202 protein-coding genes (2 of these 202 cut by a window edge) are annotated in these 230,686 nt (G+C 49.8%); 42 read left to right on the top strand and 160 right to left on the bottom strand.

Annotated features, from left to right (window positions below):
- From HFP08_RS07410 to HFP08_RS07380, 7 genes are all read right to left on the bottom strand, one after another.
- Positions 1–1,109, bottom strand: partial view of a DUF4097 family beta strand repeat-containing protein gene (locus HFP08_RS07410; RefSeq protein WP_168119906.1) — the 5' portion only. 766 nt of this gene lie to the left of the window's left edge; 1,109 of the gene's 1,875 nt are visible here — the first part of the coding sequence; its start codon is at positions 1,107–1,109; its stop codon lies off the left edge, out of view.
- Positions 1,091–1,813: an MgtC/SapB family protein gene (locus tag HFP08_RS07405; RefSeq protein ID WP_168119957.1), complete on the bottom strand. Its 723-nt coding sequence runs from the start codon at positions 1,811–1,813 to the stop codon at positions 1,091–1,093. The genes HFP08_RS07410 and HFP08_RS07405 overlap by 19 nt, the downstream gene beginning before the upstream one ends.
- Before the next feature lie 148 nt (positions 1,814–1,961).
- A complete protein-coding gene (gatB, locus tag HFP08_RS07400) occupies positions 1,962–3,401 on the bottom strand; it encodes an Asp-tRNA(Asn)/Glu-tRNA(Gln) amidotransferase subunit GatB (RefSeq protein WP_168119905.1) in 1,440 nt (479 codons plus the stop codon).
- A 46-nt stretch (positions 3,402–3,447) separates the two neighbouring features.
- Positions 3,448–4,905 (bottom strand): Asp-tRNA(Asn)/Glu-tRNA(Gln) amidotransferase subunit GatA, encoded by a 1,458-nt coding sequence (gene gatA, locus HFP08_RS07395; protein WP_168119904.1) that lies wholly within the window; start codon positions 4,903–4,905, stop codon positions 3,448–3,450.
- Between the two features lie 32 nt (positions 4,906–4,937).
- Positions 4,938–5,225 (bottom strand): Asp-tRNA(Asn)/Glu-tRNA(Gln) amidotransferase subunit GatC, encoded by a 288-nt coding sequence (gatC, locus tag HFP08_RS07390; RefSeq protein WP_168119903.1) that lies wholly within the window; start codon positions 5,223–5,225, stop codon positions 4,938–4,940.
- A gap of 138 nt (positions 5,226–5,363) precedes the next feature.
- Positions 5,364–5,744, bottom strand: coding sequence for an ATPase (locus tag HFP08_RS07385; RefSeq protein WP_168119902.1), 381 nt, complete (start codon positions 5,742–5,744; stop codon positions 5,364–5,366).
- 109 nt (positions 5,745–5,853) lie between these two features.
- Positions 5,854–6,594, bottom strand: coding sequence for a GTP pyrophosphokinase (locus HFP08_RS07380; protein ID WP_168119901.1), 741 nt, complete (start codon positions 6,592–6,594; stop codon positions 5,854–5,856).
- A 189-nt stretch (positions 6,595–6,783) separates the two neighbouring features.
- On the opposite strand from HFP08_RS07380, the gene HFP08_RS07375 reads away from it, so the two are divergent.
- Both HFP08_RS07375 and HFP08_RS07370 read left to right on the top strand, forming a co-directional pair.
- Entirely contained in the window at positions 6,784–7,554 is a 771-nt protein-coding gene (locus HFP08_RS07375; RefSeq protein ID WP_168119900.1) for a cupin domain-containing protein, read from the top strand.
- Between the two features lie 243 nt (positions 7,555–7,797).
- On the top strand, positions 7,798–8,613 hold the full coding sequence (locus tag HFP08_RS07370; protein ID WP_240941158.1) for an SDR family oxidoreductase: 816 nt from the start codon (positions 7,798–7,800) through the stop codon (positions 8,611–8,613).
- Between the two features lie 150 nt (positions 8,614–8,763).
- Here the strand turns inward: HFP08_RS07370 and HFP08_RS07365 are convergent, their stop codons facing one another.
- From HFP08_RS07365 to HFP08_RS07335, 7 genes are all read right to left on the bottom strand, one after another.
- Complete coding sequence (locus HFP08_RS07365) at positions 8,764–9,942, bottom strand: MalY/PatB family protein (protein WP_168119899.1); 1,179 nt, start codon at positions 9,940–9,942, stop codon at positions 8,764–8,766.
- A gap of 74 nt (positions 9,943–10,016) precedes the next feature.
- Complete coding sequence (gene prpB / locus HFP08_RS07360; RefSeq protein ID WP_168119898.1) at positions 10,017–10,925, bottom strand: methylisocitrate lyase; 909 nt, start codon at positions 10,923–10,925, stop codon at positions 10,017–10,019.
- A gap of 76 nt (positions 10,926–11,001) precedes the next feature.
- Positions 11,002–12,417 (bottom strand): bifunctional 2-methylcitrate dehydratase/aconitate hydratase, encoded by a 1,416-nt coding sequence (locus tag HFP08_RS07355; RefSeq protein ID WP_240941156.1) that lies wholly within the window; start codon positions 12,415–12,417, stop codon positions 11,002–11,004.
- Between the two features lie 20 nt (positions 12,418–12,437).
- A complete protein-coding gene (gene mmgD, locus HFP08_RS07350; protein ID WP_168119896.1) occupies positions 12,438–13,577 on the bottom strand; it encodes a citrate synthase in 1,140 nt (379 codons plus the stop codon).
- Positions 13,578–13,645: 68 nt separating this feature from the next.
- On the bottom strand, positions 13,646–14,785 hold the full coding sequence (locus HFP08_RS07345; protein ID WP_168119895.1) for an acyl-CoA dehydrogenase: 1,140 nt from the start codon (positions 14,783–14,785) through the stop codon (positions 13,646–13,648).
- Between the two features lie 23 nt (positions 14,786–14,808).
- On the bottom strand, positions 14,809–15,660 hold the full coding sequence (locus tag HFP08_RS07340; protein WP_168119955.1) for a 3-hydroxybutyryl-CoA dehydrogenase: 852 nt from the start codon (positions 15,658–15,660) through the stop codon (positions 14,809–14,811).
- A 76-nt stretch (positions 15,661–15,736) separates the two neighbouring features.
- Positions 15,737–16,924, bottom strand: a complete 1,188-nt coding sequence (locus HFP08_RS07335) for an acetyl-CoA C-acetyltransferase (RefSeq protein ID WP_168119894.1) — start codon at positions 16,922–16,924, stop codon at positions 15,737–15,739.
- Positions 16,925–17,144: 220 nt separating this feature from the next.
- Here HFP08_RS07335 and HFP08_RS07330 point away from each other — a divergent pair, with 220 nt between their 5' ends.
- A complete protein-coding gene (locus HFP08_RS07330; protein WP_168119893.1) occupies positions 17,145–18,776 on the top strand; it encodes a glycosyl hydrolase family 18 protein in 1,632 nt (543 codons plus the stop codon).
- A gap of 67 nt (positions 18,777–18,843) precedes the next feature.
- Here HFP08_RS07330 and HFP08_RS07325 read toward each other — a convergent pair whose 3' ends face one another.
- On the bottom strand, positions 18,844–20,310 hold the full coding sequence (locus HFP08_RS07325; RefSeq protein WP_168119892.1) for a sulfatase family protein: 1,467 nt from the start codon (positions 20,308–20,310) through the stop codon (positions 18,844–18,846).
- A gap of 153 nt (positions 20,311–20,463) precedes the next feature.
- Here HFP08_RS07325 and HFP08_RS07320 point away from each other — a divergent pair, with 153 nt between their 5' ends.
- Entirely contained in the window at positions 20,464–21,267 is an 804-nt protein-coding gene (locus tag HFP08_RS07320) for a helix-turn-helix domain-containing protein (protein WP_168119891.1), read from the top strand.
- Here HFP08_RS07320 and HFP08_RS07315 read toward each other — a convergent pair.
- A complete protein-coding gene (locus HFP08_RS07315) occupies positions 21,264–21,902 on the bottom strand; it encodes a DUF975 family protein (RefSeq protein WP_168119890.1) in 639 nt (212 codons plus the stop codon). The two genes, HFP08_RS07320 and HFP08_RS07315, sit on opposite strands and share 4 nt — an antisense overlap.
- Positions 21,903–22,057: 155 nt before the next feature.
- Complete coding sequence (locus HFP08_RS07310; protein ID WP_168119889.1) at positions 22,058–24,034, bottom strand: glycoside hydrolase family 127 protein; 1,977 nt, start codon at positions 24,032–24,034, stop codon at positions 22,058–22,060.
- Between the two features lie 135 nt (positions 24,035–24,169).
- Between HFP08_RS07310 and HFP08_RS07305 the strand changes: the two genes are divergently transcribed.
- From HFP08_RS07305 to HFP08_RS29195, 4 genes are all read left to right on the top strand, one after another.
- Positions 24,170–25,048, top strand: coding sequence for a helix-turn-helix domain-containing protein (locus HFP08_RS07305; RefSeq protein ID WP_206109194.1), 879 nt, complete (start codon positions 24,170–24,172; stop codon positions 25,046–25,048).
- A gap of 120 nt (positions 25,049–25,168) precedes the next feature.
- Positions 25,169–25,552: a DUF4183 domain-containing protein gene (locus HFP08_RS07300; RefSeq protein ID WP_168119888.1), complete on the top strand. Its 384-nt coding sequence runs from the start codon at positions 25,169–25,171 to the stop codon at positions 25,550–25,552.
- 86 nt (positions 25,553–25,638) lie between these two features.
- Positions 25,639–26,022 (top strand): DUF4183 domain-containing protein, encoded by a 384-nt coding sequence (locus tag HFP08_RS07295; RefSeq protein ID WP_168119887.1) that lies wholly within the window; start codon positions 25,639–25,641, stop codon positions 26,020–26,022.
- Positions 26,023–26,102: 80 nt separating this feature from the next.
- The gene (locus tag HFP08_RS29195; RefSeq protein ID WP_240941154.1) at positions 26,103–26,228 is read left to right on the top strand and encodes a DUF6254 family protein; all 126 of its coding nucleotides are present in this window, start codon (positions 26,103–26,105) and stop codon (positions 26,226–26,228) included.
- A 96-nt stretch (positions 26,229–26,324) separates the two neighbouring features.
- Here the strand turns inward: HFP08_RS29195 and HFP08_RS07290 are convergent, their stop codons facing one another.
- Positions 26,325–28,592, bottom strand: coding sequence for a polysaccharide lyase 8 family protein (locus tag HFP08_RS07290; RefSeq protein ID WP_168119886.1), 2,268 nt, complete (start codon positions 28,590–28,592; stop codon positions 26,325–26,327).
- Positions 28,593–28,843: 251 nt separating this feature from the next.
- Between HFP08_RS07290 and HFP08_RS07285 the strand changes: the two genes are divergently transcribed.
- Complete coding sequence (locus HFP08_RS07285) at positions 28,844–29,239, top strand: LSm family protein (RefSeq protein WP_168119491.1); 396 nt, start codon at positions 28,844–28,846, stop codon at positions 29,237–29,239.
- A gap of 101 nt (positions 29,240–29,340) precedes the next feature.
- Here the strand turns inward: HFP08_RS07285 and HFP08_RS07280 are convergent, their stop codons facing one another.
- A complete protein-coding gene (locus HFP08_RS07280; RefSeq protein WP_168119885.1) occupies positions 29,341–30,180 on the bottom strand; it encodes a helix-turn-helix transcriptional regulator in 840 nt (279 codons plus the stop codon).
- Positions 30,181–30,324: 144 nt separating this feature from the next.
- On the opposite strand from HFP08_RS07280, the gene HFP08_RS07275 reads away from it, so the two are divergent.
- Entirely contained in the window at positions 30,325–31,431 is a 1,107-nt protein-coding gene (locus HFP08_RS07275; protein ID WP_168119884.1) for a glycoside hydrolase family 88/105 protein, read from the top strand.
- A 68-nt stretch (positions 31,432–31,499) separates the two neighbouring features.
- Here HFP08_RS07275 and HFP08_RS07270 read toward each other — a convergent pair whose 3' ends face one another.
- Complete coding sequence (locus tag HFP08_RS07270; RefSeq protein ID WP_168119883.1) at positions 31,500–32,279, bottom strand: AraC family transcriptional regulator; 780 nt, start codon at positions 32,277–32,279, stop codon at positions 31,500–31,502.
- 163 nt (positions 32,280–32,442) lie between these two features.
- Here HFP08_RS07270 and HFP08_RS07265 point away from each other — a divergent pair, with 163 nt between their 5' ends.
- Positions 32,443–34,701, top strand: coding sequence for a hypothetical protein (locus tag HFP08_RS07265; RefSeq protein WP_168119882.1), 2,259 nt, complete (start codon positions 32,443–32,445; stop codon positions 34,699–34,701).
- Between the two features lie 32 nt (positions 34,702–34,733).
- On the opposite strand, the gene HFP08_RS07260 is transcribed toward HFP08_RS07265, so the two are convergent.
- The 16 genes from HFP08_RS07260 to HFP08_RS07185 all read right to left on the bottom strand — a co-directional run bounded on the left by HFP08_RS07260 (position 34,734) and on the right by HFP08_RS07185 (position 65,147).
- The gene (locus HFP08_RS07260) at positions 34,734–37,046 is read right to left on the bottom strand and encodes an AraC family transcriptional regulator (protein ID WP_168119881.1); all 2,313 of its coding nucleotides are present in this window, start codon (positions 37,044–37,046) and stop codon (positions 34,734–34,736) included.
- A 27-nt stretch (positions 37,047–37,073) separates the two neighbouring features.
- On the bottom strand, positions 37,074–39,662 hold the full coding sequence (locus tag HFP08_RS07255; RefSeq protein WP_168119880.1) for an exo-rhamnogalacturonan lyase family protein: 2,589 nt from the start codon (positions 39,660–39,662) through the stop codon (positions 37,074–37,076).
- A gap of 61 nt (positions 39,663–39,723) precedes the next feature.
- Complete coding sequence (locus tag HFP08_RS07250) at positions 39,724–41,328, bottom strand: extracellular solute-binding protein (RefSeq protein WP_168119953.1); 1,605 nt, start codon at positions 41,326–41,328, stop codon at positions 39,724–39,726.
- A gap of 56 nt (positions 41,329–41,384) precedes the next feature.
- Positions 41,385–42,269 carry a carbohydrate ABC transporter permease gene (locus HFP08_RS07245; RefSeq protein WP_168119879.1) on the bottom strand — a complete coding sequence of 295 codons (885 nt, stop codon included), beginning with the start codon at positions 42,267–42,269 and terminating at the stop codon, positions 41,385–41,387.
- 19 nt (positions 42,270–42,288) lie between these two features.
- Positions 42,289–43,230 carry an ABC transporter permease gene (locus tag HFP08_RS07240; RefSeq protein ID WP_168119878.1) on the bottom strand — a complete coding sequence of 314 codons (942 nt, stop codon included), beginning with the start codon at positions 43,228–43,230 and terminating at the stop codon, positions 42,289–42,291.
- 179 nt (positions 43,231–43,409) lie between these two features.
- Entirely contained in the window at positions 43,410–44,216 is an 807-nt protein-coding gene (locus tag HFP08_RS07235; RefSeq protein WP_168119877.1) for a formylglycine-generating enzyme family protein, read from the bottom strand.
- 87 nt (positions 44,217–44,303) lie between these two features.
- Entirely contained in the window at positions 44,304–47,774 is a 3,471-nt protein-coding gene (locus HFP08_RS07230) for a right-handed parallel beta-helix repeat-containing protein (RefSeq protein ID WP_240941153.1), read from the bottom strand.
- A 367-nt stretch (positions 47,775–48,141) separates the two neighbouring features.
- On the bottom strand, positions 48,142–50,415 hold the full coding sequence (locus HFP08_RS07225) for an AraC family transcriptional regulator (RefSeq protein WP_168119876.1): 2,274 nt from the start codon (positions 50,413–50,415) through the stop codon (positions 48,142–48,144).
- A 116-nt stretch (positions 50,416–50,531) separates the two neighbouring features.
- Positions 50,532–52,043, bottom strand: a complete 1,512-nt coding sequence (locus HFP08_RS07220; RefSeq protein WP_168119875.1) for an extracellular solute-binding protein — start codon at positions 52,041–52,043, stop codon at positions 50,532–50,534.
- A 37-nt stretch (positions 52,044–52,080) separates the two neighbouring features.
- Positions 52,081–52,962: a carbohydrate ABC transporter permease gene (locus HFP08_RS07215; RefSeq protein ID WP_168119874.1), complete on the bottom strand. Its 882-nt coding sequence runs from the start codon at positions 52,960–52,962 to the stop codon at positions 52,081–52,083.
- Positions 52,963–52,977: 15 nt separating this feature from the next.
- Positions 52,978–53,934, bottom strand: a complete 957-nt coding sequence (locus HFP08_RS07210; RefSeq protein WP_168119873.1) for an ABC transporter permease — start codon at positions 53,932–53,934, stop codon at positions 52,978–52,980.
- 232 nt (positions 53,935–54,166) lie between these two features.
- Positions 54,167–60,211: an S-layer homology domain-containing protein gene (locus HFP08_RS07205; protein WP_168119872.1), complete on the bottom strand. Its 6,045-nt coding sequence runs from the start codon at positions 60,209–60,211 to the stop codon at positions 54,167–54,169.
- A gap of 95 nt (positions 60,212–60,306) precedes the next feature.
- Positions 60,307–62,004 (bottom strand): alpha-L-rhamnosidase-related protein, encoded by a 1,698-nt coding sequence (locus HFP08_RS07200; protein ID WP_168119871.1) that lies wholly within the window; start codon positions 62,002–62,004, stop codon positions 60,307–60,309.
- A gap of 35 nt (positions 62,005–62,039) precedes the next feature.
- A complete protein-coding gene (locus HFP08_RS07195; RefSeq protein ID WP_168119870.1) occupies positions 62,040–62,870 on the bottom strand; it encodes a carbohydrate ABC transporter permease in 831 nt (276 codons plus the stop codon).
- The gene (locus tag HFP08_RS07190; RefSeq protein WP_168119869.1) at positions 62,870–63,754 is read right to left on the bottom strand and encodes a carbohydrate ABC transporter permease; all 885 of its coding nucleotides are present in this window, start codon (positions 63,752–63,754) and stop codon (positions 62,870–62,872) included. The genes HFP08_RS07195 and HFP08_RS07190 overlap by 1 nt, the downstream gene beginning before the upstream one ends.
- An 82-nt stretch (positions 63,755–63,836) precedes the next feature.
- On the bottom strand, positions 63,837–65,147 hold the full coding sequence (locus HFP08_RS07185) for an ABC transporter substrate-binding protein (RefSeq protein ID WP_168119868.1): 1,311 nt from the start codon (positions 65,145–65,147) through the stop codon (positions 63,837–63,839).
- A gap of 175 nt (positions 65,148–65,322) precedes the next feature.
- Between HFP08_RS07185 and HFP08_RS07180 the strand changes: the two genes are divergently transcribed.
- Together HFP08_RS07180 and HFP08_RS07175 are read left to right on the top strand one after the other, a co-directional pair.
- Positions 65,323–67,095, top strand: coding sequence for a cache domain-containing sensor histidine kinase (locus HFP08_RS07180; RefSeq protein WP_168119867.1), 1,773 nt, complete (start codon positions 65,323–65,325; stop codon positions 67,093–67,095).
- Complete coding sequence (locus tag HFP08_RS07175) at positions 67,064–68,593, top strand: response regulator (RefSeq protein ID WP_168119866.1); 1,530 nt, start codon at positions 67,064–67,066, stop codon at positions 68,591–68,593. The genes HFP08_RS07180 and HFP08_RS07175 overlap by 32 nt, the downstream gene beginning before the upstream one ends.
- A 65-nt stretch (positions 68,594–68,658) precedes the next feature.
- On the opposite strand, the gene HFP08_RS07170 is transcribed toward HFP08_RS07175, so the two are convergent.
- From HFP08_RS07170 to HFP08_RS07130, 9 genes are all read right to left on the bottom strand, one after another.
- A complete protein-coding gene (locus tag HFP08_RS07170; RefSeq protein ID WP_168119865.1) occupies positions 68,659–69,228 on the bottom strand; it encodes a maltose acetyltransferase domain-containing protein in 570 nt (189 codons plus the stop codon).
- 39 nt (positions 69,229–69,267) lie between these two features.
- Positions 69,268–70,632, bottom strand: a complete 1,365-nt coding sequence (locus HFP08_RS07165) for a sialate O-acetylesterase (RefSeq protein WP_168119864.1) — start codon at positions 70,630–70,632, stop codon at positions 69,268–69,270.
- Positions 70,633–70,758: 126 nt separating this feature from the next.
- Positions 70,759–77,445: a LamG-like jellyroll fold domain-containing protein gene (locus HFP08_RS07160; RefSeq protein WP_168119863.1), complete on the bottom strand. Its 6,687-nt coding sequence runs from the start codon at positions 77,443–77,445 to the stop codon at positions 70,759–70,761.
- A 252-nt stretch (positions 77,446–77,697) separates the two neighbouring features.
- Positions 77,698–79,350: a hypothetical protein gene (locus HFP08_RS07155; RefSeq protein WP_168119862.1), complete on the bottom strand. Its 1,653-nt coding sequence runs from the start codon at positions 79,348–79,350 to the stop codon at positions 77,698–77,700.
- A 19-nt stretch (positions 79,351–79,369) separates the two neighbouring features.
- Entirely contained in the window at positions 79,370–81,463 is a 2,094-nt protein-coding gene (locus HFP08_RS07150; protein WP_168119861.1) for a helix-turn-helix domain-containing protein, read from the bottom strand.
- A 319-nt stretch (positions 81,464–81,782) separates the two neighbouring features.
- Positions 81,783–82,649 (bottom strand): carbohydrate ABC transporter permease, encoded by an 867-nt coding sequence (locus HFP08_RS07145; RefSeq protein ID WP_168119860.1) that lies wholly within the window; start codon positions 82,647–82,649, stop codon positions 81,783–81,785.
- Positions 82,650–82,672: 23 nt separating this feature from the next.
- The gene (locus tag HFP08_RS07140; RefSeq protein ID WP_168119859.1) at positions 82,673–83,578 is read right to left on the bottom strand and encodes an ABC transporter permease; all 906 of its coding nucleotides are present in this window, start codon (positions 83,576–83,578) and stop codon (positions 82,673–82,675) included.
- A 91-nt stretch (positions 83,579–83,669) separates the two neighbouring features.
- Positions 83,670–85,217 carry an extracellular solute-binding protein gene (locus HFP08_RS07135; RefSeq protein WP_168119858.1) on the bottom strand — a complete coding sequence of 516 codons (1,548 nt, stop codon included), beginning with the start codon at positions 85,215–85,217 and terminating at the stop codon, positions 83,670–83,672.
- 256 nt (positions 85,218–85,473) lie between these two features.
- Positions 85,474–88,284 carry a sugar-binding domain-containing protein gene (locus HFP08_RS07130; protein WP_168119857.1) on the bottom strand — a complete coding sequence of 937 codons (2,811 nt, stop codon included), beginning with the start codon at positions 88,282–88,284 and terminating at the stop codon, positions 85,474–85,476.
- A gap of 157 nt (positions 88,285–88,441) precedes the next feature.
- Here HFP08_RS07130 and HFP08_RS07125 point away from each other — a divergent pair, with 157 nt between their 5' ends.
- Entirely contained in the window at positions 88,442–89,269 is an 828-nt protein-coding gene (locus HFP08_RS07125; protein WP_168119856.1) for a helix-turn-helix transcriptional regulator, read from the top strand.
- Positions 89,270–89,376: 107 nt separating this feature from the next.
- On the opposite strand, the gene ltrA is transcribed toward HFP08_RS07125, so the two are convergent.
- The 14 genes from ltrA to coxB all read right to left on the bottom strand — a co-directional run bounded on the left by ltrA (position 89,377) and on the right by coxB (position 102,110).
- Positions 89,377–90,702: a group II intron reverse transcriptase/maturase gene (ltrA, locus tag HFP08_RS07120; protein WP_168119855.1), complete on the bottom strand. Its 1,326-nt coding sequence runs from the start codon at positions 90,700–90,702 to the stop codon at positions 89,377–89,379.
- A gap of 1,113 nt (positions 90,703–91,815) precedes the next feature.
- Complete coding sequence (locus HFP08_RS29190) at positions 91,816–92,001, bottom strand: glycine zipper domain-containing protein (RefSeq protein ID WP_168119854.1); 186 nt, start codon at positions 91,999–92,001, stop codon at positions 91,816–91,818.
- A 5-nt stretch (positions 92,002–92,006) separates the two neighbouring features.
- Positions 92,007–92,186 carry a hypothetical protein gene (locus tag HFP08_RS07105; protein ID WP_168119853.1) on the bottom strand — a complete coding sequence of 60 codons (180 nt, stop codon included), beginning with the start codon at positions 92,184–92,186 and terminating at the stop codon, positions 92,007–92,009.
- Positions 92,187–92,209: 23 nt separating this feature from the next.
- On the bottom strand, positions 92,210–93,511 hold the full coding sequence (locus tag HFP08_RS07100; protein ID WP_168119852.1) for an ABC transporter permease: 1,302 nt from the start codon (positions 93,509–93,511) through the stop codon (positions 92,210–92,212).
- Positions 93,504–94,406 carry an ABC transporter ATP-binding protein gene (locus HFP08_RS07095; protein WP_168119851.1) on the bottom strand — a complete coding sequence of 301 codons (903 nt, stop codon included), beginning with the start codon at positions 94,404–94,406 and terminating at the stop codon, positions 93,504–93,506. The genes HFP08_RS07100 and HFP08_RS07095 overlap by 8 nt, the downstream gene beginning before the upstream one ends.
- Positions 94,403–95,317 (bottom strand): ABC transporter ATP-binding protein, encoded by a 915-nt coding sequence (locus tag HFP08_RS07090; protein WP_168119850.1) that lies wholly within the window; start codon positions 95,315–95,317, stop codon positions 94,403–94,405. The genes HFP08_RS07095 and HFP08_RS07090 overlap by 4 nt, the downstream gene beginning before the upstream one ends.
- On the bottom strand, positions 95,298–95,717 hold the full coding sequence (locus tag HFP08_RS07085) for a GntR family transcriptional regulator (protein ID WP_168119849.1): 420 nt from the start codon (positions 95,715–95,717) through the stop codon (positions 95,298–95,300). The genes HFP08_RS07090 and HFP08_RS07085 overlap by 20 nt, the downstream gene beginning before the upstream one ends.
- Before the next feature lie 21 nt (positions 95,718–95,738).
- The gene (locus HFP08_RS07080) at positions 95,739–96,470 is read right to left on the bottom strand and encodes a hypothetical protein (RefSeq protein ID WP_168119848.1); all 732 of its coding nucleotides are present in this window, start codon (positions 96,468–96,470) and stop codon (positions 95,739–95,741) included.
- A 182-nt stretch (positions 96,471–96,652) separates the two neighbouring features.
- Complete coding sequence (locus HFP08_RS07075) at positions 96,653–97,114, bottom strand: DUF420 domain-containing protein (protein ID WP_481856545.1); 462 nt, start codon at positions 97,112–97,114, stop codon at positions 96,653–96,655.
- Positions 97,115–97,175: 61 nt separating this feature from the next.
- A complete protein-coding gene (gene ctaG / locus HFP08_RS07070; RefSeq protein WP_168119847.1) occupies positions 97,176–98,096 on the bottom strand; it encodes a cytochrome c oxidase assembly factor CtaG in 921 nt (306 codons plus the stop codon).
- 100 nt (positions 98,097–98,196) lie between these two features.
- Entirely contained in the window at positions 98,197–98,514 is a 318-nt protein-coding gene (locus tag HFP08_RS07065) for a cytochrome C oxidase subunit IV family protein (RefSeq protein ID WP_168119846.1), read from the bottom strand.
- Between the two features lie 3 nt (positions 98,515–98,517).
- Positions 98,518–99,135 carry a cytochrome (ubi)quinol oxidase subunit III gene (locus HFP08_RS07060; protein ID WP_168119845.1) on the bottom strand — a complete coding sequence of 206 codons (618 nt, stop codon included), beginning with the start codon at positions 99,133–99,135 and terminating at the stop codon, positions 98,518–98,520.
- Positions 99,132–100,976 (bottom strand): cytochrome c oxidase subunit I, encoded by a 1,845-nt coding sequence (gene ctaD, locus HFP08_RS07055; protein ID WP_168119950.1) that lies wholly within the window; start codon positions 100,974–100,976, stop codon positions 99,132–99,134. Before ctaD ends, HFP08_RS07060 begins: the two co-directional genes overlap by 4 nt.
- A gap of 81 nt (positions 100,977–101,057) precedes the next feature.
- A complete protein-coding gene (gene coxB / locus HFP08_RS07050) occupies positions 101,058–102,110 on the bottom strand; it encodes a cytochrome c oxidase subunit II (RefSeq protein WP_168119844.1) in 1,053 nt (350 codons plus the stop codon).
- Between the two features lie 360 nt (positions 102,111–102,470).
- Between coxB and HFP08_RS07045 the strand changes: the two genes are divergently transcribed.
- The gene (locus HFP08_RS07045) at positions 102,471–103,199 is read left to right on the top strand and encodes a hypothetical protein (RefSeq protein ID WP_168119843.1); all 729 of its coding nucleotides are present in this window, start codon (positions 102,471–102,473) and stop codon (positions 103,197–103,199) included.
- Between the two features lie 90 nt (positions 103,200–103,289).
- On the opposite strand, the gene HFP08_RS07040 is transcribed toward HFP08_RS07045, so the two are convergent.
- The 5 genes from HFP08_RS07040 to HFP08_RS07020 form a co-directional block, all read right to left on the bottom strand.
- A complete protein-coding gene (locus HFP08_RS07040) occupies positions 103,290–104,150 on the bottom strand; it encodes a DUF421 domain-containing protein (protein WP_168119842.1) in 861 nt (286 codons plus the stop codon).
- 413 nt (positions 104,151–104,563) lie between these two features.
- Positions 104,564–105,478 carry a YitT family protein gene (locus HFP08_RS07035; RefSeq protein ID WP_168119841.1) on the bottom strand — a complete coding sequence of 305 codons (915 nt, stop codon included), beginning with the start codon at positions 105,476–105,478 and terminating at the stop codon, positions 104,564–104,566.
- Between the two features lie 140 nt (positions 105,479–105,618).
- Complete coding sequence (locus HFP08_RS07030; protein ID WP_168119840.1) at positions 105,619–106,113, bottom strand: glutathione peroxidase; 495 nt, start codon at positions 106,111–106,113, stop codon at positions 105,619–105,621.
- A gap of 150 nt (positions 106,114–106,263) precedes the next feature.
- The gene (locus HFP08_RS07025) at positions 106,264–106,725 is read right to left on the bottom strand and encodes a divergent PAP2 family protein (RefSeq protein ID WP_168119839.1); all 462 of its coding nucleotides are present in this window, start codon (positions 106,723–106,725) and stop codon (positions 106,264–106,266) included.
- Between the two features lie 74 nt (positions 106,726–106,799).
- Positions 106,800–108,293, bottom strand: a complete 1,494-nt coding sequence (locus HFP08_RS07020; protein WP_168119838.1) for a tagaturonate epimerase family protein — start codon at positions 108,291–108,293, stop codon at positions 106,800–106,802.
- A 155-nt stretch (positions 108,294–108,448) separates the two neighbouring features.
- Here HFP08_RS07020 and HFP08_RS07015 point away from each other — a divergent pair, with 155 nt between their 5' ends.
- Positions 108,449–109,294, top strand: coding sequence for an AraC family transcriptional regulator (locus HFP08_RS07015; protein WP_168119837.1), 846 nt, complete (start codon positions 108,449–108,451; stop codon positions 109,292–109,294).
- Between the two features lie 161 nt (positions 109,295–109,455).
- Here the strand turns inward: HFP08_RS07015 and HFP08_RS07010 are convergent, their stop codons facing one another.
- The 14 genes from HFP08_RS07010 to HFP08_RS06945 all read right to left on the bottom strand — a co-directional run bounded on the left by HFP08_RS07010 (position 109,456) and on the right by HFP08_RS06945 (position 119,548).
- Positions 109,456–109,755: a HesB/YadR/YfhF family protein gene (locus HFP08_RS07010; RefSeq protein WP_168119836.1), complete on the bottom strand. Its 300-nt coding sequence runs from the start codon at positions 109,753–109,755 to the stop codon at positions 109,456–109,458.
- Between the two features lie 63 nt (positions 109,756–109,818).
- Positions 109,819–110,307 (bottom strand): hypothetical protein, encoded by a 489-nt coding sequence (locus HFP08_RS07005; RefSeq protein ID WP_168119835.1) that lies wholly within the window; start codon positions 110,305–110,307, stop codon positions 109,819–109,821.
- A gap of 45 nt (positions 110,308–110,352) precedes the next feature.
- The gene (locus tag HFP08_RS07000) at positions 110,353–110,784 is read right to left on the bottom strand and encodes a hypothetical protein (RefSeq protein ID WP_168119834.1); all 432 of its coding nucleotides are present in this window, start codon (positions 110,782–110,784) and stop codon (positions 110,353–110,355) included.
- Positions 110,781–110,927, bottom strand: a complete 147-nt coding sequence (locus HFP08_RS06995; protein WP_168119833.1) for a hypothetical protein — start codon at positions 110,925–110,927, stop codon at positions 110,781–110,783. Before HFP08_RS06995 ends, HFP08_RS07000 begins: the two co-directional genes overlap by 4 nt.
- Before the next feature lie 48 nt (positions 110,928–110,975).
- The gene (locus tag HFP08_RS06990) at positions 110,976–111,125 is read right to left on the bottom strand and encodes a hypothetical protein (protein ID WP_168119832.1); all 150 of its coding nucleotides are present in this window, start codon (positions 111,123–111,125) and stop codon (positions 110,976–110,978) included.
- Positions 111,126–111,169: 44 nt separating this feature from the next.
- Positions 111,170–112,060, bottom strand: a complete 891-nt coding sequence (locus HFP08_RS06985) for a hypothetical protein (protein ID WP_240941151.1) — start codon at positions 112,058–112,060, stop codon at positions 111,170–111,172.
- A gap of 11 nt (positions 112,061–112,071) precedes the next feature.
- Positions 112,072–113,007 (bottom strand): hypothetical protein, encoded by a 936-nt coding sequence (locus HFP08_RS06980; protein ID WP_168119831.1) that lies wholly within the window; start codon positions 113,005–113,007, stop codon positions 112,072–112,074.
- Positions 113,004–114,377, bottom strand: a complete 1,374-nt coding sequence (locus HFP08_RS06975; RefSeq protein ID WP_168119830.1) for a CpaF/VirB11 family protein — start codon at positions 114,375–114,377, stop codon at positions 113,004–113,006. The genes HFP08_RS06980 and HFP08_RS06975 overlap by 4 nt, the downstream gene beginning before the upstream one ends.
- On the bottom strand, positions 114,374–115,219 hold the full coding sequence (locus tag HFP08_RS06970; RefSeq protein WP_481856551.1) for a hypothetical protein: 846 nt from the start codon (positions 115,217–115,219) through the stop codon (positions 114,374–114,376). The genes HFP08_RS06975 and HFP08_RS06970 overlap by 4 nt, the downstream gene beginning before the upstream one ends.
- Before the next feature lie 5 nt (positions 115,220–115,224).
- The gene (gene cpaB, locus HFP08_RS06965) at positions 115,225–115,977 is read right to left on the bottom strand and encodes a Flp pilus assembly protein CpaB (RefSeq protein ID WP_168119828.1); all 753 of its coding nucleotides are present in this window, start codon (positions 115,975–115,977) and stop codon (positions 115,225–115,227) included.
- 166 nt (positions 115,978–116,143) lie between these two features.
- Entirely contained in the window at positions 116,144–116,494 is a 351-nt protein-coding gene (locus tag HFP08_RS06960; RefSeq protein WP_087569551.1) for a type II toxin-antitoxin system PemK/MazF family toxin, read from the bottom strand.
- Positions 116,495–116,497: 3 nt separating this feature from the next.
- Complete coding sequence (locus HFP08_RS06955; protein ID WP_168119827.1) at positions 116,498–116,779, bottom strand: CopG family ribbon-helix-helix protein; 282 nt, start codon at positions 116,777–116,779, stop codon at positions 116,498–116,500.
- A gap of 201 nt (positions 116,780–116,980) precedes the next feature.
- The gene (gene alr, locus HFP08_RS06950; protein ID WP_168119826.1) at positions 116,981–118,186 is read right to left on the bottom strand and encodes an alanine racemase; all 1,206 of its coding nucleotides are present in this window, start codon (positions 118,184–118,186) and stop codon (positions 116,981–116,983) included.
- Positions 118,187–118,330: 144 nt separating this feature from the next.
- Positions 118,331–119,548, bottom strand: a complete 1,218-nt coding sequence (locus HFP08_RS06945) for an outer membrane lipoprotein-sorting protein (protein ID WP_168119825.1) — start codon at positions 119,546–119,548, stop codon at positions 118,331–118,333.
- Positions 119,549–119,877: 329 nt separating this feature from the next.
- On the opposite strand from HFP08_RS06945, the gene HFP08_RS06940 reads away from it, so the two are divergent.
- Together HFP08_RS06940 and HFP08_RS06935 are read left to right on the top strand one after the other, a co-directional pair.
- Entirely contained in the window at positions 119,878–120,099 is a 222-nt protein-coding gene (locus HFP08_RS06940; protein ID WP_168119824.1) for a PspC domain-containing protein, read from the top strand.
- Positions 120,100–120,123: 24 nt separating this feature from the next.
- On the top strand, positions 120,124–120,798 hold the full coding sequence (locus HFP08_RS06935; RefSeq protein ID WP_168119823.1) for a PspA/IM30 family protein: 675 nt from the start codon (positions 120,124–120,126) through the stop codon (positions 120,796–120,798).
- A 178-nt stretch (positions 120,799–120,976) separates the two neighbouring features.
- Here the strand turns inward: HFP08_RS06935 and HFP08_RS06930 are convergent, their stop codons facing one another.
- The 3 genes from HFP08_RS06930 to HFP08_RS06920 form a co-directional block, all read right to left on the bottom strand.
- Complete coding sequence (locus tag HFP08_RS06930; RefSeq protein WP_168119821.1) at positions 120,977–121,684, bottom strand: M50 family metallopeptidase; 708 nt, start codon at positions 121,682–121,684, stop codon at positions 120,977–120,979.
- Between the two features lie 134 nt (positions 121,685–121,818).
- Positions 121,819–124,029, bottom strand: coding sequence for an alpha-galactosidase (locus HFP08_RS06925; RefSeq protein ID WP_168119819.1), 2,211 nt, complete (start codon positions 124,027–124,029; stop codon positions 121,819–121,821).
- 19 nt (positions 124,030–124,048) lie between these two features.
- On the bottom strand, positions 124,049–125,098 hold the full coding sequence (locus HFP08_RS06920) for a LacI family DNA-binding transcriptional regulator (RefSeq protein WP_168119817.1): 1,050 nt from the start codon (positions 125,096–125,098) through the stop codon (positions 124,049–124,051).
- A 213-nt stretch (positions 125,099–125,311) separates the two neighbouring features.
- Here HFP08_RS06920 and HFP08_RS06915 point away from each other — a divergent pair, with 213 nt between their 5' ends.
- On the top strand, positions 125,312–126,004 hold the full coding sequence (locus HFP08_RS06915; protein WP_168119816.1) for a hypothetical protein: 693 nt from the start codon (positions 125,312–125,314) through the stop codon (positions 126,002–126,004).
- Between the two features lie 103 nt (positions 126,005–126,107).
- On the opposite strand, the gene HFP08_RS28990 is transcribed toward HFP08_RS06915, so the two are convergent.
- A complete protein-coding gene (locus HFP08_RS28990) occupies positions 126,108–126,800 on the bottom strand; it encodes a hypothetical protein (protein WP_206109193.1) in 693 nt (230 codons plus the stop codon).
- Between the two features lie 240 nt (positions 126,801–127,040).
- On the opposite strand from HFP08_RS28990, the gene HFP08_RS06905 reads away from it, so the two are divergent.
- Genes HFP08_RS06905 through HFP08_RS06895 form a run of 3 tightly spaced genes read left to right on the top strand, consistent with a single transcriptional unit; the run spans position 127,041 to position 129,317 of the window.
- A complete protein-coding gene (locus tag HFP08_RS06905; RefSeq protein WP_168119814.1) occupies positions 127,041–127,703 on the top strand; it encodes a helix-turn-helix transcriptional regulator in 663 nt (220 codons plus the stop codon).
- The gene (locus HFP08_RS06900; protein WP_168119812.1) at positions 127,700–128,821 is read left to right on the top strand and encodes an alanine racemase; all 1,122 of its coding nucleotides are present in this window, start codon (positions 127,700–127,702) and stop codon (positions 128,819–128,821) included. Before HFP08_RS06905 ends, HFP08_RS06900 begins: the two co-directional genes overlap by 4 nt.
- A 31-nt stretch (positions 128,822–128,852) precedes the next feature.
- Entirely contained in the window at positions 128,853–129,317 is a 465-nt protein-coding gene (locus HFP08_RS06895) for a RidA family protein (protein ID WP_168119810.1), read from the top strand.
- A gap of 150 nt (positions 129,318–129,467) precedes the next feature.
- On the opposite strand, the gene HFP08_RS29185 is transcribed toward HFP08_RS06895, so the two are convergent.
- Positions 129,468–129,575, bottom strand: coding sequence for a sporulation protein YjcZ (locus HFP08_RS29185; protein WP_168119948.1), 108 nt, complete (start codon positions 129,573–129,575; stop codon positions 129,468–129,470).
- A 342-nt stretch (positions 129,576–129,917) separates the two neighbouring features.
- Between HFP08_RS29185 and HFP08_RS29180 the strand changes: the two genes are divergently transcribed.
- From HFP08_RS29180 to HFP08_RS06875, 4 genes are all read left to right on the top strand, one after another.
- Entirely contained in the window at positions 129,918–130,031 is a 114-nt protein-coding gene (locus tag HFP08_RS29180; RefSeq protein ID WP_240941150.1) for a YjcZ family sporulation protein, read from the top strand.
- Positions 130,032–130,209: 178 nt separating this feature from the next.
- The gene (locus HFP08_RS06885; protein ID WP_168119809.1) at positions 130,210–131,133 is read left to right on the top strand and encodes a proline dehydrogenase family protein; all 924 of its coding nucleotides are present in this window, start codon (positions 130,210–130,212) and stop codon (positions 131,131–131,133) included.
- 190 nt (positions 131,134–131,323) lie between these two features.
- Positions 131,324–131,596 (top strand): translation initiation factor 2, encoded by a 273-nt coding sequence (locus HFP08_RS06880; RefSeq protein WP_240941148.1) that lies wholly within the window; start codon positions 131,324–131,326, stop codon positions 131,594–131,596.
- A gap of 193 nt (positions 131,597–131,789) precedes the next feature.
- On the top strand, positions 131,790–132,035 hold the full coding sequence (locus HFP08_RS06875; protein WP_168119808.1) for a Spo0E family sporulation regulatory protein-aspartic acid phosphatase: 246 nt from the start codon (positions 131,790–131,792) through the stop codon (positions 132,033–132,035).
- Positions 132,036–132,188: 153 nt separating this feature from the next.
- On the opposite strand, the gene HFP08_RS06870 is transcribed toward HFP08_RS06875, so the two are convergent.
- A complete protein-coding gene (locus HFP08_RS06870; protein ID WP_168119806.1) occupies positions 132,189–132,647 on the bottom strand; it encodes a CBM96 family carbohydrate-binding protein in 459 nt (152 codons plus the stop codon).
- 95 nt (positions 132,648–132,742) lie between these two features.
- Here HFP08_RS06870 and HFP08_RS06865 point away from each other — a divergent pair, with 95 nt between their 5' ends.
- The 3 genes from HFP08_RS06865 (at position 132,743) to HFP08_RS06855 (ending at position 136,604) form a co-directional block, all read left to right on the top strand.
- Positions 132,743–134,419 carry a helix-turn-helix domain-containing protein gene (locus HFP08_RS06865; protein ID WP_168119804.1) on the top strand — a complete coding sequence of 559 codons (1,677 nt, stop codon included), beginning with the start codon at positions 132,743–132,745 and terminating at the stop codon, positions 134,417–134,419.
- Between the two features lie 66 nt (positions 134,420–134,485).
- Entirely contained in the window at positions 134,486–135,529 is a 1,044-nt protein-coding gene (locus HFP08_RS06860) for an ABC transporter substrate-binding protein (RefSeq protein WP_168119802.1), read from the top strand.
- Positions 135,530–135,572: 43 nt separating this feature from the next.
- Complete coding sequence (locus HFP08_RS06855) at positions 135,573–136,604, top strand: NAD(P)/FAD-dependent oxidoreductase (protein WP_168119801.1); 1,032 nt, start codon at positions 135,573–135,575, stop codon at positions 136,602–136,604.
- A gap of 199 nt (positions 136,605–136,803) precedes the next feature.
- Here the strand turns inward: HFP08_RS06855 and groL are convergent, their stop codons facing one another.
- From groL to HFP08_RS06785, 14 genes are all read right to left on the bottom strand, one after another.
- The gene (gene groL, locus HFP08_RS06850) at positions 136,804–138,441 is read right to left on the bottom strand and encodes a chaperonin GroEL (protein ID WP_168119799.1); all 1,638 of its coding nucleotides are present in this window, start codon (positions 138,439–138,441) and stop codon (positions 136,804–136,806) included.
- A 62-nt stretch (positions 138,442–138,503) separates the two neighbouring features.
- Positions 138,504–138,785 carry a co-chaperone GroES gene (gene groES, locus HFP08_RS06845; protein ID WP_168119797.1) on the bottom strand — a complete coding sequence of 94 codons (282 nt, stop codon included), beginning with the start codon at positions 138,783–138,785 and terminating at the stop codon, positions 138,504–138,506.
- 160 nt (positions 138,786–138,945) lie between these two features.
- Positions 138,946–140,784 carry a heparinase II/III family protein gene (locus tag HFP08_RS06840; protein ID WP_168119795.1) on the bottom strand — a complete coding sequence of 613 codons (1,839 nt, stop codon included), beginning with the start codon at positions 140,782–140,784 and terminating at the stop codon, positions 138,946–138,948.
- Between the two features lie 20 nt (positions 140,785–140,804).
- On the bottom strand, positions 140,805–142,418 hold the full coding sequence (locus HFP08_RS06835; protein ID WP_168119793.1) for a response regulator transcription factor: 1,614 nt from the start codon (positions 142,416–142,418) through the stop codon (positions 140,805–140,807).
- Positions 142,411–144,246 carry a cache domain-containing sensor histidine kinase gene (locus tag HFP08_RS06830; protein ID WP_168119791.1) on the bottom strand — a complete coding sequence of 612 codons (1,836 nt, stop codon included), beginning with the start codon at positions 144,244–144,246 and terminating at the stop codon, positions 142,411–142,413. Before HFP08_RS06830 ends, HFP08_RS06835 begins: the two co-directional genes overlap by 8 nt.
- An 89-nt stretch (positions 144,247–144,335) precedes the next feature.
- On the bottom strand, positions 144,336–145,733 hold the full coding sequence (locus HFP08_RS06825; protein ID WP_168119790.1) for an ABC transporter substrate-binding protein: 1,398 nt from the start codon (positions 145,731–145,733) through the stop codon (positions 144,336–144,338).
- A gap of 194 nt (positions 145,734–145,927) precedes the next feature.
- Positions 145,928–146,767, bottom strand: coding sequence for a carbohydrate ABC transporter permease (locus tag HFP08_RS06820; protein WP_168119788.1), 840 nt, complete (start codon positions 146,765–146,767; stop codon positions 145,928–145,930).
- Between the two features lie 12 nt (positions 146,768–146,779).
- The gene (locus tag HFP08_RS06815; protein ID WP_240941178.1) at positions 146,780–147,655 is read right to left on the bottom strand and encodes a carbohydrate ABC transporter permease; all 876 of its coding nucleotides are present in this window, start codon (positions 147,653–147,655) and stop codon (positions 146,780–146,782) included.
- Positions 147,656–147,893: 238 nt separating this feature from the next.
- The gene (gene tatC, locus HFP08_RS06810; protein WP_168119785.1) at positions 147,894–148,700 is read right to left on the bottom strand and encodes a twin-arginine translocase subunit TatC; all 807 of its coding nucleotides are present in this window, start codon (positions 148,698–148,700) and stop codon (positions 147,894–147,896) included.
- A gap of 67 nt (positions 148,701–148,767) precedes the next feature.
- The gene (locus tag HFP08_RS06805; protein ID WP_168119783.1) at positions 148,768–149,001 is read right to left on the bottom strand and encodes a twin-arginine translocase TatA/TatE family subunit; all 234 of its coding nucleotides are present in this window, start codon (positions 148,999–149,001) and stop codon (positions 148,768–148,770) included.
- A 28-nt stretch (positions 149,002–149,029) separates the two neighbouring features.
- Positions 149,030–150,082, bottom strand: a complete 1,053-nt coding sequence (locus HFP08_RS06800) for a molybdopterin-binding protein (protein ID WP_481856550.1) — start codon at positions 150,080–150,082, stop codon at positions 149,030–149,032.
- Positions 150,082–150,576, bottom strand: coding sequence for a MogA/MoaB family molybdenum cofactor biosynthesis protein (locus tag HFP08_RS06795; RefSeq protein WP_168119782.1), 495 nt, complete (start codon positions 150,574–150,576; stop codon positions 150,082–150,084). Before HFP08_RS06795 ends, HFP08_RS06800 begins: the two co-directional genes overlap by 1 nt.
- A 50-nt stretch (positions 150,577–150,626) precedes the next feature.
- Complete coding sequence (gene moaC / locus HFP08_RS06790) at positions 150,627–151,091, bottom strand: cyclic pyranopterin monophosphate synthase MoaC (RefSeq protein WP_168119945.1); 465 nt, start codon at positions 151,089–151,091, stop codon at positions 150,627–150,629.
- A complete protein-coding gene (locus HFP08_RS06785) occupies positions 151,088–151,705 on the bottom strand; it encodes a 5-formyltetrahydrofolate cyclo-ligase (protein ID WP_168119780.1) in 618 nt (205 codons plus the stop codon). The genes moaC and HFP08_RS06785 overlap by 4 nt, the downstream gene beginning before the upstream one ends.
- Before the next feature lie 177 nt (positions 151,706–151,882).
- Here HFP08_RS06785 and HFP08_RS06780 point away from each other — a divergent pair, with 177 nt between their 5' ends.
- The gene (locus HFP08_RS06780; RefSeq protein ID WP_168119778.1) at positions 151,883–153,817 is read left to right on the top strand and encodes an ABC-F family ATP-binding cassette domain-containing protein; all 1,935 of its coding nucleotides are present in this window, start codon (positions 151,883–151,885) and stop codon (positions 153,815–153,817) included.
- A gap of 73 nt (positions 153,818–153,890) precedes the next feature.
- Here the strand turns inward: HFP08_RS06780 and HFP08_RS06775 are convergent, their stop codons facing one another.
- The 17 genes from HFP08_RS06775 to yyaC form a co-directional block, all read right to left on the bottom strand.
- Positions 153,891–154,541, bottom strand: a complete 651-nt coding sequence (locus tag HFP08_RS06775) for a response regulator transcription factor (RefSeq protein ID WP_168119777.1) — start codon at positions 154,539–154,541, stop codon at positions 153,891–153,893.
- Positions 154,519–156,915 (bottom strand): ATP-binding protein, encoded by a 2,397-nt coding sequence (locus HFP08_RS06770; protein ID WP_168119775.1) that lies wholly within the window; start codon positions 156,913–156,915, stop codon positions 154,519–154,521. Before HFP08_RS06770 ends, HFP08_RS06775 begins: the two co-directional genes overlap by 23 nt.
- Positions 156,916–156,937: 22 nt before the next feature.
- A complete protein-coding gene (locus tag HFP08_RS06765; protein WP_168119774.1) occupies positions 156,938–157,108 on the bottom strand; it encodes a competence pheromone ComX in 171 nt (56 codons plus the stop codon).
- A gap of 132 nt (positions 157,109–157,240) precedes the next feature.
- Positions 157,241–158,167, bottom strand: a complete 927-nt coding sequence (locus tag HFP08_RS06760) for a polyprenyl synthetase family protein (protein WP_168119772.1) — start codon at positions 158,165–158,167, stop codon at positions 157,241–157,243.
- 50 nt (positions 158,168–158,217) lie between these two features.
- Positions 158,218–158,367 carry a hypothetical protein gene (locus tag HFP08_RS06755; protein ID WP_168119770.1) on the bottom strand — a complete coding sequence of 50 codons (150 nt, stop codon included), beginning with the start codon at positions 158,365–158,367 and terminating at the stop codon, positions 158,218–158,220.
- A gap of 4 nt (positions 158,368–158,371) precedes the next feature.
- A complete protein-coding gene (locus HFP08_RS06750; RefSeq protein WP_168119769.1) occupies positions 158,372–159,115 on the bottom strand; it encodes an ABC transporter ATP-binding protein in 744 nt (247 codons plus the stop codon).
- Positions 159,116–159,685: 570 nt separating this feature from the next.
- Positions 159,686–160,756: a tRNA (adenosine(37)-N6)-threonylcarbamoyltransferase complex transferase subunit TsaD gene (gene tsaD / locus HFP08_RS06745; RefSeq protein ID WP_168119768.1), complete on the bottom strand. Its 1,071-nt coding sequence runs from the start codon at positions 160,754–160,756 to the stop codon at positions 159,686–159,688.
- Positions 160,749–161,246 carry a ribosomal protein S18-alanine N-acetyltransferase gene (rimI, locus tag HFP08_RS06740; RefSeq protein ID WP_168119766.1) on the bottom strand — a complete coding sequence of 166 codons (498 nt, stop codon included), beginning with the start codon at positions 161,244–161,246 and terminating at the stop codon, positions 160,749–160,751. The genes tsaD and rimI overlap by 8 nt, the downstream gene beginning before the upstream one ends.
- On the bottom strand, positions 161,243–162,064 hold the full coding sequence (gene tsaB / locus HFP08_RS06735; RefSeq protein WP_168119764.1) for a tRNA (adenosine(37)-N6)-threonylcarbamoyltransferase complex dimerization subunit type 1 TsaB: 822 nt from the start codon (positions 162,062–162,064) through the stop codon (positions 161,243–161,245). Before tsaB ends, rimI begins: the two co-directional genes overlap by 4 nt.
- Positions 162,061–162,552: a tRNA (adenosine(37)-N6)-threonylcarbamoyltransferase complex ATPase subunit type 1 TsaE gene (tsaE, locus tag HFP08_RS06730; RefSeq protein WP_168119763.1), complete on the bottom strand. Its 492-nt coding sequence runs from the start codon at positions 162,550–162,552 to the stop codon at positions 162,061–162,063. Before tsaE ends, tsaB begins: the two co-directional genes overlap by 4 nt.
- 19 nt (positions 162,553–162,571) lie before the next feature.
- Positions 162,572–163,675 carry a thiamine-phosphate kinase gene (gene thiL, locus HFP08_RS06725; RefSeq protein WP_168119761.1) on the bottom strand — a complete coding sequence of 368 codons (1,104 nt, stop codon included), beginning with the start codon at positions 163,673–163,675 and terminating at the stop codon, positions 162,572–162,574.
- Between the two features lie 140 nt (positions 163,676–163,815).
- Positions 163,816–164,898 carry an HD-GYP domain-containing protein gene (locus HFP08_RS06720; RefSeq protein ID WP_168119760.1) on the bottom strand — a complete coding sequence of 361 codons (1,083 nt, stop codon included), beginning with the start codon at positions 164,896–164,898 and terminating at the stop codon, positions 163,816–163,818.
- Positions 164,899–165,012: 114 nt separating this feature from the next.
- On the bottom strand, positions 165,013–166,701 hold the full coding sequence (locus HFP08_RS06715) for a histidine kinase N-terminal 7TM domain-containing diguanylate cyclase (protein ID WP_168119759.1): 1,689 nt from the start codon (positions 166,699–166,701) through the stop codon (positions 165,013–165,015).
- A 93-nt stretch (positions 166,702–166,794) separates the two neighbouring features.
- Positions 166,795–167,979, bottom strand: a complete 1,185-nt coding sequence (locus tag HFP08_RS06710) for a class I SAM-dependent methyltransferase (protein ID WP_168119758.1) — start codon at positions 167,977–167,979, stop codon at positions 166,795–166,797.
- Between the two features lie 14 nt (positions 167,980–167,993).
- Positions 167,994–168,707 carry a DUF6483 family protein gene (locus HFP08_RS06705; RefSeq protein WP_277345832.1) on the bottom strand — a complete coding sequence of 238 codons (714 nt, stop codon included), beginning with the start codon at positions 168,705–168,707 and terminating at the stop codon, positions 167,994–167,996.
- The gene (locus HFP08_RS06700; RefSeq protein ID WP_168119756.1) at positions 168,650–169,489 is read right to left on the bottom strand and encodes an alpha/beta fold hydrolase; all 840 of its coding nucleotides are present in this window, start codon (positions 169,487–169,489) and stop codon (positions 168,650–168,652) included. The genes HFP08_RS06705 and HFP08_RS06700 overlap by 58 nt, the downstream gene beginning before the upstream one ends.
- A gap of 4 nt (positions 169,490–169,493) precedes the next feature.
- A complete protein-coding gene (gene yyaC, locus HFP08_RS06695) occupies positions 169,494–170,048 on the bottom strand; it encodes a spore protease YyaC (RefSeq protein ID WP_168119755.1) in 555 nt (184 codons plus the stop codon).
- Between the two features lie 170 nt (positions 170,049–170,218).
- Here yyaC and HFP08_RS06690 point away from each other — a divergent pair, with 170 nt between their 5' ends.
- A complete protein-coding gene (locus tag HFP08_RS06690; RefSeq protein ID WP_168119754.1) occupies positions 170,219–170,449 on the top strand; it encodes a DUF1128 family protein in 231 nt (76 codons plus the stop codon).
- A gap of 107 nt (positions 170,450–170,556) precedes the next feature.
- Here the strand turns inward: HFP08_RS06690 and HFP08_RS06685 are convergent, their stop codons facing one another.
- From HFP08_RS06685 to HFP08_RS06670, 4 genes are all read right to left on the bottom strand, one after another.
- Positions 170,557–171,009, bottom strand: coding sequence for a hypothetical protein (locus tag HFP08_RS06685; RefSeq protein WP_168119753.1), 453 nt, complete (start codon positions 171,007–171,009; stop codon positions 170,557–170,559).
- Positions 171,010–171,160: 151 nt separating this feature from the next.
- A complete protein-coding gene (locus HFP08_RS06680; protein ID WP_168119752.1) occupies positions 171,161–172,753 on the bottom strand; it encodes a UDP-glucose--hexose-1-phosphate uridylyltransferase in 1,593 nt (530 codons plus the stop codon).
- 30 nt (positions 172,754–172,783) lie between these two features.
- Positions 172,784–173,782 carry a UDP-glucose 4-epimerase GalE gene (gene galE / locus HFP08_RS06675; RefSeq protein WP_168119750.1) on the bottom strand — a complete coding sequence of 333 codons (999 nt, stop codon included), beginning with the start codon at positions 173,780–173,782 and terminating at the stop codon, positions 172,784–172,786.
- Between the two features lie 33 nt (positions 173,783–173,815).
- Positions 173,816–174,988 (bottom strand): galactokinase, encoded by a 1,173-nt coding sequence (locus tag HFP08_RS06670; RefSeq protein ID WP_168119748.1) that lies wholly within the window; start codon positions 174,986–174,988, stop codon positions 173,816–173,818.
- Positions 174,989–175,190: 202 nt separating this feature from the next.
- On the opposite strand from HFP08_RS06670, the gene HFP08_RS06665 reads away from it, so the two are divergent.
- Both HFP08_RS06665 and HFP08_RS06660 read left to right on the top strand, forming a co-directional pair.
- Positions 175,191–176,060 (top strand): AraC family transcriptional regulator, encoded by an 870-nt coding sequence (locus HFP08_RS06665; protein ID WP_168119746.1) that lies wholly within the window; start codon positions 175,191–175,193, stop codon positions 176,058–176,060.
- A 55-nt stretch (positions 176,061–176,115) separates the two neighbouring features.
- Entirely contained in the window at positions 176,116–177,381 is a 1,266-nt protein-coding gene (locus HFP08_RS06660; protein ID WP_168119744.1) for an NAD(P)/FAD-dependent oxidoreductase, read from the top strand.
- 102 nt (positions 177,382–177,483) lie between these two features.
- On the opposite strand, the gene HFP08_RS06655 is transcribed toward HFP08_RS06660, so the two are convergent.
- Positions 177,484–178,047, bottom strand: a complete 564-nt coding sequence (locus HFP08_RS06655) for a general stress protein (RefSeq protein WP_168119742.1) — start codon at positions 178,045–178,047, stop codon at positions 177,484–177,486.
- 216 nt (positions 178,048–178,263) lie between these two features.
- Here HFP08_RS06655 and HFP08_RS06650 point away from each other — a divergent pair, with 216 nt between their 5' ends.
- Positions 178,264–179,463, top strand: coding sequence for a magnesium transporter CorA family protein (locus HFP08_RS06650; RefSeq protein ID WP_168119741.1), 1,200 nt, complete (start codon positions 178,264–178,266; stop codon positions 179,461–179,463).
- Between the two features lie 66 nt (positions 179,464–179,529).
- On the opposite strand, the gene HFP08_RS06645 is transcribed toward HFP08_RS06650, so the two are convergent.
- Positions 179,530–180,498 (bottom strand): Gfo/Idh/MocA family protein, encoded by a 969-nt coding sequence (locus tag HFP08_RS06645; protein WP_168119739.1) that lies wholly within the window; start codon positions 180,496–180,498, stop codon positions 179,530–179,532.
- Positions 180,499–180,637: 139 nt separating this feature from the next.
- On the opposite strand from HFP08_RS06645, the gene HFP08_RS06640 reads away from it, so the two are divergent.
- Positions 180,638–181,465, top strand: coding sequence for a lipase family protein (locus tag HFP08_RS06640; protein WP_240941146.1), 828 nt, complete (start codon positions 180,638–180,640; stop codon positions 181,463–181,465).
- Between the two features lie 111 nt (positions 181,466–181,576).
- On the opposite strand, the gene HFP08_RS06635 is transcribed toward HFP08_RS06640, so the two are convergent.
- The 6 genes from HFP08_RS06635 to HFP08_RS06610 all read right to left on the bottom strand — a co-directional run bounded on the left by HFP08_RS06635 (position 181,577) and on the right by HFP08_RS06610 (position 185,565).
- Positions 181,577–182,269, bottom strand: a complete 693-nt coding sequence (locus HFP08_RS06635) for an alpha/beta hydrolase (RefSeq protein WP_168119737.1) — start codon at positions 182,267–182,269, stop codon at positions 181,577–181,579.
- 162 nt (positions 182,270–182,431) lie between these two features.
- Entirely contained in the window at positions 182,432–182,632 is a 201-nt protein-coding gene (locus HFP08_RS06630; RefSeq protein ID WP_168119735.1) for a hypothetical protein, read from the bottom strand.
- Between the two features lie 33 nt (positions 182,633–182,665).
- On the bottom strand, positions 182,666–183,598 hold the full coding sequence (locus HFP08_RS06625) for a TRM11 family SAM-dependent methyltransferase (protein ID WP_168119734.1): 933 nt from the start codon (positions 183,596–183,598) through the stop codon (positions 182,666–182,668).
- A 2-nt stretch (positions 183,599–183,600) separates the two neighbouring features.
- Entirely contained in the window at positions 183,601–183,990 is a 390-nt protein-coding gene (locus tag HFP08_RS06620; RefSeq protein WP_168119733.1) for a LapA family protein, read from the bottom strand.
- A gap of 82 nt (positions 183,991–184,072) precedes the next feature.
- Positions 184,073–184,873 (bottom strand): hypothetical protein, encoded by an 801-nt coding sequence (locus HFP08_RS06615; protein ID WP_168119732.1) that lies wholly within the window; start codon positions 184,871–184,873, stop codon positions 184,073–184,075.
- 125 nt (positions 184,874–184,998) lie between these two features.
- Positions 184,999–185,565 carry a C40 family peptidase gene (locus HFP08_RS06610; protein ID WP_168119731.1) on the bottom strand — a complete coding sequence of 189 codons (567 nt, stop codon included), beginning with the start codon at positions 185,563–185,565 and terminating at the stop codon, positions 184,999–185,001.
- Positions 185,566–185,766: 201 nt separating this feature from the next.
- On the opposite strand from HFP08_RS06610, the gene HFP08_RS06605 reads away from it, so the two are divergent.
- Positions 185,767–186,699 carry a hypothetical protein gene (locus tag HFP08_RS06605; RefSeq protein ID WP_168119730.1) on the top strand — a complete coding sequence of 311 codons (933 nt, stop codon included), beginning with the start codon at positions 185,767–185,769 and terminating at the stop codon, positions 186,697–186,699.
- Between the two features lie 109 nt (positions 186,700–186,808).
- Positions 186,809–187,048 (top strand): NHLP leader peptide family RiPP precursor, encoded by a 240-nt coding sequence (locus tag HFP08_RS06600; protein ID WP_168119729.1) that lies wholly within the window; start codon positions 186,809–186,811, stop codon positions 187,046–187,048.
- Positions 187,049–187,104: 56 nt separating this feature from the next.
- Here HFP08_RS06600 and HFP08_RS06595 read toward each other — a convergent pair whose 3' ends face one another.
- The 4 genes from HFP08_RS06595 to HFP08_RS06580 form a co-directional block, all read right to left on the bottom strand.
- Positions 187,105–188,880 (bottom strand): ATP-binding protein, encoded by a 1,776-nt coding sequence (locus tag HFP08_RS06595; protein WP_168119728.1) that lies wholly within the window; start codon positions 188,878–188,880, stop codon positions 187,105–187,107.
- A 331-nt stretch (positions 188,881–189,211) separates the two neighbouring features.
- Entirely contained in the window at positions 189,212–189,898 is a 687-nt protein-coding gene (locus HFP08_RS06590; protein ID WP_168119727.1) for a hypothetical protein, read from the bottom strand.
- Positions 189,899–190,777 (bottom strand): ABC transporter ATP-binding protein, encoded by an 879-nt coding sequence (locus HFP08_RS06585; protein WP_168119726.1) that lies wholly within the window; start codon positions 190,775–190,777, stop codon positions 189,899–189,901. It lies immediately after the preceding gene.
- Positions 190,774–191,142: a GntR family transcriptional regulator gene (locus HFP08_RS06580; protein WP_168119725.1), complete on the bottom strand. Its 369-nt coding sequence runs from the start codon at positions 191,140–191,142 to the stop codon at positions 190,774–190,776. The genes HFP08_RS06585 and HFP08_RS06580 overlap by 4 nt, the downstream gene beginning before the upstream one ends.
- A 146-nt stretch (positions 191,143–191,288) precedes the next feature.
- On the opposite strand from HFP08_RS06580, the gene HFP08_RS06575 reads away from it, so the two are divergent.
- Entirely contained in the window at positions 191,289–192,254 is a 966-nt protein-coding gene (locus HFP08_RS06575; protein ID WP_168119724.1) for an ATP-binding protein, read from the top strand.
- Positions 192,255–192,256: 2 nt separating this feature from the next.
- Entirely contained in the window at positions 192,257–193,126 is an 870-nt protein-coding gene (locus HFP08_RS06570) for a tetratricopeptide repeat protein (RefSeq protein ID WP_168119723.1), read from the top strand.
- Between the two features lie 100 nt (positions 193,127–193,226).
- Here HFP08_RS06570 and HFP08_RS06565 read toward each other — a convergent pair whose 3' ends face one another.
- The 19 genes from HFP08_RS06565 to HFP08_RS06475 all read right to left on the bottom strand — a co-directional run bounded on the left by HFP08_RS06565 (position 193,227) and on the right by HFP08_RS06475 (position 219,757).
- Positions 193,227–194,795, bottom strand: a complete 1,569-nt coding sequence (locus tag HFP08_RS06565) for an ABC transporter substrate-binding protein (RefSeq protein ID WP_168119722.1) — start codon at positions 194,793–194,795, stop codon at positions 193,227–193,229.
- An 81-nt stretch (positions 194,796–194,876) separates the two neighbouring features.
- Positions 194,877–195,488, bottom strand: a complete 612-nt coding sequence (locus HFP08_RS06560; protein WP_168119721.1) for a response regulator transcription factor — start codon at positions 195,486–195,488, stop codon at positions 194,877–194,879.
- Positions 195,485–196,621: a sensor histidine kinase gene (locus HFP08_RS06555; protein ID WP_168119720.1), complete on the bottom strand. Its 1,137-nt coding sequence runs from the start codon at positions 196,619–196,621 to the stop codon at positions 195,485–195,487. Before HFP08_RS06555 ends, HFP08_RS06560 begins: the two co-directional genes overlap by 4 nt.
- Before the next feature lie 117 nt (positions 196,622–196,738).
- Positions 196,739–197,761, bottom strand: coding sequence for a Delta(5) desaturase DesA (gene desA / locus HFP08_RS06550; protein ID WP_168119943.1), 1,023 nt, complete (start codon positions 197,759–197,761; stop codon positions 196,739–196,741).
- A 234-nt stretch (positions 197,762–197,995) separates the two neighbouring features.
- Positions 197,996–199,231 carry an aminopeptidase gene (locus HFP08_RS06545; RefSeq protein ID WP_168119719.1) on the bottom strand — a complete coding sequence of 412 codons (1,236 nt, stop codon included), beginning with the start codon at positions 199,229–199,231 and terminating at the stop codon, positions 197,996–197,998.
- 96 nt (positions 199,232–199,327) lie between these two features.
- A complete protein-coding gene (locus tag HFP08_RS06540) occupies positions 199,328–200,197 on the bottom strand; it encodes an SDR family oxidoreductase (protein ID WP_168119718.1) in 870 nt (289 codons plus the stop codon).
- 22 nt (positions 200,198–200,219) lie between these two features.
- The gene (speD, locus tag HFP08_RS06535; protein ID WP_168119717.1) at positions 200,220–201,020 is read right to left on the bottom strand and encodes an adenosylmethionine decarboxylase; all 801 of its coding nucleotides are present in this window, start codon (positions 201,018–201,020) and stop codon (positions 200,220–200,222) included.
- Positions 201,021–201,168: 148 nt separating this feature from the next.
- Positions 201,169–202,764, bottom strand: coding sequence for an extracellular solute-binding protein (locus HFP08_RS06530; protein WP_168119716.1), 1,596 nt, complete (start codon positions 202,762–202,764; stop codon positions 201,169–201,171).
- A gap of 35 nt (positions 202,765–202,799) precedes the next feature.
- On the bottom strand, positions 202,800–205,061 hold the full coding sequence (locus HFP08_RS06525; protein ID WP_168119715.1) for a helix-turn-helix domain-containing protein: 2,262 nt from the start codon (positions 205,059–205,061) through the stop codon (positions 202,800–202,802).
- A gap of 166 nt (positions 205,062–205,227) precedes the next feature.
- Positions 205,228–206,196, bottom strand: a complete 969-nt coding sequence (locus HFP08_RS06520) for an acetylxylan esterase (protein ID WP_168119714.1) — start codon at positions 206,194–206,196, stop codon at positions 205,228–205,230.
- Positions 206,197–206,234: 38 nt separating this feature from the next.
- The gene (locus HFP08_RS06515; RefSeq protein WP_168119713.1) at positions 206,235–207,590 is read right to left on the bottom strand and encodes a sulfatase family protein; all 1,356 of its coding nucleotides are present in this window, start codon (positions 207,588–207,590) and stop codon (positions 206,235–206,237) included.
- 63 nt (positions 207,591–207,653) lie between these two features.
- Complete coding sequence (locus HFP08_RS06510; protein ID WP_168119712.1) at positions 207,654–209,675, bottom strand: glycosyl hydrolase family 28-related protein; 2,022 nt, start codon at positions 209,673–209,675, stop codon at positions 207,654–207,656.
- A gap of 284 nt (positions 209,676–209,959) precedes the next feature.
- The gene (locus HFP08_RS06505; RefSeq protein ID WP_168119711.1) at positions 209,960–211,018 is read right to left on the bottom strand and encodes a peptidyl-prolyl cis-trans isomerase; all 1,059 of its coding nucleotides are present in this window, start codon (positions 211,016–211,018) and stop codon (positions 209,960–209,962) included.
- 23 nt (positions 211,019–211,041) lie between these two features.
- Complete coding sequence (locus tag HFP08_RS06500) at positions 211,042–213,849, bottom strand: CBM96 family carbohydrate-binding protein (protein ID WP_168119710.1); 2,808 nt, start codon at positions 213,847–213,849, stop codon at positions 211,042–211,044.
- Between the two features lie 171 nt (positions 213,850–214,020).
- On the bottom strand, positions 214,021–215,085 hold the full coding sequence (locus tag HFP08_RS06495) for a serine hydrolase domain-containing protein (protein ID WP_168119709.1): 1,065 nt from the start codon (positions 215,083–215,085) through the stop codon (positions 214,021–214,023).
- Between the two features lie 8 nt (positions 215,086–215,093).
- Positions 215,094–215,963 (bottom strand): carbohydrate ABC transporter permease, encoded by an 870-nt coding sequence (locus HFP08_RS06490; RefSeq protein ID WP_168119708.1) that lies wholly within the window; start codon positions 215,961–215,963, stop codon positions 215,094–215,096.
- Between the two features lies 1 nt (position 215,964).
- Positions 215,965–216,876, bottom strand: coding sequence for an ABC transporter permease (locus tag HFP08_RS06485; RefSeq protein ID WP_168119707.1), 912 nt, complete (start codon positions 216,874–216,876; stop codon positions 215,965–215,967).
- 29 nt (positions 216,877–216,905) lie between these two features.
- On the bottom strand, positions 216,906–218,468 hold the full coding sequence (locus HFP08_RS06480; protein WP_168119706.1) for an extracellular solute-binding protein: 1,563 nt from the start codon (positions 218,466–218,468) through the stop codon (positions 216,906–216,908).
- A gap of 275 nt (positions 218,469–218,743) precedes the next feature.
- Entirely contained in the window at positions 218,744–219,757 is a 1,014-nt protein-coding gene (locus HFP08_RS06475) for a potassium channel family protein (RefSeq protein ID WP_168119942.1), read from the bottom strand.
- A 118-nt stretch (positions 219,758–219,875) separates the two neighbouring features.
- Here HFP08_RS06475 and HFP08_RS06470 point away from each other — a divergent pair, with 118 nt between their 5' ends.
- Together HFP08_RS06470 and HFP08_RS06465 are read left to right on the top strand one after the other, a co-directional pair.
- Positions 219,876–220,547 carry a PspA/IM30 family protein gene (locus tag HFP08_RS06470; RefSeq protein WP_168119705.1) on the top strand — a complete coding sequence of 224 codons (672 nt, stop codon included), beginning with the start codon at positions 219,876–219,878 and terminating at the stop codon, positions 220,545–220,547.
- A 9-nt stretch (positions 220,548–220,556) separates the two neighbouring features.
- Complete coding sequence (locus HFP08_RS06465; RefSeq protein ID WP_168119704.1) at positions 220,557–221,072, top strand: DUF4178 domain-containing protein; 516 nt, start codon at positions 220,557–220,559, stop codon at positions 221,070–221,072.
- A 70-nt stretch (positions 221,073–221,142) separates the two neighbouring features.
- On the opposite strand, the gene HFP08_RS06460 is transcribed toward HFP08_RS06465, so the two are convergent.
- The 8 genes from HFP08_RS06460 to HFP08_RS06425 all read right to left on the bottom strand — a co-directional run bounded on the left by HFP08_RS06460 (position 221,143) and on the right by HFP08_RS06425 (position 227,721).
- Complete coding sequence (locus HFP08_RS06460) at positions 221,143–221,535, bottom strand: DUF350 domain-containing protein (RefSeq protein WP_168119703.1); 393 nt, start codon at positions 221,533–221,535, stop codon at positions 221,143–221,145.
- Entirely contained in the window at positions 221,532–222,131 is a 600-nt protein-coding gene (locus tag HFP08_RS06455; protein ID WP_168119941.1) for a hypothetical protein, read from the bottom strand. Before HFP08_RS06455 ends, HFP08_RS06460 begins: the two co-directional genes overlap by 4 nt.
- Positions 222,132–222,221: 90 nt before the next feature.
- Positions 222,222–223,412: a glutathionylspermidine synthase family protein gene (locus HFP08_RS06450; RefSeq protein ID WP_168119702.1), complete on the bottom strand. Its 1,191-nt coding sequence runs from the start codon at positions 223,410–223,412 to the stop codon at positions 222,222–222,224.
- A 2-nt stretch (positions 223,413–223,414) separates the two neighbouring features.
- The gene (locus tag HFP08_RS06445) at positions 223,415–224,110 is read right to left on the bottom strand and encodes a hypothetical protein (protein ID WP_168119701.1); all 696 of its coding nucleotides are present in this window, start codon (positions 224,108–224,110) and stop codon (positions 223,415–223,417) included.
- Positions 224,111–224,134: 24 nt separating this feature from the next.
- A complete protein-coding gene (locus HFP08_RS06440; RefSeq protein WP_168119700.1) occupies positions 224,135–224,353 on the bottom strand; it encodes a hypothetical protein in 219 nt (72 codons plus the stop codon).
- 128 nt (positions 224,354–224,481) lie between these two features.
- Positions 224,482–225,429: a hypothetical protein gene (locus HFP08_RS06435; protein WP_168119699.1), complete on the bottom strand. Its 948-nt coding sequence runs from the start codon at positions 225,427–225,429 to the stop codon at positions 224,482–224,484.
- Positions 225,430–225,772: 343 nt separating this feature from the next.
- Positions 225,773–226,702 (bottom strand): aldo/keto reductase, encoded by a 930-nt coding sequence (locus tag HFP08_RS06430; protein ID WP_168119698.1) that lies wholly within the window; start codon positions 226,700–226,702, stop codon positions 225,773–225,775.
- A 17-nt stretch (positions 226,703–226,719) separates the two neighbouring features.
- Positions 226,720–227,721 (bottom strand): Gfo/Idh/MocA family protein, encoded by a 1,002-nt coding sequence (locus tag HFP08_RS06425; protein WP_168119940.1) that lies wholly within the window; start codon positions 227,719–227,721, stop codon positions 226,720–226,722.
- Between the two features lie 121 nt (positions 227,722–227,842).
- On the opposite strand from HFP08_RS06425, the gene HFP08_RS06420 reads away from it, so the two are divergent.
- Positions 227,843–228,691, top strand: coding sequence for a helix-turn-helix transcriptional regulator (locus HFP08_RS06420; RefSeq protein ID WP_168119697.1), 849 nt, complete (start codon positions 227,843–227,845; stop codon positions 228,689–228,691).
- Between the two features lie 116 nt (positions 228,692–228,807).
- On the opposite strand, the gene lplA is transcribed toward HFP08_RS06420, so the two are convergent.
- On the bottom strand, positions 228,808–229,797 hold the full coding sequence (lplA, locus tag HFP08_RS06415) for a lipoate--protein ligase (RefSeq protein WP_168119696.1): 990 nt from the start codon (positions 229,795–229,797) through the stop codon (positions 228,808–228,810).
- Positions 229,770–230,686: the 3' portion of a Gfo/Idh/MocA family protein gene (locus HFP08_RS06410; protein WP_168119695.1), read on the bottom strand. Its footprint extends 97 nt past the window's final position; 917 of the gene's 1,014 nt are visible here — the last part of the coding sequence; the start codon falls outside the window, past its right edge; the stop codon is at positions 229,770–229,772. The genes lplA and HFP08_RS06410 overlap by 28 nt, the downstream gene beginning before the upstream one ends.

Raw genomic sequence — 230,686 nt, 5'->3', positions numbered from 1 at the left:
CGAGTGGATAACGGGATGAAAGGCACGACAATCTCCATGCTGAGCTTCGGCATTTTCGTGCCGTTAGCGCCGAACGGCTGTGCGTCGCCTTCGAATTTCATGTCGGCGCCCGGCGTGACAGTGACGCTCGATTGGTCTGCAATGGCCTCCGCTTCCCGCTGATCCTCAAGCTCCACCCAAACGGTTGTGTAGACTTCAATCTCTTCCACATCGCCGGAATGAACGTAGACATCCCCGTTCTTATTCTGAATGACAATCGAGGAAAGATTCTCTTGAACAGGAACCTTGATCACATTCTTATCGAATCGAAAGCCCTTCTCTTCTCCATAATCGACCACACCGCTCAAATTCACATCGAACTGATCGAGCCATTTCACCGGAAAATCCGCGTACTGCGTTACGGCATATGCCGTAACGGCAACCGCAAGCGCTCCAAACGCTCCCCGGAGGTCAAGCCGCAGCCGCGGCAGCCATGCGCGCAGCCAAACTTGATACAAAATCATCTCCGCGCCGAGAAGAATAAATAATGCCGGCCACCACTCGCTTAAGGCTGTAATCGCGTTGCTCTCCGTCCATTGATCCCATAACAATATGGATCCTACGGCGACAATAAGCGCGGAAGCGGTCAGTCTCCCCAGCTTAAACCACTTTGCCAGGCGCGACGAATAGACCATAAGAACGGCGGCTATGATAAGAAGCGGACCCACGCTAAGCTCCGCAAGCCTGTTCATAAATGGAAGCAGGAATGTGGGCGGCTTGACCAATAAAGTCATGATTATGCCGGCCGTCGTCAGCCAGATGCCGTGAACCAACGTAAACGAAACGACTGCGGCTCCCTTATTGTTCATCCGTTCGATCGCATCAAAGACGCTTACGAAGTAGAAACAGGGAAGCAGAAAGCCCAAATATACGATCAATAATAAATGCTGGCCGCCGTTCGCATTGGCAAGGCGGAATATCGCTGTATAGTCAAGCAGCAGCCCTGCCGTAAGCAGCAGCCCTCTGCCGTATTGTCCGACATAGAGATGACCAAATCCGGGCATGAGAAAAGCCAATAGAATCGTCCATCCGATTTTTTTGTTGCCGCGATTTATTCGGAGCTTACCCAAAGCACGCCCTCCAATTTGTTCAACTCATCCAGCAGCTTAAGCGTGTAATCCCGTTTCGCAGCAGGAATGGACAGGTAGAAAACGAGTCGGGTATGATGAGCCGTCGCCGTTTCTCCCTCATTTCCGCCGGATTTTGCGTTATCATCCATAACGACTTTACGAATTACAACTTTGCGATGGTGAAAGATAGTGTTAATCTGATTGATTACCTGGGACAAGTTGTCCGTCTGTATGGATATGACATGCTCCTTCTTAGCTTTAATATACCTCTTCTCCAATTTGTTAAACGCCCACAGGGTCAGAAGCACCATGATTGTTACTGCGCTCGATGCGAAATAGAAGCCTGCGCCCACAGCGAGTCCGATCGCCGCGACAACCCATAGCGAAGCGGCGGTCGTCAGTCCCGTAATCGATTTCCCCGTGAAGAGGATCGTCCCTGCTCCAAGAAATCCGATTCCCGTTATAACCGCTGCCGCCAGCCTTGCCGGGTCGACCCGAACATTCGGTTCTTCGACGAAATCCGAGAAGCCGTAGATCGACAGCAGCATCAGCAAGCAGGCGCCGAGACAAACCAGAATATTCGTGCGGAAACCCGCTGCGTGATTGGATTGCTCGCGCTCATAGCCGATTAAGCCGCCTAATACAAGCGCAAGCAATAATCGAAGCATGATATGCCATTCATCAATTCTCCACGGGTCCTGCATAGCTTCAACTGCTTCCAGCATGCTTCATCCGCCCCTTTCTTCCAATCATTCGTATAGCTTATGCGAGTCGGGAAGGAGTCATTAATAGGGAGAAGGCGCGTTTCTTCCTCCCGTGGAGGTGAAACGCGCCTAATGGATGGACTTGCCCCTATTGAAGTCGTTCCAGCAGAAGCTTGTTCACTAACGCCGGATTGGCTTTACCGCGCGTTTCCTTCATAATTTGACCGACCAGGAAGCCGATCGCTTTCTCTTTGCCTGCTCGGAAATCTTCAACGGATTGAGGATTCTTCTCGATAATGCCGTCTACGATAGCAAGCAGCGCGCCTTCGTCGCTGATTTGCACCAAGCCCTGCTCCTCGACGATCTGCTTGGGAAGCTTGCCGCTCTCCAGCATCGCTTTGAATACCGTCTTGGCGATTTTGCCGCTAATCGTCCCCGCTTCAACGAGGCCGATCATTTCGCCAAGGCCCTGTCCTGTCAGCTTGAGCTCGGATGCCTCCAGCCCGTTTGCGTTCATGTAGCCTAACAAATCGCCCATGACCCAATTGGCTATCGCCTTGGCGTCCTTCGTGTAGGAGAGACTTTCCTCGAACAGATCAGCAAGCTGCTTGGATGCCGTAATGACTTCCGCGTCATAAGAGGACAGCCCAAAGCTATCCCTATATCGCTGCTTCCTCGCGTCAGGCAGCTCGGGAATGCTGGCGCGAACCTCCGCCTTCCATTCCTCGCTGATATGTAGACGAACAAGATCGGGATCGGGGAAATAACGATAATCATGCGCCTCTTCCTTGCCGCGCATGGAGAACGATTTGTTCGCCGTGTCATCGTAGCGGCGCGTCTCCTGAACGACTTCACCGCCACTGTCCAAAATTTCGGCTTGCCGCAGCTGCTCATATTCAAGACCGCGCTGAACGCTGCGGAAGGAATTCATGTTCTTCAGCTCCGCTCTTGTGCCGAACTCCTTCTGCCCCCATGGACGCAAGCTGATGTTGGCATCGCATCTCAGGCTGCCTTCCTCCATCTTCACGTCGGATACCTCGCAATACAGCATAATCGCGCGCAGCTTCTCGAGATAGGCCTTCGCTTCCTCGGGCGTGCGAATATCCGGCTCGGACACGATCTCGACAAGCGGCGTTCCGACGCGGTTGAAATCGACGAGCGACGCGTAGCCTCCGTCCACATGCGTCAGCTTGCCCGCATCCTCCTCCAGATGAAGACGGGTGATGCCAATCCGTTTCGTCTCTCCGTTCACTTCGATGTCCAGCCAACCATGCTCGCCGATCGGTTGATCGAACTGCGAGATCTGATACGCCTTCGGAGAGTCTGGATAGAAATAATTTTTGCGGTCGAACTTGCTGATATCCGCAATCCGGCAATTAAGCGCCATCGCGGCTTTCATCGCATAGTTCACGGCTTGGCGGTTCAGCACCGGCAGCACGCCGGGATGTCCAAGACAGACCGGACATGTATGTGTATTCGGCGGCGCGCCGAATTCGGTGGAGCAGCCGCAGAAGATTTTGCTGTTCGTATGAAGCTCGACATGAACCTCAAGCCCCACCACGGTCTCGTATTTATTTGCTTCAGACATGATTATCGATCCTTTCATTAAGCATGCGTGGATTCGCAGCCTTATCTTAAATTTGCGGACGCAGCTTATGATGCTCCGTGTGAGCTTCGTAAGCATGAGCCGCCCTCAAGACGGTCGACTCGTCGAATGCCTTCCCGATAATCTGCAAGCCGACAGGCAAACCGTCAGCCAGACCGCAAGGAACGCTGATTGCCGGAACGCCGGCCAAGCTTACCGGAATCGTACAAATGTCGTTCAAATACATCGTTAGAGGATCATTCACCTGCGCGCCTAGCTTGAATGCCGGCGTCGGCGCCGTCGGTCCGATGATCAGATCATACCGCCCCAATACTTCGTCGAAGTCGCCTTTGATCAGGGTACGCGCTTTCTGCGCCTTTAAATAATAAGCATCATAATAACCCGAGCTAAGTGCGTATGTGCCCAGCATAATTCGGCGCTTCACTTCCGCGCCGAAGCCTTGGCTCCGCGATTTCCGGTACAAGTCGATCAGATTATCGGGATCCTCCGCTCTGACGCCGTATCTGACGCCGTCGAATCGGGCCAGGTTCGAGGAGGCCTCCGAGGAGGCAAGCAAATAATAAGCCGCTATCGCATATTCGGTATGCGGCAAGGAAACCTCTTCCCATACAGCTCCAAGCGATTCATACACCTTGAGAGCCTCCATAACCGCTGCCTTCACCTGCGGATCGATGCCCGCGCCGAGGAATTCCTTCGGCACGCCGATGCGAAGGCCTTTGACGTCGCCAGTCAGCGCCGACACATAGTCAGGAATATCGACCTTCGCCGAGGTGGAATCCCGATCGTCATGTCCGGCGATCGCTTGAAGAACGTAAGCGGAATCCTCGACATTCTTCGTAAGCGGTCCGATTTGATCCAGGGATGAAGCAAAGGCAACGAGACCAAAACGCGAAACCAGTCCATAGGTTGGCTTCAAGCCTACAATACCGCAATAAGCGGCCGGCTGGCGAATGGATCCTCCCGTGTCGGAGCCAAGCGAGAAATAAACCTGTCCTGCGGCTACCGAAGCCGCCGATCCTCCGCTTGAACCTCCGGGTACGTATTCGGTATTCCACGGATTGCGCGTTGGATAATAGCTCGAGTTCTCGTTGGAGCCGCCCATTGCGAATTCATCCATATTCAGTTTGCCGATCGTAATCGATTCGGCGGCCGCGAGCTTATGCGCAACCGTCGCGCTGTAAATCGGGTTGTAATTGCTTAAAAATTGGCTGCCGCAGGTCGTCAGCAAGCCTTCTGTCACAATATTGTCCTTAATCCCCGCAGGGAGTCCGAATAACAAGCCGGCTTCCGCTCCCGAGGCAAGCTGATCATCCTGCTTTCGCGCTTGCTCGCGCGCGCCTTCCTCATTCAAGGTAATGAAGGCCTGCACGGCAGGCTCCGTTTCTTCTATTCTCCGGTACGATGCATCAACAAGCTCGCCAACGGAAAGCTCTTTTGCTTTTAATTTGTTATGTATATCCTGCAGGCGCAAATCGAATAAAGCCAACTGCAGTTCCTCCCTTCAAAATTAACCCCTTATTAGTCAAGCACGGCAGGCACTTTGATCTGATCGTCCTCTTCATCCGGCGCGTTCAGCAGCACTTTTTCAATAGGAAGCGACTCCTTGCGCACATCCTCGCGCATGACGTTCGTAATCGGCAATACATGCGTAGTCGGTTCAATCTGATCCGTATCAAGCTCGTTCAACTTCTCCGCATATTTCAATATAGCGTTCAATTGACCGGCAAATCTTTCCTTCTCCTCCGCCGTCAGATCCAGCCTTGCCAAATTCGCTACATGATCCACATCTTTAAGCGTAATGCTCATCAGCCCATCTTCCTTCCTCATCAAAGTCATTCCAATTATTATAGCCTACAAGCAAGTCCACAGCAATAATGGCTCACTCAAAACAAGCCGCCCTGGAGCAGCGTTGCTGCTTCGAGGACGGCTCCCGTTAAAAGATGTTCAAATCCACGCCTTCAAATTGACTTGACGGATAAAATCATCTCGGCTTAGCGGCTCTTGCGATTCCTTGTCGGCTTCCGTTTCTTCTTGCTCGCCGTTCATTATTCGATGAAATAATTCCTCATTATGCGTAGCAAGCGCGAAATCAATTAAGGATTCTCTCTCTATGCGATCAATCTCGAGCTGAAGGAGCACTTCTTCAAGCTCGATATCCTCCTCAGGAACTAGAAAATTGCGGTTAGCGCCTGGCACGCGCAGAACATAATCGAATACATTGTCCGCGTTGCGATCATAAGCGATGATATAACCGTATTCGCCGACAGGAAGCTTCTGCTCATATTGGTCAGCCACTATGACGACCTTGGATCCCAGCTGCAGCATAGTCTCAACCCCTACTTTTCTTCGCTGATTATCGTAACTATTCTATTATCCTACTAAAAAACGATAGTCATGTCCAATCGTCACGAACAATCTGCGAATTTCGGAAACGCTATTCTTTGGAGCTGCCGAGCTCCAGCACCGATGAGGGCAGTTTGAATGACTGATTATTGATAAGCAGCTTGGTAAGCTGTTCGCTGAAATCCTCGTTCTGAGTTTCCTTAATGACCGAAATTTCACGGTGCAGCCTCTCCATTTGCTTATCGAGCTTATTTGCCGAGTCGGATGCTTCCTTCAATTCCTGAATAAGGCGGCTTGGCACGGTTTGATTGTATTTATAAAAGATTTTATGCTCGAGGCTGGCCCAGAAATCCATGGCGATCGTGCGAATTTGTATTTCTACGCACACATTCTCCTTACCGTCCGACATCACGACCGGCACCTCGACAAGCAGATGCAGACTGCGGTAGCCATTCGGCTTCGGATGCTGAATATAATCCTTGATCTCATTTATTTTCAATTCGAATTGATTCTGCAGCATGTCGCTAATCTTGTAAATATCCGAAATGAACGAGCAGGTGATGCGCAAGCCGGCAATATCCTTAATATGATGCTTGATTTCCTCCAGGGACAGAACAATGCCTTTGCGGCCGATTTTGTTCATGATGCTCTCGAGGGATTTCACTCTCGATTTGGTATGCTCGATCGGATTGTAGTCGTGCAGAAATTGAAATTCTTCCTTCACAATCTCGATTTTCGTCTCGAGCTCATTCAAAGCAAATTGGTACATCATCATAAAGCGCGTGACATCGGTCTTCAGCTTCTTGAATTGTTCAATTTGATTGTTGTTCATTCTCATTCTCCTTCGTTCGAGCACATACATTCCTGAACAGCCTTAAGGTCCTTTCATCATAGTATGAATGGAGACCTCAATGCAAATGAACCACAGCCCGCTTAAGGAGAGTACACCAACCCATGGGCATCTACATACACTAATGGAGACAGCAAACCGCAATTCATTAGGAAGGGCAGGAATGAAAGAATGGACCATGAGTCGATAGACTACGCATCGCCGTCTGTGCAATTCACTTATAACCTCAACAATAATCTCCTCTTCAAAAAAAACAATCAAAACTACATCACATCGCTAAACAAGCAGCAGCTTAACACGTTAAGAGGCACTGCTTTGCTCGATATCTATCTCAGTCAGAGCAACACCGTCGAGCCGCATTATCATCAGAACGCCACCGAGTTGATCTATTGTATTACCGGCTCGGCGATTGTCTCCATTATTAACCCGTTCACGAACAAGCTGCTTCACTTCAAAGCCATGCCCAGCCAGGTGGTCAACATCCCGCAGGGCTGGTGGCACTACATTATTGCCTTGCAAGACGATACCCATCTTCTTGCCATCTTCGACAACGCCATGGCAGGCGTTATCTTCGGTTCGGACATTCTGCGACTCACGCCGCCGAAGGTGCTGGCGCACACCTACTGCCTGAACGAAGAGATGGTCAAGGAAACGCTCGCTCCGATTCAGGAAACAGTATTCATCGGTCCGCCTAATTCCTGCAAGACGGCTGCCGCGGGAATAAGCACGAATACACAAAGCAATGCCGGCCAAATGCCAAGCATGCAAGGAAACATGCCGACGAACGGTATGGGGCAGCAGGGATTCATTGGCGGCGAATACCGTCCGTCGCAGCTTCAGCATTTCGGCGCGTCTTATCAGGCGCATGCGGACCAGCCTGGACAGCAGCAAGCTCCAGAGCAAATGCCCTATGTGCCGTTCCTTTACCGCAGATGGGATTAGCTTGAACCTGAATTCGCATCACGTCTCATAGAAGGATAGGGAGAATCATCAAATTTACAAATTGCAAGGCATGAATGCCAAGAAATCGCTCCTTGCGGCGGTTTCTTTCGCATGTTCCGCTGCGAATTGAGAAATTGTCGGCTTCCCCTGATCGCAAATTCTACGTTTTCGCTTGTTTCAGAATGAAAGAAGAACCTTAATATCATCCTAAGAAGCGAATACGATCGAAATGAGGGATGCAGAATGCCTGCTACAATGACGGATTCAAAAACGAAGATCGAAAAACAGCTTGAAGGCAAGGTTGCAGTCATCACCGGCGCCGGTTCGGGAATCGGAAGGGCGGCGGCGCTGCTGCTTGCGCAGCATGGCGCAAAAATCGCGCTTGTCGATCTGATCGACGAGCGCAGTGAAGAGGTCGAAGCCGAAATTGAACGGATGGGCGGGGAAGCGATTTTTCTTGATACCGATGTGTCGGACGCCGCCCGTGTAGAGAAGGCCATGAATGGAGCGGCCGAGAAATTCGGCAGAATCGATATTCTGTTCGCCAATGCCGGTGTCAACGGAACGCTCTCTCCTATCGAGCATCTGACGCCGGAGGATTGGGATCGCACGTTGGAGATCAATTTGAAGGGCACCTTTCTCTCGGTGAAATTCGCCATTCCGCACATGAAGGGGGATGGCGGGAGCATCGTGATTACTTCCTCGATAAACGGCAGCCGCAAGTACACGGGCTTCGGGATGTCGGCCTATAGCTCATCCAAGGCAGGTCAAGTCGCGTTCATGAAGATGGCGGCTCTGGAGCTCGCCGGTTACGGCATTCGCGTCAATGCCATTTGTCCTGGAGCCATCCAGACGAATATCGGCGAGAACACTCATCGTACGCCTGAAGTGGAGGAAATCGAAATTCCGATTCAATACCCGGAAGGCAGTCATCCGCTCGAGCATCATGCCGGCGCGCCGGAGCAAGTAGCCGAGCTGGTGCTGTTCCTGGGGTCGGATCGATCCAATCATATATCGGGAACCCAGATTTACGTTGACGGAGCGGAATCGCTGCTCTAGTGATAAATACAGAAAAGGACTTCCTCACTGCCCGTCATTGGGCATAAAGGAAGTCCTTTATATGGAGCCCGAGCTTGCAAAAAGCAGCGCCGTTGCCGACAACCTCCGTTGCAGCTCAGCTTGGCGTCAGCTGCGGCAGCCTGGCGTTAATTATCCGTTGGACGAGCGAACCGCATCGCTGAATTGACGAAGCGCCCGCTCCAGAATCGAGCGCGGACAAGCCAGGTTGACGCGCAGCCAGCCTTCGCCTTCCGTGCCGAATACGGAGCCTTCGCTGAACGCGACCTTCGCGCGTTTGAACATAAGCTCCTTCAGCCCCTCCTTGTCCAGCCCGAGCTCGCGGCAGTCCAGCCACAGCAAGTAAGTGCCGTCCGGTTTGAGCGGCTTGATCTGCGGAAGCTCCCTCTGCAGAAAGTCCATCGCGTAGTTCAAATTGCCTTCCACGTACGCCATCATCGCGTCTAGCCATTCCTCGCCATCGTTATAAGCCGCTTCTACCGCATCCTGAGCGAAATGCTGCGCCATGTGCAGGCTTAACGTATGCATACGCTTGTCCATGCGCGACTTGATCGCTTTGTTCGTGATGACCATAAACGAAGTATGGAGGCCGGGCAAATTAAAGGTTTTGGTAGCGGCTAATGTTGTGATGGTAATATCCGCGATTTCGGGAGACAGGGAGGCAAGCGGAATATGCGTATGGCCAGAATAGGTCAAATCGCAATGAATTTCATCCGAAACGATTGTAACGCCATAACGCACGCACAGCTCGCCCAGCGCAAGCAATTCTTCCCGCTCCCAAACCCGTCCGCCCGGATTATGGGGACTGCAGAGCAGCAGCAGCTTGGCGCCCTCCTGGAACAGGGCTTCCAATTGCTCCAGATCCATCTCGAAGCGACCATTCCGAATAATCAGCGGATTCTTCGCTACCTTCCGTCCATTGCTGGTTATAACGTCATAGAACGGATAATAGACAGGCGATTGCAGCACGACCGAGGCGCCGGGCTCGCTGAATTGCTCGACAGCCACGCTGAGCGAAGTGACCACGCTTGGGGAATCCGTAATGAAATCCTTCTGAAGCTCCCAGTTATGACGCCGTTTGAACCAGTTCACAATCGCGTCCAGATAGCTTTCGGAGCGAACGGCGTAGCCGTAAGCCCCAATGGCTGCGCGCTTCAGCAATACTTCCTTGACGGCCGGAGGACTGGCGAAATCCATATCCGCAACCCAGAGCGGGAGAATGTCCGCGCTGCCGAACAGCACTTCGGACTGATCCCATTTGTACGATCGCGTATTTCTTCGGTCTATCATTTCATCAAATTGGTAAGTCAAATGCGAACACCTCGTCTCTATCTATGTAAGCTTTCCCTCTATCTTACCCATTCACCGCCTGCGAAGCAACCTGCTTACGGCTCATGAGGCAGCTTGGTCTTGGCTATACGATTATCCAGCGCCTCGTATTCGTCATATCGAATAAGGTCGTAGAGCTCCCGGCGCGTCTGCATATGCGGAATGGTCGTCTTCTGGGTGCCGCTGCCCTTGATCTCGCGAAATACCCGCTCATACGCCTTGGCGGCGACGCGGAGCGAAGTGACCGGGTAAATGACCATTCGGAAGCCCCAGCTCTCGAATTGATTGGCTGTGTAATATGGCGTCTTGCCGAATTCCGTCATATTGGCAAGCAGCGGAGAGCTTACCGCTTCGCGAAATCGCTCAAACTCGCTTTCATTCTCGAGCGCTTCGGGAAAGATCGCATCCGCTCCCGCCTCGGCGTACTGCCGGGCTCTCACAATCGCCGCCTCCAGACCCTCAACGCTTCTCGCATCGGTTCGAGCCACAACGAGCAAGCCGGGAGCCGCCGTTTTGATCATTGTTATCTTCTGCGTCATCTCCTCGGCGGAAATGAGCTTCTTCCCGTTCAGATGTCCGCATTTCTTCGGCATCTCCTGATCCTCGATCTGAACCGCCGCAGCCTTCGCTTCCAGCATTTCCTTCGCCGTGCGAGCGACATTCAATATGCCTCCAAAGCCGGTATCGATATCCGCCAGCACGGGAAGTCCCGATGCCCTGACGAGTTCGCGCACCCTCTCCGCCACTTCATTCGAATAGATGAGACCCAGATCGGGAAGTCCCCTGCTTGCCGAATAGGCCGCTCCCGACAAGTAAAGCGCTTGAAATCCGCATTCCTTGGCCATTCTTGCGGCCATTCCGTCATGAGCCCCCGGCATCTTCACAATCGGTCCCGCAGCGATCAAGTCGCGAAGCCTCTCGGCCAACTCCCCTTGCTCGGGCTCCTTCTCGATCAGCCATGACATTCGAATCCCCCCTATTTCAGTCTACCCGAATCATGAAATGACGCTGTCGAGTAAGCTTATGAAGCAGCAGCATCCATCAGATGACGAAGAGCGCCATGAACCGCGTAACCGGCATGCTCGCCAACTGCTCCCCCTCGAAGGTTCGTTTCAAGATCTCGGACGTTCTATTGCGTGGAAATCGGGTTAAAAGATTCGCCTCGCATTTCCGAATCACCTCAGGCAGTCCCTCCTCCCGTCTGCGCCTGTGGCCAAGCGGATAGTGGACGACGAGCTTATCCGTGCTCGTTCCATCCGCGAACCGGATTTGAATGCCGTTGGCGATAGAGCGTTTGTCGGGATCGAGATAATCCCTGCTGTAGCTCTCGTCGTGATGAACGCTCATCTTGCTTCTGAGCTCGTCGATTCTCGGATCGCGAGCGGCTTCGTCCTCATAATGGTCCGCTGTTAATTCCCCGAAGAGCAGGCCAATCGCAACCATGTATTGCAAACAATGATCCCGATCTGCGGGATTATGCAGCGGTCCCCGCTTATCGATGATCCGGATCGCCGATTCATGAGTGGCAAGCTCGATGCGGCTAATTTCATGCAGACGGTCCTTCACCTGCGGATGCAGCGCAATTGCGCATTCCACCGCGGTCTGCGCATGAAATTCGGCAGGGAATGCTATTTTGAACAAAATATTGTCCATCACATAGGTGCCGAGCCGACGCTCCAGCTTCAGCTCCTGTCCGCGGAACAGCACATCCTGGAAGCCCCAGCCCTTCGCCGTAAGCGGCGTTTCGCAGCTCATTTCTCCGCCAAGCGACATCAACGCCAGCCGAACGGCTCGGCTCGCGGCATCCCCTGCTGCCCAGGATTTGCGCGAAATCGTATTCGGCGCGTGGCGATAAGCGCGCAGACTGCCTCCGTCCAGCCAGGCATGGGACACGGCTCCCGCTACTTCCTCTCTCGTACCGCCGAGCATGGCTGCCGCAACCGCCGCAGACGCGACCTTCACGAAGAGAACATGATCGAGTCCGACTCGGTTCAGCGAATGATTAAGCGCCAGAACGCCTTGAATTTCATGCGCTTTCACCGCTGCCGTCAGCACATCCTTCATAAGAAGGGATTCTCCTCCCTCCCGCACGCGCAATCGGCTTACATAATCCGCAACGGCCAGAATGCTGCCGAGATTATCGGAGGGATGACCCCATTCGGCGGCCAACCACGTATCGTTGAAATCGAGCCACCGGATCATGCAGCCGATATTAAACGCCGCCTGCACCGGATCCAGCTCGAATCTCGTCCCCGGCACGCGCGCGCCTCCCGGCAGGTCTGCTCCAGGCACGATGGGGCCAAGATGCTTGGCGCATTCCGGAAATTTCAGCGCCAAAACACCCGTTCCGATTGAATCCATCAGCATATATTGCGCAATTCGCAGCGCCTCCGCGCTTTCAACGGAATAATTGCATGCGTAATCCGCGATGTCGACGATAAGCCGGTCAACAGCCATTCGTTCTCCTCCTTGCGTCATCAGGGATGAAGATCTTTCGGGCCGCGATAGAGCACTCGCGGTCTGAACAGGCGGTTATGCTCATGCTGCTCGATGACATGGGCGCATAATCCAGTTGCTCGCGCCGCCAGAAATACCGGCGTGAATAACGGAACGGGAATGCCAAGCAAATGATAGACGGGAGCGGCGTAATAATCGAGATTCGGATACAGCCCCTTCTCTCTCTTCATCACCGCTTCTCCCGCCTCGCAGCGATGATAGAGCTCATGATTGCAGGATGCCGCCGCAAGCTTCCGCAGCGCTTCTTTCATTAGAAGCGCCCGCGGGTCCGGCTTGCGCATATAGACCCGGTGGCCGAAGCCCATGATCCGCTCCTTCTTCGCAAGCTTCTCCAGCATGAGCGCTTCGAGCGATTGACTTGAGCTCGTCTCCTCGAGCATCTTCATCACCGCTTCGTTCGCGCCGCCGTGAAGACGGCCCTTGAGTGAAGCCGCTGCGCCCGTCACCGCTCCGTACATATCGGACATGGTCGATGCGATGACGCGAGCGGCAAAGGTTGAATTCGGCATTTCATGCTCGCTGTAGGCGACAAGAGACTGATCGAAGACATGCGCTTCCAGCTCCGTCGGCTTCTTGTTCGTCAGCAGGTAGAGAAAGCCTGCCGAATAGGCGAGATCCGAGCGCGGCGCAACGGGTTCAAGGCCGTTCAGTATCCGATAGCCGTTCGCGGTAATCTGAGGCAGCTTGGCAAGAAGCCTGTAAGCCTTCCTTCTGCCCGAAGCCGGAGAGAAATCCTCAAGCTCCTCGTCGAAGCAGCCGAGCGCGGAGATCGCGGTTCGAAGCATATCCATCGCATGCGCTCCTTGGGGCAGCAGCCTTATCGACTCGTAGACGCCTCCCGGCACTTCTTCCTCCGCTTTCAGTTTCAGCTCTACAGCCAATCTTCGCTCGGAGGTCGGCAGAGAGCCTTCGATGAGCAGATGGGCGACATCGACATAGCCGGTCTGCCGGGCAAGCTCAATCAGGCTGTAGCCCCGCAGCACAATTTCTTCCTTCTCCACATCCAGATAGGATAAAGCGGTTTCACTGGCTATAATATTTTCCAGCCCCGGAGAATAGCGGTCATCCCCGCAATCTCCCGAATCGCAACTGCTCGACATGCTGACCACTTCCTTTCTCGACTATAAGTGATGAGACAGCCTCTAAAGGCAAATTCACGACTCAGCCTCTACAAACCCAGATGCTTTGCGATGACAAGCCTCTGAATTTCATTCGTTCCTTCATAGATTTGCGTTGCCTTCGCGTCGCGAAGCAGCCTCTCGATGCCGTATTCGCGCATATAGCCATAGCCGCCGAAAATCTGTATGGCTTCCGTCGCGCAGAACATCGCCGCATCCGAGCAAAAGCGCTTCGCCATCGACGCTTCCCTGCCGCATTCAACACCTTCGCTTCGCAGGGCTGCCGCTTGATAGAGCAGCAGCTTCGCGGCCTCGACCTCGGTTGCCATGTCTGCGAGCTTGAAGGCGATCGCCTGATGCTTGCCGATCGGCTTGCCGAATTGATAGCGCTGCTTGGCATAACGCAATGCGCTGTCCAGAGCCGCCTCCGCAATGCCTAGCGCCTGCGCCGCGATGCCGATTCTGCCCCCGTCCAGATGCCGAAGCGCAATCTGAAAGCCGTCTCCCTCCTCTCCGAGCCTGTTCGCCGCGGGAACCTCAGCCTCTTCGAAGAGGAGAGGAGTCGTGCTGGAGCCGTGCAAGCCGAGCTTCTTCTCCGGCTTCCCGACGCGCAGCCCCTTCGTTCCCTTCTCCACCACAAATGCGGTAAGTCCCCGCTTCCCTTTGCCGGCATCGGTGACCGCGAACGTAATATAGGTATCCGCGTACCCTCCGTTCGTAATAAAAAGCTTCGACCCGTTCAATCTATAATGCTCGCCCTGCCTCACGGCCTTTGTTCGAATGCTTCCGGAGTCTGAGCCGGCATGAGGCTCTGTCAGAGCGAACGCGCCAAGCCATTCTCCCGATGCCAGCTTGGGCAGGAAGCAGCGCTTCTGCCGCTCATCCCCGCAATCGAGAATGGGGCTCGTGCCAACCGAGCTGTGAACGGACAGGATGACCCCAATCGCGGCGCTTACCCTGGAAAGCTCATGAATGGCGATTATGCTTGAGAGATAATCGGCCCCGGCCCCTCCGTACGCTTCCGGAACGGAGATGCCCATCAACCCGAGCGTGCCAAGCTTCTTGATTAATTCGGAAGGAAATTCATCCTTCTCCTCCATGGAAGGAATGAATTTCGCAGCTTCATTCCGCGCGAAATTGCGTACCATCGTACGAAGCGCTTCATGTTCCCCGGTGAATGGCAGCAGCATGACGCCTTCACTTCCTCTTCTCGTTAGTCGTAGCTGTAGAAGCCGCGTCCGCTCTTCCTGCCGAGCCAGCCCGCATGCACGTACTGACGCAGCAAGGGGCAGGGCCGGTATTTTGAATCGCCAAAGCCCTCATACAGAGTCTCCATAATAGACAGACAGGTATCGAGTCCGATAAAATCCGCCAACTGCAGCGGCCCCATTGGATGCTTCATCCCAAGCCTCATAATCGCATCGACGGCTTCGGGAACGGCAACGCCTTCATAGACGCAATAGATCGCTTCGTTGATCATCGGCATCAGCACCCGATTGGAGACAAAGCCGGGAAAATCCTTCGTTTCAAATGGCGATTTGCCGAGCATCCTCGTTAGCTCCAGGATCTCGGCGAACGTATGATCCGAGGTCGCCGCTCCTCGAATCACTTCCACAAGGGGCATGAGGGGCACGGGATTCATGAAATGCATGCCGATGACGCGTTCGGGCCGCTTCGTTGCCGCTGCCAATTCAGTAATGGACAAGGAGGATGTATTGCTTGCCAGAATGGTTGATTCGCCGCAGATTGCGTCCAGCCTGCGAAACAACTCTCGCTTCGTCTCCTTGTTCTCCGCGACGGCCTCAATGACGAGTTCGGCGCTCCGGGCCTCTTCCAATCGATCGGTCGGCGTCATTCGGCTTAGCTGCTCCCTCGCCTCGTCCGCGCCGCAGCGCCCCTTCTCCACTTCCCGGGCAAGCTGCTTCTCCAGTGCTTCAAGCGAATGATTCAATTGTTCCGTACTCCAATCGTACAGAACGATCGAAAATCCGGATCTGGCAGCGGTCAGCGCAATGCCGCTGCCCATCTGTCCCGCTCCCGCGACCATCAATCTGCGTATCCCCATTCTCACCGCTCCCTCGCACATCATCTCGTCCCAGCGGGCAACCGCATGGCTCATGCCTTGATCCTGAAGGCCCCCTCTATGGCCTAATCTCAATGAGAACGGAATCGCCTTGCGCCGTTCCGCTGCATATCGCGGCTATGCCCAAGCCGCCGCCGCGTCGGCGGAGCTCGTAAATGAGCGACATCAGAATTCTTGCCCCGCTGGCGCCGAGCGGGTGGCCAAGAGCGATGGCTCCTCCGTTCACATTGACCCGCTCCTCATCCCAACCGACGATACCTGCGCTTGTCAGCACAACGGCCGCGAACGCTTCGTTCACCTCGAACAACTCGATGTTACTTACTGCGAGACCTGTTTGGTTCAGCAGCTTCCGAATTGCTTCTCCCGGAGCCGCTGCGATGTATGGCGCCCGGAGAGCAACCTCGGCATGGCCCATGATCGTCGCAATCGGCTTCATGCCGAGCTGCCGCGCCCTGTCCTCGGATAACAGAACCAATGCCGCCGCGCCGTCATTGACTCCCGGCGCATTGCCCGCCGTAATGCCTCCCTCGCTTGCATATACGGGTTCAAGCTTCGCCAGCGCAGAGAGGCTCGCGGCTCTGCGCGGCGCTTCGTCGCAGTCAATCTTAATCATGGAGCCGTTTTCCCCCTGCAAGACAACCGGCTCGATCTCCTCAGCCAGCTTCCCTTCATCCATCGCCGCGGTTGCCCGGACATGACTGCGCAAAGCCCACTCATCCTGCTCCTTCCGCGAAATCCCGTATTCCGTCGCCGCGAAGCTGCCATGAGCGGCCATATGCACGTCTTCGAACGGGCAGAACAATCCGTCTCTCAACATCAAATCCTCCGCCGTCCCTCCTCCCATCCGCTGTCCCCAGCGCATGCCCGCTATCGCGTACGGAGCGTTGCTCATGCTCTCCATGCCTCCGGCGATAATCGCGTCCGCATCTCCTGCGCGTATCATTTGGTCCCCCATAATGACGGCACGCAAGCCTGAAGCGCATACCTTGTTAATCGTCTCCGCCGGGATATCCCATGGCAATCCCCCCAATCTGGCTGCTTGACGGGCAGAATTCTGACCGCAGCCGGCTTGCAGCGCATGCCCCATAATGACCTGGCCCGCTAGCTCCGGGCGCAAGCCTGACCGCTCGATTGCGGCTCCTATCGCTCTGCCGCCCAATTGAACGGCTGACAATTGTTTCAGCGCTCCTCCGAATTTCCCGAATGGCGTTCTTGCCGCGCTTGCGATAACCGTTCGCCTGGACATGCCGCCAACTCCCCGCTCTAGGCTTTTGTTCTATTGTATGCGGCCGAAGTCGCTTCATTAACCTTTCATGCCGCTCTGTCAATTTCGCATTCCCAATATTTTTCCTATATAATAGTAAATTGGAATACTCTTTCTTACGACATACGAGAGATTAATAGAGTACTAGAATGCCAGAATATTGTGCCTGCGGAAGATTTGAATAAGTAAGAAGGAATTATCCATGTTGAAAAAAATACTTTCCATCGCCATGCCCGCATCCATTGCGGTCACGCTGTCCCTGTCTGCACCCGTAGATGCCTATCAGGCTCAGCTTGCCGCCTTCAAGGATGTCGAGCTCAATGATTACGCGACCGAATCCATCTATTCCTTGTCCGCGCTCGGCATTATTGACGGATATCCCGGCGGCGTCTTTCATCCCGACGGCTCCCTGACCCGGGAAGCTGTCGTCAAGCTGCTCGTCTCCACCGCCAAGCTCGAAACGGCGTCCGCTTCCGGCGGAAGCATGGCCGACGTCAGCACCGATCGCTGGTCCGCCCCTTATATTGCCGCCGCTTATGAGCATCATTGGATCGATTTCCTTATCGACCGGAATGATAGATTCCTCCCAGAGCAGACGATTACGAGAGAAGAAATGGCCGCGCTGATCGGCAACTACTTGTTGGAGAAGGAGCCGGCAGCGGTTCGCGAGGAGTGGTTATCGACCGGTTGGAAGCTGGAAGCCGGGAAAACCGTTTTTCAGGACGGCGCCCAAATCGATCAGAAGCTGCTGCCTTATCTCTACTATTGCGTGAAGCTGGGCATTATGCAGGGCGAGCCGAGCGGCTTCTCCCCCGCAGAACCTCTGATTCGCAAGCAAGCCGCCGCCGTCTTCTATCGACTGATTAATCTGGAGACGACAGCGCAGAAGCTGGCATTCACGGGCTATTACGCGATCAGCTCCTATTCCGCCGTTTCGCATATGGAGGATCTGACGAATGTCGCGTTCGGCTGGTCGCATATGGACTATGACGAGAACGGGGCTGCCAGCCTTGATCTCGCGACAACCGAATATAAGCTGCCTCAGGGCTACGAAGAACCTTTGGCTGCAGCGGAGGATGCCGGCATTGGCAAAGAGCTGATGATCTATTACAGCGACGAGAACCTGAAGGCGTTCGTGAATGATCTTGACGCGCGTCAAGCGTTTATCGATTCGGTGCTCGTCACGGCGGAGGATCCCGAATTCGGCTTTACGGGCATTAACCTGGATTTCGAGGGGCTTCGCGGGGAGGAGAGCAAAGCGGGCTTTCTTGCCTTCGTCCAGGATTTGAAGGAGCAACTGGGAGATTTGACTTTGACTGTTACCGTCCCTCCTGCGGATTATTACAAGGGGTATGACCTGGCCGGCATTGGCAAGGCAGCCGATGAAGTCATTCTGATGGCCTATGATTATACACATGGCGACAGCAGGCTGCCTTCAGCGCCGCTTCCGCTTGTGAATGAAGCGGTTGTTCACGCGCTCGCTTTCGTGCCGAAGGAGAAGCTTGTTCTCGGCATTTCGAAGCAAGCGAATCAGTGGGTAACGATTGATGGAGAAACAACGCTATACAAGCCCAAAATTGCCGATGTGGAAAGTCGATTGAAGCAGCCAGGCGTGTCTCAGACGGTAGAGCTTCCTTCCTTCTTGAACAAAATCACGTATCAGAATGGCCAGGAAGCGCATGAAATTTTGTACGAGGATACGAAGAGCATTGCGAAGAAGCTGTGGCTCGCCAACTATTACGGCTTAAAGGGCGTATCTCTATGGCATATGGGCAACCTTACAGCGGAGGATTGGAGCTTGATTGAACAAGAGCAGGCATCCTCGCCAGCTTAGAAGGCTGCCTCAAACAAGAAACCTTCAGAATCGCTTTTGACGGCGAATCCGAAGGTTTCTTGGCTTATTATTGCTTGGCGAATTCGCGCGGATGTCGACTCATTAACTCGGGCACCGCCGCTTCTCTCCCCGTCTGCTTGAGACGCTCGACATAGGCCGGCAGATGCCCCTTCGCATGGAACGGTCCGCCTTCCTTGATTACCGTCCATAACGGATCCACGTCATGCGGCATGCTCGCCATCATCTCGTCATGCCATTCATTCAAGAGATAGACCGCTTCGCGCACCAGCTCCGGCCTCTCCTCCGCGAGATTGAACTGCTCAAGGTAATCCTCAGCGAGGTTGAACAGCATCTCTCGATCGAACAGATGATAACCGTCATGATAGGTGCGAATATACATATAATCTCCGAATCTTACGCTGCGCTGGCACACATGCGCGCATTGGGAGACGACCAGGTAATCGCGGCCCGCGTCCTCGCCGGTCTTCAGCACGCTCGCGTAGCTCTGGCCGTCCCAGCTTGCTTGCGGCTGCTTGCCCAGCATTTCGGCTATCGTAGGCAAAAGGTCCAGGTGATAATGCAAGCCTTTGTCCACGGCGCCGGATTGCATGCCCGGCCAGCGAATGATCATCGGAATGCGGCAGGTGCCGTTGTCGGCTGTGCCATGCTCGCCGTATATGCCAAGCTCTCCGACATTCTCGCCATGATCCGCCGTAATGATGATAATTAAATCATCCAACAAGCCCTTCTTCTCAAGCTGGGAGAAGATCATTCCGATATTGTCGTCCATAAAACGGATGCCGCAATCATAGCCGTCAATCATCGAGCGCATATCGTCCATGGAAGCAATCTCGCCGGGATGTCTCGGGAAGCGCTCGGAAGTGTCGCTGTTGTACATGTTAATCTCATGAACGCTGTGCGGTCCGACCTTCTTCTTATGCTTCTCCAGCGTCTCGTCGTCGCACCACGCCGGAAGAGGCTCGTCCTTGAACGGATTGCCGAACGCTTCAGGAGCGCGATAAGGCGTATGCGGATCCCAATAATTCACATAGAGGAACCAGTCGTCCTTGTCCGCGTTGCGGTCGATCCAATCCAGGACGGTCGGCGTAACCTCTTCGGCCGATTCCATGCCTCCGCCGCCGGTATTATGCATTTCATTGAAGCCGGCGTAGAACGTATAAGCGGAATGCCGCTCTCCGAAAGGGCTGACCAGCGTCGTTCGCAGCCCGGCCTGCCGGAACAGTGACGGGAAGCTCTCGGTGTCCAGCGTCGATCTGAAGCTCCGGCTCTCGCCGTCATGCCGAACGTCGGCAGCCGTTCCTCCATGTCCGACCACGCCGTTGTGAATCCCGAACCTTCCCGTCATAAGCGCCGTACGGGATGGAAAGCATGGCGCGTCAGATGTATAATAGTTATCAAAACGAACACCCTCGGATGCAATCCTGTCTATATTCGGGGAAGTGTTGCGATGATAGCCGTAGCAGCCCAGGTGGGCGGGCTTCGTTGAATCCAAATCCAGCAACAATACTCTCATAATGAAGATATCTCCTCTCAATTTCGATGCGCGCCAAGACGGCGGCTCATCGTAGATTCATTACTTCATTGTAGAAGATCGCGCTTTCAACTGTCTATGTACGATTCAAGTATCCCATGTATAATTCTATTCCACTTTCGAGGAGTGAGCATCATGTTCCACATTCACCATGTCAACGATGATCGCCATATTCCGAATTGGCGAACACCGCTCGAACGAATTGCTTATAATGTGTTCGTGCTGGTTATGGAAGGCGAGGTACGGTATGAGATGAACGGGCAGAGTATAGTGGCGGAAGAAGGCGATTTCCTCTATATTCCTGAAGGAACCGTGAGAAGCGGCAGGAATGCGGACGGAAGAACGCATCGCAAATATACCGTCCTGTTTCAAAGGGACGCAGCGAGCCCGTCCGGAATTCCTTTCATCGACAGCACGGAATGGTTGAAGAGCAAAGTGAGGAGCCTGCAATATACGGAAAGCCAATGCGTCAGATTGTTCGAGGAAATGCGGGGATCGAAGAGCTTTAGAGAAATTTTATGCGGAGCTGTCCTTCTGGAGCTGTTCAGCCAGCTTGCCCGCGAGCTCGAGAAGCCGGATTTAAAGCCTAATCGTATCCGGAATGCCGAGATAATTGAAGCCTATTTGCACGAGCATTATCGCGAAGCCATCGAGATCGAGCAGCTTGCAGGGCTTATTAATCGTTCACCCAATTACACCAGCGCGTTGTTCAAGGAGGTGTACGGCTATTCGCCCATTCCTTACATGCATCAGCTTAGAGTGATGGAAGCCTGCAATCTGCTCCTCTTCTCCGATATGTCCGTCACGAATATCGCCCAGCATCTGGGATACTACGACACCTCTTATTTCTTCCGGGTGTTCAAGAAGCATTGCAGGATGTCGCCCACCGACTTCATAGCGGGCGGCACCCTTATCGACATGGCGAATTTGCAGCTTTAAGACGGGTAGATGCCAAGTGAATCCGGCGGCGGCGCAATGCCGAACGAGCCGTTGCAATGTCTAAGATTTTCATAGAAATGCGCGTTCGTAGCCGCCATGTAAGGAGCAAGCCAAAGCGCGCCAATGCCCAGAGTCAGCATGCAAAGCAAATACCAGCCTATGAAAGACAGCTGCAGCACGAAGTAGCGCCATTTGTGGCCGGCCATCATCTCCTTGCTTCTGCGAATCGCTTCAAGAGCGCTTATATCCGGATTATCGATTAAAATGTAATAAGCTTGCGAATAGCGGTAGCCTGCAATAATGCCTGGAATAATGAATAAGAGCGACCAGAGCAACGTAAAAATTCCCATAAGCAAAGTAAGTAAGAACACCTTGACGAATCTCTCAAATCCTTCGAACAGAGAGCTTACGGAAGGATCTTCCCCCCTTGCCAGTCGGATGAAATAAAGAGCCATTCCAAGAGTGAAAACCCCTGTGATAAGAATGAGTACGAGCTGACCAAAAAAAGGAATAAAACCTAAAGAAATGGTTATTGCTACATAAATTAAAAACACTGCAATTGATTTGCCCCAATTGCCGAACAAGCTTTCCCGAGCCGCGGCTCGCAGTTCCGATCTGCTTAAAATCCCGTTCATTTGATTGCTCCCTTAAATGTAATATAGTTCCTAATACCCAATTGATGATAACATAGATGAATAAATGGGTAAACGACTAATTTAAAGGTATGCGCACATGAACGAAGCTTAGAACTGCTGCAGGAGTGAATGGCTTAGAGCCCCGTTCGCCGGGACTAAAGCCTCTCTTTGAGCCATACGGCCATCTCGCCTTTGCCGCGATTGGCCCAAGCGTAATACGGAATGAAGCGAATTCGTTCCGGCTGCAGAGACGGCTCCCTGTCCGCGCGGTAAAGCTCCGATTCCCACCGCGTCGCTTCCCGCATGCGAGAGGCCTCCGCTTCAATGACTTGCAGGCCCCCAAGCAAGCTGTCCTCGAAGAAGGTCTGAAGCTTCGCGCCAACGGGGAGCATCAATCCGCCCAGACCTGATCCGTTGTCCGCTTCTTCCGCGCAATACACAAGCGGTCCGCGCTGCAGCGCGACCTTCCCCCGGGTCTCCCGGACATTCGGGTGACTTCTCATTCGCAGCACCGGCATCTCGAGCTCCAGCTCCGCCACGTCTCCCGTCGTCCATAATCGTTCTACAATGATATAGCCATCCGCTCCAGGCTCGCTGCATTCAAGCTTCTCCCCGTTCACTCTGATCGCAACACGCGGACACCAATCGGGCTTGCGGAATGCCATCGCGAATGTTACAGGCTGCTCCACAGACAATTCGAAGCGCACATTCCCCTCCCAAGGCAGACCGCTGACCTGCCGAAGCTCTACCTGGGCTCCTTTAACCGACAAGCTTGCCTGACCGCCGATATAGAGATGTGCGTAGACGGCGGTTTCGTTCACCGAGTACACGTATTGCTCAAGCGATGCGAGCAATCTGGCAATATTCGGAGGACAGCAGGCGCAGCCGAACCATTCTTGACGCACGGGCTTGACATGGTTGAAGTTGTGGTTATGCCCCTCGCATACCCCGGGCGCGACTTCCAGCGGATTCACATAGAAGAATCTCTTCCCGTCGCGCGACATGCCCGATATGACCGTGTTATACAGCGCTCTTTCCATCGCTTCTGCATAACCGCTCTTAAGCTCTAGTTGCAGCATGCGATGGGCCGCGAAGATCAGGCCGATGGATGCACATGTCTCCGCGTAGGCCGTATCGCTCGGCAGATCGTAATCGACGGAGAAGGCTTCGCCGGAAGCCATCGAGCCTATCCCGCCCGTAACATACATCTGCTTCTCCACAATATTGCTCCAAAGCGCGCGGCAAGCAGCAAGCAGCGAGTCGTCTCCGGTCTCACGGGCCACATCCGCCATCCCGGCGAGCATATAAACAACCCGTACGGCATGCCCGGTCGCAACCGATTGCTCCCGCACCGGAAGATGCGCCTGAAAGTAAGCGGGATTAATGCGAATATCCTCTTTGCTCCAGATGGATGTTCTTCCTCTCCGATCCGCCTCTTCTTCAAAGAAGCTTGGCTGCGCACCGCGCTTATTGATAAAGTAGGAGCTTGAGGCGAGATACTTCTTATTCCCTGTCGCTTCGTACAGCTTCATCAAGGCAAGCTCGATTTCCTGATGTCCGTCATAACCGGCGATCTGCCCCTCCTCATCGCCGAAAATATTCGCAATATGATCGGCCAATCGAATGACAATATCCAGCAGCTCGCACTTGCCGGTCGCGTCATAATAGGCAACTCCCGCTTCGATCATATGTCCTGCGGTATACAGCTCGTGACATTCCGCCAGATTCGTATATCTGGCCTCGGGAGCTTTGACCGTAAAGTAGGTATTCAAATAGCCATCCGCATGCTGCGCCTTGCCAATGATGGCAATCATCTCATCCGCTTGCTTCTCCAGCTCGCTGTCGCGTTTGTCCTTAAGCAGGTAGGCGACCGCCTCCAGCCATTTCGCCACATCGGTATCCTGAAAAACAAAGCCGTAGAACTCTCCTTGCTCCATGCCCGCCGCTATCTTGAAATTACGGACGGCTCCGCTTCGCTCCGCGCCCTCCACCGCATCATTAAGCGCCTCCCATTGATAAGGAACGACTACATCGCGAACAAGCTCCTTGTAATAGGTCCAGAAGGAATCTTGAATATGCGTTTGATTCAGAGAAACGGGCTTGGCAGCGCCGCTCATTGCCATGTTGTTCATATCTTTCGCTCACTCCATTCTTGAATTGTGAAATTTCATACTGAATAGCTTTATTGTATACGCTATAATGTAGCTGATCGATTAAGGATATCAACCAATTTCTTATAAAATATCACACAAAAGGATGGGGATTCGATGACGACGCCGCAAACCCCTGAACGCGTCTATATGGCTGCTCCGCCCATGCCGTATTATCTCGAAAGCGGGGAAACGCGCTATGGAGCGGGAGACCTGCATCCAAGCCGAAAGCAGCTTGGCGTATTCGATTTGCTTATTGTGGAATCCGGCTGCTTGTATATCGGAGAAGAGGAGCATTCTTGGTCGCTTTCAAGTGGAGAAACGCTGCTGCTTATGCCTGACGGCACTCACTACTCCGTCAAGCCCTGCGAGATGGAAACCGTATTCTATTGGGTCCATTTCCACGTCTTGGGCGAATGGCTGCAATCTTGCGAGGAGCATTCATCCTTCCATCATGAGGCTCATGCTGCCAAATTCCTTACTGCGCCCTATGCGTTGACGATTCGAAAGCAATGGACTTTGCCCTATCCGGAGCAGGCCTATCAGCTCGCGAGAAGAATGAATCGCTCGGCCGGCGAGCCGCAGTCAAGCGCTTTCTGGACACAGCAGCAAGCCTTCGAGGAGCTTCTGCGAATGATGGACATGCGGCAGAACGAAGCGTTCGCAAGCCCGGTCGTCGCACTCGCAGAGAAAGCCGAAGCATATATCAAGAACAATTATCGGGAAGCGATATCGGGGAATGCGATGGCTGCCGAGCTGAACTTCCATTACAACTATATCTCAAGATGCATGAAGCAGGTGTACGGCATGACGCCCGGCCAATATTGGAACGCTTACCGTCTGGAGCAAGCCAAGCTGCTGCTCCTCAAAACCGAGTGGACGATAGGCGCAATCGCAGAGCAAGTAGGCTATGACAGCGCAGCCTACTTCACCTCTTGCATGACGAAGAAAATCGGTCTGTCTCCTACTGCTTTCCGAAAACAATTCTCGCGATAGACTCCTGGCTGATGCAGACAGACTTTCATATACGATGCACAGCCGGGTCTATGTCCCTTGCCGACAAGGAAGAAACTTCATATGATGAGGCAGAATGTTATTTGCTGGAGGATGACCCTCATGCGTTTGAAGAAGCGTCAAAAAAGAATCAAAGCCGGAAAGAAAAGATGCCGTCGCAGAACGGCAATCAAGCTCTGCGTTCGACCGATTGTGAACAGATATTTCTACATTTCCCCGAACATTTTGCATTTGGCGAACGGAGCTTGCCTTCCTTCCCATCATTTCAATGATGACGACGGCAATAAGATTTCTTCTTTCCCTCTTGTTGCAAGAAACGGTTACGTCAATTTATTTATTAACGGCGTTATGCAGGAGGGGGGTCTCTATGACATCAATCCCGAAGCGTTAGAGTTAGCTGCGACAGATCAGCAAATTGCTTCGGGCACAACAATTATTCTGGAGTTTGTGCGCTTTGCGGCAAAAGGGAACAGAAAAAGAATTTAGATAGATTAACCCTGCGAAACACCCTGCCTTCCTCTATGATTTCGAATATAGTAATTATGAAGTACAAACTAGAGGAGGGTTTATACATGGCCTTGGAATTAATGAAATTGCTGGTAACAGCCACTACCACGACGGAGACGACGCCGACGCCCGAAAGATTCTTTTTTGTTACGACAACAATTACCGCACCAGGCGCTACATTAACCATTGATGCCGCCGATTTCTTCGATGATTCCGGAACTGCAGTCACTGAGCTTCCCGCGTTATCCTCAGGCAACAGCTTATTCAATGTTTACATCAACGGCGTTATGCAAATGCAGGATATCTCCACCTATACAGCAGGCGCGACGGGAGTCGGTTCCCTCGCAATCGATGTTCCCGCAGGACTGTCATCCATTCTCATTGGCTCCCCCGTCGTGCTTGAAGTCATCAACTTCGCGCCGGACTCGACGACAACGATTGCAACTTAGCTCCTGATAGCTCTCCCGAGCCTGAATGAAAGGCAAAGCAAAATGCCATTCTAACAGGGGAAGGAGGTGCGAGAGCGCAGATGACGTCATCCAGGAATCGAAGAGAGAACGCTTGGCAGCAAAGAAAGCAGAATCAGAAGCCTTCGCATGGCAAGGTTCAATCCTTCGAGGAGCTGAGCGAAACGGCTCCTGACAAAAAACAATAGCAGCGAAAAAGCCATGGAAGGAGGAATTGAATCCTCTCTCCATGGCTTTTCGTCCGCATCCTTGCTCGCCCTTCTAGGAAATCCATCTCACTTCGGTCAACTTTCAAATGCAATTTCGAACGAGGCGCCCGCACCTTCCCGGGGGTCGAACGAAAGCTTCACCGCATGCTTGTCGCTGCTCAGCAATGTTATTCGCTCAGACTGCTTCCGTATGTTGCCTGCCGCTAGCTTGATTTCCAATTCAAGAGGCTGTTCTTCCCGCTGGGTAGGATCGGATACCGCGAGTGTCCAGCCTCTATTCTCCTGTCGCAGCACAATAGAGGCTCGACCCGAACAGGCAATGAGCCCTGTGGAAAAAGCTGCCGGCTTCCAGAAATGCGCGGCATATACTCCAAGCTCCGTATCCTCCACCGCATGGCAATATTCGCTTTGTTCTCTTATATACACCGGACAATTGCTTCCGAAGCGCTCCGTTTCGCTTGCCGTTCTTCCCGGCAACAGGATGTATGCATATTCCGCTTGTTGAGGTCTCGCGCCATGATCGAACCATACTGTGAAATAAGCGCGCTTTATTGCCTCGTCGGGACCGTTCGCATTGATCTTGCGCCAATTGCCTTCGCGCACTTCGCGAACCGCCTTCACCGCCCCGCCTTTCGGGAATAGATAGCCCGCTTCGCATCCTGATGCCTCGTCGAACAATTGAATCCAGCTTCCAGTCACCTCTTCAATGCGGCCAAGCGAGTCGCAGATGCATCCCTTCTCCGCGGAGATGATAAGTTGCTCCTGGTTCCGCCACATCCGATTTTCAATGATTGTCTCGACCGGGGCTCTGCCCTGCGATTGAATATCCGAGCCAAGCGCAACGATCCTGTCTCCGAGCAAGAACCAGCTCTTGCGCCCTGTAAGCTTGTCAGAATCGACATCTTCTGTCGTATCCTCCAGTTCCATCGCGATTCCGCCGAATTCCCCCTCCAGCACGGCGCCTCCTACGAAATCCCGAGAGCTGAACCGTCCGTTCCCGGTGCCATCCTGGCGAGGTGTCGCAGGAACTGTCGTGCCAGGCAGCCTGCAAGGATTGACCGTCGGCCAATAGGAATCGGCATATTGGCCGAGATCATCCTGATAGAAATCCGTCATGCCGTGAGCGGTATACCAGCTTTTCAAATTCTCCCCGTTCATAGATTCATAATTGCCGATTCGATTCGAATGCATGCTGATGCCGTAAGCGAAGCCCGGACCTTGAAGCACGGCACGGTCCATGCTGGCGAACAGCTTGCAGAACGCCGCTTCCTTAGCCGCGTCCATGCCGTCATCCACCAGCAGGCTTCTGGCTTGCTCTACTGTATCCGGCGGACAGCAGGCTGAGTACGATTTGTAAGAATCTCTTCCAATCCACAGCTTCGCATGCGACAGCAAATATTCGGCTTGACGCGGATTCACGATTCGGGACAACCTCAAGCAGGAAGCAATAAAGGAATGGCCGCTCTCATGATTCTGCGACTGCTTCCTCGAAATCTCTCTTCCGCTTGTCATATCGAGGAGCTGCCCTCGAAACATGAGCGGCGCATAGGCGTTCCGCGCCCAATGAAAGACGATATCCCGCTCTGGTTCGCCAAGCGCCCAAGGCGTTCCATGCAGCCACACCATCACTCTGACGATATCTTGCAGGAGCGATACCCCGTATCCGCCGGTGTAAGCATAGCGATCATGCTGGATAAAGGAGCCGTCAAGGTAGAAACCGTCGCCATGCGTCGTGTAGCCGAACACCGGAAGCACCGCTTTCCGCGCCGCCAGCAGCTTCTCCTCATCGCTTTGCATTACGGCGCTGAGCGCCTGGGCCATCGCTTTCCAGACCAAATTCGCGCCGGTCGAGCGAGGGGGATTCACCGTAAACTGCTGAGCATGATAGGAAGGGTCTCCCACGTATTTGTCTATAGGACGAAGCAATGACTTAATTAGCTCCGGCGGAATCATTTCATCTAGCAGCAACATGCTCTCCAGCAATGCAATGGGCACGCCGATTTCCCAATACCACCAGTTGCCGTAGGGCTTGCAGCGTTGGTTGTAACGACGTTGATAAAGCCATTCCAATCCTCGAATTGTCGCTTCCTTCAATTCGCCGTCCATGTAGCAAGGCGCTCCCCTGGAGCAAAGAGCGATCGCCATCTCTTTCAAGCGGCGAGCCGTCAGGAACATATCCGCGGCATTGTCCGCGAACCGAATATCCGGCCATAGTCCGTCTTTGCCCGGCTGCATGGTTAATCGATAACCGACTGCCTTCTCCGCCTCATCAGGCCGAGTGGCATCCCCCGACAGATAGGCCTTCCATCTTTGCTTCAGCTCATTCATAATCGATTTTCTCAATCGGGCAATTCCGCATCGAGATTCCTCCTGTCCAGTCATCATGCTCCATCTTGTAAATAGGTATATGTACGTTACATTAAGCAACAAAAACGAGAATAGCCATGACCTATTCTTAGATTCTTGTGATGTATTGCAAGATGATGCGCCTCCGCAATGGAGACATTTGACAGTCCCCCGCTATTCATACAATCTATGAAGACCTTGTCTGAATATACTATTAAGATATCGCAACATGAGGAGGTGTTATTCCTATGAAACCCATTGCACTTTCAGAAGTTGCTCTCAGACCGTATATTGGAAAAACCGTCTACGCCAAACTGAAGGACGGTTCCCGTATTTACGGCAAAATCAAGGCGTTCAGAGACGGACGGCTCTACTTCGCCTCCATCAGCAAAGGCTCCGGCCCGACCTATCATCGAGCGAGAAAGCAATACGCCAAACGCAATAAGAAAAAAGCAACGATTTCTTTCTTCGGCTTCGGTATAGGCATCGCGCTGGGCTTTATCGCCTCGTTATTCTTCATCCCATTCTTCGGATACGGAGGCGGTTACGGCGGATACGGCGGCGGTTTCGGCGGCGGGTATGGCGGTTGCGGCTGCAATGGCTGCGGCCCCGGCGGGTATGGCGGATATGACGGCTTTTATTAAAGGCTGACATTCCTGGAAATGGAAACAGGCTCTGCAAACATTCTCCAGCATGAGAAAGCGTTGCAGAGCCCCTCTTTTATCATTGCTGACAACTCTAACTCTTACGACCTGCCTTTCCGAAAAAATAACGGAGCATGTCCCGTAACGGATTTGAATACTCTTCCGAAATTGGTGACACTGCCGAAGCCTACCTTCTTCGCAATAAGACCGGCCTTCATGTTGGTGCCCTCCAGCAGCTTCTTCGCTTCCTTCACTCTGACACTGTTCATGTATTCCACAAAGGTGAAGCCGGTTGCTTCCTTGAAGAATCGGCTCAAATAATAGGGACTGACATAGAAGCGATCCGCAAGCATTCGCAGAGACAGCGGCTGCATGTAATGAGTGTTGATATAGCAGACAACCTCCGAGATGCGATCATGCATGGGACTTGGGGATTCGATCGACATCAGGCTGTCTTGCCCGCGATGCCTGCAGCACAGGATGAGAAGCTGAATGACCAGCGCCTGCGTGCAACGTTCGAAGCCAGGCTGTCTGTCTTGAAGCTCTTGCATAATTTGACGCAATAATGCATCTATCGCGAGTCTCTCGTAGGGGGATGTTCTTACCAGCATATACTCAAGCTCGAAGAGGGGCGACAGAATGTCTTCATGAGCGCCGTCAACTCTGTTCAAATATTTCTCGTGTATGTTGACGACGAGCCGTTCATGCTCTGGAATATTCGCATTCGTCGTTCGATGCAAGATATTCGGGGAAATGATGACAACATCGCCGTCTTGAAGACTAATGGTGCGATCCTTGACGAATAGCTCCCGCTTGCCCGATATTAAGCAATGAATCTCGAAGGTGCTGTGGAAATGACTAATCGGCATATGATGGCCCAGCGCCTTCCGATGCGAGATTGAGAAGGTTCCTCCCGCATTTTCAAACTGTAGGTCTCCCATTCTCCCGCTCCCTTGGCCGTTTGACTTCTATTATAAGGCATCTTGCGCTTTCTGCAAGATCTAAGAAGAAATCGTCTAATCACGCAATTAATGTACATATCATTGTGATAATCTAGGGCTAAACAAATGGGAAGGAATGAGAAGATGACAACAGCCAATTCCACGCTTACCCCGCTTGGGTGGGCAGAAGAAGCTTGTGAAGCCTTAATGTTCAAATACGCTCCGGAGGAGCTGCCGCCAAGCCGATTCCATTACCATCAAGGCGTCTTCCTGTCGGGCATGACCAAGTACTGGCAAGCGACCGGCAAAAAGCGCTATTACGATTACATGAAGGCATGGGTGGACAGCCAGGTTCTTGAGGAAGGCAGCATCAAGCACTTCAATGCGAATGAGCTCGACGATATTCAGCCTGGCGTGCTTCTCTTCCCTCTCTACGAGCAAACCGGAGACGAGCGCTACAAGAAAGCGTTGCACACGCTTGTTCCGCTATTGAAGGACTGGAAGACGAATTCTTCCGGCGGCTTCTGGCACAAGGAGCATTATCCGAATCAAATGTGGCTCGACGGGTTGTATATGGCTGGCCCGATCGCGGTTGAATTTGGAAAGACCTTCGGTGACAGCAGCTACTTCGACAAGATGACCTTCCAGGCTATACTGATGGAGAAGCATACGAAGGATCCTGTTACGGGGCTGCTCTATCATGGCTGGGACGAGACGAAGAAGGCCGCATGGGCGGATCCATCGACCGGGCTCGCTCCCGAATTCTGGGGACGGGCAATCGGCTGGTATCCCGTCGCTTTGCTTGAGATGTTCGAGCATATGCCAGAGAATCATAAGGACAAGGCGAAGCTGGTTCACATTCTGCAGGACCTGCTGGCCGCCTTGGTAAATTACCAGGATGAGGCTAGCGGCTTGTGGTACCAGGTTATTGACAAAGGCGACCGTGAGGACAATTGGCTGGAAAATTCCTGCACCTCGCTCTTTGTTCATGCCATTGCCAAAGCCGTGCGCTTCGGCTATCTCGATCCCGGCTATCTGAAGTATGCCTGGAAGGGGTATCAAGGCGTTATAGATACGTTGACCAAGGACGAGAACGGCAAGGTTGTTATCGGCCATATTTGCATCGGGACGGGAATCGGCGATTATGCGCATTATATTGCCCGTCCTACCAGCGAAAACGACTTGCATGGCGCAGGCGCCTTCATTCTGATGTGCGTGGAGATGAGCAAGGCGGAACCGCTGCATTCCTGATCGAACGTTCCGGCGAGGCAAGTCTCTGCTCGCCGGGACTTTTCTTCTCTGCATGAACGAATTGAATTCTACAGCATCCGTCGGAACGCGGACGGCGTCATCCCCGTCAATCGCTTGAACATGCGGGAGAAATATGCCGCGTCGCAATAACCGAGCTCGGAGGCAATATCCTCGATTCTGGCATCGGTCGAGAGCAACAGCTCCTCCGCCCTCGCAATGCGAAGTTGATGCATATAGGCAAGCGGAGCCTTTCCGAACTGCTTTCTGAAGCTTGTAATCAGATGCGTCGCATTCCTGCCCGCATGCAGCGCCAGTTCTTCGATCGACAACGGCTCTTGATAATACTGAGCAATATAATCGTGAACCAGCTTCATCGCCGTCGCCTGTTTGCCAGCGGGGCGCTTGCGTTCTGTCTGCTGGTGGATTCTGACTGTCATCTCTAACAGCATGCTATGACAAAGCGCCTCGCAATAGCGCTCCTTCCCCTCACATAGATGATGCATGCGGGCATACATTTGATTCAGATAGCCGTATATCGCCGCCGTCTCGAACTTCACAGCCGGCTTGTTCAGCTTGGGGAATGGCTCGAACATGCCCGCTCCCTTCCAATGGACCGAATATTTCGCATGAGAACGGCCGTCGGCCGCTATCCCTTGCCGTGGCGTATCGGCCGCCATGAACAATACCTCTCCTTTGCGCACCGTATACGTTTCTCCGTCTATCACATAGGAGCATGAGCCCTCGTCCATGAACAGAAGCAAATGATGTGGAACCTTCGTCACTTCGCCGTATCCTCCCCACCTGCCTTTATATTGCAGATGCAGCACCTTGTCGATTGTCACATTCATCGCATTCGAGCCTCCTTTCTCTGCTTTCGCCTCCAAAACAAAATATCATACAAGTCATGCAAGTATTGATCATTCATTTCTTTATATTTGACTGATATAATCCTCCTACGAAACAAAATATCATCATATTCAATGATAGTCCATTATACCAGGAGGCTCTCTTATGTCTATAGACGATTCTGTTTCTGTTTATCGAAAGCTGCTTGAGAAATGGGTTCGCAGCAGCCTGGCGGATCTCTACTCCTGTCTGGACCGGCCAGAGCTTGCCTGCTACGGCAGCGGCGACAACGGCTGGGGCGTGCAGACGAATCAGAAGGCTTTTGCCGCATATGCAGCGCTTGCCGCCGATCGTGAATTTGATCCAGACGCAGCGGGACTCTCCCGGGAAGAGCTAATTCATATCGCGCTTCGTACGCTGCGCTTCTCGCTTCAATCTCATATCGAAGGCAACTATTGCTGCACAGACGGCGGCTCATGGGGGCATACCTGGATCAGCGCACTTGGCATTGAACGCATGATGCACGGCGTGGACGCAATCGCGGAGGAGATGACTTCTGCGGATCATGAGCTGCTGCGCAAGGTATTGCTCTCGGAATGCGATTGGCTGCTGGATGAGCTTGAGATTGAAGCGGGACTGCTGGCGAGCGAGGGGCACAACAAGCCGGAGAGCAACCTTTGGAACGGCGCCTTGCTGCATCGAACGGCCCTGTTGTATCCGGATGCTGCGCGCGCGGAACAATTTCGGGAGAAGGGACTTGCTTTTCTCATTAATTCCGTGTCCGTTCCCTCCGATGCTGTCAATAGAACGATCAAAGACGGCAAGACGGTTGCGGATCGTCATGTCGGGGCGAACTTCTTCGAATCCATGGCGCTCAATCATCACGGTTATTTGAATGTCGGCTATATGGTCATCTGTCTCTCGAACATGGCCATGCTGCATTTCTATTATAAAAATCGAAGCATTCCCGTTCCCGAAGCGCTCTATCACAATATAGAGCCGTTATGGAAGCTGGTCAAGGCATGCACCTTCCCGGACGGGCGCTTGCTCAGAATCGGCGGCGACACCCGGGTAAGGTATACGTACTGTCAGGATTACGTCATCCCGGTATGGCATATGGTTCGAGATATACTGGCTGATTCGGAGTGCTCCGATTTCGAGGAACGATGGCTTCAGCTCGTTCAGCTGGAGATGGAAGAGAATGGAGACGGCAGCTTTTTCTCGTCCCGAAATCAAGTTTTGAGAGAGGAATCGCCGCTCTATTATGCGCGGCTGGAATCGGATCGGGCGGTTGCCTTATCCATGGGGCTTGCTTGGAAGCCTTTGATCGATGCCGCCGGTGTCAGCAAGCTTGAATCCGAAAGCCGGAGTCCTGCAGATCTCGAAGCGGAAGGGGAAGCCTGGCACGATGCCTGGCACGGCGCTTATCTGCACAAAAACGCGAACAGGATAGCATCGTGGGTATGGGAAGCGGCAGAGAAGCCGCAAGGACTTTGCTTGCCGGCGAATGAGAGCGGCATGGCCGAATGGAAGGAGAACCTTGCGCCGCAGATTACCGGGTTAGGCAGATTCACGGAGCAGCGATTGGAGCGACATGAGGGCGCTATGTTCGAGGGAGGGTTTCTGACATGGGGAAGCACACTTCATCATACATCGGGGCTGCTTGCAGAGGGACAGCCGGACCATAACATCGCCAGAAGCCGCATTGTCTGCGCCGCGCTCCCGCATGGTGCGATGATCGTCCTGCAGCTTACGACAGCTTTGGAGCGCAGAGCTTATATAAGGGGCATGAAAGGCCTTCATCTTATAATGCCGAATGATCTGTTCAATGGAAACCAGCGCAACTATGAATTTGAAGATGGAAGCCTTACACTGCTCGGAGCAGGGAATTGTGATCAGCAAACCGTCTCAACCGGATCGCATTGGCTGAATATGGATGATAAGCTCGGCGTCATTGCCGCTTACGGCGCGGAGGAGCTTGTCATACATCGTCCAGGCCGAAGACAGATTGGGCTTCGGGAAAATCTCAAGACAGCGGGAACAGGCGGCATGCTCTACGGAGATGAAATCTGCGCTCCTTACGAAGGGGAGCTGCGCTCCCTGGACGCAGGAGAAATCCTGGTGGATGCGGGGTTTGTCATACAAGCCAATCAAACAGCGAAAGCCACGCGCAGCGCCGGAAACGATATTCGTCCTGTTCATCATGAGAGCGGTAACGTAAGAGGCGTGATTGTCCGCGAAGCGGACGGCCATTCCTATGCGCTTGCGGTCAATTGGGAGGATGAGGAGCAAGTGTTGTCTCTTGACGCCAGGGCAGCAGTGAATCTGCTTACGAAAACTTTAATCCCGTCAAATTCAAATCGCAAGGTCACCATTCAACTCACACCTGGAGAAGCCCGGCTTCTACGAATTGAAGAGCCCTGAACTGTTGCGTTCAGGGCTCTTCAAATATTTAATTACTCTTCCCTTGCGTGAACCACCTCTCGAAATCGACCTGGCGTAATTCCCTCCAGCTTTTTAAACAATCGAATGAAATAACTGGGTTGATAGCCTACAAGCAAAGAAATTTCATTAATCATAATATCCGACTCTCGCAGTAAAGACTTGGCTTTTTCCATTCGCAATTCAGTCAAGTACTCGGTGAAATTGCTTCCCGTCTCTTTTTTGAAAACCTTGCTGAGAAAATGAGAGGCTACTTTGACATGATCCGCACAACTTTCAAGTGAAATATCTTTCATATAGTTCTGACGAATATAATTTTTCGCCTTCTCAATGACTCGTTTTACTTGATCATTGGTCCGCCTCTCCAGCTCACAAATAAAGGATTCGATAATATGGTGATGAAACCAATCAACGATGGAATTGGGGTCGCGAATTTGAGAAAGGGCCTCAAATAGATTGCTCCCCTTGGATAAGCTTGCCGGATTCACTCCGAGCTGCGAGATCGCATTTATTATGCCTGCCAATAGTCGCATTACCCCCTGCTTGACATCCATTTCTTTCACGCCATCGACTGATAAAGCTTCAATGAACAATGACAGCTGATGCATCGCTTCATCCTTCTCTCCAGCTCGCAGCGCCTGAATCAACTCGCGCTCTATCGTGAACGGATAATTCAATTCCCCAGCTTCCATTAGCAGTTCCGGCTGCTCCATGTCGATAATCTGATTTTCATTCTCGAAGCTTCTGTATCTTGTTGCTGATTTGGCACTCTCATACAGCGAAGCAATTTGCTTAATATCATTGGTGGATGGAGCGATTACAGCTGTTGCCTGCAGACGCAACAATTGATTAATTCCATGTGTAATCTCGCTGCAAAGAGCATGAATAGCCTCCCTTGTATCCTTGCCTGGTTCAACGATTAGAAGCGCGATTGATAAATCATGAAAGTTGATCACGTAGGTTTGTTCCAGTTCATTCCCAGCGATTTCCCCCATGATATTGCACGCCGCGAAGGTAACTAGCCCCTCGTCTCCTTGATTGAAACGTGTGGTTGAGCTGCCAAGTCCAATGAGTTGAACATAGACGACGGTAAATTTTTTATTTTCAAGATGCACGCCATATTGGCTGAATCGTTTGATGAGCTCGCTTGCGGAATATTGATGAAGATAGCCTTGAAATAATTGCTGGATAAAGCTCTCTTTCAGATGCGGGAGCTCATGTTTCAGCTTCGATTGCAAGGACTTGCTTTCTCGATTCAACTCCTGCCACTTCTGATTAATCAAGGTAAATTCATCTACATCCTGGTCCAAGTGCTCCGCCTTATCCCTGTTCAGCATATGGAACAACTTCCCGACAGGTGAATAAATACGCCGGGAAGCGGCCCACGCCATGGAGGCAGCGATTAGAAGAGCGATACAACTTATTGTGATGATTAGTTTAGAGATGGAACGGAGCGGATAGGTTATAGCCTGTATCGGCGCTGCCGAAATATACGACCAATGTGTGCTCACTTCGTTAAATGTATCATAGGAGATCGAATACTTACTCCCATTCCATCTGTAATAATGAAGCCCCTCTTCTTGATTTCCATTCTGAATCTCGGAGATCAGATCTTGAACCAAGAGGTCGTCATCAGATCCGATCCCTGTACTGATAATGCGTCCGCCGTCATCGTTTATGATAAGGGTCTTCCCACCGTTATATGGCGTTAAGGCGCCTACTAACTGCTCCAGCTTTTCCATGTTAATCCTTACAAGCAAAAGACCGATGGGATTTTTGTTGTTCCCCGGCAGCTTCTGAACTAAAGCGAGTTGTTCCTTGTTCGTGCTTCCCGGCACTTCAGTTGTCCAAAAGAAAGACTGATTGCGATTCATTAGATTCATATATTGAGTATTCAATTCCGACTCGTCCACCGTACTGTATTCAGGCATGAACCTAACGTCCCTTTGATTATCCGTTCCTTTCACATAAAGCTCCGCATTCTCAATAAGCTCGCTCGAACTTTGCACAATGAGCAATGTTTTTGTAATATCCCAGGCTCTTCCGTAATTCAGCCCGAAGTCCATTCCTCTAAGGGTATAGTCAAATTGCGGTTCGAACGCCCATTGACCGATTGATAGTTCCAAATAGGCTAAGTTGCCATCGATGGTTTGCGCACGTTCATGTATTTCCTCCTGATGAAGCTGATGGAGTTTTTTCTCGATTTCACCACCAGTCCCCCAATACATGAATCCACTCAGAAGAAGCCCGGGCAAGATAGCAATGGATAAAATCAACAGCAAGCTCTGTCGGTAATATTTCATTCCTTTGGAAAAAAACTTCCCCATTCTTCTCACCTGCCGGGTTTATTTGTCTTACAAAGCGATTCTGGTTCTTCTGTATACTGCTTCCAAGTATTCTGACAGCAATTCCAAACTAAGTATAGCATTTAAGGACCATTGAGAGGCTTCATTCGTGTTAATCCAATCAATTTCAAAGAGATCTTCCATATATGTCACTAGGTTTTCGTTCTCTGAGAGGTTTGTATGCCCGAAAGGATTTAGAAGTAGAATCTCCCAGCATTTCTCCGCTGTCGCCTTATCCCGTTTATGATAGGCCCCAAAAGCTGCAATTCCCGCACTGAGCACCGGATGGCCCCAGCTCTCTGTTTTAATTTCACCATTCGTAATCAAATCCTTCTCATTCTGAGGAAGATTATAGTAAACGCCGAACTCTGCCAGCATATCCATCCATTCCGGGTCTTCCAGCATATCTCCGAGCTCGAACCAAACCTGTGGACCTCCCATACAAATCACCATGTGACGGCCTGAGTTATCCTCTCCCATCGGGATTAGCGCGCTGGTCTCCGGATTATAACCATAGGAAGGCCCCGAAAGCATTCGGTATTTCGCATTCTTCAGGCATTGAATGCCGGTTAAAATCTTATCGCGATACAACGTATCCTCGAAGCGTTCCCAGCGAGTCATCCAGTTGGAGCAGAAAGCAGCCCAGTCGGGTCCAATCCTTAGGTGGACCGGATTCTCATCCTTGGGAAAATAAGCTCTCATTGGATCCATGACAAGCGTCGAATAATCCGCATCCTTCACAAGATCAAGTAAATCCCCAATTCGTTCGTCCGCTGTCAAATAATAATAGTAACGATGTAACCCGGCCATGAAGATGCGAGCCTCCTTGCAACCGCAGCCCCAGTGTACGACATTATGCCGCGAGCCCAATCCGATGTACTTGCCGAAATGATAGGTATCCACTTCGCTGGTATGCCTAGTCATCGCCTCCGCCATACGGAATATATCAGCTCTTCCAGATCGGAGGAACATTGTCCATAACCACATATTGGGCACAAGCTCCGCATTCTGCCATGCGCAGCCGCCAAGATCGTAATTCCAAACATGCCGAACAGGGTCATAGCTATGCATCACATCTCCATAATCCCAGAATCCATACCAGCCTCGCTGCTCAATTTCTCTTAAATAAAAGGAGAGAATGCCGTCCAATTGCTCTTCCATATAGATCTTGGCCGGAGTGCTCTGGTCCGGCAGACTCCACAGACCGAGTGCTCGAACGCTGTAATAATATTCAGGTTCGCAAACCAGCAGTGAGGGTTCTCTTAGTTCAGCCTGCATCTCCTCTAATCGTTCCGGCCCTGGCGTTTCGGGCAATGCCCATAGTGTCAGTTCATTCGTGTTGGCAATTCCGTAAGGAGTTGCGTTCATCTCGTTAAATCCTTCATAGGATGATTCTACATGAGTTTCTGAATCATAATGCCGAAGATCCATTGCAGGAACATCGGGAGACCATAACCATAATGTTAGCGACGCCTCAGCCCCAGTCGTATTCGAAACTTCTATTGCGCGGGGATGCTTCTCCCAAAAATAACGGTCTCCGATGCCGATGCCGCCATTCACTCCTCCTACGTATCCAAGCCCGCTACTGCGATGGCCGTCTGTTACCTTGAGCCAACTGCAGTCTTCCTTCGTTCTCTTCATGATCCGATAATGATGCGATGAATCTTGAACGAGCTTATAATCATCCCAGGTTGCCGAGTCCTCAAGCAACCCCATGAAATATCCATCATCATTCGCATTAAATTCGACGGGCTTCCCTTCGCTTTGCCGTTCAAACAGCTCACGGTATTTGCCTTTCGTGCGCCTTGTATGCAAGGTCTTTGGTGATTCTCCAAAAAATCCGGTGTCTCCCGCGATTCGAACATGACGATTATATAGAGGTCCATCTAAAGGAACCTGTAAGGTAATGCCAATTGCTTTAATGAAATCCTTATTCGGATCTCCATCGTAATGGAAGGTATGAACGAGTCGAATCGTCTCAAGACCTGCGTACAAATATATTCGCAATGTGAATGGCAGCCATTCTCTCTCTCCGTTCTTCGATCTATGAAAACCGTCCACTCGTATCACAGCGCGAATCGGTCCGTTTTGTTCCACAACAGACGAATGAATGTTGCTTTCGAATGGTTCATTCCAAACCCGATTGCCTGCTGTATCCGTTTTCCGCTCTTCACGTAGTCCCATAAGCATGACGTCAGAGCCTACCCTATGTCCATTTCTCGTAATGCTTCGAATGATAGAATTGCCTTGCCGTGCTATAACACATTCGGCAACCCCTGTGTGGATGAGGATGGAATCCTTACTTTCCGTAACGGAAAGGTTTAATTTCTTTACTGCAGGTTTTCCAATAGAAACGCTTAAGTCTCTCCTATCTTCATCGCTTAACACCGTAGAATGAGCTGTCCATTTCACACTCCCGTCCGGCCAATATGCGGTTGGCCAACTCTGCATGGCAAGCTCCCGAGCATGGCTGGTTAGGACGAGCGATTCCTTTCGGTCCAAAACGCCTTTGCCCCATGGAATCCCCCATGTAATCCCAACAGAATTACCCGTCGTTTTCTCTTGAAGCAGTTGCAGCCTCACACTTCTATCACTCATGCGTATTCGCTCCTTATTGGCAATAAAGCCGTGTCAGCCGACACGGCTTTATTGCTGCTAACTACTTCTGGGAAGCTGCGTACAATGTATTCATTTCTTTCACATAGTCGTCTCCGCCGCTTTTTCTCCAAAGCTCGAAAGCCGCTTTCACATCTTCTTTGTCATATTGTCCGACTATAAATTTGATTCTTGCATCATTAATAATGTTATTCAATTGCGGACCTCTTTCGGTATACACTTCGGAGGCAAACGGCTCGGCCGGATTCGGCACAATATACTTTTCCGCTTCTTTCTGAAGCTTATCGGTTTTTTGAGAAAGTGGAGTCATTTTGCTCTTACTTTTCAATGTGCGGTCCTCTGGAATATAAGTCAACAACTGGCCCAATCCAGTCAGTTCAGAATCTGCCATTGTTTTATCTGTTGTTGGTACGATATAATCATTCTCCTTGGTATAATGAATGCCTTCGATGCCTGAATAGAGCAGTGTCTGAATGTCGGCGTCATTCGTCTGATCCAGAAATTCAAGAACCCGTTTCAGTTCATCTTCCGTCTTCACCGTTGACTTTGGAATGACGAACATTCCGGAGAACCCAGAGGTTGGAAGCGCCTTTAAGCCATCTTCTCCTTCTACCCCAATCAGGTTGTCTACAAATTGTTTATCAGGTTCGTCTTTGTTTTCAGCTTGCAAAGCCGTGTGTATTTTTTGATCAATTCTTCGTGCAGTATCCGTAACATCTACGATGACACCCGCTTGGTTATTCACGATGGGGTCAATCCACTTCGAGCTGTCGTATACGGCAAAATCATGATTAATCAGACCTTCTTCATATAGCTTCCGCATGAATTTGAGCGCTTCCAAATATTCAGGGGTTTCATGCTCTGGAACCAGTTCGCCATTCACAATCCCCCATTGGTTAGGCACACCAAACCAGAGCTTGATGATATCAAAACCGCTAGCCCATACTCCTGTCCATTTGACCAGCACCATGCCATAGGTGTCATCCTTTCCATTTTGATCAGGATCCTTCTCTTTAAACGCCTTCAACATATTATAGAAGTCATCTATCGTTTGGGGCACTGGCAGACCTACATTTTCCAACCAATCCTTTCTATAATTAATGCCATTGCGTCCTAGCGGACGTGCGCGATAGATGCCATAGTTTTTACCGTCAATCGAGGAGTTGTTGAGAATGACTTCATTTGCTTGACTTAAATTGTCGTAATCCTTCAAGTATGGGCCCAAATCCCAAAAGGCTCCCGATTTGGCAGCATTGACGAAGCTCGAGTTTTTGGCATCGCTCACAAACATAATGCTCGGCAGCTTGCCTGAAGCTAGTATAATATTGAATTTATCTCCATAGGAGGAGTTTGGGATCCAGTCAATATGAATCTTGGTGTTCGTTCTCTTCTCGATTTCTGCCAGCACCCTCGTTCCATCCTTGGGATAGCTGGTGCTGAAAGCAGGGAGCATGATGCTAAGCTGCTGAGGCGGAAGCTGGCTTTGAGTGGCAGATGGCTGATTCCCTTCCGTATCTGTTGACGGCCGCACGGTTTGCTCCGGAGCATTCGAAGAATTAACATTATTGCTGCAGCCCGCCACACCTGTCACGGCAAGCGTTACTGCAGAAGCGAACGTGATCCACTTTAATTTTTGCTTTGTATTCATTAACATTTTCCAGAAAACCTCCCTTTTTATTTACCCGCCATCCATTTGCGGACGAGTCATCCCTTAACCGAGCCTATTAAGACTCCTTTTGCAAAGTGCTTTTGCAGGAACGGATAGATGATCAGAATTGGAATGGTGCATACCACGATAACAGCCATCTTAATAGATTGCTCCGGCGGCTTTACAAAATTTGGATCCATATTACTCATATCCCCTGCAGCCGATTGAGACAACATGACAATCTGTCTCAGCATGACCTGCAACGGCCACTTGGCTGGATCATTAATATAGAGCAGCGCCTGGAAGAAGCTATTCCAATGGGAAACGGCGTAAAACAATGTAAAAGTTGCGAGCACTGGCTTGGACAGAGGCAGAATGATTTTCCATAACATCCCCAATTCGGTGCAACCGTCAATCTTGGCAGCCTCTTCAAGCTCTGGAGGGAGTTCTTGAAAAAAATTCTTAATAATAATCAGGTTAAAGGCGTTTATAGCCCCCGGTATGATCAAAGCCCATAAGCTATCCAACAGATGCATTTCTCGGACAACGAGATAAGATGGAATCATTCCGCCGCTGAACAACATGGAGAAAATGACCAGATTCAGCAACGTATTGCGACCAACCAAAGTTCTGCGGGCCAAAGGATATGCCATTGTTACGGTAAATATCAGATTAACGACTGTCCCAACAGATGTTATAAATACCGACACCCATATACTTTGAAGAATCGTATCCGTGGAAAATACATATTCATATGCCGAGAGAGTGAAGGTTTCCGGAATGAGGAAAACCGCTCTCTTCGTGAGCTCTGCATCGCTGGCAAAGGAACCTGCGACGATGTAAATAAAAGGAAGAACCGCAACCAAGCCGTATATAGCAAGGAAGATGTAATTAACACTATCGAATAGAGTCCCGGAAACCGTCTTATAATGTCTGGCCATTGAAGCAATCTCCTCCCCCTTAATATAAACCGGACTGGCCGAATCTCTTCGCAAGCCAATTGGTTCCAAGCACAAGAATGATTCCGACAACGGATTTGAACAAACCCACCGCGGTGCTATAACTAAACGCGCCTTGCGTGATGCCAACCATATACACGTAAGTATCGAATACTTCCGCTACACTCCGATTAAGAGGGTTTAATAACAAATAAATTTGTTCAAAGCCATTATCAAGAACATTGCCCATCCGAAGAATCAACAAAATGACAATGGTGCTCCTTATGGATGGAAGCGTGATATGCCACATCTGCCGCCAGCGATTAGCTCCATCCATAATGGCTGCTTCATATTGCTCAACATCCACGCCAGCTAATGCTGCAAGGAATATGATCGTTCCCCAACCGCTCTCCTTCCAAATCGTCTGAACGATAATCATGGGACGGAACCACTCCGGCAAGGTCAGAAAATCGATTTTATGTCCGATTTGCTGATTCAGAAACTCATTGACAACTCCGCCTTCCGTCGTCAGGAATACATAAGTCAAGCTAGCAACGATTACCATAGAGATGAAATGCGGAACATAAACCAGCGTTTGAATCGTTCTCTTAAAGAAAGAAAGCCGGATTTCATTCAGGAGCAGAGCCAGTATAATGGGTGCAGGAAAGTAGAAAATTAGATTATAGAAAGATAAGATCAAGGTGTTCTCAAGCAGCATGCCGAATTCCGGGTTAGCAAATAAGATGCGGAAATGCTCCAGTCCTACCCACTCGCTTTTGCTAAAACCCAAATAAGGCTGATAGTTTTTGAAAGCGAGCAGGACTCCCCACATCGGCAAATATTTGAATACCAGAAAGTACAACAACCCAGGAGTCAGCAATACATACATCCATTTATCACGGAGCATTTGGCGCAGCTTACTGTTTCTTTGATAGTTGTGAATCTTTATCACTGCCGGTTTCATAGCTATTTTCACCACCTTTCAGCCTCCGACATTTTCTCGTCTCGAGCGATGTGGTTTTATTATGAAACGGCATTCAATTTCCAACAAGGGGATTTTCTTGAAACTGCTATACCCCAATGATTACGCTCTTGTTATCAAAATGTACTACTACATCCGGAAAGTGCAACGATGCCAAACCATTATTCGACCATCATGACGACCCTGAATCCAGTGCCCGAAGTTTTGGCGTCGATGCCATTGGCGTTGCGATAGGTTGAGCGAACCATCGTAAAGTCATCTCCCCAAGCTCCCCCGCGCAACACTTTTGAATCACCAGAGGCTTTGCCCTGCGGGTCGGATGCTTTCTCTTTCGCATAAGGAGCCCCATACCAATCCTTGCACCATTCTTGAACATTTCCATACATATCGTAAAGCCCCCATGCATTCGGTTCCTTCTGACCAACTGGATGAGTTTCATCATTGGAATTTCCCTCAAACCAGGCATAATCGCCCAACTTGGACTCCGTATCACCGAAATGCCATCGGGTGTTCGTTCCGGCTCTGGCGGCATATTCCCACTGCGCCTCCGTAGGCAAAGCAAACTCACGATCCGTTTTTTCTTGAAGCTTATTTATGAAAATTTGAGAATCCTCCCAGCTGACACGATCTACAGGCCGTTTTCCCCCTTTGAAAGTACTTGGGTCATTGCCCATCATTGCCACCCATTGCTCCTGGGTAACCTCATAAATTCCAAGATAATACGGTTGTGAAATCGCAACTGGATGTTCAGGCGCTTCATCCTCCTCAGCAACAGAAGAGCCCATTGGAAAGGTTCCTGGTTCTATCAGAACAAACTCCATATTTATGCCTTTTCCAATATCCAAACTAACGTGATGCGGCAAATCTGTTGCGCCTTCAGCAATCCCTTGATGATTGCAAGCTAAAAGAACGAACGTCCCTATGCCCAAGCATGCGAGTAGAATGAACAGCGTATATTTGATTTTCATTCCTATCCTCCTTCTAGCCCTAAGGCATTAAAAAAGAGATGACTCCTGTTCGGTACAGAAGTCATCGAGTATAATCCGTCGTTTCACTTAATTGATATAAAAGTCTGAAAGCTGTTCATCTGTAAGCGGATATCCCGGTTTATCTTCAAATCCCTTTACATAAGCTCTCAAGGTTTCTTTTTCTTGTGCAATATCTGTATTAAATCCGATCTCCCCATCCATGACATTCAGTTCCGCTACATCCACTTTCGTTGTCCAATTCGTGTATTCTTCTGGTTGCTTACTGCTTGTTGTTAAATATATAGCTTTGAGTCCTACTCCATCTTCTCTCGCCCAAACATTAAAGTCATGCAAACCCGCAGCGTCAATTTGTATTTGCCCTGCATTGTTCCAGACGTAATCCACAGACTGTTCAAGATAATTCTGTGTAAATTGATAGTGGTCGTCTATCCCCACATGGATAGAATTGCTGTATCCATCAATCGCCGTAGATTGCACCCACACATGATAGGTTCCCGCTTGATCAAAGTTGACGTTATACGATAGCTCTGGGCTATGTCCATTAAGATTTGCTGTATCTGTCCAATATTTCCCTTCATCAGGAAGAACCTGTAAGGCTACATTCTGCTCAGTCCAGCTAATATTATTATCACCTGAAATAATAGCGGCATCTTCGGAAGCCTCGACTGCCAAGTCGGTTGTGAATGTAACCGTTTGTTCACCTTCAAGCGTGTTATCAATTTGTTCATTCGCGTACGCAGTGCCTTTTAGCTCTCCATTTGCTTTATAGACCTCAACAATTCCTCTGCCATAAGTTGAAAAGTCGCCTTGTTTCGTTACCTTCATCGCTACAATCTTCCCATCAGTATCTTTATCAATAGCGTTTATAACTAACGGGAATGGAGCAGCTGTCGTTTCATACGGCTGAGGATAAGCGCTGTTCGGAGCAGGCCCTAAGTTTGTTATAGAAGCGGGAACCATATACGGCGTTTCATTTCTTGCGCCCTTTAGTAATTTAGCCAATACTTTGGCTTGTGGGGTATTATGATTCGTATGAATGATAGCCTCAGCGCTTTCGATGAACATGTTTGCAAAGTGGTCAACTCCAGCGTCATTCGGATGCGTGCCGTCTACAGTTCCGCCTTGAATGCCTCGGAAATAATAATCTGTACTCTCAGCTCCTTCACCCAGCGATTCACAAAGCTGAGAATACCATTCCAGCGATGGTTTATTAAGATCGACAAATGCAATATCCTTTGCGCCAGCAGCAACTCTTTCATCCACATACTGTTTTCCTATCGCAGAAAACCCTTCCAGTGTCGAAGTCCACTCATTGGTTGAAGCATCGTATTGATAAGCCCTATGTCGATCAATTGGACCGACAACGATGAAATTCGCTCCTTTTTGGTGAACATAATTATAATAATAGGAAATCCCGTTATAGTATCCTGTCGGGCCATCGGTTTTGTGATTGTGACCAAACTCAAAATAGACATAATCTCCAGGTTGAATGCGGTCTTTAAACTGATCGAAATGCTTCCTGCTTGTATAATCGTCCAAACCGCTTTCTGCATGATTCGATACGGCAATATCCGGACCCATATATTTGGACAGAGCCGCGCCGACGCCAGAATAATTTTGCAGCCTAAAGTAAGGGAGAGGCGCAGTCTGATCATTCACTGTGGAGTCTCCTAACACCCAAAGCGTTTTACCCTGCTTCAGCTGTGAAATCTCTGCAGAAGCAATGGCAGCGTTCTCACCGTTTACGGCAATATTCAGCATCTTATCGATGTAGGTTCCCGTTACTTTTGAATATACATTTTGAACATTAACATTAAATTCATAGGAAAAGCGAGCGCCCGCGGGAATTACCTTTTCGGTTAAAAGCATATGCCTTTTTTCTGAAAATAAATTGATAATGGCATCCTTGCTTGGATCAGCGCCGGTTAATGTTACTTTTACCTTATAATAGGTATTCGGGGCCACGCTTACTGCAAAACGAATAGGCATATCTGATTCTGTTACCGCTACCGCGTCATCGTTAGCCTTAACCTTCTTATGAGGTTGATTTGTTACATCCTGCAGCTTGATTTCTTGTCCAGCTTGCATGACAAAGCCGTCGCTTCTAGAATCCTCTAGGTAACCGTTAGGACCCAATCCTAGAAAACCATAGCCTTTATCTTCTGTATAAGCCGTATCCGCCGATACACCAATATACCCTTTTGCTTCGTTTTCTGCAGAACCAAAATCAAATTTAACATGTTCGGAATCGAAATCACTCTCACTATCGATGCTGGCTTTGTCAGCGAGGTATCCTAAACCGTTTTCATAGAGCCGGCTCGATTCCACCGGAAGCATAAATGTAACATCAGGCAAACTGCCATCTGCTTTTCTAGGCGCGGATAATTGAGACGTGTCCAGACTTACAAAGTCTTCATCATTAATTTCCAGCCCGCCGTCTATGGTCCAGGAATTATTCGTTATTTTTTCGGCAGAGCTTTCGCTATTCGCTACTAATGTACCGCCATAAGAAATGTTATTATGCAAGATCTCTCTATAGCCAGGAATGTTGTTAATATCGGTTTGACTGACTCTCTCTAGCATATTGAAGTTGGCATTTCCATTATTGTAGGCTGTGTTGTTCGTCCAGGTCGCTGATTGACCCGGCTGATGATTCGCGTAAAAACCGTTGGCTCCGTTATTAACGGATAAGCAATATTGTACGGTATGAACGGGCATCGGATCAGGAAATCCGGATGTCCGATAGGAATATCCGCCGACTTTGAACCCATTCTGATCGCCGATTCCGTCTTGATTCCCCCTGTTATTGAATGACCAGCTATGGTCATAGAGTACGGGGGCATGTGAACTGATGCTGTCAAACCCATCGTCGCTGTTGTTCCAAGCACGGTCGTTGATGAACGAAACTGAATTGGCGTGAGCGCCAAAGCCATCGGTATTAGAGGCCGATGTGTCCGTTGGTCCAATATTGTTATACGCATCGCTGTCTCGCACCGTGCCGGAGCCGTATCCCGTATAGTAGAAGCCAATTGCTTCATTATCATGGGCAACTACATGCTCAATCGTGGCCTGCCCCCTGACTCGGAAGACCTCGGATTGCTTTTGATCGCCTACTTTAACGCCAGTCACATCAAACCCTTTGAATTTCAGGCCCGTTACTCCATCCGCTACAAAAAAAGCAGCCACACGCAAATTTGTCGGAACATTCTCGAAATTGAATACAGGTCTTTCATCGCCAGGGTAAGCTTCGTAGGAAATACCGTCCTTATTGAAATGATTCACATAATTATAATTGCTGTCGGTTTTTGCAATTTGAAAATCATGATACTCTCCCCCGCGAATATACACGGTATCTCCGGAAGAGGCCGCTGACTGTGCCTGCATCAAGCTTTGGAATGGAGCACTTTCTGATCCCGAATTGCTATCGTCGCCATTTGGAGCGATGTAATAGTTTGCAGCATATACGGAATGCGAAATAACGAATGCTGCAGCTAAGCTAAATGCCGTTGCAACGAAGTATTTCATGATTTTTCCCAATTTCACTTCCTCCTTTTTTTTGTAACAGATTGTTTTTCTTTTTGTCATCCAGAAGTCAAATACGTTCCTCACCTCCATTTTTTGCATGCGCTTTCAATAATATTTGTTCATTGACACCTATCTAGCTGCTAGCGCTGCGAGCTTTATTATGTATGGCCATCTGATTTCCAGCAAGAGGACATTCTTATACCCGTTTCATCTTGTTAGATTAGGGCATAGATCAAAAAGTACTATTGCATCTCGAAAGTGCAATCTGGGCAAACAGCGAAGCAAATGAAAAAAACTAGAGAAACGCTTGGACGCAGTCCTTGCATTTTCCAGTCTTTCATTTTGTATAGGCCGAATCGGCAATTGCCATATCGTTTCATTACATCGAGGCTTTCCAGTGCTCTCGGTACTGCCCCGGCGTCATTCCTGCAATCTTGCGGAATGAGCGGATAAAATTGGCGGAATTATTGTATTGCAGCCTCTCTGCAATCTCCAATACTTTCATATCGGATTCCTTGAGCCACTTTTTTGCCATATCGATTCGATATTGCGTCAAATAATCGCCGAAGTTAATTCCGGTTTCTTGCCGAAACACACGGCTTACATAATGTGGATGATAGTTAATCCGAGCGGAGCATTCCTCGAGGGTGAGTTCCGAATCGAATTCTCTCTTTATGATATCCATAACGGCATCGGAAATTTGCTTGTATTGGGATTCGCGCCGCGAGCCAAGCTCCTGCAGATACGGATGTGCGAAATTCATCCAGAACCAAGTCTCCATCTCCATCTTATCTCTAATCTTAAATAAGGATTGAATCAAAGCTGCCTCGTCTTCCCCAAGGTGATCCATTGGTATTTGCAATTCCTGTCCGAATTTGAGCAAGTCAACCAGCAGTCGAACCACAGACAACTGATAATCCGCATGTTGATGCTCAGGTTGGAACAATTCTTCAATAAACGAATGCAAGTCCGTCGCCGATTGCTCTTCATTGCCCGAACGGATCGAGTCGAATAAAGCTTGTTCCCCAGCATGCGGGAATAAGTAATGATTGATTTTCTGAGGCTGCACATCCTCAATGAACAGAATCGATTCCTGACCTAATCCCACCCTGTATTTCAAAGCTGTCATCGCTTCGTGGAGAGCCTGTTGCGAATCTGAAATTTGCTGAAAAGCACGACTGATTCCTATGCTGACCTTGATATTCAAATATTGATAGACGGCCTTTTGAATCTCATCGCAAAGATTAAACACAATTGATTTGAAATTCGAATTGTCCGAGCCTAGCAAGGTCACTTGATAATCCGATAATACGATCGGACTGAGCCTCTGCTCAGGCACAACAAGCTCACCGACGATATTGCCGATTGCGAACATGAGCAAATCGCGATTCGCTTCTTCAAATCTGGTGTTCTTAAGAGAATCGATCTGAATCGCTACAACAATCATAGATGACCATAATTGCTCTAATCCGTAGAGACTAAGCTTTTCTTCGAACTCGGCGACGGGAATCGTGCCGCTTAACAGCTTATGCATGAAGAATTCCTTAAGCTGAATCTGTTGTCCCTTGAGCTCATTCATAATTAAGGATTGATTGCGTATCAAATAATCGACGCGTTCCCCAATGACCTGAAGCTCGCCGTTCGCCTCCGGTTGATCGCTTGTAACAGGAATGCTCTTAAGCGCGGAATAAAGCGATTGGATGGGACGGTACATCTTATTGGAGCCGAACCAGGCTACAAGCAACGTCACTAACAGAATACTTACACATACTAGCAGAGTGATCCAGCCGATAATTTTGTTCTGCGCATTGACTTCGTCGTTCGAAGCGATGGATACATAGCTCCATCCGTTGTACGTTGATTTGCGATAAGTAACGGTTACATCTTCTCCGTTCTGTTTCGCTGCGTACTGCCCCGATAGTTCTTTCGATTCCAAAGCAGGCGTCATATAAGATTGATCCAGCATGCTGCTTCCAAGAATCTTTCTATCCTTATGCACAATAACTGACGAATGGCTGTCCAGGATAAACGCGCTTCCGAGCTTACCGTTCAGGAAAGCGTCCATCTCCTTCATAACCTCAGAAGATAGCACAACACATATAATGCCGGTTGGATTGGTCGAATTAATCGGATACTTCTTCACGAAGTAGACGGATTGGTAGGACTCCGGCAAATCCTTCGCACCGCTTGTCCAGAACGAGCCTGCCTTATAAAGCGAGAACGCTTCAAGCTGCGGCCTGAACGCAGGATCACTATATTCATTAACGCCTTCGCTAGAAACGATCCAATTCTTGCTTAGACTATATAAGAAAACATCCTTAATTCCTAGTTCGTATGTCTGAATACGAGATATGCCTTCATAAAGCTCGTGCACCAATTGAAAATCATATTTGGTGATATCGGACTGAAAAGCTCCGGTCACGCTGGGAGACTGCAGAAGCTGTGTCGCTGAATTATCAATGGTTTTTAAGGTTTGCTCGGCGCGCATTTGCATTTGCTGCAGGAGCAATTTGTTGCCTGCATTCACTTTGTCCTGCACAGTCTGAGAGGAATTATAGTAGGCGAAAGAGCCGAGCAGAATGACGGGAACCGTGCCGATCACAATGGACAACAACATAAGCTTCATCAGATATGACGGGGATCGCAGCTTCATAAAACCTCCCTCTCCGCAGTAGTTTAAAGCAACTCCAAGTGTACACGAAAATTCCATCTCAAGCTATGACGGAATGAAGGGAAAGAGGCGTCACCTCTTCCCCTGTGATTCATCTATTACTTTGACAGCTTGGCATATTCCGCGTTCATTTCTTCAATGACCTTGCTGCCACCGCTCTGCAACCATTTGTCTATTGCTTGATTCCATCCGGCTTCATCCACAGAACCCATAATGAATTTGACGGTCGCATCGGCAATGATCTTCGAGATCTCTTTCCCCTTCTCAATTTCGGTGTTCGAAATGAAAGGAGCTGCGGGATTTGGCACCGCAAATGTGGCATTGTCTTGGAATAGCTTTGTGCTAAGCTGCTCAAGCTCCGTACCATAATTGACAACCTGATCTTGAAGGATCATGAATTGATTGCCATCCGTTAATTCAGCTCTAACCTTCGTATCGTCATTCTGAGTATATTCGCCATCCTTAATGGTATAATGCGTGCCTTCGATGCCGTATTTCATCAAATTCTGAATATCCTTCTCGGACACTCGATCGAAGAAACTAAGAATTCGTTTAAGTTCAGCTTCTGTCTTCACACTGGTCTTCGGAATCATGAACATACCAAGGTATCCTGCGCCCGCCCGCGTTCGATCGCCCATTGGCCCGGCGATTCGATTCAACAAATTAATTTCAGCATCTGGATCTACTTTCTTAATATTATTTTCAATGTTCTTGCCATCCAGCATATTATCAATCCACAGACCCGCTTTGCCTTTGTACATGACCGATCTTCCGTCCTGAACAATAGCAAAATCCTGATTGATTAGCTTCTCATCGTATAGCTTTTTGTAAAATTTCAATGTGTCCATATAAGCATCCGTCATGTGAGCTGGAATCAGCTTCCCGTCTTTAAGCTCCCATTCATTGGGGCCTCCCATATATACCAATATATCCTTAAAGCCGGCGATGTTGTTGCCTTGCATGCCGACTGACAGTCCGATCGTATCCTGTTTCCCATTCTTGTCGGGATCATCTGTCGCGAACGCCTTCAGCACATCATACAGCTCATCCAGGTTTGTTGGCGCTTTCAGATTCAAGTTGTCCAGCCAGTCCTGGCGAATCATCAATCCGAAGCGAGCGAGATCGCGTTCTCGGTACACGCCATAAATTTTCCCGTCAATCGAAATATTGTTAAGTACGATATCCGACATTTTGCTGAGGTTTGGATAATCCTTCAAATAGGGGCCAACCTCCCAGAACATGCCAGATCTTGCGGCATTAACGATGAAGGATGCCTTCGGTTCCAGGGCTACAAAGGTTTGAGGCAGTTCGCCTGATGCCACAGTAGCGCTAAGCTTATCTGTATAAGTAGTGGAGGGCACCCAGGAGAGGGAGAGTTTAGTGTTGGTTGTTTCCTCCAGCTTCTGCAGCACGGAGCTGTCCGCCGGCATTTGCTCGGCGCTCCACGTCGGCACCATCATACTTAATTGAAGTGTGTCTGAGCCTTGATCTGCATTTGTTGCGTTTTCATTCGTGTTCTTCCCCTTATCTGCGCAAGCTGTAATCGTAAGCGCAATGGCAAGAAGCAAGATTCCAGCTTTCGCAATTCTTTTCTGTCCTCTTTCGAACATGTTGAATTCCTCCCTTTTCGCTTTAATCATTATATCTTCATCCCTTGACCGAGCCTAGCAATACCCCTTTGGCAAAGTGCTTCTGCAAAAACGGATATACAAGAAGAATCGGAAGGGTTGAGACCACTATAACCGCCATCTTCACCGATTGCTCCGGCGGAGCGACATAATCTGCTTCCATAGCCGTGGAATCCCCGATTCCGCCGGAAGCCAAGATAACAATTTGACGTAAGAGCACTTGAATCGGCCATTTGGTATTGTCGTTAATATACAACACCGCATTGAAGAAGGTATTCCAATGCCCTACCGCATAAAATAACGAAAAAGTCGCAATAGCCGGCATGGATAAGGGCAGCACAATTCTTAAGAATATTCCGAGATCATTGCAGCCATCGATCTTGGCCGACTCCTCCAAACCATCGGGAAGCTGTTGGAAGAAGTTACGAATAATAATGAGATTGAATGCGCTGATTGCGCCCGGAATTAATAGAGACCAGTACGTATCGATCATTCCGAGTTGTCTTACAACCAGGAAGGTAGGAATCATTCCACCGCTGAACAACATTGTGAATACAACGAGCATTAGAATCGGTTTGCGGAAATCCATATCCTTGCGAGCAAGCGGATAAGCCATTAGACAGGTGAAGAATATATTAATCAACGTTCCTACAACCGTAATGTAAACCGTAACAAGTAAACTTCGAACCAGTGTCTGGGTTGAGAAAATATACTTGTAGGCATCGAACGAAAACTCCGTTGGAAATAAGATAAAACCTCGCTGCAGCAGCTCCTTCTGCGTTGCAAACGATCCGGCAACCACATAAATAAACGGAACAATTGTCATCAAAGCAAACAGGAGCAATATTGCGATATTGAGACCGCTAAACATCTTTCCTCCCCAGCTTTCCTTGATTGGCATGTTGCGATCTCCTCCCTAGTAAATTCCTTCTTCACCGAATTTCTTCGCCGAATAATTAGCGATAACAACCAGAATTAATCCGACAACCGATTTGAACAAACCAACCGCCGTACTGAAGCTGTACTGTCCTTGACTAATGCCCACGGAATAGACATACGTATCGAACACTTCTCCCACATCGCGATTCATCGCATTTAACATTAAGAAAATTTGTTCAAAACCATTGTCCAGAAAATGCCCTAGACGAAGGATAAGCAGAATAATGATAGTGCTGCGGATAGCCGGCAACGTAATATGCCACATTTGGCGAAAGCGATTTGCCCCATCCATTCTTGCAGCCTCATAAAGCTGAGGATCGACGCCAGACAGCGCAGCTAAAAAAATGATTGTACCCCAGCCCGTTTCCTTCCACACAACCTCGGCAGTAATCATCGTTCTGAACCAATCGTTGCTGATGAGGAAATTGATTTTCTCTCCACCCATCTGCACCAATAATTCATTGGCAATGCCGCCTTCCGTTGTGAAGAACATATAAGCGATTCCGACTACGACCACCCAAGACATGAAATGCGGAATATAAATTAACGTCTGGATAAATCGCTTTATTATCTCTCTTCTTAGTTCATTAAGCATGAGTGCGATAACGATAGGCAGCGGGAAGAAAAACAAAATATTGTACGCAGCAAGAATTAACGTATTTCGAAAAAGAATCAGAAAATTGGAATCGTTGAACAATCGATCAAAGTGCTTGAGCCCCACGAATGGACTGTCCCAGAATCCTAAAAATGGTTGATAATTCTTAAACGAAATGAAGATGCCGTACATCGGCCAATACTTGAAAATAAGAAAATACAACAAACCGGGAAATACCATAAAATAAAGCCAGCGATTGCGGAGCAATCTTCCAGGGAGTATCGATGATGATCGTAGGGCAGACCTTTCCGTTATTTGGACTTTCAGGCTTTTCTGCATGGGGACCCTTCCTTTCACATGTCATGACCAAATGGATAGCCTCATCATATCGAAGGTCCCGATTACGGTCGATAGTCCTGAATTAACTAGATCGAAAACCGGGGGCAGCGCTGCAGTTGTTATCATCTGTATAGTCATCACTTGCATTCATTGTCATTTGTTGTGATCGTTCATGCAAAATTGCAAAATCCCTTCCCGGTCTGTACCGGGAAGGGATTTTTTTCTTCTAGGGTTACATTGAAACTAAAAGATTGTAGATCACGACAGCAGCCTGGGAGCGAGTAACTATGCCATTCGGAATGAATTCCCCATTATCCATTCCGTGAATGACTTCTGAGGCCTTCATTGCCGCCACTGCCTCGCGGGCATATTCGTCGATTTGATCTCCATCCGCAAATGGCGCTCCATTGGAAGAGTCTTTCATTATATGTCCTGCCACCGCTGCAGCATGATACGCCATAACCGCCATATCCTGCCTCATTATGCTGTCTTCAGGGTCAAATGTGCCATCCGTTCGTCCATTCACGATGCCTAACTCTAGTGCAGCTGCGACTTCATCCGCATACCACGCATCGCTCTGCACGTCACTGAACGTGGCAGAAGCTGCGGTCTGCGGGGCAGTCAACTCGAACAAGTTCAGCAGCATCGTGAGAAACTCCGATCTTGTCACTTGGCTTTCAGGTCGGAATGTGCCATCACCATCTCCGCTAACAATACCTCTTGCAGCCAGCGCTTCAATCGGAGCCTTCGACCATGCTGTCGTTACATCATTGAAGCTTATATGATTATATACTGCTGCATACTTACTGAAGTGCGCAGGCTTGAATTCTACCTTGTCTGTTGCTTCATTGTAGCGGCCGTTCTTCACCACCTCTAATACTCCGTTATTGTTGAGATAATAAATCACAACCTGGTTCGGGTTCTCAGCCGGTTGAAGTTCATAAGGTATAGCCACCTGCACATCACTTCTACCATCGAACTCGCTAATCTTCTCCCCATCTACAGAGAGGTTGAAGTCATACACCGCAACATCCTTCAGCTTTGTTTGCGTTTCTGCCGACAAACTCGATATATCGGCTTTCGCTACTGAAATCACAACCTGATTCACTGTTTCTGATCCTTTCGAAATCAGTTCCGTGGATACAGACAATGTAGCTAAACCTGTGTCAACCTCGATCATGTTGACCGACGCAGTTCCATTGCTGAGAAGTTCATGAACTGGAATACTGACTTCCACTTCATTCATTCCCTCATCTGCTTCTACTGTAATCTGAAGCTTATCGCCAGTTGTTTGCTTTAGCGCACGCTTCACGATTTCTGCGTCGAGCTTGACCGTTGCCTTTCCATCGTTATTCACTGTCGGATTCACGGCCACTAGACCATTCATTATATCTGTCTCTGTATCATCTATTGTCTCTTCAGGGTTATCCGTCGTATTATTATCCGATGGATCTGGCGATGACGATTGATCGGTTTCATCATCATCGTCATCATCATTGTTGCTTGGTGTTCTTGGGGTGCCTTCAACCACGATACCAACTGATTCATTATCGTTTGTATCTATTGCGGCAATGACGAACTTGTACACCGTTCCATTTTCTAATCCTGCAACGGCATACGTTTCAACCCCTTTGTTCACATATACAGCGTCGGTCACCGTCTCACCGTACCCGCTAATCTTGATCGAAGACAAGTCTGAGTCTGTTGGGTCGGTCCAGCTCAAGACCAGCTGCCCGTCCCCTGTTTCGACTTGTTGCTCCGTCACCTCTCCCGGCGGCGTTGTATCTTCTGCCTCAAAATCTGTCGTGATTTTCACATTGTCAAATATCCACTTGCTTCCGTTCGCTCCTAGACTAGCATATCCAACCTTGAAGGTATCATCGTCTACGTCGATGATTGGGGCGTTCTCATGATCAACATAAACCTTAATATTGCTTCCTATATTGACAATCTTAAGATGATGCATCTGCGACCAATCTGTATTTCTTTGGGCAGTAGCTATACAATTAATGGTATGACCAGCTTTGCACAACTCAATTTCTCCGCTATACTGCCAATCGACAAAATAGCCGCTGTTATTGATGTGATCATCTTGGTTGGACTTTCTGAATAAGAAAGCTCCCCAATTTTCACCTTCGCCATACTCAATATCCACTTCATAGGTCGCATCATCCCACATTTTCCCTGAAATCGCCGACATATACCTCCATGAGTTATTGCCACCTATTTGGGTCTGAACATATTTACCGTCAGCAACCGTCCAATTTCCATCGCCTGGAGACCATTTTCCGTCCCCATCGCTAAAATCATCATTGAAGATCCCTGATAAATTGCTCCTCATGCTAAAGTTAACGATAGTTCCATTATCCTCATTCACATTGATCGCCGAAGCAATTTCTTCCTCGTAGCCAGATTTGCTTACAGTCAATGTATATTCGGTTCCCACAGGTACATCGGATATGCTATAGTTCCCTGCAGCATCCGTCACTACACTGTAATCACTTTCGCCATTAGAGAGGATTACATTTGCTCCTTGAATCGGTTTTCCAGAAATGTCTGACACATTCCCGGCAACAGTACTGGTGCTAATGCTGGTTGTAACTGTAACATTATCGTAGTGCCACTCAGCTCCGCCGTTTCCTAGACCGGCATATCCATATAGATAGGTCGTATCATTCACATCAATGACCGGTGCCGTATCGTTATCGATAAATACCTTGATATTGCTTCCTTCAGTGACAATCTTCAGATGATGGAATTGCGTCACATCCGATATAACATTTTCAACTTTCGCAAGCGATGTGACCGATTTCCCGGCTTTAATGAGTTCAACCTTCCCCGTGCTTGTTAATTCCACGAAATAACCGCTGTTGTTTGCTGAGTCGCTTTGCTTTTGCTTCCTGAACATGAAGGAAGCCCAACTTGTATTGCTTGGACCGACTTTCAGATCCACTTCATATGTTGCGTCATACCAGACCTTTCCTGTAATCGCTGTAGAGTACTGCCAGGAGTTCTTGTTAGAGCCGGCTGACTGAATATATTCCCCATCACTTACGGTCCAGGTTCCAGTTCCCGGCGTCCAATTCCCGCTGCCGCCCGAGAAATCGTCATTGAAATGACCAGCCGGAGCGACAAGCATCGTCAGATTGACCGAGGTGGTAGTGGCTCCTGTCACCTCTATCCCGAGAGCCATCGCCTCTTGATAGCCGTCACCAGTTGCCGTCACCGTATAACCAGTCCCAATCGGCACATTCGCTATATTGTAGACTCCTGTAACATCAGTTATCCCGGTGTAATCATTTCCATCTACAGTTACGCTTACCTGGACGCCTTGGAGCAAACGCCCGAAATTGTCTTGTATCGTTCCAGCAATTGCACCTGTATTTGATGTTTGTTCCACATGAAATTCAAATTCATTGCTGGTCACACCATCCAGCGTAGCCGTTATCGTACCTTGACCCGGACTAACCGGAACCAGTTTATTTCCCAATAGCGTTGCATGTGAATCGCCGGATGTTATAGACCAGGTTACCGGAATACCGGTCATTACATTGTGGGCATGACCGAATTGATCCTCGCCTGTTATTGTCAGTTGATCCAAGTTGAAATCGTCTCCACCCTCAACATAAATGACAGGATTTGACCCGGAAACCGTTACAGTCGAAAGTCTGCTCGACTCGGATTGGGATGGGCTGTTGGCGGTATAGTAGCGCAAGGAAATATCCTTCGCGGGACTGTCAAAATAAGATGGATCGATCGTAATCGATTCCGGCTCCTGACTTACCCCCATGTATCCCATCGGAGAGTAACCGCCATATTTGTAGTTCTGAATGGCAAAACGCAGGCTAGGCACATTCCCCGCCGGATCCAGAACAGCCAACTGAATCATATAGTCCTTGTTGGCTGTAATACTTGACGGCAGATGGAATGTGTTCGCTACAGTATACTCTTGTGGCGGCGAAAAGTAATCCAGCACTGATTGACTCCAATTCCCCTTATTGGATTTATCCCAACTTTCGTATCCTTCCCCCGGCAGCCAATCTCTAATATCAAGATTGTTGAAGGTATCGCTCCATACGATTTCACCGGTCTGAGGATCCTTCAAGCTCAATTGGACCGGCCAATTGTAGTACATAGGAGCTGCTCCCGTATTTTTTACCTTAAACTGCACGACAAAGTCCTGCCCTGGATCAACCTGCGTAGGGTAATTAAAGTCCGTAATGACATATCTATAGCCAAAAGCCTTCTGTATCTTTTCCGCTCCGGCTTCGAGCACTTCTTTATTTTCGTAATAGGCCGGCAACCCGGGATAACCTGGATCAATACGATAAGTGTATTCTCCAATCCATGTGAGATACGTAGCATGGACGTTTCTTATCATATTGGCTGCATTATTAGAATTTTCCAGCATCGTTAGATGAGGATTCGTTCCGAGCAGGTCCGCACCGTTGTAGTCATAGGCAGTTTCCCCGCCTATCTCCTGCTTCTTCCAATTGGATATGACCTTCATATTAGCTATGGAGTCGTTATATTGCCCGAAGGAATATTCATCATGTCCCTCATAACGTACCTCAACCTTTTTGTTAGGAAAATATTGGTGGAAGTAGGCATCAACATATTCGGGAACGCCCGTACCATGCTGTTCTCCCCATGTCCCGTAAATACCCATCTGTATATAAGCGACTCTGGGATCATTGTCCCACAAAGCTCCCAAACGCTGAAGTAACCGCTTTAACCTTTTGTCGAATTCGCTGCTCGTTAAATCATTTGCATTCATGTCCGCTGGCCAGTGGTCGCCTTCCAATCCATGAAATACGTCTGAAGGGAATTTTAAATAAACGCGGGGAATAACCTTCATATTATAATCTTCATAAGAAACCCAGTTGCCGTTTGTATCCTGCCCCCGCCATCTTTCATTGGAGTATTGTTCGATTTTTTCAATCGTGTCATCCACGTCATCTTCCAACAAATCCCATGGAATATAAGTCATTGCAAGCGACGACCATGGATTATAATCCAGAGGCCAACCTGTACTTAAATTTACGCTGAAGTCCTTCTCAGCCATACCCATTAATGGATTCTGGATAGCGCCTGTAAATTCTTCGGGTGTAATCATTGCCCTCCCGGTTGAAGGAACGGTTGGCGCTGACGAAGGCGCTTCATAAGAACCGTCATTATACACTTCTATTTCAGACAATGCCGCCCTAATGCCAGATACCGTGCTCATTTTCCTGTTCTTTGTTGTCTCTACCTTTACATAACGGGCTTGAATGGCATCAAACCAGTACGAATTGCGAGATTCCGTTGGTCTCAGCACGTTGGTTTGCGCAGACACCGTTGTCCAGCTCGCATTGTCTTCAGATACTTGTATTGTAAAATCTACCGGGAATCCCTCGCCCACTATGCCGTTCCTTCCGCGAGTATCGGATAACCAGTTGATCGCATAGAGATCAACCCGGTTAATCAACTGAGAAGATCCAATGTCAATTTTGATCCATTGATTATCTCCCTCGCCGCTGCTCCAGCCTATAAACGAACCATCCACGCTGCGTCTTTCGCCATCTACAACATTGTTCAACGCCCATCCTTCAATCCCGCCAGCTTCCGAAGTGGATAGAATGGAGGATGCCGTCACTGTTTTATTCAGTGCATAGTTTTCAGATGGAGGTGCAAGGACGGAAATTTCATCCCCCCAGATCAGGGAACCTCCATAGTAAGCAGTAGCCTTATTCCAATCCGCATAGTCTGACGCTGTTTCATTAAAGGAATAGTCGTTTGATTGCTTAAAGTTACCCTCTATGTTTTTATGAATGCTCACATGAAATGCAATATGTTCTCCTGCAGCTAAAGTGCCTGCAAACTCATCAAACCCCATTTCGAAATAATAATCGGCATTGGGCGACGTTTCTGGAAGTTTCACAAAGTTTCCCAGGAATGAATGTTCTATCGTAGAGCTTGATGAATCGCTTTCATAACTTAAAACATTTGATCCGTCACTTGTAAAATAGTAACGAACTTTGATGTCTTGCAGATTAGCGGATTCCGTTCCTGTATTCGTTAGCTTGAAGCTTGCCTTTATTTCATCTGTTTCATCCGTAAGATTCATATTATACATCTGAATATGAATTGAAGGATCGATACCCGCCGCAATGTCAGCAGACGACACTTCTTCAGCAGCCATAACAATGGAGGAATTTCCCTGCAACAACGAAGAAATAAGAATAGCCATTAATGCCAGTAGCGTTACCGTCTTTTTAAAGCTCATTTTATTTAACATAATATCCCCTTTCTTAATAGGACAAATAAAACGTTTTCATTTTCTCCTGCCTAAACTCGGGACCAGCGCCTCTCAATGGTCCCGATGAGGAAAAACTATTCTCGAATAATTCGGATGCCTTCCGGCGCTTCAACTTTCGTATGAATGGAACCATCCTCGCATTTCTCATGCCTGACGCTTACAATGCCAAGAGGCGTTGGGAACGTGCCTTCCACCCACTGCAAATCCCCTAAATGCGGAGTCACTCTCAGAGCCCGACAACCAGGCTCCTCCACTCGAACACCTAATACGTATTCGGTCAACCAAGCAGTCGGCCCCGAAGCCCAGCCATGGCATAAGCTATGACGGTAGCCCTGATAGCAATGTCCGCCGTATGTGCCGTGAACATCAACCCTCCCTTCGGGTGTGATCTCATCAATACGCGCAGCATTATTCAGCCAATCGATATCGAAATCTTCCCAGAAGGTTGTCGCGCCCAGCGATAACATTCCGCCCCAATAGGCGCGGATGCTGTCAAGACTGCCTTGTATATCCCCCGCCTCTCCACGAGCTTTCAAGATATAATAACCGTAGAAGGTGGAGTAACCTCTAGGCGAGTCAGGCGCAATCACTTCTTCATTGACCGCTTGCGGTTCAAGTAAGCCCGTTAAAGCAAGCAAGGAAGCTGCCTGTTTGCTTTGATTATGATTAGGAACGACTTGACGAAGCCTCTGAGCAGCTTGTCGGCAAAGCTCCTTTGTCTCCGGATCATTCAGGATGCCGCAGAGCTTGTCCCCTGCGTTCATGCACCAGACAAATAAAGCATGCGCGCCTGCCTTCACCCCTTCTGGATTGGCGAAGGATGGCCAGTCCAGGAATGGATTCGAAATGTCAACGGTGCCATCCGAACGGATACAACCTGCCAATTGACGCAATAATCCTGTCATATAATCTTTCTGCTCCAATAAGTAGGCGAGATCGCCATTGTGCATATACCAATCATGATGAACCAATATCCACCAGATGGAGTATGTGGGGAATGTGGTCATCCACTCCGGCAAAGGATATTCATCCCGCATAAAATCAAGGCTCTTCGGAACGACGTCATGATAGCCAAACACGGCTTGAATCGTCGAAGTCTCGGGGTGCATGTCTCCAGCCCAAACCAACCGATCCCGCTTAATGCCGTCCCACAAGTAATCCTGCATATTCAAATGAACCGTATAGGCCCCGGTATCCCATATTTGATTCAACAATTCATCATTTGAACGAAAGCTGCCTTTATATTCAACATCATGCATAACGGCTGCAGCTCGAATACTGATGATTTGTATGAATTGCGCCACATCGAGAAAATCAACTCGAACGAAGCGGAAGCCTGAATTCCCAATTGTTTCCGCTCCCATATAACTGACTTCAAATTCACCGTCGCGAGTCGCATGATTATTCGTTGCATTTGTTTCGCCGCCTAGCTCGCTCATCGCCTCCATTACAGACTCACCGAAACGAACACGAAATCTAGCAGACAATTTCTCTTTGTTGCCGCCCATAGCTACACAGATCTGAACGCCTCCGTGTAACTCAACCCCAAAATCCAAGAGAATGCCAGGAGCCGAGCCTGCATGCCGAGCTACGCATGTCTTGCGTTTCGATGAATCATGAATCGATTGGCCGTCCTGCCCCTGTAGAAGAAGCTCTGCTCCTGTAAGGATTGCGTCCTCATTATCTGAACGCCATACGATTCGAACAGGATCAATGTAATAGGTCTTGCGTTGGTCTTCCTTCACCATCAATGTTTTCCATAAAGGTATCATTAAGACGCTCCTTCCCTAGCAAATGTAGAATGAAATTATCCCTTTACCGCCCCCGACATAATTCCAGAAATGATAAAGCGTTGCAAGAAGATATAGAGCAGCATGACTGGCGCAACACAGATGACAATCATCGGGAACATATGCGACCAATCATTGCTGTATCGACCGGCGAAAGAATAGACAGCCACTTGCACCGTTCGCAGCTTATCGGTATTCAGAAATACGACAGGAAGAAAGAAATCATTCCAGATATGAAGGAACTGAAGGATAAACACACTTGAAGCAACCGGCTTCAGAAGCGGGAGCAAAATTCTAAAAAAGATTCCGGTAGGCGACGAACCGTCAATTTGTCCTGCCTCTTCCAGCTCACGAGGCAGCGAGCGCATAAATCCGGTAAACAAAAAGATCGTTAACGGCAATCCGAAAGTAATATACAGAAGAATGACTCCTAATTTGGAATGATTCAGGTTTAAACCGATCATCATTTGAAATAATGGAATCAGATTGAGCTGCATCGGCACAATTAACCCTGCTACAAAAAACAAACTAAGAAAGGATGATAATCGCCCAATACGCCTCGCCAATGGATAGGAAGCCATAGCGCCAAACATAATCATAACCAGTACAGATGTAATACTAATCACGCCGCTATTTAGAAGCGCCACCTCAAAATTCGATCTTGTCCAAGCTTCTACATAGTTACTTAAATGAAATCCTCCATCAAGGCCAAAGGCGCTAGAGAACATATTTTCATTTTTTTTGAAGGAAAAGACTAGCAGCATATAAAGCGGGTAGATATAAACCAATGACAAAAGCAGAACCAGACTCCATTGGACAAAGCTTTGAACACGGGATACTTTTTTCACTAAACATCAACCTCCCGCTTCTTCAAGAAAGTAAGCTGTAGAATCGTTATGATAAAAATAATAATAAACATCACAATCCCCATAGCCTGAGCTTCACCAAATAAACTTTTGTTAAAAGCAGTATCATACATAACCGTACTTATGCTTTCTGTAACATATCCAGGGCCGCCATGAGTCATAGACATGATCAAATCAAAGGCTTTGAGCCCAACTATGGTGCCAGTGACGAGGGTAATGGTAATTGCAGGCGCCAGAAGAGGGAATGTCACATGCCGAAACCGTTTCAAAGTTCCTGCACCGTCGATTGAAGCCGCCTCGTATAAATCTTGAGGAATGGATTGCAGGTTGGCCAAATAGATAACCATACACCAGCCCGCTCCTTGCCAGATGCTTACGAATACAATAGACCATATGGCCAAATCCATATCGCCCAGCCAGTTCAGTGCCAAAGAGGATAAGCCCAGTTCATTCAAGATCATGTTTAAACTGCCGATGCCCGGATCATAAATATAAGACCAGATATAGCCGATTGCCAGCAAACTCATGATTTGGGGACTGAAGAAGATCGACCGAAACAGACTTTGACCCTTCATCTTGATTTGGAGCAAAAGGGCAAATACCAGTCCAAGAATACTTTGTCCTAAGGTAAGGCCTATTGCATAAATAAATGTATTCTTAAAGGATGCCAAAAAGCGGGATTCACTCCATAAATGAATGAAATTATCCATGCCAACGATATGATAATCAGGGGATATGCCGTTCCAGTCCGTTAATGCGTAATAGAAGCTTTGTATGCTGGGATAGATGAAAAAAACAACGTACAACAATACAGCAGGCAAAACAAAGGTATAGGAAACCTGTTGTAACTTTCTCTTCGTAACCACTCGTATTCCCTTCTTTCTTCTATCGTCAATCAAGTAGAAAGGAGAAGAGACGCGGGTCTCTCCTCCTCCGCTAATTCACGCCTTATTTTTTCATATTGGCTGCGGCCTTGTCCCAGGTTTGATCCGCAGATTCCAGCACTTCTTCAAAAGATGTTGCTCCGCCAATCGCCGCTTGGGTTGGAGCATTGAACGCCTCATTTGCGCCACTCGGCCAACCAATATCCAAAAACTGATATGCAGGCGCATTTTGTACGACATCCATAATGTCAGCCGACATATCTGAGCTTTCCGGTTGCACCGTCTTCAAGGTCGAGAATTGGCCTGGTCCAATCAAAGTCAGATAATTATCATCAGCGTATAGGAATGCAAGGAACTTCTTCGCCTCCTCCTGATGCTCGCTGCCCGACCACAATGTCAGTCCGGTAGAAGGCCCTGAAGACAACCAGATATCTTCGCCGGCTTTATTGCCTGGCAGCGCAAACATGCCAATATTGACATTGTTAGCTTTTGCGATCTCCTCATATCCGCTCATCGACCAGTTTCCGTCTATAATCATCGCCGCTTTGCCTGCACCCAATGAAGTCCTGGCCGAATCACCAGAAACGCCGAGCGCGTCTTTACTGATATATCCATTATCTACTAACTGTTCATACTGCTCAGCTACAGCCTTCCAAGAATCCGAGGTCGCGAATTGAACCTCATTGTTATACCGCTTCTGATCCCAATCCATATCCTCCGCGTACACGGTAGAAGGAGCCAACGCGTACCATAAAAACATCACATTACTAGCTTCCTTGCCTCCCAGTCCAATTGGAGTCACTCCTGCTGCCTTCAGTTTCTCGCATGCAGCCAGAAACTCATCCCAATTGGTTGGAACTTCAATGCCATTCGCTTCGAAGAGATCCTTGTTGTAGTAAACGGCAAGATAATTTTTGCTCCAAGGAATTCCATAAACCTTATCGTCTTTGCTAAAGCCTTGCAGCAAACCCTTGTCAATATTGTCCACTGGAGCAACATCGCTTAAATCCGCCAAATAACCCGCGTTAATGCTAAGTCCGATTTTGCTAAGACCCGGCCATTGCACGAATAAATCCGGAGCCTCATTCGCCGCCAGCTGCGCGCCCAAGGTTTGCTTGAATTGATCGTCCGGCGCACGTTCGATGTTTATCTTAACTCCATCGTTCTCGCTTTCATATTGCTTTGCCAATTGTTCCAAGCCGCTCATATCCTGAGCGGTTAATGAAACCTTTAGAGTCACAGCCTCGGCTTTTGTGTTGGAATTGTTCTCCCCTGCAGTGTTGCCGGAAGTGCCGTTTTCTGAATTGTTTCCGCATGCCGACAACAATAATAGTAATGCCGTTGCTAGAAACCAAACTGTAAGTTGTTTTTTCATGCTTGCTTCCCCCTGAATATGATTTAATTGCAATCTTATTATGACATGCAGGCAAAACTGTTATAAACGGCATTCTTCTCGGAATGGGACGGATTATTCGGTTTTATTCGACAAATCAATTTCCATGAAGGCGTCTCTTCCTCTATACTTAAGCGTAAGAAGGAGCGATATCATTATGACGTTCAAACAGAAGCTGAATATTTCTTATACTCTGATTATCGTTATCTTAATTACCATCATTACATATAGCCATTATCTTATTCATGTCTCGAACACAAAGCAAAATATGTCCCTGACGATGAATGAGCTCTCCCACCAATTGTCAATCAATCTGGATGCGTATCTCTCGGAATTGACTGCAGCAACTATGCAACCGCTATATGATCGCGATCAAATTGAACGTCTTATCTCCGGAAAGCATCTTCAGGATCTAAGTCTCGCCGAGACGATACAACTGGAGAATTATATTCGCAATGTTTATTTATATCCAAACAGCGAAGATATAACAGCTGTTCACTTGTTTGATAATCAAATGGGAAGCATAAGTCTTTACCAGAAGGGCCAGCGGTATGAATATGCTCCCGAATCGACGGATGCGTTTGTTGAAGCCAAAAAAGCATGGGGCAAATCTGCGGTATCCGGTACCTTTCTGGCGCAATCTTCACACAGCTCTGAATCTATGCCGATATTTTCAGTTCTTAGGCAGCTGAATATTTTTGAAATAAACCAGCCTTACGGCATCATTGTTCTTGATGTGAACTTCTCCAAAATTGATGATTTGCTTCGCAATATTCAAATTGGAAGCGATTCATTTGTCTCCATCGTTAACGATCAGAACGAAGTCATATATTCTACAAATCATGAGAATATCACAACCCGTGCTCCTTCCCTTAATGCTGATGATTGGCTGCGAGCTGAAGCTGAACTAAATACGGCGCCTTGGAAGCTCGAACTCGGAGTTCCAATTAAATCCGTGTTGAATCAGAAAGAACTGTTGCTGAATTCATTACTCATCATGGCCGCATCCATATTGGTTGCTGTTATGTTCTCGGGATGGTTCTCCAGAAAAGTCACCTTATCTCTAGAACAGCTGCAGCGGCTGATGAGAAAAGCGGAATCCGGGGAATTCAATTTGCGATTCCATACCAAGTCGCGAGATGAGATTTACCATCTTGGAAATAGCTTCAATCATATGCTGACTCAAATCAAAGAGCTCATCGATCGCACATATGTTGCTGAAATCCGTCAACGAGAAGCGCAATTCTCCGCCTTGCAAAGCCAGATTAATCCGCATTTCCTATTCAATACGCTGGAAACGATTCGTATGATGGCCGAAACGGAAGGAAATTCCGAAACGGTCAAAATGATAGCATCACTTGGAAAGTTGCTGAAAGTCAATTTCCGTCAGCAAAGTTTAGTGACGATGCAACAGGAATTAGAGTATGTGGAACACTATTTATATCTGCAGTCCGCACGTTTGTCCTATCCGCCAAAATTTATTATTGCTTGTGATGATTCATTGAAAAAGATCCCGATTCATGCCCTCATGATTCAGCCGCTTGTTGAGAATAGTGTTCTTCACGGATTGCGTCCTCTCTCCCGCTCAGGATGCATCCATGTAGAGGTCATCAGGAAGGAAGCCGATTCATCCTTTGAAATTCGTGTGAAAGATGATGGCGTAGGGATGGCAGCAGAGCGTCTGGAAGAACTGAGGAAAAGAATGCAGACAGCTCTTAACGAGTCAGGCCAAGAGACCAGTATCGGTTTGTTAAATGTTGAACGACGCATTCAATTATCTTACGGCAAAAAATTTGGACTTGAAATCGACAGCATCGAGGGCGAAGGAACAACCGTAACCTGTAAACTTCCCCTCTACAAGATTCCCCAGCAGAACGAGACAGGAGGCGTTATAGGTTATGAATACATTTCGAATGGTGATCGTCGATGATGAGCCAATGATTCGCAAGGGGCTTAACGCCTTAATACGAAGGATCGCTCCTGCGTGGCTGATCTTGGGCGAAGCGGCGAACGGCCGAGAAGCTTTGGAATTGATTGGCCGAGTTAAACCGGATTTGGTTCTTACAGACATCTCCATGCCCCACATGAATGGAATTGAGATGTATGCCGAGTTGAAGCAAGGCCCGAATCCTCCATTGATTCTCGCTTTAAGCGGATTTACCGATTATTCTTATGTTCGCCAAATGCTAGTCATGGGTGCCGTCGATTACATTACTAAACCCGTCGAGGAGCCTGTATTAATTGAAAAGCTGAAGCAAATCGAAGATCGAATTATAAAGTCGTTTCATCAGAAATTAGAAGGGGATGAACAATCTCAACAATTAATCGAATACTGGCTGCATCAGCTTCTGAACGGACACAATTATTCTCCCGCAGCATGCGAGGACCAGCTTCGGCGGTTGGGCCTGCCTATGGAAGGTTTATATTTCGGAGCCGTGGCCGTGTATCTTAACGCTCACGCCCTTGTGCCCGGCGATCGGAGTTTATATCTCTATTTTCTAATGAAAACATGTCAAGAACTTATTCATTCGCAAGGTAAAGTCATTCGTGTGGAAGACGGAATGATCTTGGCTCTTCATTGGTCGCCGGATGAAAACATATTGAAAGAGACCTTAATTCAATTTGAAGAAAACTTCTTTAGCTTCACAAACGAACATACCCAAATTCCATTTATGATGGGAAGCAGTCCTATCTTTAAGGAGTTTCGTCAGCTTCAATCCTCTTGGAACATCGCCAAAATGGAGATCCGGTTCCAACTTGTTTCGGATTCAGACACCGATACCGTTGAATGGATGGTAGCTTTGCAGCAGGGGCAGCTTTCGCATATTAACAGTATGATAGCTGACAGCTTTTCTCCACATCAGCCTGATACTTGGCGGGACCAGTTTGTTTATGGTTTGGCTATTCTGGGACAATTTGCTATACAGTCCGGGCTGCCGAAGCATTTAGCTCTAACGCCATCCTCCATGGAAGTTCTGAACGAGGATCAAAGCACCTTTTCACGTGAAATGTGGATAAACAAGCTGAAGGAACTCGCAGAGGAAATTCTGCAACATATTCGGCAGACCCAAAAACATTCGGATTCTCCGCTTATCATCCGGGTAAAGCGCTATATCCAGATGAATGTAAGCGGAAATTTGACTTTGCAGTCAACAGCTGAAAATGTTCGAATGAATCCAAATTATTTAAGCGAGGTATTCAGGGAAGAGACCGGAATCAACTTCATTGATTATGTGATCCAACAGCGCATGGAACTAGCCAAACAGCTGATCATTGACGACGAGCACAAGCTGTATGAAATCGCATCCATGGTGGGGTACCAAAGCTCCAAACATTTCACCGCTTTGTTTAAAAGAGTTGTAGGCATTCTGCCATCGGAATTTAAGCGGTATGTCGACTCGATTACGGTAACCGAAGTAGACGGTTGACAAATAGATAAGAATAGAGGCAGATTGCTCGAATTTCAACCTGCCTCTGATGATATAAATTGATTTTAAGGTTCTATGGTTTTGATAACTCTAGCTGGATTTCCACCAACAACAACGTTATCAGGCACATCCTTCGTGACTACTGCGCCTGAGGCGATAACTGCGTTGTCTCCGATTGTAACGCCCGGATTAATGACGGCTTGTCCACCAATCCATACATTATTTCCTATTTTTACCGGTTTGCCGAATTCGGCTCCGGAGGATCGTTCAATTGGATCTAAGGGATGCGTTGCTGTATAAATATGTACGCCAGGAGCCAACAAACAATTTTCGCCGATTCTAACCTCGCATACATCCAAGATAACGCAATCGAAGTTAGCAAAAAAATGGTTTCCAACATGGATGTTATAGCCATAATCGCAACGGAACGTTGGCTCGACATAAACATGATTACCCGTTGTGCCGAAGAGCTCCTTGAGCAGCTCTACGCGTGTTTCGTATTCTGTCTCAATCGTCTGATTCAACAATCGGGTTAATCTCCTGGCGTTCTCTCGATCCTTTATCAATTGCGGATCACCGGCAGCATACAACTCTCCCGCCAGCATTTTTTCTTTCTCTGTGCGTTCGCTCAACATGATCATCCTTTCCCATCATTGAATTGACATATTTTTCAACTATACTGGAATTGGCCCAAAAACCGGCAAGGGTATCCCGAACTGATCACGAATATTGACGAAGGGATTCCTGCCATAGCCATGCTGAAGACTGGTTTCGCCAATAACAGGTTCTTCAAATGAGAGTATGACTTTCTGAGCGTCTTCGCTAACCCTTCCCGTAAAGGCCTGATTGCAGCCATCAACCTCTACACGAAAGCCGAATACCTGTCTAACAGCATTTAAACGAAAGTTAATCCCATTGAACGAAAGGATGAGTTCTGTTCGCTGTTCATTCCATTCCGTCGCACTTAATCTTGGTCCGGGAAGAACGCTTGGCCTGCCATAAACATGATGAATAGCTTGCCATGCCATGCGACGCCCAATGTTTTGCAGCGATTTTGCATCAGGATGAATACCGTCAGACATGGAAGCATCAATGGTTGGCACCATCCACATATCCTCCATTTGTTCCTCAAGTGATAACTGATTCTGTTGAACAAGATTCCACCACCGGGGATCTTCCGGACTATAGTGAACAGCTAATTGCGCATAGATGATCGGGAGTTTGTCGTCGCCTGCATCTTGTCGCAAACTATTCATAAACGCAATGGTTCGCTCAAGATAGAAGGGCGCGTCACTTTCATTGGCATCACTTTCTCCTTGGTACCAAAGGCAGCCCTTTATGCGGCCGCCTAACTTGCTCACTTTCCGAATCATCGCGCCATAGAATGAATTTCCACCTTCATTTCGTTTGGCAGGGTCCCATTTCAGCATATTTGTACCGCCGTGCGGAGCCATAATTAAGCCGATAGGCACGCCGGTTTCTCTCAATATCTCTTTGGCAAATGTTAAGGCAAGCCCGGCACCGTTCGTCCGCTCACGACGAAGCCGCTTTGCTTCTTCAGCAACCTTCTCCGCCGGTACTTTCCAATGAACAGGATCAATCGCTTCTTGCAGCCAACATAATGGCTCTTCCGCCAGTCCCCAGCGATCTCCCATATAGAAGCAACTGACCCCCTCCACTGGCGTTTCCACGTCAATCTCCTTGCCGCATCCCTCCATATTGGACTGACCGGCAAGGAGCCATAAATCACCTACAAAAACAGGCGATACAGAGATAGAAGCCACATGATCTTCACTGGTTACTCGGAATTCCATTCCAAAAGAGCCCACTGGGACATTAGGGAATATTCCTTGAAAGCATTGTCCCTCCGACTTCCCCATTACCTGCCAGGCTGTGGAATAAACCGAAGAAAATAACCGCGCCTCGACGGTTCCTTCTACAGGTTCTGAACCTTCAAGTCCAAATGGAATGTCGCATTGATTATCCTGATTACGTTGATATACACGATAAGCTTCTACTTCCAACACACGTAAGTCCACTTTAACTTCCTCCTACTTGTTATATACTCTTTATGGTAACTTATACCTTGCATTTTTCATAGCTGGCAAGAACGAAGAGAGACAGGCTGACTTCGAAATTACTCGAAATCTGCCCGTCTTTGCCGATCAGGAAATGGTGTTTCCCTCCTGGTACATAAGCTTTAACAAATTCGCGATTGCCTGCGCGCTTTCCGCACGGGTCGATTGCTCTTTCGGCGCAAAGATGTTGTCATTTCGTCCGTTAATCAAACCAATGCTTTTCGCAAACTCGCTTGCCTCTTGCGCCCAATTGCTTATATGAGCGGAATCGGCAAAGGATTGACCATCGTTTGATTTCACTGCTTCACCGGTTACATAAGCGTAAGCTCTTGCCAGCATCACGGCCATTTCCTCTCGAGATACGGTTGCATCCGGAGCGAAGTTGCCCGTTCCTTGTCCTTGAACAATGCCCGCTTCGCTTGCCGCCGCAACCGCTGCGGCATACCAGTCATCGACGCCAACATCGCTATAGCTCGCTCCGTCGGTTGCTTTCAAATCCAGCGCTCTTGCAATCATCGTCGCAAATTGAGCGCGTGTCACAATCCCCTGCGAATTAAACTGCGTGTCGGATACGCCTTCTATAATGTGCTTAGCCGCCATTTGCTTAATCACTGCGCTGGCCCACATGGTTGGCGGCACGTCCTCGAACAATTTGTTGTACTCCAGTATGGCATAGGAACCTGCTTCATTTGCTTCCACGATCATGGTTCCATTTGCCATCTTACCTCCAACATACTGCATACTTCCATCCGATGCAATTCTATACACGCCGAGCAAGCTCGCATCGACGGATGGATCGATGTCGAACACAAGGGTAATCGGCTGCGCCCAGTCATTCAAAGCCTGATCCTCTTCTTCGTTAGCAGCTCCCGAGAGTCCGATTCGGTACAACTTGCTTGCCGCCGTCAGTTGAACAGTCTCGCTTCTATTCGCTTTATTGACCAATGATCCTAATGCTTGCTTCGTTTGAGCAGCCGCGATATCTACCTGAACGGAGTTTGCATTGTGATCCTCAGCTTGCTGCTGCAGTTGATTCAGCATCGCATTCGGAACCACTATGGATAGTCCCTTCTTGTTCAAGCGCAAAGCGTTATCGCCGATCAGGTCGGCAACGTCGCCCGGAAGGAAGATGATGTCCTGATCCTCCGACACTTGCACTGTCTTCGCACCGTTCCCATCGTCAGTCAGATCATCCGCTCCAAGCACGGGATGCGTAGGGACTGGCGAGACGCTTGGACTTGCCGTTGTGCTTGGCGTTGGTGTTGGTGTCGGTGTCGGTGTCGGCTGAGTGTCAACTGGCGCAGCCGAAATGATTCCATTGCCTGCAACCGCGCTCGTTTCTTCCCCCTTACTTAATGTTGCCGTAAAAGCGAAGCTACCGTCCGTTCCGTCTGCTGCCGCAGTGAAATCCGAAACGGTTAGATCGCCCACCGTCACCCCGGTTGCTTCCAGTCCTGCAAGACCAGCGATCTGGCTGAATAACCATTCATCAACTGCTTCTTGCGTGTTTGCGGTTCCTTCATTAACAAAGTAAGTTGCCTCTTCAATAATGCTTTTGGCTTCGCTGATTGCCTCAGCATCGTCCGGCTCCTGCTGCTGTTCATTTACAATAACGGTTCTTGTGACCGGCTCCGCTGCATTGCCCGCTGCATCGCTGACATTGTAAACGAGCAGATATGTCCCTGGAACCTCTGTATCAATAGCCTCTACTACTTCGTCATTATACGTTATCAGGGACGTAATCGCCGTTGTAAGATCTCCGTCCCGATCATCGACAGCCGTTGCTCCCATATCGTTGTAGCTTGCGCCATAGGTAACTTCGACCACTGTCAGTCCACTCAGCGTGATGACCGGCAGAACAGTATCGGGAGTACTCTCTCCATCCTCTTGAATAATCAACATTCTGGTCACTTCCTGAGCGGTGTTGCCTGCCGCATCGCTAACATTGTAATGGTACGTATACTCGCCTGCTATGCCCGTATCGATCGCCTGTTCCAGAGGTTCGCCATTATAGGTGATCGAAGCTTCAATAAGATAGGAAATATCTCCTTCTCGATCATCGATGGCTGTCGCTCCCGCATCTGTATATTCACCATTCAGCGGAATCGTCACCTCAGCTTGACCATTCAGCGTTATCACTGGCGGCGTTGTATCGGCGGCGGCAACAATCGTTCCTACAGCGGATACTTTTCCTGTGTCCGCACCTTTGGCCAGCGTTGCGGTGAAGGTGAAGCTGCCGTCCTTCCCCAATGCAGCCGGCGTGAATGAAACAATCTTTATTTCGCTTGCCGTAACGCTTGCAGCGCTCATTTCCTCAAGTTCGTTTAACTGACCAAGAATCGCCGCTGTCACTGTTGATTCGTTAGTTGCATCTGCTTCATCGACAGAATAACTATTTCCGGCAATAGCTCTTGCCGCATCATGAATGTCCTGTGCGTCTTCACTGGCAACCTGAGCTTGAAACGCATCGAAATCCATCCATAATACCGTATTGGCATCGGGCTGACGACTCGAATTGCTCAATTCAGCTTCAGACAGTGCCTTATTGTAGAGTCGCACCTGATCAATCGCTCCCTTGAATAGATCCGCCGTTGGAGTCGAAGCTGAGCGACCGATATTAAGGGGGTAATCCACGCTATTAATGCTGCGATTGCTTGAGGATAGAACTCCAGCTCTTGCTTCGTCTATATAGAGCATAACGTTTGATTGGTCATAAACGCCCGCAATATGATGCCAGTTGCCAACCCAATCCTGCGGAAGCGGTACGGTAACGCTTCTCCATCCTCCACTGTAGATGAAAAACTGCAAATTAGAGCTATCCTTCACTTTGATCGTGTATTGCATATCTCCTTTGGCGATGATAGCTACCGATCCATCGTTCACCTCCGGCTTCACCCACAGCTCCAATGTAAGCGAGCTCTTACCGCTTATATCCAGCTTGTCCGCATCGGGAAGCTCCACGTAGCCTTCAATCGCATTTCCGGAAACGCCTTCAACAACATGTCCGGCTAGTGTGCCAGTGACAGGATTATCGCTTGCATCCTCCGTCGTTAGTATAGGCAAGTCCAATTGAACAGTGACACTGCTCTGCGCGCTAACAGCCCCGTCGGAGGAGAAGCTTGCCAGCAGATCCGCTTTTGAAATCACTGCATCCGGCGAAGGGATCACATCAAATTCGACAGTCTGTTCTTGACCTCCTGACAAGTTGTACGTACGGTCCGACGGCGCTACTTGCCATTCTGCAGGAGCTTCAACAGTCAGCAAGCCCTCTGCCGGCGCGTCGGCGTTATTCTGATAAGTGATGCTCAGCTTGGCAACCTCGCCTGGCTCCACAATTTCCGGTGTCACCTTCATCTCCGTAATGGTTAACTGCGGGGCCACGGCCACGAAGGTTTGCGCTTGCACTTCGGCCAGACCGCCGACAACCTGATAATGAGCGGTTACCGATATCGGAGCTGCATGGATCTGAGACTGTTGATCCGATACGGTAACTCGGAATGTCTGGCTTGCGCTGCTTCCTGGCAATATCGGCTCTCCAGACATCGCTTCTTGAGCAACCGCATCCCATCCTTCAGGTATTTGCAAGGAAACTTCGGCGCTCTCCAGATTTACCTCGCCGGCATTGTGTACGATCGCCTGAATATCGAAGCTTTCTCCGGGCAACACATTTTTTTTCGACGGAATCAGCTCTGCTTCAGCCTTAAACAGAGAACGGGATAACGATGATGTTACGGCCGTAAGTGTTTCATACGCGGACCCGTTTATAAGTTCTTGCTCCTTCTGCTCATTCAATAAAGTGATGAAGGCGCGCAAACTTGTCACCACATTGCCATTCTCGCCTTCCGCTTCGTAGCCAGCAGCTTGACTCAATTCATTCTTCAACTGATTTGCGGCTTCCGCAGTCGCAATGCCCCCATCTTCTTCAAATTGCTCCACATACGCCAGCAAGTTTCCGCTAATACCAGTAGGGATGATACGATCCTGATACACCTTGATTTGATCGACATGGACTGCAGCAGCTCCCTTTTCCGCCAAAAATTTGATTTTGGCAACATCCGCTGCAGGCATAGCCAGCGGCGCCCCAGTCACAGACGCTTTGTCGTTTACAGAAACATCAAATGTATTGGATTCCGTATGAATGACGATTCCAATTTCAAACCAGGTTCTGTCCGTATACTGCTGCACAGATGTCCAATTTCCGTTGCCGCTTCTGTATACAATCTGGTTGGACGCGTCAAAAGCAACCTCGACAAGCGAGTTGCCTTCGCTGTCATAAACATAAGGTCCGCCAAACCATTTGCCCGTTTGCCCCGGAAGAAGTCTCGCCTGAATCTTCACATCTCCGCTCAATGGGGCGAAAGCTTGCTCGGCAGAGGTTTGTCCTTGCGAGCCAGACGTAATCTGCAAGCTTTGATCCACCACGCCAGGAACAGCCGCAAGCGCTGCACTTCCGCCTGCATTGCTAATCGTCCATTGCTCGGACAATTCATTAAAATCTTCATGAATCACGTATGCAGTGTCCAGGGCAGGAAGCGGATTAGCCGCCGTTACCTTCACCACTTCATATTCATCCATCGCAACTGCCAGATCCGTGCCATCAATGCTATAGGCCTTATCCCCTGTCGATATCCAATTGGCATCTTTGTCATAATAGCCGCTCGTCATCGTTACCGGACCGTAAGACAGCATATCCTTGAGTGTAAAGGTGGAAGCGGTTTTGCTGGCGATAATGATTTCTTTCTCGCTCTTCTCAACCGCAACCCCTACACCTTTGTTCGTTGTAGCATAGTTGACGTCAATACCTCGCACTTTCTTCGTGACACTTGCTTCGGTATCCGCATAGTGGTTAAAAAATATAAGCTTGGCGTCACTGCCTGCACTGTCAGGCTTCTTGCTCGCCAGATCATACCATAGCTTGTTCAGCCAATGATTTGTTTTGACGATGCCGTCCAGGTTTTTATTTCTTGGTGTCAAGTCATAGTCACGCATACCAAAAGAAGAGCTGCCCGCATATTGATATAAATTGTAGGTTGATCCTCCCGCTAGAGCCGAAAGGTTCAGATAATCGGAATCCGTCGCCAATGCGGAGGTTTCCATAATCATTGGAAAATTCGTTCCATAATTATATCGTTCCCAATATCTGTCGTCGTTTAGTCCCTGCCCATACTGGTAGACCTCTCCCATATCTCCGGTGTAAGGATCATAACCGACAAAGTCCATATAGGTAGTGCCGCCCTCAGCCTTGACCCTCTCGTTCCGGTATACATAATCAAATTCCTCGGTATGAAAATTCATTCTTGTGTATACCGGGTAATTAGAATCCTTTACCGCCTTGGCAAGATTTTGCGAATAATCCCAGAAGGAATCATATCTGAATTGTATTCTACCTTTGGTATCGTCGGTATATCCGCCCGCTTCAAATGCCGCCTGGCTGTATGGAGAGTAAGAGCGATCACCGCCAATGCCGGAACCCGGCTCATTCAGCACCTGCACGCCGATTACCGTTTTTTTATCTCCATGCGCAGTATTATATTCAGCTACATGGTCCATCACATCTTTCAGTACATTGTACTCATGCGCTCTTAAATCTGGATCATCCAATGACATGCTGTACATATATACAGAGTTGTCCGTTAGGCTGACTGCGTTGGTGGATGTTCTGATTTTGGCCAACTGATTTCCATCCGCTTGCTCCATCTTTTCGTAATTATGAATGACATAATACGGTGTCGAATTATCCGCAGTTATTTTGACAATTTGCGATCCGAACCATAGAAGTTCCAGCTTCAACTCGGCGACTTCCGACCATCCGATGACCTTGTCGAGCCAATCATAATTAAACACGTTTGCTCGCGAAACAACAAGGCTCGGCGCAAGACCTATATTCTTATTGGTGCTTGGATCGTTGTCGGGCATTGATTCCCTATCTATGGAAACGCCTACCCCGTTCTCGCCAACCAGAATGAAGCTTGCTATTTTATCCACCTTGTCATAAACATACTGATTGATAAAATCCGTGACGTCGAAGTCATAAGCCTGAACCTGCTTTACTGGATCAAACCAAGGCGTGCCCCCCAGATCCACATAGTCGACACCTTCTACGCCCTCATTCCGAACATCGGGATGATTATTCCAGGTAATCTCATCCGCTGCCCAATCATTATTCATAATGGCGTACAAATGCAGATCAGCAACGCCATCCTCCATATTCTCCACAAAAATTCTGATTTTGGAAGCGTCCTCTTCCGAGTCAAGCGTATTGGAATCAAGACTTGAAAAATCGAACTTAAAGTAAGCGATTGACTTTTCGTCGTCATCTTCTCCACCTTTCACTTTGATAGAGGTGCTGTCTGCAAAATTGGTGTCTGCGTTGCTGCCTCCGGAAATATAAGTTGCTTCCGCAGCCTCGAAAATTTGATCGGGTTGAATATGCAGCCAATAAAGCTGCGAGTTGACAACGGTAAACCCATCTGCCGCAGCTTGACTATATATATTCTGAAACATCTCATCATCATAATGCATATTGTTTCGTATCCAATCCGACCTGAGTTGAACGCCATTATAAAAAAACGGCTTTCCATCTACTTCTATGACCGGTCTATCATAGTTCTCCATCGATACATCAATCGTAGAAATCGGATTATCTCCAGTCACAACAGGCGTTTTCACTGTCGCAGCCGACACAGTGTCTTTCTCCTTAATTCCCGGCAGTAATCCCGCTAAAAGCACTGCGATGCATGTAATTGCCATCAACTTCTTGAAACGCTTAGCCAAATGATATACCTCCCTTTATTTTTAAAATGCGATTCTTTTAAAGATCGCCATTTCACTATAAAGCGCTTACATACTTCAGGACAATCTTCATATTTTGCACCTGCGCCCTTGCAGTGTTTCCCTTGATCTAATGCGTTTTGCGGTGACTGCTTAACACTTTTTTAGTGCGATAATACTTTCCTGACAAGCATGCAAATGACAATGAAGAGAGGCTTTGAATCCGTGATAATCGAATTCAAAGCCTCTGTTTGTTCAGGATTTATTCCTATGAATCTCGAATCGCATTCTCGTACCGGCTTCATTGTCTTTGTAGAAGCGTACCTCATTATTCCCAAACCGCTGCATCCAGCAATCTGCGCTGCCTAAATGGATAGAAGCGCCTTCTCGCGCCTCCTCTCCCAAGAAATCATCGACAACAATCCAGCGTCCTTGCCCCAGCTTGCAGCTCTCCCTCAGCCGCTTCGGAACTAACCACTCAGCTACGATGACGGTAGCTCCGCGCTCAGCTTGGCTGCGAATCGCTGTGAGTGTCACCGACGATAAGCGAGTACCCGCCGCAACAATCAATCTTGGAGTACCGAGCATCTCCTCTTCAACATGCTCGTCAAATACGAGAACATTATGAATGGGATAGAACAATGGATGAACCGCAGTCTGAGAAAGCTCAGTGCTGCCATTCACCAGCGGAAATTGTTCGGGCGGCACAAGTCTGTATAAGTCCGTTCTAGGGAAACGATAACCTGGAATATGCATACAGCTGCCATGCGCGGGGATCGTTCCATGACTAAGCAAATGCCATGCCCGGAACACACTGGAGGATTGCTCTGATCCCGGTTCTCGATTACCGAATAAATTGGCGTTTTGCCCAAAGTTGGAGTCATCCGCATGAATAAGCACAATATCCGCTTCTGCATCGGCGTGGCTCCAGTTCAACGGATGCCGAGGTACGAACTCGTTGACGAACTGGCTCCAGACTTCTCCGAATACCGTTTTCTCAAACCTTGAATGGTTAAAATGCAATAATGCGTCTATATTTTCAGCAAACAAATGCGTTGGCGCCATAAGATATCCCATTCTGAGGGCAGACTCGAACTCCTCTGGAGAATGGCCCGGAAAGCCTGAAATCCTTGTGAACCATTGTCCAATGTCGGGCCCCCATAAATCCGCGCATATCCACATAGACCGGCCATACTGCTTGGCGGCGCCAAGCGCAGTGGCGAGCTGCAGGGATTGGAAGGATTCCTTCATAATCTTCGGGCATGGAATCATGCCAGACCGCGCCTTCACATGAAACATGACAGGGAAAACATGCTCGGAAATTAACGGAGCAGCCATTCCTTCGAACCCATTCTTCTGCAGCAATTCGCGAACATGCTTTACTCTCAAGGATATGGAAGCGCCAACCTTATCGCCTGCTTCCGCCAATGTAAGACCATCGGTCTCTCCCCAATGCGGATACCAGCCATCCTTGCGATACTGGCCTGCATTGATTTGAAGATGCTCGGGCTCATCGTACAATAGCCCGATTAGCTTGCCCGACCTTGCCGCTTCCAGAATGACGTCATCCGGCACATCATATCGATTCGTACCCTTGACCCAAGGTCCGTTAATATTGCCGTATTCGTTGCCCAGACAAACATCCATATCATGTTCTGCCATGTCTCGAATCATATCCGATTGTCCGTCCAGTCCCGGCATCATGTGATGCACATAAAACTCGGTTCCCAGCTCTTTCATTGCCCCGATAAAAGTACTGGCATCCGGAGACGCGTCCTGAGAGGGATAGATGAGACCGGTGCCTGTTCTCATTAGCCGATCAGAAGCATCTCCCGCCCATGGATCTTGCCAAGCCAAGACTGGTCCCTGGATGCCTAGCTTCGTTCTTCGATATTCTTTTTCGCTCATAAGCGTATCCCTTTCTGCGCTATTCATCTGACGATTTCATTTTGCGATAATGACTTGCGGTGACACCGACCTGCTTCTTGAATATGCGGTTAAAGTAACTTTCCCTATAGCCGACCTTTTCGGATATTTCACTGATTTTCATATCGGTATTCCATAATAGTTCTTTGGCTTTCGTGATGCGCACATTCGTCAAATACTCAATGTAATTAATGTTCAGCACCTTTTTAAACGCTTTGCTGAGCATATAAGGATTGGCATTTACAAGCTCTGCGCATTGTTCAAGAGAAGTATCCTTCATATAGTGGAGATCAATGTAATCCATAACCTTCTCTACCAATTGCTTCGATTCAATATCCATTCTGCTCTCCAGAATCCGCACATACGGGGTGACCACTTCATCCCTTATCCAAGTTACGATCCACTCGACTTCCCTGATCTCCGAAAGCTCTTCCACCATGTTCCGGCTCTTAAACAATTCACTAGGATGAATGCCCGATTGAAAAATTTCATGTTGAATCATGCTGAATAACTGGACAACACCAGTCTGAATATGAATCTCCTGAACGTCTTTTTCCTTCAATTCATCAATGAAATGCCTGATCCCTTGTTCTGCCTCTTCAATCTGTCCTCTTCGTACCGCTTGAACAACCGCCTTCTCTGTTTCGAAAGGGTAGAACACGTTAACGTCCCTCTCCTTGTACAGCCAATCCGACAAATCAATGACTTGGTTCCTGTTCTCGAAGATGCGGAGACGCTTGCCCCGGTTAACCTCCTCGAACAACTGCGGAATTTGCTTTGCTTGTCGAACGGATTCACTAATGGTCAGCGTTACTTTCAGATCCAGAATTCGATTGATAATAGCCGCTACGCCATCGAAAAAGTAATGAAGGCTCCTTCTCGTATGGGCTTCTTCCGGGGTAATAATAAAAATCCCAACCGACATATCATGATAGTTGATGACTGTAAACTGTTCGAAGAAATCCGAAATATATTCCTCAACAATATTAAAAACGGAAAACGTGATTAAACTCTCATCGTTCCCATTCATTTTATCCGATTCATAGACTCCGGTGATCTGCAAATCAACAAGCTGGAATTGTTTATCGGTCAACTGCCAGCCATAGCTTTCCATTCGATTGCGAAGCTCTTGCTCGGTATAATTGTCCACAAAGCCTTTACCAAGCTGCGATAAGAAGCTTCTCCTGAGCTCAGGTTGGTGAATGAATAATTGCTTCTGCAAAGTTTCGCTTTTGCGGCTAAGCGTCGATAAGTTATCCTTGATAAACTCAAACTCGTCCTGATCCTTTCCTCTTTCCGCCCCATTATCCGGTATCGTATGCAGAAGTTTCTTAACCGGGCTATAGATGTTGGAAGAAACGAACCAAGAAATCAGAATACCAACCAGTAGAATGGTTATGCTTATCACTAAGATCATTTTGGATATGAAGATGATCGGCGCCGTAATTGCGGTGATTGGCGCAATGGAAATAAATTTCCACTCATCGCCAATCCGGTCCATCACGCCAAATGAGATGGAATACTTTTCTTTCTCCCAATCCAATAAGAAGGAACCCTCGCTCTTCCCGGTTTGAGCAACATACTGTTTGACATAAGTAATGAAAGCTTCCGATGCCAGACTGTTGGAGGATAACAAGATCTCGTCATTGTCTCTGACCAAAATCGCACCGCCTCCATCGAATCCAGCCATAGCATCAAGCAGTTTAATCAATTTGGACTCGTCGATCGTGACAATGATGGCTCCGAATGCCTCACCAACGCCAGGGATCCGCTGGGTAATAGCCAATTTATCCGGAGATTCGGATTCATATTCAACGGAGCGGCTTCCGGAATAATTCCAGCTTATGGATTTCGCTTGTCCGACAACGGATCGATAGTATTGATTTAAATTTTCATCTTTCACTTCTTCATAATTAGAACCTAATAATATGGGAACATCCAGGTCCAAATATAACTCTGCCTTGCTTATAAAAGGATGACTTTCCTTGATCGTCCTCAGCGTCTTTTTAATATCTCTCGTTTCTTGAAACTCTTTCTTGAAATCCAATTGCGCAAGCGAGCTGTTAAATCTGGGATCGAATGCCCAGTATGTCAATGATTCCTCCAGGTTACTCAACTGATCGTCTATATTTTGAGCGCTCTCCCTGATTTGAGTTTGATGAGTATCTCTGAGCTGATGCTCCAATTTCTCCACGCCAAAAAGATAGATGGCCAGTCCCGTTATCATTCCTGGGATAGACGCAATCAATAAAATCAGAATGAAATTTCTTCTAAAAAAACGGCTTCTCCAATGCAATAAGGAATTCAAAAAATCGTTCATATCCCTACACCAACTTTGCTACACATGATCATAATCGGAATTCCATATTATCTTATCAGAATGATTACTGTAAACAAAATTTGTGTTTGAGATATTAGCCTTTCACCGAGCCCAGCATCACGCCTTTGGCGAAATGCTTTTGCAAGAATGGATAGAAAATCATAATCGGCAGTGATGCTACAACTACGACAGCCATTTTAAGCGATTCTTCGGGCGGATTTATAAAATCCGAACTCATTTCGCCAAAGCTTACGTTGGCAACCATCAATAACTGCTGCAATAATAATTGAATGGGCCATTTCGCGCTATCTCTAATATACAGCAGAGCATTGAAATAATCGTTCCAATACGCTACCGCGTAAAACAAAGTAAACGTTGCAATGACAGGCATGGACAAAGGCAAAATGATTCTTAAGAATACACTTATATCCGAGCAGCCATCGATTTTGGCTTGTTCTTCCAAGGCAGTAGGCAAATTTTGAAAAAAGCTCTTGATGACAATAAGATTGAATGGATTGATTGCAATTGGCAATATTAACGCCCAGATCGAATTCAATAAATTCAGGTCTTTCACGACAAGAAACGTCGGAATCATGCCTCCGCCAAAAACCATCGTAAACACAACTATGCTGAGGAAGGCATTTTTCCCAAAAAATCTTGTTTTCGATAGCGGATAGGCCATTGTCAGTGTTAGAGCCAGGCTCACTAATGTGCCAAGACAGGTCACTAAAACCGAAACCCCTATTCCCCTCACGAATGTATTCGTTGAGAAGATGTAGCGATACGCTTCGAACGATACCGATTCCGGAATAACAAAAAAGGGTCTTCTTGCAATCTCAGCATCCGTTGCGAATGAAGACGCTATAACATATACAAACGGGATTACAGTAGTCAATCCGACGATCAACAGGATGAGATAATTGGAGTAGTCAAAAATTTTTCCAGTCACTTTATTATGCATTTCATCAATTCCTCCTGTTGGTTCTAGTACAAGCCGCCTTGCCCCATTCTCTTGGCCCAATAATTGGCCCCAAATATGAGAATTAACCCCACGATACCCTTGAATAAACCAACCGCAGTGCTATAACTGAATGCGCCTTGCGTTATCCCAACATAATAGACATACGTATCAAATACATCCGCAACGGAGCGATTGAGCGAATTAGTCATAAGATAAATTTGCTGGAAGCCTTGATCAAGGAAATTGCCTAGTCGAAGGATAAGCAGAATGACGACTACATTTCTAAGTGCAGGCAAGGTAACATGCCATATGGATCGGAATCTTCCGGCGCCATCCATAATAGCCGCTTCATACAATTCAGGATTCACACCGGCTAATGCCGCCAAAAAAATAATCGTACTCCATCCAATTTCCTTCCAGATTACCTGACCCACGATTAATGGCCGAAACCAGTCTGGACTAGACAGAAAGTTGATTTTATCACCTGTGAAATGCTCCACAATGGCATTGACCGCTCCGCCGTTGGTCGTGAAGAAAACATAAGTGATACTTGCAACGATTACCCAAGACATAAAATGCGGAACATAAATCAAGGTTTGAATCGTTTTTTTATAGAAGTTGACGCGAACCTCATTTAACAAAAGCGCCAATAGGATTGGTGCAGGGAAAAAGAACACAATATCCAGAAAAGCAAGGATCAAGGAATTTTTTAACAATCTTCCGAAATCGGGGTTTTCGAAAAAGATGCGAAAATTTTCAAATCCGATCCACTCGCTGTCCCAAAATCCCAAGAATGGAGAAAAATCTTTGAACGCAATTAATACCCCCCACATCGGCCAATATTTAAATAGTATAAAGTAAACGAGACCCGGCAGCAGCAGCAGATATAACCAACGATCTCTTGCCAATAAACGAAGCATATTAGACATGGATGCCTTTCTCCTCTCAGTCAAAACCAAAGACTTGATTCAGATATCCCCCACTCAACGAGAGCGAGGGATATTGTAAAATAATATAAGATTATTTATTATACTTTTGGTATTCTTGGTTAATCTCCTCGATATATTTATCTCCGCCGGTCTTAAGCCACAGGGCTTCAGCATCCTTCAGACCCTTTTCATCGATTTGTCCGACAATGTACTGGATTCTGGCATCAAGCATAATATTGTCAAGCTGCTGTCCTATTCTTGTGTAGGTACCAGAGATCAGAGGCTCTGCCGGATTAGGAACGACAATTTTGTTATTCGCTTCCACGACTTCTTTTTCTCTTTTTTTGTTGTCAGACAAAACCTGGTAAAAATTCTTCCCTGCGATAAAGGTCAGCAGTTGATTGGTGTCGGTATGCTCATACACAAGCTTTTGATCATCTTCAAATGGTACATACTCGCCGTCTTTTATTTCGTAGTGAACGCCCTCAATTCCGTTAAATGCGAGCTTCTGCCCTTCCTCCGTTGCCAGCTTATCAACGAATGCAAGCACTTTGTCCAAATCCTCTTCTGTCTTTACCGTTGATTTCGGAATGGCGAACATTCTGTCGTAACCAATGGACGGACGATTAAACAACCCTTCCGGACCCTCTACAGCTCCGAAGAGTCCGACGGATCCCTCTAGCTCAGGATTCGCTTGAACCATTGTTTTCTCGCTTCTAGTCGAGCGTCCCGGTGTGTCGATCATGCTGCCTGCTTGACCATTAACGAACGCATCACCCCATTTGCCAGAATCCATAACGGCAAAGTCCTCATTCACCAATCCTTCATCGTACATTTTCTTAAAGAAGTTCAAAGCCTCTAAGTAACGATCATCCTGGAAGTAAGGATACAGCTTGCCGCTGTCGTCAATTCCCCATTCGTTTGGCACGCCATACCAAATTTGCATAACATCCCATGGCAGCGGGTATTCGGAAACAACCATCCCATAAGTGTCCTTCTTGCCGTTTTGATCCGGATCATCGTTCGTGAATGCATCCATCACGTTATAGAACTCATCGATGGTCTTCGGAATGGACAAGCCCAGGTTATCCAGCCAATCCTGACGAATGGTGACCGCACTGTTGCCAAGATCCGCCGATAGTCTCGGAATACCGTATATTTTCCCGTCAATCGAGATGTTGTTCTTCACGATCTCATTCAATTGACTTAAATTTTCATAATCCTTTAATTTATCCGTTAAATCCCAGAAAGCGCCTTTTTTGGCTGCATCGATAAAACTCGAGCTCTTCTCAGCCAACAATAAGGTCGGCAATTCGTTTGAAGCCAGTGTAATATTGAATCTCTCAGCAAAGTTGCTGGCCGGTACGAATTCAACATCCAGATCCGTATTCGTGAATTCTTCCAACGCTTTAATGACAGGACTGCCATCGGCCGGCGGTTCTGGCGAATACGCCATTGTCATAATGGAAATGTGGAACGGCTTCTCTGCCGTTTCTGTCGGCGCGGAAGTATTTCCGTTCGTGTTGGTGTTTGCGGAATTTGTCGAATTATTATTATTATTATTATTGCTGCTGCATCCCGCAAGTACCGCTGTAATCAGAAATGCTGTAATTAATGTTTTTTTCCAATTTTTCTTCAATGAAAAAGCCTCCCTTTTTTTGAAAATCAGCTGTCATGTTTCAACAATCTTCTCCAATCAAGTCCAACAAGCATTCGCCTTAGCAACACTCCTTGTCATCGTTTTTTGGAACATTCTCAATGTAAACCGTTTTCACTGGTATAACAATCTTCAATTCTTGAATGAGGAGCCGCTAAGGCAAACCCTTGTTATTCATAAGATATTGTCATTAAATTTCACACTTTTTTTATCGAATAATACTTTCTTGAATAGCCAATTAATTGCGATTTGATGCTGACACATGGCCTCCAACATCGAAGCCTTCATCCGTTGAGAAATCAACTTCAAGCGAGCGGGACTCCGCAATCAAAGTCCGTAATGCTTCCGGGACAGCAGATTTAGCCGGTACATGCTTCCCGGAATCGATATATTGCAGCATGTGATGATACAAGAATCGAGCTCCGCAATCATCTTCGTCAATCTGCAGCGTGCATACCAGCAGTCTTCCTTCGCCGACTGTTAATTCGAACAGGCTGGATTGTTTCCTGATCATTTTGTAGCCGCTAACGAATTCCACGATAGGATCAAATGGAATGGAGATGTCATCGAAGACAATCGTTTCCGCTCCCTCTACCATTCGATAGAACTGCCAATCGCAGAAGCCTTCATGCGGAAACTGATCGAATATCGGATGTTCACGTATAACCGTCGCGTTATTTCCTTGCACGCGCCCGCCTGTCATAATCTGAAATGTCGTTGGCAACGATACGAACGGGCCGCTTCCAACTAACAGAACATTGCCGCCGCCAGCCATAAACGCAATACTTTCTTCGTCCAGCTTGTCCAAAACGCGTGTATTTGAAGATATCTCTTGATCGCACATATCTAAACTCGGGAATGCCCAATACTCCCAAGCATTGTTCACTTGATAGTCTCCTCCTGTTAAGCTTGCCTCAAAAATCAGCTTTCTCGGCACAGTCAGCTCCGGTGCGAGAACGGTAACCTTCGCCACTTCAGTCACTTGACCATTGTCGACGAATCCGATTTGCCTGTTTCCCCTTGCGTATATGGTATGATCTTCGCCACGAAGCACCCAAGACAAATGTCCACCCCGCAATGCTTCTTGACCATATAACGAAGCGGATAGGGTTAGGTTAAGCGACTCTCCGCCGACAATATTGCGATAATGTCCGCAATTAGCGAGAAGCACGCTTTCACCGTTGAACTGAAGCAGTTTCTCTGCAGTAAGACCTGGCTTCAACTCGTAAAATTCATTAAGCAAGCCGACAGGATAACCTGTCCGATGCCAATGGCAATCAATCGCGCCGAGCAAATCATAGCCAGTTATATAGCTGTTCTTTCGCGCGTTTTCTATTGTATTCTTGACAACCTGCAGCATCCATCGGCATGAATGCTGGTAATAGATCGAGGCCATATGCAACAGCCCCATCTCTTCGATATATTCGCGAGCTTCCGAATAGAGGGATGTCCCGATTCTGGTTCCTTCATACCGATGTTCAAGGTCCAGATTCAAATAGGTATCGTTAATGCCCAGCTCATGGATGAGGAAGGGCCGTTCATACACTTGGAAGTCCCGTTTCATCTCCAACTCATCGGCAGACATCGAGTGATAACTGAATCTAAACTTGGCTCCATGAGGCGAGAGTACGTCAGCCATCGTCTTCAATCGTTCCAGTCGCTTGCTGTTATGCGGGAAAGGCTCGGTCACATAGCCTTCCGCCGTTTCGTCGATTTCATATTCGATGGACCTCAAACCTTCTATGGGGTTGAATAACGCATCGGGAACAAGGCTTATCAAGTGATTCTTCATTCGTTCGAGGTAGGCAAGCATCTTGTCGTCAAGCGCCACCTCATTACCGCAGCAATAGACGACAACGGACGGATGCTTACGGCAAATGCGGAGAATATCCAGCCACTCCGACTCCGTAAACCCGTTCGCCGCCTCCACTTGAAGCATCATGCCCAATTCATCCGCTGCTTGAAGACATTCTTCAGGCGGAGCCCATGTATGAAAACGAATCCAGTTAAATCCTAATTGCAGGAGCTTCTTCAAAGTCATTCGATAGAAATGGATATCCGTCTGTGGTGTGCATGTTTCCGGGAAATAAGCATGATCGGTCAGTCCTCTTAACATAACAGGCTTGCCGTTTAATCGAAGATGGATTCCGCTTCTTTCGATCGTTCGCAAGCCGAACGACTGCTCATGCTTGTCCAGAATATCTTGTCCGTGACGAAGAATCAGTTTGATCCGATATAACAAGGGCTGGCGATCGGACCATTCTTTCATATCAAACGAATCGGTCGTCCATTTCTCATTGCCTGGTTTTGCAGCTTGCCTTCCCGAAGCAACAACCTTGCCGGACCATTGTTCGCTCACTTCCCAATCCAAATCCAACTCTTCGACCGTCGTATCTCCTTCCAATCCAACCTCCCACGATAAGGATTTCCTGCCCTTTCCCGCGTGGATATAGCAATCGCTAATTCGGACTTGTCCTGCTACCTTCAAACTGACAGAACGATAAATTCCCGCGCTTTTCCCCGCGAATCCCCGGATACTGCAGCCAATAATGTCTTCTCTGGTATTGGCAACGACAATCAGAAGCTCATTGACCCCACCGGGCTTTATATGCTCCCCGAGCCTCATCTCGAACGGGGTCTGATGACCAACATGATGCCCGATCCATTGTTGGTTCAGCCATACCCAGGCTTCCAGTGATACGCCTCCGACATGGAGCGTCACGGTTCCATTCGGCCAGTCCGCTCCAGCGACGAATTGTTTCTTATACCAGCCTGCTCCCAGCAAGAACGGGAGCGAAGTATCGGGAGGACTTCCAGTCCCGGAAGGAATTGTAATGCTCCGATATACCGGATTGAAACGACTGTCTCTTGACCAAAACTCTGCGAATTTCAAGCGATCGGTGTAGTCGTCCCAGTAGCCTGGGACAGGCATCATAACGTCGTATTTATCCGGTGAAGGCGGAGTCATACCTTCGTAGCCGGGCTCATAAGGCGTGTAGGCGAATTGCCATTGACCATCCAAAGAAATCACTTTCGGAAATTGAGACATATAGATAACCTCCTGATAATTTGATATAGCCTCATTATTAGGAAATTGGCTCAAAATCGGAATAGGTTACAGTTTTAGATTCATGTCAAATAGTGTGATAAATGATGATATGATATACTGCATATAAATCCAACCATACATAAAGTAGGAGACTTCCATGCCGAATGAACAACTTGATATCCTGGGCGCGCTGTCGGAATCGATTACGCTTCGCATGAAAACCGTGCTGGACCCGACTCACTATGGCTATTGGGTGGAGAATAAGGTTCACAGCGATTACGATATTTGGTTTTTACAGTCCGGCGCTTTACGCATTACGATTAATGGCAAAGAACATTTGGCCAAGCCGGGAGATGCCATTCTCTTCTATCCGGACATTCCCTATATGGCAACTTCGAACAGCAAAGGCTGCCATTTTATTTATGTTCATTTTGATTTCGGGATCGGCACGCAGCCCCGGCTTCTTAACGATCTAATGTTGTCTGGCATTATCCCGTCGGAGTTGCTCGCGGAAGAGACGCTTTTATTCAGCAACGCCTACCATCATACGCCCGAGAACCGGCTTTATTTGAAAGCCTGCTTATCGGCCATAATTGCCAAAATCATCGACCTGAACAGACAAGAAAGATATGCGGGCGGCTTTCTGTCGGGTCCAAAAACAAAAAAATCCGAACAGAGTCTGGATCTTCTACAGCCCGTATTCGCCTACATTCATGAGCATCTTCACAAATCGTTAACCATGTCCGAGCTTGCCAGTCTTGTCAGTTTCTCCGAAAAATATTTCATCACTTTTTTCAAGAAGGCGCTTGGCATAACGCCAGGACAATATATGTATCAAATCAGAATGAACCGCGCCAGAGAGTATCTCTACATGAAGAAATATTCTATTCAACAGATCGCCTCGCTCCTCGGTTATCCAGATGCCTTTAGCTTCTCAAAAGCTTTCAAAAAATATTACCATGTTCCGCCCTCGAAGTTCGAATAATATGGAATGTCACAGCTCCATTAATCGGATAGGAGGCTACTCATTAGTTGAGTAGCCGACCTTCCACACCACCGTACGTACCGTTCGGTATACGGCGGTTCCTAAGTTTACACCTTAACAGTTTTGAAATGTTCCGAGAAAGATGCGTATCCTGCTTGTTTTAGGCGAGCATCGGTTACAGTCGTGCTTAAAATTGGGCTTTTGGCAATCCGCCAATAGCCTTTTCTTGTACACGCGAACTTGAGAGCTGTGTTGTGGTTGTTTCCGAATTTACGTAGCATTGCGTATCTGGTTCGAACTCGTTTCCATCGTTTCCAGATATACATCCGTAACCTTCGTCGTAACCATTGATCTGTTCTTTTGAGCAATTTCTTCCTATCTGCGAGTTTGAAATAATTAGTCCATCCCGTGATATATTGTTTCAGCTGTAATTTCAGCAGTTCATATCCAAGCCCATTGCTTCTAGCCGTGAGCTCTTTTATCCTTGCTTTCATTTTGCTGACGCTCTTTGCGTGGATGTGTAGTTTGATTCCGTCTTTCGACGGGTAAAATCCGTATCCCAGGAACTTGATCTTGCCGATGTAGGCAACCACTGTTTTCTCTCTATTTACCTTTAGCCGCAGTTTCCCTTCGATGTAGGGCAGAATGTGGTCTAACATCCGCTGCGCTGATCGCTTTGTCTTGGCAAAAAGAAGCATGTCGTCAGCGTACCTAACAAACCTGATTCCTCTGCGTTCCAGTTCTCGGTCAAGTTCGTTCAGCATGATATTACTGCATAAAGGGCTAATATTCCCGCCTTGAACGAGTCCGAGTTCTGTCTCTTCGAACTTCCCCTTGTTCATTGCTCCCGCCTGTAGATACTTGTGTATAAGGGATACCACTCTGCCGTCTTTAATGGTTCTGGACAGCCATTCAATCATCTTCGATTGGTTGACTGTATCGAAAAACTTCTCCAGATCCATGTCGACGACATAGGTGTATCCTTGATTGGCATACTCCCTACATTTTCTCCATGCGGCATGAGCGCTTCGTTTGGGTCTGAAACCATAACTTGTTTCCGCGAATTGCGGTTCGAAGATGGGCGATAGCACTTGCGTATCGAAGATCGGTTCCAGCCTGTTTTTCAGTGCCTGCTGACATACCCTGTCCCGGATGGCCGGGATACCGAGCGGACGTTTCTCTTGGGGCTTCCCCTTCTTGGGAATACGTGTCCGTCTCACCGGCATGGGTTTGTACGTACCTTGTTTCAGTTCTTCGTGCAATCGTTCCAGCTCGACCTCTGCTACGGCTTGGAATGCTGGAATGGAAACCTTGTCGATTCCTCCGCTGCCTCCGTTTGCTCTCACTGATTCCCATGCCATTTCCAAGTTTGTTCGGTGATATACCTTGTCGATTAATGAATGAACTTTTCGTCCTGTGCCTTCTGCTTTCATGCGTTTCGTATCCTCTGCCTGCAAGTTCTGGGTCTTTCACGTAGGGAACTATCCGTTCCTTGCCGCCTACTCGCGAAACTCACTCCAGTTCCGGTCTCCATAAAGCGAGCTGCCTTCCCCTTCCGTTTCACCTTTTGAGTGAGCGGAAGCCAACCACACCGGGGCGGCTGATCCGGACGTTTCTGTTGTTCGTCCGTTCTAAAGTAGTACGCAGCTCTCCGACTTCTCGCCATGCGTCCGGTATGCATTTCGGGGTTTCCTTATAGCATCCGTTACTGAAACTGCCGCGCATTCTTTGAAGCGGCGGGCGCGGCGCGACCGCTTCGACTTTGTTTAACCACTCGTCCTGCAAGTGCATTTGTTTCAGACACGACGAGATCTCCATGGGTCACATCGTCATCTTCCGTACCATGCCGCCCGCACACACCTTGGTGCGATGGGTGGACTAGAACGCCTTCGTCTCCATAGTGCAGACTCGACCTTGCCCCATCTTTGGCCGACCGGTTCGCAATTCGGGTAGCCCCGTTTCACTACGGCCTGGTACTTCTCCTCAAGCCCTTCAGACTCTGCCTCGCGGCAGACGCCCTGCCCTCCGACAAAAAAAATTTTCCGCCGGCCCCCGAGGCATTACCCCCGAGTTTGGATATGAGTCCCCTAGTCCGAGACTCAGCGGGACTTTAACCCACCTGATGATCGTGCTGCCTCGCACGCACTATGGTATCTGCTGACTTCTCACGATAAATCTTGTTTCAACCGCATGTCGCAAATTCGCTTTATGCGTCCGTGAGACCTCCCACGGTAAGACGCGTAACTTTCATCCCATGTACCCGTCACATTTACATCCTCGTGTCTGTGCAGTTTATTGGATTTCGTCTTGTTTAGCAGACTCATCCCACTTCGGATGCCTGATGCGATTCGTGTTCCTCGGGTCGGAACTTTGCCGCCAGCTTCCTTCAGATTCCACCTCGCGATGGACACCCTTGCTCTTGGCTAATGGTTGGCAACTGCCAGCCCCCACAGCGGACTTTCACCGCCTAGCTACGCGCCATGCGTGGCGCACTAATAAGACAAGCTCCCGCCAATGGCGGGAGCTTCTCTCAAAGGTTCGACTTCCTATTTTTTCTTCCGATTGCGAAAGCTGCTGCCGAGTCCTGCACCGATTGCGACACCGATTGCGATGCCGACCGCAACATTGTCCATCGCGACTCCAATACTAACTCCGATTGCTATGCCTATCGCCATTCCTGAAGAATTATTTGAACTGCATCTTTCAAATAAGGTCTTCGAATTGTTGCGCATTGCTTCTAAACAACCTTTCTACGAACCCTCATGCAAACTAATGCGTACAACGAGAGAGCTATGCCAGCGCCTACAAACAAACCTTGAACAAAATCATGTACCGGCGCCTCGAAGCGAGTCAATATAACCGAGGATGTCACTAACGCGATTCCCGATACGAACGCGGCTTTGATTTTCATTTTCATATTGATTACCTCCTGTCATCTCACTAGATCTTATACGCCTTCATCGCCTTGCGAATTTCCTTCCAGCTAGGGCGCTTGCCGTACATAAGAACTCCTGTGCGGTAGATCTTCGCGGATACATACACCGCGCCGTAGATTGAGAGCAGCAGAATGCCAAGCGAGATAAGGAACTGCCATGAAGGAACGTCCGATAATCCGATTCTGAGCAGCATCACGAATGGCGAGAACAGCGGAATGAACGATGTAATTTTCACAAGTATGCTGTCAGGCGCGCTGATGCTGAAGATGGAAATATAGAAGCCCGCAAGCGACACCATCGTGATCGGCATGACCGCTTGCCCCAGATCCTCCGTCCGGCTGACGATCGATCCGATTGCCGCATAGAGCGTCGCGAACAGGAAGAAGCCGGTTAAGAAGAATAGAATCGCATACACCAACAGCATAGGATCGATCTTGGAAAGATCGATGTCGAGATCGATCAGAGCCGATTTGTTCTGCGGAATCGAGATATTGATAAGAATGACCGCCACATATACCGACACCTGACAGATGACAACGACGAACATGCCGAATATTTTGCCGAACATATGCTTCAGCGGCGACACGCTTGTGATGATAATCTCCATGACGCGAGAGCTCTTCTCTGCCGTAATCTCCGAAGCGATCATATTGCCAGAGGTCATAATCGCCATAAACAGGAAGATGATAATCACATAGATCATGCCCATGTTCACGCCTTGCTCCGCCGCGGTCTTGCCGTTCTCGTCATCGGTGGAAATCTGTACGCTGGAAATCTTGATTGGTTCGTTCAGCAATTGGAATTGCTGGTCGGTAAGGCCCGCGTCCTTGAGCACCGTAGTTTGTCTGATGACCTGCAGGGCGGCTTCAATCGAATTCGCTCGTGACGTGTCCATCAGTTTCTTAGACTTGTACGTGATTTCCGGGAAGCCGCTCTCTGACATTACGCCGAAGTCGAGATAGCCTTTAATCTCCTTATCCGCAATCGCGTCCTGCATCCTTGCTTCGTTCGCCGCTTTGCTGCCTTGATCCTCGTAAGGCACAAGTGCAATATTAGCATCCTCTTGCGCCTCGTAATAGGCTTTGAGACTACCGCCGGTGGCGCTTCCCTGCGCGAGCTCATCACTGGCGGATTGAATGTAGCCGATCTTCGTTACCTTGTCTCCAAAGTCGAACTGGGATAAGATATTCGGCATATTAATGCCGATTGAAATAACAGCCGCAAAAATAATCGTTGTAATGAGGAATGCCTTGCCTTTGAATTTATTCCGAATTGTAAATCCGCTAACCGCCCAGAAATCATTCATGCCGCTCACCTACCATTTTAATAAAGATTTCATTCAAGCTTGGCTCTTTGATCTCGAATTTTGAAAGGGTCGCCTGATTCATCGCATGCCGCAAGATGGATTCTCCCGCCGCTTCCGATTTCACTGCGAGCTCATATCCGTTCGCATTCCGCTTCACCTTCGTCACGCCTTCCAGCGCTTCCAATCCCGTTATGTCCTTGTCCACGTTCAGGAGCACGGTCTCTCTTGGAAACTGCTTCTTGATTTCCTTCAGGCTGCCCTTCAAAACCGTGTTCGAGCGATCAAGTATCGTGATGTTCCGGCACAGCTCCTCGACATGCTCCATGCGATGCGTAGAGAACAGAATGCTCGTTCCCGCGTCCCGGAGCTCCTTCACTGTCGCTTTCAGCAGCTCCACATTGACCGGATCAAGTCCGCTGAACGCTTCATCCATAATGACAATCTTCGGCTTGTGATTGACCGCCGCGATGAATTGCATCTTCTGCTGATTGCCCTTGGACAGCTCTTCAATCTTCTTGTCGTAATACTCCGGCACATCGAATCTCTCCAGCCAACGCTTCAGGTTCGCGTCCGCATCCTTCTTGGACATCCCGCGCAGCTGCGACAGATAGATAATCTGATCGCTAACCTTGATCTTCGGATACAGTCCTCTCTCTTCCGGCAAGTAGCCAAGCTTGCTGAGCTGATCCTTGCTATACGGCCTGCCGTCGTACAGAATGCTGCCTCCGTCCGGATAGATAAGTCCCAGAACCATACGCATCGTTGTTGTCTTGCCGGCGCCGTTCGCGCCAAGCAAACCATAGATCTCGCCTTCTCCCAGCTCAAAGCTGATCTGGTTCACTGCCGTCTTGTCTCCATATTGCTTCACAACCGATTCCACAACCAATGGCTTCATCTCTTCAACCCTTTCATTAATTCACTCATGATTTCATCCAGTTCAAGCGACTGCTTGCTTAGAATCGCATATCCTCGTTCCCCGCACCATCGCTCTGCTTCAAGCGCATTCCCTGTCGTAACGCGGTAAGTATTGCCGCTCGCATGCTCAATGGTGCAATAACCCGGCATCTCATGCAGCTTGCTCGAATGTCCGTCCTCCAGCTTCACGAACATGGAGAACCAACTGCTGAACAAGTCATCCTTCTCAAATATTCCCAAAACCTGTCCATCTGCCATAAATACGATATAATCAGCCAGTCGTTTCACTTCTTCAATAATATGAGAGCTCATGAGAATCGAACGCGATTCACCTTCCTCCATATGCTGATGAAGAAGCTTAATCATGGTTTTCCAAGCCAGCGGATCAAGTCCCGATGACGGTTCATCTAATAGCAGCAGCTTGGGATGATGGGCGATGGCGAGAGCGAATTCATATTTCCTTCGCATGCCTTTGGACATCTTGCCCAGCGGCAGCTTGGAATCAATCGCAAGCTCATCCAGTAATCTCAGATAATACGCTTGATCCCAATTTTTGTACCAGAAAGCATGGAACCTCGCCTTTTCGGCCGCCTTCAAGCCATTATCTTGCGAAGAGCTCTCCTCCGCCAAATATCCGATATGCTGCTTCAACAGATGATCCTCATCTTGAATCAGAAGCTCTTTGCCGAATAAGGCAATCCCCCCTTGATCCGGTTTGATCAGATTCAGCGCCATGCGGAACAGCGTGCTCTTGCCGCTGCCATTCGGCCCGACAATCGCCATGATGCATCCTTCCGGAACCAACAGCGATAATGGGCCAAGCTTGAAGTTTTTGTTCTCATACCGAATATCGTCAAAGCTGAGCACAGCTTCACCGCTCTCCAGGTTCATGATGAGGCCCCCCTTGTTCGCTTAATCGTTCAAGCGTTTCTCGGAACAACAGCGTCAATTCTTCATCTGTACATTGAACTCTCTTGCCTGCCGCTATAGCCCCTTCGAATGCCGCAATAACCGAAGCGTAACGCTGAGTGGACAGGACCTCTTCCTCCAGTCTTGCTACATAAGTGCCCGTGCCCTGCTTCGTTCGAAGCAGCCCCTCTGCCTCGAGATCGCTGTAGACGCGTTTAACGGTAATCACGCTGCATTTGACCGACTGAGCCAGCTCCCTGATAGAAGGAAGCATCGCGCCTTCCTTCAACTGTCCGCTCACGATTAGAGCGCGCAATTGGACTTCAATCTGATGATAGAGCGGTTCGGCGCTTTGATCATTCGTCGTTATCGGCAGCCGCATCTCCCCACCTGCTTCCTCTTCTTAATCATGGAAGTAATTCCGCGATTGCAATCTGTTCCTGACTTGCTTCTGGACAATGATGATCATGAGAGCTGCTGCCGCCCCAGCCACAATCGCAATCCATCCGAAACCGTTCATGCAGGCATGCATGGATCTTTCGATCAAGGAAATATCGAATGTCAAGGAAATAAGCATTAGCGTAATCAACAAACCAAATACATAGAGCAAGCTGAACAAAAAATAAGTTTTGCCATTGAAGCACATTTCTACAAATAGATAAACCATACTTATGCAAATGGAAAAGGCTGCCCACAGGATGGAAAAGCTAATCATTGCTCCCACTCTGATTTCGGCTCCATAAGCCGCCGCACAAATAAAAAACGAGATAAAATAAAGAAGCAATGCCGGCAGTGATGTAGCGAGGATGGTCAAAATTCTTCCCCAAACGATTTGCCTCAGAGAGATAGGAAAAACCCTTAAGCTGGACAGCTTCCTGGCATTTACATCCGACTTCCAGTAACTGAATGATGTCTGGGTACACATAAACCCGAATATGGGCAATAAGGATATCATCAGGAAATCCATTGTCCACTGGATGAACATTACTTCCTCGCCGTTCAAAGCATCTACAAACATGGGAACAATGAATATCAGCATATATGCGATAAAAAATAGGACAAGAATCGGCTTCCATTTCGATCTGCGCAGCTCTTCCTTAGCTAGAAACATGGCGCCGCGAATTGTGCTGTTCACTGAGTAACCTCCCAACAGATTGCGCATAAACATAATAGAGTGTGTATACTGTACATATCTATATACACAGTATATTCACTTAACTGCTCCTTGTCAATTCTTGAGAAAAAAATAGCAAAAAAAATCCGCCCTCTGTTGTCGAGAACGGATGCATGAATGGTTGTTGAGCTAGCGTTGAAGCTTCAACCAAATATCGCTTCGAATAATGGCTTGACCTCATCACCGGGATAGATAATATACAGAATGAGATAAACGGCTGTGCCCGTGATCGCCGTAATGAACCAGATGATCGAAGTAACTCTGCCCAGCTTTCGATGTTTCGAAAATTTCTTCCGAAAGCCCAGCGTAATCGTGGTTATACCGAATACTGCCGCAACGATAGCAAGCACGATATGAAACAATAGAAACACGAGATAATAGGGCTTTAATCCGTCCGGTCCACTGTATGGTGTGCTCCCAATGATCAATGTTCTGCTCGCGTAGATCGTGAAGAACAGTATAGCCGCGATTGCTGCCGCCACCATGACCTTCTGATGCTGAATCAGCTTGCGTTTAATAGCAAGCCTCCAGCCAATCGCGACCAGTATCGCGCTAAGCACGATAAAAAAAGTACTTGTCGCAGGCAATAGTGCATTCATTTCCACTTTTTATTCACTCCATTTTATGATGAAAGTAGGTCATAAAGGTCATAACGTTATCATGGCATTAAACGGTTCCCGGATCTGAGTTATTCGGGTTCGGATTTGCATTCGGCAGCTCATCATCCGCATGCTCCCTGTTGAACCATTGTCTGAATATATATGCCAGAATAATGCCGTACATCAATTCCTGCACAAGCTTCATAATGACTCCGCCCAACTGTTGGTCTTCTTTCGTGCCCATCCAATTGAAAAACTCAGGACCGCCGAATTCCGAAATGAGATAGCTGGTATTACCGGAGATGCAATATCCCATTGCCTTCGCCCATTGCTCGGGATCGCTGTAGGTCGCATACAGACTGGTGCTGGCAAAAATAATCAAGGCGCAGGCCGGTGTCAAGAGCATGCCGTTGGCAAATACATAAGCCATTCGCTTCACATCTGTAAGCCTGGACCATTCCGGAACGGGACAAGCAATTTGCCACCACATCATAAAGGAGGTAACGAGCAGTACGCCGTAATAGATTCTGTGAATCGTAAAATGCGTCATGACATAATCATGCACTGCAGGCACATGATAGAGCGAAAACAGCATATTGAACAAGATTAACGTTACGATAGGATGCATGAAGAAACGGAGCTTCACCCAAAATTGCGCCGAGAACATTTTGCGCCAAATGAAGGCGGGGACAGCGACAAGAACCATCGGCGGAACGATTAAATAGGAAACCGACATATTAATCATATGATACGTGAACATCATATGACCCAGCATCTTGAGGGGACCGCCATGACAGAGATAATAGAACAGCACTGCGGCTATCAAGCATGTTTTCTGCCAAAGTGTGGCCGCTTTCTCATTCGGGAAATGCTTGATTCTCCATGGTCCAACCAAATAGAAATAGAGAATGACAAACGCAATCATTGCAAACAAAAACATCGGTGACCACAATTGTTCAAAGCTGAAATATTTGTTCAAATCGCGCATTGTGGAAACTCCTTTCTATTCCCTAACGCCAATATCCTGAGAAAGAGGAGGGACCCAAACCGGGACCCTCCTCTGTTCAGTTCAAATGCTGGCAAAAGATTTACCACCAAGCCCAGTAGCGGGCCATGATGACTACAGTAAAAACAACGAATATCCCCATCAAAATTCCGATGATTGCAAAGGTGTGGCCTCTGTCCTTCATATGCATCCAGAAAGCCATCTGAACGAACACTTGAAGAAAAGCCGTTCCAAGCAAGATCAGGTAAATAAATTCTTTGTTTACTTCGCCGCTCATGACGGTTGCGAATGCAACAAGCGTTAGAAGTATGGAACAGATGAAAGCAATGATATGCTTCTTCGGTCCTTCCGTTCTATGCGGCCTGGATTGACGTTCTGTGGCGGAATGATTGCTTGACATTCGTTAAACCACCTTTCCCATCAAATACACGACTGTGAAGATGAACACCCACACAACGTCGATGAAATGCCAGTAGATACCGGCAACATAAACCTTGGGGGCTGTAACAACCGTTAATCCCTTCTTAACAAGCTGAAGAATGATCAACGTGATCCACAGAATGCCGAACAGTACGTGCGCTCCGTGAAAGCCTACCAGCGTATAGAAGGAGGAGCTGAACGCGCTTGTCGTAAAGCCATGTCCTTCCGTTACATAGGTATGGAACTCTTCGATCTCTAGCCCTAGGAATCCCGCGCCGAGAAGGACGGTAACAATCAGCCAACCAATAATGCTCTTCCGTTTCTGCTGATGCAAGGCTTGAACGGCGAACACGCTGGTTAAGCTGGATGTCAATAACAAGGCAGTTGCGATAGCTACTGTCTTAAGCTCGAACAAATGATTGGCGGTCGGTCCATCCAGCACCTGGTCCCTTAAAGCAAGGAAAGCGCCGAACAATGTGCCGAACAATACGGTCTCGGCGCCAAGAAACAGCCAAAACCCCAATATCTTATTGCGTCCCTCGAGGGTCGCCTTCTCCGGCTCATGAGGCAGATGACCATCTGCGTGTGTTTGTGCACTCATGCTTTACCCCCCATATCCTTAAGAATTTCTTCTTCTTCAATGTGGAACCCGTGATCATCGAATACGGAACGAAGCAGCATACACAGAAGTGTAATGCCAAGTCCTGCAATCGCAATGACATGTCCGGATTCGATTGGTCCCACATCGCCCCAATCCGGTGCGTACATGAATCCAAATCCGGCAATGAACAATCCAAGGCCCATGAAGAACGGCAAAATCGAAGGCGAAGGCATATGAATCGGACCTATCGGTTCAGCCGGCGTCATGCTGGTGTGACCGTCTTGCTTTTCTTTCCAATAGGCATCATATCCGCGAACCAGCGGAGTTTGTGCGAAATTGTATTCAGGAGCAGGCGATGGAATCGTCCATTCCAATGTTCGGCCATCATCCCATGGATCATTAGGAGCGTTCTTCGGCTTCATAAACGTTGTGACAACATTAATCAAGAAGAAGATTGTGCCAAGGCCCATCAGGAATGCGCCTACCGTACTAATCATATTCAGTTCATTAAAGCCCAGACCGTCAAGATACTGCCAAATTCTGCGCGGCATCCCCATAAGGCCCAGGAAATGCTGTACGAAGAAGGTCAAGTGGAAGCCGATAAAGAATGTCCAGAACGTCAGCTTGCCCAATGTTTCGTTCAGCGCGCGTCCGAACATCTTCGGCCACCAGTAATGCAGGCCGGCGAATAAGCCGAGCACCAAACCGCCGACAATAACATAGTGGAAATGGGCAACAACGAAATAAGAATCATGATACTGAAAATCCGCTGGAGCAGCCGCAAGCATAACCCCTGTTACCCCGCCCATAACGAAAGTTGGAATAAATCCGACTGCGAATAAATTCGCGGAGGTGAAAACAATCGAGCCGCCCCACATGGTGAAGAGCCAGTTGAAAATCTTGATCCCCGTCGGTACCGCAATCAGCATGGTTGCGATGGAGAAGAGCGCGTTCGCTACTGGACCAAGTCCCGTCGTGAACATGTGATGCGCCCAAACCATGAAGCCGAGAAAGCCGATGAGAATAGTCGCGAAGACCATGGAGCTGTAACCGAACAATCTCTTCCGGGAGAATGTGCTTATTACCTCGGAAATAACGCCGAATGCCGGCAGAATCAGAATATACACCTCAGGATGTCCGAATATCCAGAAAATATGCTCCCACAAGACAGCGTTGCCGCCGCCGGCAGGGTCGAAGAAATTGGCATCGAACAAACGATCAAACATTAATGCCGCCAAGCCTACAGTTAACGCAGGAAAGGCAAACAGGATAAGAGCGGAAGTAATGAAAGCCGTCCATGTGAAAAGCGGCATACGCATGAAGGTCATACCCGGCGCTCTCATATTTATAATTGTAACCAAGAAGTTGATTCCGCCTACCAGTGTACCAATACCTGCAATCTGCAAGCCCAGCACGTAATAATCCATGCCATGTGTAGGACCGTAAGTCGTGCCGGCAAGCGGCGCGTATGAAGTCCATCCAGCGTCAGGAACGCTGCCGGTCAACCAGCTTACATTTAGCAGCAAGCCGCCGAACAGGAAAGTCCAGAATCCAATCGCGTTAACGAATGGATACGCTACATCCCTCGCTCCGATCTGAAGCGGAACAATCGCGTTCAATAAAGCGAATATGACGGGCATAGCCGCCAGGAAGATCATTGTTGTTCCATGCATGGTAAGCAGCTCGTTATATGTAGAAGCCGATACAAAATCGTTCTGCGGTCCCCATAATTGCACCCGAATCAGTATTGCTTCCAGACCGCCGACGAGAAAGAAGAATCCCCCGGCAATCAAATATAAAATGCCAATTTTCTTGTGGTCAACCGTTGTCAGCCAATCCATAATGCCGCTATAACGTTTAACCGCATGCGCGTGAGCATGAGCCAATGTAGGTACCTCCTTCAATCACTGATGGTGTTTATTTTAGTAGTCTAGAGTTAATTTGGATAAATAGTCGGCAATCCCTTCAAGCTCCTGATCCGTTAAATCATATTGCTTCGCCATATGATTGCCCGGTTTTACCGCTTCAGGATCCTTGATCCATCTGTAGAGATTGTCGTACACCGTTCCCTCATTGTCGTATTTAATATCATCAGCATCGACATTGACAAGAATTCCGCCCACGCTGTCGCGACTGCCGATACCTGTCAGATTCGGATAAGCCGGACCGCCTTGATCGCCAATCGCATGACATACAAGACATTGGTTCGTTAAAGCTGCAGCCACGGCAGGATCGCTAGGCATCGCTACAGGAGCCTTGATCGCCGATGTCCAACGCTCGAATGAAGCTTGATCGACCGATTTCACCTTGAAATCCATCAAACCGTGAGAAGGTCCGCATAGCTCGGCGCATTTGCCCAAGTAAACGCCTTCTTTCGGTGCCGAAAAGTACATATGATTCACTGTACCGCCTGGATTTGTATCAATCTTGCCTGCAAGAGACGGAACCCAGAAGGAGTGAAGAACATCCGCCGTCTTGGCTTCGATCGCAATCGTCTTTCCCTTTGGTATGACAAGCTCTTGAGCGGTCTTGATTCCGTAATCAGGGTATTCGAATTCCCACCAATATTGATGTGAGGTAACGATAACCTTAATGGCGTCCGGATCATCACTTTGATCTTTCGACAAGTTGAATACCGATTGAACCGTAGGCACGCCAAGAATCACAAGCATGATTATTGGAATGACGGTCCAGATAATCTCCAGCTTATGATTGCCCTCTACTTGCTTAGGTATAGTCTTGTCCCCTTTACGTCTACGAAAACGAACGATAACGTACAAAGAGATTGCGAAGACGATGACAACCACCACAGACATAATAATGATTGAAGTCTTCATCAAATCCAATTGCTCTTGCGCGACTGGCCCTTGGGGATTAAGCGGAGACAAGTCTTCTCGTCCGCATGCCGCAAGCACCAAAACCATAATGGTTAATAGCGGCGCAAGCCGTTTTAAAAATTGCCACCGATTCATCATTAATCAACCCCACTTTTGACGTTTTCACAGCTGCCTTATTACGTGGCAAGCGGCCTGCTGCGTTTTTCACAGATGTTATGACAACCCCTGCAACTTAAATCACTTTATTAAATATAAAGTTGATGCCTGTTTTTGTCAACGCTCCACAGAGAGTTCACAAATTGTTCTCAAACCTGTCAAAATCGCAAGATTTATGCGTTTTTTTCCTTGTGTTTTGCTGGATCTTCTATATCCTAATTTGCCGCTTCTCTCTACATTGTGCACCAAAACCATGGTCAATTATGTATGATCTCCATAAGGTATATTTCCGGCTTCAAGACCAAAACTAAAGCATGAAAATCGATTGGAGGTTGCCAACCTATGATGAGACAATCGGCTCTAATCTTTCTTGTTGCAGCGCTGGTCGCAGCTTCAGGCTGCGGCAGTTACGAAAAGGTGCAAAAAAGCGATTACGATTATGGAAGCCGCGGCAAAAATGATTTGAAATCCGCGCAAAATCGTTCGTATGGCACGATGTCGAGCAATGCCGAACAGCATAATAACGCATACTTCGAATACAGCTCCATGCTCTCGAACAAGATAAGCTCGCTGAACGGCGTAGCTTCCGCAATCGTTATGCTGACCGACAAAAACGCCTATGCGGGCATCATGCTGGATTGGACGGCCGTCGGCACGAAAAACTCGGGCGGCACGGAAGAGCAGAATAACGGCGGAAGAAACAGGCTTCGATACAACTCAGTCCCGGGAGGTCCAGACGGCAACAGCCGAGTGCTGGCATCTCCTTATAATTCCTATTTCACGGTCAATGATCATAACGATATCTCGAATGAACTAAAGCAAACAATCGCGCTTCTCATTCGGGAAAACACGCCGAGCTTGCAGGAGGTTCACATTTCGGCCAATATGGAACTGGTCAACTATTTGAATGAATTCGCGAAGGAAGCATGGAGCGGGCATTCGCTCGAGCCTTATCTCGATGATTTCAATACGGTTGTACAATATTTCTTCGGCAATGGCACCGTCATGCCGCCTCCGATTACCGTTCCGGGAGAATATGCCCCGCAACAGAAGCAAATGCGTCGCCGTTAAATTATTCCTTCTATTATATGTACGTCAAAATCGTCATCGATTCGGCATTAAATGGAAGACGAGAAACACATGGATTCCTCGTCTTTCCCACTAATTTTTCGGCTTCATACCGTCTATTCCGATCTGCAAATGCTTCAGCGCAGATTCGTACTTTTTCCGATCCGATTCGTTTGTAGAGGATTGCTCCAGTTGCTTGAGCTCTGCCTCGAGCTGCGATGTCATCTGAAAGATCCGGTCCGCTGCTTTCATTTGCTTAGGTGCAGGAATGATTTTCCCGTTTGTTGTTTGAATAATCAATTGATTGTTATCGTCAATCTGGGCCAGAAATACTTCGCGCAGCTTCATATGATTTTTCTTAAGCTCATGCAAAAGCCAGCCTTCGTTTTTGCCGGCCGCCTGAAGCTCGTCCTGCAACGTTTGACCATCCATGACCACCGTTACCGGAGGCTTCTCTTCGCTTACCTTCCAGCCGAGCAAATCGGCGGTTACAGGCTGATATTCCTTCTTCAACATTACATTGAGCTCTCCGCTTGCTTCCATTACGGCAAATTCAACATCAGCCACTCGGAAAACATCTTTCTTCCTCAGCTGCTCGAGCAGCTCGTCCAACGTCATTCTTTCTTTGTGCAGCGATTTCTTATCGAGCTGTCCGTCTTTGATGAGCACAGTGCCCTTGCCGTCTACAAAATCTCTTATCCGCTTGTTCTTCATGGTCACAAATTCGATGCCAACCGAAACCGTCACCCAAACAACTAAGGAAATCAGCCCCAAATACCACAAATTATCAAGATCAAGTGAAATGTATGCAGCGATATTGCCTATAGAGATTCCCGTTATGTATTCAAAGAGGGAAAGCTCGGAAATCTGTCTCTTTCCCAGCAATTTTGTTAATACAAATAAAATGACAATAGCCACCATTGTTCGAAGTACAATTTGCAGCCAATCGGGCATCGTTTCATTCCTCCTTTTTTCTTATAATGCCCAATTATTCTTGCCAATATGAATGAATCATGGTAAAATAATAAGAATGTTGTATTTAACCTCGTCAATCCTCAATGAAATTCATAATTACCCTCTGATTTTGATTTCTTGACTGACCTATCCAACTCATGTTGTTCATGTTGTCATTCTGATTCACGCTGGCGCGGTCATTGGAGCCGCAAGGACGGAAGAGAGGCAGGGCTTTCGTTGTTTTAGAATAGCAAGTTCGCCGCCTTGCAAGCATGCGGTTTGCGGTTATAACGGGGATTCCATCACACAGCTGAGGCTGTTGGTTAAATAGTTTCAACAATAATTTAAGGGCTGCTCAGTCGGCAGATGCTGTGCCGACAGGGCAGCCCTGTCCAATTTCTTCGTCGTTTCTGTCAGTGAATGCTCTTCTTGCTGAAATTGCCTCCCATGACATCTGACACATGCTCAATCGCGATAAAAGCTTTCTCGTCAATTGATTGAACAATGCCTTTCAGTTTCGCCAGCTCCAAGCGCGATACGACGCAGTAGATTACCTCCGTCCCCTCGCCCGAATACCCGCCTTTGGCCTGCAGCAATGTAGTGCTTCTGCCGAGCCGATCCATTATGGCCTGCGAAATCTCTTCGAATTCCTTGGATATAATCGTAACTGATTTCGATTCATCCAGACCTTCTACAACAATATCAATGACCTTGATCGCAATATAATAGGTAAACATGGAGTACATCGCCGAGGTCCATTCGAACACAAATCCGGCAACGACGAAGATTAATACATTGAATACCATAATCACCTGACCGACCGCAATTCTGATTCGCTTTGAAATTAAAATCGAAACGATCTCTACGCCGTCAAGCGATCCGCCATATCGAATAACAAGACCAACGCCCGCGCCCAGTATCAATCCGCCGAATAACACGGCAAGCAGTTTATCTTCGGGGAAGGGACCCGAATGCTCGAAGAACGCTGTTGTAGCCGACATAATAATGATGCCGTACAACGTTGACAGGGCAAAGGTTTTCCCTAGTTGCTTGTAACCGAGAATAAGAAAGGGAACGTTCACAATGAAGAGGAACAAGCTCAGCGGCCAGTCTGTAATCGCGGAAAGCATAATGGAAATACCGGCAATTCCGCCATCGATTATATCATAAGGAACGAGGAACTTCTCCAACGCAATCCCCATTAATATAGAACCTATCGTTATAAAGACCAATCGTTTGAATATTTCCAGCTTAGACAATTTCTTATGTTTTTTATTTCCTGCCAAACCCTTTCCCCCTTTGAAGATTGAATATCTGCCTACAGTCATTATAACCGATTTTCGCTAGATTCCAAACTTATTTATGCGACAATCAGAACGATATCGAACTTCCGGAAATGGAGAAAAGCATCTCCAACCCTCAAAGGTCAAAGATGCTCATGTCATATATTCCAGCTTTCTTCCATCCATTAAGCATTAACTTTGTAGGCCAGCAATTCCTTCACATGGCTTTCGATTTGGGCAGGCTCATCGGTGGAGCCGAAGCGCTTCACGACATTCCCTTCCCGATCAACAAGAAATTTGGTGAAATTCCATTTAATCGACTTTGAGCCCAGCACGCCTCTTGCTTCATTCGTCAGCAGCTTGAATAAGGGATGCGCATCCTTGCCGTTCACATTGATTTTCGAAAATAACGGGAATGAAACGCCGAAGTTAAGCTGACAGGACTGCGCAACCTCGCTATCTGTTCCAGGCTCCTGATTGCCGAACTGAGAGCATGGGAAGCCAAGCACAGCAAAGCCTTGGTCCTTGTAATCATCGTGGAGCTTCTGCAGTCCGCCGAATTGCGGCGCAAAGCCGCAGCCCGTCGCTGTGTTGACAATAAGCATAACCTTCCCCTTGTAGGGCTCCAGAGTTTGTTCCTCGCCAGTTATCGTTTTCACTACAATATCATAGATGGACATTGAACGACCTCCTTCTTAATCGAATAACATCTAATTAAATTGTATGCAATTTAAACAAAGATGTCAACATTCTCTTCCAGCTCCAATCCTATCCGTACCTCAACGCCAAAAAACGCCAAGCTAAACCGCTTGACGTCTTCTTCTTAGCTTCTATTCCGAAATGACAGCACCTGCATAGCCTAACAGCACCCCAAGCAATGCTCCCGCCGCAACCTCGCTCGGATGATGACCAAGCGCTTCCTTCAGCTCCGATCGCCGTTTCTTATGAAACAATCCGGGATGGTTGCCCGTTAATCTCTCCACATCCTCGTCAAGATCATTGACCTGAATCGCAATTTCGCCAGCATGTCTGCGTATATTCATGGCGTCATACATGACGATAATTCCGAGCATGGACGCGATCGCAAACACTGGTGTCTTCATACCGTACTTGGTTGCCGTATAAGCAGCAAGCGCCGATACGCCGCTCGAATGGGAGCTGGGCATGCCTCCCGAACCGAATAACTGCTTCCAATCCCATTTGCCTGTACGGCAATAATGAATAGGAAGCTTCATTACTTGCGCCGCTCCTACCGCAACAAGCGCCGTCTCCAATCCCCGATTGGACATCATTCAACCTCCTCGGATAATTCCTCAACATGCCTTGAGTGTTCCCTAAAGGTTGAACGAGCATTCCCAGCCTGCAATTATCCTTGCTTCGATTTGCCGAGCAAGTCGAAATGCTTGCCGATATGCTTGCTCAAAGCAGCGTAATACGCCTCTTCCTGATCATTTAGCATGCGATAGAAGTCTTCTTTGAACAATGAATTGCCGGACTCGTCTTTCGCTTGCAGCAGAATGCCGTACGTAATATGAATAAGCTGCCTTGCATTGTCGTCGTTCATATATTGCGGCAGATCAGCGTCTGAAACCTCGGCCAATGGCTTGATTTTGGAAATGTCGGCCGACACGTGGTAATAGGCTGTCGCTTCCTCGAAATGCTCCAGCGCGTACTGATGCATGCGGCGATAAAGCGCCGGCTGAACCTCGGCAACGGTGCGTACGGCTTCAAGCCAGTTGGTTCCCGCGGTCTTCACATGCCATCTGCCCTTGGTTTGCTCTCCAATCATGGAGAACACGCTGAATTTGTCGCTTCCGGAATGAATGCTAAGCTTGTAGCCGAAATGATCGGCGATGGCTGCATGCAGAATCAATTCCTTCTCGAACTGTCCAAGATCGCCCACATAATCGATTCCCTTCTGGAATTCTCCGCAGAAGCGCGGAGCCATGCTGAATATTTCTACATTCTGATCATACAGCTCTTTGGCCACGAGATAATGAGATTCAGGCGCTGTCGGCGTCATCGTTTCATCAATCGAAATTTCAAAATCAATGCTGCGCCCGGCTTTTGTAATATAGTTGCGGTATATTTCAATCATATATTGGATGGCTTGATCATAGATCAGCACATTCTTCATCACGCTTTGTTTGTTGAAGGAAACCTTGTGAGAGCCTACCTCGTACTCTTTGTTCAAATAGCTTGATTCATAGCGACTCCGAACGTTCTCCGGCAGCTTCGCATATTTCTCGGACAGCTCGCTTTCGCTCAAGCCTTCGATCGTATTGTCGATCTTGTCCGAGCAATCCAGCGTAAGCATAGTGAAACCGAGGTCCAGAGACATCTTGATGTCTTCTTCAATCTTCAAGTGATCGCCATCCGCGCCGAAGCCGTCTCTGTAGCCTTCTTGAAAAGCGGCATAGCTTGCCGCATCCAACACTTCGCGATAATCTCTGCCCGTCAGATTCAGCTCGCGAATGCTCTGCTGAGCCAGGATCGGCTTCGCGTTCCTGCCGGAAATCGTTTGCAAATGTCCTGGACCCGCAAGACCGAGACGGTCGCCAAGCCCAAAGGTCGCAACCTCTCTTCCGAACGCCTGCGGAGCCAAATGAGGAAAGAATTGAATAAGCGCCATGCGATTGGCATGCGTGAGCGGACAGCTTTTATAACCATCATATTCAGTGCCTTCCAGTGAAGAATAAAGCTCTCCTTCTCCAACACACAGAATCGACTTTGTTTGATCCTGACGCACCATAATAAGTTTAGCGCCGTCATGCTCATGAATAGAACGGGGATATACCTTTACTTGATTTGTGGAAACAGGAATCTTGCCCTCTTTTAATTGCTGTGCAACGGAATTCATCACTTACACTCTCCTTTGTATTATTCATTATTCAATTGGAGCATTCACTTAGGATTGATTCATCCTTATTCTATGACAATATTGTATAATTATATAGATACAATATTGCTTTTTGTCGTTATAATAAACTTATATTGCGATAAATCTAAGGAGGAATGAGAGAGATGTATATCTCTACCGATTTCTTCATTGAACATGTGAAACGGGATCATGCCTACACGATGGACTCCTTCGACGAGCATCAAGGGTATGAAATCTATTATCTTCATGGAGGCGTGCGTCATTATTTCATTCAGAACAAGACCTACACTATTCGCCCTGGGGACGTCGTACTGATTGATAAGCATGATTTGCACAAAACGATCGAGCCTGGTACGAACAGCCACGAGCGCACCGTTGTTAATTTCAATGATCGCTTTCTTGAATCCTTCGGAAATTACAGCCAGGAGCTGCTGAAGATTTTCCAATCGGGACACAAGGTCCTAAGCCTGTCCAATCAAGAGCAGCTGCTTATTGAGCCCTTGCTCCTCCAGCTTAGGCAAGAATACGAATCGCCGACTCAGATGAATGTGCTGTTGCTTCGAATTCTGATTATTCAACTCTTGATTGCGCTCGAGAGAATTTCCGGGCACAGCGCTCCCGACGCCTGCTCCGCCTTGCCGGTACGCAACAAAGCAGCAGCAGAAATCGTGCACTATCTTGAAGCGCATTACGCAAAGCCATTCAAGCTTCATGAATTGTCGAGTTTGCATAACATAAGTCCGTACTATCTGTGCCGATCCTTCAAGGCATATACAGGCTTTACGCCTGTCGAATATTTGCGTCATGTTCGCCTCAACAAAGCACGCGAGCGGTTAATCGTGTCAAACGATCTTATTCAAAGCATTGCGGAACAGGTCGGCTACAGCTCGACCATACATTTCAATAGAGAGTTCAAGCTTGTCGTTGGCATAACCCCTTCCCAATTCCGCAAACGCAACAAAATGCAAGTTCCACTTTGAACATTCTCGTCGCCTTGCAGAGGCGCGGTATTGTTGGCTGCAGCGACAAAGAGGCTGTCCCTTGGTTCGCAAACCTTACGGACAACCTCTCTTATCAAACTTCTCAAACTTCGTTTTTCTCACAACAATCTCCTCTTGCACGAAGATTTCCTTATCTGAAATCACGACTTCGCCGCGCGAACTTCAATGACCGCTTCCTCCATCGATGCATGATAATAAAGATGAAGATCATTATTGTCCAGATACCATACATTATCCTCTTCCATGAAAAAGAGAATGCCTTCGCATCTCTGACTAATCGCCGGCTTCCTGGGAATATCCTGCGTAATTCCGAGCGAAAGTCCCGAATGGACGCTTCCGCATCCTCCCAGTCTTACGAATACGCGCAAGCTTTCGCCTCCTGTTAATCCCATCTCTTCCTTATACCATCTTGCAGCCGCCTCTTCCACTTCGATGCGCATCTCCGCCACCTCCTTACTCAATTACACCAATTATCTCTGGCCGCGTCAAATTGATTTGCTTTCCTATAGATCAAGCACAATCTCGGAGACGCCTTTCACGGACCACTCCATTGGTTCAAGAACAGGAAAGCGATTGGGAAATGCGACATGAATGATCATGACAACGCCCGGCTTGTTCAGCACGGCATCATAGAGATAGCTATCATTATGATAAAAGTAAGGAAATGATTCATCAGAATTAATGATGTCGAAAACAAGCACCTCGACCTGCTCCTCGAGAAATGATGTATTTTGCGGATTGTTACTCGCATCGAGCTGCAAATTCCGTTGCAAATACTCAAAAGCTGCGGCTGCGGCGGCAGTTGGATCAATACGCAATTCGCCTTCGCTTAGCGAAGTCTTGTCCAGTTGCTGTGCAGCGGCATGCACGGCGCGATTGACAGCGCGCTTGCTTTGGAACAATGTCTTCATCGCCAGCTCATCTTCAATTTGAATAAGATGAACGGACAGCCAAAGGGTCATCATGGCTATGATCAGCAGCAGCTTGTACAATCTCGATGCCTCCATTTCTTCTGGATAGCCTTGGCAGGCTTATTGTTAAGATCTCGGCACATATTCGCTCATTTTCATGCCATAGGCAGCCATTCGTTCATCGGCCGGTATCGGAGTTATTCCAATCAAAGAATCGATCAGAAAGAGCTGCTCGTACGGATAACTGATTCGAAGCGAGATACCCGTCCCCCGCATAATCGGCGCGCTTGCGATAGTCGGATCGACTCCGCTCGTCGTCGCAAGCTCGTATGAAATTTTATTCTCGTCGAGACCGAATTTCGCCAGTCGTTCCTTTGACTCTGTCATCATGTCCTCGCTGATATAGCCATAAGCGCCGCTAGCGCCGACCTCCAGCAAATAATCCACCTCTTGCTGAAGAACAGCTCCCCTCACGATAACGATATGCTTATAAATAGGAGAGAACATCATCCAGCACAACATAGCCGCGAACAGAATGAATATGAGAATCTGCTTCAAGGAGACATCCCCTTAATATAGTCGCTCATTGCGCTGCCCGACCGACCTATCCCTTGCTTCATTCCGTCATCTCCGTCCGCTATCGATGCGTAAATGGCCAGAATAACAAGTATAAACATCATCGACATTAACAAAGCCCGCATTAGAGCTCACCTCCACTCCAGCTCCTCCATGCAACAAACTTCCTTTTCTTATGGAGCAAGCTCGCCGATCTTCGTATTCGTCGTACTCCCTTGCGATTCAATCTGACTTCTTGTTCCTGTCGTGTCCTTCGTCACAATCGCGTTGAACATGACAATGACGACAACAAGCATCATGACGGTCATTAGAATATTGCGCATGCGCTCACCTCCCTTCCCTATGCATCAATCGGGCATGGCCCCCGTCAGCTTAATGCTTGAAAGAGCTTTTGCCCCTCTCGCACCCATGGATAGATAAAAATTTGAAAGGTATACAGAATAGGTACTCCCGCCAATACAAACAGCAAATAGGAGGTCGATTCCTTGCGGCTTAGCTTTGCTATCTCCAGCTTCTCCTTGTAATCGGAAATCCGCACGCGAAGCAGCTCATAATAATGAGAGCTTTCATGCTGGCGAAGCGCATCTATCGTTTCCACGAAGCTCATGCCTTCATCCGTGCCCAGTCTTGATTTGAAGACTTTGAGCGCGATTGCGGGGTCATGGTACCAGTCCGCAAGCAGTCCTTCGAGCTCCCCGCGCATCATTCTGGTGAACGGAACGCAGCGCATCAGCTTGGCATGAATATGCAGAGAGGATTCCGACAAGTACAGCAATTGATTGCTGATCATATAAATTTCCTTCGTAATTTGGAGCTTTCGCAGCTTGTGGAAGGCCCGAAGCCAGACACGATCCAGCCCCAGCGCAATCATAAGAAGAATGGGCATGCCCGTCATTATCTGCATCTGTGGGGACAGAAGTATGCTCCTAGAGAGGAGCGCCGCTCCTCCGGCGACAACGAGCAAGAGAATGACGACAAATCTTCGCGCCAGCAAGTACCAGGCGGGATCCGCCGTTACTCCGCAGCCGGCGAGCAGCAGCGCGCGTTCTTGATCAGCAGGACGCTCGATATGGATTGCGAGCCATTTCACCCAGTTCCTGGGCGCTTCCTTCGTTCTCCAGCTTAAGAAGGCCAATCGCTTCCATCTTGTCTTCCTTCTTGGCAGCAGCTGCAGCAAGAGGTAGACGGCCGTTCCGCCAAAAAGAAATTGACCTATCAATGAGCCTGTCCCCACCATCGCTTCAATCCAATTCGCCATGAACAAACCTCCTACATTTTTTTGCGCGAAAGCGATAGTCCCATTAGAAATGACAAGAAAATAAGCACAATGGCATTGAGAAGCATATCTCTTCCATGAGCGTCTTGCACATAATACAGATAAGCGTTTGCAGAGTTATAACGAATATTAATGCCAATGAACAAAGCGAGAAAAAAGATCGGCGTAAAATTGGCGATTCTAATCTCCAGCAGCTTATGCCTTTCCTGCTCATTCGTTCTTCTTGCTCCCCGCATATCTCCCAGCAGCTCCCGCAAATTATCGGATATGGATACGCCTTCCGTCAGGGCGACATGCAGCATATTGGCGAAATAGTCCGCCCATGCATGGCCAAGAGAGGACGAAAGCAATTTCAGGCTGCTCTCATCATCGCCCCGCAGCGTTAAATTCCGATACAGTTGCTCGAACACAGCCTGCATCCCGCCGATTAGCCTCCGCTCCTCCACCGCTCTTTGAAGCGCTATCCGCACCTGTCTTTCGCCCGTTACGAGATAGCATTGATAGAACAGCTCCACCGCTGGCAAGAAATCGATCTGCGCCTGCATTCTCCGATGAATGAGCAGCGTTCGAAGACTCAGATACGGGGTGAAGCCGACCGCAAAACCGAAAAGAAGCAGGCCCTTCGCCGTTTGAAAAAATAATCCCCCCGCAATAATTCCGAACAACAGGAGCAAGCTCGAAACTCCCAGAAAGGTCTCGGGAAGCATCGACATTCGCAGCGTTTCCAGCAGCTCCGCCAGATGCCTTCGCAATTCGTCATAGGCTTTGATGCTCGCAAGCCGGATGGCCAGTCGGCTCTTTCGCTTCCTATGCGTAAGTCTGCCGCGAAGCTCTTGCCTTCCTGTAACGAGGACAAACAAGGAATAGAGAGCAATTTGCAGCAGACAGAATAGGAGCAGACAAGCCGCTGTCAAGGATATCAGATTCATAGGCTCCACCCCGAACGCTTCATTCTTGCTCCGAATTTGTTGGAGGGCGAATCCGTAACGCTCCATTCCTCGCTGCTCTCGTCGAACCATGCCCAATCCGCTACGGCAACTTCTCCGCCGTGCCAATGCAGTTCGCTAATTCGGCTAATGATTCTTCTTCCCTTCCATAACCGCATTTCGATGCCGATCTCTGTTACATATTCCGTAATCCGCTTCACGAGCCGCTCAGGATTGAGCGCTCTGCCATCGAGCATGCACATGTCGGTAATCGCTTCCGGCACATCTTCAAGCCGATTGGCATGTACGGTTGTCATGCTTCCCGAATGTCCCCGCGTACATGCCCGAACGTAAATATTCGCATCATCATCGCGGATTTCCGCATGGATGATCCGCTTGGGAGATTGCCTGAGAGCAAGCTTGAAGGCTTGGCTGGAGGCATGCGCCGGATCGTCCTCGGATGTTTCATATTCAATAATATTTTTCGAAGGAAAATCTCTGCCCAGCATCATTTCGAAGCGATTTTCTATCGTAATGAGTCGTTCGTTGTCGGGCAGCTCTGCGATCAAAGCCTTCATCAAATTCGTCTTCCCGGAATTTGTAGGGCCGATAATTACGATATTGAAGCGCGCGGCAAGAACGGCTTGCAGCATATCGACCATTCTGGCGTCCAACGTTCGATAGGGCTGCTCGGCCAAGCTTTGAAGCCGAAAGCTGCGAACGGTATAGAATCGAATCGTAAGCGTGGGGACGGCGGTGAAGCCAAAGCCTGTCATCGTCACCCTGGACCCGTCTCGCAGCATAACCTCCGCCCACCGTTTCCGCGGATTAATCCGGTCGTTATTATAGAGCACCAAATTCTGCTGAATCCTTTCAACATCCTTCTGATGTTCGAAGGAATATCGGGAGGGAAGCGCCTCCCCTTCCCGAATTTCATAGATTGATGTGCCGACAACCTGGATTTCTTCAAGCCCCTCTTTGTCCGCAAGCACCAGCTCCAGCACATTTAGTCCGATAACCTCCGCGAATAGAGCCTCTGCCAAGCTTGCGAAGGGTCCCGCATGTCCGGCAATCGAATGCATTCGCATTCTCTGCAATCGATCTTCAATAATCGCCAGCATTTGATTTCGCTCCTGCGCAAAGCCGAGCACCGCTCGATTCAAGGTCTCGCTGTATTGCCTCCGCTGCTCGTCATTCAGTCCTCTGGGCGCGCTAAGACTGCTCCTGATCTCGTCGGCAAGCCGCTCAAATTGCTCCGAATCTGGCTGTTCCCCCTCTGGATATTGGGATTTCACGCGCTCTTGCCCCATTTGCTCCTGCTGCATTCGGGATGTGAATTGAGATACGGAGAACTTCTTCCTGCCATTATTCATAGGGATTCCGCTCCATTCCGCTGCTTGATGAGATTGGCAAACCACGGCCGCTTTCTCGCTTCCCTGCCCAAGCTTTCCCGAATACCGTGCCGCCGCAGCAACGCTTGAGCCGCTTTCTTCATCGCGCTCTTCCCACCGGCATCCCCTGTCAGCCATTCTTGATATTGACCGCGATCCAAGCTGTGAAGAAGGGCTTCACCCAGCCGAAATTCCTCCAGAGGAGAAACGCCTAATTCCTTGCAAATATCGTTCATTCCGTAATTGCCGACATTCCACGAGCCTTCTGTCATCACGCAATCATAGTCTTGAGGCTGAATCCGGAATTGCGGAGACATCTCCTTCATCCAGCGCGTTCCGTCTTCCTGGAAATGCGAAAGCGCGGACGTCGTTACCAGAATACGCGAATTCGCTCTATGCAAAGCGCACAGAATGGCGGCATTGTCCCAATATGCGCCTCCATCGACAATAAGGACGGAGAACAAGCTCTCTGCAACATCAAGCAGATGATCAATCTCATCCGGATTGAAATATTCGGCATATTCTCGGTTCAAGCAGCCGAACAGAATATGAAGATTCGGCTGCCGGTTCAACACATGCATCGATCGAAGCAGCATATGACCGGTCAGAGCTTGCGACTTCAGCTCCGGCTGCAGCTTGTCCAGCGTCATCTCCGGTTCATCAACGCCAACGTAACGATGCAGCTTGGCGCTCTTCAAGTGCAGGCATAGATAGCCGACAGGCTTATCGCTCGCTTCCGCCATTCGCATCGCTGCGGCAAACGCGGCAGTTGTTGTGCCGATATTCGGCGTCGTGCCGACAAAAACGACTAATGGCGCATGCATGCTTTTCAATTCAATCCACCTTCCTTGCCGCTGTCCGATCCAGCTTGATCTTCTTCGCCAATGATGCTAAAGGATTCGGGACTATAAGCAATGACGAGCTTGGCTTCGCCGCCCTTGCACAAGCTGTCGATTTGCAGCCATTGCTCTTCTGTCAGATTCAGATTGATATATTCGATATTGCCGTTTGCGTCTCTTCTCGATGCGTACATCTCCTCCTTATTGCCTTCCGCGAGCGACATGAGATGCGATTGCTCCATATTGTCAATCTCCAGGTTTCCGGAGCTCTTCACCGAGGCGACCACGACCGACTCCTGGAACAGTCTTCCGGAGCTTCCCGATTCGCTGGATATGTACACGCGGATGCGGTCCCCGGCGCGAATGCCGTTGGAGATCGACCTGATGTAGTCCTTTGGAATTTGGAAAGTGGATTGCAGCGCGCTCGGCTGCAGCCCGTATTCATTGAATTTCCAGCTCAGCACGGGTTCGCCGCTTCCCATCGGCATCGCCGCCTCCTTGCCGATGATTTCTCCCGCATCCCTGATCATATCGGGCAATACGGCGTTTGACGGAAGTCCTGCCAACGCCAGATCCGATGCCTTGATATGCTCGCCGGCCGAAATGAATCTCTTCGGAACGACGACCTCAATCGTCATCTGTCTTTCAATCTGCTGCCGTTGCAGTTGATATAGTCCGTAGACAATCGCCGCCGACAGCATTGCGGCAATAAAGCTTAACCAGATATTCCGTCTTCTGTTCATGAGTGCTCCTTACCGAGCATACAAAAAAGAACGCAAGTCGGGCTTCGGCCTATGCCGAAGCTCTGCTTGCGTTCTTCGCAAAAGAGATGCTCTTGATTTATGATTTCGAATTCCAATTGAGCCTATAATAGCAAAATGAACTCAAATTGTCTATCCCTTTTTGGATTTAAAAGTCAATTAAGCCTACGCTAATGAGCAAGGCATCATCCACTTTACGCATCGTTTCATCGTCCAAATGCGTTATTTTGTCCGTTAGCCGTTGTTTGTCAATCGTACGAATTTGCTCCAGCAGTACGACGGAATCACGATCAAAGCCATGAGTAGCGGCATCCATCTCCACATGCGTCGGCAGCTTGGCCTTCTGGATCTGAGCCGTAATTGCCGCTACGATAACGGTCGGACTGAAGCGGTTGCCGATATCATTCTGAATAACGAGCACCGGACGGACTCCTCCCTGTTCGGATCCTACGACTGGCGACAAATCAGCAAAAAATACATCTCCGCGTTTTACAATCAAGCTCTACACCCCGCTAACAAGACGACCCAACGTATGTTCCGCTTCTTCCTCCGCTTGAAAAGCTTCCGAGGCCATATTCAGGTTAATTTTCGCCATTTCCATGTAGCCGCGTTGCATGGATTCCCGAATTTGACGTTTTTTTCGTTCCACGAGATAAAGCTTCATGGCCTGCCTAATAAACTCGCTGCGGTTGGAATTCTCCTTGGCAACGATTCCATCGACCTCTTCAAGAAGCTGATCGGGCAAGCTAATCATGATCCTTTTCGTATTATGCACATTGGCCACCGAACTCGCACCCCCAAAACTTTTCCAATCCCTCATTACACATTATGACAAAAAAACGCTGCTCCTATACTTCAACATATCTATGATGTCCGTATATCAAATATGCTACATAGGATATATGCTGAATTTCGCAGCTCATCCAACTATCTATATTCGTGCAATTACCGTCAATTTCCTCTATTGCTGCAAAATAAATGTCGATCAGTTTCCCGATTGTGAGTTCTGAATGTGCAATGCATTTCGGGAGCTGGTGATGAGGCCGTTTTCTCGGTAGACACGTGGAACCCGCGCTGCCAACATGCATATCGCTTCATAATTAATCGTTCCCAGTTGATCCGCGATTTCTTCGACGGCTATGACGTTTCCATTCTGTTCGCCAATCAGCACTACTTCTTCTCCCGCTTCGACCGGCGGAGAAATCCCGTTATCGTCCTCAAGGGCGATCATGCATTGATCCATGCAGATCGTTCCCAGTATGGGAAGCTTTCGTCCTCTTATCAAGCCATGCGCCTTGCCGGTCAGCATCCGGCTGTATCCGTCCGCATATCCGATCGGAAGCGTTCCAATCCGCTCATCGGTCTTCGTAACATAGCGTGAGCCATAGCTGATTCCCCAATGGGGCGGCGCGGTCTTCACATGAACAACCGTTGTCTTCAGCGTCAGCAGCGGCTGCAGCTTGACCTTATCGGGATTCACCTCGCGAGACGGATACAAGCCGTACATGCTAATGCCCAGACGAACCATGTTGCCCGCCCACTGCGGCGTATCCAATCCTGCGGCGCTGTTGGCGGCATGAATAATCGGTATCTCCCAGCCATTGCGCTTCACAGCTTCTACGATCTCCGAGAACCGATCGTATTGCAGCTTCGTATAGCTCTTGTCTTCCTCATCCGCTCTCGCATAATGAGTGAACAAGCCCTCCACCTCCAGCCTGTCGTTGCCAAGCGCACGTTCAATGAAAGAGATGGACTCGTCGAATCCGAGCACGCCAAGCCGGCCCATGCCCGTATCCAGCTTAATATGAACCTTCAATCTCGCAAGGTCTCCCCGATCAGGAAGCGCGGCTGCCGCGGCAAGCACATCCTCTCGGAACAGACTGATCGTTATATGATGTTCGCGTGCAAGCTCCAGAGCTTCAGCGGGAACGTAGCCAAGCACGAGAACAGGCGACTGAATGCCGGCTTTTCGCAGCTGGAGCGCCTCGTCCAGAAAGGCGACGCCCAGATAATCCACACCGAAGCGTTCAGCCGCCTCTGCAATTTCGATTGCTCCGTGTCCATAAGCATTTGCTTTGACCGATGCCATAAGCTTGCATTCCTTCGGCAAGGTCGCGCGAACCCGATGCAGATTGGAGCGCAATGCATCAAGCGATATCTCTGCCCATGTCGGGCGGTAATACGAATCCAAGTCGGTCACCTTCTTCTTCTCATCACACCTGCAGTCCGAGCGGCAAACACTAATAGTTCAATGTTAAACGTTGCTGCGGGGACTGTCAATGAAATGAGCTTTAGATTCAGCTAGCACGTCTTGGAAATTGCGCAGACCGCGGATCTATTTGTCAATTTCGCCAAGAACTGACTGAGCAACCTTGATCATCTCCGACTCCGGAAGGTTTCCGCTGGACAGCTTGAATTCATTGCCCTGATAAATCCATGTTAAAGTTTGAAGCTCGTCTCCAGCCGTAATCTCCCCTACCGAGGAACCGACATTGACCATCAGGCCCGGCACTAGCGAGGATGCTTTATCCTTCGGCTGAGTCTGAATAAGCGTATAGCTGTAGATGCCGTCGAAGCGCGTCATCACGCCTTTGTTTCCGCCGAATACAATATCGGTCATATCTTTCTGGGATACGCCTTCCGGCAAATAAGAAGGACCGTAAGCGATGAACGGACTGGAATCGATATCTTCCAGACTTGCAGAAGCGTCATCCCCTTGCTCGACGCCGTCGTCATCCGGTGAAGCCGCCGCGTCGTCATCCGGATTGCTGCCTGTGCCGTCGTCGCTATTTTGATCATTGCCGACCGCATCGTCGTCTCCGCTGACAGCGCCCTCGTCATCCTGCGATGCAACCCCGCCATTATTCTGCTCAGGAGTTGCCATGGTTTCTTGGTCATCAGGCTCTTCTGCATTCGACTGGGAAGCCTTCATGTTCGCTTCGGTCTCAAATACGCTGTCTTCGAATTTCGGCCCGAATTTGAACGAATCGAATTTCACATCGACCATCACCGCCGCATTCGTATCGCTCACCTCAACCTGCATCGGACTCAGATCGGATTTGTTCAGCCATATTTTCTGTCTTGCCAACGTTCCGTTGTTGTAATTGGCCATAACGTCGAATACATAGGCGTTGTCCTCGGCGGCGAACTGTCTCGAGCCGTCCACCAGAATGCTCTGAATCAACGTCTGATAGAGATAGACCTGTCCTTGATTCTGCGGCCAGTCGCTTTGGAAGCGGAAGACTTTATTGAGCTTCGGCGTAAGCACGAACACGCCTTCGTCATTGCGCAGCACGATTTGCGTAATATCCTTCGCTTCATTCGTCAGCTTGATGCGGTAGAAGGAAGGCTTCTGATAGGATACCTCCACTTGATATTCCAGCGGCTGCTGACCGGTATGAAGCGTCATTGTGCCGCTTCCTTGATAGCTTTCCATGTTGCTGACAACCTTGTCGAGATCCTTCACAACGGACTCGGCGTTCTTCGTACCGCAAGCGGACAATATGAGTGTGAAACACATAAAGATTGCCGCGGTCCATCCCATGCGACGCATGAAATCATCCCCTCTGCACAATGTTTTTACTGGCTGATAACATGTCTATGAGGGAACTTGACCATTTATGCGGACTAGTTTGACAAGCATGACAAGCAATTCGGCAACCCTGCCTTCCGTCGCTACCGTCAACATATCCTTCCAATTAATTGTTGCTTATCTGGCTGTGGAGAGATACATCCGTCTCAAATCCGCAACCCCCGCCCGCCGTCGGAGCGCTTCCCCGCCTTAAGACCAGTAGCAAGAATAGACCGGGGACCGTTACGAGCGGAAGCATCAGCAGGTAGAATAAGGACATAAGCGAGACACACGAAAGGATGTTTGAAAAAATGAAAAAATTATTTCGATCAACAACGGATCATAAGTTCTCGGGATTATGCGGCGGCATCGGGCAATGGCTTGGCATTGATTCTACGATTATTCGATTGCTCGTGGTCATTACCGCATTTTTCAGCTTCGGGGCAGTGCTCTTGATTTACATTGCCGCTTCCATATTTGTTCCGAAGGCAAGCGAGCATGATTTTCATTATTCCAACCACTACAACTACTAATTTGATTAAGGGAGAGATGACAAGATGGGTATTCTGGAACGCATGATTCATATGACGAAGGCAGCTGCTAATGAAATGCTGGATAAAGTTGAAAATCCGGTTATGATGCTTAATCACTATTTGAGAGATTTGGACGAGGAAATTATGAAGGCTGAACGAAGCTTGGCGCAGCAGCAAGCTCAGGAGCGTATGTTTGTTTCGAAATATGATGAAGCGAGCGCCGGAGCCGCGCATTATGAGAGCAAGGCAGAGCAAGCCGCTGCCGAAGAGCGCGAGGTTGAAGCAAGGGCGGCTCTCGAAGCAAAGCTTCTCTACCTGGAGCAAGCCGAGGAAGCCTCCAAGCTTCGCGAGCTTGCAAAGAAAGCAACGCTGGAGCTTGAACTGCATATTGATTCTTTGCGAGCGGAGAAGCAGAAGCTGCAAGAGAAGCGCGAGGAGCTTCTTGCCAGAATGAGACGCACAGGAGGCAGTACTGGGAGCTATTCAAGCTCCGTCCACGGTCTGCAAGCAGGAGCTGCGACCAAGGGGTTTGAACGCATCGAACAGAAGGTGATGGAGATGGAAGCGCAGCGGGAGCTTGCGCGTACTTCGCAAGGAGCTTACTCAAGCTTCGCTCCGCATGATCTTCGCTCGGAACAGCGCAACGCTCTTGTCGAAGAGCAATATAAGCAGCTTCTTGCCAAGAAATCCGGCAGCTAAGCAACAAAGCCAGCTAAGCTTGCTTGGCTTTCATATAGAACAGCGCCCCTCAGCTGAAAGGGGCGCTGTTTGTTTCATCCGCAATATTTTGCACAATATCGACTTCGATGGTTTTCATTCCATCCTCCAGTGAAACGGTCTCCGGCTTCAGCAACGCGCCAAGGTCGCACTATCCTATTTACAAAGTAGTTTCATTCTGTCTCTCAGTCTCCCGCTTGCCTCCTCGAAACAATCGTCCCATCGCTGATTTGAAGCAGACCAGAGCAATAACAAGGAAAGCCAGCGCCCATACGATGGCCGGGATGCCCGTCGCCAAATCCAGGCTGGTCGCGTCACCTGCCGAATAAGGTTGAAGCGCCGCGAGATAGGCGATGACGAAGGAGGAAACGACGGATTCCACCAAACAGAGAAAAGCAAGAAGCAAATAATAAACCTTCTGCGCCCATCTTGGCGCGAGCAGAGCGACTAAGCCTGTAATAACGGTAAAGCCCGCGCACCACGCGGCGCCGTATCCATTCCTCACAAATAAAATTAACGCAATGCCGGCAAGCAAAGCGATGATGATCAAGCCAAGCTTTTCTTGGCCGCGGGCATAAAGCGCGAACAGCATAGCGGAGAATAGCGCCGCCCCGATATAGCCTGCGGAAGCAACGGGAACGATCGACCACCCTTCGGTCAGCTGAGTATAGGTAACGCCGCTCTGATCCCCGTAGAGATGGATCTCCATCACCTTTCCTTGAAGCAGCAGCGCCGCCGCGGCATGAGAAAGCTCGTGCACCAATGTGTTCACGTTGCGGAAGAAGGAAGAGAAGGGGATGAATCTCGTTAAGACGAGAACGGCGAACAATAATAGAGTCGTGCGAAACCACGAAATCAGATGAACCATCCTTTCTATGCTCAGCAAAAAAGCGGGTATGCGATCCTCCTAATCATATCGCATCGATTTGAAAAGCGAAAGAAGAGCATGCTCTGAGCAAGCATGCTCTTCTTTCGCTTTCGATTGCAAATCTCCGTCTCCGGCTATTTCGCGGTGCGGAAATAATAAACCCTGGAGGAAAAATCCCCATGGAACTGCGGTTTGGCCAGACCCGCGTACATCAGTTCATCTCCGCCGAATACAGACTGCTCCTCAACCTCGGCAGCCTCTCCTTGCAGCACGTAATCGCGCTGCGGATCAAGTCCTTGGAGGCGGAATTTGCCAAGCGGAGCATTCGGCTCTTGAAGGACGGTTGCGTAGAAGATGAACGCCTCCGAGCGATTCTTGGACACGAACATCCAGGCCGTGTCATTGCCCTCGAACGGACTGAGCAAACGGTAGAAATCGCCTTGCTGAACCAAAGGCCGAACCTCTTTGTAGAGCGCAATCTGTTTTCTGGCCAATTCCTTCTCCTCGGGGGTGAAGGTCGTCAGGTCCAGCTCGTAGCCAAAGTTGCCGGACAATGCCACATTGCCCCTCGTATCAAGCGAGGTCACTCGTTCGACTTGATGATTCGGCACCGCGGACACATGCGAGCCCATCGAAGAGACGGGGTATACGATGCTCGTGCCATATTGGATTTTCAATCTGCAGACCGCATCGGTATTATCGCTCGTCCAGGTTTGCGGCATATAATAGAGCATGCCCGGATCGAAGCGTCCGCCGCCGCCCGAGCAGCTCTCGAACAGAATATGCGGGAAGGCAGAGGTAATCCTCTCCAACACCTCATAGAGGCCGAGCATATAGCGATGCGCCGTCTCGCGCTGACGCTCCGCCGGCAGAAGAGCCGAGCCGATCTCCGTCATATTCCGGTTCATATCCCATTTCACATAGGTAATCGGCGCACTGGACAGCACATCGGAGATAACCGCTACCAGGTGATCCTGAACATCCTTCCTGGACAGGTCCAGGATAAGCTGCTGTCTTGCTTGCGTTCTTCTTCTTCCCTCCACATGCAGGCACCAATCCGGATGCTCGCGATACAACTCGCTGTCGGGCGAGATCATCTCCGGCTCGAACCATAAGCCGAATTGCATGCCGCTTGCCTTCACCCGGCCAACCAGATCCTCAAGGCCTCTCGGCAGCTTGTTCCGATCCACGAACCAATCGCCAAGCGAGGTCGTGTCGTCGTCGCGTTTGCCGAACCAGCCGTCATCGAGCACGAACAGCTCAATGCCGAGCTCCTGTCCCGCGCGGGCGATTGCTTCAATCTTGTCCGCCGTGAAGTTGAAATAAGTCGCCTCCCAATTGTTGATAAGAATAGGGCGAACCTCGTCTCTGAACGCGCCGCGGCATAATCTTGTTCGATACAAATCATGATAGCTTCTCGACATCCCGCCAAGACCCTCGTGCGAGTGCACAAGCACCGCCTCCGGCGTCTGGAATTGCTCTCCCGGCTCCAGCCTCCATTCGAAGTCGAAGGCATTGATTCCGGCGAACACCCGTGCGGTATGAAAGGGATCCACTTCAACGCCGGCCATGAAGCTGCCGCTGTACACCAGACTGATGCCGTATACCTCGCCCGTCTCTTCCGTAGACCCGTTCTCCAGCAAAGCGATGAACGGGTTCTGAACATGGCTGCTCGAGCCTCTGCGGCTTTCGATCATCTGCATGCCTGGAACCAGGCCTCTCTTATGCACATATCTCTCGCGTGCCCAGGCGCCGGATAACTGCAGCATCTCATATTGATCGCCGGGCAGGTCCACGCTCACGCTAAGCGCCCGGTTCAGCTTCACGGCCTCTGAGCCGTTATTGATGATTTTGGCCGATCTCGTAATCGCATTATAGCTCTCGAATACCGTATAAGTCAGCAGCACCTCAACAGCGGTTACGGCATCCCGCATCGTAATTTCGAGCGTCTGAGCTTCGTCCGCAGACTCGACGTACACGGCTGGCAATCCTTCAAGCTCAGGCTTGCCCGCGATGATGCGATGGGAGACATAGGTGAGCTCCGTTATCGACGAACCGTTGCCGTGCTGCGCCTCCAACGCCGGTGTCCGGAAATCCGAGCTTCCGTACGAAGGATATTCCTGGGGCAAAGTGTCCAGCGACAGCTCCATCTGCGACAAATCCGTGCTCGGCGTGAAGGATGAGCGGTTCGTAAGCAGAAGCTGGCGCTTCCAGCTCGCGCCTCGTATCTTCCTTCCCCAATAATAATGCGCGAGATAGCCTTGCTTCGTAATGCCGATGACATAACTCGTATTGGAAGCTTGCAAGTGAAAGACCGCTTCCTCTTCATGATAGTGAATGGACATGGCTTATTCCTCCCCAAAATTAATGGCTATTCTCTTCTACAGGCTTGCTTCCGCAGCTTTCACGAATAACGAAGGTTGTATTCATCGTGACATGCATCGCCGCCTCTCTTCCTTCCAATCTCTCGAGCAGCATTTGAACGCCCGATCGTCCCAACTGCTCGGTATGGGCCCGCGCCGTTGTAAGCGGAGGGGTCAAATAGGCCGCGATCTCGATATCGTTGAAGCCGATGACCGCCATGTCGTCCGGCACCCGAATATTCGCCTCATGCAGAGCCCTCAAGGCGCCTACCGCCATGGGATCGCTCGCGACAACGCAAGCCGTTGGTGCGCTTCCTTTCATCAGAAGCTCCTTCATCGCCAGGTATCCGCCATGGGAGGACCAATCCGCCTCATGCTCCAGTGCCGCGTCATATCGTCCTTGCTCCTGCATGATCTGCCGGTACATCTCGCTTCTCGGATTGACGCTGGAAGCGTACATCGAATGCGGATTGAAATGATGGATGCCTTCATATCCGCCGATGAACGCAATGCGCCGATGTCCAAGCGCCAGCAGATGATGAAGCGAATCTCTCATCGCGCCTTCAAAATTCAGCTTAATCGTGTCGAATTCGCTTAGCTCCTCCACATGATTAATGAATACGACACGATCCTTGCGTGGAAAAATGCCGAGAATATCCCGCGCATCTATCGATCCCAGCACAACAAGGCCGTCAAGCTGCTGAACGGATGGCAGCTCAAGCTTCTCGCCAACCCTCAGGATGACGGAAAGGCTCAGTCCCATTTCCTCGCAGCGTCGCTCGATGCCGCCGCGAATGGATGAGAAATAGGTATCACGCTTCTCGTCATCCACCGACGCAAGCATAATCAGCCCGATTTGCAGCCGCGCGCGTTCATTCTCTTGCTTCTGTTTCCGGAGGCGGGAGGGCTTGTATGCCAGTTCCTCGGCAATGCTGAATATGCGCTGCTTCGTATCCTCGCCGACGGCAAGAGTCGCGTCATTATTTAGCACCCTGGATACGGTCGCGGGAGATACGCCTGCTTGCCGGGCGATATCTTTGATCGTGGCCATAGGCTCCCCCTCATTTTTAGTTAATATTTTTACTAAATTTAATCAAATCTATCCTAACAGAACAGCGCGCAAAGCTCAATACGCAATTTGTCATTTGATTACCTTGCCGCCTTTCCGGGTAGTATAAAGAAACGAAGCATGCTGCAACCTTTTCGCACATTCTCTGCGTCTGAAGATTAAGCTTCTACTATAAAGACCGGGGGGGAAATCATAATGTCAAAACGATATGGCATCTTCATCGTCCTCGCGCTGCTGCTTCTGGCGGGCTGCACGAGCAGCAGTGGAAATTTGATGGATAACAATACGAATAATGTGAACTCGCCAACCGTTCAGCCTGCCGCAACGAACGGCGCAACTCCTGCGGAAGCCACAAATTCGCCTGCGCCAACCGCTGCTGAAATCACAACGGCGGAGCATCCAAGGGATGCTGCGAATGCGGTAATGACAGCTTTAAGCGAGAATGACCTGGATACGCTCAATCGTTATATTCATGGGGAGAAGGGCATCTTGTTCTCGCCCTATGTCGCCATCGACACGTCAACAGCCGTCTCCTTCCAGAAGGACGCATTGCCCGGATGGGACGACGACAAAGTCTATGAGTGGGGAACGCTCGACGGCTCCGGCGAACCGATCTCGATGACCTTCCAGAATTATTATCAGAAATTCGTCTATGATCAGGATTTCTTGAAAGCCGATGAAATCGGTTGGGATGAAATCAAGGGCTCCGGCAATACGATTCCGAATATCGAGGATGTATTCCCCGGCAGCTTTGTGGCCGATTATCACTTCAACGGCTTTGACGCGAAGAACGAAGGCATGGATTGGGAAAGCCTGATTCTGGTGCTGGAAGAGGTCGATGGAAGCTGGTATGTGAGCGCGATTGTTCATTCTCAGTGGACGATTTAAAAGGAGCGAAGCTTCAAAATAACGAAAGGCATGGAAACGACCGCTTCCGCGACAATCGATTCCATGCCTTCTTGGCGCCGCGATTTCGTAAAATGCAGCTTCCTTATTTCTTTTTGCCTGGAGCCTTCGTAGGCGCTGCCGTCGGAGCCGGCTTAGGAGCCGGCTTGGGAGCTGCCGTTGGCGCAGCGGTCGGTGCTGCCGTCGGCGCTGCGGTTGGAGCCATGGTCGGCGTCATTGTCGGCGCAGGCGAACTTGAGGGTGTTTCCTCCTCCTGCATTTCCATGCGTCCTTTGCCCTCTTTGCGTTTTTCCTTCGCTTCTTCCTTTGCTCCATCCTTCCAGTTGCTGCTCTGCTTGCTTTTATGCTGCTTGCGGAGTTCCTTCACCAATTGCTCTTCATTTTTGCCTTCTGTCTCGATGCCATGCTCCTTCGCAACTCTTTGCAGTTGCTCTAATCGCTCGGCTTTATGCTCGGCTTTATAAGCCTCCCATTTTTCCTTGTTTTCGGCCTTCGCCGTCATAAGTTCTCTCTTCAGCTCTTCCGCGGATTTCCCCTCCGTCTCGATGCCGAAGTAAGCAGCCATTTCTTGCAGCTTTTGCATCCGGTACGCCTCGAACTGCTCACGTGACATTTCTCTGCGATGATGTTTATGGGAACCGCCATCCTGCAGATTCGGCTCTTCTTGAAGCATTTCGGTCTGGGACGAGCTTGCGTTTGCGCTGTGAGCGGACCAGGACGCCGCAGATGCGGCTACAGCGACAGCAATTGCGAATAGACGCATTTTTTTGAATAGCATGGAATGTTCCACCTTTCTGATCTGTTGTTGGTTGGCGAAGCTGCATTCCATTAGAGATTGCCTCTTCTGGATTATTTTATCCATGAAGCGACAGGATTAGACATGCTGCGGCAATCAAATCACCGCGCATTATCTTCCACACTTTTTTTCTGACAAACAGAAATTTTGTTTGATTTATAACCATAATAGATGTACCCTATGATCATCTGCCGTTCCATTCCAGACAGAAGGGAGTACGAAATGGAGTCTATCGCACAAGAGTTTCTGTTCCTGTCGGAGCTTGCCAAAGGCATTGCCGCCCAGTTCGGCGAAAAATGCGAGGTCGTGGTCCATGATTGGTCCAAACCTTACGACAGCACCATTACCATTATCGAGAACGGTCATGTTACGGGACGCAAGGCAGGCGATCCGGGAACGAATCTAGGTCTCGAAATTATGCGCGGCACCTCGGAGGGCGACAACCGCCATAATTACATCACCCAGACCGCCGACGGCCGCATCCTGCGATCCACCTCGATGTATGTGAAGAATGCGCGCAGTGAGATTATCGGTGCCGTTTGCATCAATTTCGACATTTCTGATCTCATGGTCGCGGAACGCACCTTGCAGTCGCTGACCGGAACGAGCTTGCAGGGGGTGAAAGAATCATTCGTCAGCAATGTGAATGATCTTCTCGACACACTCATACAGGAGGCTCAGGATGCAATCGGCAAGCCGCTTGTCCATATGAACAAGGAAGACAAGATTCGCTTCCTCCAAACGCTCGATCTGAAAGGGGCCTTCCTTATCAAGAAGTCCGGAGAGAAAGTTTGCGCTTATCTTGGCATTTCCAAATACACCTTGTACAGCTATCTCGAGGAATCGAAAGCATCGCACCATTCTGAAGGAGGAACCGATACATGAAACCGTCGCTTGATGTAAAACCCTTATTCGAAACGCCTTGCCTCGTCATTCGCGAGGAGCAACTGCATGCCAATGTGGCAGCGATGGCCGAAGCCGTCGTTCGCACCTCTGCGAAGCTTCGTCCGCATACGAAAACGCATAAGCTGCCCGAAATGGCGCAACTGCAAATCGATGAGGGAGCGGACGGCATTACCGTCGCGAAAATCGCGGAAGCGGAGGTGATGGCCGCTGGAGGCATTCGAGATATCTTCGTTGCTTATCCGATTGTTGCTTATTCCAAGCTCGAACGCGCGGCCCGCTTGCTGCAGGCTGGCATTCGGCTCATTCTTGGCGTTGACAGCAAGGACGGCGCAAGCCGCATGTCGGAGATTGCCGTCAGGGAGGGCATTTCCTTCGAGGCGAGGCTCGAGATTGATTCCGGCATGGCTCGAACGGGTGTCACGCCTTCCGATGCCGTCAAGCTCGCTGAATGGATACATAGCCTTCCGGGCATTCATCTGACCGGCTTGTTCACCTATCGCGGCGCCATGCTGAAAGGAGCCGCAACCATGGAGCTTCGCGCTGCCGGCCATGAAGAGGGACGTATCATGGCCCAGACCGCAGCGGCTATTCGGGACGCAGGCATTCCTATCGCGGAGGTGAGCGTCGGTTCATCTCCCACAGCGCTTTATGCGGCGGAAATCGAAGGCATCACGGAGGTTCGGCCGGGCACCTATATTTACCAGGATCGCATGCAAGCCGCATTCGGTCTCTGCCATCTGGAGGATTGCGCCGGGACGATCTGGGCGACCGTGGTCAGCAGACCCGCTCCGGATCGAATTGTCATCGACGGAGGCAGCAAGACCTTCGCGACGGATGTGCAACCGGGCAAGCCTCCGCTGCACTTGAAGGGCTTCGGCCATATTGTCGGCGACGACGCTGCCGTATTCGATCGCATGAGCGAGGAGCATGGCGTCATCCTTGTCGATCCGGACAGCGACTACCGCATCGGAGACATCATCTCGATTATTCCGAATCATATTTGCAGCACCGTGAATCTCCATAACAGCATCTACTTGGAGAATGCAGACGGGGAGCTGAAGAAAATCAAGATTGCGGCTAGAGGCTTGCTGGACTAGATCATACTGAACGAGAGGAGCACACACAACTATGTCAACCATTGAACGGAGGCTTGCGGAGCTTGGAATCATGCTGCCGCAACCGACAGAACCCAAATTCGCCTATATTCCGGTGAATCAAACCGGCAATCTCATCTACACCTCCGGCTTTGACTGCCGTATCGACGGCAAGCTGATGCATGAAGGCAAGATCGGCGGCGAGCTTACGATCGAGCAAGGCCAGGCAGCCGCGCGACAGGTCGTCATTAACCTGCTTGCCGCCATGCAAGGCTATCTTGGCAGCTTGGATCGGGTCATCAAGATTGTGAAGATTCTGGGGTTTGTGAACAGCGCGCCCGGCTTTGGCGATCAACCGTATGTGATGAACGGAGCGTCCGAGCTTCTGATCTCCGTCTTCGGCGAGAATGGCCGTCACGCCCGCTCCGCGATCGGCGTCAGCGATTTGCCGTTCCACACGCCGGTCGAGATCGAGCTCATTGCCGAAATTCGCGATTAATCTTGCGGCTTTGCACGAAGCCGGCATGCGATGAACAAGGAGAACCCCTGAGCGAATAATCGCACAGGGGTCTTCTTACGTGAAATCATCCTATTATTTTAGAGTAGCGGATACGCGATTAGCGCAGATGAATGAACGAAAGCGTGATGATTAGTACAGGCAAGCGCGAGTGATGATAACGAGAAGGATGAAGAGTACCAGGATGCTGCCAGTGCTGGTGAAGGCTCCGCCTACAGGATTGCAAGAAGCGCCTGCCACCGGATAGTGAGAGTTTGCACCGCCAGATACGTTTGCTGCGTAGTTCATTTTGTCATCTCCTTTTTGTTAATGTACAGTATCCTATGTCTATCTCCCCAAATTGTATAGGCTATGCGGAAATATGTGCGTTTGCACATTTTTCGCGAAAGCCCTCACCATGCGCAGCCCGTCGCGGCGTTAATCGGCAAATTTTTGTACGGTTGTCCGCCGCCCTTCCGCAATTGCAGGAGAAAGCGGCTCATCCGCCTAAGTTCATCTGCCATAGGAACAATCACCCAATCATTGAGAGGCAAAGGCGCATAACCTACAGAGTACTCAAAACGTAAGGAGGTGCATGTAACAATGTCCGGTTGCGTTGGTGGTGCTTTCACAAACACAGGTTCAATCCTGGTTCTCTTTATTCTGCTGGTGATTATCGCTTGTAGCTTCGGCGGCTACGGCGGCAAATGGTGCTAAGAAGGATCTGACATGTCTCCTCCATGCATGCAGACTTGACTCGGCCCCTTATTCGAGAGCGAAAGACCTGCCCCCGGCAGGTCTTTCTTCGCATGACAGCGAGTCAAACTGCAAGCATAAAGCATGGGTTTGACGGCGTAAGATACATAAACACGATTGTAAAGGAGGCTCTCAAAGGATGAGCTATGGAAGCAATGCCTATCGCCGTTTGATGCTCTCCGCAGCGAGCAGCGCTCCTGTACGCGGCTTCATGCTAAGGCGCGGAAGGAGGCTCGCGCTGCGTTTCGTCGCAAGCGAGACAAGAGAAGCGCTGTGGCCTCGTATTCGCGAGCTCGATCATCAAGGCATACTTGCGGCGATAGACCATCTGGGAGAAACCATTGTTCATATCGAAGACGCCCCGCCATGCAGAGAGGAATATGTACAGCTGTCAAAAGAGATGGACATTGAAGGGATTCCATCCCATCTATCCATGAAGCCTACCCAATTGGGGCTGTTGCTGGACCCCGAGGCTTGCTATCATCATATTCTCGCTGTCGTGAAGCAAGCGGCGGCCTCCCAACAATTCGTATGCCTGGACATGGAGAATTCTCTGGTCACTGACGCCACCTTGTCCATCGTCCGCAAACTTCATAACGACGGTTTCCGCAATGTCGGAACCGTAATCCAGGCTTACCTGCATCGTTCCAGGGAGGATGTCGAGCAATGCTTGAGGGACGGCATTTCCTTGCGGCTGGTCAAAGGCGCTTACAATGAACCGGCCGCAATCGCTTATCAATCACAATCCGCCATTCTGAAAAACTTTAATGCATTGATTCGCATGCATTTGGAGCAAGGCGCGTACGTGGCCGTGGCCACGCATGATGATGCTGTCATCCGCTCAGTGAAGCAATACGCGACAGAGCATGACATCAATAAATCCGCATTCGAATTTCAGATGCTCTATGGTTTGCGAATGAAAGAGCAGCAGAAGCTTGCCGAAGAGGGCTATCGCATTCGCTGCTATGTCCCTTACGGCACGATGTGGTATCCCTACTATACGAGAAGACTCGCAGAGAAGCCCTCTCATCTATGGCTCGTGATCAAAAATATGTTGGGCTGATTACTCGGCCCGCCTGCTTCCTGGCTCCTCTGCTTGCCGTTAATAGATCCGATTATTGGGCGGAATATCGTCTCAGGATGAATGACCGATGAGCATGTGCGCAGAGGGCGGAGCGCAGCTATGATCACTCACATTCAACGCCCAGCAGCATATAATGCCATGTGAGCCTTTCCGCCGAGGAGAAAGGGGAATGGGAATGAGCGATAGCGGCAACGATGACGAGCTCGACCAACTTTCCGCATACAGCGAAATCCAGATAGCCAGGCTGGCCTTTATCGGAGCAACGATTGCGACCATCGGAGACGGGTTAGCCGCGCTTGCCGCGGGACTTGCTCTGGAAGACTTGGAAAATCCGATCAATCAAAGATCGCAGCATACCCATCATCATCAACTGTTGACGGCTCAGCGAAATCTTGATTATTATATTGGGGAATTGATAAAAGCAAGGAAGCATATTCGTTAATGGACGCTGCCGTATTCGATTTGATGTCGCCGCATGCCGGAATGCTGAAAAGCCCGCCTCCATTCATGGAGGCGGGCTCTGGCATTTGGTCGCAAATCATCGTTACAGATATCGACATTTTTTCATATTACCTGTAAAATGTAGATAAGTGTCAACCATGACTCTATTAGCGAACAGAATCGAGGGATGCAGCATGTGCACCTGCAGAGTGAATATTGAAGAGCTTCGGACCGAGATGGAGCTTGCCTATACAGAGTTTCAATCGTTTACCGATCCTATCGTATTGGACGCAAGCCGATTGCTCGATGACGCTCTTACGGACTATCGTAATTGCCCTTGTTTTGAGAAATGCAATCAATGGGGCAGTGAGCCTGCTAATGATTGCGGGGAGCATGCTTCCGCTACTCCCAAATCGGCCAAGAAGAAGATTGCCGGCTAAAGGTAACGCCGTTCCGATTAACATATTGGATCTGATTTTGCAAAAACTCGAAACGCTCGATGCCGACAATAGCGATAGCTTATAGAATAGGCTTCTCACAAAGTTCAATCTGAACTGGCGAGAAGCCTATTTTTTTAAGCTAGCCTTACTATTCTATTCCTCCAGTATCAAGCACGGAAACAAGGTTGCATGCTTGTTGGAAGCCAGACTGATAAACGGGCTCACCGTATTGCTGGAGGCAACAAGGACCAAAGATACCGCCCGGTCTTCAGCAGACAATTGCTCATTCACATAGGACGTCACATCCAGCGTATACCAGCCGGCTTCCGACATCGAAACGTCCCCGACATGGCTCCATAAAGATTCGCTCGGCTGGTTGTTCCAGGTGAGTCCGGTCTCCGTCCAGGTGTCGTCGGCAAGTCCGCGTACGCGCACATACGTAGCGTCTACTACAGTGCTGTTATAGAAGTACAATCCGGCTTGATCGACAGCAACGCCATCCCATCCCTGCAAATCCGCTTTCATGTAAGACTTGCGAACATAAGCGGTATTCGTATCCCCCTTCAGAGCCATATGGCAGGAAAACCCTTTGACAATGAGAATGATTATCATCTACAATAATCCCAACACAACCGCTGACGCTTGTCCGACCTGAACAGCCGCCCGCCAAACGCGGCCGCTCTATAGACGGATGCGCCAGCGAATCTATGGTTCGGGGAGCGATAAACATGGGGATGTCGGACATTAGCGGCAGCGGACAGGCAGCGAGCTCCGTCATCGAGGCGCTTGCGCACACGGTTGGCGACTGGCGCGGGCTTTCGACGCATTTGGAGGAGATGGAGAAAGCGGTACTGCCTGCCGAACAGGAAGCGACGGCTGCAGGCCGATTAGCGGATGGCCGCGTTCTGTATATCATTGTGCCCGATCGGGGCCAAGTTCACTTTGTAATCAACGAGGAGCAGACGCCGCTGCGCCTCGCTTCCGCCGTCGTATGCGAGCCCGGCGACATGGTCGCTTGGCATATGCCCGGCGGCGGCGCGGCGACAGTATGGCGATTTCGCTTTGCGCTGACATGGGAAGGCGGGCCGGATGCGGATAACGGCCAGGAAGGAAGCGGGCGGAGCCGGATGTTTCTACCGGCGGCGGACTTCCGGATCCGGTCGTTATACCACGCCATCGAGCAAGGCTGGCGACAGCACGCGCTGGAGCAGTTCCGCTGCCAATCGTTATTCGCAGAACTGTTGTACATTCTGATCCGCCAGCAGCACGAAGCATCGCGTGAAGATTCACAAGCGGCGATTGCCGCAACGAAGCGCTATATGGAACGGCGCTACATGGACAAGCTGACGATCGAACAACTGGCGCATCGAACCGATATGAGTCAAGGATACTTTCTCCAGCAGTTCAAGAAGATATATGGGACCAGTCCGATTGAATATATAACAGAGTGTCGCATAGCAGCGGCCAGGGACATCCTGCGTCAATCGCCCGCTATGCCGCTCGGCGATGTCGCCAAATCGGTTGGCTATGACGACGAAGGCTATTTCAGCCGCCGCTTCCGGCAAAAGCTCGGCATCTCGCCAGTAGCCTACAAGAAAAACTCCGAGCTTAAAGTAATCGCATTGAACTACCACACCATCGGTCATTTGCTGGCGCTGCAGATCATTCCGAGCGGAGCTATTCTCGACCCGCGATACGTGTGGGACTATTATGAGCAGTACAACGCCGATGTCGACCTGCATTTGCACAGCATGCCAGACGAAGAAACCGTCATCCGGGAGCTGGCCCGCCACCGCCCCGACCTGATCGTGCTTCGCGACAATACGAACCCGATCTATGTCGCCCAGCTGCGGCAAGCGGCCTCTGTTCTTCTGCTGCCATGGAATGCAGACGTGCAGTGGCGCGAGCTGTTCGTGCTGTCGGCGTCGTTCCTGAATAAGGAGGCGCAAGCGGAACGCTGGCTTGGCCAATACGAGCGCAAGGTCGATGCGGTGAAGCGTAAGCTCCCTGCGGCGGTTCGACGCGACACACTGCTGGTCGTCTCCGCGTCGGACTACGGCCTCTTCATCGTCGGCGACCGACACGCCGGCTCCGTTCTGTACCAGGACCTCGATCTGACGCCGGCTTGTCCGACCGCGGAAGCTATGCAACCGACGACGCCGGAAACACTTGGCACGATCCCCGCCGATCGCGTGTTAATCATCTCCGACTCCGGCCCGGCGGCCGAGCGTCAGTTGGCCGAATTGGCGAACTGCCCAACCTGGCAACAGTCAGGCGCCGTGCGCAACCGTAAGGTGCATCGCGTACAGCGGGGGTTATGGTTCGAATATACGCCGCACGCCCATCTGTGGAGTTTGGACGCCGCCGCGCGACTATTTCGCTAAGGATTGTCCCAATTTCTACTGAAGATCCTCCATGGCTTCGAATGCTCCCCTCCTCTATAATTAAGAATGATAATCATTATACATATGGAGGAGCAGAACATGAACAAGACATTGGGCAAAACGTTGTTGGGGGCGGTTTCGCTAAGCTTGGCATTTGGACTTGCAGCATGCGGGGGGCAACAAGGGAACGGGCAGCAACCGACCTCTTCCCCTACGCCGTCGTCCGACGCGTCGACTAGCCCGGCGACATCGCCGGAAGTATCAACCACGGAACGAACGTTCACCGACGATTTTGGCAATACGGTGAAGGTGACAGGAACGCCCGAACGCGTACTCGGCGTATATCTGGAGGACCCGCTCGTCGCGCTCGGCGTGAAGCCGTTGCTTCAGTTTAATTTTAGCGGAGCAGGCGCCTCATACCTGCAACCATATATCGGCGACGTACCGCTCGCCGGCACAGGCACAGCCATGATGACGCCTGAACAGGCGCTGAGTGTCACTCCCGATCTGATCATCGCCCATTCGCTTGTCGCCAACGAGGAAGTCCGCGGCGAATTCGCCAAAATCGCACCGACCTATGGTCTGGACGCTGGCAAAAGCGACTGGAAAGCAATTCTGCGGAAAATCGGGGAACTGCTCAACCTGTCGGACAAAGCGGAGCAGGTGCTGAAGGATTACGATGTGAAAACGGCCTCCGCCAAGGAGAAACTTGTCAAGGCGACGAGCGGCCAAACCTTCGCCTTGCTGCGGCTCACCGGCAAGGAATACCGATTATATGGCGTCGGCGCTAGCGATCCGTTCAACGGCAAGCTGTTGTACGAGGATCTCGGACTTACGCCAGCCAAGCTCGTGCGCGAGCTGCCGCAGGATGGCGGCGGGTCGTTGTCACTGGAAATGATCCCGCAACTGGACGCTGACCATATCATTCTTGTCGTCAACGACGCGGGCAAAACCCAAGCGCAGGAGCTGATGAACAACAGCCTGTGGAAAGACCTCCCAGCCGCCAAAAACAACCGCGTGTACGAAGTGGACCCGACGCTTTGGCTGTCGATTGGTTACATGGCGAATACAGGAAAAATCGACGACCTGCTGGCGCGTGTCGTCCGCTAGGCGGCCGTTGTCGAGCAATCCTGACGGAAGGGAGTACAAAACTGTGACTGAATCGAATAAAGCCATAGATTTATATGATGTAACGATAATTGGCGGCGGACCCGCCGGCATGTATGCGGCATTTTACAGCGGCATGCGCAACATGAAGACGAAGCTAATCGAAGCCAAGGACGAGTTGGGCGGCTACTTGCACATGTACCCGGAAAAGACGATCTGGGATGTCGGCGGCATCCCGCCCATCCGTTGCGACAAGCTGATCGAATGGCTGTCCAAGCAAGCTCGCACCTTCGATCCGACTCTCTTGTTCGGACAGAAGATGATCGGATTCGCCCGGCAGCCGGACGGCACGCTGCTGCTCGAAACGGATACCGGTGAACGCCACCATACGCGAACGGTCATTATCGCCATAGGCCGCGGCGTCGCACAATTGCAGAAGCTGGATATCGAAGGGGCGGACCGCTTCGAGGTAACGAACCTGTACTATACGCTTCAGGACTTGAACAGCTTCCGCGGTCGCCGCGTGCTCGTTTCCGGCGGAGGCAACACCGCCGTCGATTGGGCGCGGGAGTTGGCCGACGTAGCCGACCGCGTCACGGTCGTGCACCGCCGGGATGAGTTTACGGCCATGGAGCGGCATGTTGAGGAAATGCGCCGCGTTGTCGACGTCCGCACCCCATACGCGGTCGAGAGGCTGCACGGCGACGGCGACGCCGTTCGTCAAGTGACCATCCGGCATGTCGAAACCGGCGCGTTCGAGAGGCTGGACGTCGACGCCGTTGTCGTCAACCACGGATATAACCGCGATTATGGCTCGCTCCGAGAATGGGGATTGACGATCGGAGAATGGGGCCTCACGGTCAACAATCAGGCGGAAACGAACATTCCCGGCATTTTCGCTGCCGGCGATTGCTCCACCCACAGCAGCAAAGTGCGGCTGATTGCCGGAGCATTCGTCGACGCCGTACTCGCGCTCAACAGCGCGAAGCGGTATATCGACCCGTCCGCGGCGCCGATGGCGTATGTGTCCTCCCACAACGACCGCTTTCGCGAGTTGAACAAGCAATTGACGCGTTGACCCGGAATCCAAATTCGCAGAATGAAAGAAGTGGAATGGCAAAGAAGTCCATCGTATAAATGCTCGACGCTAATAAAACAGGCTTCTCACAAAGTTCGACTGAACTCGTGAGAAGCCTGTTTTTTCTTGTGGTTAAAATGTAGTCAAACGGCGTTCTTCCGCTGAAGAACCTCTGATGCTTAGGGCTCCAAGAGCCTTTTTACATCATGCCACCCATGCCGCCCATACCACCCATGCCGCCCATGTCAGGCATAGCCGGTTTGTCTTTCTCAGGCTTGTCGGCGATTACCGCTTCAGTAGTCAGGAACATAGCCGCGACGGATGCTGCGTTCTGCAGAGCGGAACGCGTTACCTTCGCCGGGTCGACGATGCCCGCTTCGAACATGTTCACCCATTCGCCGGAAGCGGCGTTGTAACCAACTCCAACCTCTTCCTTCTTCAGACGCTCTACGATAACAGAGCCTTCTTGACCTGCATTCGCTGCGATTGTGCGGATTGGCTCCTCCAGGGAACGAAGCACGATGTTCACGCCTGTTTTCTCGTCGCCTGCTGCTTGAACAGCCGCAACCGCCTTGTATACATTGATTAGAGCTGTGCCGCCGCCGGATACGATGCCTTCTTCAACCGCAGCGCGAGTGGAGTTCAAAGCATCCTCGATGCGAAGCTTGCGCTCTTTAAGCTCAGTTTCAGTAGCTGCGCCGACTTTGATAACCGCTACGCCGCCAGCCAATTTAGCCAGACGCTCTTGCAGCTTCTCTTTGTCGAAATCGGAAGTCGTTTCATCCAACTGGGCGCGAATTTGTTTCACGCGCGCAACGATGTCGGCAGAGTCGCCGGCGCCGTCAACAATGATTGTGTTTTCTTTCGTAATGCGTACTTGACGCGCGGAACCCAGAGAATCAACATCCGTTGATTTCAACTCCAGTCCGAGCTCTTCCGTAATCACTTTGGCGCCGGTAAGCGCAGCAATATCCTGCAGCATCGCTTTGCGGCGGTCGCCGAAGCCTGGAGCTTTAACCGCTACGCAAGTGAAGGTGCCGCGAAGCTTGTTCAATACCAGAGTAGTTTGCGCTTCGCCTTCAACATCCTCAGCGATGATCAGAAGCTGCTTGCCGGATTGAACAACCTTCTCCAATACCGGAAGAATTTCTTGAATGTTCGAAATCTTCTTATCTGTAATCAAGATGTACGGATTCTCAAGAACCGCTTCCATCCTGTCTGTGTCCGTAATCATATACGGCGAGATATAGCCGCGGTCGAACTGCATGCCTTCAACCACTTCAAGCTCGGTTGCGAAGCCTTTGGATTCTTCAACGGTAATAACGCCGTCGTTGCCCACTTTGTCCATAGCTTCGGCGATCAGTTGACCAACTTCCTCGTCAGCGGAGGAGATTGCGGCAACCTGAGCGATCGATTGCTTGCCTTCGATCGGCTTGGAGATTGCTTTAAGCTCTTCCACAGCCGCTTTCACGGCTTTCTCGATGCCTTTGCGAATAACCATCGGGTTAGCGCCTGCAGTTACGTTCTTGAGGCCTTCGCGAATCATCGCTTGAGCAAGAACGGTTGCCGTAGTCGTGCCGTCGCCCGCTACGTCGTTCGTTTTAGTCGCTACTTCCTTTACAAGCTGAGCGCCCATGTTCTCGAACGCGTCCTCAAGCTCGATTTCCTTCGCGATGGACACGCCGTCATTTGTGATGAGCGGGCTTCCGAATTTCTTCTCAAGCACGACATTGCGTCCCTTTGGTCCCAGTGTCACCTTAACCGCATTTGCAAGCGCGTCAACTCCGCGCAGCATCGCGCGGCGAGCGTCTTCGCTGAATTTAATTTCTTTCGCCATTATCAATAAACCTCCCAGTCATAATTTGAATTTCTTAAGTATGTGAACTCGCTAGTCGCAGCCTATTCGAAAATCGCGTGGATATCGCTTTCCTTCATGATCAAATACTCTTTGCCTTCGTATTTGATTTCTGTGCCCGCATATTTGGAGAACAGAACGCGGTCGCCTTCTTTTACTTCCAATGCAATGCGCACGCCGTCCTTCAGAGACCCGCTGCCTACAGCCACAACCTTGCCTTCTTGCGGTTTCTCCTTCGCGGAATCAGGCAATACGATGCCGCTTGCGGTTGTTTCTTCCTTCGCGATGGCTTCGACCAATACGCGTTCACCCAATGGTTTAATCATTGAAAATAGCCTCCTTCTAAATTTGTCGCTTTTTGTCATTTCGTTAGCACTCGTAAGCGGTTAGTGCTAACAACCACTATCATCATACTTTTTTTTGCGATCAATTTCAAGTCCCTGAAATGAAATTTATCGTACCTTAACAACTTCGATTCCGAACTTGTCATCCTGCGAATTGAAATACGAAAGAAGCCTCCAGCTCTCTTCCGGAAGAAGCTTCCCCGAGCCAAATGAAATCAAGCGTATACCAGCTTCTATCCTCACCGGAATGATCCTTGTCGGTGCGCATTGTCACCTCTGCCTTCCACTGCTCGCTGTCATATATAATGTTCAGCGTGACCTCTCCGCCGATCTTCAGCTTGCCGGGCTCAAGCATCTCCGGCTTATGGATGAGAATGAATCGCTCGTGCAGACTTCTGTCCAATTCGATGTCTTCCCTCATGACAATGCTGTCGTGCAATAGCAGCGTTGGCTGGTTTCCCGTTCTCCACTCGAAGCTGCGAATGAAGCTCTTGAGACCTGCTTCCGCAGGATAGGCTTCCGTCAGTTCGACCGTGAACAGGCTGCGTGCTTCCTCAACCGAAGCATCGCGCACCACAGCGCGATGCTCTTTGCCCGCCGCTTGACAACTGCCGTTCACGATTGGAAGCGAATGCCCCTGCGAGCCGTTGCACCAGAATTCATATCTTTCGGACCCGAAATATTGCTTGGTATACATCCCGCTTCCGAGATCCGCCAGCAGCACATCCTCGCTCGCATGCAGAATGAAATGCCCGCAATCATTGTGATTGTGGGATTCCCCATTATGACCGCCCTTGGCTGCGAAGCAATATGTATGGCCTTGCTCGTCGGTCGAACGGGACATCAGCCATGCCGCATCCTGCAGATAATGAGATTCAACCGGCCAATCTCCGCTTGCCAAAAAATCGGAGGGCTTGACCCAAACCAAATTTCGTATCGCATGAGCCCAGCGCCCGCAATGATCCTCGGCGTAGGGAGCTCTCAGCTTCGAATTCGGAATTGCAACCTCATCGAACAGGTCGTGGAGATAGGATGACAGTCCCATAAACACGCCGCTTCTTTGATTCGAATCCGAGAAATTAATAATCGTGTGTCCGCTGGAGAAAGCCCGCTGCTGGAAAAGGGCAATCTGTCTCAGCTTCTCGCCTTCGAAGCCGTCGATTCTTCCCTCCGTCGATTCCTTAAGCAGCGCCGCAAAATAAGTGTAGAAACCGAAGCCGTATTGCCAGTAACCATAGCCTTCGGTGCAGGCTCCGTCATTTCCGTAGCCGTCGAAGAAACAACGCATCGCCTCCATCACTCTTGCCAGAATGGTCGACAAACGCTCGTTGTCGTCAACCAGATAGAGCGCGGCCGAGCCTACGGAGCCCGCGCATACCGCGGACCAGTTATTCTCCAGCCGCTCCCAATGATAAGGTCCGTCAGACAGGAAGGGCGCCAATATTCGTCGCTCCGTCTCCTCCGTCATTCTCTCTCTCAATGCTCCAGGAAGCCCGTCTCCCAGAAGCGCGGATATTTCCGCCATGGCAAAGCCGGTTTCCGCAGCGAACAGATCAATTGTGTTGGGACCGAGCTCCTTCTTGTAGTGAGCCGGCAAGCACCAGGTTCTCTCCTCGCAAATCGCGAGAACGGCCGCTTCTAATGCTGACGAATAACGCAAGGAATCAGGGTGCAACAAGGTCATGATGGCAAATGAGTTCAAACGCTTTCTTTTTTCGAAATAAACCCGTTCGTAAGAGAGTCTTTCCCCCGTCTCCTCGAACGCATTGAACAAGGCATCGGTAAGAAGGGGCTCCTCGCTTGCAAGCAATCGTTCCGCCTCGGCTTGAATTTCTTGCAGCAGCTCTCGATGCGATTCCGCGCCAGCCATCTCTCTTCGATGCTCGCTCCATGTTCTTCCTCCGGGAATAAGCAAGGATGAACCCCGCTTTCTTCCCTCTCCCAGCAATGTCTGGATTTTCTCTTGCCTATACTCCTTCAACACATGATCTCCCCCCATGATTATTTCCGCTGACTTCGATACTCAACCGGCGTTGCGCCTGTGAAGGATTTGAACAGCTTGATGAAATAACTCTGATTATCATAGCCCAGCGTTTCGCAAATTTTCCCTACCGGCGTCGTTGTTCGATCAAGTAACTCCTTCGCGCGATGCATCTTCATCCTCGTTACATATTCGATAAAGGTCTCCCCGGTTTCCTTCTTGAACAAACGGCTGAAATAGCTCGGATTCATGAACAAGCGCTCGGAGACCTCTTCCAGCGTAATCTTCTTGTCCAAATGCATCGCGACATACTGGCAGGCCTCGGCAATTTCCTTCCGCAAATGCTGTCCGCCGGGTTGATGCTGGTCCTCCAGAAGCGACTCGCAATAGGATTGCGTCCATTCCCGAAGCTCCGCCCATGTATGCAGCTCGCGAACCTCGCTCGCAATCTGGTCCATGTCGCCCCTCTTCTGATAATCAAGCGCGGATTGCAGCTTCAGCCTGCAATCCAGAAGCAGCTTGAGCGTCCAGTCCTTGACAATCTCCGGAGAGACCAGGCCTTCCTTTGCTTCCTTCATCCAACCTTCGATTGCCGCATTCATCTCCCCCTTGCGTTTGTCCGTTATGCATTCGCGGAGAATTTCGCTCGCCTGATGAAAGCTGATCCCCATTTCTTTGTCGGAGGACGCTGCCTTCGATGCGAGCGCGATCGAGCCGCGATTCCGATAGAAGCGGCTCGCTTCGTCGCGTCTAAGATCCAGCAGCGCAGCCTTGATACCATGGGGCGACGCGCAACGATCTCCAATCAAGAACGAGATCGAAAGCTTCAAGGCTCCCTGCACCGCTGTCTGTATCTGTCCAAGCAACCCCCGCACCTCATCATATCCGTTTACCTTGAGGCCGCCTTGGAAGGAAGAGAGCAGGATACTCTCTCGCGCGTCATAATGAAGATGGATCGTTCCTGCGCCGTTCAGACGCACGGCCTCCTCCATGACATTGTCCAGCGCGAATCGGAGCATATCCTCCGATTGGAATCGCTGCTTCGCGGAGCGGAAACAATCTACCAAGCCGATGGTCGGAATAATCGTCTCCCGATGCGACAGCGGAAGTCCGAAGCTCTCCAGCTCGCTCTTCCATTTCTCCCCGTCAATCACGGGCTGCTGAAGCGTATTGCGTATGAAGATTTCCTTCATATGGGAAATATTGCGATCAACGAGCTGCTCCATTCTTAGCTGCTTGTGTTGAAGCGTTCTCTCCTCCTCCAGGCTTCGGGAGAAGCGCTTCAGCAAGGCTTCGATCTGGGCAGGCTCGAGCGCATCCTTAAGCAGATAATCCTGAACCTGCATCCTCATGGCAGCTCTCGCATAATCGAATTCCGTATGACAGGACAGGATGGCGACGCGCAAATTCGGCTTGATCGCCTTCAACTTGTCGATAAGCGTCAATCCATTCATCTGCGGCATTCCGATATCCGTTATGAGAATATCCGGCATGTCCAGAAGCGCCGCTTCATAAGCGAGAGCCCCGTTCTCGTGCATGCCGATAACCTCCATGCCCATGCTCTCCCAGTCCATTGCATAATGAATCATCTCCAGCACCGGAAAGTCGTCATCCGCCAGCATTACTTTAATCATGCCCAGTTACCTCCTGTTTCGGAATATGCAGCGTAATTTGCGTGCCAATATCGATATCGCTCCTGATATCAATATAGAAGCCCTCGCCGTAGGTCATCTTCATGCGCTCATGAACGTTGGACAAGCCAATGCTCGAAAGTCCCCCCTTCGTTTCCCGCTCTGTGCCTTCAACTGCGGCAGTATGACCGTGCTGCGACAAGCTCTTTTCCAATTGCTCCAAAGTCTCATCGTCCATGCCGCGCCCGTCATCCGTTATCTGGAGCATCGTTTCGCCGGCACGCGACTTTGCAGAGATCTCGATTCTTCCTTCCCGCTGGCTCAGGCCATGAATAAGCGCATTCTCGATAATGGGCTGCATGAAGAACCTTGGTACCATGAGCTGCAACGTTTCCGGATGGGCGTCAATATCCAGCTCCACCTGCTGCTTCTGTCGCATATTCATAAGCAGCATATAGTCAGCGATAATAGCAAGCTCTTCCTCGAGCGGAATAAGTCCCTTCTCTTGTATAATCGTCATGCGCAGCAGCTTCGACAGCGAGCTGATCATCTCCGCGCTCTCCTGATCGCCTTTGCGCATCACCTTCATCCGTATGGAATTAAGCACATTGAATAGAAAATGAGGATTAATCTGCGCTTGCAGCATCGCGAGCTCCGCCTTGCGCTTTCTTGTCTGCGTTCTTGTAATTTCGGCGATCATTTGCTTGATTCGATCAAGCATCTGATCAAAGGATTGGCCAAGATAGCCGATTTCGTCCTTCCCTCTTATATTCGAACGAACCTCGAGATTGCCCCGCTCCACCGTTTCCGCCATCTTGCCGAGCCGCACCAGCGGCTTCGTAAAGCTTCCAAGGAGCGACAGAAACAACAGCAGGAAGACGACAAAGGATACTAGCAGCAAAGCCGCGACTTTGTTGAAAATCGAATTTAACTTGTGTACAGCGGCTTTGTAGGGCGTCAAGGAAACCAATCGCCATCCCGTAAGCGCCGACAACTGCGTCGTTTGAATATAGCTCTCTTCATCCAATTGAACGAGCTTCGTGTCCGTCCCTTTGTCTTCAGTCTCTTGCGGATGATAGAGCTGACCGATGCGCCCGGAGTCATGATCGGATAAGATTTCGCCATTGGCGCTCAGAAGCATCGTCTCTTGCTCATCGGCTACCCGTTCGAATATCGTGCTGACCTGCGTCTCCATAATTGTCACAATGACGTAGCCATAGGGCTTCACGCCCGCTCGCAGCGTTCTGGCCATCGATATTTGATACGGACTGTTCTTCTTCTCGTCCGGAAACACCGTCGGCGTTGTGCCAATCCAGAAGGATTGCAAGCCCTTCAGCTCATCCAATTGCGGGAACCACGCCTCCTCTTGCAACGAATGCGGATCAAAATCGGCCAATGAATAATTCGTGTAGACTGAGCCGTCCTTCAGAATAACGCTGACATAGGCCTTGTCGCCGTGTGCGGTCATCGTTTCGATCTTATTCGTAATTTGCGATCGATCCATGTACCTTTCGTATTCGGCATCAGGACCTTCATACGACTTGCCGGCCGCAATCGCCTTCAAGATGATCTGCATCTTGGGATCATTCTGCAGCGTATTGCCGATATAAAGCATATAATCGAACAAATTCGACACATAACCGTCTACTAACTGAAGCTTCTGCTGCGACTGCAGAATCGCCTCTTGCTTGACCGCGTCCTTCGTCAATACATTATAGAGGAGCAGCGTGATGAAAGCCGGCACCAGAATGCATACAATTGAAGTGACCATGAGCTTGAACCGAAACGACCTGGACCACAGCCACGGCTTGCCTTGGCCTCGAACCTGCATGACCGCACCTCCTTACGCAATGGAAAAGAGAGGCGCAGCTTTTCCCTGCACCTCTCCGTCCTGACCATGATACCTAAGAGTATACCTTATTATTGGTTCGCATCAATGATCTTCTGCACGCGCTCATCCAGCGCGGCAATCGTTTGATCGATATCCTGCTTGTCATAGATCAGCTTTTCGTATTCTTCGTTAATCACTTTATACACCTCGGACTGATAGGTCACCGGCGGAATGATCTTGGAGGACTTCGCATTTGCCAGCGTGTTGATCAGCGATTCCTTGTCGACCTTCTCCGGATGCTGCGTTCCGCTGAGAATAATGTCGATAATGGACGCCATCTCGGAATCGCTCACGCCGTTCCATGCCGGGATGTTTTTGCCTTGAGCGATTTGGCCCTTCGTTGTGTACCAGCGAACGAAGGTGTATGCCGCGTCTTTATGCTTCGAGCTTTGAGCGATCGATACATAATCCGTCGTCACCATCGTGTAGCCGCCTTCGTCGCCCTCGTTGTTTTTCGGAATCGGCGCCACCGCCACTTCGAAATCAAGCGGGAATTGCTCGGTTCCGCCCAGCTCGGTGTTCATCCAGCTTCCAATCATAATCATGCTCGCGCTTTGGCTGAAGAACTGATTGCGATAGTGAAGCTTCTGCGACATCACATCGGTGTACGGAGTAGCCGATTTATCCTCTTTCTCCATCTGCACGCGCAGCTCGAGCGATTTGCGGAAATTCGGGCTGTCGAAGTTCATGGTGCCGTCTGCGTTCAAAAATTCGGAATTGTCGGGTTGATTGCCAAGAGCCAGCTTCATGAATTCCATCCATCCGCCGTTCTGCGGACCATGGAAGTAAGTGCCGTAATGCTTCGAAGCGCCCTCTCCAGTTGTCAGCTGCTTCGCATAGCTCGTGAAGTCGTCCCACGTCCAATCCGTTGGCACCGCAAGACCCGCCGCATCGAGCTGCGTCTTGTTCAGCAGCACGTACCAAGGATTGAATTTGCCCGGCAATGCGTATACATGATCGTTCAAGGTGGTGTCCACTTTGTAATCCTCGGTTACGTCGAAGCCGTCCTTGGCGATATATTCATCCATCGGAGCGACCATGCCCAGACCGACGCGCTGCGCATAACTTGCTGGATCACTGAACATAATCACATCCATATCCTCGTTGGAGGAAGCCGCAAGATCCAGCTTTTGGAGCGCTTCCTGCGAGTCTCCTTTTTCGCTCAGCACATTTACGTTCACCTTGATCAGCGGATACTCTTCTTCGAAAGCGGCTATCGTTTTCTCCCAATTATAATTCGCTTCATTGCCGAAGGTGTGGAGCTGAATCGTCACCGGCTTGTCGGACTCGCTCGGCGCATTCGTCGCGTTCGAATTTCCGGCATTCGCATTATTCGATCCGTTATTGCCGTTGTTGCTCGAACAAGCCGTCAACAGCATCATGACTGCCAACACTAGAATGAAGACCGTTTTTTTGTTTGTTACCATGTGTAAACCCTCCTCGTTTCTTTGCGTACTTAATTGGAAAGCGTATGTCTCGAATGCGGATGGAATGGTTGTATCCGCTTTCTTTCCCTTATTGTAGCAATGCCGATCCAGCTCCCTATACTATAATTTTGACCAGAAATACGTTTATTTTGACTTTTAGAGGTTGTTTCGCACATCAGATTGGCAGTCATTCTTCAGCCCTTCACGCCGCCGAGGGCAATGCCTTCGATGACGCTCTTCTGCCCGATAATAAAGACGATCAGCAAAGGCAATATAGCCGAGACCGCCGCAGCCATCATGAGCGAATAGAATTCGCCGTTAATCGTCGTGAACTTCTGCATGGCAAGCTGAATCGTATAGAGCTTGTCGGTGCGAAGGAAGATAAGCGGATTCTGATAATCATTCCAGGTCCAGATGAAGCGAAGGATTGCATAGGTCGCAACGGCAGGTCGGACAAGCGGGAACGCGATTTTCCAGAAAATGCGGAAATGTCCCGCTCCGTCCATCTTCGCCGATTCAATGTATTCATTATGCACGCCCATGAAAAATTGTCTTAGCATGAAGGTACCAAGCACGCTGAAGCAGCCCAGCATCACAAGTCCGGTATGGCTGTCGAACAGTCCGATATTGCGATACAGCAGAAATTGCGGCACCAGAATCGCCTGCTGAGGAATCATATAGGTGGCAAGAACGATCATGAACAAATATTTGCTTGCCGCGAATTGAATTTTGGAGAAGCCGTAAGCCGCCAGCGCCGAAATGCCGGCCGAGACGGCCGTGGTCATCACCGTAACCTTCACGGTATTCCAATAATATTTGTAGAACGGGAACTTGCCGGTCCATACTTCCTTGTAATTCTCGATGGCATGCCATTTGTGAGGAAGCCACTGGATGGGATAGGTGAAGACCTCCGCCTCCACCTTGAACGATGCGGACAGCATCCATAGGAATGGCAGCAGGAACACGATGCTTATCGCGAACATAATGATCGTAAGCACGCCTTTTCGAATCCGTTCAATCTGTAATGCGGTCATGAGCCTCTCCTCCTAGTAATTCACCCATTTTTTCTGTCCGATCCACTGCAGTACCGTAATCATCATAACGCAGGCGAACAGCACCACCGCCATTGCCGAAGCATAGCCGATCTTCAAATTGACGAAGGCCGAATCATAGAGATACCAGACAAGCATGCTCGTCGAATTGAGCGGTCCGCCCTTCGTTAATACCGCAATCAGATCGAATACTTTGAACGTCGAGATAATGCCCGTTATTAATAAGAAGAACGAGGTTGAGGACAGCTGCGGGAACGTGATGCTTCTGAACTTCACCCAAGTGCCGGCCCCATCGATATCCGCCGCTTCATAGAGATCCTTCGGAATCGATTGCAAACCCGCGATATAGACAATTAGATTGAAACCAATTGAAATCCAGATCGAGATCATCATGATGGAGGGCAGCGCATAGCTCGGATCCGCGATCCATTTCGGGGGATTGTCAATGCCAAGCGACATCAGGAGCTGATTCACCGGACCCGCCGAAGGATTGAATAACACCTGCCATACAATCGCCACAGCGACAACGCTGGAGATATAAGGCATGAAATAGGCTACCTTGAAATAGCCTTTCAAATACACGTATTTATCAATAATGACCGCGAGCACCATCGATATGGCCAAATAAATCGGGACCGCAAGCAGGAAGTAAGCATTGTTCCGCAGTGATTTCATGAACCCCTCGTCGTCGAACAGACGATTAAAATTATCGAACCCGACCCATTTCATTTCCTTGAATCCGGCTATAAAATTCCAATCCGCCATCGAGAGCAGGAATGTCGCAAGGATAGGCAGCAGCGTCAATACCGTTACCCCGATCAACATCGGCCCTACGAATAAAAAACCGGAAATCGTTTCCCTTCTCTTCATGCGATTGCTTCTCTTGTCCGCCTTTACGATGTCTTTCTGCCGAGTTGGCTGCAATGCTTGCATGAATTTCACCTCGCTTCTGTTATCTACATTCATTATAGAAAAAGAAGCGAGTTCTTCTTTAACGATTTCTTGCTGAGCTATGCCGTTATTTTTACCTTTCAGCTGCGAGAAGCAAAATAAACATAAAAAAGCACACGGATTAGCGTGTGCTTGCGAGGTCATATATTCCATGCGCCTATTCATCTTCCGCTTGCTCTTCCTCCCATTTCTTATCCGCCGCTTGTTGTTTCCTGAATATGATGCCGGACAAGAAGACACTCATCTCATAAAGTCCGATCAGTGGAATAATAACGATGATGTCCGAAACAAAGTCCGGAGGCGTTATGACGATGCCAATAAACACCAGAATGAAATAAGCGATTCTCCTCATTCGTCGCAGCAGCATCGGATTAAGCAATCGAATTGCCGTAAGAAACATAATGAGCAACGGCAGCTCGAACAGCAACGAAACAGGAATCAAGATGCTGAACATAAAGGAGAAATATTGAATGATGCCATACGTTTCAACCAAATTCAAATGGCTCGCAATCGATCTGGTGAAATGAAAAGCTAATGGAAACACGACAAAATACGAGAAAGACAAGCCGATTAGAAACATAATCAAGGCGAACGGCACGTATTTCAACGTTGATCTCTGTTCATGAACCCGCAGCGCGGGCTTGACGAAAGCCCATAGCTGGTAGGCGGTGAACGGCAGCGTTATGACCAAAGCAATAACGAACGCGAATTTCATATACATGCCGATGCCGTCCCACAGCGAGAATGTATTGAGCGTTATCGTATTCGCCGGCTTCTGGCTCATAAGCAAATTATAGGCTGGCTCGGCTACTGAAATGCCAATAACAAGGCCCAGCACGAGCACAATCAAGATATAGATAATTCGTTTGCGCAGCTCGCCAATATGCTCGAGAAGCGGCATCAAGCCGTCATCGCCAAGCAAACCCTGCCTGCCGGCAGAGCGATGGCTCGTATTCTCTGACATTACTCGTACCCCCTGCTGTTACAATGACCGCCAAGATGAAAGATAGCCTTGAAAAAAGCGGTTCCTCTTAGTCCGGGAGCCGCTTGTTTTCTTTTTCGCTATTTTCTGCACGACTAACATCGATTCGGCTCTTCTCTTTCTCATTGCGATCGTCGTCGTCCATAATTTCTCTTGCGCCGGACTTGAATTCTCTCAGTGTCTTGCCGAAAGCGCGTCCAAGCTCGGGAAGCTTGTTGGGTCCGAACAGCAACAAAGCGACCAGAACAAGAAGAATCATGCCTGTAGCACCTATTCCACTCACTCGAAATACCTCCTTATCGTTCTATCCATTATAGAAGTCCTCCATAACCCAGCTCGACAATATCCTCACGACCAATTCGTTCTCCTGCCAAAATTCGCGGCAGCAGCACATCGAACGAAGTGAAGGGATCATGCATCACGCAGCCTGGCAAACCTAATATAGGGACGTTGTTCATATAGCCGACAAGCAGCATAGAGCCTGGAAGCATTGGCGTGCCATAGCTGATAATCTCGGCGCCGGCCTCGCTTATCGCTCCAGGTGTGCGATCATCCGGGTCAACAGACATTCCGCCCGTTACCAATATCATATCATAACCGGCCGCAAGCAAATAGTGTATTTCCTTGACAATTATTTGTCGATCATCCGGCGCGAATCGCTGCTCGGCAACTTCTGAGCCAAGAGCCTGCAGCTTCGCCGTCACCGCTGGTCCGAATTTATCTTGAATTCTGCCGCCGAACACCTCGCTTCCGGTTGTCAGCAAGCCCGCTTTCATCTTCCTGAAGGGCTTGACGCTTAACGGCGCTTTGCCGTTATTCGCCTCCCGGAATCGGGATGCCAGTCTCTCGACTTCCTCGACCTTTGCCCTCGGAACGACAAGCGGAATCGCACGCGTAGCTGCGATAGAGGCTTCTGCCTGAAGCACGACTTTGCTCTTCACCGTGGCCAGCGCGATCTCTCCCAGACGGTTAACCGCCCGGACAAGCTCTTCATCGATATCGGCGAGTCCCAGAATCGGCGATTTGATCGTAACCTTGCCCTCATGCGGCTCCCTTAACAGCAGGTTTTCGTCTGCCAGAGCCGCTGCCATTCGATTAGCCGCGTCATCTTCATGAAGCTCGTCTGAGCCAAGCTCCATGACGTAAATATGCTCTTTCCCGATATCAAGCAGCTGCGGGATATCCGCTTCGCTGATGACATGCCCGCGCTTGAACAATCTGCCTTTGAATTCGCCCGGGACGATTTGCGTCAGATCATGAGCCAGGCTCAGCCCAATAGCATCATGAACGGACACTTCTCTTAGAAGCGTGCTCCCTCGCTTCATTCCCGCTTCTTTTCCGCCATTCGATTCATGCATGCCCATCATTCGTTATGCTCTCCAAGCTGTCCGGACAGAATCCCGAGCGCATGGGGCAATTGATCCATAATAGCCATCAAACATTCGTGAACGCCCTTGGGGCTTCCCGGCAGGTTAATAATGAGAGAGCTGCCCCTGATGCCGCATATGCTTCTCGACAGCATCGCTCTGCGCGATTTCTGCAAGGTGCCCATCCTCATCGCTTCCGCGAGCCCGGGCACTTGCTTGTCAATAACCTTCAGAGTCGCTTCAGGCGTAATATCACGCGGCGCAAGGCCGGTTCCTCCCGTGGTCAGAACAAGATCAGCCTGGTAATATTCCGTCATTTCAATAATAGCGGCAATAATCTCATCCTGCTCGTCCGGCACAATGCGATAATCAACAATAACGCCGCCGAGCTCTTCCTCCACAAGCTCCCTGATCACTTGAGCGCTTGTATCCTCGCGTTCACCGCGCGAGCCTTTGTCGCTGGCGGTCAACAAGGCAACCTTCCATTGCATCTCTTATTCCTCCCTTCCTCTTCTCTCGATGAACCGCTCACCATCATGAATTATTCTCGCCGGTAATCTCCGCTCTTGCCGCCCGTCTTGGTCATGAGCTGCGTCGGGCCGATAGCCATATCCTTCTGGAGCGCCTTGCACATATCATACACGGTAAGAGCGGCAGCGGATACGGCGGTGAGCGCCTCCATCTCCACGCCGGTCTTCCCGGTTGTTTTCACTGTTCCCGTTATGTACAGCTCGTCCTTGCCATTGTCATCGAATGCTATATTAATTCCCGTGAGCGGGATAGGATGGCACATGGGAATCCATTCCGAGGTTTTCTTGGCAGCCATGATGCCCGCCACCTGCGCAACCGCAAGAACATCGCCTTTCCCGATCTTGCCGGCTTTGATCTGTTCCAGCGTTGTCGCAAGCATTCTCACCGTTGTCTCCGCAGTTGCTTCGCGAGAGGTTGCCTTCTTCTCGGAAATATCCACCATATGCGCTCTGCCTTGATCATTGAAATGAGTCATCTGCCCCACCTGAGATCTCCTCCTCCAAATTGATAACAAGCGCGTTGCGTGAATAGACCATCAAGAATGAGATCATGCGGCTCAAGCTGAACACTCGGGACTAGCTGAGCTTCAAAGCTGGCGCCAAGCCAACGGCTGCCGCTGCCGCATTCCGCGGCGAACCGATCATAGAATCCGCCTCCATAGCCTAGTCTTCCGCCCAGCAGATCGAAGGCAAGCCCCGGAACGATAACCATATCCGGGCGGACGTCTCGATCAAGCTCCGGACATAAGAACGGATTAGGCTCCAGAATGCCGTACGCGCCTTTCTCCAGCTCTTCCCAGCTCTGCAAGCGATGCATAGACATTCGGTAAGAGGCAGCATCGCTCCGGGGAAGGATGACAGAAACCTCCCGATCCCAGCACCATTCGATCAACGAACTTAGATCCAGCTCGCTGCGGAAGGAAGCATAGGCCATAATCGATGTCATGCCATGCTTCTCGATATATGCCGCGGCATGGCCGCATGCCTCAATGGACCATCGCTTCCGCTCTCCCGCGGATAAGGAATTGCGTCTCTCGTTCAACGCTTTCCGCAAAGCCGCTTTCGTCGCTTCCTCATTCCCTCTTCCCATGAACAGTCATCCATTCTGTGGCTAAAATATACGATTAGTTCTCTTTTATTTCCTTTAATTATCTTACATGTAGTGTACCACTGTTATACAACTTTCGCCAATGAAAGCGCGAGTTTGTGGTAAACTAGAAATGTTTACAGGTTTAAGCTTTGATGATGATAAAGTGGAGGTTTCGAAATGCTGTTGCAAGTTTCCAATATTTCTAAAAATTACGGAATTACGCCCGTATTATCACAGATATCGATGCAAGTGCAAGAGCGCGACCGCCTGGGCCTCGTAGGCGTCAACGGAGCAGGCAAGTCGACGCTTCTGAAAATCATCGCAGGAGAGCTTTCTGCGGATTCCGGAGATATTCATAAGGCCAAAGAAACGAAAATCGGCTATCTCGCTCAGAATAGCGGCCTTTCTTCCGATCGAACCATTATTGATGAAATGAAAGCCGTATTCTCGGACTTGCTCGCTGCCGAGTCGGAACTTCGCGCGATGGAGATCGAAATATCCCAGCTCGCTCAGCAAGAGAATGAAAAAAGGTATACCGATTTGCTGGAACGCTACGCCAAACGCTCGGACTGGTTCCGCGAGCAAGGCGGATTCGAAATCAATACGCGAATCAACAGCGTTCTGCACGGCATGGGCTTTGGCCAATTCGATCTAACCACATTGATTTCGACGCTAAGCGGAGGTCAGAAAACCAGGCTGGCGCTCGCGCGCATATTGCTGCAAGCGCCTGATCTGCTCATGCTTGACGAACCGACAAACTATTTGGATATCGAAACGTTAACCTGGCTTGAATCCTATCTCCGGGGCTATTCCGGCGCAATCGTCGTCGTCTCCCATGACCGCTACTTTCTCGATGCCTTGGCCAATACCATCGTCGAGATTGAACGTCATTCGGCAAAGCGGTATACCGGCAATTATTCCAGATACCTGGAATTAAAATCGGCCGAATACGAAATTGAGCTTAAGCATTTCGAGAAGCAGCAGGATGAAATCGCCAAGCTCGAGCAATTCATTCAGCGCAATATCGTGAGAGCCTCCACGACCAAGCGCGCGCAGAGCAGACGCAAAGCGCTCGAGAGAATGGATCGGCTGGATAAGCCGCAAGGCGATTTGAAGAAGGCCTCCTTCACCTTCGAGATCGAGAGAATGTCCGGCAAGGATGTGCTTGCCGTGCATGATTTGTCGATTCAGTTTCCCGAGAAGTCCGCTCCGGTCTTCCGACATGTCGACTTCACGCTTACGCGCGGCGAAACGGTAGCCTTGATCGGACCAAACGGCATTGGCAAGTCTACCCTGCTGAAGTCGCTGATGAATCAATATAAGCCGGCGACGGGGACGATTCAATTCGGTACGAATGTGAAGATCGGCTACTATGATCAGGAGCATACTCGTTTAAACGGCCGGAACACGGTTCTGGAGGAGCTCTGGCAGGAATACCCTCATATTGAGGAAGCCCGAATCCGCACAGTGCTTGGCAATTTCTTGTTCAGCGGAGAAGATGTGCTGAAACGAATTTCATCTCTAAGCGGCGGAGAGAAAGCCCGCGTTTCTCTCGCAAAGCTGATGCTCGCGCAAGCCAATTTGCTCATTCTTGACGAGCCAACGAATCATCTCGATTTATTCAGCAAGGAAGTGCTCGAAGCGGCATTGCTGGATTATGAAGGGACTCTGCTATTCATATCCCATGATCGCTATTTCCTCAACAAGATGGCAGAACGCATTATCGAGCTTGGTCCTCAAGGCGTCACTCATTTCCTGGGAAATTATGACGATATGCTGGAGAAAAAGCTGGAGCTTGAAGAAATGAGGCTGGAATCCGGCAGCGCTGCAGCCTCCGTGAAAAGCACGGAAACGGCCAAGGATCAGCCCCGAATCAATCAATACGAGCTGGACAAGCAATTAAAACGCGAAGAGAGAAGCAAGCAGCGAAAGATTGAGCAGTTGGAGCAAAGCATCTCCGACTATGAGCAGGAAATTGCTTCTCTCGAAGAGCAGCTTGCCGATCCTGCCGTCTTCAATGATTATATTCGCATTCAAGAAATTCAATCGGTCATTCACGAGAAGAAAGAAGCCCTGTCCCAAGCTTATGAGGAATGGGAGCAATACATGTAGAAGCATGATATAAGCTGCAAAAGGGACGTTCCGAAAGTTAATGACTTCCGGGACGCCCCCTATTCGTGGTCGATCAGTATTGCTCCATGCTGATTAATCCAAGCCGCTTTGCTTCTCGAATGGCTTCCGAACGCGAACGGACATTCAGCTTCTCGAATATGCGTGTAAGTTGATATTCCACATTGCGCTGGCTGACATGCATCGTTACGGCAAGCATCTTATTGCTGACGCCCATAGCGATTTCCTGAAGGATGCCAAGCTCCTTCTCCGTAATCGACACATCCTCGATGGCCAATTCCGATCTTGCGATCGTTACTTCCTGTCTTCTTAATTGCTTCAACAGTGAGATGGGAATGACCGCCTCGCCCCTCATCGCGCATCGAATGGAATTATGCAGTTGTTCTCTCGTGACCGTTTTGGATATGAAGCCGGAAACGCCCGACTCTACCAGCAAGTTGAAATGCGAACCGATTTCATAACCGGAATATATAATTATCTTCTTGTCCGGATCCAATTGAATCAATCGCTTCGAAAGCTCCAGCCCGCTAATTCCCGGCATATTCAAATCGCATAGAATAAGATCGAATTGCTCCGACTTCACTTTATCCAACGCTTCCAATGCAGAGATAACAACCGTTACCTTCATTTCGCTATCCTGTTCGATCATCGTCTTCGTCCCTTCGCCAACGGAAGGATGATCATCAACCAACAAGATATGTATCATTCGGTATTCCCCTCTCTGACGGCCCTTTCGCTGAATGAACAGGCATAAGAATAATGACTTCAAGCCCTTCTCCCCTGGAGGAGCGGAAAGTAATATCGCCTTCTTGACTGGCTACCCGCTCTTTGATACCCGATAGTCCCATATGCTCGAACGTTTCGACCAATTGGTTAACCTCCATACCAATCCCGTCGTCTTTGTAACGGAAGTAGATTAACCCTTGACGAACCTCCAACTCCAAGGCGATGAGCTTAGCTTCGGCATGCTTGTCGGCATTTCGAAGAAGCTCTTGCACAATCCGATAGATCGCCGTGATTTGTTCTTCGCTCAAGGTTACCTTAATCGGCTTATATTTGAATTTGACCTCGAAATTCACTCTCATTTGCGTATGCTCAATAATCGACTCGACAGCCTCGATGACTCCCATTTCCTTCAATAGCGGCGGTCTGAGCTCGTTGCAGGTTTCGCGAATTTGATGAATCACATCGAGCAAGCCTTCTTTAATATCGTTTAACTCTTGTCCCAGCTTCTCGGGAATCGGCTGATCCATCATGATCGATTCCAGCTTGCGGTACCACAATAACTGATCCTGCAAGGCCGAATCATGAAGATCCGCAGCAAGCTTTCTCCGCTCATTCTCGGACAACCAGAACAGCATGCGAAGCACCCATGGCGACGTCGAATGCTCCTTGCGAACCTCGGATTCGAGATCCTCAATCAGTCCTTCGATCAAATATAAATTTTCGAACACAATACTTGAATAATTAGCCATCGTTTTGAGCCAGCGCACTTCATCCGAATTGAACCGGGTATGATTGGTCTTAAGCCCTATCCATAGAATATGATAACGAGAGCGTTGTCTGCCGATAATAAGCCCCAGACCGAAGGGAAGCTCTATCAGCTCTCCCAGCTTGAATGTATTGACAATGCCTAGCAGAAACTCGCTCGTAACCGTTTCTTCAAAATCATCGCTCATCGGATATACCGCCTTCTCCGCTTGATCGACAATCAGAAAGCTGATGCGGTTAACGGGCAGAATCGCTTTGATCTCTTGTGTCAGCACATCCTCCAGATCCGATTGTTTCATCACTCTCGCAACATTCCTGGAGAATCGATCCAGACTGTCCTGATAGCTGTACATCGCTTTGAATAATCTTGGCCTGAATCTCTGATCTATCTGCTCCTTCATATAGAGAAAGGCGATCATTCCTAAATAGACGATGCCGAATGACCCAAGCCATTCCGACCATATTCGTTCCGTATTGCCAATCAAGACAAGCGAAACTACCGTAGCGACGAGTATAGCCGGAACAATGGACAATAAGGTGTAATACTTGAAGCGAGTCAATATAAAATCGATGTCGAATAGTTGGTTCGACGTGGTCAGATAGAAATAAACAACAGGAAGAACAAAAAGGAACAATGCCGTGAAGGCAGCCGGCAATAGTTGCTTCTGATCGAGTATCATCGGCAATAAGTTCATTGTCGTGAACGGCATAAAGGCGACAAGATGCGAGATTAACGTAATCGTGAATAAAGAATGCAGCTTTGTATGTCGATGTTTCATAAATTTCTCAATTAAGGAGACCACGCACACCGCATTGCCTATAAAGACAACGCCGCTGTACGCCATCTTAATATAAACCATCGCTTCGCTCGTAAATACATTCGTCCAAAAATAGAGCAAGCTGAAAACGCTGACTACGCTAATGGCAGCTATCAGCAGGTTTAACCTCTTCTTGCTTATAAATTGCACATCGAAACGATGCAAATATTGATTCATAAACATCATGAACAATATGGGGATAAAGGGCATAACGACGTAAATAATCGATAATCCTACAGGATCGCTTCGATGCGAAGCGGCGGAGCTGTAATAGCAGAGCCCGATTGAAATAAAAAAAAGAATTAGCAAAATGGCCGCTTTATCATTCTTTCGCTTCAAATAAAGAAAGGAAGAAAAGGCGCAAAATATAACTAAAGATATGCCGGGAATATAAAGCTGCAGCATTAATTCGGAGGTCGTATGCATGCCGGACCAGCTCTTCGAAAAAGTAATTAGGCTGGTAGTATGATTCTTATGCTCGAGGAGCACATTCTCGGCATATTCAAGCGAATTGTATTTCTTAACATTGTCGAATTGCCAAGCGGGCTTGCCGTTAATTTCAATAATACGGTCACCGATCTCGACGCCGAGAACCTTCGCCTGCGAGGCTGGCTCTACAGACCGTACGACATATTCGGTGCTGGATCGTTGTTCCAATACAGCGCCAATGGAAGGGATTCTAATAATGACAATCGTTAGATAGACTAATGTTGCCGAGAATAATGTTAGGAAGAGGAGCGCAAGTATACGATTTAATCGAGTAGGTTTCATGCATTCCTCTTCCCTTCAAAGCTTAGTCCCACATAAATGCGTAGCCGCTCTTTTTCTCGTTTTTATCCTTTAATTCTCCAAGAAGTGCCTTTTGTTCTGCAGCGGAAATACCTGAAAGTTGAAGCTGTCCACCCATTGCCATCGACATTTTTTCTGTGCTGCCAACCAGTTGACGAATTGTTTCTTTTAACATTCGATCTCCTCCGCTTCTTTTCGATCCTATTAATCTTGCAAATAGTACATTTCTACTATACCAAGATTAGATCGGCATGCAAACGCAAAGATGATTCGTATTTTCCGAAATCAACTTTGCGCGTTTTGTAAATTATGCCGTTTTCGGGTCGATGATTTGGAGAAGCTGCTCCTTCCAGGGATTATCGGGCCGCACTTCCTCGAGCAGCTCCAGAAAGCGATCATAGTGCATTCGACTCATGACCGAACCATACAGAATTGTGCCTGTCTTCTTGCAGGCTTCTATGAAATCTTCTTTCCTGTGATCGAACAAATCTTCCGCCTCGCCATTATGGAAATAATGAGAAATCCAATGATCTTCCTCTTGCAGTTCTTCAATAAGAAACAAGGTCAGCAACGTGCGCTTTCTCTGCAGAAAATCGTTTTTTTCGTCCCATCTCAGCAAGTCTCTCAAATCATTGCGGAGCTGAGCGGACATGCCGAGCTCCGCGGCATAATTTGCTACGATTGGATGCCAGAGATGCCCCGCCGCCATAACGCCCGCCATGCAGGCGAATACGATTAGTGCCGCGGATTTCTGTTCCACCATCTCCAGATAGGCTTTCTCGTCAGCGCTGCTATTTACGATATCCAGCATCTGACCATTTGCGGAGTGAAGTAGTTGTTTGTTCATCATTTGAATCATCCGAATTTTGCGTTCATCCTCCCGGACGCTGTCGAGCAGCACTTGCTGGGACAGGGTCAATAAGGAAACCGCCACATGCATGGCAATGCTTTGCGGAACGAGCATCCAAGGCTTATGCGGCATATCCGCGTCCTCGAGATCATCCAGAATATCCGATGCCAGAATGAACATTTCGACTGCAGCGGCCGTTTCGAATTCATTCGCGCCTTCGCCGTCGAACATATGATAATGGACCAGGGTCAAAGAGCCGAACATCATGGACTCCTTGAGCTTCTCCTCGATAAACATTAGAGAATATATGGTTAATGGCTCAGCAGTAAACCATTGACGGACACAATCCTTCATGGTCTCGCCTATTCTCGTCTTCATATCCATCGCGCGCGATCCTCCGTTATAATGAAACCTTGTTCTTAATCAGTATACTATTATTCCTCTTTGCCCGCATCCTTTCGTTCTTCTTCCTTATCTCCCGCCTTTCGTTTTGAGTTTAATAGATTTGCGATCATTTCCATCCTTTTCTCTACGATCTGACTGCGTTCATTGGACGGATCTTCGATGCGATTGCCTGCTTTCATCAGATTATCTCTCAACCCCTCCCATAGCTCCGACGGCATAATGCATGTAGACCGCCTCCATTGTCATTCCTCCGCCGGGCAACTCCGTAATAAGCGTATTGGGATGATTGCATACAACAAGCTTACCGTCTCTCATGACTCCGACACGATCGCAATGCTGATGAATTTCGCTCATATCATGCGATACGATGACAATCGTCTTTCCTTGGAGCTTTAATGCGGACAAGATGTCCCAATATTCCTTCTTCGCCTGGATGTCAAGGCCCGTGGTGGGCTCGTCCAGGAAAATAACATCAGGATTATGGACAACGGCAAGCGCAAGCGATGTGCGTTGCCTCAGTCCGCCCGACAGTCGCTTCACAAGCTTGTCCGCTACCGGCGCCAATCGAAATTGCTCCAAAATATCGTCTATGCTGCCTTTTCGCTCATAAAAGCTCTGAAACAACAGCAGCGCTTCTCTTACCGTCATCTTGTCGATTAACGAGGTGCTCTGCATGAAGATGTTCATGTGATCCCGAAGCTTCTCGGAATCCTTCTGAATATCGTATCCGAGTACATGCAGGGAGCCCTCGTCTGCGTGCAGATGACCCATCATTAATTCCAGCAAGGTTGTTTTTCCCGCTCCGTTCTTCCCAATGATTCCGAAGAGCTCGCCTCGCTCCACCTGTAAGGAAACCTGATGAATGGCATTATTCGGTCCGTAGTGCTTCGTAACTGTGCTCACTTGAATAACTGCATAATTATCCATTCGGGAAACCTCCGATACACATTAAGGATAGCTTAACGATAGCGCATCCTATCCCGCATTTCACCGAAAAGTTGTTTGGTAATTAACGCAATGCCAATTGCGCTCGCAGTCATTTGAGCCCGAAAATCGTTATACACATTGTTATCCACAATCGTGCATAAATTGTTAGTTAATTCTGTCGATAATTGAAGCCTGGCAGATTACGACAACTACACATTCGACACATCGTCGTCTAATCATCTTCTTTGGAAATTTGGCTTATCCCCTTTATCCACATTATCCACAGGAACATATTGAAAATATTATCCCCGTTTGCAGCTTTTTGTGAAGGCATTGTAAAGATGCAATTCATGGGCATTTCATTCATTCGTCCACATTTTTTTGTTAGCATGTGTATAACCTTGTGCACAACCTCTTTATTTAGTCTTTCGAGCCCTTTCTCTGCAACCTCACTTTCTATGCGTCTCTATTGAAAATAAAGCTCTCATTCTTAAATGAATGAGAGCTTGCGTCGCTATAGTGAGTGACAAGCTGCTGCCCAGCGCACAGTTGCCGCCTCTTGCTTCATGCCTATGAAATTCCAGCTCTTACAGACCATTGCTCCAGGGACAATCCCGGATCTGCCCGCATATCCAGCTCGGTGAACTGCCTACGTTTGAACTTCAGGAAGGCTGCTGCGCCGATCATCGCCGCATTGTCCGTGCACAGATTGCCCGGCGGCGCAAGAAGATCGACGCCTTCCTCCTCGCAGCGCTGCGCGAGCGCATCCCGCAGCCCTCTGTTCGCGGCGACGCCTCCGCATAGCAGCAATTGCCGAACGCCGAATTGCTTGACCGCGCGAAGCGCTTTTACAACCAGAACCTCGATTACGGATTCCTGGAAGCCGCGGGCCAATGCCGCTTCATCGAGCGCCTCCCCTTTCATGCGAGTCTGATTAATGACCGCAAGAACCGCGGATTTCAGTCCGCTGAAGCTGAAATCAAAGCTGCCTTCTTCGAGCCAGGCGCGGGGGAGGTCGATGGAAGTCTGCGCCTCGCCGGCCATTCGATCGATATGAGGACCGCCGGGATAGGGCAGACGGAGAGAGCGAGCAACCTTGTCATACGCTTCTCCGACCGCATCGTCACGCGTTCTGCCGATGACCTCGAACACGCCTTCCTCCTTCATCAGCACCAGCTCGGTATGTCCGCCGGAGACCACCAGCGCAATGCTGGGATAGATTAACTCATGCACGAGTCCATTCGCATAAATATGACCGGCGATATGATGCGTCCCGATAAGCGGAATATCGAGAGCGAGCGACAATGTCTTGGCCGCAACGATTCCTACCAGCAGCGCGCCGACCAGGCCCGGGCCTTGCGTGACGGCGATCGCCGACAAATCCGCCAGCTCATGGCCGGATTTCTTCACAGCCTGCTCCATAATGACGGTTATCGCTTCGACATGCTTTCTCGAAGCAATCTCGGGCACGACGCCGCCGAACCGCTCATGAATGTCAATTTGACTGGACACGATATTGGACAAGATATGCTTGCCTCCCAGTATGACGGAAGCCGACGTCTCGTCGCAGCTTGTCTCAATCGCAAGAATTAATGCTTCATCTTCTTTCCTGATTCGGATGTTAGTCGTTTCGCTATTCATTGTCGATTCCCCCCGTCTTCCAGTGCTCAGCGTCCAGCTCCGCCCACATGATAAGGGCATCCTCGTTATTGTCGGAATAATAGCCTGGTCGAAGACCGGAATCCTGGAAGCCATGCTTGCGGTACAAACGCTGGGCATGGCCGTTCGAGACCCTGACCTCAAGCGTCATTCTTGCCGCCCCGAAGAAAACGGCGGTGCGCTGCAACTGCTCGATGAGCTTATTGCCGAGGCCCATGCCGCGAACATCCCGGCGCACGGCAATATTCGTCATATGCGCTTCATCCATTATGACCCACATGCCGCCATAGCCAATCAATTCCCCGCGATATTCCACAACCATATATCTTGCGAACATATTATTGTTCAATTCGTTCTCGAAGGCTTCGCTTGTCCAGGGAGAGCTGAACGCTTCATGCTCGATAGCGACTACGGCGGGAATGTCTCGAAGCTCCATCGATCTGAAGATCAGCTTGTCCATCTCCATCATCATGCTTCATTGCCTCCTGCCGTCTGCTTCTCCTTCAGCTTGACTTCCGCTTCAGTCAATTGCGTATAATTGGGCACTAAGATATGAGCATCCTCGGTCTGCTCACGCTCGAGCTTCCGCTCCCCCAGCTCGGCCAGATAACGCCCTTCAAGCACATAGGGATACAACTCGGCTTCGACATTCGCTTCGTCGGCCGTCGTCTTCAGTCGTTTCGCCGATTCCATATGCAAGCTCAGGTCGCCGACAAGCCAAATTTTGAGCCTGCCGAGCTCCTTCCGATCCTTCAACTCCCGGGCAAGCCAGTCTACGAATGGCTCCATCAGCCGAACTCCATCCTCCAGCCGGCGCTTCCATCCTTCGCGGTCATTACGGGTGAACATACCGCAATACACTTGTCCCCGCCTCGCGTCCATGATCGGAATAATCCAGTGCTCAGTCGAATCCAGAGAAGCTCTATTCTGCGCGAGCTCCATGCCTCTGTTCCATGCGCCATATGCAACAGCCTCCAGACTCGAGACAGCTGCCAGAGGCTTCTTCCACGCCCACGCCAATGTCTTGGCGGCCGTAACCGCTATCCTCATGCCCGTATACGAACCTGGACCGTTTCCCACTACGATTGCGTCCAGCGACTCTCTTGTCATTCCCGCATCCTGGAGCAGCTTCTTCATATGAGTAACCACATGAACGGAGTGATTCCGCTCCGCAAGCGAACTGATTTCTCCAAGCAGCTCTCCTTCGCGAACGATTGCCGCAGCCATCGCAGCCGTCGATGTATCGAGCGCGATAATACTCAGACCCGTCCCTTGATTCCGATTATTCATTTCGTTGTCGCTCCCATCCTGTTCCATTCCTCGCACCATTCAGCATAGGGCTCGCCTGATCCCGCAAGACGTATCCTTCTTAGCTCCCCCCCCATATGCTCGATGTAAATGTCCAAGCGCTGAGGGGGCAGCAGCTCATCAATAATGCTTGCCCATTCGACAATTGTCACGCCCTCGCCGTAGAAATATTCATCCAGTCCGAGTTCGTCGGCCTCCTCGAGAGTTACACGATAAACATCCATATGATAGAGAGGAAGCGAGCTTCCTCTATATTCCTTAATAATGGTAAAGGTAGGGCTGTTCACGATACCCGGAACGCCTAACGCAGCCGCGAAAGCCTGCGATAAGGTTGTCTTGCCGGCGCCGAGATCTCCGTCCAGCGCAAGGAGCGCGCCGGGAAAAGCGCGGGAAGCCAGCCATTCCGCCAAACTAGCTGTATCCTGAATCGATCGCACATTGATTTCTGCCGTTACCGTTCTTTGTTCCATACTCTTTTCGTTCTCCCGTTCATCTCTCAAAATGGTTGTAGCCTCGCTTCAATTGAATTGTGCCGAGATCCGCGATAGAGACTTCTGCAAATTGCGGAGCTTGAACGGAGAGTTGTCCATCTCCTTCAACGTCTTCTCGCAGCAGCTCCACAGACGGCTCTCCTTCTTCCACAAAGCCAATGCAGTAGAAGGGAACGCCCTCCGCGAGAAAGAGGAGACGAGCCTCCTCCAGCTTGCTTGCAGCCATGGTCCCGATCAGCATATAATCCTCTCCGCCATAGAGGATCCATTCCAGCGGATCGACATTGCTGGCGGAGGCGTACCTGCTCACATCCTCATTAATTGGCAGCATGCCTTCGCGCACGATCATTCTTACGCCCGACGCCTCCGCAATTTCCCATGCTTCGCTGGCAAGGCCGTCGCTGACATCATTCAAAGCATGGCAGCAAGCAAGCGCACGCAGCAATTCCGCGGCTTTGAGAGACGGCTTCGGTCGTCTATGCGCAGCAACAAGCTCTTCATAAGAGGCCATTAGATCCTCATTGGACTTCTTACCCCGGAGACCTTCCTGCAGCAGCTGCAAGCCGGCAGCCGACATGCCTGCTTCGCCTGTCACGAATATCGCGTCTCCTGCTTTCGCGCCCGACCGAAGCAGCTCCCCGCCTTCCTCCACACAGCCTGTCAAAGTAACGCTGATGACCATATGCTGCGGCGAAGCCGTCGTATCTCCTCCCACAATGGCAATGCCATATCGCTTTGCGCAATCATGGAGTCCATCGTATACCCTTCTCATCCGCTCGGGAGAATAGGAGGGCGGCTGACTGACGGCGACCAAAGCATGCAACGGCCTGCCGCCCATGGCGGCAATGTCGCTGACGCAAGCAGCCAATGCTTTATAGCCCACATCCTCGTCGCGCATTGTCTTCTCGTTGAAGTGAACGGTCTCCACCATCGTATCGACCGTCATGATGAGCCGCTGCCCGCCGCTCCATTCTGCTGAAGCGCGCCTCCAATCGACGATGGCGGCGTCATCGCCAATGCCGACGATTACGCCAAGCTCCTCTTCGCGCTCAGGAGTCCGCCCCCCCTCTGTCCAATAACGAATGCGTTTGAATTCATCCATGGGCTGAATCTCCTTCATCGTAGCCTATCTTCTTATTTCCATCATTTTAACCTAATCCCGCCGGATATCAAAGCAGAAGCGCGCCAAAAAAAATCCCTCGTTCCTAACAAAATCAGGAACAAAGGAGATTTCAAGCCCATCTATAATTCTTTAACGATCGTAATATGCAGCTCATTCTTAAGCTCGATCTCATATGGCGAATGAGGCGCTTTGCCATCCGCTTCCTTAATAACCCGAACTCGAGGCCGATGTACGGCAAGATCGGTATTGGAGGTGACGACCACGGTTTGGCCCGTGCTGAGCAGCAGAGTCGTCGACACCGGGTAGATTGATATATGGCTGCAGAACAGCTTGATCAGCTCCAGATCGAAGAAGGTCCCCCCTGCCGCGAACAAAAATTCAATGGCTTCGCTTGTTGTGTACCGCTTGCGATGCGGTCTGGGGGAAACCAGCGCGTCGTAAGTATCCGCCAATCCGACAATCTGGGCGTAGATATGGATTTCGTCCTTCTTCAAGCCGCGCGGATAACCGCTGCCGTTGTACCTCTCATGATGCTGCAGCGCGCAATGCGCCGACACGATCGAGATATCGTGATACTTTCGCAAAATTTGAAAACCGTCCATCGGATGTTTGTGCAGCAAGCTTAGCTGTTCTGCGGAATATCTTCCTTTATGCGTCAGCATCGATGCAGGAAGCTTCGTCATGCCGATATCGAACAACAGCGCTCCGATGCCCAATTCTTCAAGCTGATACCGATTGAAGCCCTTGGCAATGCCCATAATGCCGGCAAGCACGGCCACGTTGAACGAATGCTGGAACAAGTAACCTTCCATCGAGTGAATGCTCGACAAATTGACCAGCACATTCGGCCTTGTCGACAAGTCCTGCATAATACTGCCGAATACTGCTCGAAAGCTGCGTCCGATATCCGGCGCGATCGTCTTGTTCTTCGACAGGTCCTCATTCTTGAACGCGTTCATCGTATCGTAGATGATGCCCACCGATTTCTTGCGCGTCTCGTCCCGAATCGTCTCTTCGGGAATAATATCGACGGTGGCCCCGTCTTCAATATATAAGAAATCGATTCCTATCTGCAACAAGCGATCAATATATCTTTCATTCAGTTCAACGCCTTCTCCTAACAGGATATTCCCATTATCTTGGAATACGGGCCTCGCTACTTTATCGCCAGGCTTGACTAATTCCAGTTGAACTTTTCTCATAGATTGCTCCCGCCTTTTAACCATAACTGCTATGTGTTCTCCTATATATTCATAGGTCAATGAATGTCACGCATTCTTATATTAGCAGATTCATCGGCAGGTTGCTATTCATGATCATGCGAGCTTATGCTTCACAATTTGATTCCGTCCATTATACTTTGCTTCGTAGAGCGCCGCATCGGCTTGCGCCATCAAACCTTTGAGATAGGCTTTCGGATAAGTCAAATTCGTCATGTCAAAACGATCCACCGTGATCGTGCCCATCGAGATCGTCACGGAAACGGTCGAATCCCCCGCGCCGGTCGGTACAGAATTATGCTCGACCGCAATTTTCACTTGCTCGGCAATCAAATCCGCCTGTTCACGATTCGTATGAGGGAGATATACCGTAAATTCCTCGCCGCCGAATCTCGCCAGCACATCGGTCAAACGCAGCTTGCTTCGCACCGCCTCAACCGTGCTGCATAAAACCTCATCGCCTACGAGATGTCCGTGCTTATCATTGATTTGCTTAAAGTGGTCGAGGTCAAAAATAAAGATGGAGAATGGAATTTGATGTCGGACATTCGTAACGATCTCTTCTTCGAGCTGTTGGAGCAAATATCTGCGATTGAAGCAGCCGGTCAAGCCGTCCGTAATCGCCATATACTCAAGCTTCTTGTTGGCTTGGAACAATTCGTCTTGAACGATCAACAGCTCCTGATTGCGCTCCTGAAGCAGCTCGTTCTGAATATTCGTTTCCTCCAGCAGCATCCGAAGCTCCGTTACATTCTGGAAGGTCAACACTCTGCCCACAATCCGCTTCTTCTGATTAAGGATTGGCGCCGATTGCATAATCACGTGGCGAATATGATTGAGCTCCAGTTGAAGCTCAATCTCAAGCCGCTCCAGCGGATGCTCCGCCTGGGCCTCGAAGAAGTCGAGCAGTTGCTTCGTCGCTTCGCTTTTGAATTGCCCCACGACTGCGGATGGAGTAAATACATCGCCAAGCTTCACGCGAATGAACGGTTTGATCACTTTGTTCACTTCTATGACGGTGTTGTTTTCATCGAGCACTATGATGCCCATCGACATCGTGTTCATAACATCGCGCTGGACGATCTGGATAATATCAAAAACGCGGTTCCTGCTGATCGCATATACAATATATGTGGCTGAACACGCCATTCCGACAGAGATTAACGGAATATATCTGGAGAAATGATACACATACGACACATTGATGAATAGGTCGGCAAACGCGAAGAAGGATAGCAGAAACAAGCTGTTCAATGCGGTCTTGGCCATTTTGCGCTGACGCAGCGATTCGTCCTTCCTCTTCAGCTTGAACAACAGAATAATGTAGGACGCCACGGAATACGCAATCAATTGAATGATCATGACCCAGTACAAGGGACCTTCTCTTAGCTGCTCCGAAGGCATGTTCTGAGCTTGAATCGAGAGGAAAAGTCCATGCGGATTCCATATTACGCAGATGACGGAGAGCACGGCCGGAATCGATAGAATGAATAACCTGCCCTTGTGAATATAATAGGATTGCCCCGTAAGAAACAGAACAAACACGAACCAGCCCAATCCGAGCAGAGATAATCCTGCATAGGAGGCTGATAGGTAGAAGAGCCTATAAGAAAGCTGAGCCGTCGTTTGCGAGGCGAACTGGAACAAGGGCCACAGCATAAACACGACATGCAGAAACATGTAAATTCGGTGCAATAATGTAATTGAGCTTGATGAGAACAAATAGAGAAACAAGCCTATAAGCACCAAAAATATACTGAAATCCAGCCATATTATCCAATCCAATAAGGTTCACCCATTCGTTTGGTAGCCATCTTCTTCCATTGTAACAAATGATGTTCCTATCGACAATTAGCATTTTTGGCGATGGGCCTGCCTCTACGCCTGATGCGGCAAACGGTCTTGCAGCATCCTCTCTAGTGCCGGAGACAGATGGAGATAGTCTCTGTAGGACTCGTACTCCTTCCATTTACCCATGGACAATTCGCTGTTCCCGGACATGAACGCCCGAATGAGCAAATTTTTGGGCGTATGCTCAGGGTCAACGAATTCCAGCATTTGAACCTTATAACCGAGCGTTTCCAACAGACTGCCTCTGGCAGCGTCTGTAGCCAGCGCCGCGAATCTCTCCTTGAGCAAGCCGTGCGAGAGAATCGGGGACAATTCCTCGCTTTGCACCTGTCTGAACAGCTCATGCTGACAGCATGGAACCGACAGGATGACCGAAGCGCCCCAGCTAATCGCCTTTGCAAGCGCGGCATCCGTCGCCGTATCGCAGGCATGAAGCGTCACGACCATATCGGCCTCATGCAATTCCTCGTATTCCGCAATATCTCCAACAAGAAACTGCAGCTTCGAGAATCCCAGCTTCCCGGCAAGATCGGAACAGAAGGCAATAACATCCGCCTTCAGATCGAGTCCGATAACGCGAATCGAGCGGCCTTGCTCAATCGCAAGCAAATGATAGAGCGCGAAGGTCAAATAGGATTTGCCGCAGCCGAAATCGACAATCGTCACCTCGCGGTCCTGAGGAAGCGCGTGAAGCACATCCGAGACCATCTCCAGAAATCGGTTGATTTGCTTGTATTTGTCCTGCTTCCTGGCGTATACCTTGCCTTCAGGCGTCATAATGCCAAGCTCGACGAGAAACGGTACGACTTTGCCCTCTTCCAGCATCCTTTCCTTGGGCCGGTTATGCTGAAGCTCCGCTTGCCGCGCGCCGCCGCTTGCCTTCAGCTCCTTCATAGTCGCCTTGCCCTTCTTATTGAACAGAAGCTGCACATCCCTATCCTCGCTCTTCATCAACGCTTGCTTGTAATCGCGATTGATCAGCTCTGCCATGCGGCTCGCAGCCTGAGCCGCCTCTACATTCAAGTGAAAGGCCTTATTCGCGAAATGCGATTCAAACTGATAATGCAGACCGTTCTTAAGCAGAACCGGCCGCACTACGACCTTCGCAGCCGTCTCTTTCCCTTTATTCCTCGGCTGGCTCAGCGTCGCTTGCACGAACGCGCCTTCCTCGATCCATCTTTCCAATAGCTGTTGCCAGCTCTCTTCCTTCATTCCTTGCACACTCCTTATGCCTCTTTCACCGTCAGCGCGGCAAGACTTGCCTCCACCTCGTCGCGAGACAGACGTCCAGCCAGCAACGCCTCGTCATCAAGCCTTAACAATCTCTCATACGCGGCCGCAAGCTCCCCCTTCGTGCATGCGCGATCCTCGTAAAGCTCGTACAGCACATTCTCCATCTGATCATAATGGCCCTCAGCCTCATGCCAGCTCATAATGAGCCGCTTCGCCGGAGCGGGAAGCTCGTAAGCGCTTAGAAGCTCAAGCTGCTCTTCAATCTGCTCCTGCAGCGACAGCAGCTCCGGCTCCTCCTTCAGCAGAGCAAGGCCCAAGAAGAGCTTGAGCGCTCTCACATGCAGCTCATAGCTCTCGGCTTCCTTCCCGAGATCCTGCCGCAGCAATGCCTCTTGCTTCAACAAATAAGCGATAGCCGCGACATTCTCTCTTTCCACCAAGCCGTTTGTCGTCATAACCTTGATAAGCTCCTCTTCGGACAAGGAGCGAATCAGCCTGCCGCTGAGACGAAATCGTTTGTCGAGCAGATCGTCGATGATCTGCAAAGCCTCTTCCTGCTTCATCTGCCTGCGCAGTCCTACGATCTGTCCCATCGCTTCGGTCATTTGGTTAATCATTCTCACTAAATAATCTCTCTGAAACAGGCCGATCACTCCTCCTCTTCGCGGACGAAGCTCAGAATTGCCCGAACAAGCCGATCCGGACATTCCATCATGCTCATGTGACCGGAAGGCAGCTCCGCTTTGGTCGTTCGTCCGTTGCTTGCGGCGAAAGTGCTCGATACGGGAATGACGCCGTCCTTCGTGCCTGCCGCCAGCAAGACAGGCACGCTTAACCCCTCCACGACATGAACACGGCTTTCTCTCTCCTTCATGCCTTTGGCGGTTGCGATCGCGCCATGCAACGAGGTGCCGTAGCCGATTTCCTTGCCGCGGAACAATTGCTCTTGATGCAGATCGATCCCATCCTGCGCGAAGAGCTTCGGAAGAAGTCCCTCCACGAAAGGAGCGATTCCCCTCTCTTCGAGAGCTTGGACCGCCTTGTCCCGATTCGCCTTCGCCTCGTCGCTATCCGGCAGCGGAGTGGAATGAACGAGACCGAAGCCCGCCAAAGCGCCGCTATGCCGTTCGGCGTAAGCAAGCGCGATATAGCCGCCCAAGGAATGTCCCATAATGATAGCTTGATCTATATTCAATCTTCCCAGCAGTTCGTTCAAATCGTCCGAGAAGCGTTCCATCGTGTAGATTTCGTCGGACGGAGCGTCGCTACTACCATGTCCGCGCGCGTCCGGCGCGATGATTCTTCGGTTTGTCGCAAGCTCCGCGACGACCATCTCCCAATAGGCCGAGCTCCCGCAATAGCCGTGCAGAAGAACGAGCGGAGCAACGGAAGCGTCGCCCGGCCCCGAATCATAATAGGCAAGCTTCGATCCGCTGCCCAGACTTATGCTCGCGTTCGCAATCGATATGCTTCTTTGCTGATCGTTCATTCTATCAACCTCTTTCCTCTGTGCGGGCAATGCCGCATGATGAGATGCTCCACGCCTCCTGTATATGTCGGAGGAGCTTCTTGGCCATAAGATAGACATGGTTCAAGGAAGTGGTCTGCAGCTTGATATACGCTTTCGGCCCATTCTGATTCACAACCGCAGCAATACTGTAATCTCCGATTGGCGGCAGTCGTCTTCCCGTCGCTGCTCCCGGCTGCAATGAGCCTTTGGAGACGATAAATTCGCCGACCGATGGCCCCAGGCAGGCGTCGATGGCTATGACGATCAGGTTACCGCTTTCCTGCAATTCCAGCGCGGCAGCCAGAGCCGCTTCGACAGCATAGGCGTCGCACGGCTCCTCAAGGCAGCCAATCACATGCTTCCAGCCTGCTTTCTTAAGCAATGTACCCATAATCGGACCGAAGGAATCCCCCGTGGATCTATCCGTTCCTATGCAGACAAATAATATATGATCGCGATCGGGTCTTGCCTGCGCGATTTTACGCAAAAATCCGCTCAGATACCCATGGGATGATTGCATCTCTGTACCGTCCGTCATTGCTCGCCTGCCTCTCTATGTATGGAACGATTAACTTGTGGAAACTTGACGTCTCGCCTTATTGTAACGAATTTTTCGGGGAATTTCGAGCTCCGTGTTTCGTTTATGGTGCATGAAGCTTCATAAGTGGTACAATAGCTGAAACGAGGCAAAGGAAAGGATGGATACGCATGTCCGATTTGAAGGAACACACGGAGGAAAATCTCGAGCTGATGATCAGCGCGATCAAAGCCAAGCTGAGAATGGCATCCGCAGCCGCCATGCAAGCTTCCCACTATGATATGAATCAGTTCGAAGAGATTAAGGAATTATACGAGATTGTGGAAGCGAAGAGCAACTTCAGCATCAGCGAGGTCGAAGCGCTTGTGTCCGAGCTCGGCAAGCTGCGCAAACAGAGCTAGGCGGATGCTGCTCATCCGCTGAACGCATCTCGTTTCCAGTTTCATCCATTAACTTTCAAAATTCGACAGTAATAAGCCGCTATCGACGCATCGACAGCGGCCCTCGCTTACTCTGACGCTTCCTCTTCCTCGCTCTGCGGAACGACGGAGCTTAAGGAAAGCTTGATGGTAATATCCTTGTTCTCCCCTTTAAGGAATTGCGACAACCGCTCCAGACGATCGGCAAGCTCCAGACCGCTCAAGGTCGTATTGAGCTGGTAATCGAAATGATCCGACGGAAGCTTGGAGGCGTAAGAGGATTCTCTCCAGCTCCGATTATCCGGATTGTGCTGCTGCGAAAGCTGATCCTGCGCCGGGTAGAACTTATCCGATTTGTTCACCACCCGCTCGTAAATTCTAAGCTTCTTAAGAAGCATATAATACTGGGCGGAATGCTTGAAATTCCATGCCTCGCGAATATCCTTCAGCGTATAATCCATCTTCCAGCGTTTGAGCTTCTCGACCTGGGTCTCTGTGTCCAATTGCAAAAATTCATCCAGCGGCAACATCTTTTCCGGCAAAATAACCCCTCCAATGATAACTTTCAAAGCTTTAATCATGAAATAATATAATTTTATTATATAAAAAATACCATAACATTCATGGGATTACAATAAAAAACCTTCAAGCGCGCTTCCTTAAGAAGCTTGCTTGAAGGCTCACGCTCGAGCTCTATTCCGTACGCGCAAGACCCGCCGAGCTTAAGAAGCGCTCGAAGGCTTCCAAACCTTGCTCCGTGCGCTTGAATACGCCTGCGTCAAGAAGCACCTGGAGAAATTTGTCTCCGGTTGCCGCCAATACAAGCTCTTGCGCTTTCTCATGCGCATTCGAAGCGCCGTGCTGCCGAATCAGCGACTGCACCCACTCCGCATGAAGATGCAGAGGATGCTCGTCGCGCTGCAGACTGACCGCGCTCTCCGGATTGGTTCCCGACAAATATGCCGCGATTTGCTCCAGTTCCTGCTTCAGGCGTCCGGGAAGGACGGCAAGTCCCATGACTTCGATCAATCCTATATTTTCTTTCTTGATATGATGAAGCTCCTGATGGGGATGGAATATGCCGAACGGATGCTCGTCGCTGGTTCGATTGTTCCGAAGCACCAGATCCATCTCGTACTCCCCGTTATCCTTGAGCCTAGCTATCGGCGTAATGGTGTTATGGGGAATAGCGTCGCCATCCTTCTGTACGGAATAGGCCAGCACGTCCGCGCTTCTGTCGCTGTATTCCCTCCACTCGTCCAACAGGCGGCAAGCCGCTTTGTGAAGCGAAGCTTTCGAAGCGCTGTTCAATCGGATGACCGTCATCGGCCACTTGATGATGCTGAAACGCACATCGGGCTGTTTCGCGTCCATGTAAGAGCGCTCTGCAGGCGCCGTCTCCATCGGGAAGACATGTCGGCCCGCCTGGAAATGGTCATGACTGAGTATCGATCCTCCGACGATCGGCAGATCCGCATTCGAGCCGATAAAGTAATGCGGCATCTGTTCAACGAAATCGAGCAGCCTTGCAAAGGATTCATGCGTTACGGCCATGGCTTCGTGAACGCCCTTGAACACGATGCTGTGTTCATTGTAGTACACATACGGCGAATACTGGAAGAACCAGTCTTCCTCACGCAGCCGCAGTGGAATCACTCTCAGGTTCTGTCTCGCCGGATGATCGGGACGCCCGGCGTAGCCAACATTCTCCGCGCATAACAAGCATTTCGGATAATGAGCTTGCGGCATGGAGCGAAGCATGGCGATTTCCCTCGGATCCTTCTCCGGCTTGGACAGATTGATGGTAATCTCCAGCTTGCCGTACGTCGTCTCATGCAGCCAATATTGATTCTTAGCGATCCGGTCCATTCGGATATAATTGCTGTCAATGTTCATGCGGTAGAATTCATGGGTCGCAGCCGCGATGCCGCCGGCCTCCGCCGTTCTCTCGAACTGGTCGCACACCTGGGAAGGTCGCGGCATCAGCAGCCCCATAATCTTGGCGTCGAGCAAATCCCGATAGGTTGTCGTCTGCTCCGGAATGAGCCCGATTAATCCGCCGTAATCAAGCAGCGGCTCCAGCAAAGCCCCCGGGCTGTCCAGCGTCTCTTCGGGAGCGCCGAGCGATGAAGGCTCGCTGAACCCGAAGAGATCGAGCAGGGCATTGCGCGAGTATGAGAGGTCCAGCGGACGCAGCAGACCGCGCTGAAGGCCGAATTGCAATAATCGTTCAATCAGCAGCAGCGCTTCTTCCGGCGTTGGCGCCGCTTGCTCCTTCGTATTCATGATGATAATCTCCTTTCGATCCCGTGCTTACTAAGATGATGATTTGTCGTTATAGCCGTTCGGATGGGCGCTATGCCAACTCCAGGCGCTCTCTATCATATCCTCCAGCTTGCTGAACCTCGGCTTCCAGCCCAGCTCTGCGCGGGCTCGATCGGAAGAGGCGACCAGAACGGCGGGATCTCCGGCTCTGCGCGGCTCGATTGCAGCCGGAATTTCCCGGCCGGTCACAGCCCGCGCGATCTCGATGACTTGCTTGACCGAGAAGCCTTGTCCGTTGCCCAGATTGTATACTGCGCTTTCCGCGCCTTCCCGCAGCCGATGCACGGCCAGTACATGGGCTTCCGCAAGATCGCTGACATGAATATAATCGCGCACGCAGGTTCCGTCTTCGGTGTCATAGTCATCGCCGAATACGGAGATATGAGGACGCTTGCCGAGCGCCGCTTCGAGCACGATCGGAATCAGATGCGTCTCCGGCTGATGATCCTCGCCGATCAGCCCGCTCTGATGCGCGCCGGCAGCATTGAAATAGCGCAGCGAGATAAATTTGATAGCATGCGCCGTATCGAACCATTTCATCATTTTCTCCATGGCCAGCTTTGTCTCGCCGTACGCGTTCGTCGGCAAGGTGCGGTCATACTCGTCGATCGGAACATTCTCCGGCTCGCCGTAGGTAGCGGCGGTGGAAGAGAATACAATTCGTTTCACGCCGTACTCGTTCATCTTCTCAAGCAAACAGAGCGTTCCGTACACATTGTTGTGATAATATTTGCCCGGATTGGTCATGCTCTCTCCAACAAGCGAATTGGCCGCGAAATGAATAATGGAATCGATAGCGTTCTCCTGAAATACGGTATCGAGAAAATCAGGGTCTCTCAGATCTCCCACATAAAGCTTGCCGCCAAGCAGCGCCTCCTTATGTCCCTGCTGAAGATTGTCGACGACAACAATATCTTCTCCCTGCTCCTTCAGCGCCGCCACTGCATGCGAGCCGATGTAACCGGCTCCGCCCGTCACTAGTACTGCCATATGAATCTTCTCCTTTCGTAATTAGACTGCCGCCTAAGCTAACTGCTCTACGCCGTTGCCGATCGAGCAGACATAGAAATCCGCCTGAAGTCCCGTCTTCTCGTTATACTCACTGCCCACCTGCCCGATGAACGCCTCAATGCTGTCTTCATGCACCAGCGAGACAGTGCAGCCGCCGAAGCCGGCTCCCGTCATCCGAGATCCCAGCACGCCAGCCACCTTGCGGGCGGCATCCACCATGGCGTCGAGCTCGTCGCCTGTCACCTCATACAGATCGCGAAGCGAATCATGCGACGCGTTCATCAATTGGCCGAATCGCTCAAGATCATTGCGCCTCAAAGCTTCCATCGACTGCAGAACGCGGTCGATTTCCTCCACGACATGCCGTGCGCGCTTCAGCACGACCTCATCCTGAATCAGATGCTTGGAAGCCTCGAATTGCTCCAGACTCAGTTGACCGAGGAGAGTTAGATTGTCATGCTCCGCACGAAGGTCCGCCACGGCCTGCTCACATTGTCGGCGGCGCTCGTTGTATGCGGAATCGACAAGTCCTCTTCGTTTGTTCGTATTGCCGATCACGAGCTTATAGCTGCCTGACTCGAACGGAACGAGATCATAGTCAAGCGTGTCGCACATGAGCAGAATCGCATGATCCTTCTTGCCGTTCGCAACGGCGAATTGATCCATAATACCGCAGTTCACGCCGTTGAATTCATTCTCCGACTTCTGGGCCAGCAACGCGATTTTCACCTTGTCGATCTCTCTCTTCTCCAAGGTGAGCAAGGCGAATTCAGTCACGACCTCGATGGATGCGGAGGAGGACAAGCCCGAGCCGTTCGGAATTTCTCCGTGATACAGAAGATCATAGCCATTCTGCAGCTCAATGCCTTGCTGCTTCAGCGTATATACGATTCCTTTCGGATAGTTCATCCAATCGTCGCGCTCATCATAAGCAATTTCGTCAATGGCGAAAGCTTGCGCAGCCGGGAAATTGGTGGATGCGAGTCCAAGCTTTCTGTCATCGCGCTTGCGTATAAGAAGCGTTGTTCCGAATGTCAGCGCAGCCGGGAATACATAGCCGCCATTGTAATCCGTATGCTCGCCGATCAAATTCACCCGGCCTGGCGCATGGAAAACATGAACGCCGTCAGCCTCACCGGCGAATTGCTCCAAAAACTTCTCTTTCAACAATGAAATGTCTGCCATATGCGATCACAATCCTTTTCTTCTCAAAATGAGGTTCGTCGTTATGCTCTAAGTATAATGGAACGATCCCGGACGGGAAATGGCTGAATATGCGGAATTTATGTATTTATGTGACTTCAACTCGCCTTCGCATTCATGCTAAAATAGGAATATCAGACTATATCCCCTATTCAAGTTTAATGTAAAGCGGGTGTAAATCCTTATGCAGCAAGAGTTTTATACAGTGGCTTCCTCTCCTCCGTTAAATCTGGGACTCCAACCTTCCCTACAGGTTTTATTCGCAGGAGAAAGTCAGACGAAGCCCGGTCATCGCCTCGGTCCCAAGGTGTATGATTTCTATTTGATGCATATCGTTCTCTCGGGAGAAGGAACCTTCACCCTGGAGGGCGTCAAGCATCAGCTTGGCGCGGGACAGACATTCCTCATCAAGCCCGAGCAGCTCATCAGCTATGAATCGAACGCCGCTTCCCCCTGGAGATACCGCTGGATCGCCTTCAGGGGCAGTGAAGCGTCGGAATTGGCCTCGCTTGCCGGTTTTCACGATGAAACGCAGATTATTATGCTGGAGCAACGACGCCGAGCGCAGCTCCTTTATTATCAAATCTATCAAGCCTTCCGCGGAGGGAGGCCTTCGGCTTCGCTCGAAGCGACAGGCTTGTTCCATCTGCTCATGGCCTGCTACAGTCGAATGGCCGCAAGCCCCATCGAAGAGGAGTTGATGCACGGCCGCCTGCACGGCGAAGGGGACCAGCTTCATCAGCGCGTCGTCCATTATTTGTCCACGCAGTATACGCATCCCGTTTCTATCGAGCAAATGGCGGAGTCGCTTGGCTACAACCGAGCTTATCTTTCCCGAATATTCAAGGAACGAACCGGCTTGTCCCCCATTTCCTTCTTGCTTAGACTGCGGCTGGACAAGGCCAAGCTGCTGCTGCGGGAGAAGCCTCACTTGACGATTGAACAGACGGCCGCCTCCGTCGGCATTCAGGATGCTTTATATTTCTCGAAACAGTTTAGGAATGTGTATGGAATATCGCCTACTGCTTATCGGAAGGAAAGAAGAATGAGCTGAACGTCTGCAAGCGCGGCTGGCGGACGGGGCATACTAACGCAGGAGGTGCAAAAGCATGAAGGAGCTTCATACTGGCCAGATGTACTGGCCGACAACCCTTGCGGGCGCCAAGACGTACGCCCCGCTCGATTCAGACGCGGAAGCGGAGGTCGTCATTATCGGGGGCGGCATGTCCGGCGTCATATGCTCGTATATGTTATCAAGGGGAGGTCTGGACACGCTGCTCGTCGAGCAAGACCGCATTGCGGCTGGAAGCACTTCGGCCAATACGGGCTTGCTTCAATTCTGCAATGACATCATGTTAAGCGAGCTTACAGAACAAATCGGGAAAGAAGCCGCGGAGCTCTTCTATCGCAGCTGCAAAGCCGCAGTCGATCAAATCGCTGCTGCGGCTCACAGCCTGCCGGTAGATACCGGCTTCAAGCAGCGAAGCAGCTTATACTATGCGTCAAGCGAACAGGATCTCCCGAAGCTGAGGCGCGAATTCGACGCCTTAACCGCCTGCGGCTTCGAGACCGAATACTGGACGCCGCAGGAAATCGAAGCGCATTTCCCCTTTACGAAGCCCGGCGCCATCATTACGCATGGCGATGCCGAGGTGAATCCTTATCAATTCGTGCACGCCCTGGCCGATGCAGCGGCAGAAGCGGGCGCCCGGCTGCATGAGAAAACCTCCATCGAAGAACATCGTACGCTTTCAAACGGACTACATATTCTTCGCACGTCCAATGGCGGCACGATTACCGCAAGACATGTAATCTTCGCGGTTGGCTACGAGCCGGAGGAGCTTCGCGGACAATTGATCAAAGCAGAGCTGAACCGTTCCTTCGTCATTGTGACAGATCCCCAGCCCCTTAAGGATTGGCATCATCGACTGCTCATTTGGGAAACCGCCCGCCCCTATCTCTACTTGCGCACAACGATCGATGGACGAATTGTTGCGGGAGGTCTTGACGAAGACAAGAGCAAGCTCGTTCACAATGACAAGCAGGCTGCCAAACATAGCGAGAAGCTGCTTGAGCTGCTTCAATCGCATTTTCCCGGTCTGTCGCCTTCCATCGATTATGAATGGAACGCCGTCTTCGGCGAATCCAAGGATAACCTGCCTTTCATCGGAGAGGATCCGAAGATAGACAATGTCTATTACAGCTTGGGCTATGGAGGCAACGGCACCGTCTATAGCATGATGGCCGCACGGTTGCTTCTCGCATGGATTCGGCAGAAATCGGATGCCTCAAGCCTTATGAGCCGCGAAGATCAGCTTCTGTCGAACGTCGTTTCCTTGAACCGCCGCTCTCTGAACAACATTTCAACGCCTTAACCTTCTATGACGCGAAGCAGGCTGCCCGTATTGCGGAATTTCCGCCGGGCAGCCTGTTTCTGATTTAGAGCATTTAATTGTTAATAAGAGCAAGAACGATTTCTAGCTTCCGTCCGCGATCGTCGTGGCTCCGCAATCGCGGAACACCGCTTCCGCAACGCCAAGCGCGGAAAGATCCGGGCCGCCGTCCTTGTCCAGAAGCGATTTGCTTTCATCCGTCTCTACGACCATAACGAGATTGCCTTCGCTGATCGCCTTGCCGCACAGTTCGGCTTCCTTGTCGTCCAAGCCGAAAGCGTGTAACGTATTCTCATGATCATCGTCAGAGCCAAAAAAGACAAAAGCCGGCGCATACGAGAACGCGGCTCCCGCTCCCGCAACTCCCCCGTTTCCGTTCATGCCGTAAGAGCCCGACATCGCCGCGGCGCCAATGCCGGCAAAACGCGCTTGATCGCCTGAATCCGGAGCAGCGCTATGCTCGCTCGCTTCCTCTACCTCCCGCACTTCATCCACATGCACATCGGATTCGGATTCAATACGTCTCGAATGCTCGAAATCCTTGGCAAGCACCTGAATATCTCCTTGCTTGATTCCGGCCTTCTCGAGCTTCTCAATAGCGTCAATAACATGCTGCTGACTATCGAATACCCCAAGTTTTCTAGCCATGCTGATTACCTCCTTCGATTGATGAAAATGCTTCCTTACAATTGGTATACCCCAAATCAGACGGGCTCAATCGCAGAGCAAGAAATAGGATCATGTCTGAATGTGACGTCTTCTGTCGATCAAACCGCAATTCCCGTCAGACAGGTTGTGCAAGCTTCTCCTTCAAGGTATGATGGAAGATGATTCTTGAATTTCGGACAAGGGGAGACATAAGCAATGATTCATCGTATGCTGCGTTATCCCGCAGACTGGGAATGGCATGTGCTGCTGCAGAGCAGACAGCTTTCCCAAGAGGGGCGGGAGCTTCCAAGCAGGAAACGGCAAAACAAAGCCTCCCAACAGCCCATGACTCGACCGAAGCGTCAGGAAGCGTCAAATTCGGAAAAGCAAGCGCTCGAGGAACGGCATTTGCAAGAGCTGAGACAGCAATTTCCCGAATGCGCGGCTTGGACGGTCGAAGCAAGGGGCAGGAGAGCCAACCATATCTCCGTAGACGATATTCCGGGCTTCGGCCCGCTGATGACGGGCACGTTGATGATACAGGTATCCGAGGATCAATCGGACATTCAACCCTTTCACTTCTGGATCTCGAAAAAACGAATGATCACCATGCACGAGGATATTCGAGTGCCGCTGCGTCTGCAATCGGGCAATCATGCGGACAAATACGCGGAATGCGATTGCGCGCCTGAGGCGTTCTTCATTATGATCAGCGTTATTCTTGAAACCTTCCACGATGGCCTCGACGGCTTCGAGAGAAGACTCGGCAAGCTGGAGCGCACGATGCAGAACGCAAATCGAACAAGCTTGCTTGACAGCATATTCGAGCGTAGATACGATCTGCTGCACTGGAGCCATCTTTTTATCCCGATTCGCGAATTGCATGGAGCCGCGAAGGAGGTTTTCGAGCAAGATTTGCAAGAGAAGGAAGCTTATACACGAATTACGCATAAGCTTGAACGAATCGAGCTTCTGCTCAAGCATTACGCGCTTGAAATCGATACGCTTATCTCAATGAATGACGCGATTTCCAGCTTTCGCGGCAATGATATCATGAAGACCTTGACGATATTTACCGTCGTCTTCCTCCCTGCGTCCATTATCGGCTCCCTGCTGGGAACCAACTTTGATTGGCTTCCCGGAACAGAGAATCGCTGGGGCTTCGCCATTATGCTTGCGGGCATTGCCGTGATTACGATCGGCGTATATTTGTGGCTGTGGAAGAAAGGCTGGACCGGGGATCTGCTTCTCAAGCATTCCAAGTCGGTAGGAGCGCAGAAATCATCAAAGCAGAATAGATCGTCCAGAAACAAACGAAATCCTGTCGCCGAGAGCCGCAAAGAGCAGCTTGTTGTCCAGGCGCATGAAACGGCATTCGACAGCGCCGTACAAAAACGCTCCCGCAGGAGACGCTGATGCAGCCGTCATTCCCGGGGAGCGTTTTTGTTTTGTTTTCGCAGTGAACGGCTCAAGCCTGTCCAATCAGAGCTTAACCGGAAGCCCGGTGCGCGCTGATTCATTGGCGGCCATCGTTACGCGATGCGTTTGCCACGCATCCTTGTACGGGGACATGATTTTCGAGGAATCTCCGGTTCTCACCGCATGCAAGAAAGCTTCGTTCTCCCTTACATAAGGATCGCTGTGATTGCTGTATTCCATTCGTTGATTAGGCTCGACCTGAATGAGACCGTTCGAGGAGAGCTCCAGAACGCCTTTGCTCGTGTACAGCTGCAATCCGCTCCGCGAGCCTGCCGGAATCGCGCAAGTATTGCTGATCGTTGCCACCGCCCCCGACTCCAGCTTCAGAATGACGCTGCCTATGTCCGGCACATCCGCGTTCTCCGAAGTCTCGGCAATGATTCGATTGCCGTACGCCGCATAGACTTCGCTCACCTCGCCTGCCGTGAAGCGCAGCAGATCGACAATATGGGTCGTTTGCTCCACGAATTGGCCGCCCGACAGCTCCATCGCTCTCCACCACGCAACGCCTGGCATACCGCCCATCCAGCTCCCCGCTGCCATAGCCAGCTTGGATTCTCCAAGCAGCTGCTTGGCCTTCAACGTACTGTCCATGTATCGGAAATGATAGCCTACGGAAGTGATCAATCCCTTGTTTTCGATCTTCGCAAGCAGTTGCTCGGGAATTTCCGAATTCACGCCGAGCGGCTTCTCCACAAGGAACGGTATGCCCCGTTCGATAAGCTCTTCTTCAATTCTGCCATGCGCAAAGGGAGGCACGCACACATACACAGCATCAAGCTTGCAGCTCTCAAGCATTGCCGCTACATCGTCGAAGCCCTTCGCTCCGCTGAATGACTTGGCCGCCGTATCCGCTTTCAGTTGATTCGTCGCCGTGAAAGCGGCAACCCGCACATCTTCAAGCTTGGCAAGCTTCGCGGCATGCATCATGCCGAACCATCCCGTGCCGATTATTCCAATATTGATTGTCACCTGCAACCAACTCCTCTCTTGCCCTATTATAGATGTCGCGATTGCCATCGTCCATCCCATCTCCGCCAGCACCCATTCGCCTGCCCCCACATACAATGTAGCATCAGCGCCGAATGCAGTTCGAGCGGAGGGATGACAAATGATTGCTGGAACCGGACACATGCGAGGACAAGAGCTGAATATGCAAACCGCATTATTCCTGGCTGCCGTCTGCGGACAAACCTATGTGCAATTCAACAACAAAGAGGATGGATTATTTCTAGTTCCGCGTACTTACAACCTGGTGGGGCAATTCAAAGCCCGCGCCTATGACAACCGTTATGAACCTTTCGGATTTATTATCGAGTCGGAGCAATGCAGCATCCTTGCCTTCAGAGGAAGCGGTTCAGCTGTGGACTGGGTCTCCGACTTCATCGCCCAACAGACGACATATCGTTCTGTCAGGAACGCGGGACAAACCCATAAGGGCTTCACGGATATCTATACCTCGGCCCGCGATTCCGTGTTCTCGCTGCTGAGTCAGCTATCTCCCGACAAGCCGTTGTTTATTACCGGACATAGTCTCGGCGGAGCGCTCGCAACGCTCGCCGCGCTTGACATTGCCTGCAATTCGCCATTGTCTTCCCCGATTGTATATACGTTTGGCGCGCCGCGGGTCGGAGATCCGAAGTTCGTACAGCTCTACAATTACAGCGTAGGAACCCATTGGCGATTCCAGAATGAGTTCGATATTGTGCCGCATCTGCCGCCGCTTGTCTATCAATCTCCCAAGACAAAGCAAACCTACTTCTATCTTCATGTGAAGGGCGAGGTTCCCCGTTCCTTCCGCATGGGCTCCGTTTCCGGCAATCATGTGCTGTCCAGTTATTTCGACGATCTTGCCAAGGATCAGCCTTCCGTCGCTGCCGCTGTATGCGCCGAACCTCCGGGATGGTGCCCGTTCAGCGAGCATATCCAGAGCGAATAAGAACGGCTCAGTCAGGGGAAAGAGTATCTTGCAATAGCAAAGCAGGCTGCTCCCGCGTCACGCCTGATAACGGACAGCCTGCTTCTCGAACGAATAGGGACGGGGAAACGGCTATAGCCACTCCTTCAACCATTCACTGATGTTCTTCATCGTTTTATCCAAATTGCACACCTCTTCGTTATCGATAAACGGAGACGCATGCCGGAAATAATCCGCATGCCCGCCAATCGTCGGGATTCCTGCAACATGTCCCGGCGCGTATTTGTTTCGATTCCATTTCGGAACCGCCAGGCTGGCCCGACTCCAGCCTCCCCAGCTGCCGATACGACTGACAGGATCATTGAGCTTGCCCAAGCTGTCAACCGAATGGAAGTAGCTGACCTTATGCGTCAGCTTGGGATGAATCGGCGTTCTGGGCGAGCCTACCTGCACCACGCGAAAATCGCGGTTTCCTTCCTCCTCCAACAGCTTCGCCGCTTGATAGGCCGCTGCGCCTCCTCCGCTATGACCGATGAGCAGCAATCGTTCATTACCGAAGGTATCTTTGATCTGCTGCCATACATAACGACCGCCAATACAGCCAGCCTTCATGCGCCCCGACAAGTCGCTTCTCACCTCCAGCACCTGCCTTACCAGACTGCGCGTTGCATCGCCATAGGGGAAGAGAACACGGATACGGGGCTCGATGCCCGCCTCCCTAAGCTGCTTGTTCAATCGGTCTTGACAGGCTTGAAAGGCGCTGGGCATCGTCTTGACACCTGCGAGCAAATAAACGTTAAGCGAAGATGATTTCGGCATCATCATCTCTTCACCCCATCTATTCCAATATTTTTGTATTCCTTATCATGCGGGGAGAAGGCCAAATTCATACAAGGTGAGTCTTGTCATTTCTATCCACGGCAACCCAATCGGGAAAAAAAGCAAAAACGCCAAACTGTAAAACAGCCGGCGTTGTCCATCGCGTATTTAGACACCCATTTTTTTGCGTTGATTATTGACCTTCTTGGTGTTCTGGCTTTTCAATTCCTGCGTCCCGGTTGAGAAGTTTTTCTGGCCTGGAATGCCTCCCTTGCCTTGCTTCTTCTGCGCAAGCAGCTGTTTGGCGCGTTCAGCCTGAGTTAGAGGCTTCTGCTGCTCTGCGGATTCATTGTGTTCGTTTGCAGTCATAAGGTTCACCTCGCTTTAACCATCAAATCATCTTTATTCTACTACACTTATTTGACGCGCGAAAGCTCCTTTTCGCAATACCGCCCCATGCTTAAGCGTGAATCCGGCGGCTTCCAGCTGTTCTTCCCTATGCTCCGTCGTGATAACGACCGCTCTTCGAGCTATTCGACGAAGGGTACGAAGCATGGACAACAGCTCCTCCGTCTCCATGACCGAGCATAGATTATAAGGCAGATCGATAACAGCCGTATCATAACTTCCCGCGATTTCTCTCATATCGCCGAGCCTGACAAGATTCCCGTATCCGAAATGCCGCAGATTAATCCTTGCGCCCTTTACCGCGAGCGGATTCCGGTCCATGCCCTCCGCCATGATTCCCATCGACAACGCTTCGATCAGAACAGTGCCCATGCCGCAGCAAGGATCAATCATCTTCATTCCTTCTATCCGAAAGCCGGCAGCTGTGTTGACGATCGCTCGGGCGGCCCTTGCCGGCAAAGCTGTCGAATAATTTTGCGGCTTCATCCGATGCTTTAACCAGACTGCGTTATGATCCTCGCATTCGCCGAACAGCCATCCTCCATTATACGGAACAAGGCCGAATCGTCGATCGGGCTTTCTCATATCGGCTTTGCCTCTGATTGCAGCACCGACGAGCCTCTCCAGCTCCCGCTTCTCGCCGAACGTATACGCTCTGTCCCCATCCGTGAATACGACCTTGAACGATAGCTGTGGAGATTCATAATCGGCAAGCTGCGCAAGCAGCTCTTCGATACTCCTTGCAGCAATGGCGACATGCACCCTTCTCTTCAAATAAGGACTTCGATGCATGGACAAAGGCCGTGAGCCATGATCGACGAAAAAACCGTTTTTCGCTGTGATTCCAATCCCGAACAAAGACAGCATTTCAAGCGCGCACAGCTCGAACTCCTCTTCGTGACTAACGTATGTATAGCCGAATGCCATCTCTAGCCTTTGTCCAATTCCGACTGTTCATTCGAATTGTCCAATGCTTTGGACGACTGGTTCGAGCTTTCTTGCGCGTCGACATCGTCTTCGTCCAGGTTTTCGAGCCGTTCATGCCCTTCAGCAATAGATTGCTGCTGGTCTGCCGACTGATCCTTCGAGCCTTTCTCCAGGGTCTTCACAGTGCGCTGCAGACGGAAAATGCGCAGCATCCCGAACAAGCCGACAGTGAGCCCGCCGAGCAAGGTAGAGACAAGAATAACGAGAATAAGCGGCGTTGATGTCTTGGCAAACAAGAAATTCACTTCCACCGTTTCCACGTTGATAACGGCAAATACGGCAATAACGACCGCAAAAGCAAATGCGGATATGAGCAAACCTTGACTCTTCATGAGCATCCCTCCAGCTTTAGATTCTCATAAATAAGTCCATTCGTCCAGCATACAATGTTCATTCTGCCCATATCCTCTCAAGTTATAGCTGAACGCTCTGAATGCCGTGGAACAAAGTTGCGACATGGAGCTGATCACCCTGAATGTCAACATCCGTCACAGCAAAGCCGAGTTGGACCGATAGAAGCATGAAACGGTTAGCTGCCCACACAAGCTTGTACAACCCCTGATCCGTGCAGGCGTACACCTCTCCGCCCTTGGATGCCACAGTGAAGATATGCTTGCCTCCGAACGCAACCCGATCGAAGCCGCCCCGCTTGTCCCCAATGAACAGCTCGCCCAGTTCGCTGACGCCAATCAAATGGCCCCGATAGACCGATAGAGAGGTTACTCTTCGAGACAAACCAAATTCCGACCATTCATCCATAAACTTATCGTACAAGGCAATGCCCGTTTCATGGCCGACAATTACGAATTGAGGCAAATTGAGAAAATCGTACACCTGCTTGCCTTGGTACGCAAGTCTCTCCCATCTTGCTCCGTATCGGTGCCACATGCCGTCTTCCGTAGCCGCGAAGCATGTTCCGCCGATTTTGCGGTATTGATAGCAGGCTAGAGGCAAACCGTCGTCCTCCCAATGATTGTCCGCCCATTCGAACAAGCCTTCGCTCGTGCATGCGTGCAGCAGATCATGCTGGAGCTGCAGGCGATAGATGCTCGCGCTTGCCGGAAGACCTCTGTCCAGCTTGCTCCAGTTGGAATCGCCATCTATTTCAAATACGCCATGACCTACCGAAGCGGCATAAATGCCTTCGGCGCCGGATTTTATCGATGAGAACGGGAAAAGCAGCCAATTCCACGGTTTTCTAGTATCAGTCTTCATTCTTGCATTCTCCTTTAATAATGAGAATCATTATCGTTTATAGTAATATTAGCTGCATTCTCCCGCCTTGTCAAATAAGGCCGATCCCCGTATGTGCCCGGCAAGCGCTCATCGAGGTCCGACTATTATGCAGTCTGAACGCATCCTTTCTCGAACAAGACGTCATGCCCCAGATACTCGTTCAAACTGCCGCTGTATACCTGCATCAGCATGCCTGTTTGCTGTAAATCGGCGGGAGTAACGAGAACGGGCGGCTTGTCGACCAGCTTTACTCCGCCATTCTCAAGCACGCTTGCGACAAATTGCGAGCAGAAGAAACGATCTTCCCTCTCCCATTCCAATTGAAGCATAACGCCGAACAAACCGATCAGGTTGTACTTGTATCTCTCCTGATTTTGTTCGAATTCTCTGATTTGAGCCCGTATGCGGACATAGGAAGAATGCGAAACCGTGCAACGGTACACCGCGCAGCTGGCCTCTTGAAACAACGGCGAATACAGGTTCTCTCTCACAAAGCCTCCAAGGAACGGATTGCCCTGACTCTTCCTCCCGAAGCTGTATACCTCTTGCAAATTCGCATCGAAGGAAATCGACGCATGATTAAGCGGAATCTTCGTATAGCTCTTTATCAATTTAGACAACAGCGTGCCGGTATCCGTGAAGAGAATATATAGTTCTTTCGCCTGCTCCATTAGGGTCAACCTCCGATTACGATGTTCAATTTCCTTAACTGTAAAGGAATTCTTAATCTTGCATAACCTGCTGAAGGTATAGTTCTCGCCCCGACTCCAGTCCAGTTTTCGCGAAACGGAGCATGAATGAGCCATGTCTCTTCTTTCTCTGTCATGCTATAGTGGTGAATAGATACTTGGACCGAAAGGACGTGCTTTCCTATGGAATGGCATACGCGCTATCAATCGCAGCTCGCAGACTTATATCGCCGCGTCGAATTAACCATTGCCGGTTATCCGTCGCCGCTGAATGAGCTTGGCCTTGAATATGCGAGCCGCTTCAATCCTCTTCAGAATGACAGCCGCCAGGATTTTATATGCACCCTTCTGCCATTCTGGCTTAAGGATGCTGCGGCCTTGTCGGAACAGCAATGCCAATGTCTTGCTCTTGCCAACGTATACGGGATGCTCTATTTCTTCAACCAGGATGATCTTATGGACAGTAAGTGGGATTCGACCATGAAGCAACGCTCTGCGCTGGGAAATCTGTTTTATCTGGATATGCTAGCTTCCTTCCGGGAACTGTTCGCTTCCAATAGTCCATTCTGGTCCTACTTCAATCGCTATGTGACTGAGTGGGCGGACAGCGTGGTGAATGAGGTCAGCGGCAATTATTTTCTTCATGACCTTCTGCGCACAGCCGGCAAAGCTTCGCCGGTGAAGCTTGCCTCTACAGCTGCCTGGCTGCTCGCTTCGGAGCCTGAGCGTATCCCTGTCATGGAGGAAGGAATCGACCGCGTGCTGGTTACCCTGCAGATGCTGGATGATTGGGCGGATTGGAAGGAAGATTGGGAGGAGGGGAATTACAACGGATTGCTCGCTCTCATCGAAGCCGAATTTGGAGAATTAACCAGAGAATCGATTGGAGCAGCTATTTATGTGAGAGGCTGCATGAAGTCGTTCACGGCCATCGCCGTTCATAATCATACCAAGCTGACCGCGCTAACGGCGTTGCTTCCCGAGCTGATTGCCTTCAATGCCTATATGATCGATGCGCTGCAAAGCATAACCGAGACTATCGAATCAAGGAAGAAAGCACGACTTCAAGGCGGATTCAATTCCCTATTTTCGACATTTACTTCAAAAGATCTATAATTCTATCGAAAATAATGTCGAAACTAAGAAAAAAGAACTAGATTTTGTCGTCCCCAAATGATAGACTTGGTTTAGTAAAACCATACATATTGTGGAAGGGATGATAAATTTGACAACTGAACAGGAATTGAAGCAGCAAATTATCGAAAAAGCATGGTCGGACGCCACATTCAAAGCACAACTGATTGCAGACCCGAAAACCGCCATCAAGGACGCCTTCGGCGTGGAAGCCCCTGCAGATGTCGACATTGAAGTTTTAGAGGAATCCGCTACCCAGCTTTATCTTGTTCTTCCACAGAACCCGGCAGAAGACGATGACGATGAGGTTGATACCCCTCGTTGGAATTAGTATGGACAGAACGCCGATAACGAATACTATCATCGGCACTCTGGAATATTTCCCACCTATTCTCTCAAATCAAGATGGTCCTCAAAATGCGGGAAGGAGAGGTATACCTCGGTTCCTCTTCCTTTCTCGCTGCTATACACAATATCCCCGTTCATGGATTCAATAATGCGATAAGTGACCATCAACCCAAGCCCGGTTCCCTTCGTTTTTTTCGAATAATAAGGATCCCCAAGCCGCTTCAAATCCTGCTCGTCAATTCCTTCGCCGTTGTCCTTGATTTTTAAAACAACCCTTTTCTTCGACTCATCCAGGTAGACATGAATGAAAACCTCTCCTTCTTCCCGAAATGCTTCGATGCTGTTTTTGATCATATTAATCAATGCTTGCTTAAATCGGGACGCATTGCCTTTTACATACATTTCCTTCTCCAGATCCGTTCGTATAACTCCGCCAGACATCGTCGCAAGCGGTGCCATGATCGCTACAGTCTGCTGAACAATCTCTGTAATATCGAGCTTCAGCACCTCTGCTGCATCGGGCTTGGCGAAGGTAAGGAAATCCGTAATAATCTCCGAAGCACGGTCAAGCTCTTCTATCGCCAAATTCATATACCCCTTCTTCTTCGGATTATCGGATTCTCCTCCGAGCAATTGCAAAAACCCTCTCGTTACCTGCAGTGGATTTCGAACCTCATGCGCAACGGAAGCAGCCAGATTGCTGATTAGCTCGATCTTCTCATTCCGCTGGAGCTCATCATTGAATACTTCGATTTGCTTGGAATATTGCACCGCTTGTTCATAATTAAACATCACTCTGCGGACCAGAATAATAATTAGGGATGAGAGAAAGAACAGAATACTGAATTTCCAGTAAAACATTCTGTATGGCTTATCGCTATAGAAGTACCAAGCGATCTCGAGCAGACATACCCCCGCGAATATGCTGATTCCGGACGCAAGAATGATAGCTTCCTTATTCTTGTTCATGCACTCATAGGCCAAGCAGAAGATAAAAAGCAGGTTGCCGACAACCACCGAGAGACCAAATACAAGAACCCCCACACTGAAATATAAGTTGTAAACAACCTCCGAATAGAAGCTCAAAATCATCATCGTAAGATAAATGCAAGTGAAATAGAATTGAATCTTCTTAAACCTTGCGATTAATCCAAACGGCCCTCGGCCTAATACTTTTTCGAGGAAAAAGTATAAAGCAGGCAACAGAATGGATGAAGCCACATCGAACAGTACATAGAAGACAATACCATATTGAGGGAAGAAGGTATCCAGAAAGGTAGAATACGTTAATATCATGATGCCAATAGAAAGAATAACCAGAAATAAAGAATTCCAACCGGGAATAAAATCCTTCCTTAGAAAAAGGACACTGACGATCATGAAGAATGCGATAAAAACCAGTGCGGCGCCGAGCACGACATCAACAAGATCCTTCTTAATAAAACTCCTGAACAGATCGTCAAACTCTCCCACCTTCACAGCATCTTGAAGTCCGAGATTCTCCCCGTTCATCACGAGCCTGATATATATCGTTCCCCCAGATTCCTCTTTACTAATTGGAAGAAGGAACTCATTCATATCGAAGGCGTAATTACGCGTGCGGTTATATATCACTTCACCATCCAGATAGACTGAGACATCCTTTGCATAGAGCTTGTCGAAATTTAGCGTAGGTCTTTCTTCTGTCAGCTGCGGCAGACGCAGCTTAATCCATGCCGATTTGACGCCCTCCGGAACCTGCGGGTACGAATCGCCGACATGAATGCGTATCCATTCCGCATCATCTTCCAGCTGCGAAACTTGATCGATGGTCATTTCTTTTCCCGAATCTTCCCATATCATCTGCCATTCTGTGATGCTTTGATAATCCGTTTTGTTAGCAGCAAAGGAATCAATTGGAAGCAAGAAAGCGGCAGCTAGAAATGAAATGATCAGTGACATTAGTATTTTGCGAGAAACTTTCATTCATACACCCCGGATCATCCCAAGCTTATCTGATAAATTTCGACATCGTTCGCCATTTTTTACCTATTAACATTTTCCTATATTCTAAATAGAATAGCAACAGATTTAATCATTTCAACAATGGAAAAAAGCTGCTTCATTGACCCTATCGATCAAAGAAGCAGCTTTTTTAAGAGTTCGTTCAAATCAAGCGCCGCTTGATGTTTATTCGCCGCAGCAGCATGAAATTAACGACAACCATCAACACGCATAATAGGATCATGGCGGGAATCGTTATCAGAGTGCTCCACTCGTCATGCTTGATCGCCGTTTCAATCAGAAGCGTGGGACAGTAGGCGATGACGCTGTACAGAATGCCGAGATGCCATGGATATCGATAGAAGATCGTACCAATCATCCATCCGCTGCTGAAATAGCCGGCAAAAAGCGCAAAATGCTCAATCAGAAACCGGAGAAGGGGAGGGTGATTCAATATCTCCCGGTCTATAAATCGACTGTAGAGAAACTGCTCCGCCGGAATTCCCGCCGTGATGATACAAGCGCATAGCGCCGCCGCAATAAGCAGCATGCGAGTTGATCCTGTCGTGAAATGCTTGCGCGTAACGCCGCTCGATACAAAGTTGGCGAGACTGAGCGGTGTAAGCATGATTCCGAGAACAAATAGAAAGTAACCCGGTATACTGCCTGATTGAAGCCAAACACCGGATGAGCTTAATTCCTCGCTCGGGATGATATCCATATCGAATAATACACCAATTGCGATAAATACAAGGATATAAACCATCCAATACCACAAGATAACCTTCCGATAGGCCGACCATAGATGCGCGAAAACCGTTCCCGCCGGCTTGCGTTCGTAGTCCTTCATTTATGGCCGCCCTCCTTTCTGCGTCAGATGAACAAACAAATCCTGCAAGGCAATCGGCCCCAGAGTCAAGCCTAATACGGAAGCTTGAGTCAGCTTCGATTGGCTGAGCTTGCCGTATATTATAATGGACTTCGTGCTTCCAAGCTTTTGTTCATTCAGCACGGGAAGCCCCATCGCAAACTCGTCAATATGGTCGGCACGGCCAGTGACGGTACATCCTTGCTGCAAAAGCTCTTCAATCTCCGCCTGCAGCAAAAGCTTGCCTTGATCCAGAATCAGCACCTCCTCGAACAGCTTGCTCACTTCCTCAATCAAGTGCGTGGAGAGAATAATGGTTCGCGGATGCTCCATATAGTCGCTGAGCAGCTCGTCATAGAAGAAATATCTTGACGGAGCGTCAAGTCCCAAATACGCTTCATCGAATATCGTAAACGGCGCGCGACTGGCCAGCCCAACGGTAATGCCAAGCGCCGACTTCATGCCTCGCGACAGCTTCTGCAGCTGCAGCTTGCCCGGCAGCTCGAATTTCTCAATAAGCCTCTGCGCATAAGCTTCATCCCAATTCGGCCAACAATCTCCGGATAGCTTCATTACATCCTTCACCGTCATGGCTTGCGATAGATAACCGTTCTCTTGAACCAAGCAAACCTGGCGCATCATTTCCGCATTTTCGAAAGGCTCTTGCCCGTTGATTCGGATCGTTCCGCTTGTTTGTTCGATATAGGAGGCGAGAATCGTTAACAAGCTCGTCTTGCCCGACCCGTTGCGTCCCAGTAATCCAAAGATTTTGGCGCCTTCAAGCTTGAATGAGAGATCATTCAGCGCCAGCTTCTCCTTATAGCGCAGCGACAGATGCTGCGCCTCGATCGTCTGACTCATTCCTTCTCCTCCTTGTTCAAATTATGAATTCTGTTAATAATCTCCTGAACGGGTATGCCGATTTGCTTCGCTTGCATGAACATATCATCGACAACCTTTTCGAAGAATTGCTCTCTTCTCTCCGACAGCAGCTTCTCCTTGGCGCCTTCACTCACGAACATGCCAATTCCTCTCCTCTTGTATAGAATGTCTTCATCCGTCAACAACTGAAAGCCCTTCGCTGCCGTTGCTGGATTGATTCTGTAGAAGCTCGCATATTGATTAGTTGACATGACCTGGTCTCCTTCTTGCAGAGTCCCGCTTACAATATCGTTCTTAATTCCATCCGCAATTTGCTGATAGATTGGACTCCGATCGTCAAACATGGCTTCACCTCTTTACTCATTCGGTTCATTACTCATGTAACTAACCATACAACCGATTCAACTTTCTGTCAAATCCTTTTTTTCTATCAAAGAATGAATCTGCTATAATTGAAGCAATAAATCCTATAGGCAAAGGGATGATAGAGATGACAGATTTCAATGATCGCGATGATCTGGCGGAGCGGCGCCGCAATAAACTGAAGGTGCTTCATCTTGACAAGGACGGCAAAGGGCTGATCGAGACAGAGAAGCCGAAGGAAACCTTCCAGGATGTCGGCGGTCTTGATGCGGTAAAGAAGAAAATTCGAATGAATTTCATTCTGCCGATGAAGCAGCCCGAGATGTTCGCCGCTTACGGCAAAGAAGCAGGAGGAAGCATCCTGCTATACGGCCCTCCCGGCTGCGGGAAAACCTTTCTTGCCAGAGCGATTGCGGGAGAAATCGACGCCAGCTTTATTCATGTGGAGCTGCAAGCTATTCTGTCCATGTATGTAGGTCAGACGGAAAGCAACCTGCATGACTTGTTCGAGAAAGCGCGCGAGAATAAACCCTGCGTCATCTTCATAGACGAGTTGGACGCGATGGGCGGAAGCCGCAACAGCATGCGCCAGCATCATGACCGCATGCTTGTGAACCAGCTGCTCCTGGAGCTGGACGGTCTCAGCTCTTTCAATGACGGCGTCTACGTCATCGGAGCGACGAATACGCCCTGGTACTTGGACCCCGCTCTGCGCAGACCCGGACGCTTCAATCATCTTACCTTCGTCCCTCCGCCCGAGGAACAGGAGCGGGCAACGATTCTTCAGCTCAAGCTGAACGGCAAGCCTTCCGACAAGCTCGATCTTGGACGAATAGCCAAGGAAACCAAGCATTTCTCCGGAGCCGATCTCGAGCAGATTGTCAAGGATGCAGTCGAGGAAGCGGTGGAACGCATGATGGAATCCGGGGAGATCGAACCGATTACTCAGGAGGACATACGAAAAGCGGCGAAACAGCGTAAGGCGACCACTCTCGAATGGTTCGCCACGGCGAAAAATTACGCAACCTTCAGCGATGTGAACAGTGATTATGGCGTCGTGTTAGATTACATTAAAACGAATGGATTGAAATAGCGATGATAACCAGACAAGTGGCGGAGCTTCGATATTCGAAGATTTATCAGCTTTTGGAATTGAAGCGATATAAGGATGCGATGCAGGAGGCACAGCAGCTCATTGCGGAGAATCCCGATGAAGCGAATGCCTACGCCGTTCTCGCGCAGGTGGTCATGCGAATGGAGCAGTATAAGGATGCGGAGAGCTGGTCGCTCCAAGCCTTGAAGCGCGATCCGGACAATCGCATTGCCTGGTTCGTTCGATGCGTCATCTTCTATGAACAGCAGAAATGGAAGGAGCTCGAGCAATGCCTGCAAGAAGCACAACGCGTTGATCCGAATGAAGCCTTCTACTTCTTCCTTCGAGCCAACGCATTGAACAGGAAGGGAGCTTATTCCCGCGCCAAGGAGGAGCTCTTGGACGGCCTGGAGCTCGCCCCGGAGAATGCGCTCTATCTGGCTGGCCTTAGCTATACAGAAGCACTGCTCGGCCAAGTCGCGGCTTCAAGGCAAATCGCGAGGCAGGCGCTTCGGCTCGAGGTCGAGTCCTATCAAGTTTATCTCTATCTTGGCTGGGCCGCCGAACGTCGGGGAGATTATGACGACTATCTTCTTATGCTGAAAAATTCCGTTCAATTGGATCCTACCGACAAACAAATTCGAGAAAGCTATCTCGAAGCCCTGCAGAAAAACTATCGATTCTACCGCATTCTGCTTGCGCCTGCGACGCTGCTCAAGCGCATGAAGCCTTGGCAGGTGCTGCTCAGTTGGTTCATCGCATGGATTGTATTCAAGCCTCTTGTCATTCTGTTCATCATTCTCTACGTACTGACGCATTGGACGACCAAATTGTTGGTGCATGTGAAGGTGTTCGGTTGGAGAAGAAGCTGAGGAATCCGGCTCGCAGCTCAACAGAAAAAAGCGATTCCGCCGCCTTTCGAAGGTTTGGCAGGAATCGCTTCTTATTATTTCCCCGGGGTCTCACATTCAATTATTCAGCGGAAGCTTCTACTTCCTCCGCAGGCGCCTCCGACGCTTCAGCCGTATCGGCGTCGGCGGAATCCTCCGGCACAATCTCTCCGGCAGCCTCCATAACCTTCCTCTTCTCTTCGCTCGCATTCTCCATCATCATCTGATTCAGCTCTTCATCCGACATCGACTCCTGCGCCAGCAACTCCTCGCCCTTCACTTGAAGCACCGACAAGGCATCCGCAACGGACTCGTCCCCAGACTCCACCTTGGAAAGCTCGCTCTCCATCGTCTGATAGAACATCATGCTGAATTGCTGCGGCAGCTTCTGATAATCCTCGTTCGTCATCGTCTGACGCGTCGGCTTCAACTGATAGAAGGCCGCCAAATTGTGATTCTCTTCATCCTTGATATACTTGGTGCGAATTGGAAAGCCATTGTTGTAGCCCATCTTGGACATGACGCGAGCGTATTCGTCGCTGGACATGTAGCTGATGAACTTCCATGCGGCATCCGCGTTTGGCGATTCCTTGGCGATGGCATAGATCTGATTATAATACACATTGGCGCTCTGATCCGGATTCTGCGCGCTCACAGGCGTCGTCACGACATCCCAGTTGCCAATCAGTTTGCCTTCCTCTTTGATATAGCTCTTCGCTTCCTTCATTTGCTGCATGAGATAGCTCCCGTCTATCGTCATCGCTACGCGTCCGGACATAAACGGATCTCTCAGCAAATAATCCTCATAAGAGTTGCTCGTTACCATCCCGCCCTCATTCTGTCTGCTCTCGTCGTAGATGGCATCCGAGTTGATGATATCAAGCGCCGTTTCGTAAATATTGTTCCATGCCGGCGTATCGATGGTCATCGTCTTCGTCTTCGCGTTCACATAGCTTAAGCCCTCCGAATTCGCGAGCATGCTGCCGACCTGATTCAAGCCGCTTCTGTAGCCCATCTTGAGGCCGTATACCCGATCCTCCGCCTCTCCATCTGTTGGGAATTGCTTCGCAAGCTGAATAATCTCGGACCATGTCATCTTGTCTGTCGGGTACGCGATATTGTACTTGTCGAATAAATCCCGATTGTAGAAAATCACCTGGCTGTTCAATCCGATAGGAAGGCCGTAGAGCTGCCCCCCGCCGAGCTCCTTCATGTAATCCTCCAGACCGGGAACAAGTCCTGCCGTATCGTACTTATCCTTCGCTATATAGGTTCCAAGATCATACAACTTGCCGTCCTGAGCCATCTTCTCGTATCTGGAAATATCGAGCATGAGAAGATCCGGCTGCTCCTCATCAATGAATTGCTGCATGGCCTCCTCGTAATCGATCTCTTCATCCTCGCTGCCCGAACGATTATAGATGCTCTGCGTTGAAACCACCTGAATATCCACCTCGGGGTGCAAAGCGGTGAACAGCATGCCATACTGCTGGAAGAAGCTCTGTTCGTCGTAATACATCACCTTCAAGGTTTGTTGCTCTGTAGTGTTTTCCGACCCTCCCGAACCAAAGCTGCAGCCGGATAATAACAACGTCGATGCGATTATTGCGGTAAACCCGTTCTTCATACCCACGCGACCCTTCCTTTCCATCTCCTATTTGCTCCAATATGTACCATAACTAAATACGATATGAACTGGAAAAAGGTTGCAGAAAAAAAGAAAAAAGCCGGTTCATTTGAACCAGCCCTTCTCCTTGAAGCGGGTTATCGCTTCTATTCGATTGCTCACGCCCAGCTTATCCAGAATGACCGAAATATAGTTTCGAACGGTTCCCGTCGTCAGAAACAGCTCCCCCGCTATCTCCTTCGTATTCTTCCCGTCGGCGACCAACTCGAGCACTTCCTTCTCGCGCTCGGTCAGCGGGTTATCCGCTCCGCCGCCATACGCTTCGTCCATCAGCTCCGAAGCGTAGATGCGCTTGCCCCCCATGACGCTTCGGATGGAGCTCGCCAGCTCCTCGCTGGGGCTGTCCTTCAGCAGATAGCCGCTTACGCCGGCCTTGATCGCCCTCTCGAAATAACCGGCTCTCGCGAAGGTCGTCAGAATAATAACCTTGCACGGACAGCCTGCGTTATTCAGCTCTTCCGCCGCTTCCAGCCCACTCTTCGCCGGCATCTCGATATCCATCACGCATACATTCGGCCGGAGCTGCTCCACCAGTCGAAGCGCATCCTCGCCGTTGCTCGCCTTGCCCACAACCTGCATGTCCTCCTCCAGATCGAGAAGAGAGGACAACGCGCCGAGCAGCATCCGCTGATCCTCGGCTATGACGATTGTAATCATTCGCTCAGCTCCTTCACCCCTTGCTCTGCCGCATGGGGTACTCGAATCATGATCGTTGTGCCCGATTCCGAACGTATGTCCATGCTTCCGTTGACGAACTCCAAGCGCTCCTTCATGCCCCTCAGTCCATTCCCTCGGTAATAACCCGGCGAAGCTGCCATTCCGACGCCATCGTCCGCAACCGTCACAATAAGCTCCGTCGGCGTGGATGCGATGGAAATCCGACAGTTTTCGGCTCCGCTATGCTTCACGACATTCGTAACCGCTTCCTTGAGGCTCATGCTGAGCACATTCTCCGTGAGCAGCGTCGTGTTCTCTATTCTCGCGTCGCCCTCGAGACTAAGTTCGATTCCGGCTGCTCCCAGTATCTGTTCAATATGATGCAGCTCTTCCTCCAATCTTACGCCCCTCATCTGCGTCACCATCTCGCGCACTTCCTTAAGAGCGGTGCGAGCCGTCTGCTGCACATCCTGTATTTCTCTCTGCGCCCTCGTCGGATCCTTCGATATCAGCTTGCCTGCGAGATCGCTCTTCAGCCCGATCAGGCTCAGCTTCTGACCGAGCGTGTCATGCAGATCCCTCGCGATGCGCTGACGCTCCTCCAGCTTGACGAGCTCAGAGATTCGTTTGTTCGCATGCTCGAGCTGCCCTTCAAGCTGACCTTGCTTCTTCTGATTGTAAGTGTTGAACGGCAGCAGAATGATAATGATCAAAGAGATCAGAATGAACGGAAACTGAGTGTACAGCAATTGATTTTGCGTCGCAAAGCCGTAATTGACAGTAATGAAGGTGCTGACCAGATGAATCGCATAGAGCGTGAAGAAGCCTGCGCGATTTTTGATATTGCCGATAAAGAAAGCAAGAAAGATCGAGAAATACACATAACTGAACGCAAGCGTCATCCAGATGGAAATCATGATCTGGATACTCGTCCAGAAATAGACAAGCCATCCTTTGGACACAAAGGACAGCCGGTAGCATATAAAAAACAGGAGGATCATCACAATGCCGGACAATACGCCCGCAAGCGATGAGGAACGAAAAATAAAATAGAACGGCAGAATGCAGAAAACTACCCAAACATAAGGACTGAGTCCCGTGTTCCGATGGAAAATTTGATACCACTTGTTCATGGTCTGCCCTTCCTTGCCTGAACTGTACTTAGAACCGATAGCTCATCCTCATTGTAGCATAACGTCATTGCTGCGCAAGACTCGCAGAGTATCGGGAACGATGGAACGCTGCATCGTTCAGCCGGCCTTGAGCGGATCGATCTTCTTCGCTTTCATGGTCACAGCGGGAGCCTGCCCTTGCCGAAGACGATGTTTGACCGCCCGGAAGCTGACGAATCTCTTGCTCTCTTCGTCCCACAGACGGAATTTCAAGGATGCGAGGCTCTGCCTGATTGTGATCGTTGTTGCTTTATGAAGCGGAGGAGCGGAATTATGGGCATCCTCGAGGTAATAATTAGGCACCTTGGGGCTAAGATGATGAACATGATGAAAGCCGATATTGCCGGTGAGCCATTGAAGCATCCTCGGAAGCTTATAATAGGAGCTGCCGTCGACCGCCGCTCGCACATAGCTCCACTCGTCCTCGTTCTCGAAGTAGGAATCCTCGAACTGATGCTGCACGTAGAACAGCCATATGCCCAGCAAGCCGGATAGATAGAAGATCGGTCCCTGCACCATCAGGAAAGCCTGCCAGCCGATCGCCCAGCACATCAGTGCGTAGAGAGATACGATCAGCGCATTCATCAGATACGTATTCATCCGTTCCTTGCGTCTTGCGCCTTTGCGATTGAAGCGGTATTGCACCGCGAACACGGCTATCGGTCCGAGTCCAAACATGACGAGCGGATGACGATACGCGCGATATAGCAGCTTTCGGAACCAGCCTCGAGACGCATATTCTTCAACGGTCAGAATCCAGAGATCGCCGACGCCTCTCTTATCGAGATTGCTGCTCGTCGCGTGATGTATCGCATGCGCGTTCTTCCACTGTTGATAAGGCACCAGGGTAATGACTCCCGTTATAATTCCCAGAATGTCATTGGCTTTCTTATTCTTGAAGAACGAGCCATGGCAGCAATCATGGAAAATAATGAACGTCCGAATGACAAATGCCGACGCGAGCAAGCTGATCGCGAGCGTCAAGAGATAAGAAATCGATAGGCAATAATAGGCCGCATACCACAGCAATAATGTTGGAATAAGCGAATTTATCAATTGTCCGATACTTGTTTTCATATTATTTTTCTCGAATGGAGCCATGCTTTTCTTTAATTGCGCTTGTTTCTGTTCCAGCACGCTGTCTTCCTCCTCGTAGGGACGCCGTTTCTGACAAATTCATCGCAGCGTCAATGATTCTACCTCTATTGTAGAATTCATTCGACGCCGCCAACAGTCATAAACGTCAAGTCGCCTATATGACAAATGTCATATAGGCGACTTGTGCGAATGATTGGAGAAGACTGCTTCTTTGCTGTATTCTGTCAGGAAATGCGGTTAAATAGCCCAATTCCCCTTGCGGAACACGGGAACGACGGTGCCGTCGGCTTGAATGCCGTCGATATTCATCTCGGCCGAGCCGATCATAAAGTCATTATGCGTAATGCTCGAATTGACGCCATGCGCTTCGAGCTCCTCCGGCGACATCGTCTTGCCGCCCTCCACATTGAAGGCGTAGCCGCTTCCGATAGCAAGATGATTCGAAGCATTCTCGTCAAACAGCGTATTGTAGAAGAGTATGCCGGATTGCGAAATCGGCGATTCATGGGGAACGAGCGCCACCTCGCCCAGATAATGCGCGCCATCGTCAATCTCGACCAGCTTGTTCAGAATTTCCTCGCCAGTCTCGGCTTCCGCTTTGACAATCCGACCGTTCTCGAACGTAATCTTGAACTTGTCGATAATATTGCCGCCGTAGCTAAGCGGCTTCGTGCTGCTGACATAACCGTTCGTGCCATCCTTCAGAGGCACGGTGAATACCTCTTCCGTCGGCATATTGGCCATGAATGAGTTTCCTTGCTGATTCGTGCTGCCCGCAGCGACCCAGAGATGCTTCTCGTGCAGACCTACGGTGAGATCCGTACCGGGCGCCGTGTAATGCAGCTTGGCGAAGCGATGCTTGTTCAATATCTCCGCCTTCTCATGCAGCGTTTCATTGTGCTTCACCCATGCTTCAACCGGATCGGCTTCATGAAGCCGCACGGAGTCGAAGATCGCCGTCCAAAGATTCTGAACGGCTTCCTCGCCGGAAGCGTCAGGGAATACCTTCGCCGCCCAATCCTGGCCTGCGGCGGCAACAACAGTCCAGCTGACCTTGTCGGACTGAATCGCCCTGCGGAACTCCTTCAACCCCATTCCCGATGCCTTCTGGAAAGCGGAAATCCGGGCGGAATCCACGCCCTTCAACAAATCCGGATTCGAAGACACGATGGAGATGAACACAGCTCCCCGCTCCACGAACGAATTGCGCTTGGACGTCTCCCACTCCGGAAATTGCTCGAATACATCCGGCGCCGCCTTCTCATATTTCAAGCGGGACAATGCGTCATCCGTCCAATCGACATGAACGTTTCTCGCTCCCGCTTCATACGCTTTGGACGCCACATTACGAACAAGCTCGGCAGCCTCAACAGCCCCGGTTACGAACACATCCTGGCCTTCCTGCACATTCACGCCGGTACGAACGATCAGCTCGGCGTATTTCTCCAGATTGCTGCTTAACTCTCGCGTCATATGTACATCTCCTTATGCTTCATAATGATTATCCGGGCCATCACGCCCTCCTTCATCATTATATCATTTCGCACAGAATCATTCCTAATCGCGGGCTCAACCATTCACGGGCTCGCCTCCGTTAATATGCAGCATCTGACCCGTCATATAGCTGGAGTCCTCGCTCGCGAGATAGACATACGCCGCAGCGAGCTCATGCGGCTGTCCCGCCCTGCCCATCGGCGTATCGGAGCCGAAGGTGGACACGGACTCAGGATCGAAGGAGGCTGGAATGAGCGGCGTCCAGATCGGTCCCGGCGCAACGCCGTTCACTCGGATTCCGTCTCCAGCCACATTCGCGGCGAGCGCCCTGGTGAAGGAGACGATTGCGCCTTTGGTCGATGAATAATCGATCAATGTCGGATTTCCCTTATACGCCGTAATGGATGCCGTATTAATAATACAGCTGCCGGATTTCAAATGCGGCATCGCGGCGATGGTCAGATAGAACATGCCGAATACGTTCGTTTGGAAGGTGGCATGAAGCTGCTCCGAAGTAATATCCTCCAGCTTCTTGCGGACATGCTGCTCTGCCGCGTTGTTGACAACAATGTCGAGCTTGCCGTAGGTCTGAATCGTCTGGGCAATCACGTTCTTGCAGAACGCCTCGTCACCCGTATCTCCGGGAAGCAGCAGACAACGAGCGCCGTATTCCGTCACGAGCTGCTCCGTCTTCTTTGCGTCTCCATGCTCGTTCTTATAGACGATGCTTAATTCAGCGCCTTCCTTCGCATAAGCCACGGCAACGGCTCTTCCGATTCCGCTGTCGCCTCCCGTAATAATCGCGACCTTGCCTGCGAGCTTACCGGCAGCCTTGTAAGCCGGCGTCTCGAATACCGGGAGCGGAAGCATCTCTGATTCGATGCCCGGCTGCTGATTTTGATTTTGCGGCGGGAATATGGGTTTCTTTGTTGGCGTACTGGACATGCTCACTCAGCTCCTTGTTTTTTCATTGGATATGATAGAAGATTTCGTCCATCTCTTGCTTCAGGCGATTCGTAATCTCTTCCTGCTCTTCATCCGACAACGAGTCCTTCGTATACCCGAACAGATAATTGTTGAGATCAAATTTCTTAAGCCGGCATTTGGTATGGAACAGATTTTCCTGATAAATATTCACATCGATCATGTCGTAAAGCTCACTTTGCTCCTTCGGAATATAATTCTGAATGGAATTGATCTCGTGATCGATGAACAGCTTCTTACCGTTAATATCGCGGGTGAAGCCGCGCACCTTGTAATCGATCATCATAATGTCCGTATCGAAGGAATGAATGAGGAAGCGAAGTGCCTTGAGCGGCGAAATCTCCCCGCAAGTGGAGACGTCGATATCCGCGCGGAACGTGCTTATGCCTTCGTTCGGATGATATTCCGGATAGGTGTGGACAGTAATATGGCTTTTGTCCAGCGCAAGCACGGCAACGGAGGGAAGAGGTCCCGGCGATTCCTCATAGGAATCAACAGGCACCTCCACGACCGGACCTTCCGAGACAAGCAGCGTCACGCTGGCTCCTTGCGGCACATAATCCTGCTTTGCCGTATTGAGCACATGCGCCCCGATCATTTCCGCTACCTGATTCAGAATGGAGGTCAGCCGATCCGAGTTATATTGCTCGTCAATATAAGCAATATACGCCTCCCGCTCTTCCTTCGTCTTCGTGAAGCAGATATCGTACATGTTGAAGCTAAGCGTCTTGGTCAGATTATTGAAGCCATGCAGTTGAATGCGTTCTTGTGCTGTTAACGCCATGCTGATCACCTCTTCTTTACCTACTATTTCCCGAGCAACGGCCTCTGATTCCAAAATAAACACAAAAAGAGCAGCGCGAGATCAATCTGCTCGTCTGCTCTTTATGTAACCGATAAATGATATTCCGAATCAAACGTTTCGGTTTCATTCATGATTTGTAGCGATTGTATGCCCGATTCATGATTTCCAGCAATTCATCGATGCCCATCCTTTTCAAGGCTGCGCTGTATTCTTCCCAATGATCGGCGACCTTCTCGTTTCGTAGAATCCACTTCTTGGCCTGTTCATCCCGATAGTCTTCAATCGCGCCCTTCAGCTTCTTCACTTCCGCTTCCTCCTCAATCGTATAGGGGAGGATGGGGAGCTTCACATGATACTTAACATAATTGTTTGCCGTATAGAGCTCCAGTCCCTTTAGACCGATCGCATTCGTCCATTGCTTCTCGTACTCGAAATCTTGCTGAAATCCAATGCCGAGCTGTGCTCCGAGATTGCGGAGCGTTACGTTCACCGTTCCCGTTCGCAGTATCTCATCCGTAAAAGTCGGTTTGCCATCCACCATCGTATAGTGCTGCCCTTCGACGCCAAAGTTGCTGAGCCTTCGTCCCTCATCCGTAAACCAGAAATCGAAGTATTTCATCGTCTCCTCAGGATAGGCGTTCTGAGCCGAAATGCCCCAGCCGAAATCCTTGTTGCGATTGCGATAATCCCACTCGATGACGCGGCCTGATTCGCTGGCCGGCGGAGCGATTGGAAGAAGCGAGAACCCGGGCACTTTGCTTTGCATCGTATCGTTAAAGGATGATGCGCTGCCAAACCAATCGTGGGTTGATCCTGCCAGGTCGTTACCGAATAAATAGGTCGGCCCCTCCGATCCGCGGGTGAAAATTTCGGGGTCGATCAACCCTTCGTTGTACCAATCGGAAATTTTCTGAATAGCTGCGGCATACGCGTCGTCCATCGCGCCGAACACGACCTGGCTGCCGTCCGTAGAGAGGCAAAAATCTCGGCAGCCCACATCGAACAGCCCGAGCAAATAATAAATGCCATATTCCTTGCCCTGCATGAAATAAGGAATTTCATCCTGCTTGCCGTTGCCGTTCGGATCCCCATCGCGGAACGCGGTTAAGACATCGTGAAACTGCTGTACATTCGTCGGAACATCAAGGTTCAGCTTGTCCAGCCAATCTTGACGAATGAACCAACCTGTCGAGAGCTCGCCGTCCGATACGAACGGAATAAAATACATATGGCCGTCCGCCGAAGTGGCGTTTCGCCTCACATCCGGATTCTGCTCCAGAAACGCCTTGTAGTGAGGCGCATACTGATCAATTAACGTATCCAGCGGCACGAACTCCCCTTGCGAGCCATACTTGCTGAAATTGTCCTTCGTCGTTTCCACTATGTCGTCAATGGAGCCGCTTGTCATCATCAGATGAAACAACTGATCGGCATTCGTAGCCGATTGCGGAATGGTGCCGTGCAAAGTAATGTTCGTCCATTCCGCAGCTTGCTTGAACACCGGCCAATTGTCGTTAAACACGTTATTTTGCAGGAAATAGAAGATGCTCAGCGTGAGCGGCTTTTCGCTGACGATGAACGATTCGGATACAGGCGGATCCACTGTGGCGGTCGGCCCGTTCGCAGAATGTTGATTTCCGGACTCGCAGCCAACCAGCAGAAAGTTTAACAACAGCACGCCCGACCATCCGGACAGCCATAGCCTTCTTCTGCTCTTTCTCATATGAGTGTCCTCCTTCCTTTCATACCCGAACCGTTTCAACTTGTTGGGCGTTCCAAGTTTTTGGCGTATGCGCCAGGAGAGACGCCTGCGTACTTTTTGAACATGCGAATGAAGGTGTTGGTATGATTGCAGCCAACCATGCCGGCAATTTCGTATATTTTCAAATCGGCATTTGCCGTGAGAATCTCTTTCGCCTTTCGCACACGATATTCATTCAGATAATCCTTGAAATTCTCGCCAATATACTGCCCGAACAACAAACTCGTATAACTCGCCGACAAATTGAATTGCTCCGCCATATCCGACAGCGACAGATCCCGGTTGTAGTTGTTATGAATATAAGCCAGCATTTGATCGGCGATTTTACTGTCCAATTGTTCTTTTTCCACATTAACGGCTGAGAGGATGGAGTTGAACGTATCTGTGATCCGTTCGCTGAGCAGCTGGCTGCTCTCGCATTTATGCAGCTCCGCATGCAAACTGGCGTCTTGACCCAACACCTCTTCCGTCGTTTTGTTCAATTGCTGCATAATCCGCTGCACAGTCGCAGTGAGCGCGAACATGAATTGCGATAACATGTCGCTGTTCAGTTCCCTCTCTTTCAGATTTTGCTCCAACACGCGCTGCAGGATCGCGTTTACCTGCTGCTCCTTCCCTTGAATGACATAGTTGATCAAATCCCGCTCCAGATCCAGCGGATAAAAATAGCTCGTATTCTGCTCTTTCCCTTCTTCGTCAAGCGTCAAAATGGATTGATGGGACAAAGCAAAACGTCCGTCTAATAATTGCAGCGCAGCATGGTAAGACGTTTCGATTTCGAAAGCGGATTCCGCCGGCAGGCCGATCGCTGCGACCAAACGAATGTCATATTCCGCTTCGATATCATAAATCGAGGAACTCATCCCATTTTTAATTTTCGCTGTTGCGACTTCCTGCACGAGCATCGCATATCTGCTGCCATCAATAGCGAACCACTCGCAAGCAGCTTCCGCCTTCACTTGCTGCGCAATGATCGAGATCGTCTGCTTGCGAATATCCAGAATCGCTTCCCGGGAGAAGTGACCGCTTTCTTCTTTGTCGTTCAAAAATTCAAACACCACGACAGACATTCCTTTTTGAAACGCTAGAAGCCCGTATCTTTCCAACCCCTCTCTAACCTTTCCCCTTGACAATAGACCGAACATCCAATCGAGCAGAAACTTGTTTTTCAAAGGAAGCCGATGATGCAGAAGTGTCTTCTGGAGACTCTCGTTGGCTTGACGAATCGATAGCGCGGTTTCTCTCAAGAAATTAAATTCATCTCCGCTCTCTTTTCCTCCAAGACCATGAAATACACTAACCGTGTTGCGAATCGGCTTGTACATGTTCCGAGCCGCAAGAAAGGCCATCGCGAGGCCGACAATCGCGAGACCGCCATAGATGAAGAGCGCGTTAATCAAAATGCCGGCAAGCTGGTTTTTCACCGTCGACCGTGGAAGCACATGCACATATTTGATTTCTCCGAATTGATTGGAACCAACCGAATCCACCATATAGTTGGATAACTTGAGTCGATCGTATTCGTACGGTCTGTCGCCAACCTCGCGAAGCAAGTCGCTCGTCTTCGCGCCATCCATCCTGTTACGCGATATTCCCGCTTGTTTTGCTACGAGCTCACCCGCGTTCACAATGCCAATGTCACCGCCGCCCACTGCTTGCTCGGGGAACAAGTAAGCTTCCTGGAATGAAATAAAGTAAATGACTTCTCCGTAACCGGGAATCTGCCTCTTCTGAGCCATCGTTAAATAGCCGACGAATTGCTCGGTTCGCGGCAAAATAAAAGGCTCCATCCTGGTATGATCAAGGATATAGTCATTCAATTGATCCACTTGCTCTGGCGATAGTCCCAATCTGCTGTAATATAGACTTTTGTTGGTCGTGCTGTCCGGTTTGATAACCAGATCGTCATCCGGTCTTGTCACATCGATCCGGTACCCGAAATCGTAAAATCCGGTCAAATTTCTGCCCAGCGCATCGTAAACCTTGGTAATATTATAATAATCGCGATCCTCCTCGACGCTGTACGCCTGCACTTCTTCAGACATATCGAACTGTCGTATCAGATTGAACGCGACCTGGAATTTCATGTCGATTTTATCTCTCATCTGAAGAAGAAAAACCTTCTGGTTCTCGTCTAGCTTATGTGTAACCGCCTCGCTGTTCTTATAGAAAAATACACCTGCAACGGCAAAGGTGTAGGTTAGCACGATAGCCATGTAAATAACAAGCAGCTTGCGGAAGTATTTATTTTTTCTCATCACGCTCGCCCCCTCCCACACCTGTTCCTTAATGAGCTGTTTGCTAACGCTTACAATTTTAATTATATCAAAATCCCGCTTTTTCCGCATTGCACAAATGCTGAGAAACAGCATTCAAGCAGGATCTAGAAACTGAATATCTTGCAGGTTGCTGTCTCTCTGCCGTTTATTCAAACCAATCGCCGAACCAGCGTCCAGCATACGCAATCTTCTTCTCCGTCTGCGCCGCTCCGCCTCCCTCATGTCCATTAAACGGGTAGATGACGATATCCTTCGCTCCCGGAATCCGATTGTAGGTCGCAAAGTACATGCGCGGAGGGCAAATCTCGTCTTTCAACGCAACCGAAGCAAACACCCGGCATGTCATGCGGTCTGCCATATTCATTGTATCGAAATAACTCAAATTATCGATGACAAGATCCAACTCTTCAGGATGTTTTTTAATATATTCGGCAGCGCTGGCGAATGCTCCGTGCATGCCTTCAACCCGCTGCGTCAAATGGCTGTTGCTCGGAACGTCCACCATCGCGAGGCTTGGCCTGTCGTCCAGCGCCGCGACCGCCATCGCTAACGCGCCTCCCTGACTTCCGCCCTCGACCACGATGCGCGCGGCGTCCACCTCAGCCTGCGCGCAGGCAAAATCCACCGCTTTGAGGCTATCCATGTAGGCGAAGCGATAATAGTACTCATATTTGTCATGAATGCCTTTGCTGGCTACATTTAGAGAAAACCCGCTGGAATAGGAAGCCCGATTGCCCGTTCGGCCGCCTTGGTCGCGGCAGTCAACCGCCACAACGACAAACCCCATCATAACCCAGTGCATATAGGCGGCCGGCTCGCCGCGATTGCCGTTAAAGCCGTGATAGCGGATCAAACACGGATAACTTTCCTTGCGCAGAAACGAAGGAACAATCATCCAGCCGTGAATCGGAGTATCGTCCATGCCATTATATTGAATCTCATAGACCTCCACGTTTCGAATCGGATAATCAGCGACCAGCGTTCGCCGAGGCTCCAGGGGCGCCTCCTTCGCTTCTCGAATCGTCTCATGCCAGAAAGCGTCAAAATCGTCCTTCTTCGTAAGCTCAGGCAAGTAGCCTTGCAGTTCCTTCGTTATCTCGTTCAAATAGCCCATTTTCGAATCCCCCTGGAGTCATCCTTTATTAACCAAAATCATCGTGTTTCAAGGCGCAAACGCTCTTGAAGCACCCTCGTCATGCTTGCAACCTTGTCCTGATGCTCCTGTTCCTTCGCCAAATTATGATGCTCGTACGGATCATCCTCCATATGGGAAAGAGAGCGTTCGATCAGCTCGCCCGAATCCCCGAAGCGAGCCGTAAACTTCCACGGCCCCGTCCTGACCATCAAGATCTTATCCTCTTCAAAAAGCGGCAGTGAATTGAGGATAAATTCGCTGTAAACCGGGACGGCGGCGGGTTCCTGGCCGCTGCGCAAACTTTCCGACAATCGATTGCAGCTCAATTGAACAGTCGCTTCTATCCCAACCAGATCGAGCAGTGCAGGAAGCATCCATCTCGTCTCTACCGGTGTCGCGATTCTTGTCCCGGATTTGAATTGTTCCGGATACCAGAATATAAAGGGCACACTGACCGAAGGCTCATAAAACGTCTGCTTCTGCACAAGTCCATAGTCGCCGAGATGCGTCCCGTGATCGGACATAAACACGACAATCGTGTTCTCTAACCAGCCTTCGTCAGACATCCAGTCCAGCATGCTTCCAATTTCGTGATCCACATAGGAGGCGTAGCCGTAATAATACTTCCTTGCCTTCTCCATTTCCGCATCCGTCATCACATGGGAGCCCGCATAATTTTCGATTAACGCTTTCGTCCATTCGGGTATGCTGCCGCGCGGCCCTTCAGAAGCCGCCGGGATGCCGATCTTGCGATCCTCCATGCTCGACGCGAACGGTTCAGGCGGAACCACAGGGGTATGCGGCCCGTTGAACGACATTCTGAGTAAGAAAGGTCGTTCATCCTCATGCCTGGACAGGAACGCTTTCGCCAGCTCTACCACTTTATTCTCCTGCGTCTCCGAGATGTCGGCAGGGAATTTACCGCCTAGCAGCCACGGGGATTTGCCGCGGTAGCGAACAATGTCATAATCCGACTCCTCATAGCGCTCATGGTATTTCGTATACTCCACTTCCGAGCCGAGTTCGAACGTCACTTCGGTTCCGAATGCGTTATTTTTCGTTTGATAATGTTGTTTGCCGAAGCTTGCTGTCACATAGCCCGCTTCTTCAAAGCAATGGGTGAGATGCTCCTCGCTATCCTTGCTGTGCTTATTGTTCCATACGCCCGTTTCATGAGGGTATTTGCCCGTCAACACCGACAGTCTTGCCGGCACGCACATGGGCGACGGGGTGATGGCGTTCTCGAACAGCACGCCTTCCTTGGCGAGACGGTCGATATGAGGCGTTGCGGCCCATTCGCTTCCGTAACACCCAATCGAATCCTTGCGTTGCTCGTCCGTCATGATCCATAATATATTCGGCTTCTTCTTCATCCAAGCTTCCTCCCTGTCAAGATACTTCCAGCTGCTGTCAGGAACAGCTCCGTCACAGTGTGTTTATTTAGGCTGATTTGTATAGCCCGCATACAAGGGAATCACATATTGCGTCATCAGCCGCAGCGGCAATTCGCGATGCGACAGCTCCCTTACTTCGCCGTTTCGTGTTTCGCGAACCGCGATAGGGAAAATATGATCCGTCTGATAGCCGTTCGTGGAAGCAATGACGGACACATTGGACTCTTCATTGACAATGGCCGGCCACTGCTCGTTGGTGCCGATGCTGATCGTCCCTCCGAGCACCTCTGTGAAGCCGCCGTTTATCGTTTCATAGGACGTTCCATTAAACTCTGTCTTGAATCCCAGCACCCATACCCGGGAACGATCATTGACAACTTCCTTGAGCGAGCGTTCGGGATTTAGATGACGGATCCAAACCTGCTGTCCTTTGAAATGGAAGCAAGGAACATGCCGGTACGCCTCCCCGCCAATGGTTGAGGCCACGTTCTCCATATACACCTCCCCGCCCTCAACGGAGTTGAAGTATAACGCCCCCGTCTGGGCATGAAGATCGCTCAAGACCAACGTTCTCGTCGAAGCGTGGTTGATGAGCCTCATACAGCCATAATACTTTTCCCATGCGAGAAGATCCTCCATGACCAGCGGCTGTTCAGACTCGCCCGTCACCTTGAACGTCCCTTCCTCCTTCAAGCCTTGGAGCTTCTCTCCCGCCACTAGATCGCAATACATGAAGTTAATTCGGCTAACCCCGGCAGGAATCTCGATCACATCATTAATGAGATATTTCCCCGGCTGAAAATAGATGACGGAATACACCGAATTCATGGCCCGTTGAATCGCATCGGTATCATCCGTTTGTCCGTCTCCTTTCGCGCCAAATGCGTTCACACTCACCCACTTCGATAGATCTGTCTCCCATGGAACATGAGGTGTTTCTTCGATCGGCAAATCGATGGATCGCTTGGCTTGACCTTCGAATAAGGCGTGGGCCTCGTGCGAGTGATATTCATCAATCCTTTGGCCTTCCACATTTTTTCTGCCATAGGAGATGGCATGGCTATACCCGGCGGTTTCAATATTTCTGGCAAAAATCGTCCCCATGTCGCATTGCAGCGCAGTGAATAATTCGCTTCCGCCATCCAGTCTCCCGTCGATCACCACGACATGAGCGGTAGGTCCGCCCACTCGCAGAGCAGGCACTTCGTTTCGGCTGTATAACCCTCTAATGGAAGTGATCGTATTCAAAATATAGAAGCCTGTTTTCCGCTGATGCTTGAGCGTTATATGCTCGAATACCGTGAAATTCCGAATCGGCGTTACTCTTATGCCATAGTCAAAACCAATAACCTCGATATGCTTGATATAACAACCCGATACGATTTCGTGCGTAACCTCAAGTCCGCATCTTCCTCTATACTGATCGTCGCTGGACTTTATGCATACATGCCTTACCGCTCCGGTGTTGTTGCCGAAGAACACCAGCCCGACGGCGCCCGGATTTCCCCTCCCCACATCTATGGTGATGTTCTCGAAGGAATTGGTCATTGCAATGTTCGATTGCTCGCCCCGCATGAAGCTGACCACCGGTTTGTTCGCGCCAAACCCGAAGCCCGGGCAATGATCCATCAGTTTAATGACGACGCCGTCCCGGCTCTCTCCCATCATATGAAGCAGCCGATTCATCTCATTGCGAATGTAACCACCGCGGTTGATATTTACCAAATTCTCGTTGGAATAGGCAATGGTATCGCTTACGAGATAAGTCCCGTTTGGGAAATAAATGATTCTCGCAGGGGGCAGATCCTCGGGAAAAATGACGCTTAATCGCCCGTTCTCTTTCTTGATTTCGAAGCTGATCTGCGCGTCGAGTCCCGGCATCGCTTCCAGCTTCGCCTTCGTTCGTTCGAAAGCGTCCACATCGCGCTGGATAATATCATCTATAATCTGAATGAGTTGTCGTGTACAATCTTCCTTCCCCGTATGATCTATGTTATACGGCGGTTTCGTAACATCAATGATTGCCGTACAGTCTGCCGGGTATACTACTTGCCCATGCGTCACAATAGAAACCTCCTCTGCTCTTATTTTCTAGTTGCAAATTTTAACCTAACACCGCTGGCGGCGGCTCGTAAATCAACAGTTTTTTTGTGATCACCATTTTTTATGATGGATCGAAAATAACCTCTACTATTATGCCTTGGAAAATATTATTTCGAATCATCCAATCGCTGGCATGCGTCTGATCAGGGTATTTGCTGTTCTGCATCATAACGCCCTAGCTGAAGCATCCTGTGAATTTGTTGTTCTCGAACAGGACATTCCTCCCGCGCACTGCATTCAATTGTTTACTCACCAGTAATCTCGTCATACATAAGCTTGTCGATGCTCACTTCTGCTTGTTGAACGCGCTCGTCGATCAAGTCGTTGTACTTCTGATTCACGTACCGCGCGACAATTAACCCCTCAACTTGCTCTAGCGGCATAGATCCGTTTTCTGCCCGCTCCGTGCAGGACATGATCAAATAAGCTCCATCTCCTTCGATGACCTGACTCGCCTGTCCCTCCTCCAACTTGCTTGCTTCCGGACTCAGCAAGACATAGCGATCGTCTCCATACTCCGAGTTTTCTACATTAAACACTTGATCTTGTATGTCGATCTTGACAGAAGCGTTTCCGCTAAAGGCCTTCGGTATTTCATCAATGGTTGTGCCTTTATCCAGGAGGGATTTTATTTTTTCCGCCGCCGCTTTGGCGTCATCATTGCCGTCCACAGCTGAAACCGCAATGACCTTGACTGTGATCGTATCCTGAACCTTATACAGCGTCTCTTTATCCGCTTCATACATCTGCTTGATTTGCTCATCGCTTAAGCGAAACTCATTTTTCGCGAGCTTTTCTTTCACTTCTGTCACCATTTCATCGTAAGTCGTCCTAAAATAGTTTAATGCCGTGACAGAAGCTGTGCCATATACCGCTTCGTTGTTTTTTATCGCATCCTGCCGTCTTTGATTTTCTTTCGCCAGATTGCGCAAAAATGCCGAATAGCTGATATCTTTAATTGCGCCTTGCTCTTTCCCAACAATCTGCTCAATCTTCGTCCGCACGAGATCCTGAAGCGTCTGCTCTTTGAGCTTGTCCAGCGGCACTTCTCTTCCAAACGGAGTTGTCCAAAATCCCCGCTCCTGATTCGCGCCGTACTTTTCATGGAAATAAACAAAAACTTCCGGCTTTTCCTCTTCCATTTTGGCTTGGAATTCTTCCATGCTTACAGGCTCTGAATCTACGGTTAACACATCATTCTCCTTATGCTGACTTCCCCGGCTGTTCCCTGCCATAAGAAGGCCGGCGAAGATGAGCGCAACAGCAGCGATTCCCATTAACGCCCATTTAACGGGTGGTTTCATGGCTCTCTCTCCTCGGTTATCAATCAAGGCGTAATCGTTAATCCCAGCTCCATGTAATTGCCGTCGGCAGCATACATAACCAGACGATCCAGCGCTGAAACGGCCGCCTGCTGCGAACGGAAGGCGTAATCATCCGCAATGGTCTGCTGCGTTCCTCCCTCCGGCGTGACGTAGGCGCTATACGTATGGTTCACGACATCAACTGCCATAACAACCGAATACTTGGTTCCAGCCTGATAGGACAATGTGTCTACGGAACTATAAGCCGTGCTGTTCATCGCATCGATATACCCGTCTGGATTAAAGCGTAACAGAGTTGCCATATCAGAATAGGCGGCTGCATCACTTTGCCCGAACCCGATTACGCCATTCATGTTTTCGTTTAACGGAATGACGTCAAAGGCCGCGGTAAACGTTCCGGTTTGCTGGGAGATGGAGGTATTGCTCCACACCGCCTCCGCCTTGTAGGTCGCCTCATCCGTCACAACGATTCTTGCTTCATTGGAACCGGAGCTTAAACCATCATTATCGTAAGCAACCACTCTGACAAGATGAATGCCCTCCGTCAAATTCTGAATCGTGTAGTCGAACGGCGCTGTCGTGCTTTCCCCGACCTTCTGTCCGTCCAATTCGAATTCCACCTTGGTTACCGAATCGTCGTCTCTGGCATTCACGGTGATATACATACTGGAATCAACGGCATAGACGTCGGCATTCACAGGAGATAGCAAGGTAACGACGGGCGGAATATCGGAAGACGTGCCTTGAAACTCGTAAGGTCCGATATCGAATGCGCCGTTTGCGGGACGTGGATTGCCGTCTTTGTCGCTTGAAAGCGATGAGATCGCGAGGCCGCTGTTTATCGCTGGCGAGTTCGCGCTCAGATGGAAATCAAAGTTCGCTTCATCCACAAACTGCGGATCCAAGTTGAAGATGTCGTTCGGCCCCATGATTTGAGATCCGATCGAATTGTAATACAGGTTATAGTCCGAATCGATCGAGGCGCCCGAAAGTGCGCGCAAGCCGTTGTCGGTAAAGTTAACAAAGATATTATTCCTGACAGAGACAGAGCTATAAGGCCCCGTAGCTGTTATTGCGTTGAAACAACCCTCATCGTAATTGCCGTAGAACAGGTTGTTCTCAATAACGAGATTCGGAATGCCGTCATTCGTTTTCCCTGCCCATACGCCATTACCCGTCATGCCTTGGAAAATATTGTTCCGAATGATCCAGTCGCTGGCATGCGTTTGATCAGGATATTTGGTATTCTGCATCATGACGCCCTGACTGAACCACCCTGTGAATTTGTTGTTTTCGAACAGGACATTTCTGGCATACGCACCATTGGTGTCGAACGTCTGTATGCAGTCGACATGTGTCGTCAACGTAAACTCCTGCGACGTGCCGTGACCGTAGTTATTGCGGAAGACCAAATCGGAAGCCAGAGCGCGGAAGTTATCGCCCGGGTTGTTGACGTCATCGCCATGCACGTTAATACCAACAACTTCATTCCTCTCAATAAGGGAGCCTTCGCCCGGATTGATCCCTCCTGCGCAGTCGTAGATATAGTTGTCCGCAATATAACTGTTCACGCCGCCGCTAATCGCAAATAAGTTGAAGTCTGTAATCGTATTGTGAACGATTTCCACATGCTCAGAGCTGCCGGCTTTAATCCCGTTGCTAATAAAACCTCCCGAAGTGAGCGCTCCGTCAAAATTCAGGCCCTGCACCCTTACATAGGAGCCGGATATGGTCATATTGCCTTTAATGACCGCATTGTCGCCTTCCGCCATGACCGTAATGAAATTCCCTTGCGATCCTGACTTGGTGATTTTCGGATTTTCCACATAAATGCCGTCTTTAATGACGATGGTATCGCCCGGCAGCAAGGAAGCTGCGAGCGCGGAGGCGATCGTCGTATACGTATTCGGCTGGCCGCCGCCGCTTGGATCCACATAATAGGTAGTCCCCGTCGACAACGCCTGCGTCGTTGCATTAACGGAGCTGCTTGCAGATGATTCATTGCCAGCCGCGTCAAAAGCAGTGACATAGAACGAATACGTTGTGGAAGACGACAAACCGCTTACGTGGTACGATGGACCGATAGAAGTGCCCGCCAAGGTGCCGTCCATGTAAATATTGTAGCCTGTCACGCCATCATCATCGGTAGCCGCGCTCCAGGACAGCTGAATATCGGTTGCGGACGAGACCGTTGCCGCAAGACTGCCTGGCGCGGATGGCGGTGCGCTGTCGCCCATTTGGATGATGAGTTGCGGAGGATTTGCTCCTTCTTTACTGGAAAATGAAGCGGAGTAGCCTGTCAGATTATCAAGATAGATGGAAGCCGTATCGTCTCCCCCAACCTGACCCTGGATATAACTCGTGACATCGAAATCATAATCTTGCTCCGTGTCCGCCACCGTACCGCTTGTTATCTCTGCGGCATCGGGGGTCGGCTTCGTATTCCAAGTAATGCCGCTTTCCGTCCATGAATCATCGCTTACTCCGAACAGGTGAATCGTCGATGTATTCCCTGATGATTGCGAGCTTCCGTTCAAACGGAGCGTGGCGCTTTGCACATCGCTCGCGGAAGCGATGGAAGACAAGTCGAACTTCAGATAACTGACCCTGTAGCCCGATTTAACAAAAAGCGTTGTTTTGGATCCATAATTTCGGTCTACATAGGCTGTATCCGAGTTGACATACGAATCCGCAATTGTCGGCAGCGTAAGCTGCGTCACGGAATCGGCATAGCTGCGTGGAATATTCAGGCCTAGATTCACAAGCAGCAACCCAAACGCCAGCAGCAGACAAAGTCCTTTTCTTACCATAACAATTCCTCCTCTAATTTGTGTTGAAGCTGACGCCATCTCATGGGGATGGCTCTCTTTACGTCATCGTCATCACCTCCTCTCGAAATAGTAAGCGTTTGCAAGTTTTCGCGAAATTCCGGCGCATATCCCGAACAATCGGATACGCGCCGAGGATACGCAACGTGCGGATTATCTTTCAAGCATGCTCATCAACACATTGCCGATTCGTTTGTAATATCTTCCGTCGGTATTCATCTTCATACTGTTCGTCAGGATAACGCCCGCCGTATCATAGAGCGGATCGATGTACAGCCAGCAGCCGGTAAATCCGTTATGGCCAAGCGCCAAGGACGAGTGAAAATCAGAGAAGCATCTGTGAATATCGATATTGCTCATTCCATGTTTGTCGAGTTCGGTCTTGAGCCAGAAATTGACTGTGCGCCCGAACTTTCCACCAGTAAGATCGCGTTTCATCAGATCAATCGCACTCTTGGAGAACACCTGGCGGCCGCCGACCACTCCGTCGTTCAAGATCATTTGACCAAAGGCCAGCAAATCGCTCGCGGTCGTAAACAGCCCGCTGTCGCCAGTGATATCGAGTTCGGTCAGCCTCTTCTCCGGTTCCCCGCTCTGTCCATTCAGCGGAATCACAAACGCGTCGCGTACCTTTTCCCATTCGAACGTCGTATACGTCATGCCGAGCGGACCGAACAGCATGTCCTGCGCGAACGATTCCAATGTCATTCCGGTTACACTCTCAAGGATACGGGTCAACATGGCGTAATTGGCCGTAAAATATCGATTCACGGTCCCCGTCTGGAACTTCGGCTCTGCACGGCTGCAGAGCCTTTCATAATACGATTCCCTTTGCCCGCGCTTTGGCCATTCATGCTGCTGACCGAACGCTTCATCGAAGCCTGTCGTATGCGTCAGCAAATGGATCATTTCCACATCGAATGACTTCCACTCCGGAATAAACTTCCCCACCGGATCATAAAGCGTAAGCACGCCCAGCTCGATCAGCTTGACGATTAACGCTCCGGTTATGGCCTTCGTTACGGAGCCTACTTGAAATCTCGGAACTTCTTCCGTATGCGAATGCTTGACTGCGCTATGCCTCATGTGCAAGACAAGTTCATTCTTATGCGACACAGCCACCTCATAGTGTGAGCAAGGACCTTCGATCAATCCGGCGATAACGGAGCCGTATTCTCGTTCATTCCATTCGCAAAGCGCATGGTTTCTCTCCAGCATTTCTCCACTTATCCTTTCACCGAACCGAGGAGCATGCCTTGGTTGAAATATTTCTGCAGGAACGGATAGATAATCATGAGCGGCGCCGCCGTCAAGACGACAGCCGCCATCTTGACAGACGGACTGTAATCGTAACCCGCCACCACTGTGTTCATCGTTCCCTCCGCCGCCGCTTGCATCTGCTTGATATACACTTGCAAAGGCAGCTTGTTGGAATCGGTCAAATACAAGATCGCATTAAAATACGAATTCCAGTTCTGCACGGTGTAGAACAAGGTGAATGTGGCGATCGCCGGCATCGAGAGCGGCAGCACGATCCGCAGCAGCAATCGAAGCTCGCCGCAGCCGTCAATGCGGGCCGATTCCTCGATTTCAAGCGGAATGTTCTGAAAGAAGCTGCGCATGACGATCAAATGAAACGGCGCGATTGCCGCTGTCAAATACAAGGCCCAGTAGCTGTCCAGCAGATGAAGCTGCTGGACGACAATATAAGTAGGAATGATTCCTCCGTTGAACAGCATCGTGAACAGGATCATAAAGTTAAGCGTCCGGCGTCCCTTCAGCCACCGCTTGGCAAGCCCGTAAGCCATCAACGTGGTGAAGATCATGTTAATCGCCGTGCCAAATACCGTAATGGTAACCGCGTTCCGGAACGAGCGCACAAACTGTTCGCTGTTCATCAAATAGCCGTATGCGTCAAGCGTCCATTGATGTGGAATAAGGAAGAATCCCCGCGTCAATATTTCTTCCCGCGTTGCGAAAGAAGTGAACACAACGTACAGGAAGGGGAACAGAATCACCAGCATCAAGACAAGCAATAGGCCGTATGCCAGAAACAAGAACAAGGGGGCTTTGCCGCGAACCAGACTCGTATTCATGTCAGTATGCCCCCTCTTCTCCTAATGATTTGGCCAGTCGATTCGCGATAATAATCAAAATCAGGGCAATGACGGATTTAAAGATGCCGACAGCCGTCGTGTAACTGAACTGCCCTTGCGCAATGCCTACATGATAAACATAGGTGTCAAACACGTTGGACACATCGAGATTGATCGGATTTTGCAGCAGCAAGATATGCTCGAATCCGATCTCCATCACATGGCCCAGACGCAGGATGAATAAGATGACAATTGTCGATTTGAGCGCAGGCAGCGTGATATGCCACATTTGCCGCCAACGCCCGGCCCCGTCCGCTACCGCCGCCTCGTACAACGTCGGATCGACGGCGGCCAGCGAAGCCAGGAAAATAATCGCGTTCCAGCCGGCTTCCTTCCAGATGTTCTGCATTAAATACAGCGGTCTGAGATGCGAAGGATCGGTCAGCAATTCAATGCGATTGAAACCGTGTTCTTCCAGAAAATTATTAATTCCGCCGTCCTGCGTGCCGAACAGCAGCAAGGTCATTGTTACGACAATTACCCAGGACAAGAAATGCGGCATATAGAGAATCGTTTGCGCGCTTCTGCGAAACCATGCTCTTCCAACCTCATTCAGCAATACTGCGACGACAATCGGCGCCGGGAAAAAGAATAGCAGATTGAGTCCGCTTAAAATTAAAGTATTGCGAAACAACGTCCAGAAGTCCGGATCGGTAAACAACCGGTGGAAATGTTCGAAACCAACCCATGGACTGTGGACAACGCCCGCGAACGGGTCGAATTCCTGAAACGCGATCACAAGACCTGCCATTGGAACATATTTAAAGATAAGGAAGAACAGAAAGCCTGGCAGGATCATCGCATAGATAGGCAAACCCCGTTTCCATTCCCGAATGTATCGATCCGAACGCATGTTAGAATACCTCCCTGATGTCAATCATATTAATGGCTAGCTTGATAGGCCGCATTCATTTCCTCAATAATTTTGTCGCCGCCGTCCTTCAGCCATTGCTTCGATGCATCGTCGATCGCATCGAGCGATTCCTGACCCATAATGACCTTCACAATGACAGAGGTGAATTTCTGCGCAAGCTGTACGCCCAGCTTATCATTCGTCTCCGATTTCAAACCGTCCGAAGCGTTAGGCCATTTGTAAGGCTCATTGTTCGCATACCACTCGCTGAGCTTCGCCGCTGTCTCTTGATCGTCGAATAACCGAACGCTGGAGAGCGGATCAACCCGATGCAGCAAACCGGCGACAATTTGAGAAGGATGATCCTCTTCAAATGCAGGAAGCTTGACGTAAGAGTCTCCTTCTTTCTTGTAATGAATCCCTTCAACGCCGTTCTTGATCATCGTGTAGCCTTCATCCGACAACAAATAATCGTACATGGCAAGAATGCGTTTTTGCTTGGCTGGATCGATCTTGGCGTTGATAATCGTTCTCTGATTTGATTTTCCGAGGGTATTCCCGCCCTGCAGGCCTGTCGGACCAATCGGCGGAGCCAGCTGCGCTGTCTCGGCTGTTGGCACGATTTTCTCCAAATTCGGAATCAGCTTATTGTATACATCCGTTGCCGGCATATCGAGAATGCCCAGCTTGCCTGACATATATTTATCCTGACCTTCGGCGACTTTATTGATGGCGAAATCTTTGTCCAGCACGCCTTCTTCATACGCCTTATTCATGAAGGCCGCCACATCTTTCCATTCTTCAACCTGTGTTTGCCATGGGATCAGCTTGCTGTCCTTTATTCCCCAACGATCTACGAGACCAAAGGCGGCCAGAATCGGATCCATCTGTCGGAACTCGGTTTGATTCGGCGGGAGCGCCGCAGAGAACCCGATTGTGTCATTCTTGCCATTTCCATCCGGATCCTGAAGTGCAAACGCTTTCGCTACCTCATAAAATTCATCAATCGTCTTAGGCATCTCCAGATTTAATTTGTCCAGCCAGTCTTTGCGGATGCCGTAAGCATTCCGAGTTTCCGTAAGCGAATACGGCAGTCCGTAATATTTCCCCGATGGATTCATGTATTGCCAATCCTCTTCATCGCCAAGATATTGGGACAAGTTCGGGTAATTTGAAAGCAGCGGCTTCAAATCAAGAAACAGCCCCTTTTCTACCCATTTCTTGTAATCGGCTCCATTGAGAAACATCGAATCGGGCAATGAGCCTGACGCAGCCATAACATTCACTTTCTCGCTGTACGTATCGCTTGGAATCCATTGCATGTTGAGATCAATGTTAAATTTGTCTTCCAACAGCTTTATGATCGGATGATCATCCGCCCAACCGCCGCCTGAGTAATAAATGGCCGTGATATCGATGTCCAGCTTGTCTTTGTACGGGTTTGCCTCAGCTGTCGCCGTTGCGCTTGGCGATACGCTTTCCTGAGCCGGTGTTACGTTTGCGGCTCCGTTCTTTTCGTTATTGCCGCTTGAACAGCCTGCGATGGCAAGTGTCAGACAAGCAGCGATCGCAACGGAAATTCTTCTTTTCATTGTACCCTCTCCTTATGATGCGTCTGTTATTGGTGAGCGCCAGTTTGTGTAAGCGCTTTTCCTGAATCCACAGTACCGTAATGGCATTCGCTGCGTAAATCGACACTTCTCGAATCGTCAACAAATCTTTTAATTGCCGCATCACCACTTTTTATGATCATCACCAACTCTTTAATTAACCGGCTTTGTCGGCGCGCGACAAAAGGCCCATGCGCGTTTGCATGGGCCTTTCTCAGAATAGGATTTGGAGCAATTCTGTGCAGTTGTTTCCAATCTTACGGCAAAAGTTTTTTATAGGTCTCTTTGTCGCAAATCATGAACAGCCTGGCGTCTTTCGGAATCGGCTCATTCAGCTTTCGATTGATGCCCAGATCGCCGCGATCCGCGAGCAAAGTGGCCCCTTGCACAAGAAGCGCCTGGAACGCGTCTCCGTAGGTCTGCCACTGGCCGTTATGCGGAATTTCGTAAATATCATCGCCGTATTGCCTGCTAAGCAGCTGCCTGAACACCTCCGAGTTGCCCTCCTGCAGCGCCGAGCGAACCGCAAGCCGCGAAATTGCGTCGTGAGACAAGACGAATTCATTCACGTCGACGTGGCGAAAATTTTGAATATGCTTCTCTTGCACGATTTCCACGATCGTATGTACCTTGGGCGCGATTCGTTCGACGCTCGACGCGATCAGCAGCGATTTTCCGTCAATCAAGGAAGCTTCGTCGATCCGTGTATCGGCGAATATGATGGCTGAACGCGCCTTGTCGACGCCCGCTTTCTTCAGCACCTCGTCCTCGGCCGGATCCCCCTTCACATAATGCACCTGCGGGTTCGTTTCCATCGGATGCTTGCCGCTCTCATCAATGATCACGATCGACATCTTCGGCTGATGCAGCAGAATCTCGTTCACCGCCGTCTGCGCCTTCTTGCTCCAATTCATGATAATAATGTGATTTTCGCCTGTGAAGATCAATGCTCCCTCTCCTCTCTTGCGTTGAAAAATAGATATACCGTCGATGATCTTTCCGATCACCAGACTGAGAAGTCCGATTCCGAAAATATATAGAAAAATAGTTAGAATTTTGCCCGGTATCGTGACCGCGAAATAGTCCCCGTAGCCTACAGTCGCCATGGTCGTCAGCACCCAATAGAAGGCGTTGAACCAATTCGTGAAGGTGTCCGGCTCCAGACCGTAAGCAAGCGTCGCGCTTGCGCCGACGAATATAATCGTGCTGATCGCAATGACTGTTTTGCTCAGCTTTAACATTTTGACGGATAATAATCGAAATAAATGCATCAAGAATTCTTCTCCTTTCCTGTGAAATACAGATTCAAAAACCTCGATAATGACATTGAAACCAATTCCATGTAGAATCGTATAGGAGAGCATACCACAATATACAGGAGGTAATTCCATGTCCTTGTTCAAAAGATTGCGTGACCTTACTCTCTCCAATGTCTATTCTCTTATCGAAAAAGCCGAAGATCCCGTTAAATTGACGGATCAATACATCCGAGATATGACAGAGGATCTGCAGGACGCAGAGAAAGCTGTCGCTTCACAAATCGCTCTGGAGAAAAAATTCAAAAAATTGTACGAAGAGCAGGATGCGCTCTTGCAAAAACGCAATGAGCAAGCTCATATCGCCGCTCAGGAGGGCAATATCGATCTCGCCCGCCGCGTTCTGGAAGACAAGCAGGCCGTTGAGAAGAAGGTCGTCGAATACAAGGAAGCTTTCGCCGAGAACCAGCTTCTCGCTAACAACCTTCGCCAGAAGCTCGATGAAATGCGCAAGCAGCTCGAAGACATGAAGAACAAACGCGAGACGCTTATCGCCCGCTATCAAGCTGCGAAAACGCAATCCGAAATCAACAAAACCATGTCCAGCTTCGGCTCGGGAACTGCCGCTTCCGGCATGAAGCGCATGGAAGAGAAGATGCTGCAAGCGGAAGCGATGGCTGAAGCCAGCAACGATCTTGCTTCTTCCAAGGGCAAATCGCTCGACGAGGAATTCGCCAATCTCGGCAAGAACAAGGCTGTCGAGGATGAACTCGCCGCGTTAATGAAGCAATACGAGAAGAACTAAGGAGCGCCTATGGGCATATTCAATCGAATTCGCGGCATCATGAAGCGCCCTGAGCCTCCCATTGCCGAGCGAAGCATCTTTACGATCGGACCCGGAGACGTTTGCGAAGTATCCATGATTACCTACCAGGTGATCGGACGGACTCAGAACAAGCGTCGCGGCACCATCATGCTGACCTTGCAGGACGGCGCGGATATGCGCTATCTGTTCATCGAAGAACGGGAGTCCACGCAATATTCCTTGTACAACGACATTGACGGCAGGCTCGATTCCATTACGGAAGTGCCGACAACGCTGGAGCTGGACGACCGCGTCTACTATATGGAAGAGCAATACACCGACTTTATTATAACAGAAGGCAAAACGCCGTTCATGCGCGGCGGCGAGCAGTCGGCTTGGCAATATCAATCCGACGACCGCAAGCTGATGCGCATTGAATGGTTGGAAGGCAGATTTATGCTGTATGAGGGAGAAGAGATTCTTCCCGCTGATGTTGAGGTGCTTCGTTCCACTACAACGCCATGAATAAGAGAAGGCTGAGCTGCGATACTTGCAGACTCAGCCTTTTCAATTGTCTATTCATTCGCGAAGAGCTCTATATGATTAAAGAGCTGATGGCGAACGCAAAGCCGAGATACACGGCGAACAGCATAATGCCCACCGCCACATTGCCCTTCACCAACTGATCAGACACTTTGAAGCCCGGAGTCAACAGGTCGAAGATAAGATAGGCGGCCAGCAGGCAAACATAACCGATGGCAAACCACATGATCATGTACCAGATGGATGAATTGGTATAGGCCGCAACGCCGAGAATCAGCGCCGTCGAGATGAATTTCCCGCCGAGCGCCAGACCTACCGCCACATTTCCCTTCTTCAGCTCCTCCATATCCTTGAACGGCGTAATATAGTTAAAAATAATCATGCCGATCAATTGAAGCAAGATAATGACAATCACGCTGACAACAATATTCACGACTACCGTCAATTCGCCCACCCCCGAAATTTTGCGTACGCCAGATCGTAATCGGCGAAGTCATGTACTTCTTCAATGACCGCTTCCACGGTTATCTTCTTCTCGAACAGATCATACCGCGCGTCATCGATCGGCTGCTTGATCCGGTTGCCGGAAGGAAGCTCGACAACAGCGAAATCTCGCGTCTGTCCATTATATTCCGTCTTATAAACGCCGACGAGGTCCAGCTCGGTCGTCACCGATATTTTCAGCTTATCCATATCTTCCTTCGCTGCCGCTTCGTCCTTGAACGATTTGATTGTTCGCCATGCCGACAACTGAACCTGATTGTTGTTGTCCTTGTCGGTAATCAGGTCGGCATCCATAAACTGCAGAAGCCATACCTTGTCTCCGGTTCCGTAATTGTTGTCATTCGGTAGCAGTTGATTGTCTGGAAGAATGGTCATATCGCTTCCGACCAGGTCTCCTACCGTGCCTTCAACGATCTTATAATCCCACGGCACCTTTGCTTCGCTCCCCGCCGTTTCGCTAGACGAGCCTGTGGAATCGAATATGGATGCTTCATCGTTCGCGCAGCCGGTCAATGCCAGCATGAAGATAAGCCCCATGCCGATGACGAACTTGTGGATGGAGCGATTTCTCGTTGCCGCGCTTCTCTCTATGATGCTCTCCTGGCTGCCTTGCCTTTGGTTCCGCAATCATCTCACTCCTATCGCTATAAATTGACTGGAATTCCCTGTAATCAAGCCGCCCGCTCGGCCCAGCAATCCGCAAGGCTTGCCGTTGATGACGAACATGCCGGTCAAAAGCCGATACTCGCCTGTCGCAGTCTCAATCGTCGCCAATTGCGCGCGCTTCTGATATACATTCGGGAACAGCTCGCTTGTGTCGTATCCGTCCTCGTCCTGCAGCTCCAGATTGCCGCTCTCGTCGAACATCCGCACGGAGCCGCCTTCCCGGCCGAACATTGATTTGGACACGAAGCTCCCGTCGAATACTGCTTTGTTATAGGTTGGCAGAATATATTTGCCAATTACCGCGCGTTCTTCCTCGCTGAATACCTGATTCAGCTCATACAATCCCCAGATAACGGCCAGCATTCCCTTCGTCTGAAGCAAGATCGCGAGCGGAGGATTGAACAGCTCTACATTCCCGATCTCGATGGCATACGCAAGCGCGTCTCCACCGTCGTCGACAGACATCCATTCCTTCGGATAAAGCGCGAACATTCGCTTAATAACGCCTCCGTCGCCATCCAGCAGCATGCTGTCTTCAATCGATAATTCCAGACAATCCACGCAGCGCATGTCAAGGCCGCTATGCCTGACAAGCGCGTCGATTGTCCCTGTATCCTCTATGTGGGAGCCATAAGCAACACATGCCGCCGTATCCGGTTGCTCGATCCGCCATGCGTCGGACAGAAGAGATTTCATCTCTCGGTTCGGCGAATCGATTCCTTCCTGCTCGCACATCCACGGCGTCGCGATCGACGCTTCAACGTAGCCGGTAGGCGTATCCGCGTTGAGCTCCAGAAGCTTGATCACGCCGTCATTGTCAATGGCGAAGTCAAATCGGGCGTAACGACTAATCAGCCCTGTCTCCGGAAGCTCGGCCGCGTCAATCATATTCCACAGAATCGTAGGGATGCCGATCAGCTCATAGAGCTGATGATTGCCGTGAATATGTCTGACCGTCCGATCGAAGATCCGCCACAGCCGCTGCGAAGCTTGCTGAAGCTCTTCGTACGTATCCTTATTCATAACGATAAGCTGATCCATCCAGTATTGCTCGTCTTCCAGGTTGGCCCAAGTGAAGCCAAGCTCCTTCAGCGCATCCACTCTGCTCTGCCGATCCTCATGCGGCTGCGATACAACCTCGAATACAGCCATGATCAGCCTCCGAAGCCGCTGCTCTTGCTGCTGGAGCCGGACGAGCTCTTGCTGCTCGATCCCGATGAGCTCTTGCTGCTTGAATTGCCGCCGATGCTTCCTTGTCCGGAAGAGGTTGCCCGCCGCGTGACGGAGCCTGTTGAGGTGGAAGTCTTCGGACGCACATTCGTTCCGGCAACCTGCTTGTTCTGAAACGTGTCGCTCGTGTACGACTTCGGTTTGTAGGACGTGTTCGTGCTCGTGTTATACGCAGGACGATTGGTATAATAACGCGAGGAAGAATAGCTTCCTCCGCTGTTGAACAACAGATGGTACAACATCAGATCGGTCCAGCCGAAGCCGCCGCCGTAATGATTAATAACCGTAGTGCCGCCGGTATCCCCCGCTGATGCGCCCGAGCTTCCTTGCTCTGCGGACTCTTCGTCGTCCTCCGGATTTACCGCCTTTTCGATCGGAAGGCTCCAATCCACATTTTTGTCGAAATACTGCTTCACTTCCTCATTGGACCATTCGACCAATTTCGGCTCACCAGTTGAAGTGCTGTTGCCGCCATTGCCTTCCGCATAAGCGCCTGACGCCATGACGATGTTGGCCAACAATGCGAGACCAAGCGAAGTGGACAGCACCCGAACCGGCTTGCCTTCGGATGTGAATAGCCGCGATGAAGTTTGATCCTTCATCTTCTCTTCGTTCTTCAAGCTGCATTCCTCCTTCTGACAAAATTACTCCGAATGGTTCATGGGAACGACCAGCAGCTCCAGTCGATCCAGGTTAAGGTTCAAACGGCCCTCGACCGTTTCGTATTCCGTTTCGCCAACCACAATATAATTAACGCTGTCAAGCGCCTTTACCATATTGCTGCTCCATGTTCTCTCTTCGATCTGCTGCAGACTGCCATCGGCCATCTTCTGCATGAGCACAACCTTCAATCCTTGATCCAAAACCAATCCCTCCCATTTCATTGCATATGACATCTATTATACCTAATACGGAGCAATTTGCGCGATGTTCCATCAAATTGCACCGGCCGAATCGGTACGGCTAAGCAAGGAGCCTGCAGAAAGGTAAGCTAATCGATGTTCGCAATCTTCCAGACGCCGTCTTTGCCCTTCCGCACCGTGTAGGTTGCTTGAGTTATTCGGGTAACTCTCTTTGTGGGATCGAGAAATTCAGATTCCACATATGCATTCAGAACCTGATCATCCTCTTCGAGCGGCTTCTCGAATTCCAGTTTTATGTATCTCCGCTGTTGACTCGGGTCGAGCATGTAATCGAAATATTCCCGCATCGAAGGCTCCAAGGTTTCCTTGAATGCCTCCTCATTCTTGTCCACCAGCGCTTCTAAAGCTGCTTTCAGCAGATTGTAGACGGCCCTCTCATTCTCTGTTCCCCCACCCGGAAATTCAATAGCCACTCCGCTCTGAAAATCATCAGGGTCACTGATATAGCGAATGGTCGAGATCATATAGAGGAACAACGGCAACACCTTATTTTTATCCTCATCTGTATATTTCAATCGAATAACAAGATCATTTCCTTTATCGTTAAAAGTGAAGAAATCGGTCTGGCTGCCGCCTGCTCTCTTCGAGCCCATATACTCCTTATAGCCCGACAATAACTCATCCACAGCATTGAAATCGTAAGGCACATCGCCGGCGCTGAACAATGAAAACAAATCCTTCTGTTTATTCATTCCCCACTCCGTACCGTCCTCGAGCACAAACTCTTCCATGGAATCGAACACATAAAACCCGTATGGATGGATTCTTTCTCTCTTGAAGGTCACAGAAGGACCGTCGATTTCGATTTGATCGAAATGCTCCGACCCTTCATAATAATAAATTCCATTTGGGAGAATTGACCGTGAAGAGTCCTTTGTTGTGTCCTTAAACATGAGCGCCTCAAGTTTCGACTTGAACACGGGGCTGTCATCGAATCCAACGATTTCGGTAGTGCCAGGATCTTGAACAGGAGCGCCGTCAGCCTCGGAGGAAGCAATCGGCAGATGGTTTGCCACTGCAAAATCCGATGAGGAAGCATGCCTATCATCTCCGCATGCTGTCAACAAACAGGCGCACAAACATAGTATGATATAGAATTTGGAAGCAGAAAAATTCACCTCAATCACCTCGTACATTAAGACGCAAGAAGGAATGAATTTGTTTCCATGTATTCTCAATTAAATATCATCTCTAATCTCTAATTTTCTCCACCACCTGTTTCTTCTCCTTCTCTCCCCCCCTTTAAATACTGCAATCGGAAGTTAAGCGCACAAAAAACCGAGAGCAGCAAGAAGCTGTTCTCGGCATTCATACCTTTAGTGATTGGTTCTGGCCTTACAGTCACCCTATAAAATGTCCTTAAGCCTTCAAATCCAGCCAGTCCATCTCTTCCTTCGTGAGCTTGATTCGAGAGCCTTTGTCGCAGGATTTCAGCTCCGCTTCGCTTTGAGCTCCAATCAAGGCGCAGGTCGGGAACGATTGGTTCAATACATAGGCCAGCGCAATCTCAATTGCCGTCGCGCCTTTGTCTTCGCCGAGCTTGCGAGCCCGCTCCAGGCGTTCCCAGTTGTTGTCGCTGTAGAATACGCGCACAAGATCGGCATTGCTGCGATCTTCAGGCGTAAAGCGACCCGTGAAGAAACCTCTTGCCTGCGAGGACCAGGACAAGAGCGGAAGCTGCTCCTTCTCATGCCAAGCGATCGTCTCCTCGTCCGCGGACACGCAGCCCGCCCAGAACGGCTCGTTCGCCTTCGCCAGGCTCAGATTCGGACTGCTGAAGGTGAAGCCTCTAAGGCCATTGTTCTTCGCATACCGATTTGCTTCTTCGATGCGCTGCCAGGTCCAGTTCGATACGCCGATCGCTCCCACGGTCCCTTCCGCCACATGCCTGTTAAGCGCGTCGATAATCACCTCAACCGGCGTGTTCGGGTCATCGCGGTGAAGGCCGTACAAGTCGATGAAATTCGTCTGCAAGCGCTCCAGGCTGATCTGCAAATCATGATCGATATGCGCCTTGCTAACGCGGGGCCCGTTCGAATCATGATGCGCGCCTTTGGTCAGAATGACGATTTGATCGCGATTGCCGCGTTCCTTCATGTAACGGCCGATAACTTCTTCGCTTTCGCCGCCGCAATAAATATGCGCGGAATCCAGCGAATTGCCTCCGATGGCAAGATAGGCGTCGAAGTTCGCGGCCGCTTTCTCATAGGTGTCATGCCTGAAATAATCCGTGCCCTTCATCAGTCTGGATACCGGCTTCTCGCAGCCTTCGATTTGAATATAGTCCATAGTGGTCTTCCCTCCCGTTATAGTTCGATTCTTGCGCGCTCTCTTGCCGACTTCAGGCAAGCGTCGATGACCTTCATATTGCGAATCGCGTCTTGCGAATCAAAGCGCGGCGCTTCGGTTCCCGTGACGGCGCGATACATCGCATCAGCTTGGGCGGTATAAGCATTCACAGCCTCGACCTCAACAAGACGGCGCTCTCCTCTTGCGCTGACATAGAAATTACCGCTGTTCTGGGCATTCGTCACGAATGCGGAAGGAACCTCGATAATGCCTTCCGTGCCCAGCACCTCGAGCGGATTGCGGAACGCGGCCCACATGCCGCAGTCGAAGGTCAAGGATACGCCGCCCTCGAACTCCAGCAAGCCTGAAGCCATCATATCCACATCATCATGCTCGGGAGAGAAGATCGCTTGTACGGTTGCCGCGACTGGCTCTTCTCCGAGCAACAATCTTGCCGCGCTGATCGGGTAACAGCCCACATCGTAGAGGGAGCCGCCGCCCCATTCCTTGCGGTAACGAACATTGCCCTTGTCCTTCGCATTATTGAAGGTGAACGCGCTGCGAATGCCGCGCAGCTCTCCAATCTCGCCGGAATCGATGATTTCCTTGATCTTGTCGTAACGGGAATCCCAGCGATACATGAACGCCTCCAGCAATTGAACGCCTGCCTTCTCGCAAGCCTCCGCCATTCTTGCCGCTTCCTCCGCATTAAGCGCCAGCGGCTTCTCGCACAGTATATGCTTGCCTGCTTCGGCCGCGCGGATCGTCCATTCCATATGCAGATGATTCGGCAGCGGGATATAGATCACATCGAGCGAATCGTCAGCGAGCAATTCTTCATAGCTTCCGTATGCAGTTGAAATTTGAAGCGCTTTCGCCGTTTCCTCGGCTTTATCGATATTGCGGCTTGCGATCGCTGCGACTTCGTTCCAACGGGATGCTTGGACACCAGGAATTACCGAACGCTTGGCAATGCCCGCACAACCCAGAATGCCCCATCTCAACTTTTTGTCCGTCATCATTACTTCAGCTCCTTGTTTTGTATTTAATACGATATTGCGATTATAAACCCCCTAGATTAAAATGAAAATGATAATATTTTGAACGACATTACAACAATATTGTTATTGGAGGATCGCCATGCAGAGACAAAGCCATCTGCTCACGCTGCCGCAAAGCCCCTACTTCTGCATGCCTGAATCCATCGGACATTATTATGATCATCCCGATCATTACTCCTATCGCGAAGCGGGGGCGCTGAACAATTACAACATTCATTACGTCGTCAGCGGCAAAGGGCATGTCGAGATTGACGGCATTGTTCATACGCTCGGCCCAGGAGATGCCGTGCTCTATTCGCCTCTTCAGGAGCAGTTGTATTACAGCAGCAAGGACGATCCGTGGAATATTCGCTGGTTTCACTTCTACGGCGAAAGTCTGCAGACGTATTTCGTTCAAGGCAAGCTGCACCGCAGCCTGATCTGGTCGCTCAGGCAGACGGAGCTTTGGGAGCAAGCTCATGAAGAGCTGCTGCGCGAAGCGGCGGAACACCGCATGCTCCGTCCCCATCATTTGTCCACCTTGACCTATGCGCTGCTCACTTTGTTCGTTCAATACGCAACGCCGAAGACAAGCGGCAAAGCCGGACTGTCCGGGAATCGCATTACCCGTCTCCTTCCTCTGATGCAGCAAGAAGCGACCAGGCCGTTCGAGCTGGATTATTGGGCGGAGCAGGCGCAGGTGACGCCGCATTATTTCTGCAAGCTGTTCAAGAGCGCCATGCAGATGACGCCGATGGATTTCATCACCCGCTGCCGTCTGCAGACCGCAAAGCAATGGCTTCTGGAACGGCGAACGGCCTCCATCGGCCAGATTGCGATGGAGGCCGGTTATCCCAGCGTAAGCTATTTCAACAAGCGGTTTCTGTCCCATGAAGGGATGACGCCCACCGCATACCGCCAGATCTACGAAACGTCGGAGCGTCTGTAGCCGCTCCCGATTGCAGGAGCATCGTCCGACCTTTCAACCGACCGCAATTTGTGGAAGGGCAAAAGTTCGTCCGGCTTAACAGCTGGAGAGGGCTGGGGCGGGTTTGCAAACGCGCCCTAGAGAAGCAAACTCAGCCACTCTTCCTCCGTGATCGCTCCGAAATAACGATTCAGCTCCAGGCTCTTCGCGAGCTCCCGCAGCGAATCTGCCTGATACGGCATTCCGACCAGTCTCTCCGTCACCTCGCGGCTGTCCTCCCGGCCGAAGTAATCGCCGAAGATGACCGCCTCTGTAATCACGCCCTCTTCGACCTGAAGCCGCACATCGAAGGTGCCGACGCCTTCGATTCTCTTCTTCTGTTGAATGTTGAATTTCGGAGAATTGCCGTAATTCCACGCCCAGCTCCGATAGCGCTCCTCGGCCAGCTTCCGTACTTCCTCCCAGTCTTGCTCGCTCAGCTCGTAGAACGAGATATCCTCGGAGCCTTCGAACAGGGAGCGAAGAATCTTCTCGCGGAATTCCCCGATCGTCATCCCCTCCTTCAGAAACTCCGAAATATTCGCAACGCGGCTCCGAATCGATTTCGTTGCTTTCGAGACGTATTTCTCCGCGTTTACCTTCAGCGCGGAGACGACATTCTCGATTTCGGAATCGAACAGCAGCGTGCCGTGACTGAACATTTTCCCTTTGGAGTAGAACTGGGCGTTGCCGGAAATTTTGCGTTCGCCGACCTGAAGATCATTCCTGCCGCTGAGCTCGGCCTCGACACCAAGGTCGCGCAGCGCCTTGACGACCGGTTCGGTGAACTTCTTGAAATTATGGAACGACTTTCCGTCATCCTTCATGATAAAGCTGAAATTCAAATTGCCGAGATCATGATAGACCGCACCGCCGCCTGACAATCTTCGCACAACATGCAGCTTGTTGGCCTCCACGTATTCCGCGTTCACTTCCTCCGCCGTATTCTGATTTTTCCCGATAATGATGGAAGGCTCATTGATATAGAAGAGCAGATAATCCCCTTCGGGCAGAGATCTGAGCGCGTATTCCTCAAGCGCCAGATTCAGCGCCGGATCCGTTATGCCCTTATTGTCGATGAAACGCATAGCGTCCCCCCATCCGCAGGATATATCAGCCCGATTTGTCTGCGCGCCTCGTCCATGATTCGCATCACTTCGAGGGATACGGCGAAGCTGTTCACGGCGGATTCCCTGCGTCCTTCTTCAACCGTTCGTATGAATTCCTCGACCTCGTAGTACATATTATGCTCCATCGTCGGGCGGGATAAATCCTTCGTGCTCCCATTGCGATACTGCAGCTCAAGCTGAGCTGGCTCGCTGATGGAACGAATAATCATATTTCCCGCCTCGCCTTGAATCTCGGAAGGCGCCTGTGAGCTGCTGATCTTCGAATACATCAGCACCGCCTCCATCCCATCGTATTCCATCAGAATGCTTCCTTCTCCATCGACGCCGGATTCCAGCAGCAATCCGTTCGCCTTGATTGCCTTCGGCTTGCCAAACAAGACGAACGCCGGATAAATGCAGTAAATGCCGATGTCCATGAGAGCGCCGTTAGAGAACTCGGGCTTGAACGCGTTCAATATCGTGCCCGCTTTGTAAGCGTCGTATCGCGAGGAATATTGGCAGAAGGATGCCATATATCGTCTGACCGGCCCCAGCTCCTTCAGATTGTCGCGAATCGCGCCGAAGCCGGGCATCGTCGTTGATTTGACGGCTTCCATCAACAAGACGTTATGTTCGCGGGCCGCGGCAATCATCTTCTCCAGCTCGCGGCTGTTGGAGGCAATCGGCTTCTCGCACAGCACGTGTATGCCGCGCTTCATGGCCGCAATCGCTTGCTCCGCGTGCAAGCTGTTCGGACTCGCGATGTAGAGCGCGTCAATATTGCCGCTCGCGGCCATCTCCTCCACATCCGTATAGCGGCCTGGTATCGCATGCTTGTCCGCGAACTCCCTTGCCTTCTCTTCCGTCC

The sequence above is a fragment of the Paenibacillus sp. HB172176 genome (genome assembly GCF_011947265.1).
Lineage (GTDB): Bacteria > Bacillota > Bacilli > Paenibacillales > Paenibacillaceae > Pristimantibacillus.
Note: the sequence above shows the minus strand (reverse complement) of the source record. Positions and strands in the feature narration are given on the sequence as shown.

Coding starts and splice junctions, on each gene's coding strand:
- HFP08_RS07245 (WP_168119879.1), bottom strand. CDS start 42,269: ATGGCCAGACATTATAAGACGGTTTCCGGGACTCTATTCGATAGTGTT.
- tsaB (WP_168119764.1), bottom strand. CDS start 162,064: ATGAATAATCGGAATCAAGGGACGGGTCTGAGTATTATCGCGCTCGAT.
- HFP08_RS06995 (WP_168119833.1), bottom strand. CDS start 110,927: ATGCGGGCTTTGTTAATGTCGATGATGTTTATACTTGTTATTCTGGCC.
- HFP08_RS06830 (WP_168119791.1), bottom strand. CDS start 144,246: ATGCAGGTTCGAGGCCAAGGCAAGCCGTGGCTGTGGTCCAGGTCGTTT.
- HFP08_RS06825 (WP_168119790.1), bottom strand. CDS start 145,733: ATGGTAACAAACAAAAAAACGGTCTTCATTCTAGTGTTGGCAGTCATG.
- HFP08_RS07100 (WP_168119852.1), bottom strand. CDS start 93,511: ATGAATGATTTCTGGGCGGTTAGCGGATTTACAATTCGGAATAAATTC.
- HFP08_RS06580 (WP_168119725.1), bottom strand. CDS start 191,142: ATGTTTGACGATCGGAGTCCAATCTATCAGCAAATTGCGGATGGAATT.
- HFP08_RS07310 (WP_168119889.1), bottom strand. CDS start 24,034: ATGAACAACATGGCAATGAGCGGCGCTGCCAAGCCCGTTTCTCTGAAT.
- HFP08_RS06880 (WP_240941148.1), top strand. CDS start 131,324: ATGGGAATGAGCGATAGCGGCAACGATGACGAGCTCGACCAACTTTCC.
- HFP08_RS07185 (WP_168119868.1), bottom strand. CDS start 65,147: ATGAAAAAACAACTTACAGTTTGGTTTCTAGCAACGGCATTACTATTA.
- HFP08_RS06500 (WP_168119710.1), bottom strand. CDS start 213,849: ATGGTAAGAAAAGGACTTTGTCTGCTGCTGGCGTTTGGGTTGCTGCTT.
- HFP08_RS06815 (WP_240941178.1), bottom strand. CDS start 147,655: ATGAAGAGAAGGGAAACGATTTCCGGTTTTTTATTCGTAGGGCCGATG.
- HFP08_RS06970 (WP_481856551.1), bottom strand. CDS start 115,219: ATGCATGCGCCATTAGTCGTTTTTGTCGGCACGACGCCGAATATCGGC.
- lplA (WP_168119696.1), bottom strand. CDS start 229,797: ATGCGTTTCATCGACAATAAGGGCATAACGGATCCGGCGCTGAATCTG.
- HFP08_RS06545 (WP_168119719.1), bottom strand. CDS start 199,231: ATGACGCGAGAGTTAAGCAGCAATCTGGAGAAATACGCCGAGCTGATC.
- HFP08_RS07250 (WP_168119953.1), bottom strand. CDS start 41,328: ATGAATACAAAGCAAAAATTAAAGTGGATCACGTTCGCTTCTGCAGTA.
- HFP08_RS06935 (WP_168119823.1), top strand. CDS start 120,124: ATGGGTATTCTGGAACGCATGATTCATATGACGAAGGCAGCTGCTAAT.
- HFP08_RS06690 (WP_168119754.1), top strand. CDS start 170,219: ATGTCCGATTTGAAGGAACACACGGAGGAAAATCTCGAGCTGATGATC.
- HFP08_RS06720 (WP_168119760.1), bottom strand. CDS start 164,898: ATGAGAAAAGTTCAACTGGAATTAGTCAAGCCTGGCGATAAAGTAGCG.
- groES (WP_168119797.1), bottom strand. CDS start 138,785: ATGATTAAACCATTGGGTGAACGCGTATTGGTCGAAGCCATCGCGAAG.
- HFP08_RS06610 (WP_168119731.1), bottom strand. CDS start 185,565: ATGGAGCAGGCGAAAGAACTATATATTCTCTTCACGGATACCGGCACG.
- HFP08_RS07275 (WP_168119884.1), top strand. CDS start 30,325: ATGACAACAGCCAATTCCACGCTTACCCCGCTTGGGTGGGCAGAAGAA.
- HFP08_RS07105 (WP_168119853.1), bottom strand. CDS start 92,186: ATGAAAATGAAAATCAAAGCCGCGTTCGTATCGGGAATCGCGTTAGTG.
- HFP08_RS06930 (WP_168119821.1), bottom strand. CDS start 121,684: ATGGTTCATCTGATTTCGTGGTTTCGCACGACTCTATTATTGTTCGCC.
- HFP08_RS07345 (WP_168119895.1), bottom strand. CDS start 14,785: ATGCTGCTGCCATTCACCGGGGAACATGAAGCGCTTCGTACGATGGTA.
- HFP08_RS06905 (WP_168119814.1), top strand. CDS start 127,041: ATGGAGTCTATCGCACAAGAGTTTCTGTTCCTGTCGGAGCTTGCCAAA.
- HFP08_RS06430 (WP_168119698.1), bottom strand. CDS start 226,702: ATGGACTATATTCAAATCGAAGGCTGCGAGAAGCCGGTATCCAGACTG.
- ctaD (WP_168119950.1), bottom strand. CDS start 100,976: ATGGATTGGCTGACAACGGTTGACCACAAGAAAATTGGCATTTTATAT.
- HFP08_RS06505 (WP_168119711.1), bottom strand. CDS start 211,018: ATGAAACCACCCGTTAAATGGGCGTTAATGGGAATCGCTGCTGTTGCG.
- HFP08_RS06780 (WP_168119778.1), top strand. CDS start 151,883: ATGCTGTTGCAAGTTTCCAATATTTCTAAAAATTACGGAATTACGCCC.
- HFP08_RS06875 (WP_168119808.1), top strand. CDS start 131,790: ATGTGCACCTGCAGAGTGAATATTGAAGAGCTTCGGACCGAGATGGAG.
- HFP08_RS07085 (WP_168119849.1), bottom strand. CDS start 95,717: ATGCGGCTGCCGATAACGACGAATGATCAAAGCGCCGAACCGCTCTAT.
- HFP08_RS06705 (WP_277345832.1), bottom strand. CDS start 168,707: ATGTCCGGATCGGCTTGTTCGGGCAATTCTGAGCTTCGTCCGCGAAGA.
- HFP08_RS06885 (WP_168119809.1), top strand. CDS start 130,210: ATGAGCTATGGAAGCAATGCCTATCGCCGTTTGATGCTCTCCGCAGCG.
- HFP08_RS07200 (WP_168119871.1), bottom strand. CDS start 62,004: ATGATACCTTTATGGAAAACATTGATGGTGAAGGAAGACCAACGCAAG.
- desA (WP_168119943.1), bottom strand. CDS start 197,761: ATGGCTCCATTCGAGAAAAATAATATGAAAACAAGTATCGGACAATTG.
- ctaG (WP_168119847.1), bottom strand. CDS start 98,096: ATGCGCGATTTGAACAAATATTTCAGCTTTGAACAATTGTGGTCACCG.
- HFP08_RS06480 (WP_168119706.1), bottom strand. CDS start 218,468: ATGAAAAGAAGAATTTCCGTTGCGATCGCTGCTTGTCTGACACTTGCC.
- HFP08_RS07300 (WP_168119888.1), top strand. CDS start 25,169: ATGCGTTTGAAGAAGCGTCAAAAAAGAATCAAAGCCGGAAAGAAAAGA.
- HFP08_RS06465 (WP_168119704.1), top strand. CDS start 220,557: ATGGGCATATTCAATCGAATTCGCGGCATCATGAAGCGCCCTGAGCCT.
- HFP08_RS07130 (WP_168119857.1), bottom strand. CDS start 88,284: ATGTCTCAATTTCCGAAAGTGATTTCTTTGGATGGTCAATGGCAATTC.
- HFP08_RS06835 (WP_168119793.1), bottom strand. CDS start 142,418: ATGATTAAAGTAATGCTGGCGGATGACGACTTTCCGGTGCTGGAGATG.
- HFP08_RS07220 (WP_168119875.1), bottom strand. CDS start 52,043: ATGTTCGAAAGAGGACAGAAAAGAATTGCGAAAGCTGGAATCTTGCTT.
- HFP08_RS06680 (WP_168119752.1), bottom strand. CDS start 172,753: ATGAATACGAAGGAGCAAGCGGCGCCAACGCCGGAAGAAGCGCTGCTG.
- HFP08_RS07240 (WP_168119878.1), bottom strand. CDS start 43,230: ATGAAACCGGCAGTGATAAAGATTCACAACTATCAAAGAAACAGTAAG.
- HFP08_RS06770 (WP_168119775.1), bottom strand. CDS start 156,915: ATGAAACCTACTCGATTAAATCGTATACTTGCGCTCCTCTTCCTAACA.
- HFP08_RS29195 (WP_240941154.1), top strand. CDS start 26,103: ATGACGTCATCCAGGAATCGAAGAGAGAACGCTTGGCAGCAAAGAAAG.
- HFP08_RS06420 (WP_168119697.1), top strand. CDS start 227,843: ATGCAGAGACAAAGCCATCTGCTCACGCTGCCGCAAAGCCCCTACTTC.
- HFP08_RS06755 (WP_168119770.1), bottom strand. CDS start 158,367: ATGAAAGCAGGCAATCGCATCGAAGATCCGTCCAATGAACGCAGTCAG.
- gatB (WP_168119905.1), bottom strand. CDS start 3,401: ATGTCTGAAGCAAATAAATACGAGACCGTGGTGGGGCTTGAGGTTCAT.
- HFP08_RS06975 (WP_168119830.1), bottom strand. CDS start 114,377: ATGAATAATGGCAGGAAGAAGTTCTCCGTATCTCAATTCACATCCCGA.
- HFP08_RS07335 (WP_168119894.1), bottom strand. CDS start 16,924: ATGTCCAGGCGAACGGTTATCGCAAGCGCGGCAAGAACGCCATTCGGG.
- HFP08_RS07225 (WP_168119876.1), bottom strand. CDS start 50,415: ATGAAGCTGCGATCCCCGTCATATCTGATGAAGCTTATGTTGTTGTCC.
- HFP08_RS06765 (WP_168119774.1), bottom strand. CDS start 157,108: ATGTTAAAAGAAACAATTCGTCAACTGGTTGGCAGCACAGAAAAAATG.
- HFP08_RS06750 (WP_168119769.1), bottom strand. CDS start 159,115: ATGGATAATTATGCAGTTATTCAAGTGAGCACAGTTACGAAGCACTAC.
- HFP08_RS06925 (WP_168119819.1), bottom strand. CDS start 124,029: ATGTCCATTCACTATCATGAAGAGGAAGCGGTCTTTCACTTGCAAGCT.
- gatC (WP_168119903.1), bottom strand. CDS start 5,225: ATGAGCATTACGCTTAAAGATGTGGATCATGTAGCGAATTTGGCAAGG.
- HFP08_RS06525 (WP_168119715.1), bottom strand. CDS start 205,061: ATGAGAAAAAATAAATACTTCCGCAAGCTGCTTGTTATTTACATGGCT.
- HFP08_RS06585 (WP_168119726.1), bottom strand. CDS start 190,777: ATGAGTCAGACGATCGAGGCGCAGCATCTGTCGCTGCGCTATAAGGAG.
- HFP08_RS07370 (WP_240941158.1), top strand. CDS start 7,798: ATGCCTGCTACAATGACGGATTCAAAAACGAAGATCGAAAAACAGCTT.
- HFP08_RS07265 (WP_168119882.1), top strand. CDS start 32,443: ATGTCTATAGACGATTCTGTTTCTGTTTATCGAAAGCTGCTTGAGAAA.
- HFP08_RS07125 (WP_168119856.1), top strand. CDS start 88,442: ATGCCGAATGAACAACTTGATATCCTGGGCGCGCTGTCGGAATCGATT.
- HFP08_RS07090 (WP_168119850.1), bottom strand. CDS start 95,317: ATGAACCTGGAGAGCGGTGAAGCTGTGCTCAGCTTTGACGATATTCGG.
- HFP08_RS07235 (WP_168119877.1), bottom strand. CDS start 44,216: ATGAAAATCAAATATACGCTGTTCATTCTACTCGCATGCTTGGGCATA.
- HFP08_RS07285 (WP_168119491.1), top strand. CDS start 28,844: ATGAAACCCATTGCACTTTCAGAAGTTGCTCTCAGACCGTATATTGGA.
- ltrA (WP_168119855.1), bottom strand. CDS start 90,702: ATGAAAGCAGAAGGCACAGGACGAAAAGTTCATTCATTAATCGACAAG.
- HFP08_RS06870 (WP_168119806.1), bottom strand. CDS start 132,647: ATGATAATCATTCTCATTGTCAAAGGGTTTTCCTGCCATATGGCTCTG.
- HFP08_RS07030 (WP_168119840.1), bottom strand. CDS start 106,113: ATGTCCATCTATGATATTGTAGTGAAAACGATAACTGGCGAGGAACAA.
- HFP08_RS06490 (WP_168119708.1), bottom strand. CDS start 215,963: ATGAATACGAGTCTGGTTCGCGGCAAAGCCCCCTTGTTCTTGTTTCTG.
- HFP08_RS07270 (WP_168119883.1), bottom strand. CDS start 32,279: ATGAATGTGACAATCGACAAGGTGCTGCATCTGCAATATAAAGGCAGG.
- HFP08_RS07035 (WP_168119841.1), bottom strand. CDS start 105,478: ATGACTGTAGGCAGATATTCAATCTTCAAAGGGGGAAAGGGTTTGGCA.
- HFP08_RS06895 (WP_168119810.1), top strand. CDS start 128,853: ATGTCAACCATTGAACGGAGGCTTGCGGAGCTTGGAATCATGCTGCCG.
- HFP08_RS07315 (WP_168119890.1), bottom strand. CDS start 21,902: ATGAACGGGATTTTAAGCAGATCGGAACTGCGAGCCGCGGCTCGGGAA.
- HFP08_RS06495 (WP_168119709.1), bottom strand. CDS start 215,085: ATGCTGGAGAGAAACCATGCGCTTTGCGAATGGAATGAACGAGAATAC.
- HFP08_RS06575 (WP_168119724.1), top strand. CDS start 191,289: ATGACAGATTTCAATGATCGCGATGATCTGGCGGAGCGGCGCCGCAAT.
- HFP08_RS06455 (WP_168119941.1), bottom strand. CDS start 222,131: ATGGGGCTTATCTTCATGCTGGCATTGACCGGCTGCGCGAACGATGAA.
- HFP08_RS06450 (WP_168119702.1), bottom strand. CDS start 223,412: ATGGCTGTATTCGAGGTTGTATCGCAGCCGCATGAGGATCGGCAGAGC.
- prpB (WP_168119898.1), bottom strand. CDS start 10,925: ATGTCATGGCTGATCGAGAAGGAGCCCGAGCAAGGGGAGTTGGCCGAG.
- HFP08_RS07095 (WP_168119851.1), bottom strand. CDS start 94,406: ATGAAGCCATTGGTTGTGGAATCGGTTGTGAAGCAATATGGAGACAAG.
- HFP08_RS07385 (WP_168119902.1), bottom strand. CDS start 5,744: ATGCTGCAGCTGGGATCCAAGGTCGTCATAGTGGCTGACCAATATGAG.
- HFP08_RS07355 (WP_240941156.1), bottom strand. CDS start 12,417: ATGGCTGTTGACCGGCTTATCGTCGACATCGCGGATTACGCATGCAAT.
- HFP08_RS07145 (WP_168119860.1), bottom strand. CDS start 82,649: ATGCATAATAAAGTGACTGGAAAAATTTTTGACTACTCCAATTATCTC.
- HFP08_RS06700 (WP_168119756.1), bottom strand. CDS start 169,489: ATGAACGATCAGCAAAGAAGCATATCGATTGCGAACGCGAGCATAAGT.
- HFP08_RS06985 (WP_240941151.1), bottom strand. CDS start 112,060: ATGGCGAATTGGATTGAAGCGATGGTGGGGACAGGCTCATTGATAGGT.
- rimI (WP_168119766.1), bottom strand. CDS start 161,246: ATGATGATGGAGATGGACAAGCTGATCTTCAGATCGATGGAGCTTCGA.
- HFP08_RS06775 (WP_168119777.1), bottom strand. CDS start 154,541: ATGATACATATCTTGTTGGTTGATGATCATCCTTCCGTTGGCGAAGGG.
- HFP08_RS06590 (WP_168119727.1), bottom strand. CDS start 189,898: ATGAAGGACTACGAACGCAAGCCGGCGGGAACGGTTTTCGCGCATCTA.
- HFP08_RS07255 (WP_168119880.1), bottom strand. CDS start 39,662: ATGAGTGATAGAAGTGTGAGGCTGCAACTGCTTCAAGAGAAAACGACG.
- HFP08_RS06605 (WP_168119730.1), top strand. CDS start 185,767: ATGGAATGGCATACGCGCTATCAATCGCAGCTCGCAGACTTATATCGC.
- HFP08_RS06865 (WP_168119804.1), top strand. CDS start 132,743: ATGGTTCGGGGAGCGATAAACATGGGGATGTCGGACATTAGCGGCAGC.
- HFP08_RS07215 (WP_168119874.1), bottom strand. CDS start 52,962: ATGCCAATCAAGGAAAGCTGGGGAGGAAAGATGTTTAGCGGTCTCAAT.
- HFP08_RS06920 (WP_168119817.1), bottom strand. CDS start 125,098: ATGGCCACGATCAAAGATATCGCCCGGCAAGCAGGCGTATCTCCCGCG.
- moaC (WP_168119945.1), bottom strand. CDS start 151,091: ATGACTCATTTCAATGATCAAGGCAGAGCGCATATGGTGGATATTTCC.
- HFP08_RS07020 (WP_168119838.1), bottom strand. CDS start 108,293: ATGAATTCCGTTGCACAGCAATTAAAAGAGGGCAAGATTCCTGTTTCC.
- coxB (WP_168119844.1), bottom strand. CDS start 102,110: ATGATGAATCGGTGGCAATTTTTAAAACGGCTTGCGCCGCTATTAACC.
- HFP08_RS06530 (WP_168119716.1), bottom strand. CDS start 202,764: ATGAGAAAGAGCAGAAGAAGGCTATGGCTGTCCGGATGGTCGGGCGTG.
- speD (WP_168119717.1), bottom strand. CDS start 201,020: ATGGCGTTAACAGCACAAGAACGCATTCAACTGCATGGCTTCAATAAT.
- HFP08_RS07170 (WP_168119865.1), bottom strand. CDS start 69,228: ATGTTGAGCGAACGCACAGAGAAAGAAAAAATGCTGGCGGGAGAGTTG.
- HFP08_RS07210 (WP_168119873.1), bottom strand. CDS start 53,934: ATGCAGAAAAGCCTGAAAGTCCAAATAACGGAAAGGTCTGCCCTACGA.
- HFP08_RS07015 (WP_168119837.1), top strand. CDS start 108,449: ATGAGAGAGATGTATATCTCTACCGATTTCTTCATTGAACATGTGAAA.
- HFP08_RS06635 (WP_168119737.1), bottom strand. CDS start 182,269: ATGATGATGCCGAAATCATCTTCGCTTAACGTTTATTTGCTCGCAGGT.
- tsaE (WP_168119763.1), bottom strand. CDS start 162,552: ATGGAACAAAGAACGGTAACGGCAGAAATCAATGTGCGATCGATTCAG.
- HFP08_RS06900 (WP_168119812.1), top strand. CDS start 127,700: ATGAAACCGTCGCTTGATGTAAAACCCTTATTCGAAACGCCTTGCCTC.
- HFP08_RS28990 (WP_206109193.1), bottom strand. CDS start 126,800: ATGCTATTCAAAAAAATGCGTCTATTCGCAATTGCTGTCGCTGTAGCC.
- HFP08_RS06860 (WP_168119802.1), top strand. CDS start 134,486: ATGATAATCATTATACATATGGAGGAGCAGAACATGAACAAGACATTG.
- HFP08_RS07320 (WP_168119891.1), top strand. CDS start 20,464: ATGTTCCACATTCACCATGTCAACGATGATCGCCATATTCCGAATTGG.
- HFP08_RS07140 (WP_168119859.1), bottom strand. CDS start 83,578: ATGTCTAATATGCTTCGTTTATTGGCAAGAGATCGTTGGTTATATCTG.
- HFP08_RS07260 (WP_168119881.1), bottom strand. CDS start 37,046: ATGGGGAAGTTTTTTTCCAAAGGAATGAAATATTACCGACAGAGCTTG.
- HFP08_RS07280 (WP_168119885.1), bottom strand. CDS start 30,180: ATGGGAGACCTACAGTTTGAAAATGCGGGAGGAACCTTCTCAATCTCG.
- HFP08_RS06940 (WP_168119824.1), top strand. CDS start 119,878: ATGAAAAAATTATTTCGATCAACAACGGATCATAAGTTCTCGGGATTA.
- thiL (WP_168119761.1), bottom strand. CDS start 163,675: ATGGATGAATTCAAACGCATTCGTTATTGGACAGAGGGGGGGCGGACT.
- HFP08_RS06665 (WP_168119746.1), top strand. CDS start 175,191: ATGCAGCAAGAGTTTTATACAGTGGCTTCCTCTCCTCCGTTAAATCTG.
- HFP08_RS29180 (WP_240941150.1), top strand. CDS start 129,918: ATGTCCGGTTGCGTTGGTGGTGCTTTCACAAACACAGGTTCAATCCTG.
- HFP08_RS07025 (WP_168119839.1), bottom strand. CDS start 106,725: ATGATGTCCAATCGGGGATTGGAGACGGCGCTTGTTGCGGTAGGAGCG.
- HFP08_RS06615 (WP_168119732.1), bottom strand. CDS start 184,873: ATGAAGACTGATACTAGAAAACCGTGGAATTGGCTGCTTTTCCCGTTC.
- HFP08_RS06520 (WP_168119714.1), bottom strand. CDS start 206,196: ATGGGCTATTTGAACGAGATAACGAAGGAACTGCAAGGCTACTTGCCT.
- HFP08_RS06620 (WP_168119733.1), bottom strand. CDS start 183,990: ATGAAGAGTCAAGGTTTGCTCATATCCGCATTTGCTTTTGCGGTCGTT.
- HFP08_RS29190 (WP_168119854.1), bottom strand. CDS start 92,001: ATGCGCAACAATTCGAAGACCTTATTTGAAAGATGCAGTTCAAATAAT.
- HFP08_RS06625 (WP_168119734.1), bottom strand. CDS start 183,598: ATGGCATTCGGCTATACATACGTTAGTCACGAAGAGGAGTTCGAGCTG.
- HFP08_RS06650 (WP_168119741.1), top strand. CDS start 178,264: ATGATTCATCGTATGCTGCGTTATCCCGCAGACTGGGAATGGCATGTG.
- HFP08_RS06760 (WP_168119772.1), bottom strand. CDS start 158,167: ATGGATATGAAGACGAGAATAGGCGAGACCATGAAGGATTGTGTCCGT.
- HFP08_RS06425 (WP_168119940.1), bottom strand. CDS start 227,721: ATGACGGACAAAAAGTTGAGATGGGGCATTCTGGGTTGTGCGGGCATT.
- HFP08_RS06560 (WP_168119721.1), bottom strand. CDS start 195,488: ATGATTACAATCGTCATAGCCGAGGATCAGCGGATGCTGCTCGGCGCG.
- HFP08_RS06800 (WP_481856550.1), bottom strand. CDS start 150,082: ATGGGCATGCATGAATCGAATGGCGGAAAAGAAGCGGGAATGAAGCGA.
- HFP08_RS06565 (WP_168119722.1), bottom strand. CDS start 194,795: ATGGAAAGGAAGGGTCGCGTGGGTATGAAGAACGGGTTTACCGCAATA.
- HFP08_RS07380 (WP_168119901.1), bottom strand. CDS start 6,594: ATGAACAACAATCAAATTGAACAATTCAAGAAGCTGAAGACCGATGTC.
- HFP08_RS06485 (WP_168119707.1), bottom strand. CDS start 216,876: ATGCGTTCGGATCGATACATTCGGGAATGGAAACGGGGTTTGCCTATC.
- HFP08_RS06470 (WP_168119705.1), top strand. CDS start 219,876: ATGTCCTTGTTCAAAAGATTGCGTGACCTTACTCTCTCCAATGTCTAT.
- HFP08_RS06785 (WP_168119780.1), bottom strand. CDS start 151,705: ATGGGAAGAGGGAATGAGGAAGCGACGAAAGCGGCTTTGCGGAAAGCG.
- galE (WP_168119750.1), bottom strand. CDS start 173,782: ATGGCAGTACTAGTGACGGGCGGAGCCGGTTACATCGGCTCGCATGCA.
- HFP08_RS06595 (WP_168119728.1), bottom strand. CDS start 188,880: ATGACCATCGATCAAGTTTCGCAGCTGGAAGATGATGCGGAATGGATA.
- HFP08_RS07330 (WP_168119893.1), top strand. CDS start 17,145: ATGTTGAAAAAAATACTTTCCATCGCCATGCCCGCATCCATTGCGGTC.
- HFP08_RS06795 (WP_168119782.1), bottom strand. CDS start 150,576: ATGCAATGGAAGGTTGCCTTGTTGACCGCCAGCGACAAAGGCTCGCGC.
- HFP08_RS06570 (WP_168119723.1), top strand. CDS start 192,257: ATGATAACCAGACAAGTGGCGGAGCTTCGATATTCGAAGATTTATCAG.
- HFP08_RS06980 (WP_168119831.1), bottom strand. CDS start 113,007: ATGAATCTGATATCCTTGACAGCGGCTTGTCTGCTCCTATTCTGTCTG.
- HFP08_RS07205 (WP_168119872.1), bottom strand. CDS start 60,211: ATGTTAAATAAAATGAGCTTTAAAAAGACGGTAACGCTACTGGCATTA.
- HFP08_RS07405 (WP_168119957.1), bottom strand. CDS start 1,813: ATGCAGGACCCGTGGAGAATTGATGAATGGCATATCATGCTTCGATTA.
- HFP08_RS06915 (WP_168119816.1), top strand. CDS start 125,312: ATGTCAAAACGATATGGCATCTTCATCGTCCTCGCGCTGCTGCTTCTG.
- HFP08_RS06630 (WP_168119735.1), bottom strand. CDS start 182,632: ATGACTGCAAACGAACACAATGAATCCGCAGAGCAGCAGAAGCCTCTA.
- HFP08_RS06820 (WP_168119788.1), bottom strand. CDS start 146,767: ATGACCGCATTACAGATTGAACGGATTCGAAAAGGCGTGCTTACGATC.
- tsaD (WP_168119768.1), bottom strand. CDS start 160,756: ATGAATAGCGAAACGACTAACATCCGAATCAGGAAAGAAGATGAAGCA.
- HFP08_RS06710 (WP_168119758.1), bottom strand. CDS start 167,979: ATGAAGGAAGAGAGCTGGCAACAGCTATTGGAAAGATGGATCGAGGAA.
- HFP08_RS06660 (WP_168119744.1), top strand. CDS start 176,116: ATGAAGGAGCTTCATACTGGCCAGATGTACTGGCCGACAACCCTTGCG.
- HFP08_RS07065 (WP_168119846.1), bottom strand. CDS start 98,514: ATGTCAAGCAATCATTCCGCCACAGAACGTCAATCCAGGCCGCATAGA.
- HFP08_RS06555 (WP_168119720.1), bottom strand. CDS start 196,621: ATGAACAAGTGGTATCAAATTTTCCATCGGAACACGGGACTCAGTCCT.
- HFP08_RS07040 (WP_168119842.1), bottom strand. CDS start 104,150: ATGCCCGATTGGCTGCAAATTGTACTTCGAACAATGGTGGCTATTGTC.
- HFP08_RS06540 (WP_168119718.1), bottom strand. CDS start 200,197: ATGTCCAGTACGCCAACAAAGAAACCCATATTCCCGCCGCAAAATCAA.
- HFP08_RS06475 (WP_168119942.1), bottom strand. CDS start 219,757: ATGCATTTATTTCGATTATTATCCGTCAAAATGTTAAAGCTGAGCAAA.
- HFP08_RS07340 (WP_168119955.1), bottom strand. CDS start 15,660: ATGGGGATACGCAGATTGATGGTCGCGGGAGCGGGACAGATGGGCAGC.
- HFP08_RS06655 (WP_168119742.1), bottom strand. CDS start 178,047: ATGGCTAGAAAACTTGGGGTATTCGATAGTCAGCAGCATGTTATTGAC.
- HFP08_RS06640 (WP_240941146.1), top strand. CDS start 180,638: ATGATTGCTGGAACCGGACACATGCGAGGACAAGAGCTGAATATGCAA.
- mmgD (WP_168119896.1), bottom strand. CDS start 13,577: ATGTCGAGCAGTTGCGATTCGGGAGATTGCGGGGATGACCGCTATTCT.
- HFP08_RS07155 (WP_168119862.1), bottom strand. CDS start 79,350: ATGAGCGAAAAAGAATATCGAAGAACGAAGCTAGGCATCCAGGGACCA.
- groL (WP_168119799.1), bottom strand. CDS start 138,441: ATGGCGAAAGAAATTAAATTCAGCGAAGACGCTCGCCGCGCGATGCTG.
- HFP08_RS06990 (WP_168119832.1), bottom strand. CDS start 111,125: ATGCGCAATATTCTAATGACCGTCATGATGCTTGTTGTCGTCATTGTC.
- HFP08_RS07305 (WP_206109194.1), top strand. CDS start 24,170: ATGACGACGCCGCAAACCCCTGAACGCGTCTATATGGCTGCTCCGCCC.
- HFP08_RS06945 (WP_168119825.1), bottom strand. CDS start 119,548: ATGCGTCGCATGGGATGGACCGCGGCAATCTTTATGTGTTTCACACTC.
- HFP08_RS07180 (WP_168119867.1), top strand. CDS start 65,323: ATGACGTTCAAACAGAAGCTGAATATTTCTTATACTCTGATTATCGTT.
- HFP08_RS07175 (WP_168119866.1), top strand. CDS start 67,064: ATGAATACATTTCGAATGGTGATCGTCGATGATGAGCCAATGATTCGC.
- HFP08_RS06670 (WP_168119748.1), bottom strand. CDS start 174,988: ATGGCAGACATTTCATTGTTGAAAGAGAAGTTTTTGGAGCAATTCGCC.
- HFP08_RS07325 (WP_168119892.1), bottom strand. CDS start 20,310: ATGAGAGTATTGTTGCTGGATTTGGATTCAACGAAGCCCGCCCACCTG.
- HFP08_RS06515 (WP_168119713.1), bottom strand. CDS start 207,590: ATGAAGAAGAAGCCGAATATATTATGGATCATGACGGACGAGCAACGC.
- yyaC (WP_168119755.1), bottom strand. CDS start 170,048: ATGACGGACGGTACAGAGATGCAATCATCCCATGGGTATCTGAGCGGA.
- HFP08_RS07375 (WP_168119900.1), top strand. CDS start 6,784: ATGGACCATGAGTCGATAGACTACGCATCGCCGTCTGTGCAATTCACT.
- HFP08_RS07010 (WP_168119836.1), bottom strand. CDS start 109,755: ATGCGCATCGAAGTGGAAGAGGCGGCTGCAAGATGGTATAAGGAAGAG.
- HFP08_RS07060 (WP_168119845.1), bottom strand. CDS start 99,135: ATGAGTGCACAAACACACGCAGATGGTCATCTGCCTCATGAGCCGGAG.
- cpaB (WP_168119828.1), bottom strand. CDS start 115,977: ATGAACAGAAGACGGAATATCTGGTTAAGCTTTATTGCCGCAATGCTG.
- HFP08_RS07045 (WP_168119843.1), top strand. CDS start 102,471: ATGATGAGACAATCGGCTCTAATCTTTCTTGTTGCAGCGCTGGTCGCA.
- tatC (WP_168119785.1), bottom strand. CDS start 148,700: ATGTCAGAGAATACGAGCCATCGCTCTGCCGGCAGGCAGGGTTTGCTT.
- HFP08_RS07295 (WP_168119887.1), top strand. CDS start 25,639: ATGGCCTTGGAATTAATGAAATTGCTGGTAACAGCCACTACCACGACG.